This window comes from Williamsia sp. SKLECPSW1 (genome assembly GCF_054332755.1).
In genome coordinates this window covers 2,423,994-2,651,701 of sequence record NZ_JBTGLI010000001.1, presented here as the reverse complement: position 1 = coordinate 2,651,701, position 227,708 = coordinate 2,423,994, and the positions used below count along the sequence as shown (strand labels likewise).

At 69.1% G+C, this 227,708-nt stretch carries 215 protein-coding genes, 4 tRNA genes, 2 pseudogenes and 1 riboswitch (2 of these 222 cut by a window edge); of the genes and pseudogenes, 98 read left to right on the top strand and 123 right to left on the bottom strand.

Annotated features, from left to right (window positions below; all coding sequences use genetic code 11):
- Positions 1–648, bottom strand: the 5' portion of a protein-coding gene (locus tag ACXVUM_RS12455) for an alpha/beta hydrolase (protein ID WP_458522091.1). It extends 114 nt beyond the left edge of the window; the window shows 648 of its 762 coding nt (coding positions 1–648); its start codon is at positions 646–648; the stop codon falls past the left edge of the window.
- Between the two features lie 237 nt (positions 649–885).
- Entirely contained in the window at positions 886–1,767 is an 882-nt protein-coding gene (locus tag ACXVUM_RS12450; RefSeq protein WP_458522090.1) for an alpha/beta fold hydrolase, read from the bottom strand.
- A 131-nt stretch (positions 1,768–1,898) separates the two neighbouring features.
- Here ACXVUM_RS12450 and ACXVUM_RS12445 point away from each other — a divergent pair, with 131 nt between their 5' ends.
- The gene (locus ACXVUM_RS12445) at positions 1,899–2,747 is read left to right on the top strand and encodes a helix-turn-helix domain-containing protein (protein WP_458522089.1); all 849 of its coding nucleotides are present in this window, start codon (positions 1,899–1,901) and stop codon (positions 2,745–2,747) included.
- Here ACXVUM_RS12445 and ACXVUM_RS12440 read toward each other — a convergent pair.
- From ACXVUM_RS12440 to ACXVUM_RS12430, 3 genes are read right to left on the bottom strand one after another with little or no spacing between them, the layout of a single operon-like run.
- Positions 2,732–3,286, bottom strand: a complete 555-nt coding sequence (locus ACXVUM_RS12440; protein WP_458522088.1) for a phosphatase PAP2 family protein — start codon at positions 3,284–3,286, stop codon at positions 2,732–2,734. The genes ACXVUM_RS12445 and ACXVUM_RS12440 overlap by 16 nt on opposite strands.
- Complete coding sequence (locus tag ACXVUM_RS12435; protein ID WP_458522087.1) at positions 3,283–6,063, bottom strand: sacsin N-terminal ATP-binding-like domain-containing protein; 2,781 nt, start codon at positions 6,061–6,063, stop codon at positions 3,283–3,285. The genes ACXVUM_RS12440 and ACXVUM_RS12435 overlap by 4 nt, the downstream gene beginning before the upstream one ends.
- Positions 6,064–6,074: 11 nt before the next feature.
- The gene (locus tag ACXVUM_RS12430) at positions 6,075–6,866 is read right to left on the bottom strand and encodes a DUF3027 domain-containing protein (protein ID WP_458522865.1); all 792 of its coding nucleotides are present in this window, start codon (positions 6,864–6,866) and stop codon (positions 6,075–6,077) included.
- Between the two features lie 280 nt (positions 6,867–7,146).
- On the opposite strand from ACXVUM_RS12430, the gene ACXVUM_RS12425 reads away from it, so the two are divergent.
- Complete coding sequence (locus ACXVUM_RS12425) at positions 7,147–9,000, top strand: MFS transporter (RefSeq protein ID WP_458522086.1); 1,854 nt, start codon at positions 7,147–7,149, stop codon at positions 8,998–9,000.
- Positions 8,988–9,527 carry a DUF2771 family protein gene (locus ACXVUM_RS12420; protein ID WP_458522085.1) on the top strand — a complete coding sequence of 180 codons (540 nt, stop codon included), beginning with the start codon at positions 8,988–8,990 and terminating at the stop codon, positions 9,525–9,527. The genes ACXVUM_RS12425 and ACXVUM_RS12420 overlap by 13 nt, the downstream gene beginning before the upstream one ends.
- Before the next feature lie 18 nt (positions 9,528–9,545).
- Here the strand turns inward: ACXVUM_RS12420 and ACXVUM_RS12415 are convergent, their stop codons facing one another.
- Positions 9,546–9,959 carry a cold-shock protein gene (locus ACXVUM_RS12415; RefSeq protein WP_458522084.1) on the bottom strand — a complete coding sequence of 138 codons (414 nt, stop codon included), beginning with the start codon at positions 9,957–9,959 and terminating at the stop codon, positions 9,546–9,548.
- Between the two features lie 188 nt (positions 9,960–10,147).
- Between ACXVUM_RS12415 and ACXVUM_RS12410 the strand changes: the two genes are divergently transcribed.
- The 5 genes from ACXVUM_RS12410 (at position 10,148) to ACXVUM_RS12390 (ending at position 13,498) form a co-directional block, all read left to right on the top strand.
- The gene (locus ACXVUM_RS12410) at positions 10,148–10,396 is read left to right on the top strand and encodes a hypothetical protein (RefSeq protein ID WP_458522083.1); all 249 of its coding nucleotides are present in this window, start codon (positions 10,148–10,150) and stop codon (positions 10,394–10,396) included.
- Positions 10,393–10,923, top strand: a complete 531-nt coding sequence (locus ACXVUM_RS12405) for a flavin reductase family protein (RefSeq protein WP_458522082.1) — start codon at positions 10,393–10,395, stop codon at positions 10,921–10,923. Before ACXVUM_RS12410 ends, ACXVUM_RS12405 begins: the two co-directional genes overlap by 4 nt.
- Entirely contained in the window at positions 10,923–12,017 is a 1,095-nt protein-coding gene (moaA, locus tag ACXVUM_RS12400; protein ID WP_458522081.1) for a GTP 3',8-cyclase MoaA, read from the top strand. The genes ACXVUM_RS12405 and moaA overlap by 1 nt, the downstream gene beginning before the upstream one ends.
- Complete coding sequence (locus ACXVUM_RS12395; protein WP_458522080.1) at positions 12,014–12,289, top strand: MoaD/ThiS family protein; 276 nt, start codon at positions 12,014–12,016, stop codon at positions 12,287–12,289. The genes moaA and ACXVUM_RS12395 overlap by 4 nt, the downstream gene beginning before the upstream one ends.
- Positions 12,290–12,734: 445 nt before the next feature.
- Positions 12,735–12,861, top strand: a riboswitch (cyclic di-AMP (ydaO/yuaA leader).
- Between the two features lie 10 nt (positions 12,862–12,871).
- Complete coding sequence (locus ACXVUM_RS12390) at positions 12,872–13,498, top strand: transglycosylase family protein (protein WP_458522079.1); 627 nt, start codon at positions 12,872–12,874, stop codon at positions 13,496–13,498.
- 298 nt (positions 13,499–13,796) lie between these two features.
- Here ACXVUM_RS12390 and ACXVUM_RS12385 read toward each other — a convergent pair whose 3' ends face one another.
- The 4 genes from ACXVUM_RS12385 to ACXVUM_RS12370 are packed head-to-tail and all read right to left on the bottom strand — an operon-like array spanning position 13,797 to position 15,372.
- Positions 13,797–14,228 carry a molybdenum cofactor biosynthesis protein MoaE gene (locus ACXVUM_RS12385; RefSeq protein WP_458522078.1) on the bottom strand — a complete coding sequence of 144 codons (432 nt, stop codon included), beginning with the start codon at positions 14,226–14,228 and terminating at the stop codon, positions 13,797–13,799.
- Positions 14,225–14,698, bottom strand: coding sequence for a molybdenum cofactor synthesis domain-containing protein (locus tag ACXVUM_RS12380; RefSeq protein ID WP_458522077.1), 474 nt, complete (start codon positions 14,696–14,698; stop codon positions 14,225–14,227). Before ACXVUM_RS12380 ends, ACXVUM_RS12385 begins: the two co-directional genes overlap by 4 nt.
- Positions 14,691–15,119, bottom strand: a complete 429-nt coding sequence (moaC, locus tag ACXVUM_RS12375) for a cyclic pyranopterin monophosphate synthase MoaC (RefSeq protein ID WP_458522864.1) — start codon at positions 15,117–15,119, stop codon at positions 14,691–14,693. The genes ACXVUM_RS12380 and moaC overlap by 8 nt, the downstream gene beginning before the upstream one ends.
- 58 nt (positions 15,120–15,177) lie before the next feature.
- Positions 15,178–15,372, bottom strand: a complete 195-nt coding sequence (locus ACXVUM_RS12370) for a hypothetical protein (RefSeq protein WP_458522076.1) — start codon at positions 15,370–15,372, stop codon at positions 15,178–15,180.
- A gap of 42 nt (positions 15,373–15,414) precedes the next feature.
- Here ACXVUM_RS12370 and ACXVUM_RS12365 point away from each other — a divergent pair, with 42 nt between their 5' ends.
- Positions 15,415–17,826 (top strand): helicase-associated domain-containing protein, encoded by a 2,412-nt coding sequence (locus ACXVUM_RS12365; protein ID WP_458522075.1) that lies wholly within the window; start codon positions 15,415–15,417, stop codon positions 17,824–17,826.
- Between the two features lie 15 nt (positions 17,827–17,841).
- Here the strand turns inward: ACXVUM_RS12365 and ACXVUM_RS12360 are convergent, their stop codons facing one another.
- Together ACXVUM_RS12360 and ACXVUM_RS12355 are read right to left on the bottom strand one after the other, a co-directional pair.
- The gene (locus ACXVUM_RS12360) at positions 17,842–18,198 is read right to left on the bottom strand and encodes a hypothetical protein (RefSeq protein ID WP_458522074.1); all 357 of its coding nucleotides are present in this window, start codon (positions 18,196–18,198) and stop codon (positions 17,842–17,844) included.
- On the bottom strand, positions 18,195–19,376 hold the full coding sequence (locus tag ACXVUM_RS12355) for an ATP/GTP-binding protein (RefSeq protein WP_458522073.1): 1,182 nt from the start codon (positions 19,374–19,376) through the stop codon (positions 18,195–18,197). Before ACXVUM_RS12355 ends, ACXVUM_RS12360 begins: the two co-directional genes overlap by 4 nt.
- Before the next feature lie 362 nt (positions 19,377–19,738).
- Between ACXVUM_RS12355 and ACXVUM_RS12350 the strand changes: the two genes are divergently transcribed.
- Positions 19,739–21,394 (top strand): DNA repair helicase XPB, encoded by a 1,656-nt coding sequence (locus tag ACXVUM_RS12350; RefSeq protein ID WP_458522072.1) that lies wholly within the window; start codon positions 19,739–19,741, stop codon positions 21,392–21,394.
- Between the two features lie 6 nt (positions 21,395–21,400).
- Here the strand turns inward: ACXVUM_RS12350 and ACXVUM_RS12345 are convergent, their stop codons facing one another.
- Together ACXVUM_RS12345 and ACXVUM_RS12340 are read right to left on the bottom strand one after the other, a co-directional pair.
- Entirely contained in the window at positions 21,401–22,336 is a 936-nt protein-coding gene (locus tag ACXVUM_RS12345) for an LppU/SCO3897 family protein (protein WP_458522071.1), read from the bottom strand.
- A gap of 31 nt (positions 22,337–22,367) precedes the next feature.
- Positions 22,368–22,958, bottom strand: a complete 591-nt coding sequence (locus tag ACXVUM_RS12340) for a hypothetical protein (RefSeq protein WP_458522070.1) — start codon at positions 22,956–22,958, stop codon at positions 22,368–22,370.
- A 52-nt stretch (positions 22,959–23,010) separates the two neighbouring features.
- Here ACXVUM_RS12340 and ACXVUM_RS12335 point away from each other — a divergent pair, with 52 nt between their 5' ends.
- On the top strand, positions 23,011–24,171 hold the full coding sequence (locus tag ACXVUM_RS12335; protein ID WP_458522069.1) for a pyridoxal phosphate-dependent aminotransferase: 1,161 nt from the start codon (positions 23,011–23,013) through the stop codon (positions 24,169–24,171).
- A 162-nt stretch (positions 24,172–24,333) separates the two neighbouring features.
- Positions 24,334–24,967, top strand: a pseudogene (locus ACXVUM_RS12330) (alpha-ketoglutarate-dependent dioxygenase AlkB).
- 9 nt (positions 24,968–24,976) lie between these two features.
- Here ACXVUM_RS12330 and ACXVUM_RS12325 read toward each other — a convergent pair.
- Positions 24,977–25,858 carry an oxidoreductase gene (locus ACXVUM_RS12325; protein WP_458522863.1) on the bottom strand — a complete coding sequence of 294 codons (882 nt, stop codon included), beginning with the start codon at positions 25,856–25,858 and terminating at the stop codon, positions 24,977–24,979.
- Positions 25,859–25,934: 76 nt separating this feature from the next.
- Between ACXVUM_RS12325 and ACXVUM_RS12320 the strand changes: the two genes are divergently transcribed.
- Complete coding sequence (locus tag ACXVUM_RS12320; protein WP_458522068.1) at positions 25,935–26,891, top strand: threo-3-hydroxy-L-aspartate ammonia-lyase; 957 nt, start codon at positions 25,935–25,937, stop codon at positions 26,889–26,891.
- Positions 26,892–26,933: 42 nt separating this feature from the next.
- Positions 26,934–27,953: an LLM class flavin-dependent oxidoreductase gene (locus tag ACXVUM_RS12315; RefSeq protein ID WP_458522067.1), complete on the top strand. Its 1,020-nt coding sequence runs from the start codon at positions 26,934–26,936 to the stop codon at positions 27,951–27,953.
- Between the two features lie 178 nt (positions 27,954–28,131).
- Here the strand turns inward: ACXVUM_RS12315 and ACXVUM_RS12310 are convergent, their stop codons facing one another.
- Positions 28,132–29,769, bottom strand: coding sequence for an adenylate/guanylate cyclase domain-containing protein (locus ACXVUM_RS12310; protein ID WP_458522066.1), 1,638 nt, complete (start codon positions 29,767–29,769; stop codon positions 28,132–28,134).
- Between the two features lie 98 nt (positions 29,770–29,867).
- Between ACXVUM_RS12310 and ACXVUM_RS12305 the strand changes: the two genes are divergently transcribed.
- Positions 29,868–30,449, top strand: coding sequence for a TetR/AcrR family transcriptional regulator C-terminal ligand-binding domain-containing protein (locus ACXVUM_RS12305; RefSeq protein WP_458522065.1), 582 nt, complete (start codon positions 29,868–29,870; stop codon positions 30,447–30,449).
- 4 nt (positions 30,450–30,453) lie between these two features.
- Here ACXVUM_RS12305 and ACXVUM_RS12300 read toward each other — a convergent pair whose 3' ends face one another.
- The 3 genes from ACXVUM_RS12300 to ACXVUM_RS12290 all read right to left on the bottom strand — a co-directional run bounded on the left by ACXVUM_RS12300 (position 30,454) and on the right by ACXVUM_RS12290 (position 32,255).
- On the bottom strand, positions 30,454–30,672 hold the full coding sequence (locus tag ACXVUM_RS12300) for a hypothetical protein (RefSeq protein ID WP_458522064.1): 219 nt from the start codon (positions 30,670–30,672) through the stop codon (positions 30,454–30,456).
- 85 nt (positions 30,673–30,757) lie between these two features.
- A complete protein-coding gene (locus ACXVUM_RS12295; RefSeq protein WP_458522063.1) occupies positions 30,758–31,306 on the bottom strand; it encodes a YceI family protein in 549 nt (182 codons plus the stop codon).
- A 103-nt stretch (positions 31,307–31,409) separates the two neighbouring features.
- A complete protein-coding gene (locus ACXVUM_RS12290) occupies positions 31,410–32,255 on the bottom strand; it encodes an SDR family oxidoreductase (protein WP_458522062.1) in 846 nt (281 codons plus the stop codon).
- 78 nt (positions 32,256–32,333) lie between these two features.
- Between ACXVUM_RS12290 and ACXVUM_RS12285 the strand changes: the two genes are divergently transcribed.
- Positions 32,334–33,065 (top strand): TetR/AcrR family transcriptional regulator, encoded by a 732-nt coding sequence (locus ACXVUM_RS12285; RefSeq protein ID WP_458522061.1) that lies wholly within the window; start codon positions 32,334–32,336, stop codon positions 33,063–33,065.
- Between the two features lie 5 nt (positions 33,066–33,070).
- On the opposite strand, the gene ACXVUM_RS12280 is transcribed toward ACXVUM_RS12285, so the two are convergent.
- The 5 genes from ACXVUM_RS12280 to ACXVUM_RS12260 are packed head-to-tail and all read right to left on the bottom strand — an operon-like array spanning position 33,071 to position 37,682.
- Positions 33,071–33,661, bottom strand: a complete 591-nt coding sequence (locus ACXVUM_RS12280) for an NUDIX hydrolase (protein WP_458522060.1) — start codon at positions 33,659–33,661, stop codon at positions 33,071–33,073.
- 4 nt (positions 33,662–33,665) lie between these two features.
- Positions 33,666–34,535: a glycosyltransferase family 2 protein gene (locus ACXVUM_RS12275; RefSeq protein WP_458522059.1), complete on the bottom strand. Its 870-nt coding sequence runs from the start codon at positions 34,533–34,535 to the stop codon at positions 33,666–33,668.
- Positions 34,532–35,515, bottom strand: coding sequence for a glycosyltransferase (locus tag ACXVUM_RS12270; protein WP_458522058.1), 984 nt, complete (start codon positions 35,513–35,515; stop codon positions 34,532–34,534). Before ACXVUM_RS12270 ends, ACXVUM_RS12275 begins: the two co-directional genes overlap by 4 nt.
- A complete protein-coding gene (locus ACXVUM_RS12265; protein ID WP_458522057.1) occupies positions 35,512–36,609 on the bottom strand; it encodes a glycosyltransferase in 1,098 nt (365 codons plus the stop codon). Before ACXVUM_RS12265 ends, ACXVUM_RS12270 begins: the two co-directional genes overlap by 4 nt.
- Positions 36,606–37,682, bottom strand: a complete 1,077-nt coding sequence (locus ACXVUM_RS12260) for a glycosyltransferase (RefSeq protein WP_458522056.1) — start codon at positions 37,680–37,682, stop codon at positions 36,606–36,608. Before ACXVUM_RS12260 ends, ACXVUM_RS12265 begins: the two co-directional genes overlap by 4 nt.
- 129 nt (positions 37,683–37,811) lie before the next feature.
- Here ACXVUM_RS12260 and ACXVUM_RS12255 point away from each other — a divergent pair, with 129 nt between their 5' ends.
- The 4 genes from ACXVUM_RS12255 to ACXVUM_RS12240 all read left to right on the top strand — a co-directional run bounded on the left by ACXVUM_RS12255 (position 37,812) and on the right by ACXVUM_RS12240 (position 41,983).
- Positions 37,812–38,762 (top strand): WcbI family polysaccharide biosynthesis putative acetyltransferase, encoded by a 951-nt coding sequence (locus ACXVUM_RS12255; RefSeq protein ID WP_458522055.1) that lies wholly within the window; start codon positions 37,812–37,814, stop codon positions 38,760–38,762.
- Positions 38,759–39,751 carry a hypothetical protein gene (locus ACXVUM_RS12250; RefSeq protein WP_458522054.1) on the top strand — a complete coding sequence of 331 codons (993 nt, stop codon included), beginning with the start codon at positions 38,759–38,761 and terminating at the stop codon, positions 39,749–39,751. Before ACXVUM_RS12255 ends, ACXVUM_RS12250 begins: the two co-directional genes overlap by 4 nt.
- Positions 39,748–41,112, top strand: coding sequence for a glycosyltransferase (locus tag ACXVUM_RS12245; protein WP_458522053.1), 1,365 nt, complete (start codon positions 39,748–39,750; stop codon positions 41,110–41,112). The genes ACXVUM_RS12250 and ACXVUM_RS12245 overlap by 4 nt, the downstream gene beginning before the upstream one ends.
- A gap of 73 nt (positions 41,113–41,185) precedes the next feature.
- Positions 41,186–41,983 (top strand): potassium channel family protein, encoded by a 798-nt coding sequence (locus ACXVUM_RS12240; protein WP_458522052.1) that lies wholly within the window; start codon positions 41,186–41,188, stop codon positions 41,981–41,983.
- Here the strand turns inward: ACXVUM_RS12240 and ACXVUM_RS12235 are convergent, their stop codons facing one another.
- Positions 41,984–43,162, bottom strand: a complete 1,179-nt coding sequence (locus ACXVUM_RS12235; RefSeq protein ID WP_458522051.1) for an alcohol dehydrogenase catalytic domain-containing protein — start codon at positions 43,160–43,162, stop codon at positions 41,984–41,986. It lies immediately after the preceding gene.
- Positions 43,163–43,293: 131 nt separating this feature from the next.
- On the opposite strand from ACXVUM_RS12235, the gene ACXVUM_RS12230 reads away from it, so the two are divergent.
- Genes ACXVUM_RS12230 through ACXVUM_RS12220 form a run of 3 tightly spaced genes read left to right on the top strand, consistent with a single transcriptional unit; the run spans position 43,294 to position 46,430 of the window.
- Positions 43,294–44,529, top strand: coding sequence for a diguanylate cyclase domain-containing protein (locus ACXVUM_RS12230; protein ID WP_458522050.1), 1,236 nt, complete (start codon positions 43,294–43,296; stop codon positions 44,527–44,529).
- Between the two features lie 51 nt (positions 44,530–44,580).
- Positions 44,581–46,011 (top strand): Na+/H+ antiporter NhaC family protein, encoded by a 1,431-nt coding sequence (locus ACXVUM_RS12225; protein WP_458522049.1) that lies wholly within the window; start codon positions 44,581–44,583, stop codon positions 46,009–46,011.
- A 44-nt stretch (positions 46,012–46,055) separates the two neighbouring features.
- On the top strand, positions 46,056–46,430 hold the full coding sequence (locus tag ACXVUM_RS12220; RefSeq protein ID WP_458522862.1) for a GAF domain-containing protein: 375 nt from the start codon (positions 46,056–46,058) through the stop codon (positions 46,428–46,430).
- 9 nt (positions 46,431–46,439) lie between these two features.
- Here the strand turns inward: ACXVUM_RS12220 and ACXVUM_RS12215 are convergent, their stop codons facing one another.
- Positions 46,440–46,742 carry a putative quinol monooxygenase gene (locus tag ACXVUM_RS12215; RefSeq protein ID WP_458522048.1) on the bottom strand — a complete coding sequence of 101 codons (303 nt, stop codon included), beginning with the start codon at positions 46,740–46,742 and terminating at the stop codon, positions 46,440–46,442.
- Between the two features lie 113 nt (positions 46,743–46,855).
- Between ACXVUM_RS12215 and ACXVUM_RS12210 the strand changes: the two genes are divergently transcribed.
- Entirely contained in the window at positions 46,856–47,530 is a 675-nt protein-coding gene (locus ACXVUM_RS12210; RefSeq protein WP_458522047.1) for a type 1 glutamine amidotransferase domain-containing protein, read from the top strand.
- Between the two features lie 10 nt (positions 47,531–47,540).
- Here ACXVUM_RS12210 and ACXVUM_RS12205 read toward each other — a convergent pair whose 3' ends face one another.
- Positions 47,541–48,899 (bottom strand): hypothetical protein, encoded by a 1,359-nt coding sequence (locus ACXVUM_RS12205; protein WP_458522046.1) that lies wholly within the window; start codon positions 48,897–48,899, stop codon positions 47,541–47,543.
- A 173-nt stretch (positions 48,900–49,072) separates the two neighbouring features.
- Between ACXVUM_RS12205 and ACXVUM_RS12200 the strand changes: the two genes are divergently transcribed.
- Positions 49,073–50,026: a GTP pyrophosphokinase gene (locus ACXVUM_RS12200; RefSeq protein ID WP_458522045.1), complete on the top strand. Its 954-nt coding sequence runs from the start codon at positions 49,073–49,075 to the stop codon at positions 50,024–50,026.
- Positions 50,027–50,051: 25 nt separating this feature from the next.
- Here ACXVUM_RS12200 and ACXVUM_RS12195 read toward each other — a convergent pair whose 3' ends face one another.
- From ACXVUM_RS12195 to ACXVUM_RS12175, 5 genes are all read right to left on the bottom strand, one after another.
- Entirely contained in the window at positions 50,052–52,850 is a 2,799-nt protein-coding gene (locus tag ACXVUM_RS12195; protein WP_458522044.1) for a hypothetical protein, read from the bottom strand.
- Between the two features lie 322 nt (positions 52,851–53,172).
- Positions 53,173–53,246 (bottom strand) — tRNA-Phe (locus ACXVUM_RS12190).
- A gap of 48 nt (positions 53,247–53,294) precedes the next feature.
- Positions 53,295–53,368, bottom strand: a tRNA-Asp gene (locus ACXVUM_RS12185).
- A gap of 62 nt (positions 53,369–53,430) precedes the next feature.
- Positions 53,431–53,503: transfer RNA gene (locus ACXVUM_RS12180), tRNA-Glu, on the bottom strand.
- 128 nt (positions 53,504–53,631) lie between these two features.
- Entirely contained in the window at positions 53,632–55,146 is a 1,515-nt protein-coding gene (locus tag ACXVUM_RS12175) for an MFS transporter (protein ID WP_458522043.1), read from the bottom strand.
- Between the two features lie 106 nt (positions 55,147–55,252).
- On the opposite strand from ACXVUM_RS12175, the gene ACXVUM_RS12170 reads away from it, so the two are divergent.
- The 4 genes from ACXVUM_RS12170 (at position 55,253) to ACXVUM_RS12155 (ending at position 57,248) form a co-directional block, all read left to right on the top strand.
- Positions 55,253–55,951: a TetR/AcrR family transcriptional regulator gene (locus ACXVUM_RS12170; protein ID WP_458522042.1), complete on the top strand. Its 699-nt coding sequence runs from the start codon at positions 55,253–55,255 to the stop codon at positions 55,949–55,951.
- Between the two features lie 43 nt (positions 55,952–55,994).
- Positions 55,995–56,067 (top strand) — tRNA-Lys (locus ACXVUM_RS12165).
- Positions 56,068–56,260: 193 nt separating this feature from the next.
- A complete protein-coding gene (locus tag ACXVUM_RS12160; RefSeq protein WP_458522041.1) occupies positions 56,261–56,419 on the top strand; it encodes a hypothetical protein in 159 nt (52 codons plus the stop codon).
- Between the two features lie 496 nt (positions 56,420–56,915).
- Positions 56,916–57,248, top strand: coding sequence for a hypothetical protein (locus ACXVUM_RS12155; protein ID WP_458522040.1), 333 nt, complete (start codon positions 56,916–56,918; stop codon positions 57,246–57,248).
- An 845-nt stretch (positions 57,249–58,093) separates the two neighbouring features.
- On the opposite strand, the gene ACXVUM_RS12150 is transcribed toward ACXVUM_RS12155, so the two are convergent.
- The 19 genes from ACXVUM_RS12150 to ACXVUM_RS12060 form a co-directional block, all read right to left on the bottom strand.
- Positions 58,094–58,591, bottom strand: a complete 498-nt coding sequence (locus ACXVUM_RS12150; protein WP_458522039.1) for an ImmA/IrrE family metallo-endopeptidase — start codon at positions 58,589–58,591, stop codon at positions 58,094–58,096.
- Between the two features lie 591 nt (positions 58,592–59,182).
- Positions 59,183–59,629, bottom strand: a complete 447-nt coding sequence (locus ACXVUM_RS12145) for an HNH endonuclease (protein WP_458522038.1) — start codon at positions 59,627–59,629, stop codon at positions 59,183–59,185.
- Between the two features lie 70 nt (positions 59,630–59,699).
- Positions 59,700–60,062: a hypothetical protein gene (locus ACXVUM_RS12140; protein WP_458522037.1), complete on the bottom strand. Its 363-nt coding sequence runs from the start codon at positions 60,060–60,062 to the stop codon at positions 59,700–59,702.
- On the bottom strand, positions 60,059–60,775 hold the full coding sequence (locus tag ACXVUM_RS12135; protein WP_458522036.1) for a hypothetical protein: 717 nt from the start codon (positions 60,773–60,775) through the stop codon (positions 60,059–60,061). Before ACXVUM_RS12135 ends, ACXVUM_RS12140 begins: the two co-directional genes overlap by 4 nt.
- A complete protein-coding gene (locus tag ACXVUM_RS12130) occupies positions 60,772–60,912 on the bottom strand; it encodes a hypothetical protein (RefSeq protein WP_458522035.1) in 141 nt (46 codons plus the stop codon). Before ACXVUM_RS12130 ends, ACXVUM_RS12135 begins: the two co-directional genes overlap by 4 nt.
- A gap of 17 nt (positions 60,913–60,929) precedes the next feature.
- A complete protein-coding gene (locus ACXVUM_RS12125; RefSeq protein WP_458522034.1) occupies positions 60,930–61,103 on the bottom strand; it encodes a hypothetical protein in 174 nt (57 codons plus the stop codon).
- Positions 61,100–61,297, bottom strand: coding sequence for a hypothetical protein (locus ACXVUM_RS12120; RefSeq protein ID WP_458522033.1), 198 nt, complete (start codon positions 61,295–61,297; stop codon positions 61,100–61,102). The genes ACXVUM_RS12125 and ACXVUM_RS12120 overlap by 4 nt, the downstream gene beginning before the upstream one ends.
- Before the next feature lie 90 nt (positions 61,298–61,387).
- Positions 61,388–61,618: a helix-turn-helix domain-containing protein gene (locus ACXVUM_RS12115; RefSeq protein ID WP_458522861.1), complete on the bottom strand. Its 231-nt coding sequence runs from the start codon at positions 61,616–61,618 to the stop codon at positions 61,388–61,390.
- Between the two features lie 121 nt (positions 61,619–61,739).
- Positions 61,740–62,180 carry a hypothetical protein gene (locus ACXVUM_RS12110; RefSeq protein ID WP_458522032.1) on the bottom strand — a complete coding sequence of 147 codons (441 nt, stop codon included), beginning with the start codon at positions 62,178–62,180 and terminating at the stop codon, positions 61,740–61,742.
- A 401-nt stretch (positions 62,181–62,581) separates the two neighbouring features.
- The gene (locus ACXVUM_RS12105) at positions 62,582–64,414 is read right to left on the bottom strand and encodes an AAA family ATPase (protein ID WP_458522031.1); all 1,833 of its coding nucleotides are present in this window, start codon (positions 64,412–64,414) and stop codon (positions 62,582–62,584) included.
- 159 nt (positions 64,415–64,573) lie between these two features.
- The gene (locus ACXVUM_RS12100) at positions 64,574–64,738 is read right to left on the bottom strand and encodes a helix-turn-helix domain-containing protein (protein ID WP_458522030.1); all 165 of its coding nucleotides are present in this window, start codon (positions 64,736–64,738) and stop codon (positions 64,574–64,576) included.
- Positions 64,739–65,245: 507 nt separating this feature from the next.
- Complete coding sequence (locus ACXVUM_RS12095; protein WP_458522029.1) at positions 65,246–65,986, bottom strand: hypothetical protein; 741 nt, start codon at positions 65,984–65,986, stop codon at positions 65,246–65,248.
- Positions 65,983–66,129, bottom strand: coding sequence for a helix-turn-helix domain-containing protein (locus ACXVUM_RS12090; RefSeq protein WP_458522860.1), 147 nt, complete (start codon positions 66,127–66,129; stop codon positions 65,983–65,985). Before ACXVUM_RS12090 ends, ACXVUM_RS12095 begins: the two co-directional genes overlap by 4 nt.
- A gap of 154 nt (positions 66,130–66,283) precedes the next feature.
- Entirely contained in the window at positions 66,284–67,393 is a 1,110-nt protein-coding gene (locus ACXVUM_RS12085; protein WP_458522028.1) for a tyrosine-type recombinase/integrase, read from the bottom strand.
- A 329-nt stretch (positions 67,394–67,722) separates the two neighbouring features.
- Complete coding sequence (locus ACXVUM_RS12080) at positions 67,723–68,214, bottom strand: hypothetical protein (protein ID WP_458522027.1); 492 nt, start codon at positions 68,212–68,214, stop codon at positions 67,723–67,725.
- 117 nt (positions 68,215–68,331) lie between these two features.
- The gene (locus tag ACXVUM_RS12075; RefSeq protein ID WP_458522026.1) at positions 68,332–69,006 is read right to left on the bottom strand and encodes a response regulator; all 675 of its coding nucleotides are present in this window, start codon (positions 69,004–69,006) and stop codon (positions 68,332–68,334) included.
- Positions 69,006–70,685 (bottom strand): ATP-binding protein, encoded by a 1,680-nt coding sequence (locus ACXVUM_RS12070; protein ID WP_458522025.1) that lies wholly within the window; start codon positions 70,683–70,685, stop codon positions 69,006–69,008. Before ACXVUM_RS12070 ends, ACXVUM_RS12075 begins: the two co-directional genes overlap by 1 nt.
- 112 nt (positions 70,686–70,797) lie before the next feature.
- Positions 70,798–72,237, bottom strand: a complete 1,440-nt coding sequence (locus tag ACXVUM_RS12065) for a CitMHS family transporter (protein WP_458522024.1) — start codon at positions 72,235–72,237, stop codon at positions 70,798–70,800.
- A gap of 144 nt (positions 72,238–72,381) precedes the next feature.
- The gene (locus ACXVUM_RS12060) at positions 72,382–72,780 is read right to left on the bottom strand and encodes a VOC family protein (protein ID WP_458522023.1); all 399 of its coding nucleotides are present in this window, start codon (positions 72,778–72,780) and stop codon (positions 72,382–72,384) included.
- A gap of 136 nt (positions 72,781–72,916) precedes the next feature.
- Between ACXVUM_RS12060 and ACXVUM_RS12055 the strand changes: the two genes are divergently transcribed.
- The 7 genes from ACXVUM_RS12055 to phoU all read left to right on the top strand — a co-directional run bounded on the left by ACXVUM_RS12055 (position 72,917) and on the right by phoU (position 81,120).
- Positions 72,917–73,825 carry an alpha/beta fold hydrolase gene (locus ACXVUM_RS12055; protein ID WP_458522022.1) on the top strand — a complete coding sequence of 303 codons (909 nt, stop codon included), beginning with the start codon at positions 72,917–72,919 and terminating at the stop codon, positions 73,823–73,825.
- A gap of 95 nt (positions 73,826–73,920) precedes the next feature.
- Positions 73,921–75,384, top strand: coding sequence for an ABC transporter substrate-binding protein/permease (locus ACXVUM_RS12050; protein ID WP_458522021.1), 1,464 nt, complete (start codon positions 73,921–73,923; stop codon positions 75,382–75,384).
- An 81-nt stretch (positions 75,385–75,465) separates the two neighbouring features.
- Positions 75,466–75,969, top strand: a complete 504-nt coding sequence (locus ACXVUM_RS12045) for a nuclear transport factor 2 family protein (protein ID WP_458522020.1) — start codon at positions 75,466–75,468, stop codon at positions 75,967–75,969.
- A 130-nt stretch (positions 75,970–76,099) separates the two neighbouring features.
- Complete coding sequence (locus tag ACXVUM_RS12040; RefSeq protein WP_458522019.1) at positions 76,100–77,092, top strand: acyl-ACP desaturase; 993 nt, start codon at positions 76,100–76,102, stop codon at positions 77,090–77,092.
- A gap of 86 nt (positions 77,093–77,178) precedes the next feature.
- The gene (gene dusB, locus ACXVUM_RS12035; protein WP_458522859.1) at positions 77,179–78,312 is read left to right on the top strand and encodes a tRNA dihydrouridine synthase DusB; all 1,134 of its coding nucleotides are present in this window, start codon (positions 77,179–77,181) and stop codon (positions 78,310–78,312) included.
- 64 nt (positions 78,313–78,376) lie between these two features.
- Positions 78,377–80,395 carry an LCP family protein gene (locus tag ACXVUM_RS12030; RefSeq protein ID WP_458522018.1) on the top strand — a complete coding sequence of 673 codons (2,019 nt, stop codon included), beginning with the start codon at positions 78,377–78,379 and terminating at the stop codon, positions 80,393–80,395.
- A 65-nt stretch (positions 80,396–80,460) separates the two neighbouring features.
- Positions 80,461–81,120: a phosphate signaling complex protein PhoU gene (phoU, locus tag ACXVUM_RS12025; RefSeq protein WP_458522017.1), complete on the top strand. Its 660-nt coding sequence runs from the start codon at positions 80,461–80,463 to the stop codon at positions 81,118–81,120.
- Between the two features lie 355 nt (positions 81,121–81,475).
- Here phoU and pstB read toward each other — a convergent pair whose 3' ends face one another.
- The 6 genes from pstB to ACXVUM_RS11995 all read right to left on the bottom strand — a co-directional run bounded on the left by pstB (position 81,476) and on the right by ACXVUM_RS11995 (position 87,294).
- The gene (gene pstB, locus ACXVUM_RS12020) at positions 81,476–82,252 is read right to left on the bottom strand and encodes a phosphate ABC transporter ATP-binding protein PstB (protein ID WP_458522016.1); all 777 of its coding nucleotides are present in this window, start codon (positions 82,250–82,252) and stop codon (positions 81,476–81,478) included.
- 16 nt (positions 82,253–82,268) lie between these two features.
- Entirely contained in the window at positions 82,269–83,198 is a 930-nt protein-coding gene (pstA, locus tag ACXVUM_RS12015) for a phosphate ABC transporter permease PstA (protein ID WP_458522015.1), read from the bottom strand.
- A complete protein-coding gene (gene pstC / locus ACXVUM_RS12010; protein ID WP_458522014.1) occupies positions 83,195–84,286 on the bottom strand; it encodes a phosphate ABC transporter permease subunit PstC in 1,092 nt (363 codons plus the stop codon). Before pstC ends, pstA begins: the two co-directional genes overlap by 4 nt.
- Positions 84,287–84,329: 43 nt before the next feature.
- Positions 84,330–85,451 carry a phosphate ABC transporter substrate-binding protein PstS gene (gene pstS, locus ACXVUM_RS12005; protein ID WP_458522013.1) on the bottom strand — a complete coding sequence of 374 codons (1,122 nt, stop codon included), beginning with the start codon at positions 85,449–85,451 and terminating at the stop codon, positions 84,330–84,332.
- A gap of 156 nt (positions 85,452–85,607) precedes the next feature.
- A complete protein-coding gene (mshD, locus tag ACXVUM_RS12000) occupies positions 85,608–86,528 on the bottom strand; it encodes a mycothiol synthase (RefSeq protein ID WP_458522012.1) in 921 nt (306 codons plus the stop codon).
- Positions 86,521–87,294 (bottom strand): winged helix-turn-helix transcriptional regulator, encoded by a 774-nt coding sequence (locus tag ACXVUM_RS11995; protein ID WP_458522011.1) that lies wholly within the window; start codon positions 87,292–87,294, stop codon positions 86,521–86,523. Before ACXVUM_RS11995 ends, mshD begins: the two co-directional genes overlap by 8 nt.
- Before the next feature lie 127 nt (positions 87,295–87,421).
- On the opposite strand from ACXVUM_RS11995, the gene ACXVUM_RS11990 reads away from it, so the two are divergent.
- From ACXVUM_RS11990 to ACXVUM_RS11970, 5 genes are all read left to right on the top strand, one after another.
- A complete protein-coding gene (locus tag ACXVUM_RS11990; RefSeq protein ID WP_458522010.1) occupies positions 87,422–88,360 on the top strand; it encodes an LmeA family phospholipid-binding protein in 939 nt (312 codons plus the stop codon).
- A 290-nt stretch (positions 88,361–88,650) separates the two neighbouring features.
- Positions 88,651–89,484, top strand: a complete 834-nt coding sequence (locus tag ACXVUM_RS11985) for a sulfurtransferase (protein WP_458522009.1) — start codon at positions 88,651–88,653, stop codon at positions 89,482–89,484.
- A 5-nt stretch (positions 89,485–89,489) separates the two neighbouring features.
- Positions 89,490–89,801 (top strand): DUF1416 domain-containing protein, encoded by a 312-nt coding sequence (locus ACXVUM_RS11980; protein WP_458522008.1) that lies wholly within the window; start codon positions 89,490–89,492, stop codon positions 89,799–89,801.
- A gap of 197 nt (positions 89,802–89,998) precedes the next feature.
- Positions 89,999–90,664: an FABP family protein gene (locus tag ACXVUM_RS11975; RefSeq protein ID WP_458522007.1), complete on the top strand. Its 666-nt coding sequence runs from the start codon at positions 89,999–90,001 to the stop codon at positions 90,662–90,664.
- Between the two features lie 60 nt (positions 90,665–90,724).
- Complete coding sequence (locus tag ACXVUM_RS11970; protein WP_458522006.1) at positions 90,725–91,270, top strand: DinB family protein; 546 nt, start codon at positions 90,725–90,727, stop codon at positions 91,268–91,270.
- A gap of 296 nt (positions 91,271–91,566) precedes the next feature.
- Here the strand turns inward: ACXVUM_RS11970 and cydC are convergent, their stop codons facing one another.
- From cydC to ACXVUM_RS11945, 5 genes are all read right to left on the bottom strand, one after another.
- Positions 91,567–93,306: a thiol reductant ABC exporter subunit CydC gene (cydC, locus tag ACXVUM_RS11965; protein WP_458522005.1), complete on the bottom strand. Its 1,740-nt coding sequence runs from the start codon at positions 93,304–93,306 to the stop codon at positions 91,567–91,569.
- Positions 93,299–94,999 carry a thiol reductant ABC exporter subunit CydD gene (cydD, locus tag ACXVUM_RS11960; RefSeq protein WP_458522004.1) on the bottom strand — a complete coding sequence of 567 codons (1,701 nt, stop codon included), beginning with the start codon at positions 94,997–94,999 and terminating at the stop codon, positions 93,299–93,301. Before cydD ends, cydC begins: the two co-directional genes overlap by 8 nt.
- Positions 94,996–96,075: a cytochrome d ubiquinol oxidase subunit II gene (cydB, locus tag ACXVUM_RS11955; RefSeq protein ID WP_458522003.1), complete on the bottom strand. Its 1,080-nt coding sequence runs from the start codon at positions 96,073–96,075 to the stop codon at positions 94,996–94,998. Before cydB ends, cydD begins: the two co-directional genes overlap by 4 nt.
- 10 nt (positions 96,076–96,085) lie before the next feature.
- Complete coding sequence (locus ACXVUM_RS11950) at positions 96,086–97,591, bottom strand: cytochrome ubiquinol oxidase subunit I (RefSeq protein WP_458522002.1); 1,506 nt, start codon at positions 97,589–97,591, stop codon at positions 96,086–96,088.
- 363 nt (positions 97,592–97,954) lie between these two features.
- The gene (locus tag ACXVUM_RS11945; protein WP_458522001.1) at positions 97,955–99,109 is read right to left on the bottom strand and encodes a serine hydrolase domain-containing protein; all 1,155 of its coding nucleotides are present in this window, start codon (positions 99,107–99,109) and stop codon (positions 97,955–97,957) included.
- A 108-nt stretch (positions 99,110–99,217) separates the two neighbouring features.
- Here ACXVUM_RS11945 and ACXVUM_RS11940 point away from each other — a divergent pair, with 108 nt between their 5' ends.
- The 4 genes from ACXVUM_RS11940 to ACXVUM_RS11925 all read left to right on the top strand — a co-directional run bounded on the left by ACXVUM_RS11940 (position 99,218) and on the right by ACXVUM_RS11925 (position 102,209).
- A complete protein-coding gene (locus ACXVUM_RS11940; protein ID WP_458522000.1) occupies positions 99,218–99,781 on the top strand; it encodes a TetR/AcrR family transcriptional regulator in 564 nt (187 codons plus the stop codon).
- Positions 99,782–99,889: 108 nt separating this feature from the next.
- Positions 99,890–100,663 (top strand): ABC transporter ATP-binding protein, encoded by a 774-nt coding sequence (locus ACXVUM_RS11935; RefSeq protein WP_458521999.1) that lies wholly within the window; start codon positions 99,890–99,892, stop codon positions 100,661–100,663.
- Complete coding sequence (locus ACXVUM_RS11930) at positions 100,660–101,433, top strand: ABC transporter permease (RefSeq protein ID WP_458521998.1); 774 nt, start codon at positions 100,660–100,662, stop codon at positions 101,431–101,433. Before ACXVUM_RS11935 ends, ACXVUM_RS11930 begins: the two co-directional genes overlap by 4 nt.
- The gene (locus ACXVUM_RS11925; RefSeq protein ID WP_458521997.1) at positions 101,430–102,209 is read left to right on the top strand and encodes a MerR family transcriptional regulator; all 780 of its coding nucleotides are present in this window, start codon (positions 101,430–101,432) and stop codon (positions 102,207–102,209) included. Before ACXVUM_RS11930 ends, ACXVUM_RS11925 begins: the two co-directional genes overlap by 4 nt.
- Here the strand turns inward: ACXVUM_RS11925 and ACXVUM_RS11920 are convergent, their stop codons facing one another.
- On the bottom strand, positions 102,210–103,130 hold the full coding sequence (locus ACXVUM_RS11920) for an aminodeoxychorismate lyase (RefSeq protein WP_458521996.1): 921 nt from the start codon (positions 103,128–103,130) through the stop codon (positions 102,210–102,212).
- Between the two features lie 49 nt (positions 103,131–103,179).
- On the opposite strand from ACXVUM_RS11920, the gene ygfZ reads away from it, so the two are divergent.
- The 3 genes from ygfZ (at position 103,180) to ACXVUM_RS11905 (ending at position 105,376) form a co-directional block, all read left to right on the top strand.
- On the top strand, positions 103,180–104,361 hold the full coding sequence (gene ygfZ / locus ACXVUM_RS11915; RefSeq protein WP_458522858.1) for a CAF17-like 4Fe-4S cluster assembly/insertion protein YgfZ: 1,182 nt from the start codon (positions 103,180–103,182) through the stop codon (positions 104,359–104,361).
- Positions 104,358–104,996: an MOSC domain-containing protein gene (locus tag ACXVUM_RS11910; RefSeq protein ID WP_458521995.1), complete on the top strand. Its 639-nt coding sequence runs from the start codon at positions 104,358–104,360 to the stop codon at positions 104,994–104,996. Before ygfZ ends, ACXVUM_RS11910 begins: the two co-directional genes overlap by 4 nt.
- A gap of 200 nt (positions 104,997–105,196) precedes the next feature.
- Complete coding sequence (locus tag ACXVUM_RS11905; RefSeq protein WP_253654546.1) at positions 105,197–105,376, top strand: DUF3073 domain-containing protein; 180 nt, start codon at positions 105,197–105,199, stop codon at positions 105,374–105,376.
- Between the two features lie 84 nt (positions 105,377–105,460).
- Here the strand turns inward: ACXVUM_RS11905 and purM are convergent, their stop codons facing one another.
- The 3 genes from purM to ACXVUM_RS11890 form a co-directional block, all read right to left on the bottom strand.
- Positions 105,461–106,564 (bottom strand): phosphoribosylformylglycinamidine cyclo-ligase, encoded by a 1,104-nt coding sequence (purM, locus tag ACXVUM_RS11900; protein WP_458521994.1) that lies wholly within the window; start codon positions 106,562–106,564, stop codon positions 105,461–105,463.
- Positions 106,565–106,640: 76 nt separating this feature from the next.
- A complete protein-coding gene (gene purF / locus ACXVUM_RS11895; protein ID WP_458521993.1) occupies positions 106,641–108,218 on the bottom strand; it encodes an amidophosphoribosyltransferase in 1,578 nt (525 codons plus the stop codon).
- 121 nt (positions 108,219–108,339) lie between these two features.
- Complete coding sequence (locus ACXVUM_RS11890; protein WP_458522857.1) at positions 108,340–108,726, bottom strand: sterol carrier family protein; 387 nt, start codon at positions 108,724–108,726, stop codon at positions 108,340–108,342.
- A 70-nt stretch (positions 108,727–108,796) separates the two neighbouring features.
- On the opposite strand from ACXVUM_RS11890, the gene ACXVUM_RS11885 reads away from it, so the two are divergent.
- The 3 genes from ACXVUM_RS11885 to ACXVUM_RS11875 all read left to right on the top strand — a co-directional run bounded on the left by ACXVUM_RS11885 (position 108,797) and on the right by ACXVUM_RS11875 (position 113,501).
- Positions 108,797–110,305, top strand: coding sequence for a glutamate--cysteine ligase (locus tag ACXVUM_RS11885; protein WP_458521992.1), 1,509 nt, complete (start codon positions 108,797–108,799; stop codon positions 110,303–110,305).
- Positions 110,305–111,354 (top strand): threonine aldolase family protein, encoded by a 1,050-nt coding sequence (locus ACXVUM_RS11880; protein ID WP_458521991.1) that lies wholly within the window; start codon positions 110,305–110,307, stop codon positions 111,352–111,354. Before ACXVUM_RS11885 ends, ACXVUM_RS11880 begins: the two co-directional genes overlap by 1 nt.
- A 161-nt stretch (positions 111,355–111,515) precedes the next feature.
- Entirely contained in the window at positions 111,516–113,501 is a 1,986-nt protein-coding gene (locus ACXVUM_RS11875; RefSeq protein WP_458521990.1) for an OPT family oligopeptide transporter, read from the top strand.
- Between the two features lie 59 nt (positions 113,502–113,560).
- On the opposite strand, the gene ACXVUM_RS11870 is transcribed toward ACXVUM_RS11875, so the two are convergent.
- Both ACXVUM_RS11870 and purL read right to left on the bottom strand, forming a co-directional pair.
- On the bottom strand, positions 113,561–114,640 hold the full coding sequence (locus ACXVUM_RS11870) for an NAD(P)H-dependent amine dehydrogenase family protein (RefSeq protein WP_458521989.1): 1,080 nt from the start codon (positions 114,638–114,640) through the stop codon (positions 113,561–113,563).
- A 280-nt stretch (positions 114,641–114,920) separates the two neighbouring features.
- A complete protein-coding gene (gene purL / locus ACXVUM_RS11865) occupies positions 114,921–117,206 on the bottom strand; it encodes a phosphoribosylformylglycinamidine synthase subunit PurL (protein WP_458521988.1) in 2,286 nt (761 codons plus the stop codon).
- A 117-nt stretch (positions 117,207–117,323) separates the two neighbouring features.
- On the opposite strand from purL, the gene eccA reads away from it, so the two are divergent.
- The 3 genes from eccA to ACXVUM_RS11850 all read left to right on the top strand — a co-directional run bounded on the left by eccA (position 117,324) and on the right by ACXVUM_RS11850 (position 124,175).
- Positions 117,324–119,123: a type VII secretion AAA-ATPase EccA gene (eccA, locus tag ACXVUM_RS11860; protein ID WP_458521987.1), complete on the top strand. Its 1,800-nt coding sequence runs from the start codon at positions 117,324–117,326 to the stop codon at positions 119,121–119,123.
- A gap of 107 nt (positions 119,124–119,230) precedes the next feature.
- A complete protein-coding gene (locus ACXVUM_RS11855; RefSeq protein WP_458521986.1) occupies positions 119,231–122,668 on the top strand; it encodes a BTAD domain-containing putative transcriptional regulator in 3,438 nt (1,145 codons plus the stop codon).
- Positions 122,669–122,771: 103 nt separating this feature from the next.
- Positions 122,772–124,175, top strand: a complete 1,404-nt coding sequence (locus ACXVUM_RS11850; RefSeq protein ID WP_458521985.1) for an FAD-binding oxidoreductase — start codon at positions 122,772–122,774, stop codon at positions 124,173–124,175.
- Between the two features lie 53 nt (positions 124,176–124,228).
- On the opposite strand, the gene ACXVUM_RS11845 is transcribed toward ACXVUM_RS11850, so the two are convergent.
- Positions 124,229–124,465: a DUF1059 domain-containing protein gene (locus tag ACXVUM_RS11845; protein ID WP_458521984.1), complete on the bottom strand. Its 237-nt coding sequence runs from the start codon at positions 124,463–124,465 to the stop codon at positions 124,229–124,231.
- 152 nt (positions 124,466–124,617) lie between these two features.
- Here ACXVUM_RS11845 and ACXVUM_RS11840 point away from each other — a divergent pair, with 152 nt between their 5' ends.
- The 3 genes from ACXVUM_RS11840 (at position 124,618) to ACXVUM_RS11830 (ending at position 127,416) form a co-directional block, all read left to right on the top strand.
- Positions 124,618–125,370: an SDR family oxidoreductase gene (locus ACXVUM_RS11840; RefSeq protein ID WP_458521983.1), complete on the top strand. Its 753-nt coding sequence runs from the start codon at positions 124,618–124,620 to the stop codon at positions 125,368–125,370.
- A 238-nt stretch (positions 125,371–125,608) separates the two neighbouring features.
- Positions 125,609–126,790: a hypothetical protein gene (locus ACXVUM_RS11835; RefSeq protein WP_458521982.1), complete on the top strand. Its 1,182-nt coding sequence runs from the start codon at positions 125,609–125,611 to the stop codon at positions 126,788–126,790.
- Between the two features lie 119 nt (positions 126,791–126,909).
- A complete protein-coding gene (locus tag ACXVUM_RS11830; RefSeq protein WP_458521981.1) occupies positions 126,910–127,416 on the top strand; it encodes a DUF6841 family protein in 507 nt (168 codons plus the stop codon).
- Between the two features lie 11 nt (positions 127,417–127,427).
- Here the strand turns inward: ACXVUM_RS11830 and eccCa are convergent, their stop codons facing one another.
- On the bottom strand, positions 127,428–131,438 hold the full coding sequence (gene eccCa, locus ACXVUM_RS11825; protein ID WP_458521980.1) for a type VII secretion protein EccCa: 4,011 nt from the start codon (positions 131,436–131,438) through the stop codon (positions 127,428–127,430).
- Between the two features lie 118 nt (positions 131,439–131,556).
- On the opposite strand from eccCa, the gene eccD reads away from it, so the two are divergent.
- The 7 genes from eccD (at position 131,557) to ACXVUM_RS11790 (ending at position 139,927) form a co-directional block, all read left to right on the top strand.
- A complete protein-coding gene (gene eccD, locus ACXVUM_RS11820; protein WP_458521979.1) occupies positions 131,557–133,062 on the top strand; it encodes a type VII secretion integral membrane protein EccD in 1,506 nt (501 codons plus the stop codon).
- 1 nt (position 133,063) lies between these two features.
- Positions 133,064–133,423, top strand: a complete 360-nt coding sequence (locus tag ACXVUM_RS11815; RefSeq protein ID WP_458521978.1) for a hypothetical protein — start codon at positions 133,064–133,066, stop codon at positions 133,421–133,423.
- The gene (gene mycP, locus ACXVUM_RS11810) at positions 133,420–134,541 is read left to right on the top strand and encodes a type VII secretion-associated serine protease mycosin (RefSeq protein ID WP_458521977.1); all 1,122 of its coding nucleotides are present in this window, start codon (positions 133,420–133,422) and stop codon (positions 134,539–134,541) included. The genes ACXVUM_RS11815 and mycP overlap by 4 nt, the downstream gene beginning before the upstream one ends.
- 91 nt (positions 134,542–134,632) lie before the next feature.
- On the top strand, positions 134,633–135,412 hold the full coding sequence (locus ACXVUM_RS11805; RefSeq protein ID WP_458521976.1) for a hypothetical protein: 780 nt from the start codon (positions 134,633–134,635) through the stop codon (positions 135,410–135,412).
- The gene (locus ACXVUM_RS11800; protein WP_458521975.1) at positions 135,409–135,696 is read left to right on the top strand and encodes a hypothetical protein; all 288 of its coding nucleotides are present in this window, start codon (positions 135,409–135,411) and stop codon (positions 135,694–135,696) included. Before ACXVUM_RS11805 ends, ACXVUM_RS11800 begins: the two co-directional genes overlap by 4 nt.
- 194 nt (positions 135,697–135,890) lie before the next feature.
- Positions 135,891–136,415: a hypothetical protein gene (locus ACXVUM_RS11795; protein WP_458521974.1), complete on the top strand. Its 525-nt coding sequence runs from the start codon at positions 135,891–135,893 to the stop codon at positions 136,413–136,415.
- Positions 136,416–138,058: 1,643 nt separating this feature from the next.
- Positions 138,059–139,927 (top strand): hypothetical protein, encoded by a 1,869-nt coding sequence (locus tag ACXVUM_RS11790; RefSeq protein WP_458521973.1) that lies wholly within the window; start codon positions 138,059–138,061, stop codon positions 139,925–139,927.
- Positions 139,928–140,709: 782 nt separating this feature from the next.
- Here the strand turns inward: ACXVUM_RS11790 and ACXVUM_RS11785 are convergent.
- Positions 140,710–141,171, bottom strand: a complete 462-nt coding sequence (locus tag ACXVUM_RS11785; RefSeq protein ID WP_458521972.1) for a DUF732 domain-containing protein — start codon at positions 141,169–141,171, stop codon at positions 140,710–140,712.
- Positions 141,168–142,598: a type VII secretion protein EccB gene (eccB, locus tag ACXVUM_RS11780; RefSeq protein WP_458521971.1), complete on the bottom strand. Its 1,431-nt coding sequence runs from the start codon at positions 142,596–142,598 to the stop codon at positions 141,168–141,170. Before eccB ends, ACXVUM_RS11785 begins: the two co-directional genes overlap by 4 nt.
- 101 nt (positions 142,599–142,699) lie before the next feature.
- Here eccB and eccE point away from each other — a divergent pair, with 101 nt between their 5' ends.
- The gene (gene eccE, locus ACXVUM_RS11775) at positions 142,700–144,742 is read left to right on the top strand and encodes a type VII secretion protein EccE (RefSeq protein WP_458521970.1); all 2,043 of its coding nucleotides are present in this window, start codon (positions 142,700–142,702) and stop codon (positions 144,740–144,742) included.
- A gap of 139 nt (positions 144,743–144,881) precedes the next feature.
- Here the strand turns inward: eccE and ACXVUM_RS11770 are convergent, their stop codons facing one another.
- From ACXVUM_RS11770 to ACXVUM_RS11725, 10 genes are all read right to left on the bottom strand, one after another.
- On the bottom strand, positions 144,882–145,172 hold the full coding sequence (locus tag ACXVUM_RS11770; RefSeq protein ID WP_458521969.1) for a WXG100 family type VII secretion target: 291 nt from the start codon (positions 145,170–145,172) through the stop codon (positions 144,882–144,884).
- Positions 145,173–145,202: 30 nt separating this feature from the next.
- On the bottom strand, positions 145,203–145,517 hold the full coding sequence (locus ACXVUM_RS11765; RefSeq protein WP_458521968.1) for a WXG100 family type VII secretion target: 315 nt from the start codon (positions 145,515–145,517) through the stop codon (positions 145,203–145,205).
- A gap of 87 nt (positions 145,518–145,604) precedes the next feature.
- Positions 145,605–146,396, bottom strand: a complete 792-nt coding sequence (locus ACXVUM_RS11760) for an ESX secretion-associated protein EspG (protein ID WP_458521967.1) — start codon at positions 146,394–146,396, stop codon at positions 145,605–145,607.
- The gene (locus ACXVUM_RS11755; protein ID WP_458521966.1) at positions 146,393–147,376 is read right to left on the bottom strand and encodes a PPE domain-containing protein; all 984 of its coding nucleotides are present in this window, start codon (positions 147,374–147,376) and stop codon (positions 146,393–146,395) included. The genes ACXVUM_RS11760 and ACXVUM_RS11755 overlap by 4 nt, the downstream gene beginning before the upstream one ends.
- A gap of 58 nt (positions 147,377–147,434) precedes the next feature.
- Complete coding sequence (locus ACXVUM_RS11750) at positions 147,435–147,740, bottom strand: PE family protein (RefSeq protein ID WP_458521965.1); 306 nt, start codon at positions 147,738–147,740, stop codon at positions 147,435–147,437.
- Positions 147,741–147,766: 26 nt separating this feature from the next.
- Positions 147,767–149,059 (bottom strand): hypothetical protein, encoded by a 1,293-nt coding sequence (locus ACXVUM_RS11745; RefSeq protein ID WP_458521964.1) that lies wholly within the window; start codon positions 149,057–149,059, stop codon positions 147,767–147,769.
- Entirely contained in the window at positions 149,056–149,373 is a 318-nt protein-coding gene (locus ACXVUM_RS11740; protein WP_458521963.1) for a type VII secretion target, read from the bottom strand. Before ACXVUM_RS11740 ends, ACXVUM_RS11745 begins: the two co-directional genes overlap by 4 nt.
- 150 nt (positions 149,374–149,523) lie before the next feature.
- Positions 149,524–150,783 carry a WXG100-like domain-containing protein gene (locus ACXVUM_RS11735; protein ID WP_458521962.1) on the bottom strand — a complete coding sequence of 420 codons (1,260 nt, stop codon included), beginning with the start codon at positions 150,781–150,783 and terminating at the stop codon, positions 149,524–149,526.
- Positions 150,780–151,112, bottom strand: a complete 333-nt coding sequence (locus ACXVUM_RS11730) for a WXG100 family type VII secretion target (protein ID WP_458521961.1) — start codon at positions 151,110–151,112, stop codon at positions 150,780–150,782. Before ACXVUM_RS11730 ends, ACXVUM_RS11735 begins: the two co-directional genes overlap by 4 nt.
- 37 nt (positions 151,113–151,149) lie before the next feature.
- Complete coding sequence (locus ACXVUM_RS11725; protein ID WP_458521960.1) at positions 151,150–151,593, bottom strand: YbaB/EbfC family nucleoid-associated protein; 444 nt, start codon at positions 151,591–151,593, stop codon at positions 151,150–151,152.
- Positions 151,594–151,799: 206 nt separating this feature from the next.
- On the opposite strand from ACXVUM_RS11725, the gene ACXVUM_RS11720 reads away from it, so the two are divergent.
- On the top strand, positions 151,800–152,243 hold the full coding sequence (locus ACXVUM_RS11720) for a DUF2694 family protein (RefSeq protein WP_458521959.1): 444 nt from the start codon (positions 151,800–151,802) through the stop codon (positions 152,241–152,243).
- Positions 152,240–152,620: a YbaB/EbfC family nucleoid-associated protein gene (locus ACXVUM_RS11715; RefSeq protein WP_458521958.1), complete on the top strand. Its 381-nt coding sequence runs from the start codon at positions 152,240–152,242 to the stop codon at positions 152,618–152,620. Before ACXVUM_RS11720 ends, ACXVUM_RS11715 begins: the two co-directional genes overlap by 4 nt.
- An 8-nt stretch (positions 152,621–152,628) precedes the next feature.
- On the opposite strand, the gene ACXVUM_RS11710 is transcribed toward ACXVUM_RS11715, so the two are convergent.
- The 4 genes from ACXVUM_RS11710 to ACXVUM_RS11695 form a co-directional block, all read right to left on the bottom strand.
- The gene (locus ACXVUM_RS11710; protein ID WP_458521957.1) at positions 152,629–153,381 is read right to left on the bottom strand and encodes a 3'(2'),5'-bisphosphate nucleotidase CysQ; all 753 of its coding nucleotides are present in this window, start codon (positions 153,379–153,381) and stop codon (positions 152,629–152,631) included.
- On the bottom strand, positions 153,378–155,261 hold the full coding sequence (gene cysC / locus ACXVUM_RS11705; protein ID WP_458521956.1) for an adenylyl-sulfate kinase: 1,884 nt from the start codon (positions 155,259–155,261) through the stop codon (positions 153,378–153,380). The genes ACXVUM_RS11710 and cysC overlap by 4 nt, the downstream gene beginning before the upstream one ends.
- Positions 155,261–156,184 (bottom strand): sulfate adenylyltransferase subunit CysD, encoded by a 924-nt coding sequence (gene cysD / locus ACXVUM_RS11700; RefSeq protein ID WP_458521955.1) that lies wholly within the window; start codon positions 156,182–156,184, stop codon positions 155,261–155,263. The genes cysC and cysD overlap by 1 nt, the downstream gene beginning before the upstream one ends.
- 108 nt (positions 156,185–156,292) lie before the next feature.
- Positions 156,293–157,192: a helix-turn-helix domain-containing protein gene (locus ACXVUM_RS11695; RefSeq protein ID WP_458521954.1), complete on the bottom strand. Its 900-nt coding sequence runs from the start codon at positions 157,190–157,192 to the stop codon at positions 156,293–156,295.
- 105 nt (positions 157,193–157,297) lie between these two features.
- On the opposite strand from ACXVUM_RS11695, the gene ACXVUM_RS11690 reads away from it, so the two are divergent.
- From ACXVUM_RS11690 to ACXVUM_RS11675, 4 genes are read left to right on the top strand one after another with little or no spacing between them, the layout of a single operon-like run.
- Positions 157,298–158,194 (top strand): enoyl-CoA hydratase, encoded by an 897-nt coding sequence (locus tag ACXVUM_RS11690; RefSeq protein WP_458521953.1) that lies wholly within the window; start codon positions 157,298–157,300, stop codon positions 158,192–158,194.
- Positions 158,194–159,366, top strand: coding sequence for an acyl-CoA dehydrogenase family protein (locus tag ACXVUM_RS11685; protein ID WP_458521952.1), 1,173 nt, complete (start codon positions 158,194–158,196; stop codon positions 159,364–159,366). Before ACXVUM_RS11690 ends, ACXVUM_RS11685 begins: the two co-directional genes overlap by 1 nt.
- Positions 159,363–160,349 (top strand): acyl-CoA dehydrogenase family protein, encoded by a 987-nt coding sequence (locus ACXVUM_RS11680; RefSeq protein WP_458521951.1) that lies wholly within the window; start codon positions 159,363–159,365, stop codon positions 160,347–160,349. Before ACXVUM_RS11685 ends, ACXVUM_RS11680 begins: the two co-directional genes overlap by 4 nt.
- A 13-nt stretch (positions 160,350–160,362) precedes the next feature.
- Entirely contained in the window at positions 160,363–161,472 is a 1,110-nt protein-coding gene (locus ACXVUM_RS11675) for an acyl-CoA dehydrogenase family protein (RefSeq protein WP_458521950.1), read from the top strand.
- A gap of 10 nt (positions 161,473–161,482) precedes the next feature.
- Here ACXVUM_RS11675 and ACXVUM_RS11670 read toward each other — a convergent pair whose 3' ends face one another.
- Positions 161,483–162,157 (bottom strand): LuxR C-terminal-related transcriptional regulator, encoded by a 675-nt coding sequence (locus ACXVUM_RS11670; RefSeq protein ID WP_458521949.1) that lies wholly within the window; start codon positions 162,155–162,157, stop codon positions 161,483–161,485.
- A 96-nt stretch (positions 162,158–162,253) separates the two neighbouring features.
- The gene (locus ACXVUM_RS11665; RefSeq protein ID WP_458521948.1) at positions 162,254–163,510 is read right to left on the bottom strand and encodes a sensor histidine kinase; all 1,257 of its coding nucleotides are present in this window, start codon (positions 163,508–163,510) and stop codon (positions 162,254–162,256) included.
- A gap of 170 nt (positions 163,511–163,680) precedes the next feature.
- On the opposite strand from ACXVUM_RS11665, the gene ACXVUM_RS11660 reads away from it, so the two are divergent.
- Both ACXVUM_RS11660 and ACXVUM_RS11655 read left to right on the top strand, forming a co-directional pair.
- Complete coding sequence (locus ACXVUM_RS11660) at positions 163,681–164,328, top strand: DUF4352 domain-containing protein (protein WP_458521947.1); 648 nt, start codon at positions 163,681–163,683, stop codon at positions 164,326–164,328.
- 171 nt (positions 164,329–164,499) lie between these two features.
- Positions 164,500–165,744: a sensor domain-containing phosphodiesterase gene (locus ACXVUM_RS11655; RefSeq protein WP_458521946.1), complete on the top strand. Its 1,245-nt coding sequence runs from the start codon at positions 164,500–164,502 to the stop codon at positions 165,742–165,744.
- A gap of 8 nt (positions 165,745–165,752) precedes the next feature.
- Here ACXVUM_RS11655 and ACXVUM_RS11650 read toward each other — a convergent pair whose 3' ends face one another.
- Positions 165,753–166,703, bottom strand: coding sequence for a diguanylate cyclase domain-containing protein (locus tag ACXVUM_RS11650; RefSeq protein ID WP_458521945.1), 951 nt, complete (start codon positions 166,701–166,703; stop codon positions 165,753–165,755).
- A 155-nt stretch (positions 166,704–166,858) separates the two neighbouring features.
- Between ACXVUM_RS11650 and ACXVUM_RS11645 the strand changes: the two genes are divergently transcribed.
- Positions 166,859–167,875: a zinc-binding metallopeptidase family protein gene (locus tag ACXVUM_RS11645; RefSeq protein ID WP_458521944.1), complete on the top strand. Its 1,017-nt coding sequence runs from the start codon at positions 166,859–166,861 to the stop codon at positions 167,873–167,875.
- Positions 167,876–167,959: 84 nt separating this feature from the next.
- Here ACXVUM_RS11645 and ACXVUM_RS11640 read toward each other — a convergent pair whose 3' ends face one another.
- Both ACXVUM_RS11640 and ACXVUM_RS11635 read right to left on the bottom strand, forming a co-directional pair.
- Positions 167,960–168,556: a TetR/AcrR family transcriptional regulator gene (locus ACXVUM_RS11640; protein WP_458521943.1), complete on the bottom strand. Its 597-nt coding sequence runs from the start codon at positions 168,554–168,556 to the stop codon at positions 167,960–167,962.
- 144 nt (positions 168,557–168,700) lie between these two features.
- Positions 168,701–168,916, bottom strand: a complete 216-nt coding sequence (locus ACXVUM_RS11635; protein WP_458521942.1) for a hypothetical protein — start codon at positions 168,914–168,916, stop codon at positions 168,701–168,703.
- 328 nt (positions 168,917–169,244) lie between these two features.
- Here ACXVUM_RS11635 and ACXVUM_RS11630 point away from each other — a divergent pair, with 328 nt between their 5' ends.
- The 3 genes from ACXVUM_RS11630 (at position 169,245) to ACXVUM_RS11620 (ending at position 170,712) form a co-directional block, all read left to right on the top strand.
- Positions 169,245–169,859, top strand: coding sequence for a TetR/AcrR family transcriptional regulator (locus ACXVUM_RS11630; protein ID WP_458521941.1), 615 nt, complete (start codon positions 169,245–169,247; stop codon positions 169,857–169,859).
- Positions 169,860–169,999: 140 nt separating this feature from the next.
- Positions 170,000–170,323 (top strand): histone-like nucleoid-structuring protein Lsr2, encoded by a 324-nt coding sequence (locus ACXVUM_RS11625; RefSeq protein WP_458521940.1) that lies wholly within the window; start codon positions 170,000–170,002, stop codon positions 170,321–170,323.
- Between the two features lie 95 nt (positions 170,324–170,418).
- Positions 170,419–170,712, top strand: coding sequence for a hypothetical protein (locus ACXVUM_RS11620; RefSeq protein WP_458521939.1), 294 nt, complete (start codon positions 170,419–170,421; stop codon positions 170,710–170,712).
- Positions 170,713–170,778: 66 nt separating this feature from the next.
- On the opposite strand, the gene ACXVUM_RS11615 is transcribed toward ACXVUM_RS11620, so the two are convergent.
- The 6 genes from ACXVUM_RS11615 to hsaA form a co-directional block, all read right to left on the bottom strand.
- Complete coding sequence (locus tag ACXVUM_RS11615; protein WP_458521938.1) at positions 170,779–171,930, bottom strand: sulfotransferase family protein; 1,152 nt, start codon at positions 171,928–171,930, stop codon at positions 170,779–170,781.
- Between the two features lie 37 nt (positions 171,931–171,967).
- A complete protein-coding gene (locus ACXVUM_RS11610) occupies positions 171,968–172,750 on the bottom strand; it encodes an SDR family oxidoreductase (protein ID WP_458521937.1) in 783 nt (260 codons plus the stop codon).
- Positions 172,747–173,958: a hypothetical protein gene (locus tag ACXVUM_RS11605; RefSeq protein ID WP_458521936.1), complete on the bottom strand. Its 1,212-nt coding sequence runs from the start codon at positions 173,956–173,958 to the stop codon at positions 172,747–172,749. Before ACXVUM_RS11605 ends, ACXVUM_RS11610 begins: the two co-directional genes overlap by 4 nt.
- Positions 173,949–174,521 carry a 3-hydroxy-9,10-secoandrosta-1,3,5(10)-triene-9,17-dione monooxygenase reductase subunit gene (gene hsaB / locus ACXVUM_RS11600; protein WP_458521935.1) on the bottom strand — a complete coding sequence of 191 codons (573 nt, stop codon included), beginning with the start codon at positions 174,519–174,521 and terminating at the stop codon, positions 173,949–173,951. Before hsaB ends, ACXVUM_RS11605 begins: the two co-directional genes overlap by 10 nt.
- A 10-nt stretch (positions 174,522–174,531) precedes the next feature.
- Positions 174,532–175,452 carry an iron-dependent extradiol dioxygenase HsaC gene (gene hsaC, locus ACXVUM_RS11595; RefSeq protein WP_458521934.1) on the bottom strand — a complete coding sequence of 307 codons (921 nt, stop codon included), beginning with the start codon at positions 175,450–175,452 and terminating at the stop codon, positions 174,532–174,534.
- A 97-nt stretch (positions 175,453–175,549) separates the two neighbouring features.
- Positions 175,550–176,731, bottom strand: a complete 1,182-nt coding sequence (hsaA, locus tag ACXVUM_RS11590) for a 3-hydroxy-9,10-secoandrosta-1,3,5(10)-triene-9,17-dione monooxygenase oxygenase subunit (protein WP_458521933.1) — start codon at positions 176,729–176,731, stop codon at positions 175,550–175,552.
- A 200-nt stretch (positions 176,732–176,931) separates the two neighbouring features.
- On the opposite strand from hsaA, the gene ACXVUM_RS11585 reads away from it, so the two are divergent.
- The 3 genes from ACXVUM_RS11585 to ACXVUM_RS11575 all read left to right on the top strand — a co-directional run bounded on the left by ACXVUM_RS11585 (position 176,932) and on the right by ACXVUM_RS11575 (position 179,414).
- The gene (locus ACXVUM_RS11585; RefSeq protein WP_458521932.1) at positions 176,932–178,134 is read left to right on the top strand and encodes a Rieske 2Fe-2S domain-containing protein; all 1,203 of its coding nucleotides are present in this window, start codon (positions 176,932–176,934) and stop codon (positions 178,132–178,134) included.
- A gap of 7 nt (positions 178,135–178,141) precedes the next feature.
- A complete protein-coding gene (locus ACXVUM_RS11580; protein WP_458521931.1) occupies positions 178,142–178,531 on the top strand; it encodes a hypothetical protein in 390 nt (129 codons plus the stop codon).
- Positions 178,532–178,616: 85 nt separating this feature from the next.
- Complete coding sequence (locus tag ACXVUM_RS11575) at positions 178,617–179,414, top strand: VOC family protein (RefSeq protein WP_458521930.1); 798 nt, start codon at positions 178,617–178,619, stop codon at positions 179,412–179,414.
- Between the two features lie 647 nt (positions 179,415–180,061).
- On the opposite strand, the gene dmpG is transcribed toward ACXVUM_RS11575, so the two are convergent.
- The 3 genes from dmpG to ACXVUM_RS11560 are packed head-to-tail and all read right to left on the bottom strand — an operon-like array spanning position 180,062 to position 182,897.
- A complete protein-coding gene (dmpG, locus tag ACXVUM_RS11570; RefSeq protein WP_458521929.1) occupies positions 180,062–181,153 on the bottom strand; it encodes a 4-hydroxy-2-oxovalerate aldolase in 1,092 nt (363 codons plus the stop codon).
- Positions 181,150–182,055, bottom strand: a complete 906-nt coding sequence (locus ACXVUM_RS11565; RefSeq protein WP_458521928.1) for an acetaldehyde dehydrogenase (acetylating) — start codon at positions 182,053–182,055, stop codon at positions 181,150–181,152. The genes dmpG and ACXVUM_RS11565 overlap by 4 nt, the downstream gene beginning before the upstream one ends.
- 53 nt (positions 182,056–182,108) lie before the next feature.
- The gene (locus tag ACXVUM_RS11560) at positions 182,109–182,897 is read right to left on the bottom strand and encodes a 2-keto-4-pentenoate hydratase (protein ID WP_458521927.1); all 789 of its coding nucleotides are present in this window, start codon (positions 182,895–182,897) and stop codon (positions 182,109–182,111) included.
- A 134-nt stretch (positions 182,898–183,031) separates the two neighbouring features.
- Here ACXVUM_RS11560 and kstD point away from each other — a divergent pair, with 134 nt between their 5' ends.
- Positions 183,032–184,747, top strand: coding sequence for a 3-oxosteroid 1-dehydrogenase (gene kstD / locus ACXVUM_RS11555; RefSeq protein WP_458521926.1), 1,716 nt, complete (start codon positions 183,032–183,034; stop codon positions 184,745–184,747).
- Entirely contained in the window at positions 184,747–185,613 is an 867-nt protein-coding gene (locus tag ACXVUM_RS11550; protein ID WP_458521925.1) for a MaoC/PaaZ C-terminal domain-containing protein, read from the top strand. Before kstD ends, ACXVUM_RS11550 begins: the two co-directional genes overlap by 1 nt.
- Here ACXVUM_RS11550 and ACXVUM_RS11545 read toward each other — a convergent pair.
- The 3 genes from ACXVUM_RS11545 to ACXVUM_RS11535 form a co-directional block, all read right to left on the bottom strand.
- Complete coding sequence (locus tag ACXVUM_RS11545; protein WP_458521924.1) at positions 185,603–186,562, bottom strand: ferritin-like domain-containing protein; 960 nt, start codon at positions 186,560–186,562, stop codon at positions 185,603–185,605. The two genes, ACXVUM_RS11550 and ACXVUM_RS11545, sit on opposite strands and share 11 nt — an antisense overlap.
- 174 nt (positions 186,563–186,736) lie before the next feature.
- The gene (locus tag ACXVUM_RS11540; RefSeq protein WP_458521923.1) at positions 186,737–187,345 is read right to left on the bottom strand and encodes a TetR/AcrR family transcriptional regulator; all 609 of its coding nucleotides are present in this window, start codon (positions 187,343–187,345) and stop codon (positions 186,737–186,739) included.
- 95 nt (positions 187,346–187,440) lie between these two features.
- On the bottom strand, positions 187,441–187,572 hold the full coding sequence (locus ACXVUM_RS11535; RefSeq protein WP_458521922.1) for a hypothetical protein: 132 nt from the start codon (positions 187,570–187,572) through the stop codon (positions 187,441–187,443).
- Between the two features lie 213 nt (positions 187,573–187,785).
- Between ACXVUM_RS11535 and ACXVUM_RS11530 the strand changes: the two genes are divergently transcribed.
- Positions 187,786–189,411, top strand: coding sequence for an MFS transporter (locus ACXVUM_RS11530; protein WP_458521921.1), 1,626 nt, complete (start codon positions 187,786–187,788; stop codon positions 189,409–189,411).
- A 143-nt stretch (positions 189,412–189,554) separates the two neighbouring features.
- On the opposite strand, the gene ACXVUM_RS11525 is transcribed toward ACXVUM_RS11530, so the two are convergent.
- The 7 genes from ACXVUM_RS11525 to ACXVUM_RS11495 all read right to left on the bottom strand — a co-directional run bounded on the left by ACXVUM_RS11525 (position 189,555) and on the right by ACXVUM_RS11495 (position 197,450).
- Positions 189,555–191,234: an AMP-binding protein gene (locus ACXVUM_RS11525; RefSeq protein ID WP_458521920.1), complete on the bottom strand. Its 1,680-nt coding sequence runs from the start codon at positions 191,232–191,234 to the stop codon at positions 189,555–189,557.
- Positions 191,231–192,406, bottom strand: a complete 1,176-nt coding sequence (locus ACXVUM_RS11520; protein ID WP_458521919.1) for a lipid-transfer protein — start codon at positions 192,404–192,406, stop codon at positions 191,231–191,233. Before ACXVUM_RS11520 ends, ACXVUM_RS11525 begins: the two co-directional genes overlap by 4 nt.
- Positions 192,403–192,831 (bottom strand): MaoC family dehydratase, encoded by a 429-nt coding sequence (locus tag ACXVUM_RS11515; RefSeq protein ID WP_458521918.1) that lies wholly within the window; start codon positions 192,829–192,831, stop codon positions 192,403–192,405. The genes ACXVUM_RS11520 and ACXVUM_RS11515 overlap by 4 nt, the downstream gene beginning before the upstream one ends.
- Positions 192,828–193,874, bottom strand: coding sequence for a bifunctional MaoC family dehydratase N-terminal/OB-fold nucleic acid binding domain-containing protein (locus ACXVUM_RS11510; protein WP_458521917.1), 1,047 nt, complete (start codon positions 193,872–193,874; stop codon positions 192,828–192,830). The genes ACXVUM_RS11515 and ACXVUM_RS11510 overlap by 4 nt, the downstream gene beginning before the upstream one ends.
- 7 nt (positions 193,875–193,881) lie before the next feature.
- Positions 193,882–195,048, bottom strand: coding sequence for an acyl-CoA dehydrogenase family protein (locus ACXVUM_RS11505; RefSeq protein ID WP_458521916.1), 1,167 nt, complete (start codon positions 195,046–195,048; stop codon positions 193,882–193,884).
- Positions 195,048–196,097, bottom strand: a complete 1,050-nt coding sequence (locus ACXVUM_RS11500; RefSeq protein WP_458521915.1) for an acyl-CoA dehydrogenase family protein — start codon at positions 196,095–196,097, stop codon at positions 195,048–195,050. The genes ACXVUM_RS11505 and ACXVUM_RS11500 overlap by 1 nt, the downstream gene beginning before the upstream one ends.
- Before the next feature lie 189 nt (positions 196,098–196,286).
- A complete protein-coding gene (locus ACXVUM_RS11495) occupies positions 196,287–197,450 on the bottom strand; it encodes a beta-ketoacyl synthase N-terminal-like domain-containing protein (RefSeq protein ID WP_458521914.1) in 1,164 nt (387 codons plus the stop codon).
- Between the two features lie 242 nt (positions 197,451–197,692).
- Here ACXVUM_RS11495 and ACXVUM_RS11490 point away from each other — a divergent pair, with 242 nt between their 5' ends.
- Positions 197,693–200,191: a sensor domain-containing protein gene (locus tag ACXVUM_RS11490; RefSeq protein ID WP_458521913.1), complete on the top strand. Its 2,499-nt coding sequence runs from the start codon at positions 197,693–197,695 to the stop codon at positions 200,189–200,191.
- Between the two features lie 31 nt (positions 200,192–200,222).
- Here ACXVUM_RS11490 and ACXVUM_RS11485 read toward each other — a convergent pair whose 3' ends face one another.
- Entirely contained in the window at positions 200,223–202,415 is a 2,193-nt protein-coding gene (locus tag ACXVUM_RS11485; RefSeq protein ID WP_458521912.1) for an acyl-CoA dehydrogenase family protein, read from the bottom strand.
- A gap of 220 nt (positions 202,416–202,635) precedes the next feature.
- On the opposite strand from ACXVUM_RS11485, the gene kstR reads away from it, so the two are divergent.
- Together kstR and ACXVUM_RS11475 are read left to right on the top strand one after the other, a co-directional pair.
- Positions 202,636–203,274 (top strand): cholesterol catabolism transcriptional regulator KstR, encoded by a 639-nt coding sequence (kstR, locus tag ACXVUM_RS11480; protein WP_458521911.1) that lies wholly within the window; start codon positions 202,636–202,638, stop codon positions 203,272–203,274.
- 49 nt (positions 203,275–203,323) lie between these two features.
- On the top strand, positions 203,324–204,496 hold the full coding sequence (locus ACXVUM_RS11475; RefSeq protein WP_458521910.1) for an iron-containing alcohol dehydrogenase: 1,173 nt from the start codon (positions 203,324–203,326) through the stop codon (positions 204,494–204,496).
- Here ACXVUM_RS11475 and ACXVUM_RS11470 read toward each other — a convergent pair.
- On the bottom strand, positions 204,487–205,425 hold the full coding sequence (locus ACXVUM_RS11470) for a helix-turn-helix transcriptional regulator (protein ID WP_458521909.1): 939 nt from the start codon (positions 205,423–205,425) through the stop codon (positions 204,487–204,489). The two genes, ACXVUM_RS11475 and ACXVUM_RS11470, sit on opposite strands and share 10 nt — an antisense overlap.
- A gap of 91 nt (positions 205,426–205,516) precedes the next feature.
- On the opposite strand from ACXVUM_RS11470, the gene ACXVUM_RS11465 reads away from it, so the two are divergent.
- The 5 genes and pseudogenes from ACXVUM_RS11465 (at position 205,517) to ACXVUM_RS11445 (ending at position 209,519) form a co-directional block, all read left to right on the top strand.
- Positions 205,517–206,128 (top strand): TIGR03086 family metal-binding protein, encoded by a 612-nt coding sequence (locus ACXVUM_RS11465; RefSeq protein WP_458521908.1) that lies wholly within the window; start codon positions 205,517–205,519, stop codon positions 206,126–206,128.
- A 56-nt stretch (positions 206,129–206,184) separates the two neighbouring features.
- A pseudogene (locus ACXVUM_RS11460) lies at positions 206,185–206,574 on the top strand (DUF6264 family protein); the annotation flags it as partial.
- Between the two features lie 173 nt (positions 206,575–206,747).
- Positions 206,748–208,526 carry an acyl-CoA dehydrogenase gene (locus ACXVUM_RS11455; protein ID WP_458521907.1) on the top strand — a complete coding sequence of 593 codons (1,779 nt, stop codon included), beginning with the start codon at positions 206,748–206,750 and terminating at the stop codon, positions 208,524–208,526.
- Positions 208,527–208,601: 75 nt separating this feature from the next.
- Positions 208,602–209,321, top strand: a complete 720-nt coding sequence (locus ACXVUM_RS11450; protein ID WP_458521906.1) for a Fic family protein — start codon at positions 208,602–208,604, stop codon at positions 209,319–209,321.
- Positions 209,322–209,390: 69 nt separating this feature from the next.
- On the top strand, positions 209,391–209,519 hold the full coding sequence (locus ACXVUM_RS11445; protein WP_458521905.1) for a hypothetical protein: 129 nt from the start codon (positions 209,391–209,393) through the stop codon (positions 209,517–209,519).
- A gap of 188 nt (positions 209,520–209,707) precedes the next feature.
- Here the strand turns inward: ACXVUM_RS11445 and ACXVUM_RS11440 are convergent, their stop codons facing one another.
- The 3 genes from ACXVUM_RS11440 to ACXVUM_RS11430 all read right to left on the bottom strand — a co-directional run bounded on the left by ACXVUM_RS11440 (position 209,708) and on the right by ACXVUM_RS11430 (position 213,072).
- Positions 209,708–210,667 (bottom strand): ferritin-like domain-containing protein, encoded by a 960-nt coding sequence (locus tag ACXVUM_RS11440; protein WP_458521904.1) that lies wholly within the window; start codon positions 210,665–210,667, stop codon positions 209,708–209,710.
- A 137-nt stretch (positions 210,668–210,804) separates the two neighbouring features.
- A complete protein-coding gene (locus ACXVUM_RS11435) occupies positions 210,805–211,806 on the bottom strand; it encodes a hypothetical protein (RefSeq protein ID WP_458521903.1) in 1,002 nt (333 codons plus the stop codon).
- Between the two features lie 69 nt (positions 211,807–211,875).
- Positions 211,876–213,072 carry an FAD-dependent monooxygenase gene (locus tag ACXVUM_RS11430; protein ID WP_458521902.1) on the bottom strand — a complete coding sequence of 399 codons (1,197 nt, stop codon included), beginning with the start codon at positions 213,070–213,072 and terminating at the stop codon, positions 211,876–211,878.
- 67 nt (positions 213,073–213,139) lie between these two features.
- Here ACXVUM_RS11430 and ACXVUM_RS11425 point away from each other — a divergent pair, with 67 nt between their 5' ends.
- Positions 213,140–213,604: a MarR family winged helix-turn-helix transcriptional regulator gene (locus tag ACXVUM_RS11425; protein WP_458521901.1), complete on the top strand. Its 465-nt coding sequence runs from the start codon at positions 213,140–213,142 to the stop codon at positions 213,602–213,604.
- A 66-nt stretch (positions 213,605–213,670) separates the two neighbouring features.
- Here the strand turns inward: ACXVUM_RS11425 and ACXVUM_RS11420 are convergent, their stop codons facing one another.
- The gene (locus tag ACXVUM_RS11420; protein ID WP_458521900.1) at positions 213,671–216,199 is read right to left on the bottom strand and encodes an ATP-dependent Clp protease ATP-binding subunit; all 2,529 of its coding nucleotides are present in this window, start codon (positions 216,197–216,199) and stop codon (positions 213,671–213,673) included.
- Positions 216,200–216,510: 311 nt separating this feature from the next.
- Between ACXVUM_RS11420 and ACXVUM_RS11415 the strand changes: the two genes are divergently transcribed.
- Positions 216,511–217,941: an acyltransferase gene (locus ACXVUM_RS11415; RefSeq protein WP_458521899.1), complete on the top strand. Its 1,431-nt coding sequence runs from the start codon at positions 216,511–216,513 to the stop codon at positions 217,939–217,941.
- 49 nt (positions 217,942–217,990) lie between these two features.
- Here the strand turns inward: ACXVUM_RS11415 and ACXVUM_RS11410 are convergent, their stop codons facing one another.
- Entirely contained in the window at positions 217,991–218,929 is a 939-nt protein-coding gene (locus ACXVUM_RS11410; RefSeq protein WP_458521898.1) for an SGNH/GDSL hydrolase family protein, read from the bottom strand.
- Entirely contained in the window at positions 218,926–219,348 is a 423-nt protein-coding gene (locus ACXVUM_RS11405) for a winged helix-turn-helix transcriptional regulator (protein WP_458521897.1), read from the bottom strand. Before ACXVUM_RS11405 ends, ACXVUM_RS11410 begins: the two co-directional genes overlap by 4 nt.
- 117 nt (positions 219,349–219,465) lie before the next feature.
- Between ACXVUM_RS11405 and ACXVUM_RS11400 the strand changes: the two genes are divergently transcribed.
- A complete protein-coding gene (locus tag ACXVUM_RS11400; protein WP_458521896.1) occupies positions 219,466–220,317 on the top strand; it encodes an SDR family oxidoreductase in 852 nt (283 codons plus the stop codon).
- Between the two features lie 4 nt (positions 220,318–220,321).
- On the opposite strand, the gene ACXVUM_RS11395 is transcribed toward ACXVUM_RS11400, so the two are convergent.
- Positions 220,322–220,939, bottom strand: a complete 618-nt coding sequence (locus ACXVUM_RS11395; RefSeq protein ID WP_458521895.1) for a TetR/AcrR family transcriptional regulator — start codon at positions 220,937–220,939, stop codon at positions 220,322–220,324.
- A 67-nt stretch (positions 220,940–221,006) separates the two neighbouring features.
- On the opposite strand from ACXVUM_RS11395, the gene ACXVUM_RS11390 reads away from it, so the two are divergent.
- Positions 221,007–221,888, top strand: coding sequence for an alpha/beta fold hydrolase (locus ACXVUM_RS11390; protein ID WP_458521894.1), 882 nt, complete (start codon positions 221,007–221,009; stop codon positions 221,886–221,888).
- A 16-nt stretch (positions 221,889–221,904) separates the two neighbouring features.
- Here ACXVUM_RS11390 and ACXVUM_RS11385 read toward each other — a convergent pair whose 3' ends face one another.
- Positions 221,905–222,378 carry an anthrone oxygenase family protein gene (locus tag ACXVUM_RS11385; protein WP_458521893.1) on the bottom strand — a complete coding sequence of 158 codons (474 nt, stop codon included), beginning with the start codon at positions 222,376–222,378 and terminating at the stop codon, positions 221,905–221,907.
- Positions 222,379–222,448: 70 nt separating this feature from the next.
- Between ACXVUM_RS11385 and ACXVUM_RS11380 the strand changes: the two genes are divergently transcribed.
- Complete coding sequence (locus tag ACXVUM_RS11380; RefSeq protein WP_458522856.1) at positions 222,449–223,396, top strand: cupin domain-containing protein; 948 nt, start codon at positions 222,449–222,451, stop codon at positions 223,394–223,396.
- Between the two features lie 6 nt (positions 223,397–223,402).
- On the opposite strand, the gene ACXVUM_RS11375 is transcribed toward ACXVUM_RS11380, so the two are convergent.
- Entirely contained in the window at positions 223,403–224,164 is a 762-nt protein-coding gene (locus tag ACXVUM_RS11375) for a VOC family protein (protein WP_458521892.1), read from the bottom strand.
- 56 nt (positions 224,165–224,220) lie between these two features.
- On the bottom strand, positions 224,221–225,174 hold the full coding sequence (locus tag ACXVUM_RS11370; protein ID WP_458521891.1) for an esterase/lipase family protein: 954 nt from the start codon (positions 225,172–225,174) through the stop codon (positions 224,221–224,223).
- 108 nt (positions 225,175–225,282) lie between these two features.
- On the opposite strand from ACXVUM_RS11370, the gene ACXVUM_RS11365 reads away from it, so the two are divergent.
- Complete coding sequence (locus ACXVUM_RS11365; RefSeq protein WP_458522855.1) at positions 225,283–225,777, top strand: RNA polymerase sigma factor; 495 nt, start codon at positions 225,283–225,285, stop codon at positions 225,775–225,777.
- Entirely contained in the window at positions 225,774–227,027 is a 1,254-nt protein-coding gene (locus ACXVUM_RS11360; RefSeq protein WP_458521890.1) for a VOC family protein, read from the top strand. Before ACXVUM_RS11365 ends, ACXVUM_RS11360 begins: the two co-directional genes overlap by 4 nt.
- 7 nt (positions 227,028–227,034) lie before the next feature.
- Here ACXVUM_RS11360 and ACXVUM_RS11355 read toward each other — a convergent pair whose 3' ends face one another.
- Positions 227,035–227,708, bottom strand: partial view of an alpha/beta fold hydrolase gene (locus tag ACXVUM_RS11355; protein WP_458521889.1) — the 3' portion only. Its footprint extends 214 nt past the window's final position; 674 of the gene's 888 nt are visible here — the last part of the coding sequence; its start codon lies off the right edge, out of view — the gene reads right to left on this strand; it ends in the stop codon at positions 227,035–227,037.

Sequence of the window (227,708 nt, the reverse complement as noted above, 5' to 3'; positions counted from 1 at the left end):
TGTCTTCTGCATCGACCCGAGAGCGTCGAACAGGTCGAGCGACATCTGCCGGTGGTTGCCCTCGTCGTCCCACTGGAGCAGGACATGCAGCGGGATCGTGATCGCACGGGCCTCCTCGACGGTCGCCGTGGGGACGTAGCTGCCGGCGAACAGCGTGGCCGCCTCGATCCGTCGGTCGACCCGGGCCATCCGCACGCCGATCGAGATGAACCCGCCCGAGATCCCGACGGGCCGGCGCACCTCGGGACGACCGAGCAGATCGTCGAGTGTCGCCTGCCATTCCGGGACGGCACGCTCGACGAGCGGCAGGATCAGCCGATCGACGAGGTCGTCGTCCGGGGTGCCGCCGGCTGTCGCCACCGCGCGGAGGTCGGCACGCGCGCGGTCGAACTGTGCGATCCTCGGCCGCACCCCACTGCCCGGGAGTTCGACGGTCGCGGTTGCGAATCCGACACGGGCGAGTGCCCTGGCCCGCGGTAGGAGTCGCGGGTACATCCGCTCCAGCCCGCCCTGCTGCCCCAGCAGGATGAGCGGAACGGGTGTGCCGGCAGCGGATTCCGGAACCCAGAGGATCCCCGGGATCTCGCCGACGGTGACGCGGCGCTCGACGAGACCGTCGTCGAGACGCGATTCAGAGATGACGTGCATGGTCGTGCCTTTCGGGAATGCCGTGTGATCGGCGCTCCCGGACGACCTATCGCCCGACCGTGACCTCGCAGCGGAGCACCCATGTCGAATCGTTCACGGGTATCACCTCCTCCGGTTGTCGCACGGACCCGGTGAGGCTAGCAGCGGATGTGTCGTTCCGTCACCGGGATTTCGTCCCCGGTCGTGGGTCGACGGCACGGATCAGGTTCTGACGCACACTGCCCGGCGCGGCCTCGACTACATTCCTGCCACCGCGGACCGCAGAACGGCGGCGACACGCTCCGGCGACTCCTCGTGGACGAACAGTCGCCCGCCCTCGATGATCTCGAGCCGGGACGGACCGGCGAACGTCGACATCATCGCCCGTACCCGTGCGGTCGGGAAGAACACGTCGTCGCCACCCTGAACGACGGTGACCTGTGCGGTCATCCGGGCATGCATCTCGCTCAAGTCACGCATTGCCCCGAGGTCGAAGCCTCGCAGCAGCGTGCCTGCGGCCCAGAGTCTCTCGCGGTCGGTGAGGAGGGGCTCGAGGAAGAACTCGGCGAACTCACCGTCGAGGTGGTCTCGGTCGGACACCGCGTCACCGAGCACGAACCGGTTCCTCCGCAGGACCCGCGAGGCCAGCACCCTGCCCAGCACACCCTCGACGTACGGGAGGTGTCGCAGCGCGAGGAACATCCGCAGCCGGAGACCGGGCCGCCCCGGGTGCTCGCTGTCGATGAGACCCCACGCCCGCACACGCGGATCGCCGGCGAGGGCGAGGCGAGCGATCATCCCGCCGCTGTCGTGTCCGACGACGGCGACGTCGTCGAGACCGAGATCGTCGACGACGGCGCGCACCGACTCCACATGTGCCGCGATGCTGATCGGGGTCGACCGGTCGAACCGGGACGCGCCGGCGCCCGGCAGGTCGATCACGTGGCACCGCGATCGATCGGCGAGATGCGGCAACAAACCTCGGAACGTCGCACCCGACACCGGCCAGCCGTGCACGAACAGGATCGCGGGTCCCTCCCCCACCGATCGCACGGCCACCGCGCCACCCGGCACGTCGACGTAGCGGTCGGGAGGGCGGCGGAAGATCTCGCTGGCCTCGGTGACGGTCGGCGCGGTCATGATCACTCCTGCGGTGTGGGTGTCGCCGTCGCGGTCGCGTCGGCTGCCCCAGTCCACCGCCGCCGCCGGGAGACGGCAATGACCCCGCAAGGTAGGTGACCGCCGGGCGTCGAGGCCCCTAAGCTGCACGGATGGCACCGATCGACACAGCGAGCGCGCGACCGGGCGGAGTGTTCGCGGCGCTCCTGCGCCACTGGCGCCACCGGCGCGGACTGAGCCAGCTCGACCTCGCGCACGCGGCGGACGTGTCGGCGCGGCACATCAGCTTCCTCGAGACCGGCCGCTCGGCACCGGGACCCGCCATGGTGGTCCGGCTCGCCGAGACCCTCGACGTGCCGCTGCATGCGACCAACGAGATGCTCCGTGCCGCCGGACATCCCGCCCGGTTCGACGAGATCGATGGTGCGTCGCCGCTCGAGGCGATCCGCACCGTCGTCGAGGTGATGAAGAGCCACCACGACCCGCTGCCGCTCGTGGTCCTCGATCGGACCTACCGCATCCTCGACGCCAACGCGGGCGCGGCGGCGGTGCTCGGCACGGCGCTCGCACCCCTCGGAGAGGATGCCTTTGCCGAGGACGCGAGCGGGCTGAACCTCGCTCGCCTGACCTTGGACCCCCGTCTCGGTCCCGCATTGATCGTCAACCACGACGAGGTGGCCCGGGAACTGTTGCAGCGCATCCATCACGAGGTGCTCGCGGGGGCGGGTGATGCGCTGCGATCTCTACTCGACGACCTGCTCGCGTCCCCGCTGGTCCGGCCAGACTGGCGCGATCCCGACCCGACCGTCCCGGCCACACCGTCGATGGAATTGCACGTCCGCCACGGCGATGAGGTTCTGCGGTTCGTCGTCACCCTCACGGTCCTGCAGGCGCCGCTCATGGTGGGACTGGACGACATCCGCGTCGAACAGTGGTTCGCCGCCGACGAGGCCACAAGCACCGCGTGTGCCCGCCTGGTGTCGTCTCAGGACGGTGTGTGAGCGCGTCGCCTCCCGACGACCCCCGCAACGGCGAGTGCGATCACGACCCACACCGCGCCGATCACCCATCCCCCGATCACATCGGTGGTCCAGTGGACGCCGAGGTAGACACGGCTGACACCGATCAGCGCCGATGCGAGGGGCGCGCAGGCGAGCACCGCGGGGTGGGCGCGCACCCACGCCGAGGTCCGCCAGGCGGCGACGGCGACCAGTCCGAGCACGATCGCCGACATCATCGCGTGGCCCGACGGGAACGAGTACGTGTCGAGGGCCAGGACACGGAACCTCGGCGGGGGCCGGTCGCGGGCGACGGCATACTTCAACGCCTGCATCAGGAGCCACCCGCTCGCCGAGCCGATCAGGACGGTCAGCGCGAGCATCTGGTGCCGCCGCAGGAGCACGACGGTCGCGACGACGGCGACGAGCGTCATCGCTGCCGTGTTGCCGACCGTCGTGATCACCCGGAAGACGGTGGTGAGCCAGGCGACCCGATGGTCGACGACCCATTCGGTGACGGAGAGGTCGAACCCCGATGTCATGAACGACGTTCCCCGCTCGGCCGGACCAGGTGGTGGACACCTGCGTCGTCAACCCACCAGTCGACCTCGACGGTCCGGTGCCGGCCGTCACGCTCGACGTCGAGGCGCAGCACGTCGTGCAGTCGCACCTCGCCTGCGGGCGGCACGATGCCCCGGACGACCGCCAGGGCCAGCGCCACGGGACTGGCTGTCCACGTCGACGGGTCCCCGGGGTCGACGGGCGACACCCGGAACTCCTCGGCGGCCGTGGGGATGTCGAGCACGGTGGCCAGGGCACGAGCCTCGTCGACGGTGAACGGCGGTGTGGCGACCACCGCCTCGTCCGCTCCGACGACGGGCAGCAGCGACGGCCGGTCCACGACCACCCCGGACGCACTGGTGGCGCCGGAGACGGTGCGGACCCGTGCGGGCGCGTCGAGCCGATCGAGGTCGAGGTCACCGCGACGCCGTGCCCGGACGAGAGCGGAGTGCGCCGCAGCAGCCACACCGGGGGCCACCTCACGGTCCTCATCGCCCAGTCGGTCGAGGAGGACGGCCGCGAGATCGGTCGAGGTCACCTCGGCGCCGGCGAACACGGGTGCGATCGTCGCGGCGTCGGGGTGGTCCGCGGCGTCGAGGAGGCCGAGGAAGGTGGTGTCGTCGGGGGCGCGGAGGTGGCCGAGCGGCGTGCCGTCGAGGGTGGCGAACGACCGCAGCCACCACGCGGTGTAGCCGTCGGGGTCGGCGACGGCCGCACGGCAGTCGTCCTGTGCGGCCAGCAGACCCAGCGCCTCACGCCACCGGTCGGGGTCGACGAGGTCGAGGTCGCGGACCGCGACCACCCGCTGCGGTTCGTCGACGCGGGTGTCCCACCAGAGTTCCTCGTCGGGCAGATCGTGGTCGGGCCCGACGGGCATCTCGTCGATCACGACGGACAGACCCCAGCCGACGCCGGCGCGGCGGAGGACGTCGGCCCCCCACCGGTCCACGAGATCGTCGGCGACAACGCCGAACGGGGAGTCGTCGACGAGGACGCGATGCAGCGGACTGTCGGGCAGGAGCAGTTCGTCGGCGGAACGCTCGTCGCCGTCGGTGTCGACCAGGGGCAGGGTGCCGAGCCATGCCGGCACGTCTGCTTCGGGGTCGGCGGCGAGCAGTCGCAGGACTGCCTGTGTGACAGCCGGATCCGGGTCGCCGTCGACCAGCATCGCCTGCAGGGCGGGGTCGGCGAGGACGGCGGACACGGAGACCCGTTGCGCGCCGAGTCGGTCCAGCAACGGGTGATCGGCGTCAGGGTGGACCGTGGCCACCCAGGTGATGTCGCAGTCGGCGAGAGCCTCGGCCACAGCGACGGTCGGTGCGTCGATCACGACGAGTCCGCGCGCGCCGACGGCCATCCTGCCGTCGGTGCGGGGCACGGGGATGGTGGCGAGTCCCTCGCGCGTGCGGTCGTCGACGACCGCGGGCGCAAGCGCCTCGTAGAGGTCATGCCACCACGTGGGCGCACGGTCGATGCCGGTCAGATTGTCGCACAACGTGTCCCAGGACAGCTCCCGGACACCGACCGAAAGCAGCAACGACAGCACCGCGTGGTCACCGAGCAGGGGATGGCCGAGGCGCCCGTCGAGGACGCCGTCGACGATGTCGGCGAGGAGGTCGGTCAGCGCCTGCGGGGCGCCCGGGAGCACAGACGCGCGATCGGGTGCGACGGTGTCGCCCGACGCCGAGGGCAACCAGGGATGCGACGTCAGGTCGGCGATCACCGCCTCACGGAGGTCGGCGTCGACCGGCCCGGCCGGAAGGGTCGGCGCCGGCACCACGGCCAGGCGGACCGACGCGGCGAGCGGCAACGCGAGACGGTGGTAGCCGTCTGCGGCGGAACGGATCTCGGCGTCAGGATCCAGGGTGCGACGATCCGGGGTGAGGTCGACATCGGTGATGCACATCGCGGGCAGTGTCAGCTCGACGTCGGTGACGGTCGGGGCGTGCAGCCGGTCCCGGTCTCGGGGCCGCGGCGCGTCCGCCGTCCCCGGCATCAGCCACCGCGTGCCCCCTGCCGCGATCTGCACCCAGGTGTCCCGCCCGATCGTCACGACGTCGTGGTCGGGTTCGGAGACCCTGACGACATCGCGACTGATCGTCGTGTCCGCCACCGTGATCGACGTCAGGGCCGAGAGTTCGAGTAGAAGAGTCGGGGCCTGGTCTGCGGCGGTGGCGACCAGGGCGTCGCCGTCACCGCGCAGGGTGAGGACCACCTCGGTGTCGACGCCGTCCGGCGGCGGCGTCGGGTCGGGCCAGGCCAGGCGGAGCAGCGGCGGCGGGACGTCGCCGACTGCGATGCCGGCATCGTCGAGCGCCTGCCGGGTGCGCTCCCGGGAGAAGAGGACCCCGCCGTCGCGGGATCGGACCGCGACCTCGTCGGCGACGGCGACCACCGCGCTGAACCCGACACCGAACCGTCCGACCGTGTCGACGTCGGCGCCCGCCGAGACCCCCGACTTCGCCGAGACCCGCAGCGCCAGAAGTGATCGCACACCGTCTGCGGTGAGCGGCGCACCTGTGTTGGCGACGTGAAGGCACCCGCCGACGAGTCGGATCCCGAGATGGCCGGGCACACCGGCGAGCGACGCGGCGTCGGCGGCGTTCGCGGCGAGCTCGGTGATCACCCGATCGCGGTAGCCGATGCGGGCGAGATCGGCCTCGGCGGCTGCGTCCTCGGCGAGACGGGTCGACGACGCCGTCCACGCCGACAGGACGGCCGCGCGCAGTGCCGCGGTGTCGAACGGATCGCGGGGCACCGCCGGTGGATTCAGTCGCGTGGGGTGTCGGCGGCGGCGACGACCTCGACCGCGCCGTCGTCGTAGGCGTCGTAGGCGGGTGAGCCCTCGCCGGAGGGAGCGACCGAATCGGAGTGTGCGCCGCAACCGAACTCGGCGGAGACGACCTGGCCGTCGGCGGCGTACTGGTTCGCGCACACGCCGAACGCGACACGCAGGCTGCCTGCGAGCGGCAGGTAGAAGCCGCAGGTGCCGCACGCCAGGCGCGTGGCCGAAGCCATCTCGCTGTCCGGTCCGTGCTCGCCGGTGTACCAGCGTTCGGCGGCGTCGTCGCGCCCCTCGCGGCTCAGCACCCGTCGACGGCCGAGACCGAGCGCGAGGTGGATGTCGGACGCCTCGTCCAGGAGACCGGTCGACTCGAGCTCTGCGGTGTCGAGGTGATTGGGCACCAGGCGCGCATCGTCGGCGGGTGCGGCGAGCACGTCACCGGGCCCGAGGTCGCCCGGCGCGATGCGCTCGGCCCAGGGCACCCAGTCGGGCGCGGTGAGCGCGTCGGCGCCCGGCAGCAGGGCCACCTCGCTGACGGTGACGACCGAGTCGGCGTCGTCCTCGGCCGGGCAGGTGGCGAGGACCACGCACCAGACCCATCCGCGGTAACCGGTCAGGTCGGCGGAGAAGTAGTGGGTGACGGTGCACTCGCCCTCGACGACCGCGTCGAGGTGCTCCCCCACCGAGTCCTCACCGACGGCCACGGCGGCCTCCCGGGCGATGTCGACGGCGGCGGCGACCTGCGCCTCGAGCCGCGCCCGGACCTCCGGATCCATCTCGGGACGTGCGTCGGCCACCGGTGTCGCGGTCTCGTCGGCGACTGCCTCGCCGCCCGCGGGAGCGGCGTCCGTGGTCGTCGCCGCGTCCGCGATCTCGTCACCCGCGGGCGACGTCGCCTGCGGGTCGGTCGTGCGGGGATCGGTCACATCGGTGTCCACACCCTCCAGTCTGCCGTATCCGCACCCCTGACTGCTGCCGCGGGTGGTGTGTGCGACCAGGTCATCGCGCCGCGTGGCGTGGTGCGACGGCCCCGCGCGATAGGGAACAATGGACCCGATGAACCGGCCAGGCGACCGACGCGCGGACGCGCACCGGCGCGCGCGTCCCGACGCGCGCGACCGCGGTGGTGACGCCACCCGCCGGATGCCCGGCGCCCCACGACGTCCCGAGGAACACCCCGGCGCGGTGAACTACCCCGTCGACGGGCACTCGGAGCCGACCGTCCCTCGGGGTGGTCGGGTACCGCCGTCCCGCGGGGGCTTCCGGCGGGGCGTGTCCAAGGCCGACGCCTACCGCCCGCCGCCGACCCGCAATCCCCACCTCGACCCGATCGACGCACCTCCCGTGGCCGACGAGGGCCTCGACGTCGGCGCGGGTCCGCCGCCGACCGGTCTCGACGGGCGCGCGATGCCCCGCAAGCTCACCGTCACCCGCGTGGCGGCGTTCCGTGGGCGCGAGCTCACGTCGAAGGGTGTCGGACGTGTGTGGCGCGCCGCCACCGCCGACGGCGCCGATCGCTCCGGGCTGACGGCGCTCACCCTGCCGGTGATCCTCAACTACGCCGTCGACGCCGCGATGACCGTGGCGCTGGCCAACACGCTGTTCTTCGCGGCGGCGAGCGCCGAGAGCAAGGGCAAGGTCGCGCTCTACCTCGCGCTGACCATCGCGCCGTTCGCACTGATCGCGCCGCTCATCGGGCCGATGCTGGATCGGCTGCAGCGGGGCCGCCGGATCGCCATGGCGACGACGTTCGCGCTGCGGGCACTGCTCGCGCTGCTGATCATGTCGAACTCGGGCTGGGACTCGGCGTCGAACCAACTCACCTACGACCCGTGGGTGCTCTACCCGAGCGCGCTCGGCCTGCTGGTGTTGTCGAAGTCGTTCGGCGTGCTGAAATCCGCCGTCACCCCGCGTGTACTGCCCCCGTCGATCGACCTGGTCCGGGTCAACTCGCGACTGACGACGTGGGGCCTGGTGGGCGGGACCATCGTCGGCGGTGCGCTCGCGGCGCTGTTCGAGACGGCTCTGGGACGTGTTCTGCCGCTGCACCTCCCGGGTGCGATGGTCCTGCTGCTGATCCTCGCGCTGGTCGCGTCGTACGCCTGTATGCGGATCCCCGGATGGGTCGAGTCGACCGAGGGCGAGATCCCGACGACGTTGAGCTACCACGGCGAACCGCAGACACCGCCGGCCCAGCAGCAGAAGAAGGCCTTCACCGCCGCCGCCCTCGCGGCCACGATGCGTCAGCCACTGGGACGCCGTGTGCTGACGGGGCTGTGGGGCAACGGCACCATCCGCGTGCTCACCGGTTTCCTCACGCTGTACATCGCGTTCTACGCGAAATCGAACCAGGGCAACCATTCAGGCTGGGTGCAGCTGGCGCTCATCGGGTCGGTCGGAGCCGCCGCGGGGATCGGCAACTTCGTCGGCAACGCCACCGGCACACGCCTCGAGCTGCGCAACCCGCAACGGATCGTCGTCGCCGCGACGGTGGCCAGCCTCGCCGTGTGCGTGCTCGCCGCGGTCTTCGGCTCGATCGTCCTCGCGGCCCTGGCGGCTCTCGTCGCGTCGGGCACCAGCGCGATCGGGAAGGTCTGTCTCGACTCGTCCATCCAGGACGATCTGCCCGACGAGTCCCGTGCCTCGGCGTTCGGCCGATCGGAGTCCGTCCTGCAGCTCTGCTGGGTGGTCGGTGCCGCGTTCGGCGTCCTCATGCCACCGACCCTCTGGATCGGGTTCACAGCCATCTCCGTCATCATGGCCGTCGGTGCCGCGCAGACGATCGTCACCGACCGGGGCGGGACACTGGTCCCCGGTCTGGGTGGTCGTCGCCCGGACCAGGCCATGCCGACGGGGGGCATCCCCGTCGGCACCCAGGGTGATCGGGAGGAGCGCACGTGGGCTCGCTGACGCGAGGCGAGAAGAAGTTCGGACTGGTCGCGAGCGCGGTGATCGTCGTCGCAGCGGTCGTCGTCGCCGTGTCGGTGTGGTTCCTCACCCGAGACGGGTTCGAGGAGACCCCGTACGTGCAGGCCACCACGGGCAAGGACCTCGTCCGGGTGGAGCCGACGATCTACTGCGAGATCGACCTCACCGGCTGCCGTCAGGGCGAGCCCGGCACGTTCGCCAAGCGTCTGGCCGTCCCGGCCGGCCAGAGCGTGCTGGTGTCGGTGAGCAAGGCGATCGCGGCGGCGCCGTGGGTGCTGACCCTGGAGTACCTGACGCCCACTGGTTTCGAGCAGCGGGCGCCGCAGTTCTTCGGGCCGAACCAGAAGTTCTCGTTCACCGCCCGCTCCACCCCCGACGCGGTGCTCAGCACCATCGAGGTGCGTCTGCCGTCGAGTCGCGTCGACACGTCTGGTCTGCCGATCACGCGGGCGTTCTGGTCGATCAACACCCTGCCACCGGGTACAGCGGTGCCGGCACGCCGCTCCTGACGCGGACGACCGCAGCGGTCAGTGGTCGAGTTCGCGCGCGACGGCGCGGACGACCTCCGAGATCCGCTGTGCGGTCTTGCGATCCGGGTAACGACCCTTGCGCAGATCGGGCTGGACCTTCGCCTCGAGCAAGGTGATGAGGTCGGCGACCATCCCGTGCAGCTCGTCGGGGGTGTGCCGCTTGGCAGCCTCCCGAGCCGCCTCACGGTGGTTCTTGGCGACGCTCGGCGCGGGGTCGAGGATCGTCACCGACAGCGCCTGCGGCCCGCGACGACCCGCGGCCATGCCGAACTCGACGCGCTGGCCGGGCTTGAGCGACTCCACACCGCCGGGCAGGGCGCTCGAACGGACGTAGACGTCCTCGCCGTCGTCCTGCGAGAGGAAGCCGAAGCCCTTCTCCGCGTCGTACCACTTCACCTTGCCGGTCGGCACCGTGTCACCTTCAACTCTGATCGCGATCGCTTCATGACGAATGCGCCCATCCGAGAAGACCGGAAGTCCCCTCGGAGGACGCATCGATGTCCCATTCTACCGCGCGCGGGCGGAAAGTCCGTACTCGTCAGCGGCGCGGGCCGCCCCGCGGATGGCCGGGCGCCGCGATGCTGCTCTACCGTTTGATCATGGCCGAACAGCACGGCGACCGGCTCCTGCACGTCGCCCTCGCCTTCTTCGCGATCGGTCTGATCGCCACCGTCACCATGTTCGCGGTGCCGGCCCTCGACGACGGCGTCCGCGCCCCGGTGTGGGTGTACGCGGCGACGCTGGGCCTGCCCATCGGGTTCGTCCTGGCCGTCGTGTTCGCGCTGCGGTCGGGTCGTCGGCAGACAGGAACGCCGGGCGGCTCCGACGACGGTGAGGTGCAGCGGTGAGTCCTCGCGCCCTCGACACGTTGCAGCCCGCGACCGACGGCACGGCGTTGCGACGCGCCTACAGCTGCTTCCCGTCGGGCGTCGTCGGTGCCTGCGCCGAGATCGACGGTCGACCCGTCGGGATGGCGGCCAGCTCGTTCGCGACCGTCTCGCTCGAGCCCGCACTGGTCTCGCTGTGCGTGCAGCACACGTCGACGACGTGGCCCCGGCTCCGGTCGGCGCCGAGCCTGGGGCTCAGCGTCTTCGCCGCGGACCAGGAGGCCCTGTGCACCCGGCTCGCCGGCCCGGCCGACCACCGGTTCGACGGGTTCACCCCGCTCGTCGCCGACACCGGGTCGATCTTCGTCCCCGGCGCGGCGGCGCTGCTCGACTGCACCGTCTACGACGAGGTGCCCGCAGGCGACCACGTGCTGGTGCTCCTGCGCATCGAGGCGCTCGACGCCGACCCGTCGGTCGACCCCCTGGTGTTCCACGCCAGCACCTTCCGTGCCCTGGAGACCCGCACGGAGACGTCTACGCTGGGGTGATGACCACCACCGGCCTGGGGATGCCCGTCGCGGCGCCTCCACGACCGACGGACGTCACGGGGATGCCGACCGCCGGTCCGATGACCGACACGTTCGGACGTGTCACCCGGGACCTGCGTGTCTCGGTGACCGATCGGTGCAATCTGCGCTGCACGTACTGCATGCCCGCCGACGGCCTCGACTGGTTGCCCGACTCCGCGCTGCTGTCGGCGTCGGAGATGGTGCGACTCATCCGGATCGCCGTCACGCGGTTCGGGGTCGGCGCGGTGCGGTTCACCGGCGGCGAGCCCCTGCTGCGCCGCGATCTCGTCGACATCGTCGGCGCGGTGCGTGACCTGCCGAACGCCCCCGAGGTCTCGCTGACGACCAACGGGCTGTCGCTGCGGCGGCACGCGCAGGCCCTCGCCGACGCCGGCGTGGGACGTGTGAACGTCTCCCTGGACACCCTCGACCGTGAGCGCTTCGCCGCGATCACCCGGCGCGATCGGCTCCACCACGTCCTCGACGGCCTCGCCGCCGCACACGAGGCCGGACTGCGTCCGGTGAAGGTCAACGCCGTCCTCGCCCCCGACGGCGGTCTGGACGACGCGCCCGCGTTGCTCCGCATGTGCCTGGAACACGGGTACTCGCTGCGCATCATCGAGCAGATGCCCCTCGACGCCGACCACGCGTGGTCGCGGTCGCGGATGGTGACCGCCGCGCAGGTCCACGAGCGGCTGTCGCGTGACTTCGACCTCGTGGCCGACCCGGAGCCCCGCGGCGCCTCTCCGGCGCAGACCTGGCTGGTCGACGGCCACACCACCGTCGACCGTCACGGACACACCGTCCCGGCGCGCGTCGGGATCATCGCGTCGGTGACCCGGCCCTTCTGCGGCGACTGCGACCGGACTCGGCTCACCGCCGACGGTCAGGTACGCACCTGCCTGTTCTCCACGGTCGAGACCGATCTGCGCGGATTGCTGCGCTCCGGGGCCGACGACGAGGCCGTCGCGCAGGCCTGGCGGGTCGCCTCGTGGGGCAAACTGCCCGGTCACGCGATCAACGACCCGTCGTTCCTCCAGCCGGACCGTCCGATGTCGGCGATCGGCGGATGACCGCGGACCATGCACCGCGGGTCTTGTCGCTGCAGGTGCGCTACTTCGCCGCGGCCGAGGCCGCCGCGGGCCTGGCCTCGGAGGTGCTCGAGGTGGATCCGTCGACGACGCTCACGCAGCTCTGCGCCCGCCTGGGTGACGCCCACCCGGGGTTGGCGCGCGTCCTCGAACGCAGTTCGTTCCTGCGCGACTCGGTGGTCGTCCGTGAGTACGACGTGCCGCTGAGCGGGGCATCGGTGATCGAGGTTCTCCCGCCGTTCGCCGGCGGCTGACGATGTCCGACCGAGCGCTGACGGGGTCGGCGTGTCCGACTCATCCGGAGTGCGAATTCGGGTGCGCCACAATCTCTACGGCCTCATTCGGTCCGCCCACACGGGAATTCTTCCCGCAGCGTGTCGCGAGAACTGTGAGGTTCTTCACATCACGATGCGGTCACGGTACGGACACAGGACGGGTATCGACGCCGTCACCTGCACGGACGCCGACACACAGCCGATACACAGCCCTGACACGCGAGATCGTTTGTCCGTCGAAGGTATGACTCCAGGCGCGTGAGGACGTAGCGTCCGTGACGGCCACAGCAGTGGTCGCCACAAGCACAGGTCCCGTTCATCGCGCCGAACCTCGTTCCACGGACGGGACCACGTCAGACCAGACTTCAGGAACGAGGACGGGGGACCCACCTCGCCGACGGACACCACACGGTGGACGGAGTCGACGAGGATCGGGCCGGACGCGACACGACGCATCCGATCCCTTGGGGTGAAGCTCCGCGATGCGGAGCCGGGCAACCTCTCAGCCCGAACCCGACAGCTCACCTCGCAGGCGCGTGGGGAGAGGAAACACAGCAACTCATGTCCGGACGTCATCGCAAGCAGTCCTCCGCCACCCGCACCGCCGCCAAGGTCGTTCTCACCTCCGCCGTCATCGGCGGCGGCGCCAGCGCCTTCTTCGGTGTCGGTTCAGCCTCCGCGGCCACCGACGCCCAGTGGAACCAGGTCGCCCAGTGCGAGTCGGGCGGCAACTGGGCCATCAACACCGGCAACGGCTACCAGGGCGGTCTGCAGTTCAGCCCGAGCACCTGGGCCGGCCACGGCGGCACCGAGTTCGCACCCTCTGCGAACCAGGCCACCAAGGAGCAGCAGATCACGGTCGCCGAGCGCGTGCTCGCCGGCCAGGGCAAGGGCGCATGGCCCGTCTGCGGCACGGGCCTCGGCGCCCCGACCCCGCGCACGGCCCCGACCGACCTGCCCAAGGCCCCGCAGCTGCCGACCGTGCAGGACGTGAAGGATCAGGCCGCGAAGACGACCGACGACGTGAAGAAGCAGGTCGACGAGATCGTCACCAGCGCCCAGGAGAAGGGCAAGATCGATCCCGCGATCGTCGGGCTCTGGGAGCAGGCCAAGAAGAGCGGCCTGCAGCTCACCGCCGACCAGATCGCCCTGTTCAACCAGAACAAGGATCTGATCCCTTTCCAGTGATCACCCCGGTGATCCGGTAGGGCCTCACAGACGAAGGGCCCCGCACGAGACCTCAGGTCCGTGCGGGGTCCTTTTCCATTCCCGTCTGATTCCCATTCCATTCCCGCGCCTCCGCGCACCCACCCGTCGAGTGGGCGCTACCAGACGTCGAGTGGGCGCTTCCGGACGTCGAGTGGGCGCTTCCGGCACGCGAACCCGGTCACACTGCCCGGTCGACGTCCGGAGCCGCCCAACCGACGTCCGGAGCCGCCCACTCGACGAGGTGGACGAGCCGTGCGGCGGCCGCGGGGATCCCGGATCAGGCCGAGCCGACCCATTCGTCGGTGCCGTCGGCGAAATGCTGGTGTTTCCAGACCGGCAGGGCGGCCTTCACGTCGTCGACGAGACGCGAGCACGTCTCGAACGCCGCCCGACGATGGTCCGCCGCGACAGCCACGACGAACGCGACGTCGCCGATCGCGAGATCACCGACGCGGTGGGACACCGCGACCGCCCGGACACCCTCGGACTGCGCGGCGACGCCTCCGACCACCTCGGCGAGGACATCCGGCGCGCTCGGATGGGCCGTGTAGTGCAGTGCGCGCACCGAGCGCGCGCTGTCGTGGTCGCGGACGGCCCCGGTGAAGCAGACGACGGCTCCGGCGGAGTCGTCGGCCACGAGTCGCTGGTGCTCGTCGGGATCCAGGATCTCGTCGGTGACGACGGTCCGCACGACGCGGGCTCCGGTCATCGGTGGTCGCCGCCGCGGATCTGGTCGACGGCATGGGCCAGGACGGGGTCGAGAACGGCCAGCCCGTCGCGGACACCCCCGGTGGAGCCCGGGAGGTTCACGATCAGCGTCGTCCCCGCGATGCCCGCGACACCCCGGGAGAGCACGGCGGTCGGGACCTGGTCCGAGCCGGCAGCTCGCACCGCATCGGCCAGACCGGGGATCTCGCGGTCCAGAAAGGTACGCGTCTGCTCGGGTGTCACGTCGGTGGGGGTGAGGCCTGTGCCGCCGGTGGTGAGGACGAGGACCGCGCCCGCCTCCAGCGCCGTTCGCAACGATCGGCCGACGGCTTCCCCATCGGCGACGACGTCGACGTGGACGTCGTAGCCGCGCTCGCGCAACCACGACTCGATGATCGGTCCGGTGCGGTCGGGGTAGGTCCCCGACGCGGCGCGTGTCGAGGCGACGACGACGTGGGCGAGGTCAGTCACGCGTCCACCGACCGTGCTTCCCGCCGCGCTTCTCGACGAGGCGGATGTCGGTCATGCTCGCGCGGGGGTCGAGTGCCTTGACCATGTCGTGCAGGGTCAGACCGGCCACGGCGACGGCGGTCAGGGCCTCCATCTCGACACCGGTGCGATCGGCCGTGGCGGCGGTGGCGGTCACCTCGACGGCGTCGTCCCCGACGCGCAGGTCGACGGACACCGACGACAACGCCACCTGGTGGCAGAGAGGAATCAGATCCGGGGTGCGTTTCGCGCCCATGATGGCGGCGATGCGCGCGGTGGCGAGGACGTCACCCTTGGCGACGGAGCCGTCGGCGATGGCCGCGACGACCTCGGGGGTGGTGCGAAAGGTCCCGGCCGCCACCGCGACACGGTCGGTGACGGGCTTGGCGCCGACGTCGACCATGCGGGCGGCGCCGTCGGCGTCGACGTGCGACAGCCGACGAGCCGGGTCGGTCACGGCGTCAGCGATTGACCGTGGTCTTGGCGTGCACGTACGGCAGCTGCTCGACCGGGAGCGGGAACTCGGTCTCCCCGAACGGCGACAGCGCGCCGGAGATGGAGGCCGCGAACTCGGAGACGGCGTGCTCGTGGTCGCCGTCGTCGCTCTGGGGCCACCCGTTGTCGACGTAATGCTTCTTGCTGCTCTTCTCGGCCACGGGCCCATTCTGCCATGCGGGGGTCTCCCTATGATCGTTGAGATGACCTCGTCCGAGCAGGCACGCCGTCCGGCGTCGGTGTCCACGCCGGACGCCCTCGCCGACGACCTCTCCGCCCGCTCCGACGATGCTCTCGTCGCGCTGCTGGCCGCGCGCCCCGATCTGGCGAGCCCGCCGCCCGCGGGTACCGCGGTCCTGGCCCAGCGTGCGCTCGCAGCACCGTCGATCAACCTCGTCGCCGACGACCTGGACCTCCTCGGCGTCGCGGTGCTGGAACAGATCATCCGATTGTGTTCGCGGGCGGCGGGTCGTCGTGGTGACGAGGCGCCCGGCGTCGGGACGACCACCACCGCCGAGGTGCTGTCGGAGCTGGCGGGCCGCGCCGACGAGATCGACATCACGGCACGGATCGGCCTCCTGCGTGACCGCGCCCTGGTGTGGGGACCCGACGACGCGCTGCGGACAGCGGCACACGCCCCCGCCGCGCTGCCCGGTCGTGCACTGCACCTCACCGGTCCGCTCGCCGCACTCGACACCGACGAGTTACGCGCCCGCCTCGACGGCCTCGGTGACCGGGAACGCGAACTCGTCGAGACCCTGGCGCAGGGTTCTCCGCTGGGTCGGACCCGCGACGCGGCGCCCGGTGCGGAGCCGTCTCGCCCGGTCCCCCGACTGCTCGCGCTGGACCTCCTCGCCCGCGTCGACGATCAGACCGTCGAGCTCGCACCCGTCGTCGGCGCACTGGTCCGCGGCGAACGCACCACCGGTCCGCGTGATCTGCGCGAGCCGCCGCTGCAGGCGGCCGGAGGCGCCGTCGCCACGACCGGCCGCCGCGCCGGGGTGAAAGACGTCGACGCCGCCGCCGGGGGCGAGGCGTTGGAACTGCTCCGCCATGTCTCCGACACCCTCGACGTCCTGGGCGCGACCCCGGCGGCCGTGTTGCGGTCGGGCGGACTCGGCGTGCGCGAGCTGCGGCGGATCGCCAAGACCACCGGCCTCGACACCACCCTGCTGTCGTTCGTCGTCGAGGTCACCGCCGCGGCACACCTGATGGACAACGGTTTCCCCGATCCACCGATCGGTGCCGGCGAGGCGGTGTGGGCGCCGACCACCGCCGTCGACACCTGGATCCACCAACCGGCCGAGAAGCGCTGGCAGACAGTGCTCGAGGCGTGGTGGACGATGCCCCGGCGTGCCTGGCTGGTCGGCGAGCCGACCTCGGAGGGATCGGCGACTCCGGCGTTGGCCGGCGACCTCCACGACGTCGCCGCACCGCTCGAACGCCGCATGGTGATCGCTGCGCTCGCCGGCGCCGAGCCGGGGACCGCAGTCGACGTCGACTCACTCATGGAGCTGCTCGCGTGGCGGCATCCGCGCTGGCAGCGGCGCCTGCATCGCAGGTCGGTGGAGGCGACGCTCGACGAGGCGCGGATGGTCGGTGTCGTCGCGCGGGGTGCGTTGTCGTCGGTGGGGCGCGCCCTGCTCGACGTGACGATCGACCGCGATCCCCGGCCGACCGCCCCCGAGTCCGACGTCGACAAGACTCTGCGGCTGGCCATGGTCGCCGCGCTCCCCGAGCCGATCGACTTCTTCCTCACCCAGGCCGACCTCACGATCACGGTGCCGGGACCGCTGACGCCGGAGCTGGCGAACGAGCTGTCGGTGCTCGCCGATCTCGAATCCGGCGGCGCCGCGTCGGTGTACCGCGTCACGGAGGACTCGGTGCGCCGCGCCCTCGACACCGGCCGCACCGGCACGGAGATCACCGGGTTCGTCGCCGCGCACTCCCGGACGCCGGTACCCCAGTCACTGGAGTACCTCGTCGCCGACGTCGCCCGACGCCACGGGCAGCTCCGGGTGGGCGTCGCGTCGTCGTTCGTGCGATGCGAGGACGCGACCACGCTCGCGGCCGTGCTCGCCGCGCCGGTCGCCGAGTCGTTGGCGCTGCGTGCCCTGGCGCCGACGGTCGCGGTGTCCCAGGCGCCGCTGCGTCAGGTTCTCGAGCAGCTTCGCGAGGCCGGATTCGCTCCGGCGGGTGAGGATTCCAGCGGCGCGCTGGTCGACATGCGCGAGCACGGGATCCGGCTGCCCGGTGGTCGGGGTCCGCGGCGCGCACCGACCCGGCGACCCGGCCAGATCGGCCCCGACAGGCTGGCCGCCGTCGTCGAACGCATGCGGTCGCACGATGCCGCGGAGTCGGCGATCCCCGCCCGCGGGTCGTCCTCGGTACGAGCCGGCGGCGGGGAGTCGGCGACAGCCCTGTTGCAGCTCGCCGTGCGTACCGGACGCCGGGTCCGCATCGGATACGTCGACGCGCACGGGTCGGCCAGCCGCCATGTCGTGGTCCCCACGACCGTCGGCGCGGGGCAACTGGTCACCGCAGCGACCGACGGAGACGAGCCCGAGCGCTACTCCCTGCACCGCATCACCTCGGTGGAGTTGCTCGAGAATTAGCGGAACCCTTGCCGGTCAGCCGACCGGCGGGTCCGAAGCGTCCCAGACCTGCGCGTACTTTTCGGACACCAACGGCCACACCGTGTTCAGACCGTCCTCGACAGAATCAACCCTAGCGGCGAGGTCACCGAAGAGGACGAACTCGTGGGGAATGACCCGGCCTGCCGAGTCTCGGCGACCCAGCGGATCCGGAAACCGCAGAGCGACTTGCTCGCCGTGCCGACGCCACGTAGCGGGCTCGTCGCCGAGGTCCGCCAAAGCGCGTTCGTAGTCAGGGAGCGGGTCGCTGAGTCCAGCATCGAGCAAAAATCGAAAGCCCCACGCGCGACCCCGAGTCGCCCAGACCATGCTGTCGGTATTGAACACGGTCACTTCGGGTTCCTGATCACCTTGTCGACGACACCCCGCTCAAGGTCCAGTTTGAACTGCGTCAGTGTCGCTCGCAGATAGTCGTGCTGCGCTCGGGCCTGCACGTTCATCGCCTGCAGTTTCGGGCCTGCCAATTTGACTGCCTCCGTAAGGATCGGCAGCGCCTTGGCGGCAACTTTGCCTCCGTTGGGCCACCTCGCCAGAAGCTTTTCGACCGGCACGAACTTGCCCTTGGCCAGAGCAGCGGCCAGAAACTCGGCACCGTCGGCGAGCGTGTCCAGGACCTTCAAGGGGATGTCGAATTTTTCATTCCACTGAACGCGGCGTTCTAGTGGAAGGATCGAGGCCACCGGGAGGATCAGATCGAGACCAACGCGCTGCTTCACGTTTATGTCGAGCGCGCGCGGGCCGTCAGGCTCGGTCTCGAACTTGGCGGACGACAGAAGCATGAAGTCTTCGCCGATAGCCAGCGCCGCGGGGGTGTCGATAAGTTCAGCGAGAGTCGACCGAAGGTGGGCGACATCCTCTGCGGCATTGAGGATGACGAGGTCACGGAAGGTGTCGACGTCCCAGCCAGGCAACAGATCAGCTTTCGACAACGCCAGAATCCACACCCGAGGGAACTCGACGATGGGGCCATCGTTCAGCAAGTCGTCTTTTAGTCGGAGAAGAACATGGCGAAAGTTAAACAGCAACGACTTGAGGTACAGCTGTTCTTCGCCGCGGTGGTCGATCAACTTTTGGGCGTCAACCAAAAGGATTGCGATGTCGGACCTGAGCAGCGAGCGGAAGTGGTCGATGCGTCGTCCGCGTTCCGTTTCATGGCCGGGCTCGGATTCGAACCATTCGCCCGGGTAGTCGTGCCAAACGAGTCTTAGAACATCAATTGGCGACTTCTTCGCTGCGTCGTCGTCTGCACCTTTCAACTTGACCGAGAAAGTAAAGGTCGTGGCTTTGAATCGGGTTTGTGTCGGCACCACTGCTTTGTCCCGCATACCGAGGAAAATCTTGTACAGCAAAGCTCCCTGACCAACGTCGTCGGCGAGCAGATCCCACAGATCGTTCTTGTAGGACCCCTCCTGGGTTGGTCCGAAGAACGACGAAATCAAAACAGTCTTGCCCGACCCGCTCTCGCCGAAGACGGCGATGTGCTGTTCGTGGACCTTCGGGGACTTGGCCATTCCAGGACGCTATACGACGACCTGCGGTGCGGCACCCATCGAGTCATAGCCCTTCCCAAGCGTCCGAGCCGATCGCGGGACCTCCCCTTATTCGTGCATGCGCGAAAATTTGACCCTCGTCCCCACACCGGACGCCGGGTCCGCATCGGATACGTCGACGCGCACGGGTCGGCCAGCCGCCATGTCGTGGTCCCCACGACCGTCGGCGCGGGGCAACTGGTCACCGCAGCGACCGACGGAGACGAGCCCGAGCGCTACTCCCTGCACCGCATCACCTCGGTGGAGTTGCTCGAGAACGAGCACTGACCTGCGAAGACCTGCCGCCGGTCGGGGCAGGTCGTTCTGGTGTGGACAATGGATGGGTGACCGATGGCCCGTTGATCGTCCAGTCCGACAAGACCCTGCTGCTCGAGGTCGACCACCCCCAGGCCGGGGAGGCCCGAGCCGCCATCGCGCCGTTCGCCGAACTCGAGCGCGCGCCCGAGCACGTCCACACCTACCGGGTGACGCCACTGGCCCTGTGGAACGCGCGCGCCGCCGGCCATGACGCCGAGCAGGTCGTCGACGCACTGGTGTCGCATTCGCGCTACGCCGTCCCCCAGCCGCTGCTGATGGACATCGTCGACACGATGGGCCGCTTCGGCCGGCTCCAGCTGGTGAAGAGTCCCGTGCACGGGTTGACGCTCGTCTCCCTCGACCGCGCCGTGCTCGAGGAGGTGATGCGCAACAAGAAGATCGCGCCGATGCTCGGTGCGCGCATCGACGACGACACGATCGTCGTGCACGCCTCGGAGCGTGGTCACATCAAGCAGATGCTGCTCAAGATCGGTTGGCCTGCGGAGGATCTCGCGGGATACGTCGACGGCGAGGCCCACCCGATCGAGCTCGAGCAGGACGACTGGGAGCTGCGCGACTACCAGCAGCTCGCCGCCGACTCGTTCTGGGACGGCGGCTCGGGTGTCGTCGTGCTCCCCTGCGGCGCCGGCAAGACGATGGTCGGTGCGGCCGCGATGGCGAAAGCCGGTGCGACGACGCTGATCATGGTGACCAACACCGTCGCCGGTCGGCAGTGGAAGCGCGAACTGATCGCGCGCACCTCACTCACCGAGGAGGAGATCGGCGAGTACTCCGGTGAGCGCAAGGAGATCCGCCCGGTCACCATCGCGACCTATCAGGTGATGACGCGGAAATCGAAGGGCGAGTACCGGAACCTCGAGCTGTTCGACTCGCGCGACTGGGGTCTGATCATCTACGACGAGGTCCACCTGCTGCCCGCGCCGGTGTTCCGGATGACGGCCGACCTGCAGTCGCGGCGTCGTCTCGGGTTGACGGCCACCCTCGTCCGGGAAGACGGTCGTGAGGGCGACGTGTTCAGCCTCATCGGACCCAAGCGCTACGACGCCCCGTGGAAGGACATCGAGTCGCAGGGCTGGATCGCTCCCGCCGAGTGCATCGAGGTCCGGGTGACGCTGACCGAGAACGAGCGGCTGCAGTACGCGGTGGCCGAGGCGGAGGAGAAGTACAAGCTCTGCTCGACCGCCCACACCAAGGTCAACGTCGTGAAGTCGATCCTGGCCCGCCACGAGGGCTCCCCCACCCTCATCATCGGCGCCTACATCGACCAGCTGGAGGAACTCGGAGAGGCTCTGGGCGCGCCGGTGATCCAGGGGTCGACGAAGAACAAGGACCGCGAGATCCTGTTCGACCAGTTCCGCCGCGGAGAGGTGTCGACGCTGGTGGTCAGCAAGGTCGCGAACTTCTCCATCGACCTGCCGGAGGCGTCGGTCGCGGTCCAGGTGTCGGGGACGTTCGGGTCACGGCAGGAGGAGGCACAGCGGCTCGGCCGCCTGCTGCGTCCGAAGAAGGACGGCGGGCAGGCGCACTTCTACTCGGTGGTCTCCCGCGACACCCTCGACGCCGACTACGCGGCGCACCGTCAACGGTTCCTGGCCGAGCAGGGCTACGCCTACCGCATCACCGACGCCGACGACCTCCTCGGCCCGGCGATCGGCGGCTGATCTCGCTCAGCCGGATGTGACGACGTCGGCGCAGTAGCTCACCGGCTTCGGCCGCTGGTAGCTGAGTTGTTCGCCGGTGCTGCACACGCCGGGTGCCGCCGACTCCACCCGCTGCTGCACCTTGATCACCGTCTTCGACATGGCGAATTCGGTTGCCGAACAGTCGACTTCGTCGAAGTCGGTCACCGAACCGGACTGACCGGGCAGCGTATAGCACTTACCCTGGCGCATGTTGGGGGTCAGACACAGCCGACCCTTGCCGCGTTGGGTGAGGTGCAGGGCGTAGTCGTCGGCGCACTGGGCGGTGGGACCCACCTTCTGCCCCACGTAGAAGCTGAAATCGTCGGCGCTGCAGTTCGCCTTGTGGGGCGTCGCCGCGTCACTGGTGCCCGAGACGGTGATGCACGAGCCCACCGTGGCGTCGTCGATGTCGTTGATCTCGCGGGAGTCGAGGTACACCGCGGCGACGACGACCGCGGCGATCAACACCAGCGACAGCACCGAGGCGACGGCGACCCACTTGATCCAGCGCCGCTTGCGCGGCGGCTCCTCACCCCACGGCGGCGGGCCGACCGGGAACGACGGCGGCGGGCCACCCGGGAACCCCTGCTGCGGCCCACCCGGGTATACGGGACCGCCCGGGTACTGGGGACCGCCCGGGTAGGCGGGTCCTCCGGGGTACTGGGCTCCACCACCCGGGTGCTGAGCTCCACCCGGGTACGCGGGGCCACCCGGATACGGGGATCCGGGGAACTGCCGACCGGCCTCGGGTGTCCCGCCGTACCACGGCGCGCCACCCGGCTGCTGCGGGTAGGGCTGCTGCGGGTACTGCCCCGGCGGCGGGTAGGACGGAGGCTGCGAACCGGGATCCGGGGCACCCTGCGGGCCGTGGTCGTCAGGGGTGCGGCCCTGCGCGTCGGGGCCATCGTGCGGACCGCTCATGCGGTTCACCCTAGCCCTCGGCGGGCGGACGTCAGGGCGACGTCGTCGGCGTCAGACACAGGGCTATCGGGCGCGGATCGGCGGTGCCCCAGCTCAGCTGCCCCGCCGGGCAGTCGATGCCGCTCACGCCGTCCGATCGTCGTGTGACGGCGTAGATCGGGGAGTCCGATGCTCCCGCGACGGTGGAACAGCCCTTGCGCTCGTACCGCGCTGCCCGACGGATCCCGGAACCGTCGTCGGCGACGGGAAGCAGGTAGCAGCGCCCCTGACGAAGGTTCGGTACCAGGCACACGGTCCCACCGTCGCCGAGGTCGACGCGGACGTCGGTGGCCACCGACGCCGCACCCGTGCCCGCCGGACAGGGCGCATCGCCCCGCGGCCGATCGGAGACGTAGAAGGCCACACCGTCGCCCGCGCACCCGACGGCGTCCACGGCGAAAGCCCCGTTGCCGCGGTCGGCGACGACCACGCAGCCGCCGACGGCCACGTCGGCGGAGGTCCGCACCGGCCCCCGCGCCCCGACGACCGCGACCACCGCGATGGCGACGAGCAGCACGACGATCACCCCGACCGCGACGGACAGCGGTCGACCTCGTCGGGGCGCTGCGCGCTGGTCGGTCATCGGGACGACCCTACGACCGGGTGCGGCCCCGGTCCTGTGACAGCCTGGGACGATGAGCACCGTCGCACGACTGGCACCGTTCGCCACCACCGTGTTCGCCGAGATGTCGCAGCTCGCGCTCGCCCACGACGCGATCAACCTCGGGCAGGGCTTCCCCGACACCGACGGGCCGCGATCGCTGCTGGACGCCGCGTGCGCGGCGATCACCTCCGGCGCGAACCAGTACCCGCCCGGCCCCGGTGTCCCCGCCCTGCGACAGGCCGTCGCCGACCAGCAGTCCCGCACCTACGGCCTCGACTACGACCCAGACACCGAGGTGCTCGTCACGGTCGGCGCCACCGAGGGCATCGCCGCGGCGATCGTCGGGCTGGTGGAACCGGGCAGCGAGGTGGTGCTCATCGAGCCGTTCTACGACGCCTACGCGGCCGCGGTCGCCATGGCCGGCGGGTTCCGTCGGTCGGTTCCGCTCGTCGCCGACGGCGACGGGTTCGTCCTCGACCGCGACGCCCTGGCGGCCACGGTGACGGACAAGACCGCCGTGGTCGTCGTCAACAGCCCGCACAACCCGACGGGGTCGATCCTCTCCGACGACGACCTGGCGGCCATCGCCGCCGAGTGCGTCGAGCACGACGTCGTGGTGGTCAGCGACGAGGTGTACGAGTACCTCGTCTTCGACGATCGCGAGCACCGGTCGATCGCGTCGCTGCCCGGGATGCGGGACCGCACGGTCCGGATCTCCAGTGCCGCCAAGACGTTCAACGTGACGGGGTGGAAGGTCGGATGGCTCAGCGGTCCCGCACGCCTGGTCGCGGCCGCGCGGACGGCGAAGCAGTTCATGACGTTCGTGGGCAGCGGGCCGTTCCAGCCTGCCGTAGCGGGCGCACTCGACAGCGAGATCGACTGGGTCGCGGCGAACCGCAAGGACCTGCAGCGCAAACGCGACCTGATCTCGGAGGCGTTGACCGACATCGGATTCGGGGTACACCGCACCGAGGGCACGTTCTTCGTGTGCGCCGACCCGCGCCCGTTGGGCATCAAGGACGGCGAGGCGCTCTGTCGTGAACTGCCTGTGACCCACGGTGTGGCGGCGGTGCCGGTCAGCGCGTTCGTCGATCGCCGCGAGCCCTGGCAGCACCTGATCCGCTTCGCCTTCGCCAAGCGCGACGAGGTCCTGCACGAGGGCATCGAGCGCCTGCGTCGCCTCGCGCGCTGACACATCGCCGTCCGAGCCCTCTCCCGCGACCAGCCCTCCCGCGACCGTCCCCGCTTGCCGCGACCGTCCCCGCTTGCCGCGACCGTCACATCGGTCGCGGCGAGCGGATCGGATCGCGGGAATCGCTCGTACACACGTTCGATCGGCGCGTAGACTTGCCGCATGACCTCCGCAGGCACCCAGGGGTCGTTGTTCGCCGCCGACGACGCCGAGCCGACCGTCACCGCACTCGGGCCGAGCGTCCGCCGTCGGGTACTCACCGCCGGTGCCTGGGTCGACGTCCGACCCGGATTCATCGACGGTGCCAACGCACTCTTCGACCTCCTGCGCGACGAGGTGCCCTGGCGCGCCGAACGCCGTCAGATGTACGACCGTGTCGTCGACGTGCCGCGACTGCTGTGCACGTACCACGAGGATGATCCGCTCCCCCATCCCGTTCTCGACGCCGCCCGCGACGCGCTCACCGAGCACTACCGTGACGAGCTGCCCGAGGGGTTCGCGACAGCCGGGATGTGTTGCTACCGAGACGGATCCGACAGCGTCACCTGGCACGGGGACACGATCGGCCGCGGCAGCACCGAGAACACGATGGTCGCGATCGTCTCCCTGGGCTCGCCCCGCCCACTGATGCTGCGCCCCCGAGGTGGAGGCGCGTCGCTACGGTTCGTGGTCTCGCCACGGCGACCTGCTGGTGATGGGCGGCAGCTGCCAGCGCACCTGGGAGCACGCGGTGCCGAAGGTGACCGGTGTCGGCCCCCGGATCAGCGTGCAGTTCCGGCCGCTCGGGGTGTTCTAGGAGCCCAGCTCAGATGTCGTAGGTGACGCCGGTCAGCTTCTCCGAGGTCAGCCACAGCGCCTGCGCAACGGACTCGTCGCGCGCCTTCGGGAGGGGCTTGGTCATCACGGGGGCGCCGCGCATACCGCCCAGGTTCTTCGGCCCGTAGAAGGCACCCGACGCCGCATCGGGTGAGGTGGCGGCGTACAGCTCCGGGAGCGCACCGTCCGCGGCGGACTGTCCGACGAGCATGTTGCTCACCGCCATCACCCGGTCGTAGATCGACTCCGTGTGCGACTGCAGGTTGGTGCTCGCATAGCCCGGGTGCGCGGCCATCGACGAGATGGTGGAACCCGACCGGCCCAGCCGTCGCGCCAGCTCGAACGCGAAGTGCAGGTTCGCGAGCTTCGACTGGCCGTAGGCGGTCCATCGCCCGTAGCGCCGACGGTCGTAGTTCAGGTCGTCGAGGTCGATCTTCCCGGCAGCGTGCGCGAACGACGACACCGTCACCACCCGGTCGGTGATCTTCGGCAGCAGCAGCCCGGTCAGCGCGAAGTGACCGAGGTGGTTGGTCCCGATCTGCATCTCGAAACCGTCGGCCGTGCGGCCCTTGGGCACCGCCATCACCCCGGCGTTGTTGATGAGGACGTCCAGCGAGTCGACGGTGTCGGCGAACTCCCGCACCGACGACAGGTCGGCGAGGTCGAGGCGGGCCACGGTGGCGTTCGCGCCGATCTCGCGGGCGACGGGTTCGGCCTTCTCCGTCGACCGACAGGCCAGGATCACCGACCCGCCCGCCGCGCCGACGGCCTTGGCCGCCTCGGCTCCGAGGCCGCTGTTGGCACCGGTGATCACGAACGTCCGGCCGGTCTGATCAGGGATGTCGCGCGCGCTCCAGGTCACGGTGTCGATCGTACGTGCGTGGTGTGCACCCGACGGCGCGCTCGTCGGCGGTCACACGCGGAAGCGACGCTCCTATGCTGCGGTCATGACCGCCGACCCGAGCTACGACTCCGTCGCCGCAGCCTCCAGGACCCTGGACGGCGTCGCCCACCGGACGCCGGTGATCACCTCCCGGCTGCTCGATGAGGCTGTCGGTGCGCGGCTGTTCTTCAAGTGCGAGAACCTGCAGCGCACAGGGGCGTTCAAGTTCCGTGGCGCCTACACCGCCGTCTCCCGCCTGTCCCCGGATCGTCGTCGCGCCGGGGTGCTCGCGTATTCGTCGGGCAATCACGCGCAGGCGCTGACCCTCGCGGCCCGCCTGCACGACGTGCCCGCCACCATCGTCATGCCGGATGACGCGCCGGCGGCGAAGGTCGCGGCGACGCGGGGGTACGGCGCGACGATCGTCTCCTACCACCGCTACAGCCAGGACCGGGTCGCCGTCGCCGCGGAGATCGCCGATCGGACCGGCGCATCGGTCGTCCCGCCGTTCGATCACCCCGACGTCATCGCGGGTCAGGGCACCGCCGTGGCCGAGTTGCTCGCCGACGTCGAGGGCCTCGACGTCCTGCTGGTCCCGCTGGGCGGAGGTGGCCTGCTCAGCGGATCACTGCTGTCGAGGAACGCGCTGTCGCCGTCCACCGAGGTCTTCGGCGTCGAACCGGCCGCAGGCGACGACGTGCTGCAGTCGCTGCGGTCGGGTCACATCGTCGAGATCGCCACTCCGCGGACCATCGCCGACGGCGCGCAGACCACCCGGGTCGGCGAGCGCACGTTCCCGATCATCCGCGAGCACGTCACCGACGTCCTCACCGCCGACGACGACGCCCTGCGACACGTCATGGGGTTGCTCGCGACGCGGGCGAAGCTCGTGGTGGAACCGACGGGCGCACTCGGCCTGGCCGCCGCGATCGGGCATCGGGACCGGTTTGCGGGTGCCCGCGTCGGGATCGTGCTCTCCGGGGGCAACGTCGACCCTGCGCTCTTCGCGACCGCGAGCTGAGCCGACTGGAATACAAACGGACCGCGGTCCATTATAGGGACCATGAAGAACATCGGTTTCCTGTCGTTCGGGCACTGGACGCCCTCTCCGCAGTCTCAGACGCGGTCCGCGGCCGATGTGCTCACCCAGTCCATCGAGCTCGCCGTCGCCGCCGAGGAACTCGGCGCGGACGGTGCCTACTTCCGCGTGCACCACTTCGCACGGCAGCTCGCGTCGCCGTTCCCGCTGCTCGCGGCGGTCGGGGCGCGGACGTCGCGCATCGAGATCGGCACCGGCGTCATCGACATGCGCTACGAGAACCCGCTCTACATGGTCGAGGACGCGGGTGCCGCCGACCTGATCTCCGGCGGACGACTGCAGCTCGGCATCAGCCGGGGATCCCCGGAGCAGGTGATCGAGGGATACAAGTACTTCGGGTACGCGCCGGCCGAGGGCGAGACCGACGCGGACATGGCGCGTCGCCACACCGCGGTGTTCCTGCAGGGTCTCGAGGGCCAGGGCTTCGCGCGACCCAACCCGCGCCCGATGTTCCCCAACCCGCCGGGGCTGCTCCGCCTGGAGCCGCACTCGGAGGGTCTGCGCGAGCGGATCTGGTGGGGCGCCGGGACACGCGCGACAGCGGAATGGACTGCGCAGCAGGGGATGAACCTGATGAGTTCGACGCTGCTCACCGAGGACACGGGTGTGCCGTTCCACGAGTTGCAGGCCGAGCAGATCCGCGTCTTCCGCAAGGAGTGGCAGAACGCCGGTCACGCGTTCACGCCGCGGGTCTCGGTGAGCCGCAGCATCTTCGCGATCACCGACGACCGTGACCGCGCGTACTTCGGCAGCGGCGGTGAGGAATCCGATCAGGTGGGCCACATCGACGGCGGCATCGCACGGTTCGGTCGGTCCTACGCCGACGAGCCCGACAAGCTCGTCGAGCAGCTCGCGCAGGACTCCGCGATCGCCGAGGCGGACACGCTGCTGCTGACGGTCCCCAACCAACTCGGCGTCGAGTACAACGCCCACGTCATCGAGTCGATCCTGACCCACGTCGCCCCGGAGCTCGGCTGGCGCTGAGCTGCCTCCCACCCCGTTCGTTGGGCGGCAGGAACCGTTCGTTGGGCGGCAGGAACCGTTCGTTGGGCGTTTGTGGCAGCGCCGACGTTCCGCCCGCCCAACAGATGGTTCCTACTGCCCAACAGATGGTTCCTACTGCCCAACAGACGGCGGTGGGTGGGGACGCCGGACGCCGGGGTCAGGCCCGCTTGCCCCAGAGCATCGACAGCGGTCGACGGATCAGTCCGTCGACCAGGTCGATGAAGGTGCCGTCGGAATCGGAGACGAGCTCGAGCGGCGCGTGGACCTCCGTCGGCGCGGCCCGACCGCGCAGCGTCACGTGGCCGATCGACGTCCATTCCCAGTACTCGTCGTGCTGGGCGATCGGGGTCTCCTCGCCGTCCTCGTCGACCTCGGCGCCCACCAGCGATCCCACGGCGGCACCACTGGCCAGCACGTTCGAACGGCTCTGCTTGGCCACGTCGGCCAGGCGGGCGCACTCGTTGACCGGGTCGCCGATCACCGTGTACTCGTAGCGCGTCTCGGCGCCGATGTTGCCGGCGAACACGCGACCGCTCGAGACACCGATACCGACCCGCAGCGGGTGGATCTCCTCGAGTTCGGCGCCGAGCTCCCGAGCGGCGGCCAGCGCGGCGGCGGCCGGATCCGCGACCGCGTTCGGGGCGCCGAACACGGCCAGGGCGGCGTCGCCCTCGAACTTGTTGATGAAGCCCTCGTGACGCCCGACGACGTCGGCGACGATGGTGAAGAAGCGGTTCAGGCTGGCCGCGACGGTTTCCGGATCGGTCGACTCGGCGAAGCGTGTGGAGCCCTCGATGTCCACGAACAGCACGCCGACCTCGGCCTGCGATCCGTGCATGCCGATGTCGGTGCGAAGGGCACGGTCGGCGACCTCGGTGCCGACGTGTCGTGCGAACAGGTCCCGCAGGCGCTCGCGTTCGGCGAGCCCGTCGACCATGGTGTTGAAGCCGTCCTGCAGCACACCGAGTTCCGAGGAGTCGTAGACCTCGACGCGGGCGTCGAAATAACCGTCGGCGACGCGCTCCACCACCCCGCGGATGTCACGCAGCGGGTCGGTGATCGACCGGTTCACCAGAGCGATCGCCCGGACCCCGCTGGCCAGGCAGATGATGGCCAGCACGACGGTGGGGATGTCGAGGACGGTGTCGCTCGGCGGGACCCAGCCGATGGCGCGACCGATGTTGAGCAGGACGATGCCGCCCAGGGGCACGCCGCTGACGGCGGCCCACAGGACGATCATCCGCTCACGGATGCCCAGAACGGGCTTCGGCGGCGGGGAGTCCCGCATCGCAGCGGCCACCAGGGGACGCCCGACGCGCTCGAAGATCATGTAGGTCGCCGCGCCGCAGGACGCACCGCCCAACGCGAATGCGGCGGCGATGACCAGCAGGTCGATGGCGTCCAGCGCGGACCCGACGACGGCCGCGTAGGCGACGATGCCTGCCACCCATCCGACACCGGTCGCCACCACACCGGTCACCGGCATGCGCTGCAGGGCGAGCCGACGACGCTTGTCGGCGGGATCACCGGACAGATACCACCGGATGTGGGGGCGCAGGACGGCGATGGCGGCGACGAGGTCGACCGTGGCGCCCACGAGCAGGCCCCAGACCAGACCTGCCACGCTCTGACCACCGGAACCCATGGTGAGGTGCCCGCCCGAGGTGGTGAGGGCGACGAGGAGGGCGGTCTCGAGTCCGACCGCGACGTTGGCGACGATGATCGCGACCGTCGCGAACGCCATCAGGCGCGAGGCGAGGACTCGCCGCTCCTGGTGGTGCTCGTGTGCGGACATGATCGTGCTCGTTTCGGTCGGCAGGTGGGACGGCGCCATCGCAAGTCGAGTTGCGTAAAGCCTACAGATCGCAACCGCACTTGCGTTAAGCTCATTCCGTGTCGTCTGCCACATCGGGCCACCGTCGGGGCAAGGCAGTCCGCGACAACGTCCTCACCGCCGCCCTGAACGAGCTGCTCAACGTGGGTGTCGACGGGGTGACCGTCGCGTCGGTGGCCGAGGCCGCCGGGGTGCATGTGACATCCATCTACCGTCGCTGGCGGACCCGGGAGCAGCTCATCACCGACGCGGTTCTCAACCATCTCGACCCGTTGGCGATCGATGTCCCCGACACGGGCTCGGTCCGGGACGACCTCGTCGCCCTGCTCGCCTCACTGGACGAGTCGATGTCGTCGCCGCAGAACTGGGCCCTGCTCCGGCTGGCGACCATGCCGATCGAGATCGACCGACTCGAGGACGCGCGTCGTCGGATCACCGACGAGCGGATGGCCGAGGTCGCCACCATCCTCGAACGGGGCGTCGCCCGGGGCGAGATCTCCGCCGGGATCGATCACCGCCTCGCCCTGGAGGCGATGTACGGACCGATCTATGCGCGCCGACTCCTGACACACGAACAGGTCGACGAGGCCTATCTCGAGGGCCTCGTCGACCTGTTCTTGAACGGCATCCGCGCGCGCTGACGCCTCAGCGTCGGACGCCGAGGTAGAGCATCGCGAGTTCCGCTCGCGCGGAGCGCTGTTCGTGCTCCCTGCGCTCACGACGCACGCGCTGATGACGGTCCCGATCGGCCCGCCCCACGACCGGCCTGCGCGAGGCCGGTCGTGAGATGAACTGCGCGAGAACCGATGCTGGGTGCGTTCGGCCGGAGACGGCCGGCGCCGGGGTGCGGGTCGTGGTGACCATGGCTGCCTCCTCGATGTCGGTGTGTATGTGACACCGAGGACGGTAGGGCGCGCCCGATCACCCTGTCATCTGAATTTCCGCGCGCTCAGGCGGCTTTGGTCGCCTCGATCTCGAGCGTGATGGTCACCTTGTCGCCGACGACGGTCCCGCCGGTCTCCAGCGGCATGTCGACGGAGATGCCGAAGTCCTTGCGGTTGAGCTCGATCGACGCTTCGAAGCCGGCGACCTCGCCGTGGCCCATGCCGGGGTTGACGCCGTTGAACTCCAGCGGCATCGACACCGACCGGGTGACGCCACGCAGGGTGAAGTCACCGGTGAGGACGTAGTCGCCGTTCTCGCCTGTCACCGACGTCGAGACGAAGGTCGCGGTCGGGTGGTTGTCGGCGTCGAAGAAGTCGGCCGAACGGATGTGCCCGTCGCGCTGCTCGTTCTTGGTGTTGATCGAGCGGACGTCGATCTCGGCACGCACCGACGGCGTGCCGTCCTCGGCGATGGTGATCTCGCCGGTGAAGGTGTCGAACGTGCCGCGGACCTTGCTCACCATCAGGTGGCGGACCGAGAACGAGATGGCGGAGTGGACGGGGTCGATGGTCCAGGTGCCGGCGCTGAGTCCGGCTGCGGTGGCGGTGGTCATGGGTAACTCCTCGGAGCGCGGTGGGTCGGCCTGTCCGGCCCGTCGAGAAGAGTAAGCGGACCGCAGTCCGATTCATTCCGCGGGGTCTCACGAGTGACGGAGATCACTGCTGCAGCACGGCGCGCACAGTCGCCGGAGGGCGTCCGATCAGCGTCGTGAGCAGTGGGTCCACGCCGGCGAAGAGTCCGAGCGCGGCCGCCTCGTACATCCCGACCGTGAAGCCGGCCTGCACCTCCGGCATGCCGCCGGCGACCTGTTCGGCGATCCACTGCTCGGAGCCGATCACCTCCACGCGCACCGTCCGACCAACGATCTCCGAGGCGATCCGGGCGACGTCGGCGAAGGTCGGTGCATCCGGCGCGGTGATCGTGACCGGGCCGTCGTGCGCACCGTCGGCCAGGATGATCGCCGCGGCCGCCTCGGCGGCGTCGTCGCGCGACGTCCACGACACGGGCCCGTCGGCGGGGACGCGGATGGCACCCGTGTCGCGCCACGGGCCCGCCAACCACGCGAGGCTGTGGGCGTAGAACCCGTTGCGGAGCGACGTCCAGGGCAGACCGGACTCGGCGAGCATCGCCTCGGTGGCGGCGTGATCGCGCGCGGGTGCGAACGGGCTGTCGGGCGAGGCTCCCTGGTGGCTGGTGTAGAGGATCCGACCCACCCCGACCTGCACCGCCGCGTCGATCGCGGCGCGGTGCAGCGAGACCGCATCGGCGGCAGGGTCGTTGGACGAGACCAGGAGCAGCTGGTCGGCGCCCGCGAACGCGGCGGGCAGAGAGGCCGGGTCGGCGTAGTCCCCCGATCGCACCTCCACGCCCCGGGCGGCGAGATGCGACGCCTTCGCCGGATCCCGTGTCACGACGACGAGTTCCTCCGGCGGCAGCGTGCCGAGGAGGTGGTGGGCGGTGGCCCCGTTCAGGGCACCCGTGGCCCCGGTGATGACGATCATGGTGTTCCTATCAGTGATCCGGCACCGACGTTATCGCCGATAACACAGACGATAACAGCCCGTTGTTATCATCGATACGTGCCGTCGACCGACCCCTCCGACACCCGAGCCGACGTGCGTGACCGCATCGTCGCCGCCGCGTCCGCGATGCTCACCGCAGACGGGCCGGTCGCGGTCACGACGCGAGCCGTGGCCCAGGCCGCCGGGGTGCAGCCGCCGACCATCTATCGGCTGTTCGGTGACAAGGACGGCCTGCTGGAGGCGGTCGCCGAGCACGTCATGGCCGAGTTCGTCGCGCGCAAGGCCACCGAAGTCGCCTCGACGGCAGGCGAGGTCGACCCTGTCGACGACCTTCGGCACGGGTGGCGGCGTCAGGTGGAGTTCGGACTCGCCCACCCCGCGCTGCATCACCTGTTCAGCGACCCCGACCGGGTCAGCGGATCCGAGGCAGCACGTCAGGGCCGTCGCATCCTGGCCGAGCGGGTCCGACGGGTCGCCGCGACGGGCCGATTGCGCGTCGACGAGTCGCGCGCGGCCGACATGCTCACGGCGAGTTCGATCGGGGTCATCCGGGTGTTGCTGGCGACACCCGGTCGCACTCTGGACGACCCGCTCGTCGAGCACGCCTACGACGCACTGGCACGGGAGATCCTGATCGACGCGCCGTCGACCTCAGACGCCGTCCTGACGACGACGACCGCCTTCCGGTCGGTCGTCCCGTATCTCGACGAACTCAGCGATGCCGAGCGGACTCTGTTGTGCGACTGGCTCGATCGAGTCGTCGACGGGCGCGCCTCGTCACACAGCTGACGGGCTCAGCGCCAGGCGAAGACCGGTTGCTCGAGGTCGGCGACCCGGGTCGCGCGCCCGGCCAACACCTCGGCGAACTGGTAGATCACCGCGGCGGTCGGTGCGTGGATCAGGGCGCCGAGTATCGGCAGCTGGATCACCGGCCGCGGTGACTCGGGGATCGTGATGAACCGCGGGGTCACCGCGATCTCGTCGAGCCCGGCGAAGTACAGATGCGCGACCTCGTCGGGGCTGGGTGAGACGACTCGGTCGGCGCCGGCCCAACACACGATCGGCGACATGACGAAGCCGGATCGGGTGGCGAAGTCGTCGAGCCGCCCGAGCACCGCCTCGCGCTCGACGTGGACCCCGACCTCCTCCTCGAGTTCACGCAGGGCGGCACCGATGTCGTCCTCACCGGGGTCGATCGACCCACCGGGCAGCGCGTACTGGCCTGGGTGCGAGCGCATGTCGTCGGGGCGCTTGAGCACCCAGATGCCGCAGCGCTCGTCGACGCTGGTCACCGACACCGCGACTGCGGCGCGACGGGCGCCGGGTCGGTCGATCCGACGCGGTTCGAATGCGTCGAGTCGCGCGGCGATCTGATCGGGTGTCACCCGATCACTGTGCACCCTCACGATTCGCGACGCACATGCGGTCGCGCGGCGTCGCCGTGATGCGGCCGTCGTCGGAGCGCCGGATGAGCCCTTCCGCCTCGAACGCCGAGAGCCACCCCTCCATGGGCCAGCGGCCCCACCGGCGGTGGAACACGGCCGAATTGGCCACGATGTCGTCGAGGTGTTCGCGCGGAGGACGCGAGACGGGGTGGTGTTGGTGGTAGGCGTGCGCGCCACCGACCCAACGCAGACCGAACCCGCGGTCGACGGCGGTCGCGGCGAAATCGGTGTCCTCACCGCCGTATCCGGCGTAGTCGGTGCAGAAACCACCGATGCGGTCGAACACCGACGGCGTCACGGCGAAGGACAACGACCAGAACAGGTTCGGGTCGTCGACGGTCCACAGCTCGCCGGCGGGAGGCGAGGGTCGGGCCGGGTGGGGATCGGTGTGATCTGCCCAGTCGTCCGGCCACGAGTCGCCCGGGACACCCGGAGGCAGATAGGTCACCGGGCCGCACAGGATGTCACCGGGTGCACGACCCGCGGCCTCGGCGTACCGCGCGGTCAGCTCGGGCCCGGGGATGCAATCGACGTCGAGGAACACCAGCAGTCGCGCACCGAGATCCGCCGCGGTCCGGGCACCGAGGTTGCGCGCGCGTGCCAACGGGAGGCGCCCGTCCGGGCCGGTCGGGCAGGCCACCACCGTCGTCGGCAGGTCCGCGTCGGCGACGACGTCATCGATGTCGGGATCGTCCATGGCGACGACGACATGGCCGGCGACAGGCCGTGTCGCGGACTCCAGCCCGCGGCGCTGGGCACGCAGGTGGTCGTGGCGACCGTGCACCACCGTCACCACCGCGACCGCCGAGGTCATCGGGCGACATCCGCGACGGCATCGGCGGCGCGTCCCGCGGCGCCGTCGGTCTGCAGGTCCGCCCAGCCCGACGACCCGATGTCGAGTGCCTCGTCGAGAGCAGCCGCGACGGCCGCCGGTTCCGGCCACGCGGGCCGGACGGCGGCGACGCCGTGCCGCGCCAGTGCCGTCGCGGTCCGCGACTGCTCGGCGAACGGTCGATCCTGCGGGACGATCACCGCGGGCCGACCGGCCACCGCGACATCTGCCACGGCGTTCTGCCCGGCATGGGTGATCACCGCGGTCGCGTCGGTCAACACCGGCCACACGTCGTCGGTCCACGCCGCGCCGCGCGCGCCGACGGCCCGGAAGTCGAAGCGGGGATCCGCGGACTGCCACCGTGCGACGTCGTCGAGCGTCACGGCTCCCCCGCCGGCGCCGCCGAGGACCGTGACGGTGGGGCGGGGACGCCGCGCGTGGCGGGTGCGGCCCTCGAACCGACTGATGCTGCCGACCCACCTGGTCTTCGCCGCACGGGTCGCCAACCACGGCGGGTCGTACACCGATCGGGACCACGGGGCGACGATCGCGTCGGCGACGTCGTAGGCAGCTGTGTGGGCGCGGTCGCCGCGGTCGCCGGGCATGGCCATCACGACGACGGGCACACCCATCAGGCGCACGAACAGCGCCACCTCCACCGACACGTCGACGACGACGACGGAGGGGTCGGTCCGCTCGATCCAGGCCGCGATGGCCGCCATCCGCGCGGTCAGCCCCGGGGTCCGCAGCGGCGCCCAGTGCGCCACTCCCCCGGCCGTCGGGTCCGCGGACTCCGACCCCGGCGCCACGTCCATCGGCAGACGCAGCCAGACCGCGGCCGCGTGCCCGACAGGCCGTTCGCGGGACGAGAGCACCGTGACGGGCTCGTCGAGGGCACGCGCCACGGAATCGGCCCGGTGCGCATGGCCCATGCCGTGGTGGTGGACGTACCAGCCGATCACGCGATCGACCTCGCATCCGCACGGCCGACGACCTGCCGGTAGAGCGCCTCGTACGCGTCGACCATCTGCTCGGCAGAGCAGTGCTCCTCGGCCCGACGACGAGCGGCCGCCCGCGACAGGCGCGCGGCCCGCGGGATGGCCGCGGCCAGGCCGGCGACGTCATCGGCAGACGCGAGGACACCGCAGCTCGGGTCGACGATCTCGGGGACACCGCCACGACCGAACGCGGCGACGGGTGTCCCGCACGCCAACGCCTCCGCGACGACGAGCCCGTACGGCTCGGCCCAGACCGGGGTGACCAACGCGACCGACGACGACCCGACGAGCTCGGCGAGGTCCCGACGCCCGAGGTGACCGACGTAGTCGACACCGTCGCCCAGGCGCGGCTCGATCTCCTCGGCGAAATAGCGGGGGTCGTAGACAGGGCCCGCGACGCGCAGCTCCACCCCGGCGAGCCGGGCGGCGTCGATGGCGAGGTGCGTCCCTTTCTCCGGGGTGATGCGGCCGGACCACACGGCTGTGTCACCGCCGGGGCCGACGGGCCAGTCCGCCAACGGGATCCCGTTGCGGATCACCGTCACGTCCGGGACGACGGGCGCCCATTCCACGGCGTTGAACGCACTCACCGCGGCGAACGTGTTCACCCCGCGCGGCGCCAACGCCACGGCGGATTCCAGCCACGGCACCGGCGGCGTGTGCAGCGTGGTGATCATCGGCATCGACAACGTCGCCGACATCGCCGGGGGAAGGTAGTGCAGCGAGTGGTTGTGGATGACGTCGAAGGAGCCGGCGAGAGTGCCCGCGAGGTCGAGCATGACACCGAGATAGGCGTGGTGCTCGCGTACCGCCGTCGGCGCGGTCATCGGGTCGGCGAGGGACGCCGGGCTCAGGTCGAGGGTGTGGACCGGGAGGGCGGTCACGTCGTGGTCGAGCGACGATCCCGGTGCCGCGAAGAGACTCACCTCGTGGCCCCGTTCCCGCAGCGCACGGGACAGGTTGTAGACGTGTGCCTCGAGTCCACCGGCGAACGGTTGCTCGATGGGGAAGCTCGACGACGCGAGCACTGCGATCCGCAGTCTGTCGAACCGGCTCATGCGCCCACCAACGCTCGACGGTAGATGCGCGTGTGCGCGGCCGCGATCTCGTCCCGCTCGCGCCGGCGCAGCTCGGGGTCCGCCGGCTGTCCCGTGTGCTGGGCGGCGATGGCCCAGTCGACGGCCTCGCTCAGCGTGTCGGCGTCCACACCGTCGTCGTCGAACACGTATGTGCCGCACTCGTGCTGCTGGTCGAAGAAGCCGCATCGCGGTGCGAGGACCGGTGTCCCGACATCGTGGCAGGCCTCCAACCATCCCGAGTGGGTGCCGAACCGATAGGGCAGCACGGACGCGTCGATCTCGCGCAGGTACCGCCAGAGCTCGTCGTCGTCGAAGCGTGGGTGCATCCGGAGATCGACGCGGGGATCGTCGGCGAGACCGCGCAACTCGTCGACGACATCGGGCGCATACCAGGTGGACCGGGGTCGGGTGACGACGTCGTCGACGTCGATGCGGAGGCGGACGTCGTCACGTCCACGGGCGATGTCGAGCAGTGCCCGCGCGACGGGCACCGGATCGGTGTTCGCGCGCAGATGTTTCGCGTGCAGCCCGAGCACGAACGGACCGCTTCCACCGTCCGACGCGGACGACACGAACTCGTCGAGCGGGACCACGTGCGGGTGCGGGACCACCGTCGCCGTCACGCCCCAGCGGTCGGCGATCGCGCGGGCCGCACCGGGTGTCACGGTGATCACCTCCGCCGCGGCGGGGATGAGCACGTCGAGTCGCGCGAGATGCGCGGTGTCGTCGGCCTCGTGGGGATTGTGCAGGTCGTGCACGGTCACCACGAGCGGGACATGCTGCGCGGCAAGCGCCGCGACCGCCTCGGCCAGGTACTCCGGCGTGTAGGACTCGAAGCCGAAATGCACGTGCAGGACGTCGATCTCGATGCCGTGTTCGGCTATCCAGTCCGGGCGCAGCATGACCGGCGGCCACCACTGGCCGGGCATGGTCGCGCCGGCAGGTGTCGGATCCGGGGGCCGGACCACGCGATCGTCGTCGGACACCGGGCCGACGGGTTGCAGATGTCGCACGTACACGTGCGCGGACGGGACCGATCCCACAGTGAGCATATGTCCTTCCGGCCACGACGAGGTGACGGGCCGGACTTCTACACCCGTACGAGAGATGCTGTGCCACAACGGGTCACAGAGTGTGAAAGCGAACGGTCACGGTGCGCGGAACGTGTACCGTCGGCACCGATGGGAACAGATGGGCGCACACGCCACTACGGCGGGTTCTACGGCGTAGAGGGTGACGATTCGGGGGCCGCTGGCTCGACCGATCGCCCGGTGGTGCTGGTGTGGGGCAACTGCCAGGCAGAAGCACTCCGGGTCGTACTGAACACAGTGGACACTACCCCCTGGGGGACCGTTCGTCTGCCTCCGGTCCATGAACTGACCGCCGACGACCTCCCCCACCTCGACAGACTCCTGCGTCGCACGCGTGCCGTGCTGTCGCAACCGGTCCGTGCCGGATATCGCGACCTGCCGATCGGCCTCGACGACCTCCGCGCCCGACTGGGCGACGACGTGCCGATCCTGCGCTGGCCGGTGGTGCGGTGGGGGGCGCTGCACCCGTTCCAGGTGATCGTCCGCCACCCCGACGACCCCTCCATGGATCCCGACGGGGTGCCGTATCACGACCTCCGGACGCTGGCCGCCGCCCGGGACGGCCGCTCACCCGACGAGCCCTGGGACGTCGACGTCGCCCCTGAGGTGTTCCGTGAGGTCGCGCATCGCAGTGCCGACGAACTCCGACGACGCGAGCAGCGCGACACCGATGTCGCGGTCTCCGACATCCTCGAGTCCGTCGGGGCCGGCGCGACGCACACCGTCAACCACCCGCAGAACGCCGTCCTCCTGCGACTCGGCCGACGCATCGCCGACGAGATGGGATGGTCGGGCACCGTGCGAGATCCCGGACGCACCCTGCTCGGCGGCATCCGCGCGCCGGTGGAGGGTCGAGTCCTCGACGCCCTCGGTGTGTCCGGTGAGACCCGGGACGGGTGGCTGGTACAGGGCCGCGACGTGTCCGCCGACGAGATCCACCGCACCCAGATGGATTGCTACGCAAGGTTCCCCGGGTTCGTCGACGCCGCCGAGGCCCGGCACGGGGAGCTGATGGACCTCCTCGGTCTGGGCCGGTCATGACGACCCCGGTGCACCTCGTCGTCGGCCCGACTCGACACGGCGTGGTCCGCTGGGCCGGCGACATCGCCGAGGCGCTCGGTGCCCCCGTCGTGCGCGCCGACGACCCCGACGAGGTGCGTTCCGGTGACCTCGACGGCGCGCGGGCCGTGCACATCCACGTCACGGACCGCCTCTTCGGGCCCGACGCGATGACGGCCGCGCAGCGGTTCGTCGCCGTCGTCGATCGACTCGGTCTGCCTGTCAGCGTGACCCTGCACGACATCCCCCAACCATCCGACGGCGACGCGTACGGACGGCGTGCGGACGCCTATCGGGTGATGGGTGCCGCATGCCGCGGCGTCGTCGTCAGCAGTCACCACGAGCGGTCGCTGCTGCACGAGTCGGGCTGGCCCGGCCCCGATCCGGTGGTGATCCCCCTGGCGCTGAACGCTCCCGACCGCCGCGAGTCGACGACCACGACGGCGTCCGATCGCGAGGTCGGCGTGTTCGGGTTCCTCTACCCCGGCAAGGGGCATCGCGAGGTCCTCGAGGCGATCGCGGCGATCGACCCGCGGGTCGGCGTGGTGGCGATCGGCGCGGTGTCACCCGGCCACGACGACCTCGTCGACGAGTTGACCGCTCGCGCCGCGGATCTGGGCTGCCGCTTCCGGGTGACGGGGTTCGTCGAGGACGACGGACTCGACGATGCGCTGCGCGCGGTGACGGTCCCCGTCGCCCATCACCGACACCTGTCGGCGTCGGGATCGATCCCGACGTGGATCGCCGCCGGGCGTCGGCCGCTGGCGCCCCGCAACAGGTACATCGACGAGGTGGCCGCCCGCTCCCCCGGCGTCGTCCGCACCTACCCCGATGCGGAGCTGGTGACCGCACTGAGGGACGCACTCGACGACCCTGGTCAGACCTGGCTCGACGCGGACGTCGAAGTGCGCCCCACCTGGGCCGATGTGGTCGCGATGCACCATGAGGCGTTTACCCGGTGGTCGGCGTGACGGGTCGGCCGACGGACGGTCGGTGGGTCCTGCCCGACGGCCGATCGGTGCTGCCGGGCAACCGGTGGGACCTCGCGCGCGCCGATCCCCCGCCCCCGACGGTCTCGGTGGTGATCCCCTTCTACCAGCAGCAGCGGCAGCTGGAGCTGGTGCTCGCGGCGCTGGCGTCGCAGACACACCCCGCCGAGCGACTCCAGGTGATCGTCGCCGACGACGGGTCGGTCACGCCGCCGGATGTGAGCGCGTTCGACGGTGCCGTCGTCGTGCGTCAGGACGATCGCGGATTCCGGGCGGCGGCCGCTCGCGACCTGGGGGCCCGCGCCGCGGACGGCGAGGTGCTGTGCTTCCTCGACGCGGACACGGTGCCGGAACCCACCTACGTCGAGCGGGCGGTGCGACTGTCCGCGGCGGCAGCCGACGTCGTCGCTGTGGGACGGCGGCGCCACGCGGACCTGTCGGGGTGGGATGCCGACGACGTCCGCGCGTGGTTCCGCGGCGGCACCGCGCCTCCGGAGTTGATCGAGCCGACGTGGTTGCTCGACGCCTACCGCGACTCCGGCGATCTGCTGCGTGCAGACCACCGCTCGTACCGACATGTCATCAGCGCGGTGCTCACCTGCGCGCGCGAGTTCTTCTGGGCTGTCGGCGGTTTCGACGAGACGTTCATGGGATACGGCGGCGAGGACTGGGAGTTCGCGTCACGCGCCTGGGAGCGTGGGGCCGTACTCGCGCACGTCCGCGACGCGGTCGCGTGGCACGACGGACCCGACTGGGCCGAACGGTCGACGTCCGATCGTGTCGGCAAGAACGCGGAGGCGCTCGCGGTGGCGGCCCGCATCACCGACCCGGCGGCACGCAGACACGGCATCCGCTTCGCCCTTCCGGAGGTCCGGGCCACCGTCGACACCCGCGGCCACTCGTCGGCGACCCTCCTCGTCACGGTGGCGGCGATCCTGCGCGACCTCGACGCCGTCGTGCACCTGGTCGGCGACGACGCGGCGCATCTCCGCGCCACGTGGGGCGACGCCGACCCACGCATCGTCGTCGGCCCGCCCACCGCGGACGCACGGTCCCGGATCACCGTCGTCGCACGCACGGCCCTCTCGGCCGACGAACGCGCGTGGTCGGCCCTCGTCGCCGATCTCGACGCCGAGTCCGCGGGCCGGATCGACGTCGTCCACCACGGCGAGGTGATCGTCGAGATCCGTTCTGCGCGCGCCGATGCCCGGGCCCGACGGCATGCCGACGCACTCGGCGTCGACGCGGTGACGCTCGCCGCAGAGCTGTTCCCCGTGCTGTGCCGCGACGCCGAGGCAGTCCACATCGTCCCCTCGACGGAGGAACCCCGGCTCGACTGGTGACCGACCGGCGTCACGATGACCGCGGGCCGACGGACGTGGTCACGCGGTCGCGATGCTCTGGCATCCTGGCCCGATGTCCGAGCCAGCAGCGGAGACCCATCCCCACGACGGTGCGCACAGACGATTGTCACGGTGGGACCGACATGCCGAGTGGCCCCTCGCCGCGGTGGCCCTGGCCTTCCTCGCCGCCTACTCGTTCGACGTCCTCGGACGCCCCGACGGTGTCACACGCGCCGCCGTGACGGCGGTGACCATCGGGTCGTGGGTGGTCTTCACGGTGGACTATCTGGTGCGCCTCGGACTGGCCCCGCATCGCCCCCGGTGGTTCGTCCGCCACCTGCTCGACCTGCTGGTCGTCGCTCTACCACTCCTGCGGCCGCTGCGACTGCTGCGGCTCGTCGTGTTGGTGGCCGCCCTGCAGAAGGCGTTCGGCACGGCGGTCCGGGGTCGCGTCGCGCTCTACACCGCGGTGGCCAGCGTGCTCCTCGTGTACGTCGCGTCGTTGGCCGTTCTCGACGCCGAACGGACGGCACCGGACGCGGTGATCCGCACCTTCCCCGAGGCGCTCTGGTGGTCCGTCACCACCGTGACGACCGTCGGGTACGGCGACTACGCCCCGGTGACGACGACCGGTCGGGTCGTGGCCGGGCTGCTGATGGTGGGAGGCATCAGCCTGATCGGCATCGTCACGGGAACCCTGGCGTCGTGGATCGTGCAGCGCGTCGCCGAGGAGGACCGCGCGGGGCGGGCGGCGACCAGCGCCGAGATCGACGAGTTGCGCGAGGAACTCGTGGCCCTGCGCACAGCCCTGTCGATCACGTCGCCGCCCATCACACCCTCGTCGACCACGCCGCCGCGCGACGCGACCTGATCAGGGCTTGAGCACCACCTTGATCGCACCGTCCTGCTTCTTCTGGAAGATGTCGTAGGCATGCGGCGCATCCTGAAGCGGCAGTTCGTGTGTGGCGAACGTGTCGACGCCCAGGGGGTCGTCGTCGGTGAGCAGGGGCATGATCTCCGGCACCCACTTCTTCACGTTCGCCTGGCCCATCCGCAGCTGGATCTGCTTGTCGAACAGGGTGAGCATCGGCAACGGGTCTGCCATGCCGCCGTACACACCGGTGAGCGAGATGGTGCCGCCGCGGCGGACGATGTCGATGGCGGAGTAGAGCGCGCCGAGACGGTCGACGCCGGCGTGCTCCATCATCGGGCCCGAGATCGCGTCGGGCAGCAGCCCGGCGATCTGCTGGATCGCCTTGGTGGCGGGTGAGCCGTGCGCCTCCATGCCGACGCAGTCGAGAACGGAGTCCGTGCCGCGACCGCCGGTGCGCGAACGGATCTCGTCGCCGATGTCGTCGACATCGTCGAGGTTCACGACGTCGATCCCACGCGCACGCACCCGCTCGAGGCGCTCGGGCACGCGATCCACGCCGATCACGTGATACCCGAGATGCGCGGCGATCCGGGCCGCCATGTCACCGATCGGTCCGAGGCCGAGCACGGTGAGCGAACCGCCGTCGGGGACACCGGCGTAGGCGACGCCCTGCCATGCCGTCGGGAGCACGTCGGAGAGGTAGACGAACCGGGAGTCGGCCGGACCGTCGGGAACCGTGATGTGGGTGAACTGCGCCTGCGGGACGCGGAGGTACTCGGCCTGCCCACCGGGGACGGCGCCGTAGAGCGACGAGTATCCGAACAACGCCGCACCCATCCCCTGGTCGCGGACCTGGGTGGTCTCGCACTGGGTGTAGAGGCTGTCGGAACACATGTGGCAGGAGCCGCACGAGATCTGGAACGGGATGACGACACGGTCGCCGACCTTGAGGTCACCGGTCTCGCTGCCGACCTCCTCGACGACGCCCATCGGCTCGTGACCGAGGATGTCGCCGGGCGTCATGAACGGACCGAGCACCTCGTAGAGGTGCAGGTCGGACCCGCAGATGTTGGTGGATGTGACGCGAATGATCGCGTCGCTCGGCTTCTCGATCGTCGGATCGGGGACCTCGTCGACGCTGACGTTCCTCTTGCCCTGCCATGTGACTGCTCGCATGTCTACCGGATTCCCGGCGCGGTGCCGGCTCAAACGCCCGGACCGAGGTCCGTATTGCGTGACGTTCACAGGTGCGCGTGGAACGATGCCCTGCAGGGTCGATCGCCATCCAGCAGGGGGGGTGCAGGGACGTGACCTCGCTCCCGCGGGATGCTCAGCACGCGGCGCTCCACGCGTTCGACGGGGTGCCCGCCGCCATCGGTTACTGGGACCGCTCACTGCGCAATCTCGCGGCGAACGCCGCTCTGCGCAGGTTGGTGGGCGTGGACGACGCCACCGGCCGGGACGTCGCCGAACTGGTCGGTTCCGAGATGTTCGCCCTCGACCGCCCCCATCTCGAAGCGGTGCTGATCGGGGAGCGGCAGGACTACACGCGCACGCTGATCGACGCAGCCGGGTTCGGCAGGCACGTCCGCGTGGTGCTCGTGCCCGACCTCGTCGACGGGAGGGTCGTCGGGTTCTTCAGCCAGCTCACCGACGTGCCGGCCACACCGGGCCTCGACCTGCACCGCGACGAGTCCCTCGCGCTGATGACGACGATGATGGACCACGCGCCGATCGGCAAAGCGGTGCTCACCACCACCGGCCGCTGCCTGCGCGTGAACCCCGCGCTGTGCGCACTGCTGGGCTACTCGGCCGAGGAGCTGACCGCGACGTCGTTGCGCGACCTGACCCACCCCGACGACCTCGCCGACGCCGACGCCCACCTCGCGGCGCTGCGCGACGGGACATGCGAGGAGATCGAGGCGGAGAAGCGCTACATCCGCAAGGACGGCAGCGTCGTGTGGGTGCAGCGCAACGCGGTGATCGTCCGTGCGGCTCACGGCGACACCGACGACCTGATCATCGCGCAGATCCAGGACATCACCCGTCGGAAGGCCGCCGAGGAAGCGCTCGCGCGCCAGGCGACGACCGATGCGTTGACCGGGTTGGGGAACCGCCACCTGCTGATCTCGCAGCTCGGGGAGATCGCCCGGTCGGCGGAGACAGGTGTGGGGCTGCTCTACCTGGACCTGGACGGCTTCAAGGTCGTCAACGACACCCACGGGCACACGGTCGGCGACGAGTTGCTGGTGGCAGTGGCCGATCGGATCCGCGCGGTGATCGGGGTGACCGACTCCGCCGCACGCATCGGCGGCGACGAGTTCGTCGTGCTGGTGCACTCCGCCCGCACCGCAACCGATCTCGAGCGACAACGGGTCCGCGTCAAGCGTGTGCTCAGCGAGCCCTACGCGCTGGGATCGGCGGTCGAGCAGGTGCGGATATCGGTGTCCGCGGGGTCGAGCTGGTCCGGTGACGATCCCGCGAGCCTGCTCCGCCTCGCCGACGAACACATGTACCGCGACAAGTCGCTCCGACCGCGCTGATCTCCGCCGAACCCGACTTTTCCGGCATCCGTGCCCTACGCTCTTGCTTCGATGACTACGATCACGTCGGGACGCCGGGTGCAGCCGGGCAGGACGCGCTCGCGCGGACGCCTCGTCGACGTGCTCGCGGTGGTCAGCCTCGTCGTCTCCCTCGTGGTGGGTCTGACGGTCGATCCGTCGACGCTGTGGGGCTTTCTCCCGATCGGCCTGTACGGGGTGCTCGCGGCCCTGGGGATGCCGATCGTCCGGGCGACGCTGGTCGCCGTCGCGTCGGGCCTGCTGATCCTGCTGCCGGGCCCGGCGATGGCCGGGGAGATGGCACGCGAGGCAGCGACCGATCAGGTCACCGTCATCGGCGTGGCCATCCTGTTCGGCGGGGCGCTCGCCGAGATCCTCCGCGCGACAGGGGCGGCGACGACGATCGTCTCCACCACGCTGCGAGGGTCCGACACGACGAACACCACCTCGGTCGCCGCCGCGATCATGGTCACCTGTTGCGTCCTGGTCACCGCCCTCGGCACCCTCGCCGGGGCACTCGCCGTCGCCGTGCCGGTGCTCCTCCCGGTCGCCGCTCGTGCAGGCCTCACACGGTCGGCGACGGCCTCGGCCGTCTTCATCGGCGGCTGCGCCGGGTTCGGTGTCGCGCCCTTCGCCGGCGGGACCATCGCGGTGATGCAGGCCGCCGACGTCGGCTACGTGGGTTATCTGCTGCGCGGGGGCATCTGGCTGCCGGTGGTCTCGTTCGCGGTCGGGCTGCTGATCGTCCCGTGGATCCAACGACGCACCCGCGACAGCGACGACACCTATCCCGCCGAGGAACTCGGCGCGGTGCCCCACGAGGTCGACGCCACCGCGCAGCGGCGCGCTCGCCGCGCCGCCGTGGCGTTCACGATCACCCTCGTCGTCGTGTTGGCCGTCGCGACGGTGTTCACGGTGGGCGTGGTGCTGCCGCTGGTGGCGCTTCCCCTGCTCGCCGTGGTGACCGCCGTGGCCGGCGGGATGCGCCCGGCGGAGTTCGTCCGCGGCATCGGTCGGGGCGCGTCGTCGCTGGCGTGGCTGTTCTTCCTGTTCCTCCTGCTGGCCGTCCTCTTCACCGAGATCGCGCGCATCAATCCCTTCCGTGTGGTCCTCGGGTCGTACGGCGACGACATCGGACACCTCACCCCGTTCCTGCTCGCGATGACCATCGCGGTGATCGGATGGGTGGGGATACCCGGAGCCACGGGTGCCCAGGTGGTGTTGGTGGACAGGGTGTTCGGGGACCTCGCCGACGCCGCAGGGATCGGTGCGGCCGTCTGGGTGGTGGTGCTGTTGTTCTCGTCGAAGGCGGACACCTATGGCCCGCTGCCCAATCCGACGATGGTGGGCGTGATGGGACTGTGTCGCTCGGCGAACCTGCGGACGATCTTCCTCACCGCGTGGGCGGTGTTGGTCCCGATCGTCGTCGTCTACACGCTGCTGATCGTCATCGGGACCCGGTGAGCGACAACGACCCCGGCCCGACGGGCAACGTCTACCGCGCCCCCATGATCGGCGGGGTCGAGCGCGCCCTCACGCATGGGCTGTGTGGGATGTCCGCCGTCGACGACCGTGGGGCACGACGGATCGACCGGTTCGCGCAGGTGCCGGACGGCTCGTTCGTCTGGACCCGCAGCGTCGACGACGAGTTCTTCCTCGGGCGGGTGTTCGGACCGATCCGCGAGGACCTGGGCGACGATGCGATCGCCACCGGGCTCACCCACGTCCGATCGTGCACGTGGGCACCGGATCCCGTTCCCGAACACCGGGTGCCACCCGCCGTTCTCCGGACCTTCGCCCGTGGCGGCCGGAACTTCCAACAGACCCATGATCCGGCCGTGTGGGGTCAGTCGGCGCAGGTGTGGCGCAGGGTCCGCCGGTGAACAGTCTCGTCAGTCGCGCAGCGGCACGGTTGCCGTCCAGATCGTCTTGACCGGCGGTCGGGCGACGATCTCGCGCAGGCGACTCGCACCCTCCGGGGTGGTGCGCCACTCGGCATATGCGGCGTGGTCCTCGGTGGTCGCCCAGTGCTCGACCACCATGATGTGGTCAGGATCGTCGTCGTCGACACGAACCTCGATGCCCTGGTTGCCCGGCCACTTGCGCGTCGCCACCAGGGTCTCGTCGATGACGGCCGGAGCGGTGTCGCGCTGCGCGGGATCGAGGTGCAGTTCCAGGAGAACCAGGGTTGTCATGTACCCATCCTGCCAAGTCCTGGCGCGGGCACCGCACAGGCGACGACACTGGAGGTGAGTGGCGGAGCGGACCCCCGGTACACCGACGACAGGAGACTCCCGTGAAAATCCTCATGGTTCTGACATCCCACGACACGCTCGGCGACACGGGGAAGAAGACCGGCTTCTGGCTCGAGGAACTCGCCGCCCCCTATTTCCGCTTCAAGGACGCCGGCGCCGAGATCGTCCTCGCATCGCCCGCGGGCGGACGGCCTCCGCTGGACCCGAAGAGCAACGAGCCGGATTTCCAGACCGACGACACACATCGATTCGAGGCGGACGAGGAGGCGACGGCCCAACTCGCGCAGACCATCCCGCTGAAGTCGGTCGAGCTCGGTGATGTCGACGCCGTCTTCTACCCGGGAGGACACGGCCCACTGTGGGACCTCGCGGAGGACCGCGACTCGATCGGTCTCATCGAGTCGGCGATCGCGGGCGGCACGCCGGTGGGGCTCGTCTGTCATGCACCCGGGGTGTTGCGGCACGTCACAGGACCCGACGGCGAACCGCTGGTGAAGGGGCGGAAGGTCACCGGGTTCACCAACGGCGAGGAGGAGGGTGTCGGACTCACCGACATCGTGCCGTTCCTCGTCGAGGACGAGCTCATCACACTCGGCGGGGACTACAGCAAGGGACCGGACTGGGGCTCCTATGTCGTGCGCGACGACATCCTCATCACCGGCCAGAACCCCACTTCGTCCGCCGAGGCGGCGACTGCGCTGATCGACCTGCTGCAGCAGCAGGGGTAGTCGGGCAGCGTCACAGGGTCAATCCTGGTGTCAGAGCGATCGCTTCCAGCCTGGTCAGGTCCACCGGACTGGCCAGAATCGTCGGTGCGGCGCCGGACATGACCGTGGGTGCGGCGAGCGAGCGGACGGTGATCCGCGTACCCGTCGGCCGCGTCACGGTCACCGTCCGGGACCGTCGTGGGTAGGACGCCTCGGTGTCCTCACCGGGTGACGACGCGAAGGAGTCGTCGGTCTGCACAACCGAACCGTCGGCGAGACGACGGAACGTCGCCGGCGGACCGAAAGACGGATCGGGTCGCCCCTCGACCGGAAGGGGCTGACCTCCGACGATCGCGATGTCGAGTTGGGCGCCGGGATCCGGACCCGGGACCACAGTGCACAGCACTCCGCCCCAGTCGTCGCTCAGCCGCAGGGGCTCCGGGTGGGCACCGGGGAAGTCGGCCGTGGCGAGGACGGCGTCGAGCCGACGTGCCTGGTCCCCGGAGACAGGGACGCCCTCGGCGTCGCCGACACGGAAGCCGCAGTCGGGCGGCGGTTCCGGGGTCCCGGGCGGAACCGGCGCCGACACGCGCAGTCCGGGGGTGGCGGCGATGCGCACGAGGTCGTCGATGCTCAGCGGGATCAAGCCGCTGTTGCCCTTCTGGTCCTCTCCGATGCGGTCGTCGGCGATCGCCCCGACGTGCGACCCGTCGGAGGCGTATGCGGTCGCCGACCGGGTGATGGTGCGGACGCCGTCGACCTCCTGCCACGTGTCGAGGACGTCCACGACGGTGCTGTCCGGGAGCGTTCGGCGTTCGTCCAGGGCCCCGGCGACGCATGGCGGGACCGACCCCGACCCCTTTCCGACCACGATCTGCAGCCGTCCCCGGGCGACGCCCGTGACGATGTCTCCGTACGCATTCGTCGATCCCGACGGAACGGGGTCGCCGAAATCGGTGATCGGCTGGAAGATCAGCGATTCCGTCGGCCGCGCGAACTGCAGTTCCGCTCTCGGCGGGAGGGCCGCGATCGCGGCCGTCGACATCGCCATGGCCTTGCGCGCGCCGAACCACGGGAACCGCGGGTTGTCATACTCCGAATCCCCGACGGAGAACTGAATGCTCCCCTCGCCTCCCGTCTGGGGTTTCGTCACCGTCGCGCAGCCCGGTATGGGGGCACTCGGATCGACAGGCTCATCGACGACGGTGCGGGTCGACGACTCCCCGCCCGCAGTGACCGAGCGCGGAGTCGGGGATGACGACTGCACGCCGACGATCACCACCCCGGAGGCGACGACGGACAGCCCGGCGAGCAGGAAGGCCGCCGCGCGCCGGGATGTCCTCGACCTGCCGACGGTCCGGTCGTCCGACTGATCGGTCGCAGGCTCCATGTCGTACATCTGATCAGACCTGACGACTGTGCGAGCAACTCCCACGATCACGCCGACCGATGGATCCCCGACTTCCCGTCGGTCTGGGGACTGTCGCCTCGTGCCTTTAGGCTCGGATGAGCCCGGCCGACCGGTGAGCTGAACCGCCCGACCCCCGACCACAAGGAGCGACGATGACCTCGGCGATCGACGGCTACCTGCGTGAGTACGGCCGATTCCAGGACATCACCGCGAGGATGGAACGCGCGGTGACGGCTCGGCTCACGGAGAGTTTCATCGCGGTCCATGCGGTGCAGTCACGGACGAAGGAACCCGACTCGGCCGCAGGTAAGTTCGCCCGTCTCGACGACTCCGGGAAACCGGAGTTCACCGACCCGCTGCGCGAGGTGACCGACCTCGTGGGCGTTCGTGTCATCACCTACCTCACCTCCGACATCGATCGCGTCGAGCAGGCGTTGACCTCCGCGTTCGAGGTGCGCCAGCGGGTCGACAAGACCTCGGTGACGCAGAGCGCCGGCATGTTCGGCTACGCGGGTACGCATCTGATCCTGCGCGCCGACGACGACGTGGACTTCGAGGTGCAGATCCGCACGGTGCTGCAGCACGCCTGGGCGGAGATCGAACACGGCATCCGCTACAAGGGGTCGCGCACCACGTCGTCGGCGCCGATCGACCGGGCCTTCACTCTCGCGGCCGGTCTGATCGAACTGGCGGACGCCCAGTTCGCCGAGGTCGACACGCTCCACAAGGAGGATCTGGCGCACGCCCGCGCCACCGAGGAGATCGAGATCGGCACCCTGCAGGAGGTGCTGACGAAGGCGTTGCCCGAGATCAACCCGGCCCGCGCGAACGCCTACGAATGGCTGGTCTCGCTGCTCGCCGCGAACGGCATCGTCATGCGCGAGGACCTGGACCAGTTCCTCGCCGCCGCCGACGTCGGTGCCGTGATCGCCGCGATGGACTACAAGTTCGCGCCCACGCACGTACGCCTGGTCGACGATCTCCTCCTGGCGCAATTCGGCGAGGACCACATCGAGCGCACCGCCACCATGGCGTCGGACCGAGATCGGGAGCCCAAGCTGCACTATCGACTGGGGCGACTGAGTGGGGAAGGCCAGGCCGACTGAACCGTCGCCCGAGAAACCTCGGTCCTCAGCTGGTGAGCGCTATCTCGTCGTGTTCGTGCCCCAGCAGTCCGGCGATGGCGGGTTGCGCTGCGTCTGCGTAGATCTCGCTGGTGGGTTCGCCGAATAACTGCGTGAAGAGGTGGTTGGCGCTAAGAGGGATACTTGAGTGGCGCGCGAATTTGAGCTGTACGTCGGAAGGCTCTCCAACTGGTTGAGTGAAGGCGACGACGGGGGGGAGGTCGCGGTTACCAGGGTGGACCGCGACGCGAAGTGCGTGCTGTGGTCTGTGTCCTCGGGTGCCGCCGATGGTCAAGAGTTCAGAGAGCGTCCTGGCGAGCGCCGTGTCGCGGAGATGGGCAGCGCGCACGGCTCGGGTCAGCGGGCCGGGTCTGAGCGGGATGCGGTAGCGAGGTTGGTTTCGGTTGTACATTCGCGCCTTGATCGCAAAATCCTCTAGCAAGTTGACCACCGGATCGTCCACCAAACCCTCAGGTTGCACGCGCACAGTGATGCCATGGGTGCGCTCGCCGGGGCGCAGAGCGAGATTATGCTCAAGTTGGGCAAACCGAAATGGTTTATCACCTTCCAGCACCGAAAGCTGCTCTGTGGTCAATTCGATTACGCGATTTGTACCACGTAGTTCAACAAACCAGTAGGTATCGTCGCCGCCGCGAGCTACGGCATAACCACGGTGTTCGTCTAGGGCGTAAATCGCCTGTTCTAAGTCGCTCACTCTTTGACGGAGAGCGTCGACCAAGCTGGATTTACGCTGCGCGTACTCCCGTATGGAGAGCGGAGGTCCCGGATTGCGCATCCACCTCTTGCCGTCACGCGTGGCTTCGACTTGACGGCCCGTTGCGAAGTACACGGCTCGGAGGAGCCGCCACGAAGGAATCGTCGTTGCTTGGTCTTCAAACACGCGCGTAGTGGACACCCGCCGCCCGTAGGCTACGGTATCGACACTCATAGCCTCAGCTTTTGCGAGCTGTCGATCCGCATCACTGTTGAAAATGGCGGCCAGGCTGATCGGATGACCGCCATAGTCGATCTGCAAGCCCATCATCGGACACACGTGTCCGGTCAAAAGGTTGACGCGATTGAAGGGGTGACTGTTTGCCAGCTCCACGAGTCTGACCATGTCGGTACGACCTGGCTCGGTTATTACGAGTGACGATTCCAGTCGCAGCGCCTCATACTGTTCTCGAACAACTCGGCCGGTGATTTGCGGAATCACGGTTTTGCCCAAGGTTTCCTGAATGCGGCCGTATAGAACGATCCGACAGCCGTCGTCCGGGTCGGCGTCAAGGGTGACAGCTACGTTGCAGTCTTGGTTCTCTGACCCGACGTTTTCGACCATCTTGATCAACTCGCGTTCGAGGAGAATCGGCAGTGAGTCGATCGCCTCACCACGGTCGGCGCCAAAGACATTGTGGGCGTAAATAAGCGCGGTGTCGGGAGGGGTCCACGTCATCGGTGTCTCGCTCGCCCCCTGCGGAATCTCCAGTTCGATGATGGCTGCCAGAACGGCAAGTTGAGATTCCTCCAGCTCGAGAATTGCGACGAGTACTGGACTGTCGGTTCGGCTAGCTAGCGCGTAGCGCGCCGTTCGCGCAATAGGAACCATCAGCCCTGTGGAATTCGTATTTGCGGTGCGGTATTGCGAAAGGAGTGCCTGGTAGGCGGGCTCTCCGATCTCGGCACGTTCAGAGTCACCCAGCATGGTGTTCCATAAATGCGCTCTACGGGCCTCGTGAAACCAGAGCCGCCCATCGCGGTTGATGGTCAGGATGCTCTCGCGTTCGAGCGAGCTGCGCAGAACACCCCACTGGGTAGCGGTGACGGCAAGGTAGCGAACGATGGCCTCTTCTGGAGGCGGCAGTTCGAAGACACACAGCCTGCGCGCGGCAACCTGTTCTTCCGGAGCTAGGCGGGCGAGGGCGTGTTCGAGTGACAGCACGAAGGCAGTTGGGGGCGTGTAGTCGTCGAGTGTGCCGCCGCTGCGAAGTTGCCCGATTAGGCCCTCCACGATGAGCGGGAAGCCGTTGCTGAGGAACAGAACCCGGTCTGAATTGATGGTGTCGACATGGGCGCGGGCGATCATGGTGTTGACACCGTCTCTGTCGAGTCCGCCGACCACGACTTCGCTGCAGCCAGCTTCACGAAGCCGAGAAAGGCCGTCCAAGGGATGATGCTTTGCTGCGGAGGACCACGCGAGAATAAATCGCGCTCGGGCCGGCGGGTCAAGTGCGAGGGTTGCGAGCGCTCGTTGATCGTTGTCCGAGAGCCGTTGACATTCGTCGACCGCTACGGTCAGCTCACAGTCGAGCGCGCTTGCGACTTCGTCGCACGCTCGGGCCAGAAATTTGACCATACTCTGGTCGCTGCGAGTCTTTAGGTCGCGTCGCAGATCGGCCGTGGAGTCCTGCCGAAAACCCTTTACAAATGCGACGACTCCTTCGCCCGCGTGCTCGCCCAGTCGAGCCTTAACCTGAGCCGACAGTTCCTGGGCGACGGCTTTGGCTAGACTCTTCCCGACCGAAATAGCCATCTCCCGGCTGGCGGTTTCGAGTCGTGTCTGGATCTGCCGCCACATCGTGGCGTCGACCGCTGATGTGCTTAGTGCGGACGCAAGGGCACTCAGTACAGCCACCTGAAGTGCACCGCCGTCCCAGGTGCAGGTGACTGGTCGCGGGGCAATGGCCGCGTTGCGAGATTGTGCATCCTGATACGCGTTGAGAAGCGCTGTCTTGCCGGTACCAGTGTCACCAGTGATCACCACAATTGGACTACGCATCGTCAAGAGGTGGTGGAGTTCCGGGCGCATAGCCTCAGTATGCGGCGCGGATGCGACACAACGGCATGTCCGCGACATTGCGCCCACAGATGCGGCGAGAGCATTGTCCTCGGTTGAGCAACGGCTCAGACCAGGTTGGCCACACCGCAGCCACAAACAAGGACTCTTTTCAGTCTTTGGCGAAGTTAAAAGTTGAAGCCAGACTCAGGTCCTCTGTCGAAAACCGTGCGATGACCTTCCGCGTATGACAGCACAACCGTCCGCGCCCCACTTGCGCCGAGTTTCGGCTGTCCATGGGCCACGGCCAGAACTTCAAGGGCGGGCTGGGTCCTTGAACTGCGCAAACAAAGTGTGGCCAGAGTCGGGATCGAACCGACGACCTTCCGCTTTTCAGGCGGACGCTCGTACCAACTGAGCTACCTGGCCGGATGGTGCCGGTGGCACCGATCTCCGGTGTCCACCGGACATCATGAGCGACCCTGACGGGACTCGAACCCGCGACCTCCGCCGTGACAGGGCGGCGCGCTAACCAACTGCGCCACAGGGCCTTGCTGTACTGCTGTGTTCTTCTCCGGTCCCTCGGCTTGTGGCCTCGGACGCCGGGTCAGAGTACCCCCTACGGGATTCGAACCCGCGCTACCGCCTTGAAAGGGCGGCGTCCTAGGCCGCTAAACGAAGGGGGCCGGGTCTCCGTTGGGAGCTATGAGAGCTTATGCCACGCCGCTCGCGATCCCCAAATCAGCAGGCCACGCGATCCGAGTGCCACGTCGCCCCCGCGACCGGGGGGTCACGGGGGCGACGTCGGCAGCCCTCAGGCGTGGATGGCGACCGAGTTCTCCGGGGTGGCCGGCAGCTTGCCGGGCCGCACCACGACGGCGGCCAGGACGCCACCGATCGCGAAGATGATCGCGGCCCACCAGAACGACGTGGTGTAGCTGTGCACCGCGGCCGACTGGGCCAGTTCCATCGCGGTGGTCCGACCGCTCGCCGTGTGATCGGTGAGGTACCCGGCCAGCGCGCTGGACGCGATGGTGCTCAGCAGGGCCGTACCCACCGAACCACCCACCTGCTGCATGGTGTTCACCGTCGCCGACGCGACACCCGCGTCGTCGGCGGAGACACCCGAGATGGCGCCCTGCATGGCCGGCGCCATCGCAGCGCCGATGCCCAGACCGGTGACGATGAGACCGGGCAGGATGTCCGCGACGTAGGTGCTCGTCGTCGACAGCTGCGTCAGCAGACCGATGCCGACCGCGGCGGTCAGCATGCCGCCGGCCATCAGCCACCGCGGACCGAAGCGCGGCAGGATCACCGAGGTCGACGTCGTCGCCGTCAACACCAGGGCACCGATCATCGGCAGGAAGGCCAGGCCGGTCTTGATCGGCGTGAACCCGAGGTTCTGCTGCAGGTAGTAGGTCAGGAAGAGGAAGATCCCGAACATCCCGATACCTGCGATGAACACCACCAGGTACGACCCGCCACGGGTGCGGTCGAGGATGATCCGCAGCGGCAGGAGCGCATGCGCGGTCCGCGCCTGCAGGCGGAGGAACACCGCGAGCAGCACGCCGCCGGCGACGAGCCATGCGACGGTCGCCCAGTCGCCCCAGCCGTTGGTCTCGGCGTTCGAGAAGCCGTAGACGATCGAGAACAGTGCAGCCGACACGGTGACCACACCCGGGATGTCGAGACGCGGGCGGTTCTCACTGCGCTGCCGACCGATGAGCGACAGGGCGCCGACGAGCGCGATCGCGGCGATCACGAGGTTGACGTAGAGGCACCAGCGCCAGTTGACCCACTCGGTGAGCATGCCGCCGAGCAGCAGACCCAGGGCGCCGCCACCACCGGCGATGGCGCCGAAGATGCCGAACGCGCGACCGCGCTCCTCTGGGTCGGTGAACGTCGTCGTCAGCAGCGACAGCGCCGCAGGCGCGAGCAGGGCACCGAAGACACCTTGACCGGCGCGGGCCATCACGAGCATGTCGAAGTTGACCGCCGCACCGCCGAGCGCCGACATGCCGGCGAATCCGACGAGACCGATGGTGAACGTCACGCGACGCCCCCACAGGTCGGACAGTCTCCCGCCGAGCAGCAGCAGGCTGCCGAAGGCGAGGGCGTACGCGGTGACCACCCATTGGCGGTCGGCGTCGCCGAAGCCCAGCGACTGCTGGGCGTGCGGCAACGCGATGTTCACGATGGTCGCGTCGAGCACCACCATCAGCTGCGCCAGGGCGAGCACGCCCAACACCAGCCACCGCAGTCGATGCTGCCGTTCCTGTCCGCTCTCCGAGGCGCCGGCGCGGGCGTCGGCCACAGAACTCGTTGTCATGGGATTCCTACGATTCTCTGGAGTCTCTATGCGGAGGCGATTCCTCCGCTTGGTGAGAACGGTAACACCAACCGGAGAACTTGTCTCCACTTGATAGAGTGTGAGCATGACCACGGTTGACACACGGGCGGCAACGGCGCCGTCCGCGGACTCCTCCTCCAAGCCGTTGCGCGCCGACGCCGAGCGCAACCGCCTGCGCATCCTCGACGCCGCGCGAGAGCTGTTCGCGCAGAGGGGACCTGACGTCACCCTCGACGACATCGCCGCGCACGCGGGAGTGGGCGTCGGCACCGTCTACCGACGTTTCGCCAACCGCGACGAGCTGCTCGAGGCGATCCTGTCCGAACACTTCAAGCATGTTCAGGCCCGCGCCCAGCAGGCCCTCGACGCCGACGACGCCTGGGAGGGCATCGTCGACCTGGTGACGTTCGTCAGCGAGTCGATGGCCACCGACCGCGGCCTGGCCGCGGTGATGATGCGCGTGGACCCGTGCGCGGAATCGGTCGAGACCGCCAAGCAGTCGCTGACCGAGTTGATCGACGCGGTCTTCGAGCGCGGCCGCACCACCGGCGTCCTGCGTGAGGACATCGCCGAGAGCGACTTCTTCGCGATCTTCTGCATGCTGCGGTCCATCGCCGACCTCACCGAGTCGTCGGTGCCGGGCACCTGGCGCCGCTACCTGTCGCTGCTGCTGGACTCCATCCGCGCCGACGGGATCCGCATGCCGCTGACCATCCCGGCGCTCACCAAGGATCAGATCCACGCCGCGAAACACGGCAGCCGCGGGAACTGTTCGGGCCGCTGAGGTCTGTAGACTCCTGCGATCGGTGGCCCTTCCGAGGACCCCTGCCCCTATAGCTCAGTTGGTAGAGCTACGGACTTTTAATCCGCAGGTCGTAGGTTCGAGCCCTACTGGGGGCACCCGATAGGTGCAGTTCACGCCTAGTTTTCGGCTTCTACGTCTGCCACAAGGTCACGATTGCCTGTGGCAAGTGTGGGCAATCCAGTGTCCACGTACGGGTTTCACCGTCTGATCCGGTCCACACATAGGACGACCCCCGCAGGTGCTACCAACACCTCGCGAGGGTCTCGGATCACAACGGAGACACCCGTCATGGACCGTTCCACCAGCATATTCGCGCCCACCCCTGAACAGGCGCAGCGGCGTCGGCAGGTCGCCGCCGCAATCCTCACCACCCTGTTCTGTGCCGTCCTTTACGGCGGCACCTATGGCCTCGCCGCCCTCCTGGTGTTCCTCGGGTGGTGCGCGTGACCCTCACCCACCCCCGGCCTGCTTTCGGCCGTCTACGTGGCTTTCAGGGGGTGCTATTCGACTGCTGATCCTGTGGTCGTTTATCGAGCAGGCCCGACCGTAACCAGCCTGCCCCGGCGAGTGCTGACGAGCGTCCCCAGCCGGGGGGATGCGCCACCCCGTAGCCCGATCAACTTCGACGGTGGTCATACCCCGATACCCCGCGCTGTCTCGGCGCTGTGGGGATAGGGGTCGTGGGGTGACGACGGTCAGCGGATCAATGGGAGGTGCGGTGGGAGGTCATCCACCGATCCGGCACAACTGTGTTCCATGCCGTTGAGAGGTGGGTCAAACTGACCCACCTGCCCCACGCCTTCCGCTGTATCGGCCACTACATCGCGACTGTAGCCCCTGATACGAAATAGGTTGTGTAGCAATATTTCTCGCTCTTCCGACCTCTTGCGGACCGTCGCCGGGTGTGCCACAGTTCCACCACCCCGACGAAGGAGACCCCCTAGTGACCGCACCCACCGTCCACCCTGACGGCATCACCCGCCCCGACGAGACCATCGAGATCACCCGCCACTTCCTGCGCTGGTCCCCACCCACCCCCGACGACGTGGACATCGAGGTGACAGTCGGCGGTGTCCAGGACTGCGCCCACGTCCCGGTGAGCGGTCTCGACGCGTACATTCGTGTTTCGGTGCCCGCACCAGGCGACAGCGTCGAACTGGTCGTCGCCGACCGCGCCACCCTCGACGCTCTACAACCCCTCCTCCACCCCGACCTGTGGGGCGCGATGTGCGGGGCGTGGGACCGGGCAGTCACATGGACCCCCAGCGCCGCATAGACAGCCCAGATCGCTCTAGACGCGCGAGAACACCCCCACCAGGCCAACACGGCTAGGTGGGGGTGTTGTTGTCTGCACCGCCGCCTACCGTGGCGGGTGCTCGTCGCGGAGACGGGAAGGTCTCTGTGCCGTGGATCGAGTGGAAACCGGCGTCGTGTCCGGCGTGCGGTGCCGATTGGCGACAACCACGCTCGCATTTGGTGGGGTGGAGCAACCAGCGTCCGCAGCCGTGCCGGCACTGGGTCTGCCGCAACTGTCAGACCGTCACCGCCGCCGATGACATCCCAACCGCGCCGCGATCACTGCGCCGTCAGTCCGAGGGCGGACCGAACAGGTAGCGAAAGAACAGCACGGCGAAGGCAACGATCATCAAGGCATGGCCGACGGCGTCGAAAATGCTCACGAACGTTGGACGCGCTCGCCCGCTCGCCGGTTCCCTGGCGAGAGATGGTCACGCAAACAGCGTCTTGTACGCCACACCGACCGCGGTCCCAACGATCGTCACAGTCACCGCAAACGTGATGAGCATGTCGAGGGTGACGCACGTCCAGTAGAAGCGGGGACACCGCTTTCGGTGGATACTTATTCGCCTGCTGTCCGTGTGCTCAGGTTCGTATTGCAGGTGAGCCAGCCAACAGAAGAACGCCATGAACGGGTGGAAACGAAGGAACGTCGTGAGGGCCGCTGATTGCCCCTCGATCTGCTCGGGTGCACGCGATCCGTCATCAACAGTCGGCGAGCGAAATGTTTCGCGGGTGTCGGGAGGAAGGCCCTCCGGCAGGGCGACTTTCCGCCCCACTTTCGTGCTCTCGGGCGGCGGTGCTTCGCCGCCCGAGTCCTCAGTGCTAGACACCGAGAAGTTTGCGACGGTAGCGCAGTGCGTCGAGGGACACCGCGAACTCTCGCGCAATCTGAAACTCGGATCGGCCTGAATTAATCATCTCTTTGAGTCGCTCAACGGGCATGAGAAGGCTGCCAGCGAACTCGTTGGCGTACACCTCGGACACTGAACCCTTACCGTCGTCGCTTCGCTTATCGACGTAGGCCTCGTCGGCATCGAGCCGCGACGAATTGTCGACGTAGTGTCCGACCTCGTGAGCGCAGGTGAAACGGAACCGGGCAGGCGGCTGGTCCTGGTCGAGGAACACGTCAGCGCCACCCCTGTTGCCGACAAGCATTCCGAAGATGTCGTCGCCCAACTCAGCGGTGAACACGTTGAGCCCCAGCGCACGGGCAATCTCTACCGGGTCGACTGGCAGCCGATCAGTGTCCCAATGAACATCTAGCACGGCCTGCGCATCATTCCGTGCACGGTTGCGGGTCAACTCAACCCAGCCAGTCATCCTCACCTCCATCGCACTGTTGTGACATGAGGGTAGCCATAGGAGCGGACAGTTCCGCTGCGAAACGCCCGCAACCAGCCGAAACGCCCGACAACCGATGGGCAGTCTAGGCAACGGCAATCCGCACACTTCTAACCCACTGCGGCGTCCGGAACCCATCCGAGGGTGCGGTGGTCAGCAGATAGCGGGCACCCGGCGACCCTCCACTCACGGTGACCGTCGCGACCCCCTGGTGGAACGTCGGCTCGGTCAACACGAGAGGCGCAGGATCGGCCGGCGACCCTTTCATCGGGATCACGGACTGAGACCACGACACCCCGGCGACACGATGGGTACGCCACGTCGGGATATGCAGCTTCACGACGAACGACGCCGCCGCGCTCTTCACGTACAACTTCGACAACTCTCAATCAACTCCACTGCACATAAGGGTGGGGGTGACCCCCTGACCTGCGCCGCAGCCCTCTGTCACCTCAAGGCTTCAAAAGTTCTCTCTGCGGAATTTCGGACACCAGAACACCCCGCAGACCAGCCTCAGCGGCCCTCTGACGGCTTTTCAGCGCCTCTCTGACACCTAGGCACCCTCGGGCGTCACAGCCAGTCCCTGGAGCTTGCGGCGGCGGGTGACCAGACGGTGTTCAGCCGCGGTCCGGTGGGTTTCTTCGCGGCCTTGTCGGCTCTCGCTTCGCGGTCGAGTTCACGTCGGGCGATGGCGCGATCGACCTCGCGCCGGAACGCATGTACGTCCTCGTAGATGTCTTCGACGGGGCGATCCTGCCTGACGAGATTGCAGATCAGACATGCCGGTCTCAAATTCGAGAGGGTGTACTCCAGTGACGGGTCTTGCGATACCGGCACAACGTGATCGAGGCTTAGCGACCGGTCTGACCGTGATGGCGCGTTCTCATCCAGGACGTGGCCGCACAAGTGGCACAACACGATTCCCTGTCGCGCCCATGCTCGCTTTGCGACACCGCTGATCTTGGCCCATCGTGCGCCGTTCTTCTGGCTGGACCTTGGTCGCTTTGGATAGGTCATGGTCCCTCCTGGGGAACAGCAACGGGGCGGACACCCTCAATGGATGCCCGCCCCGCGTGTAGGTGGTTGGTCAGAAGCGCCGGACGTGCTGGCCTTCGACGCGCCCCGGAATCGGTGTCGGCGGGGTGAGGCCGTGTTCTTGCTGCCAAATCCGGTCGGCCATCTCCCTCGACTCCTTGCGGGTGTCGATCTCTAGCCGGAACGGCTCGCTGCCGCCGGTCGGGGTGCGGCGGGGACCCGGATCGCCGGTCGGGATCGGGAGTGTCGAAGTCGTCCTCGGACGTTTCGGCGTCTCCTGCTCCTGTTCAACCTGTTCGGCGGGCTCTTCGACAGGCGGGTAGTTCCGGGGATTGAAGTAGCTTTCGCTTCTCGGTCTGGTCTCGACGCCAGCGGCTTCCATTGCAGCGCGGATCAGATCACGGTCGCCGATCATGCCGACACCGCCTCGCGCTGCCACTGCTGGAACACGGCCTCGGCCTCGTCCGCGCTTGCGGGAATCCATGGCCGTCGCTTCATCTTCGCTACATGGCGCTGCCAGGGGGTCGCGTCCTGCGGCACCCACTCCTCGTTGTGTTCGAGGAACATCCAGTGCGCGCCCGACTGCGACGACTTCGGGCGGGGGATGACCCGCAGTTCGCGGAGCTGGTAGATCAGCGACGAGATCGACTCGTAGTCGGACATGAGTGCTTGTGCACGCCGCCACCCATCAACCCTGCCGGAATCAATCGCGGCCTGCGGACTGGTGATATGCGACAGGTCCCGCGCCACCTGCTCGGTCTCGTCGGCCAGATCGGCCAGACGGGCATTTAGCCGCCCGCACGCCTCACCGACGCGGGCGAGGACGATGGACTGCGCCTGCCGATTCAGCGAACGTTCCATCTGCTCGGCGATGGCGGTGACGGCGCGGGCATCGGGGAGACCGACCGTCGCGGCGATAACCCGGTCAGGCGTCGTCTTCCCATCACCGACCAGCTTGTCGGCGACCTCGGCGACCTTGCGGGCGACGGCCTGCTCCGAGGTGCGGGCGAGCGTCTGGTATTCCCGTGCCTGCTGGTGCAGCTTGCGTGCCTGGTCGAGGTCAGTCTCACTCAACAGGTCGAGTCCCACGAGGGCGGGGGCGACCACATCAAAAATCTCGTTCATCAATCAATACCGTTCTCTGTCAACGCCTTACGAATGTCTGCGGCCAACTGCGCGAACTCCGCGACGTGGCCGGTGAAATGCTGCCCACCGAGTTCGAGCGTGAGTGTGTGAAGTCCGGTCCGGCGGACCTTGGCGGGCACCTCGCGTGGCGTGGGTTTCATGTCTCGTCCGGGATCAGGGTGACCAGGTCAGCGATCCTGTGCGCCACCTGCAACGCCTCGGCACGGGTCAAAAAGATCGACAGCGTTTCGTGCCTAATCCGTAGGCCCTGCTCGCCGCGCCTCTCAGCCAAATTCACCCTTGGGCCATTCTGGGAAAGCGAGATGTTCACCGCCGCTCCCCCGTCGTCTCGACTTGATCGGCAAGGTCACACATCGCGTCGATTACCTGGTCGACGATCTCGGCATCCACAAAGATCACTGAGGTCGCCTGACGCATAATCAGCCCTGGCCTGTTCTGATTCTTGAGAAGTTTCACCGGCTCCCCACCGGGCATGTCTATCCAAAATTTCCGCTTGTCGGTCATCGCCGACTCCTGTCCTTTATGCCACCACGGGAAACGCCGTGGATGGGTCCTCATTTGCCCGCTAACGGGCTTTATTACTTCCCTGCGGCACTACCCTCGGGAATCCTGTTCGGGCGTCTCCGCTGATTTCAGCGCCCTTATTTTGCGGCGAATACGGCTAACGGTTGAAACCGAGCAGCCACACGCTCTTGCAATGTCGGTTGTGCGCTCGCCGGCCTCGACGCGGCGTTCGATCTCCGGTGTGGCGGGATGCTTAACACCTCGACCAAGCCCCGGCGTGAATGGACGGTCGCGATAATTGGCCCGCCGCTGTTTCGCCATCGCCAACAGAACGCGGGAGTCATAGAGCACGCGGCGACCGTCACGACGCGCAACAGGTAGCGAGTGTTTAACCTGCCAGTCTCTTATCGTGAGCGGGCTGCGCCCCAACAGTTTTGCCGCCTCAACCCGCGACAGCAGCACTACCGTCCTCGCGCCGGAACTCGGCGAACTCGTCCTCGACAGCATCGTCGCGAACCTGTTGCATCAAGCTCGCGACCTCCGGGGACGCGCCCATCGAACGGAGTCTCGCCCGCCACAACTCCCGGTGAATGAGTCGGTCGTCGGACGGCATCCGGTCAACAAGGTCGGCGATCATCCACGACAGATGCGTCGCCGTGGTGCGCGACGAGATGCCCCGCAACACGCCCCCAGGTGCCCAACACGGCACCCCAACAGGATCGACATTGACGATAAGGCAGCAACGCCACAGAGCAACGAACTCCCCATTCACACAGTCCGCGAGATATGGCCGGAACTCGCCGCGGTGCGAGTGCGGGTCACGCAGAACTGCAACCACTTCCGGCAGACTATCGAGCAACTGGTCGACGCTGAACGACCTCACCCGGCCCGCCGATCCGCCGCCCACGCCTCCGCACGGACACGCATGTCGGCCCACTCATCCAGACGCGCGGATAGCCACGCCTGCACATCGGTAAGCGGTCGGCTCGGCTCCCACTTCGGCAGGTCGGGAACCGTCACCCTCGGGATAGCCGGGGGCGTCCACCGCTTCCGGGGGATCGTCATCGGCACCGGCTTTCCCCGGTCATGCGGCAACGCTTCCGTGTACCACTCGAACCTGTCGAGACGGTCACTCATCCGCCGCCCCCTTTATGATGAGGCGGGCCAGTTCTGCCGCCTCCGCCGCCGACAACAACAGCAGAGAATTCTTTTGCTGAATTTTGAAACCGTCACCCGGACGCCGGGTGACATGAATAGGGGCTGCGCCCCGCGAAGTGCGCAAGATCACGACGCGGCCTCCTCATCACCGAGCATCGTCGGCACATAGTCGATAGGGTCGTCAGGAAGATGACGGCCTGTCCCCCATACACCGTCACCTTCGTCATCTTCGACATCTTCGCTGGTCACAGCGAACATGACGGTGTCATCTTCGAAGGTGACGATTTCCGAGGTGTCATCTTCCTCTGACCTGGAAAGATGTAGAAGATGACGATTATTTGTGTCTAGGGAAGATTCGTCATCTTCCACGTCCCACTTCCATGTTTGGCCGTTCAGCTTCCACCACCACCCGCCGCCGAATTCACCTCGTGCCTTACTGGGTTCACCGATGGGCTTGAGTGCGCGTCGGAGTTGGCTGTCAGAGAATCCGGCTTGTCCGCCGACCGCGTAGACGTTGACCGCGGGCTGTGGGCCGTTCTTCAGAAACCGGGCCAGCCAGTCGCCGGCGGTGTCCCCATCGGTGTCGGGGTGTTCGCGGCGTTGCCGTGCGTCGGCGCGGAGGTCGTCGGCGGTGCGGTCGGTGTCGTTGCCGAACACGATCCGCCCCACCTCGGTCACCTCACCACTCGGTAGATCGACCGGGACTGACTCGATGGTGTACTCGACGTTGCGGCTCTTCGCGGTGAGGTTGCCCTTCACGTCTGAGATGACGCCCCAGCCCGTCTCAGCATCGCGGGCGAACGCGATGACAGAACGCGGAACATCGGTCCATGCCGCCGATCCGAGAACGGCTTTCCGGGCGTCTCGATGCTCATCCTTACCGAAGTGGGCGATCCCGAGGAACACGGCGTCACGGTCGGCTGCCAGACGGGCGAGTGGTTCGAGGAACTCCCGAACATCGTCCTGACTGTTCCCCGATGCGCCTTCCGGTTTGAAGCTGGTGAGCGCGTCGAACACCACGAACGACACGTCCTCGTTGTCCATGAGTTGCGACAGCAACGGCAGATCGTCGGGCAGGCGTAGCTTTGTGTCGGCCTCTCTGCCGTCCGCGAGTGTCACCCCCACGTCGAGGAAGATCACGCGGTCGAGGTCCGCTCCAGCGGCCTTCAGCTTGGGTGTGAGCTGCGATGCCCGCCCCTCCTCGGAGTGCAGGTAGATCACGGTCCCGCCGCGCAGGGTTTCCTCAGCGGCCCAGCCTGCCGCCGCCGTCGACTTGCCGGTGTTACCGGGACCGGCGAGAAGTGTGAGAGCACCGTAAGCGATGAAAGATGCGAGCCACCAACGGATTTTGAGCATGGTCACCTCGGATGCCCGAACGATTTTCAACCGCCGGCCACCCTGCGACGGTGCGGGTTTCGGCACGGGGACGAACTCGTCCAACCCGTGACCGGACACCACATGATCCGTCGCGTCCTTGCCCTCTGCGGCGTGAACGAACACCACCGACGACGCGACATCGGTCAGCGCCTCACGGACCTTCGCCGCCCACTTCTGCCCCGCCTCATCACGGTCGACCACGGCGACGACGGGCCGGTCCTTCAGGACAGACCAGTCGGCCTTGTCGGGGTTGGTGGCGCCCATCGCAGCCGATACGGCGACCGCTTTCACTGTGGCGAGGGTGTCGACATCCTGCTCGCCCTCGACCACGTAGACGGGGATGCTGGTGTCGGTGGGCAGTTTGTCGGACCCGTAGAGCGCCCGACCGGACCTGTCGCCCGACTGCCTGAACGCCTTGTCGGGCGTCCTGGTGACCACCCGGCCATCGGGGTACTTGTAGGAAACGCTGTCTCCGTCGAAGAGGTCAGACTTCTTCAGTCCCACAGCCTCGAGAACATCGTCCAACGTCTCCCCGGCGTGCGGGTAGATGAGCGTCCGCTCCCTGCCGCGCTTTACACTCACCGAACGGTCAGCTAGGGAATGATTTGGGGCCTGACAGACTGCCCGGTCACCCTTTTCGACTACGACCAAACCGTGGTCGCGAAACTTACTCAACACATACTCGTAAGAGTCCACGAGGACCCCTCTCACACACAACGCACCCCGGTGGGTGCGTGTCACTTACTGCGACGGAATAGTCAGCAGCTTCTCCAGTTCGGCGGCATCCACGTACCACCGACCGCCGATTTGCTTACCCGCCACTTCACCATCGGTAACTAGCCGAATAGCGGTGGTGCGGGTAATTCCTAGCCCATCTTGCAGGGCCTTGATCTTTGTGAGCGCCATTGTTTGCCTCCTCGGTGGAGCGCCTGATACCTTAATTATAAGAATCGGCATAGCGCGAGCTTTTCATCCAGAACCGAGGAGAGCCGCGCACATTAATTATATCATATAGAGGCGCCGATATCGGGAATATTTGACTAATCGAGAATTATTGAAACACGATTGTTACAACATCCCAGAAAATTCCGCGCATTCCAATTCACCGCCCTTACCCTCGGCCGAATTCAGCGCAGGGTCCACGCCAACATTTGCGGTAAAGAATGCTTATCTACCGACAAGTCCGGGGTGCAACTGGGGCAGGGTCGATAACGCGCGGCTTGTACGTCCTTCCGTCCAAGCCGGTGATAGCGGCGGGCTCGGCAGGTGTTCGATTTTGAACACCTGTGGACAGCGACTCGTGGACGGTGCCAATGCTAAGCCCCGTCGCCGCCGCGATACCCCGAATGGACAGTCCCGACTCGCGCAGCGAACCGGGATCAACTGCGTAAGTTTCCGCAGTCGCCGACCCTGTTACTGTTTGCGTGTGCTTTCCACGCGCTGAACCCAGTCGGACAGCAGCATCACCGTGGACTTGATGTAGTCGTAGTCGTCGTCGCCGTCCACGATCTTCGCCACCACATCGGGATCGAACTGGATAACACTGGACACCGACCGCAACCGGTGCATCAGTTTGCGTCGAGCGGTGCCAGGTAGCGGCGGCATCGGCTCACCACCCGACTGCGCATCCGTGGTGGTATCGCGGCTGGTCGCCTCACGGTAGTAGTCCGACCATGACGGCAGGTTCTCCCAGTCGAGGTCGACCACTTCTCCGGCTGTGATGGCGTCGGCTGGTGAAACGTGTCCGTCGCCCGATGCGAGGTGCCACGCCTTCAGGTACTTGCTGATCGTCGGTCGCGACACCGCAGCATCCGTCGCGAACTGCCTGACACTCACTTTGCGGGAACTGGCAACTTGTTGCCGGTTTGTGGCTGGTCGACCGTTGCCGACGCCGCTGTCGACCCATCTGGCGACTATCGCCGCGTACTGCCACGTCCCACCGTGACGCACGAACTCACCGAACTTGTGAACGTCGTCCCTGTACTCCGAGGTGTCGAACCTCTGTGCCTTCTTGCTTTCCGGCGCGTGTTCGAGTTGACGTTCGCGATGCCGACCGCCGTCCAGAACTTCTCGCCGATCTTCTCGCCGAGGTCGTGGAAGAACCGGGCACTCGACTTGTCCGGTCGTTGCGGATGTTTGTGTCGGTGATGTCATGCGGCGTCGAGCATTCGCTCCAGTGCCCGCGGATCGATACGGATGAGTCGCGGTCCTGCCCGACGTGCGGAAAGCCGACCAGCAGCTATCCACCTACGGATACTCTTCTCTGAAACGTCGAGGTACTTTGCCGCCTGCGCCACCGTCAACCACTCCACCGTCTGCACTACCAACTCCTACACCCATGAATGCGGCCCCTTGCCGCTACGTCAATTGTATTGAGCACCCCGCCGACACAACGGTCCGCAAATGGTCACCTGGGACGCTAGGGAGTGGCGCTGACAATCGTGAAAAGAATCAGCCGAGCGCGGTACGGACGGCGTCCCATTCGGTGTCCCCGGCGCTCGCATACCTTTGCGTCACCACCACCGAGCTATGCCCCATAAGTTTGCTCACCGCGAGAATCGACACCCCCCGCCGCACCAGCCGAGTCGCATAGGAATGCCGCAAGTCATGCACCCTCACTGCCCCGACCTTGCGTTTGCGGGCACCCTCGCCCACCGTCGCGGCCCTACCAGCCGCGCTAAGCGCCATCGAAAACGGTTTCGGGTCTGGGGCACCCCCACCCGGTTTCCCGGCCAGGACGAGGCCGTGAGGGGGTCGCCGGCCACCCACATAGTTCGCGTCCGGTGGTTCACCCCACCCCATTGCCTCTAGGCGGTCGCTGAGTAGACCCAGGAGACGTTCGCTGACGGGGACGGTGCGCTTCTGATTGGACTTGGGGGCTTTGAATCCGCCCGCCTTGCGATCCGCGGCCCACACGACCTCGATGGTGGATCGGTCGAAATCGACGTGGGTCCAGTGCAACCCGGCACACTCGCCCCATCTCAGCCCCGTCCCGATCAACAGTTCGTAGGTGAATAGGTGCCGTTCGTCGATGGTGTCGCGTAGGGCCTCGATCTCATCGTCGGACAACCAATGTTCCTCAGTCGGGGGTAGTGCGGGTTTCGCCACATCCGAGCACGGATTCGTTTCTACGAGGTCCATGCGGGCGGCGGCGGACATGCTCGCGGACAGGACAGCGTGAATCTTTCTCACGGTGGACGGCGACAACCCCGACGCCGATAGTTCACTCACCCACCGCTGTACGTCGGCCCTGCGAATATCCACGAGCTTCACCGACCCCCAGCGTGGCTCAACATGCCTCTCGACCCGCTTCTCATCCTCGATCAGCGTCCCCGCCGCCACCGTCCGCTGACTCATCCATGTGGGTCGCCACTCCCCCCACGTCAGATCAGAGACGGGCGCACCCGTCGTCTTGCCCCGTGCCGCCACCTCGGCAGCTTGGGCACGGGCCTCGGCGTCCCGCTTACCAATCTTCGAGACACCCGAGGACCGCTTCCGACCGGAGGCGTCCCGATACATGCCTCGCCACGAACCCGACGGGAGTTGTTCAACCCATGCCATGACCGGGAGGGTAGTCCGACACGCCGCCACACGGCGACGGGTTCCTGTGGGCAATGTGTGGCACAGTGGCCCGCAGCGGAGTCCCTAGCAGGGTCACCGTGTCCACAACTTCACATCGTTTCTACGCCCTCACCAGCAGCGATAAGCCGATCTTGACTGGTCAGCGAGTTTCGGGGTAGGGCTACCGGATCGGACTTTTAATCCGCAGGTCGTAGGTTCGAGCCCTACTGGGGGCACCCAATCTCCCCCTCCCGCGACGTGGTCGCGGGAACGCGAAACCGCCCGATGTCGCGTGGTGCGACACCGGGCGGTCTGGGTGGATGGGGAGATCAGCGACCGAGGAACGACCCCAGCTGCGTCAGGGCGTTCGTCCCGGCGGTCCCGAGCTGCGAACCTGCGTTGGTGCCCGCGGTGCCGAGCTGGGTCTGGCCGTTCGTGCCCGCGGTGCCCAGCTGCGAACCCGCGTTCGTGCCCGCGGTGCCGAGCTGCGAACCGGCGTTGGTACCGGCCGTCCCGAGCTGGGTCTGACCGTTCGACCCGGCGGTGCCGAGCTGCGTCAGGGCGTTCGTGCCTGCCGTGCCGAGCTGGAACTGGCCGTTGGAGCCGGCGGTCCCGAGCTGGGTCTGAGCGTTGGAGCCGGCGGTGCCGAGCTGGGTCTGAGCGTTCGTGCCGGCGGTCCCCAGCTGGTGCGAACCGTTGGTCAGCACGGTGCCGAGGGAGTCGGCCGACGCCGGGGACGCGACCAGGACAGCGGCGAAAGCGCCTGCGGCGAGCGCAGATCCGGTGAGGGCGGTGATGCGGGCGGTGCGTGTGAAGGTCATGACCGAAAGCAAACACTTCGGCCGGACCGCAGGCCAGGGTTTCCGGCCCCCTCCCCCGGAGGTCTAGGAGAGTTCCCCCGATCCCCTAATCGACCCCCGCCCCACCCCCCGTCACCCCTACGCGATGTTCACGATCCTGTATTCCTGCTTGGGGCGTCCGGTGGTGCCGTACCGCAGGGCCATCTCCAGTCGTCCGTCGGCGACGAGGCCGGCGAGGTGGCGGCGCGCGGTCGGCGGGGAGATGCCGACCGCCTCGGCGATCTGGTCGGCGACCATCGGACCGTCGTGTGCCGACACCGCGGCGAGGATCGCCTTCTCGGTCTGCGACACCTCAGACGCACGGGCGGCCTGCTGCCGTTCTCCCCGCACCGCGGCCAGCGCGGCGTCGACCTGGGACTGCGACAGCCTCGTCACCTCGACGAGCCGCCGGTACTGCGCGTACCCGGCGAGACGCCGCGCCAGTTCGGTGTTCTCGAACGGCTTGATGAGGTACCCCATCGCGCCTGCGGTGACGGCGTGACGCAGCGCAGTCGCGCTGTCCTCGGCGGTGACGACGAACGCGTCGCATCGCAGGTCCCGGATCAGTTCGATGCCCGACCCGTCGGGCAGATGGACGTCGACGAGCGCGAGGTCGACGTGACCGTTCTCCTCGGCCGCGGCCTTCGCCTGAGCGACGGTGCCGGCGCGGGCGACCGTCTCGAAACCGATGACGGCGTCGACGATGGAGGCGTGCAGCGCCGCGACGCGGAAGTCGTCGTCGACGACGAGCACCCGGATCGGCTCGCGCGCCATCACCCACCACCTCGCAACACACCGGGGATCCGCGCCACCATGACGGCCCCACCCAACGGGTTCTCCGGACCCACGGCCCCACCCGGATCGCCGATCACCACGTCACCACCGTGCCCCCGCGCCGACTGCCGCGACAAGGCGAGCCCCATCCCACGACCACCGGGCACGGTGGGGTCGGCGTGGGAGGTGACGCCCTCGACGAATACCGACTGGGGGTCGGCCGCCATCGCCGCGTCGGCGCCCAGTCGCAGTCCACCGATCCCGTCTCCGCTGTCGGCGACGGTCACGATCAGGGTGTCGTCCTCGGCGACGACCTCGACCTCCACCACCCGGGGCTCCCGCGAGCCCTCGCGGGCCGCGTCGATCGCGTTGTCGAGGAGGTTGCCCAGGATGGTCACGACGTCGACCGGACTGATGAGCTCACCGTCGATCCAGGTCTGCGCGCCCAGGGTCAGCGTGACACCGTGTTCGCGCGCCGCAGCCGCCTTGGCGTCGAGGAACGCGTGCAGGTGCGGTTCGGCGACGTTGTCGAGTCCGGGCACGTCGATCGCGAAACGTCCTGTGCCGGCGACCTCGTCGAGGTACTCGAGCGCTGCGTCGGCGCGCCCCTGCCGGATCAGGCCGGACACCACGTGGATGCGATTGGCCGACTCGTGTCGTTGCGCGCGCAGTGCGTCGGTCATCGCCTTGATTGACGCGACCTCGCGGGTGAGCCCCTCGACGTCGGTGCGGTCGACGACGGACACCACCAACCCGAGATCGCGACCGTCGCGCCGCACCCGGCGAGAGGAGACGAGCACGATGCGATCGCCGACGGCGGCGGCACGGGCGACCTCGACGGGTTCGTGCGCGACCTCCAGCACGCGCGGCGTCAATCCGATGTCCTCGACGCGGTCGCCGACGTCGCCGCGCAGGGCGAGCAGTTCACGGGCCCGGTCGTTGACGACCCGGACCACCCCGCCCGCGTCGACCGCCAGCACGCCGTCGCCGACGGAGTGCAGCACCGCCTCCTGTTCGCGGACCAACTCCGAGAGCTGGTCGGGCTCGAGCCCGAGGGTGAGCCGACGCCATCGTCGGGCAAGCCCGACCGACCCGACGATCCCGACCGCGAGCGCACCGGCCGCGATGCCGGTCGTGGTGAGCAGGTCGCCCCGGATGTCGCGGCGGACCTGTTCGGTGGAGATGCCGACGCTGACCAGCCCGACGATGCGCCCGTCGTCGGCGTAGACGGGGGTCTTCGCCCGCACCGATTCGCCGAGGGTGCCCCGTTCGGTGGCCAGGTCCTCACGACCGCTGAGCGCCTCCGTCGGATCGGTCGACAGCGGATTGCCGATCTTGTCCGGGTCGGGATGCGCCAGGCGCAGGCCGCGGTCGTTCGCGACGACGACGAACAATGCGCCGGTCCGTGCAGCGACAGCCTGTGTCTGCCGTTGCAGTGCGGAGTTCTCCAACGCTGCCCGGGTGGGGGTGAGGGGCGACGCCGCCTCGGCCGAGAAGAGTGCGGTCTCCTGGCGGACCTGCTGGTCGCTGGCCACCGACCGGGCGATGGCGAGCGCACGTTGGGCGTACTCGTCGCGCAACCGCTCGCCCGATCCGGCTGTGAGGACACCGAATCCGACGCCGAGGCTCAGCAGGATCACGACGATCTGGAGCACGAGCACCTGGGTGCGCAGCCTCATGCGTGTCGCGATCCGCGGTGGCCGTCCTGCACGCGACAACAGTAGGCATCCGCCGGACCGCGATGTCGCGATCCGGCGGATGCCTCTGGGTCGTGCGTCGGTCACCGGCGGGTCAGAACGGGATCGACCCCACCAGCACACCGACCCCGAGCATCGTGATCGAGACCAGGCAGGCCCGCCACAGCACCTTCTTGTGGTGATCCGCCAGCGAGACACCGGCGAGCGCGACGAGCAACAGGATGGCCGGGACAAGCGGACTCTGCATGTGCACGGGCTGCCCGGTGATCGAGGCCCGCGCCACCTCGGCGGGGTCGATGCCGTACTTCTGCGCCGTCTCGCTGAGCACCGGCAACATCCCGAAGTAGAACGCGTCGTTGGTCATGAAGAACGTGAACGGGATCGACAGCAGGCCGATCACGATCGCGAGATGTGGGCCGAGGAAGGTCGGCAGGATGCCGGTCAGCCAGTCCGCGATCGCCTCGACCATGCCGGTTCCGGAGAAGACACCGGTCAGCACCGCCGCGGCGAGCACCATCGAGACGACGGCCACGATCGACGACGAGTGCCGTGTGATGGCAGCCGACTGATCCTTCACCTGAGGGAAGTTCACGACGAGAGCGATGCCCGCGGCGATCATGAACAGCACCGGGATGGAGATGAGATCCATGCCCAGCACCGCCAGCAGGCCGATCGTCAGAGAGGCGTTGAACCACAGCAGCTTCGGACGCAGTGTCGGCCGGTTCGGGTCGAGGGTGCCCTCGGTGAACGTCGATCCGGACGTGCTGTCGTCCTCGGTCGAGTCGTCGTCGAGGGAGAAGTCCGCCGAGCCCGAGACACGCGCCGGGGGAACGTCCCCGGTGCCCGGACCGTCGAGAACGGCGACACCCGAACCGGTTCCACCACCCGAGCGGGCCAGCACCGACTCGCGGATCTCGATCTTGCCGATGCGACGGCGCTCGAGAACGCCGAGGTGGTAGGCGAACAGCAGCACGATGACCAGGCCGGCGACGAGCGACGGGATCATCGGGACGAACACCTCGGACGGCGAGATCTTCAGTGCCGATGCCGCGCGGGCGGTCGGTCCGCCCCACGGAAGGATGTTCATCGTCGCGTTCGACAGGCCGGCGACCACGGTCAGCACCACCGGGCTCACACCGAGCTTGAGGTACAGCGGGAGCAGCGCGGACGTCGTGATGATGAACGTGGTGGAGCCGTCGCCGTCGAGCGAGACGATCATCGCGAGCACCGCGGTGCCGACCACCAGCTTCGCCGGGTCGTCGCGGACCAGCTTCACGACTCCGCGGACGACCGGGTCGAACAGGCCGACGTCGATCATGATCCCGAAGAAGACGATCGCGAAGAACAGCATCGCGGCCGTCGGGGCCAGGTCCTTGATCCCGTCGGTGATCATGTCGCTGATCCCCAGGCCGGCGCCGGCGAACAGGCCGAACGCCACCGGCACCAGGATGAGCGCGACCACCGGGGTCGCTCGCTTGGTGATGATCAGGAACATGAACGTGACCACCATCAGGAGGCCGAGTGCCACAAGCATGTCGAATACCGCCGCTTCCGTGAGTGTCGGAGTGATTTCCGCTACTCGAGCAGCGTCTGCGTAACCGGGATCACAGTCACGCTTGAGTGCGTAACCGCACCTTCTGCGCGTTTCGCGCGGCGCCCGGGGGTTCTGTGTACGACCTCAGCGCGCCTGCCGGGCGGCGGCGTCGGCCGTGACCGGCGTGAACAGGTTGACGAGGTTGCCGTCCGGGTCGCGGATGAGCAGCGACCGGTTGCCCCACGGCATCGTCGTCGGTGTCTGCACGACCTCGTCGACGTGGCCGGACAGACGCTCGAACTCCGCGTCGACGTCGTCGACGATGAACTCGATGATCACCGAGTGGTTGTCGGCCGGGTGGGCCGAGCCCTCACCGAAGAGGGCGACCGTCTGCACGTCGCCGATGGCGAGCGTGCCCGCCGAGGTGACGAGTTCGGCGAACACCGGTGCGGGCCGATCGGCCGTGATGCCGAGCAGCGTCTCGTAGAAGCCGACGAGACGGTCGACGTCGGCGGTGATGATGCGGACCGAGGCAAATTTCATGGTGGGCTCCGTTGTGGGGGTGGACGGTGTGTGTCGCCGAACCTAGGACGGCAAGCGGACAACTGCGGTCCTCGATCTCGCCCGCTGTCGACGGTTCCCGATCGGGCGCTCGGTCGGGACTGCAAGACTTGACCGCGTGATCGACATCGACCGTCCACAGATCGAGGGGTCCGTCGCCGTCGGCGAGGGCCGCCGGATCGGCTTCGCCGAGTTCGGGGACCCACAGGGCAGGGCAGTGTTCTGGCTGCACGGGACGCCCGGTGCGCGGAGACAGATCCCGCTGGAGGCACGTCGTTGGGCGGGCGAGCACGGTGTCCGGTTGCTCGGACTCGATCGGCCGGGTGTGGGGTCGTCCACGCCGTATCGCTACTCGAACGTGCTCGGGTTCGCCGCGGACCTGCGCATCGTCGCCGACAACCTCGGGATCGACCGCTTCGCGGTCATTGGCCTGTCGGGCGGCGGCCCGTACACGCTGGGGGTCGCGCGAGCCATGCCGGAACGCGTCGTGGTCGCCGGGGTGCTCGGCGGCGTCGCACCGACCGTAGGACCCGACAGCATCGACGGTGGTGCAATGGAACTCGGCAAGATGCTGTCGGGAACCCTCGAGGTGGCCGGCGCGCCGATCGGGCGCGTCCTCAGCTCGTTCATGCGGATCGCACGACCCGTCGCCGACCCCGCCATCGCCGCGTTCGGCCTCATCTCCCCGCGCGCCGATCGGCAACTGCTCGCCCGTCCGGAGTTCAAGGCGATGTTCCTCGACGATCTGCTCAACGGCGGTCGCCACCGGATGGAGGCGCCGTTCGCCGACGTCGTCGTGTTCTCCCGCGACTGGGGGTTCCGGCTCGCGGATGTGACCGTCCCGGTGCGGGTCTGGCACGGCGACGCCGACTGGATCATCCCGCACGAGCACGGCCGCCACGTAGCGAATCGGCTCCCCGACGCGACATTCCACACCCTCCCCGGCGACAGCCACCTCTCCGGCCTGCAGATGGCGACCGACATCCTCGTGGAGTTATTGGCGGTGTGGGACAGACGCGCGGCGTGACGACGGCGCGGGTCGTGTGCGAGCGATTCGAGGTGTGCGACACGGCGTCGGGCGTCTACGACCATCGCTGAGGCGCACGGGTGATTGGATCGGTCATGGCCTCTGTCTCACGCGTGAGCGTTCGCGTCGTTCTCGCCGTCCTCGCGATTCTGCTCGCGACGGTCACGCTGCCGATCGGGCGCCCGGTTGCCCACGCCGCGCCGTCGCTGCCCACCATCGAGCCCGGCGTACTCACCGTCGGCACGGAGGGGACGTACGCACCCTTCACATTCCACCCGAAAGGCGTCGGTCCGATCACAGGCTTCGACGTGGACGTCATCACCGACGTCGCGACGAGGCTCGGCCTCCGCGTGAAATTCGTGGAGGCGAACTTCGACAGCCTGTTCCCCGCGTTGGAGGCCGGTCGCTTCGATGTGATCGCCAACCAGATCTCGTACTCCGCCGATCGCGCCGCCAAATACGACCTGTCCGAGCCGTACGTCCAGACGGCGAGCGTGATCTTGGCGCGGTCGGACGACAGTTCGATCAAGTCGGTCAGCGATCTCCGGGGTAAGACTGCAGCGCAGTCGCTGACGAGCAACTACGCGGAGATCGCGAAGTCCGCAGGCGCGGTGGTCGAGCCCGTCGACGGGTTCTCGACGGCGGTCAGGCTCCTCGACCAAGGTCGCGTTCAGGCGACGGTCAACGATGAGCTCACCGCCAAGAACTACCTGACCACGAGCGGCGACACGAAGGTGAAGATCGCCGCGACGACCCCAGACGTGAGCAGGCAGGTTTTCGCCGCTCGCAAGAATTCGGGCCTGATCGCGGCGATCAACACCCAGATCACGGCATTGCGGGACGACGGCACGCTCGACAAGACCTACGCGAAGTATTTCGATGCGACCGCGAAGTCGCCCAGCGCGTGGTCTGTTGTCCGCAGCAATCTCGTGCCGCTGCTCAAGGCGACGGTCACCGGCACCATTCCACTGACGGCGATCAGCTTTGTCATCGGTCTCGCGATCGCGTTGGGTGTTGCACTGGCCCGGATGTCGCCACGGCGGATCGTCTCGTCGATCGCCCGGCTGTACATCTCGATCATCCGCGGCACTCCACTGCTCGTGCAGCTCTTCATCATCTTCTTCGCATTGCCCGAGCTGGGAATCGTGGTCAGCCCGTTCCCCTCTGCAATCGTCGCCTTCAGCTTGAACGTCGGCGGCTACGCGGCCGAGATCATCCGCGCAGCGATCCTCTCCATCGATCGTGGCCAGTGGGAGGCGTCGGAGTCGTTGGGCCTGTCGCGATGGACGACATTGCGATCGGTGATCCTGCCGCAGGCGGCGCGGACAGCATTGCCGCCGCTGTCGAACACACTGATCTCTCTCGTGAAGGACACCTCGCTGGCATCGACGATCCTCGTCACCGAGTTGTTCCGGCAGGCCCAGAACGCAGCGGCGGCCACCTTCGAATACCTCGCGCTCTACAGCACTGCTGCGGTGTACTACTGGGTCATCTGCCTGGCGTTGTCGGTCGTCCAAGACCGACTGGAGATTCGCCTCAGCCGGTTCGTCGCCCGCTGAAAGACGGCATCTTCCCCACGCTCGACGGGGAGTTTCGGCACAGTCGGCGAGGTTGACCAAGCGTTTGCTTAATATCGAGGCATGTCCGGTTTCACGGCCGACGAGTTGTCGGCGGCGTTCGCACGGTTCGAGGCGACCACCGAGTCTTGCGCGGCATCCGGTGACTGGAACCCGTGGGCCGAGCAGTTCACCGTCGACGCCGACTACATCGAGCACGCGATGGGCACGATGAAGGGCCGCGAGGAGATCCGACCGTGGATCGCGAAGACCATGGGCACGTTCCCGGGCAACCACATGGTCGCGTTCCCATCGCTGTGGCACGTGTGCGATCCCGCGACCGGACGGGTGATCTGTGAGATCGACAACCCAATGCGCGACCCGGGCGACGGCAGCCGGGTGTCGGCCACGAACATCACGATCCTCACCTACGCAGGCGACGGACTGTGGTCCTGCGAGGAGGACGTCTACAACCCGATGGAGTTCGGCCAGGCCGCGATGACCTGGTGCGTTCGCGCGGAGGCGTCCGGAACCCTGACCGACGAGGCGCGTCGATGGATGGAGACCACCGGGGCGTTCTTCCGCTGACGCCCCCGCCCACGGGCCTCCCGCGCCCGGTTTGGGAAGGATCACGACGCCCGCTCCGCGACTTGGGCCGCCCCGTCGGCTCCCGTAGGCTGGACCACTGTTCGCGCACGTCGTCGAGGAGGGTGGACCCATGGCACGCGAGATGACACAGCTCGAGCTCCTCAAGGAGCTGTCGCCTGCCGCGGAGGAGAACGTCAACCGTCACCTCTCGGTGGCGAAGGACTGGAACCCCCACGACTACATCCCCTGGGACGAGGGCCAGAACTTCGCCGCCCTCGGTGGCCAGGACTGGAGCGAGGAGCAGTCGGAGCTCGGCGACGTGGCCAAGGCCGCGATGATCACCAACCTCCTCACCGAGGACAACCTCCCCTCGTACCACCGCGAGATCGCGAACAACTTCTCCACCGACGACGCCTGGGGTCACTGGGTCGGCCGGTGGACCGCCGAGGAGAACCGGCACGGCCTCGCCATGCGCGACTACCTCGTCGTCACCCGTGGTGTCGATCCCGTCGCGCTCGAAGAGGCGCGGATGATCCACATGACCAACGGCTTCACGTCGGTGGGCGTCGGCGGTGACCGCGCGGACGAGGTCGAGGCCCACGGAGGCGAACTCGGCCTGCTCTACACCGTCGCGTACGTGACGTTCCAGGAGCTCGCGACCCGCGTCAGCCACCGCAACACCGGCCGGGCGTGCAACGACCCGATCGCCGACAAGCTGCTGCAGCGCATCGCGGCCGACGAGAACCTGCACATGATCTTCTACCGGAACATCGTCGGTGCGGCGATGGATTTGACGCCGGATCAGACGCTGCGCGCGATCACCGACGTCATCTGCAACTTCCAGATGCCCGGTGCGGGGATGCCGAACTTCCGTCGCCACGGCGTGCTGATGGCCAAGCACGGCATCTACGACCTGCGTCAGCACCACGAGGAGGTCGTCATGCCGATCCTCCGCAAGCTCAACGTCTTCGACCGCGACGACTTCGGCCCCGAGGGCGAGAAGGACCGCGAGCGTCTGCACACCTTCACCGAGAAGCTCGCCGAGGACACCCTGAAGTTCGAGGAGATGCGCGACCGTGCCCTGGCCCGCGAGGCGGCCAAGCGCGAGTCCCGCGCGTCCTAGGAGCCACCCTGACCACCGTTCTCGACTCCGCGACCGCCGCCCCCGACACCTCGGGCGCGGCGGTTTCGGCATCCGCCCGGCCGGCGCTGCGGATCGGCCCGTTCGACCTCGCGAGCCCCGTCGTGCTGGCCCCGATGGCCGGTGTCACCAACGTGGCGTTCCGCACCCTGTGCCGTGAGTTGGAGATGGAGCGTACGGGCACGGTCTCCGGGCTCTACGTCTGCGAGATGGTCACCGCGCGTGCGCTCGTCGAGCGGCACCCGACGACCATGCACATGACGACGTTCGGTCCGACGGAGAACCCGCGGTCGATGCAGCTCTACACCGTCGACCCCGAGTACACCTACGCCGCGGCGAAGATGATCGTCGACGAGGACCTCGCCGACCACATCGACATGAACTTCGGCTGCCCGGTCCCGAAGGTGACGCGTAAGGGCGGCGGCTCGGCGATCCCCTACAAGCGTCGCCTGTTCCAGAACATCGTCGCGGCGGCCGTGCGCGCCGTCGAGGGGACCGACATCCCGGTGACGGTGAAGTTCCGCATCGGCATCGACGACGACCACCACACCCACCTCGACGCCGGGCGCATCGCCGCCGCCGAGGGCGCGAAGGCCGTTGCACTGCATGCGCGTACCGCGTCGCAGCGATATTCGGGCGAGGCGGACTGGTCGCAGATCGCCGCACTCAAGGAGCACGTCACCGACGTGCCGGTCCTGGGCAACGGCGACATCTTCGAGCCTGCCGACGCGGTGGCGATGATGGAGCGGACCGGTTGCGACGGCGTCGTCATCGGTCGCGGCTGCCTCGGGCGACCGTGGCTGTTCGCCGAACTCAGTGCCCACCTCAACGGCCTGCCCACCCCGACGCCACCGACGCTGGGCGAGGTCGCCGACATCATCGTCCGGCACGGACGACTGCTGGCCGACCACCACGGCGAGGACAAGGGCATGCGCGAGATCCGCAAGCACGTCGCCTGGTACCTGCGTGGGTTCCCCGTCGGGTCGGACCTGCGTCGCGATCTCGCATTGGTCACCACCGTCGAGCAACTCCGCGACCTGGTCGGCGGTCTCGACGCCTCCGTCCCGTTCCCCCGCGACGGGCACGGTCCCCGCGGACGGCAGGGCTCGCCCGCGGCGGTCGCCCTGCCCGACGGATGGCTCGACGACCCCGACGACGACTGCGTCCCCGACGGCGCCGAGATCATGCATTCAGGCGGCTGACGAGGCAGGATCGGCACCCACCGGTTCCGTACGATGGCGCACACCAGCACGGCAGAGGAGTTCAGTGAGCGACGAGCAACCCCCCGGGTCCCCGGGCCCGGGTGATGCCTCGCGCCGCGACGACCCCTCGTCCGGTCGTTCGGGCCGACTGAGCCGGGACGAGATCCTGCGTCGCCTCGAGCGGCCCTCCGACGAGGTCCTGCGGGAGCCGACCGACCGTGCACGCATCGCGGACGGTCGTCGGCGGAGCGTCGCCGACCTGTTGCGCGAGATCGAGCAGCGCAACGGGGACGCCCGTGCGACGCCTCCCACCCCGCCGGTGCCGCCGAGCCCGCCGCGGACTCCGCCGGCACCCGCCGACGAGGACCGCACCGAGACGATCCCGCCCGTCGAGGATCGCACCGAGACCATCCCGCCCGTCGTCGACGAGCCCACGGCGACGGCACCTCCCGCGCAGGACGAGCCGTCCCCGAGGACCGGGCGTCGATCGTCGGGTCCCGCGGTGCTCCCCGCCAGCGGGTCGCGACTCGCCGAGGCCGATCGCCGAGCCCGTCGCCGACGTACCGCCACCACCACCGGACGGATCGTCGTCGCACTCGCGTGTGTGCTGTCGCTGGTCGGGACCGGATTCGTGTGGGGCTACCTGCGCACCACCAACGGCGGGTTCCGCACCATCACCGCCGTCAACAGCAACGACAAGAACATCCGCAACAAGGGCGCTCAGACCGGCGACCAGACGTACCTGATCGTCGGCACCGACACCCGTGCGGGACAGAACGGGCGCGTCGGCGCCGGTACCACCGCCCAGGCCGACGGAGCGCGGTCGGACACCGTCATCCTGGTCAACATCCCGGCCAACCGCAGTCGCGTCGTCGCGGTGTCGTTCCCCCGTGACCTCGCCGTCGACCGCCCCGACTGCCGGGCGTGGGACAACAACACGGCCACCTACGGCACCGACATCGTCCCGGCCGAGACCGGCGCCAAGCTGAACACCGCCTACGGCGACGGCGGCCCCGAGTGCGCGGTCAAGGTGATCCAGCAGCTGTCGGGTCTGAACATCAACCACTTCATCGCCATGGACTTCTACGGGTTCGAGCAGGTGGTGAACAAGATCGGCGGGGTGCAGGTCTGCTCGCCGACGCCGCTCTACGACTACGAACTCGGCCAGATCCTGTCGCGGCCGGGCAAGCAGACGGTTCGCGGCTCCCGCGCACTGAACTACGTCCGCGCCCGCACCATCGAGAGCGAGGGCAACGGCGACTACGGCCGCATCAAGCGGCAGCAACTGTTCATGTCGTCGCTGCTGCGCGGCATGCTCTCGTCGCAGGTGCTGTCCAACCCTGCGCGCCTGAACGGGATCATCACCACCTTCATCAAGTACAGCCTCGTCGACGGCATCGACACCGACAGCCTGCTGAACCTCGCGCAGTCCCTCGACGGCCTGCAGGCCGGGCGGGTCACGTTCCTGACCATCCCCACCGCCGGCACCACCACCGACGGCTCGAACAACGAGATCCCGCGCACCGACGACATCAACGCCATCTTCGACGCGATCATCAACGACGACCCGCTCCCCGGCGAGCAGAAGGCGGCCTCCCCGGCGCCGTCGTCGTCGAGCTCGCAGTCGTCGGCGCCGGCACCGACCTCGAGTGCGTCGCCCGTCCCGGTCACCGCCACCGCCCAATCCCCGGAGAGCGTCGGGGTGCGCGTGCTCAACGCCACCGGCGCCTCCGGTCTGGCGACACGGGTGTCCGAGAAGTTGTCCGCCATGGGCTTCGACGTCCGCGGCGTCGCCGACGCCTCGCAGAACCAGGCGGAGACGGTGGTCCGGTACGGGCCCGGCGAACAGGCCGCCGCCGCCACCCTGGCGTCGATGATCCCCGGCGCCGTCATCCAGCCGGACCGCACCGTGAAGTCGGGTGTCGAGGTCCTGCTCGGCACCGATTTCGCCGGATCCGTGGATGACGCTCCCGCACAGGGGAGGTCGCTGACCGTCACCCAGAATCCGCAATCGAACGAGGCCGTCGAACTACCCAACGACCTGAGCGTCACGAACGGTGCGGACACGTCCTGCAACACGTGACCCGGTTCACGTCCCGTTCACCGCTGCACAACCGTCTGCTCGCCGGATGTGAGTAGTCTCGGCGTATGCGTACTGCGTATCAAGAGCAGATGGCGGACTTGAACGCCGTCCTGGGCCAGATGTCCCAACTGGCGGGCGTGGCCATGGAACGGTCGACCCAGGCCCTGCTCCAGGCCGATCTCGCCGTCGCCGAGTCGGTCATCACCGACCACGAGGAGATCGTCCGACTGTCGGCGGCCGCCGAGGAGCGCGCTTTCGCGCTCCTCGCACTGCAGGCCCCCGTCGCCGGCGACCTGCGTGCCATCGTCAGCGGTTTCCAGATCGTCGCCGACGTCGACCGGATGGGTGCGCTCGCCCTGCACGTCGCGAAGGTCGCACGCCGCCGGCATCCGAACAAGGCGCTGCCCGAAGAGGTGAACGGCTACTTCGCGGAGATGGGTCGGCTCGCCGTCCAGATGGCGTTGAACGCCCGTGAGGTGCTCAACAACCAGGACCCGACGGCGGCTCTGCGTCTTCAGGGCGACGACGACGCCATGGACGACCTGCACCGGCATCTGTTCACCGTGCTGATGGACCGTGAGTGGAAGCACGGTGTGGCCGCTGCGGTCGACGTGACACTCCTCGGCCGCTACTACGAGCGTTTCTCCGATCACGCCGTGCTGATCGGCCGCCGTGTGGTCTTCCAGGCGACCGGCAAGACGCCGGAGCAGTTCGCCGACGCCTGAGACCGACCACGATCCCCGTCGCGCCGGTTAATCCCGTCGACTGGGCGGTTCCAGACGTCGAGTGGGCGCTTACCGACGTCGACTGGGCGCTACCCGACGTCGACTGGGCGCTTACCCGACGTCGACTGGGCGCTTACCGACGTCGACTGGGCGCTTACCGACGTCGAGTGGTCGGCTCGGCGCACTCGATCTCGTCAACCGCCCACTGAACGTCTGGAACCGCCCAACCGACGTCTGGAAGCGCCCACTCGACGGGTCTGGTGGTTTGTGCGGGTCGGACGGGTGACATGACACACGAAGGCCCCCACGGATCGTGGGGGCCGTCGTCGTACCGGACTCGGTGGTCTCGGGGCGATCAGCCGAAGCGGCCGGAGATGTAGTCCTCCGTGGCCTTCTGGCCCGGGTTGGAGAACATCGTCTCGGTGTCGTTGATCTCGATGAGCTGGCCGGGCTGGCCGACGCCCGCGAGGTTGAAGAACGCCGTCTTGTCACTCACCCGTGCAGCCTGCTGCATGTTGTGGGTGACGATGACGATCGTGTAGTCCTTCTTGAGCTCGGTGATCAGGTCCTCGATGGCGAGGGTCGAGATCGGGTCGAGCGCCGAACACGGCTCGTCCATCAGCAGCACCTCGGGCGACACGGCGATCGCTCGCGCGATGCACAGACGCTGCTGCTGACCGCCGGACAGACCGCCACCGGGCTTGCCGAGACGGTCCTTCACCTCTTCCCAGAGGTTCGCGCCGCGCAGGCTGCGCTCGGCGACCTCGTCGAGTTCCTTTTTGTTCCGCACACCCTGCAGCCTCAGGCCGGCCACGACGTTGTCGCGGATCGACATGGTGGGGAACGGGTTCGGGCGCTGGAACACCATCCCGATGGTCGAGCGCACACCCACCGGGTCGATGCCGCGGCCATAGATGTCCTCACCGTCGAGGAGCACCTTGCCCTCGACGCGCGCACCCGGGGTGACCTCGTGCATGCGGTTGAGGGTGCGCAGCACCGTCGACTTGCCGCACCCCGACGGACCGATGAACGCGGTGATGCTGCGCGGCGCCACCTCGAGCGACACGTCCTTCACCGCGTGGAAGGCGCTGTAGTAGATGTTCAGGTCTTTGACGTCGAGGCGCTTGGCCATGAGATCGGGCTTCCTTCTACTTCGTCTTGGGCGCCAGGGCCTTGGCGAGGATCGCCGCCACGACGTTGAGAACGGCGATGATGATGATGAGGGTGAGCGCCGCACCCCAGTAGTAGAACGACGACGCCTCCTGCGCCGACGACCACATGTCCTTGATGAACAGGGGCAGCGAGTTCATCCCCCCGTTCAGAGGATCGGCCTGCACCTGCGAACTGGCGGGCCCGGCGAGGATCAGCACCGGCGCGGTCTCGCCCATGATGCGGGCGATGGCGAGGAAGATCCCGGAGAGCATCCCCGACAGCGCGGTCGGGAGCACGATGCGCAGGATGGTCTTCCACTTCGGGATGCCCAGTGCGAACGACGCCTCCCGCAGCTCGTCCGGGACGAGCTTCAGCATCTCCTCGGTGGAACGCACGACGATCGGGATCATCAGGAGGATGAGCGCGAGGCTGACCGCGAAACCGCTCTGCCCCATGGACAACCCGATGACGAAGACCGCGAAGATGAACATCGTCGCGACGATCGAGGGAACCCCGGCCAGGATGTCGACCATGAAGGTGACGGGGCGGACGAGCTTCGAGTTCGGGTACTCCACCAGCATGATCGCCGTCATCACCGCGATCGGCACCGAGATGACCGTCGCGATGGCGGCCTGGATCAGCGAGCCGACGATGGCCTGCGAGATGCCCGCACCGTAGTTGGTGTTGGTGTCGATCCCGTACGCGTCGCCCAGCCACCAGTTGGGGTCGGTGAGGGCACCGGCACCCTTGCTGATGACGGTGTAGAGCAACCACACCAACGGGATCAGAGCGATGACGAAGCTGAGCCCGAACAGCCCGCGCGCGAGTTGCGCACGGACCCGACGGGAGACAGACGGCGCACGGAAGGTCGTGGGTGACGACTTGACGGGGCCACCGTGGCCGGCGGTCTCCAGTGTGGCGGTCATCCGTTGACCTTCCCACCCGCGATGGCGCGGGCAATGGCGTTGACGATGAAGGTCAGTACGAACAGGACCAGACCGGCGGCGATGTAGGCACCGGCCGAGTCGACGCTGCCGACGAACTCGCCGACGTCGCGCGCGATCTTCGAGGCGAAGGTGTCACCGCCCTCGAACAGCGACCACTTCAGCGATCCGGTCGCAGAACTCAGGATGATCATGACGGCGATGGTCTCGCCGAGGGCACGTCCCAACGCGAGCATCGACGCGGCGATCATGCCGCTGCGCGCGTACGGGAACGAGGTCGTCCGGATGACCTCCCACTTGGTGGCGCCCAGAGCGAGGGCCGCCTCCTTCTGCCCCACCGGGGTCTGCCGCAGCACCTCGCGGGTGATGGAGGTGATGATCGGCAGGATCATGATGGCGAGGACGATCCCGGCGGTGAAAAGCGTTCCGCCGCCGGAGATCGACACCTTCCCGGTCTGGAAGAGGAACAGCCATCCGAACGTGGAGTTCAGCCACTCGGCGAACGGCGCGATGAACGGCGCCAGGACGTAGATGCCCCACAGGCCGAAGATGATCGACGGCACGGCCGCCAACAGGTCGATCAGCGCGCCCAGTCCTCGCGCCACCGATCGCGGGGCATATTCCACCAGGAAGGTGGCGATGCCGATCGCGACCGGTGTCGCGAGGACGAGAGCGAACACCGAGGACAGGAACGTCGCCCGGAACAGCTCGAGGACACCGAATCGTGCTGTGCCGTTGGCGAAGTCCTGTCCGCCGGCTTGCCAGTCCGAGGAGAGGAGGAAGTTGGCGTTGTCCTTGCTGATCGACGGGATCGCCTGGATCAGCAGATCGATGCCGATCGCGACGACGACGATCAGGACGAACAGACCCACGCCCTTGGACAACCACTCGAAGATCCGATCTCCCGCGATCGTCGCCTGGTGGGCGAGACCACTCGATCGGACATCACCTTGTGGGGTCGGGCCGTTCGAGTCGTCGGGTGTTCGTGATTCTCGGGGAGCGGGTGAGTGGTCCGAATCGGGGTTGTCCGATCCGGATCGACTCACGCCTGTCGTGTCATCCACAGACATGCTTCTCTATCCTCTTGGAATGGCGTAGCAAGCTCGGAGGGTACTACTGGATCGCCTTGATGGAGTCCTGGAGCTTCGTACGGAACGAGTCGGGCAGCGGGATGTATCCGGCGTTCTGCAGCTCCGAGCCCTGGTTCTGCGGGGCGGAGGCGACCGAGAGGAACGTCTTCACCCCGTTGGCGACCGCGGTGTCGCTGTACTTCGAGCAGACGAGCTCGTAGGTCGCCAACACGATCGGGTAGGCGCCCTGCTCGGCCGGCTTGTAGAACGAGGACGTGTCGATCACCATGTCGTGGCTCTCCGCGCCGTTCTTGAGCTTCGCGGAGTCGATGGTCTTCCCCCCGGTCTCGGCCGTCAGAGCGACACCCTCGGGATCCTTGTCGGTGATGATCTTCGCGGTGTCGAGGTTGTTGGTCTTCGCGTAGGCCCACTCGACGTAGGCGATCGCACCGTTGGTCGGCTTCACGGCCGAACCGACACCGGGGTTGCCCTGCTTGCCCTCACCGACGCCACCGTTGAACGTCTTGCCGGCACCCTTCGTCCAGCCGCCCGCGGCCACGAGGTACTTCTGGAAGTTGTCCGTGGTGCCGGACTGATCGGCGCGGTAGAGAACGCTGATCGCGAGGTCCGGCAACGTCTTACCGGAGTTCTCCTTCGCGATCTCGGGGTCGTTCCACTTCGTGATCTGCCCGGAGAAGATCTTGGCCAGGGTCGGGCCCGAGAGAGCGATGTCGTTGACGCCCTGGACGTTGTACGCGACCGCGATCGGTCCGAAGACCAGGGGCAGGTTCCACGCCGGGGAGCCGCAGCGCTGCTGCGCGGCCTGGTACTCGGTGTCCTTCAGCGGCGAGTCCGAACCACCGAAATCGGTGAGGCCCTCGGTGAAGTCGGACACACCCTTGCCGGAGCCGCCTCCGCCGTACTTCAGTTCGAAGCCGGGGCAGGACTTGGCCAGGGACGACGAGAAGATCGTCATCGCGTTGGCCTGAGCGGTGGACCCGGTGGCGTTCAACGACTTCTTGCCGTCGCACTGCACGCTCTGCACTGCTGACGCCGCAGCAGCGGAGTCGCTGTTCTTGTCGGCGTTGCTGCTGCAGGCGGCGAAGATGAGGGTGGATGCGGCGGCCATGGACATGGCCGCGACACCGACACGACTCGATTTCACGTATTTCCTCCACTACGGATCTGCGAGGGCACCGGACCGATCCCCCCGGGGACGGTCTGACCGTAGGGTTCGTCGGTGGACAGCCCGGACACCGAAGGTGAACGAGAGATGAACACGGGCCGTGTCGGCAGACTTTCGAGCAGGTGTTTGCTACGCCTAAATACTTCTGCCGTACGCGACGTCGATCGAGTGGCGGGTGAACCCGAGCCGGTCGTATGTGTGCAGTGCCGCGGTGTTGTCGCCCTCGACGTACAACTCGACGACGGTCAGCCCCCTGCGCTCGAGGTGGGCGATGCCGGCGAGCGTCAGGAGACGCCCGAGACCCCGGCCCTGGGTCCCGGTGTCGACCCCGACGATGTAGACCTCGCCGATCTCCGGTTCGTCGTCGGTCGCGGGATGCACCTTCGTCCAGTGGAATCCGAGCAGTCGGTCCGGATCGGCACGGTCGAACACGAGGAACAGGCCCTCGGGGTCGAACCAGTCCGACGAGGTGCGCGCGGTGATCTCGTCCAGCGACCAGCCGCCCTGTTCGGGGTGCCAGTCGAACGCGGCGTTGTTGACACGCAGGATCTCCGCGTCATCCCGGGTACCAGCGTAGGTGCGCAGGAGGAGGTCGTCGGGGACCTCGATGCCCGGCAGCGGCAGGTCGGCATCGTTCAGTGGTCGGCGCATCGACAGCAGCTCGCGTAGCGGGGTCAGGCCGAGGCTTCGTGCCACCGCCCTCGCAGGCGCGAGGTCACCGTGAGCCCACACCCTCGCCGCATCCGGTGCAGTGGCGAATGCTCTGCGCAGCAACGTCTTCCCGTGTCCCGCACCCCGGTGGACGGGGTCGACGACGGCCTCGACCATCGCGGGCTCGTCGTCACGACCGGGGGTGATGTTGGCGTAGCCGACCAGCGTACCGTCCTCACCGCGGACCAGCACGTGGATGACGCGGTCGGTGTCGATCGCGGCGACCGCCTGCTCGGACAGACCGGCGACACCGTCGGCGCGTTCCGCCCGATCGGCCAGGGCGTGAACGGCTCGGGCGGTCTCGGTGTCGAGAGACGACGACACTGTCTCCCCCGCGTCAGCCACCGTTGCTCATCGACCGCAGTTCGTCGTCGAGATCCTCTGCCGGCCCGTCGAAGTCGTCGTCGAAGTCCTCGGCCGGCCCCTCCGAGTTCTCGCGACCGCGGGAGGGACGGACGGCTTTGTACCCCACGTTGCGCACGGTGCCGATCAGCGATTCGTGCTCGGCCCCGAGTTTCGCGCGCAGTCGCCGGACGTGGACGTCGACGGTGCGGGTGCCGCCGAAGAAGTCGTACCCCCACACCTCTTGCAGCAGTTGCGCTCTGGTGAAGACCCGGCCGGCGTTCTGGGCCAGGTACTTGAGGAGTTCGAACTCCTTGTAGGTCAGGTCGAGTGGGCGCCCGCGCAGACGTGCGGTGTAGGTGCCCTCGTCGATCACCAACTCGCCCAGCGACACCTTGCCGGCCGCCTCCTCGCTGTCGCCGCCACGGTTGCGCACCACCAGCAGACGCAGACGCGCGTCGAGTTCGGCCGGCCCGATGGTCGGCAGGAGGAAGTCGTCGAGACCCCACTCGGCGTTCACCGCGACGAGACCACCCTCGGTGAGCACGGCGACGACGGGAACCGAGGCGCCCGTGCTGCCGAGCAACCGACAGAGCCCGCGGGCGGCGGCGAGGTCGGTGCGAGCGTCGACGATGGCCACGTCGGCGTTGCCCGTCTCCATCAACGACGACACCTCGGTGGGCGCGACGCGGACGGTGTGCGCCAGCAGCGCGAGTGACGGGACCACCGATTCGGGCGCAGGGTCTGCCGTCAGCAACAAGAGATCCATGGGGAACTCCGATCTCCGGCGGCGGTCTCTCACTTGTGTACGCTGCAGCGACGACGGTGCAGGCTGGGAGAAGAATACCGCCTCCCCGTCTGTGACCTCGTATCGGCGGGCGGGTGAGGAGAGTTCTGTGGTCGGCAGCTCGCGCAGCCGCCCCCGCCTCCGCCGCGTTCTCTGGGCCGTCATCGTCGTCGTGGTCGTCGCCGTTCTCGGTGCTCTCGGCACCGACACCGCCATCGCGATCAACGCCGAGCGCAGCCTTGCGCGAGCGTTCGTGCACCCGACGGACGGCAATCGCGGCCTGCCGTTCGAACCCGAGGTGACCATCTCCGGTTTCCCCGCGTACCGGTCGGTCGCCGACGGTCGCTACTCGTCCATCGGCATCACAGCGCGTGCGGTTCCCGTGTACGCCGCGGGCACCTGCACGATGAAGGACCCCTGCCACGCCGACCTCCGCACACGGCTCAGCGACGTCCGCGTCGCCATGGCCTCCATCTCCCACCCGTTCCCGTATGGAGCCGCCACCATGCGGGTCGGATCTGCGACCGCGTCGACGACGCTGGACTCCGTCGCGATGGGCCGCCTACTGCGCATCGACGACCTGACCGTCAACACCCCAGCGCCGGAGGGAGAGGCCGGCGGGGGCGGACCCCAGGACGGTCTGCTCAGTCGTACTTCGGGTGTCCTGCTCACTGGCAGCGTCTCCCCGGGTCCCGGTCGGCCCAAGGAGAAGGTCAGCGTCACCGTCGACCTCTCCGTGGTCGACGGTGCGCTCCGACTGTCCGCTACCGGGTTCTACGACGGCCCTGAGGAGCACTCCGACACGACCGTGGCAGTCGCAGACCGCCGCGCGGTGCTCGAACAGTTCTCTGCCACCATCCCCGACCTCCCCATGGCGTGGGGAGCAACGGCGACGTCGGCCCGGAGCAGTGGCAGCGACATCATGGTCGAGGGCACCCCGCACAGTCAGACCTGGGACCCCGGGTTCTTTCTGACGGCGCAGAATCAGGAGGTGTACATGATGTACACGTGCCACTCCGATGGTGGGTTCCACCGACCGCCATGCTGAGCCGCCGGGCCGGTCAGCAGGTGACCTTTGTTACTGTCGGCGCCATGCAGTCGCGTCGTGAGTACCTGCTCACCCGCCGCCGGGCGATCGATTTCTGTCGATTCGCCACCTGCTGCTGTCGCTGACATCGGTCCGCGACGCGCAGCCGTCTCGTGACCGTCCGTGCCGACGGTCTGATCTGACCACCGTCCGCCGTGTCGGTTCACGCCCGTTCCCGCGCAGTGCGTCGCGGTCGACGCCTCGACACGTTCGACTCCTCGCATCACCGAACCGTTCCCGAAAGGACCACCATGGCTCGCTCCGACGTCCTGGTCAGCGCAGACTGGGCTGAGCAGAACCTGACCACCGACTCCGTCGTCTTCGTCGAGGTCGACGAGGACACCAGCGCCTACGACGGCGGCCACATCCAGGGCGCCGTCAAGCTCGACTGGAAGACCGACCTGCAGGATCAGGTCCGTCGTGACTTCGTCAACGCCGAGCAGTTCGGGGACCTGCTGTCCTCGCGCGGCATCTCCAACGACGACACCGTCGTCCTCTACGGCGGCAACAACAACTGGTTCGCCGCCTACGCCTACTGGTACTTCAAGCTCTACGGCCACCAGGACGTGAAGCTGCTCGACGGCGGGCGCAAGAAGTGGGAGCTCGACGGCCGCCCGCTGTCGACCGACACCGTCTCGCGGCCGGCCGCGAGCTACAAGGCGTCGGATCCGGACCTCTCGATCCGCGCGTTCCGCGACGAGGTCGTCGATGCCATCGGCAGCAAGAACCTCGTCGACGTCCGCAGCCCGGACGAGTTCTCCGGCAAGATCCTGGCTCCGGCCCACCTCCCGCAGGAGCAGAGTCAGCGTCCCGGCCACATCCCCACCGCGATCAACGTGCCGTGGAGCAAGGCAGCCAACGAGGACGGCACCTTCAAGAGCGACGAGGAGCTGGCCGAGCTGTACAAGGAGGCGGGCCTCGACGGGGAGAAGGACACGATCGCCTACTGCCGTATCGGTGAGCGGTCGAGCCACACGTGGTTCGTGCTCAAGGAGATCCTGGGCCACGAGAACGTGAAGAACTACGACGGCAGCTGGACCGAGTACGGCTCGCTCGTCGGTGTCCCCGTCGAACTGGGAGCGTGATCGACATGTGTGCTGCACCCAAGCAGGGACAGAAGCTGCCCGCCGGCGTCGACGTCGAGAAGGAGACGGTCCTGACGGGCCAGGTCCTCGACGCTGACGGCCAGCCCGTCGGTGGTGCGTTCGTGCGCCTGCTCGACGGCACCGGCGAGTTCACCGCCGAGGTCGTCGCGAGCGGGACCGGCGACTTCCGGTTCTTCGCCGCACCGGGCACGTGGACGCTGCGCGCGCTGTCGCCGCGCGGCACCGGCGACGTCACCGTCCACCCGGACGGCACCGGCGTCTACGACCAGGACGTCACGGTCGCGAAGGCCGGCTGAGGCGTTCCGTCCTCCGATCGCCCCTGCCCGCCCACCGCGGACAGGGGCGATCGGCGTTCGGGGGGTCTGTCGTCGTAGACTCGTGGACGTGGTCATCTTCTTCGAGATCCTCCTGGTCATCGCCACGGTCGCCATCGTCTGGTTCGGGCTGTACACGCTCTACCGCCTGATCACCGACGAGTCCTGACGCCGATCCGGTGAGCGACAGCTCCGCCGACGACCGCCCGGTGCCCGACAGCACCGACGACGCGATCGCCGATGCCGCGCGCCGCGCGGAGACCACAGCCGCGCGCAACATCCCCGCTCTGAGCGGACTCGACGCACCCGACGACACCGCGAACCTGCGTCTCGGGCCCGACCTCAGCCCCACGCTCCTCGGCCTGCTGCCGCTCGTCGGTGTGTGGCGCGGTCTGGGCGAGGGCAACGATCCCGAGACCGGCGACTACCCCTTCGGTCAGCAGATCACCGTCAGCCACGACGGCGGCCCCTACCTGATGTGGGAGTCACGCTCCTGGCGCATCGACGACGACGCCCACTACATCGGACCCGACCTGCGGGAGACCGGGTACTGGCGGATCTCCGGCCCCGACTCCGACGAGAGCATCGAGTTCCTCGCCGCGCACGCCGAGGGCTGGATCGAGCTGTTCTACGGGAAGCCCCTCACCCAGACGTCCTGGGAACTCGTCACCGACGTCGTCATCACGTCCGCGTCGGGATCGGCAGGTGGCCGGAAGGTCGGTGGGGCCAAACGCCTCTACGGACTCGTCGACGACGGCGACCTCGCCTACGTCGAGGAACGTGTCGATGCCGACGGTGACCTCGTGCCCCGCCTGTCGGCGAAACTGTCCCGTCACGTCGGTTGATCCGGCGCATCCGCCGGAGGTCTGATGCACTCCACCCCCGCGTGGTGAGAAGCTGTGCAGATGATGATCGCGACCGCCAGCACGCCCGGGGAGCGGGAGACCCTGATCGAGATCTACGGCGACCAGCGCCGGAGCCTGCTGGTGACCGTGGACGGCATCTCCGAGGAGCAGGCCCGCACGCCTGGACCGGTCGGCGATCTGACCCTCGGCGGCCTGATCAAACACCTCACCCTGTTCGAGGAGTACTGGATCGCGACGATCCACGCCGCTGACCCGGAGTCCGAGTTCGACGTCGACCTCGCGGAGCGCTACCGCCTGGCCGCGGACGAGTCGTTCGCCGACTGGCGCGACAGGTACACGAGGCAGTCGCAGCTCACCGACGACTTCATCGCGACCGTGCCCGACCTCGACGCCGTCATCCCCATCCCGATCGCGCCGTGGGCACCGGTCCGCCAGCACCACACGGTGCGTCGCATCCTCCTGCACATGTTCCGGGAGACCGCGCACCACTCGGGTCATGCCGACCTGATCCGCGAGTCCTTCGACGGGCAGAGCACCACGAAGGCCCTGGCCGCGGATGCGATCAGGAGCTACGAGCGCGGCTGACGCCCACTCGACGCCCACGACAGAACCCCCGCACCAGCTGACCGGTGCGGGGGTTCGTCGTGGAATGGGACGACCCCCGCACCGCCACTTGCGTGGCCGGACCCACCTGGACGGGTGGGGGTGCGGGGGTCGGGTGACCACCGTGGATTCGCTCGGGTGACGGCGCCGCTGCCGAGAGGCGGGCGACTACCGCACCGGGTGAACCCCGGGCGTTGGCGCCACCTAGCTGATGGTCACCTCACGTGTCCATAAGTCATGCAACTTCAGACCACCTCCTTCCTCGTGTACTCCCGAAGTTACGCGCGGATGGTGGAGTCGGCAACGGCTTTTCGCCGATGGCGAACCGGGGTGGACGGGCATTGCCCGACCCGGGCGTCCCGCGGGACGCCCAGCGTGCCGAGATCGACGACCTCCGTAGCAGCGCATGACCGGGGGAGCCGATGGGTGACCACCACGACGGCCCGCTCCGGTTCGACGAGGCCGCTTCGCGGGTCGAGCAACGCCGCGGTCAGCGCGTCGGCCTCGTCGGGGTCGACGTTCTCGCACGGCTCGTCGAGCAGCAGGACCGGAACGGGGCAGACGAGCGCGCGGGCGAGCAGCAGTCGACGTCGTTGACCGGTGCTCATCGAGTCCGCTCCCGACGCCAGCTCGTGGTCGAGACCTCCGTCGAGACCTGCCACCCAGTCGCCGAGTCCGACGCGGTCGAGCGCGTCGTGCAGGAGATCGTCGTCGGCGTCGCCGCGGGCGACGAGGAGGTTCTCACGGATCGTCGTCGCGAACATGTGGGCGTCCGAGGCGAACCACCGGATCGCCTGCGCCGGATCGACATCCCCGTCCGCGTCGGTCACGGAGATCGATCCCTCGACCGGCTCGACGAGCCCGGCGACGGTGGACAACAGGGTCGTCTTCCCCGACCCCGACGGACCGACGATCGCCACCCGGGACCCCGGCCCGATGGTCAGCCCACCCGGGACCGGGCCCACGGGCAGCCGGTCGGGATGGCCCCAGCGGACCGTGTCGTCCACCACCACGGTGGGCGTGGGGCGGGCCTGCGGGCGTACATCGACGACGGCATCGGGCTCACCGGCGGCATCGACGACCGCCAGGATCCGTGCGGCCGCGGAACGGCTGCGGTGCAGTTGTCGCGCCGCGTCGACGAGTGGGGCGGCCGTCTCGAACATGCTCAGCGGCAGGAGGATCAGGACCCCGACGGTGGTGGCGTCTGCCGTCTGCGACAGTCCGATCCCCACGAGACAGGCGAGAAGCACCGACGCACCCGACACCGCCGGGAGAACACCGGCGGCCCAGGAGCGTACGCGCGTCCCCGCGTCGGCGGCGCGACGCGCACGGTCCTCGGCCGCGGCGGCACGCGCCGCGATCTCGTCACGACGCCCGGTGATCTCGAGCTCCGGGGCGTGCCACAGCAGTGTCATCGTCAGTGCCGCGGCCTCGTCCCGCGCCCGGGCGGCGTCCCGTTCGGCACGGGCGGCTCCGCGTACCGCGCAGACCGGCGCGACGACCGCGGCGACGACCCATGCCACCGTCATCGCGACTCCGGCCCAGGGGGAGATCACCGCCAGCACAGCGATCGACACCACAGCCGTCACCACGGCGGCGCCGATCGGCACGACGGCGCGCACGAGGGACTCACCCATGTCGTCGACGTCGCGACCTGTGCGCGCGACCACGTCGGACGGTGTGATCCGGGCCGCGAGAGCGCCCGAGCCCGCAGCGATGGACGCGTAGATCCGCGACCGCGAGGTCGCCATCGTGCGCAGCGCGAGATCGTGGGTGGAGAGCCGCTCGAGGTACCGGAACAGTGCACGCGAGATACCCAGGGCGCGAACGCTGGTCACGGCTATCGCCACCGACAGCACCGGCGGCATCTGCCAGGCCCGGGTGATCAGCCACGCGGAGAAGCCGGCGAGCGCGAGTGCGCTCAGCGCCGCGAGGGCGCCGAGTGCGAGCGACCGCACCACCGGCCGGGCCGGCAGGCCGACGAGTCGGGCGGCGCGCAGCAACGGGTCGTCACGCATCGACGCTCACCCGCTCCCCTGCCTCGTCGCGGCTGCATGTCACCGCGATCACCTGGTCGGCCGCCGCGATCACAGCGGGTCGGTGACTGACCACAACGACAGTCGACCCCGCGGCGGCGCGTTCGCGGAGTGCCCTCACGACCGCGGCTTCCGCCTCCCCGTCGAGATGCGCCGTCGGCTCGTCGAGCAGCAGCAGATCAGCGGTGCCGGCGAGCGCCCGCGTCAGGGCGAGCCGTTGCCGCTGCCCGCTCGAGAGTCCGACACCGCCGGCACCGATCCACGTCGCGGGGCCGTCGGGTAGTTCGGTGAGCACCTCGTCGAAGCCGACCGCCGACGCCGCACGGGCGATCGCCGCAGGGTCGAGGGGGCCTGTCGCGGCGAGGTTTTCGGTGACGGTGCCGGGGATCAGCAGGGGCGGCTGGGCGGTCAACGCGATGCGACCGACAAGGTCGTCCCGGGGGATCTCGGCGGCCGGCGTCCCGGAGATCGTCACTCGTCCGGCGTCGGGACGGACGAGGCCGGCGATCGTCTGCAGCAGCGTGGTCTTGCCGACGCCGTTCACCCCGACCAGGACGGTCATGGCACCCGGAGGGAGTGTCCCGTGGGCGTCGGACGGCGCCCACCCGTCGCGGTCACGGACACCCACGCCGTCGAGCACGACGTGCAGTGGCTCGGTGCGCGGGAGATGTGTCGCGCGCTCCGCGTCGTGCTCGGGTCCGTCGTCGATGAGGTCGAGGACGTCGGCGGCGGCGGTCCGGCCCGCCTCCGACTCGTGGAAGCGCGCTCCGGCCGCACGCAGCGGCAGGTAGATCTCCGGCGCGAGGATCAGCGCGAGAACGCCGTCGTACAGCGACATCTCGCCGTAGATCAGCCGCAGTCCGATCCCGACGGCGACCAACGCGACGCACAGCGTCGCGAGCAGTTCGAGCACGGCACCCGAGAGGAACGCGATCCGCAAGGCGCTCATCGTCGTCCTCCGGGACCGCTCCCCGAGTTCGGCGACACGCCGCGCGGGCGCCTGGGCGCGATGCAACGCCCGCAGGGTCGGAGCCCCGGCCATGAGGTCGAGAGTCGCGGCGCCCTGGCGGTTCATCGCGTCGAGCCGTGCGCGGGTCCGATCGCGGGTGAGCACACCGATCAACACCATGAACACGGGGATCAGCGGCAGCGTGATCACGACGATGAGCGCGGACAGCGGATCCGCGAGCGCCATCACCGCGAGCACGGCCGGGGTCACCGTCACCGTCAGCGCGAGTGTGGGCACGAACGAGGTGAGGTACGGCTCGAGCGCGTCGAGGCCCCGGGTGAGCGAGGTCAGCGCATCCGAGCGCCGGCGGTGCAGGTCGCGCGGCGGGGTACGCCGCGGATCGGTCAGCGACGCGATCGCCCGGCGACGGAGATCAGCGGTCACCCGTCCCGCGGCACGGGAGGCGATGCGATCGTGGACGACTGCCGTGGCGGCGCGAGTCGCGATCGCCGCGACGAGCACACACAGGTGCACCAGCTGCGCGTCCAGCGAGCGGGCGGACGGATCGGTCACGAGGTCGGAGAGGATGCTCGCGACCATCACGGCGGTCACCACGACCGTCGCCGCGGAGATCATCCCGCACACTGCTGTGGCCACCACCGTGCGGACGGCCGCGGGCGAGACCCGCAACAGCCTCGGATCGATGGGCGCGCGTGAGGTGGTCACCGTGCACTCGCATCACGGCGTAGCGGGATGCCGACCGACTCCGGGATCTGCTGCAGCGAGATGCGTTGCCGGAAGACCCAGTACGTCCACGCCTGGTATCCGATGACCACGGGCAGCACCACCAGCGACGCCCACGAGATGATCCGCAGGGTGTACGCGCTCGAGGCCGCGTCGGCGATCGTGAGCGAATAGGCCGGGTCCAGCGTCGACGGGATGACCGCGGACCACAGCGAGCCGAACACCAGGACCGTGACCGCGACGATCGCGGCTGCGGTGGTGGCGAAGGCGACCACCTCGCGACGCATGCTCGGCATCCCGTGACCACCGGCGACCGCGATGGCCGTCGCGGCGAGTGCCGCCACGCCCAGTACGGCGGCACCTGCGGTGAGGGCACTCCCGTGCTCGGCCTGCGTCCATCCCGCGAACGCCGCGACCACCACTGCGGCGGGCGGGGCCAGGCGGCGCGCGGCACGGGTGGCGGCCGTCCGCATGGTCCCGTCCGTCTTGAGACCCAGGAACACCGCTCCGTGGACGGCGAACAGGGCGACCGTCGTCACGCCTCCGAGCAGGGCGTAGGGGCTGAGCAGGTCACCGATGCCCCCGACGAACCGCCCGTCGCCGTCGATCGGGAGTCCGCGGACGAGGTTCGCGAACGCCAGACCCCACACGAACGCAGGGATCCACGATCCGGCACCGATCCCGAGGTCGCACCACCGACGCCACCGGGGGTCGTCGAACTTGCCGCGCCACTCGATCGCCACCACCCGCAGGATGAGACCGACGAGCACGAGCAGCATCGGCACGTAGAGAGCGCTGAGCATCCCGGCGTACCAGGCGGGGAAGGCCGCGAACATAGCACCGACGGCGGTGATGACCCACACCTCGTTGCCGTCCCAGACGGGTCCGATCGTGTTGAGCACGACCCGCCGTCGGATGTCGGCCTCGGCGGCCGTCTCCCCCCGGCGCCGACCGAGGAACGGCATGAGCATGCCGACACCGAAGTCGAACCCCTCCAGCAGGAAGTAGCCGCCGAACAGCACGGCGATGGCCAGGAACCAGATCTCGGGCAGTGTCATGACCGGTCTCCTAGTAGGCGAACGAGAGTTGTTCTGCAGGTGCCGTTCCCGCGTCGTCGTCGTGCATCCCGGGCTCGTCGGAGCTCGTGGGCGACGTCGTCGCGGACGGTCCTGTCTCGGCGTGTCGCTTGATGAGGACGAACCATGCGATCGCCAGCACGCCGTAGATCAGCGTGAAGACGGTCAGCGACGTGGCGACGGTCGCGACGGAGGTCGCGGACACACCCTGCTGGACGGTGAGGTGGATGCTCGGGTCCCCGGTGGGATTGGGGGCGACCATCCACGGTTGTCTGCCCATCTCGGTGAAGACCCACCCGGAACTGTTGGCCAGGAACGGCGTCGGGATGACGATGATCGCGAGGCGGCCCAACCAGCGGGCGGTCGGGACGCGGCCGCCACGGGTGAACCACAACCCGGCGAGCGCGAGCAGCGCCGAGCCGGCGGCCCACCCGATCATCGCGCGGAACGCCCAGTAGGTGACGAACAGGTTGGGTCGGTAGTCGCCCGGTCCGACGGTCTGGGCGTAGTGCTGTTGCATCTCGGCGACACCCGGGAGCGTCGCGTCGAACGTGTTGGTCGCGAGGAACGATGTGAGATACGGGATCTGGATGAGATGGGTGACCGACTCACAGTTGTTGTGCGTTCCGATGGTCAGCACGGAGAACGAGGCGCTCTTCTCGGTGTGACAGAGCGATTCCGCGGACGCCATCTTCATGGGCTGCTGCTCGAACATGAGCTTGCCCTGCATGTCGCCCGTGACGGCCAGCGCCACACCCGAGGCGACGATGATCCACAGCGCCATCCGGGCGATCGGCCGGTGCAGTGTGCGCGCGTCGTGGCGCAGGTGTGCGGCCTCGGCGGGCGACGCCGCGAGATCGGCCTTGCGACGCGCTCGGATCATCCACCACAGGCAGATCCCGGCGACGAACGTGCCTGCGGTGAGGAAGGATCCGGCCACCGCGTGCGGGAACGCCGCGAGGGTGGTGCTGTTCGTCATGACGGCCCAGAAATCGGTGAGCTCGGGCCGACCTGTCTCCGGGTTGAAGCGTGCGCCGACGGGATGCTGCATCCACGAGTTGGCGGCGATGATGAAGTAGGCCGAGGCGTTCACGGCGATCGCGACCAGCCAGATGCACGCGAGGTGCACCTTCTTCGGCAGTCGACCCCAACCGAAGATCCAGAGGCCGAGGAAGGTCGACTCCAGGAAGAACGCGACGAGCCCCTCGAGGGCCAGCGGCGCACCGAACACATCACCGACGAAGCGGCTGTAGGCACTCCAGTTCATGCCGAACTGGAATTCCTGGACGATGCCGGTGGCGACACCGAGCGCGAAGTTGACGAGGAACAGCTTCCCGAAGAACTTCGTCGCGCGGTACCACTGCTCGTTGCCGGTGACGGTCCACACCGTCTGCATCACCGCGATCATCGGCGCCAGACCGATCGTCAGCGGGACGAGGATGAAGTGGTAGACCGTCGTGATCCCGAATTGCCAACGAGAGATGTCGAGTGCGTTCATGCCCGGCCCCATCTCTCCGTCACGGCCTGCGACAGCGGTGATCGTGACGCTGCGCGCTGCGCGCCCTGGCGAGCATCGCCTCCGGTGACACGTCGAACACAGGGACTTTGGGCCCTGACGTCACTGCCACTCGTCCCCGCGCAGATCCGGGGAGGTCCCATCGGGAGATGTCGAGAGTTCATCTAGCCGACCTCGTTGTCGACACGGCTCACGGACGGATCCGCGAGAGCTACTACCTGACGTAGTACTACCGCTGAACGTAGCCCGGCATTCGCGACGTGACCAGGGGATCGCGCTGTTCGCTACGACACAGAGACGCAGGTCACGGGCACCGCGGCCCGGTCCGAGGTGCGACGACGGAGGTCACGCGGCTGCGCGGGCGGCCTCGACGAGCGCTGCGATCATCCGATCGTTCTCCGGCGCGGGCGCGGCGGGGAACGGTGCGCGCCGTCGGGTGTAGCCGTAGGCCAGCCTGGTGCGGGGATCGGCGAACGCCTGCTGGCCACCGGCGCCGCTGTGGCCGAACGCTCCCTGGGCGAGGCACGGATAGACCTCGGAGGTGGCGTGGAAGCCGGGCGTGAACTGCCAGTGGCGCCTCTGGACGAGGTCGTGCCCGATGGAGTGGATGCGGCCGAACTCCGAGGCCGTGTCCGCCGAGAGGAGCGGTTCCCCGCCGTCGACCCCGGACACCGCCGCCGCGTACATCCTCGCCAACCCCCGCGCCGACGCCACCGCGCCGAGAGAGGCCGGACCCCGACGGCGGATCACCGGGATGTTGGGCATCTCCCAGACGGGCCGGTTCTCGGGGTGGGTGCGGTTGAACGCGATACCCGTGATGCTGTCGTCCGGTACCGCAGCGAGCGCCAGGGCTTCCCTGCGCTCGGGTGTCATCGATGGCGACTGGCTGGTCAGGAACCGCGGCTCCTGGCTCTCGGGCAGCCCGAAGAAGACGTCGACCCCGCTGGGTTCGCCGATCATGGCCGCGAACAACGCAGCCACCGATTCGCCGGTCGTCCGACGCATGATCTCTCCGGTCAGCGCGGCGGCGACCAACGCGTGATAGCCGAACGCGGACCCGGGCTGCCACAGCGGCCGCTGCGCGGCGAGACGTTCGGCCACCAACTCGTCGTCGGCGATCTCGTCCATCGAGAACCCCTCGTCGGCACCGACGACCCCCGATCGATGGGCGAGGAGGTCACGTACCGACAAACGCCCCTTCCCGTGCGCGGCGAACTCGGGCCAGTAGTGGACCACCGGTCGATCGAGGTCGATGACGCCGTCCTGGACGAGGCGCGCGAACACGAGGTGCGCAGCTCCTTTGCCCGCCGAGTAGGCACCGAACAGGGAGTCACCGGTGACATCGGGACCGGTCCACAGGTCGACCACCGGTCGACCGTCGTGCCAGGCGGCGAGTTGCGCCGACAGCGGCGACTCCTCCCCCACTGCCGCGCGCTCGAATTCCGCACGCACGCGCTCGAATCCATCGGCCACTGTCCCGTTCACGAGATCGTTCCCCATGGTTCCTCCCTCGGTCTGCCGGCCCGTCGACACCAGGGTAGCCGGTTAGTGACCAATGGTCACTAACGATGCCGGACCACCCTTTCGCGGGGCTCGTACTGTGTCCCCATGTCAGGTCGATCAGCCACAGGGGGAGCTGGTGGCCGACCGGCCAAGATCGATCGCGAGCAGATCGTGGCGGCCGCACTGGCGTCGGACGATCTCGACGAGCTGACGATGCGTGAGCTCGCCGGCCGTCTCGAGGTGTCCCACAGTGCCCTCTACCGCTGGGTGCGCAATCGCGACGAGGTGCTCGATCTCGTGAGTCCCGTTCTGGTCGATCGCGCACTCGGCGACGCGGGCGCGCGCGGGGCCGACGGGCGGGAGTGGTTGACGACCTTGGCATCGGCGCTCCGGCAACACTTCCTCGCCGCCCCCGGTTTCGTCACGCACCTCGCCCGCCCGCACCGACACCACGCGGACGCCTACGGGGGCCTGCGGGCTGAGATCGTCTCGGCGTTCGGCGATCTCGGTGCCGACGACGCGATGGCCGAACAGAGCTACCTCGTCTACATCACCAGTCTGATCGCGTGGGTCGCGGCCGAGGAGCACCCGACGGACCACGGCGGCCTGACGCCACGATTCGACCTCTTCGTCGCCGCGTTGCTGCGAGGACTCCCCACTCGCGAGTAGCCCCACGACGGGATCGATCACCTGCGTCTCGACGCGATGGTTGACCTTGACCCTGCGTCAGCCCCCCATCCTGATCCGCGTCCGTCCTCGACGCATCAGGAGTGCCCCATGACGATCATCGACACCGCACCGGCGATCCGGATCGAGGGGGTGTGGAAATCCTTCGGCGACGTGAGCGTGCTGCGCGGGGCCGACCTCACCGTTCCCCGCGGGCGCGTCGTCGCGCTGCTCGGCGCGAACGGCGCCGGCAAGACGACCCTCATCCGGATCGTGACGACCCTTCTCACCGCCGACCGCGGCACCGTCTCCGTCGACGGCCTCGACGTCGCGACCGAGGCACCACGGGTACGCGAGATCATCAGCCTCACCGGCCAGTTCGCCGCGGTCGACCCGATCCTGACGGGCCGCGAGAACCTCGTGCTCGTCGCCCGCCTGCGACATGTGCGCGGCCCCCGGCGCGTCGCCGACGACCTCCTCACCCGGTTCTCCCTGCAGGACGCGGCCGATCGCCGCGTGGCGACGTACTCCGGCGGGATGCGTCGACGACTCGACATCGCGATGGGGCTCATCGGCGACCCGGCCGTCGTCGTCCTCGACGAACCCACGACCGGCCTCGACCCCCAGGCACGAGCCGAGGTGTGGGAGACCGTCTCGTCGCTCGCGGCCGGGGGTGTCACCGTGCTGCTCACCACCCAGTACCTCGAGGAGGCCGAACGTCTCGCCGACCGGATCTCGATCCTCCACGAGGGCCGCGTCCTCGTCGACGGGACCCTGGACGAACTCAAGCGACTCCTGCCGCCGGCAACGGTCGAGTACGTCGAGAAGCAACCCACACTCGAGGAGATCTTCCTCGCCCTCACCACCGCCCAGGAGATCCGATGACCGTGCACGCCCTCACCGACACGATGACCCTCACCGGGCGCTCACTGCGCCACATCGCTCGCAGTCCCGACACGATCATCACGACGGTGCTGATGCCGATCGCGTTCCTGCTTCTGTTCGTCTACGTGCTCGGCGGCGCGATACGCACCGGTCAGGGGACCGGCTCGGCCGCCTACGTGACGTACCTGCTCCCTGGGATCCTTCTCATCACGGTCGCGTCGGGCGTCGCCTACACGGCCTATCGGCTGTTCACCGACAAGCAGGGCGGGATCGTCGAGCGCTGCCGGTCGATGCCGATCGCCCGGTCGGCACTGCTCTGGGCGCATGTACTCACCTCGCTCGTGGCGACGGGTGTCTCCCTGCTGGTGGTCATCGGCGTCGCGCTGCTGATGGGCTTCCGTTCGTCGGCCGGACCGCTCGCGTGGCTCGCGGCGATCGGCGTCCTGGCCCTGGTCACGCTGGCGCTGACCTGGTTGGCCGTCATCCCGGGCCTGACCGCCTCGACGATCGACGGCGCGAGCGCGTTCTCCTATCCGCTGATCTTCCTGCCCTTCATCAGTTCCGCCTTCGTACCGACCGCGTCGATGCCCGCGCCGGTGCGGTGGTTCGCCGACAATCAACCGGTGACCTCCGTCGTCGACACCCTGCGATCGCTGTTCGCCGGCGAACCGGTGGGGTCCGGCGTGTGGTGGGCGATCGCCTGGTGCGTGGGGATCCTCGCGGTGGCCTGCATCGGGGCGACCGTGGTGCACCGGCGGGTGGCGCCATGAACGGCCGCCTCACCATCGGGCAACTCGCGGGCCACGCGGGCACGACCATCCGAGCGGTTCGGCACTATCACCGCATCGGGCTGTTGCCCGAACCCGACCGCGACGCGTCGGGCTATCGCAGTTATGACGCCACCGCGGTGGTGCGCCTCATCCGCATCCGGGTACTCGCCTCGGCAGGTGTCCCGCTCTCCCGAGTGCAGGAACTCCTCGACGCCGGACCCGAGGAGTTCGCGGCCGAGGTCGACGAACTCGACCACCGCCTCGCGGAGGAGATCGATCGCCTGTCACAGACCCGCGAACGCCTCGCCGCGCTCGCCCATGGCGAGCACCTCGCGTTGCCGGACAGTGCAATCCGCTGGTTGGACACGCTGCGGGAGATCGGGCAGAGCGAGGACTACATCGCACTGGAACGGGACGCTTGGATCCTGGTCGCAGCGCAGGCGCCCGACCGCATCGACGAGATCATCGCGACCAAGTTCGCGAGCCTCGAGGACCCCGACGTGGTGGCGCTGTACCGGCTGCTCGGCAGTGCGACCGCATGGACCGCCGACGATCCACGGATGGTCGAGGTCGCCGATCTCGTCGAGCGGTCGACGCAACGCTTCCTCGACAGCGGCGACAACTACGACGACACCATCGACGACGCCACGGTGGCCCTGCTCGACGCGGTCACCGCGTCCACCGCGATCGGTGCGCGTCTCATCGAGATCCTCCACGAACGCGGGTGGCAGGGGTGGACGCGATTGCACCGCGACGAATCCCGCCCGACGAGGTGATCAGTCGGCGGCGACGGCCTTGTCGACCAGGGCGGCGAACTCCGCCTCGCGAGCAGGCACGGGCATCTCGTATCCGTTGAGCTCACGCACCCGTGTCGCGAGGGTGACGCTGGAGATCAGCCACACACCGTCGGCGACGATCAGATCGGCCACACGCAGTGAGCGGTACTCGGTCTTCAGACCCTCGTCCTCGGCCACCGCGAACAGCGCCTGCTGCGTGGTGCCCGGCAGCACCCCGTTCTCCACGGGCGGCGTCGACAGCGTCTCGCCGTGCAGTGCGATCACCGTCGAGCGCGGGCTCTCCAGCACCTCACCCTCGCTGGAGACGAAGATGACGTCGTCCACGCCCTGGGCGGCCGCGTGCCGCTGGGCGGCCATGTTGGTGGCGTAGCTCAGGGTCTTCGCCCCGAGCAGCTGCCACGGCGCACGGGCCGCGAGGTCGACGGAGTAACCGCGCTCGAGCGTGATGACAGACGTGCCCTCGGTGCGCACCGTCTCCACACGGGCCGGCACCGGACCGACGGTGAGGTACGCCGTCGCCTCGTTCGACTCGCGGGTGATGCCGGTCTCGGCGCGTTCCCGCGGCGCGGCCTGCCCCACGGGCGCACTCTCACGTCCCCGGGAGTAGACGATGCGCATCAGACCCTCGGTCTCACGACCGTTCTTCTCGGCCCAGGTGCGCTGTCCGGTGCCGATCGCCGTGCGCCACCGGTCGACGTCCGGCGCGGGCAGGTCGAGTGCCTCGGCGCTGCTCGCCAGACGGCTCAGATGGCGGGAGACGTTGCGCGCGCGCCCTTCCCGGACCAACAGGGTCTCGAAGACACCGTCACCGCGGACCGCGGCGAGGTCGTCGGCATGCAGATACGGGACGTCGGGGTCCAGGACGGCACCGTCGTGGGTCACCAGGATCGACTGCGGCATGGCGATCAGCGTAGCGGGGGGCTCGTACGATGAAGACGTGACCGACTCGATCGGAGAACCCGACGCCGACCAGCCCGCACTGCGTCCGCATCAGCGAGAATCCGGCGCCGTCCCCCCTCCCGAGGACTCCCTCGACCAGGGTGTCGCCTGGCACCACGGCGATCCCCTCGGGGAGCAACGGGCCGCGACGCAGTCGGTCGCCGTCGTCGATCGCTCCCACCGCGGGGTCCTGGAGATCAGCGGCGACGAACGCCTCAGCTGGCTGCACACCATCTCCAGCCAGTTCGTCAGCAACCTGGCCGACCGGACGTCGGCGGAGAACCTCAGCCTGGACGCGAACGGCCGCGTGGAGGACCACTTCGTCCTCACCGACATCGACGCGCTCACCGTCGTCGACACCGAGCCCCACCGGGCACAGACGCTCCTGACGTTCCTGCAGCGCATGGTGTTCTGGGCCAAGGCCGAACCCGTCGACCGTCCCGATCTGCGGGTGTTGACCCTCCTGGGCCCGGACGCCGTCCGCGGACCGGTGGCCGACCTCCTGGAGATCACCGCCGACGCGCCCGTGTACGCCGCAGGTCGGATCCCCGAACTCCACCACGACGACGAGCCGTCGGGATTCTGGCGGATCATGCCGCCCCTCGGCGAGCCCGACGCCGACGGCCACCCGAGCGTCCCCCGCGTCGACGTCCTCGTGCCCGATGCACAGTTCGACCGCTGGTGGGACGCCATCGTCGAGGCAGGCGCCCGGCCGGCGGGCACCTGGGCCTTCGAGGCGCTCCGTGTGGCGGCACTGGTCCCCCGTCTCGGACTCGACACCGACGAGCGCACGATCCCCCACGAGGTCGACTGGATCGGCGGACCCGACGTCTACGGGGCAGTCCATCTGGAGAAGGGGTGCTACCGGGGCCAGGAGACGGTGGCGCGGGTGCACAACCTGGGCAGCCCGCCCCGGCGGCTGGTCCTGCTCCAGGTCGACGGCAGCGCCGACAGCCGTCCCGCCACGGGCGACCCGGTGACCGCAGCCGGCCGCACGGTCGGGCGGGTGGGGACCGTCGTCGACCACTTCGAACTCGGACCCATCGCGTTGGCGCTGCTCAAGCGCTCGATCGACCCCTCCACCCCGCTCGAGGCCGGCGGTGCCGCCGTCTCGATCGACCCCGCGTCGGTCCGCGTCGACGACCGCGTGCGCGCCGGCCGGGCCGCCGTCGAGGGTCTGCGGTCGCGGTGACCGGTCGCATCCTGACGGTCTGCGCGGCCGACCGACCCGTCCACCTCGACCGCATCGGCGACTCCGGCATCGGCAAGACCGAGGTGGTCGGCCCCGTCCGCATCACGGCCGAGGGCGTCCGTGGCGACACCATCGTCGACACAGCGCACCACGGCGGCCGCGACCAGGCGGTCTACGCCTACAGCAACACCGAGGCCCGGCGATGGGCCGACGAACTGGGCCGCTCGCTGCCGCCCGGATGGTTCGGGGAGAACCTCCGGGTCGACGGCCTCGCCGTCACCGATGCGGTCATCGGTGAGCGATGGCACATCGGGGACACCGTGGAACTCGAGGTCACGATCTTCCGCACGCCCTGCAAGACCTTCACCGCGTGGGCCGAGGAGCCCCGGTGGGTCGCCCGATTCCTCGAACGGGGCGACGTGGGCGCGTACCTGCGCGTCCGCACCGAGGGTGACGTCGTCGCGGGCGACGAGGTCCTCGTGGCCGACCGCCCCGACCACGGCATCACGGTGCGGGCCCTCCTCACCGGCGACGTCGACGACTCCGGGCTCGAACTCCTCACCACCGACCCGCGGTACAGCGGCAAGGTCGCCCGGGAGGCGGGCAAGATCCAGCGACGACGCGCCCGGACCTGAGGGCGATCATCGGCCCGGACCGCAGGTCCGATCACCGGCTGTCGGGATCATCACGCGGGTCGTCCGGCGGGTCTTGTCCGGCCTGGTCCGCAGGAGGCCTCAGGCCGCGCTAGACTGTTGCACACGACAAGATTTGTTAACTCAGAGCGGGGCCGCCAATCTTGATTGGCCGCCCCGTCATTGTGCGAGGGGGTCCCCCTATGGGCCGCGGCAGAGCAAAAGCGAAGCAGACGAAGGTCGCTCGGGAGCTGAAATACAGCTCTCCGAACATGGACCTCACCAGCCTTCAGCGGGAGCTGGCCGGCGAACCGGAACGCCCCTCCGACCGTCCGGACCCCGCAGATGCGTGGGCCGACGAGGACGAGTGGCGTCGAGCCTGATCGCCGGGTGACCGTCCCGGTCGGGAGCTGTACCGCACAGTTCTGAGTGCGGCCTCCCGTTCGGGACCATCATCGCTTCGAGAGTCAGAAGCGCGGGTGCTCGCCACTGAGTTCGGCTTCACCCGCGGAGTCACGTCCCTCGTGTGACTTCTTCACGGTTCCCAGCACCCAGCTGTCGATGTGTCGTGCGGTCAGCACGGCGAGTGCGCGATCGGTGTCTTCCGGCGCCACGATGGCGACCATCCCGACACCCATGTTGAACGTGCGCTCCATCTCGAGACGTTCGACGCGGCCGCGCTGCGCGATCATCGCGAAGACGGGCGCCGGCGTCCAGGTGCCCCGGTCGAGTTCGGCCCGCAGGCCGTCGGGGATCACGCGCGCGAGGTTGTCGACGAGACCACCGCCGGTGACGTGGGCGAACGTGCGCACATCGGTCTCGGCGACCAGCGCGAGGCAGTCCTTGGCGTAGATCCGGGTCGGTTCCAGCAGTTCCTCGCCGAGCGTGCGGCCGAACTCCTCGACGTGCCCGCCGAGGTCCATGTGACCCCAGTCCAGCAGGACCTTGCGGGCCAGCGAGTAGCCGTTGGAGTGCAGACCCGACGATCCCATCGCGATCACCACGTCGCCCGGACGCACTCGATCGGGCGAGAGCACCGCATCCGCCTCGACGACACCGACACCGGTGGCCGACAGGTCGTAGTGCGACTGCTCCATCAGGCCCGGGTGCTCGGCGGTCTCGCCGCCCAGCAGTGCACATCCGGCCTCGACGCAGCCGTCGGCGATGCCCTTGACCAGCTCGGCGACCGTCTCCGGGACGACCTTGCCGACGGCGATGTAGTCCTGCAGGAACAGCGGCTCGGCGCCGCAGACGACGAGGTCGTCGACGACCATCGCGACCAGATCGCGTCCGACGGTGTCGTGCTTGTCGATGGCCTGTGCGATCGCGAGCTTCGTGCCGACACCGTCTGTCGAGGACGCCAGCACCGGCTCGCGATAGTTGCCGCGCAGGGCGAAGAGACCCGCGAAGCCACCCAGCCCCCCGAGGACCTCGGGGCGGGAGGCACGCTTCGCATGCGGGCCGAACAGCTGGACGGCGCGGTCTCCGGCATCGATGTCGACCCCGGCCTCGGCGTACGACGCGCCGCGGGTGGACGGTCCGTCGTCGGGCGCGGTCTCCTGGTTCGGCACGCGGGTCACGCTACCGGAGACGGGGCCACCCGACGGGTGGCGGGACCCGGCATGGTCGGTCATCCGTTCGACGCGATCAGGGGCGACGCAGGGCGCTCACGTTGTCGTTGTGGGAGACCAGCGGATCGTCGCCGGCGGTCGAGGACAGCATGGCCTCGAGGACCGCCTTGCCCATCGACGTCTCGGTCGGCAGATCGATGGGGTACTTGCCGTCGAAACACGCTGCGCAGAGCTGATCGGGCTGCTGCTCGGTCGCGGCGATCATCTCGTCGATGCTGATGTATCCGAGCGAGTCGGCACCGATGGCCTGCCGGACGCCCTCGACCATCCCCTGCTCGGACTCCATGCCGTTGGCGATGAGTTCGGCGGGTGAGGCGAAGTCGATCCCGTAGAAGCACGGCCAGCGCACCGGACTCGACGCGATGCGCACGTGGATCTCGGCGGCACCGGCCTCACGCAACATCCGGATGAGGGCTCGCTGGGTGTTCCCGCGGACGATCGAGTCGTCGACGACGACGAGGCGTTTGCCGCGGATCACCTCCCGCAGCGGGTTCAGCTTCAACCGGATGCCGAGCTGGCGGATGGTCTGGGACGGCTGGATGAAGGTGCGTCCGACGTAGGCGTTCTTCATCAGGCCCTGGCCGTAGGGGATCCCGGACTCCTGTGCGTAGCCGGTGGCCGCCGGGGTGCCGGACTCGGGGACCGGGATGACCAGATCGGCGTCGGTGGGGTGCTCGCGGGCCAACCGGCGACCGATCTCGACCCGCGACGAGTGCACCGACCGGCCGTTGATCACGCTGTCGGGCCGGGCGAGATAGACGTACTCGAACACACAGCCCTTGGGGGTGGGCGTGGCGAATCGTGAACTCCGGACGCCGTCGGCGTCGATGGCGAGGAGCTCACCGGGCTCGATCTCGCGGACGTAGGACGCGCCGACGATGTCGAGGGCGGCGGTCTCCGACGCGACGACCCATCCACGGTCGAGGCGGCCGAGACACAGCGGTCGGACGCCGTAGGGATCACGCGCGGCGTAGAGGGTGTGCTCGTCCATGAAGGTGAGACAGAAGGCGCCGTCGAGCGTGGGCAGCAGTTCCATCGCCGCCTGCTCGATGGTGCTGTCGGCCGCTCCGTGCGCGAGCAGGGCGCCGACGACGTCCGAGTCCGACGTGGCGCCGCCGTGGATCCGGGAGGCCATGAGCCCGGCCTCGCGGGCGACCGCCGCGAGATCGGCGGTGTTGACCAGGTTGCCGTTGTGTCCGAGGGCCACCCCGGTGCCCGCCGCCGTGGTCCGGAAGATCGGCTGTGAGTTCTCCCACGTCGTGGAGCCTGTGGTGCTGTAGCGGCAGTGCCCGATGGCGACATGGCCCGGCATGGAGGCCAACGTCTGCTCGTCGAACACCTGCGAGACGAGACCGAGGTCCTTGAAGACCAGGACCTGCGACCCGTCGCCGACGGCGATGCCGGCGGCCTCCTGGCCGCGGTGCTGCAACGCGTACAGGCCGTAGTACGTCAGCTTGGCGACGTCCTCACCTGGGGCCCAGACGCCGAACACGCCGCATTCCTCGCGGGGCTCGTTCTCGCCGCGGTCGTCGAGCGGGGCGTCGGAGGCGGGTTCGGCGAGGAGGTTCGGGCTGTGGACGGACAGCTCGGTCACAGGGCACTCCGATGCGGGTGGGCGACGGTCGGACCTGGCGTCGAGTTTACGGGCCGACGTGCGACAACAGCGAATCAGACGCGCACTCGGCGCGGGAATCAGACGCGTGTGCGGGGCATGGTCAGACGCGGACGAGCGGGAGGTGGTTCGCGACCTCCGGTGCCCTGCTCCCCGACGCCGACACCGTGACCGCGGCGATCTCGTCCACCAGGTCGGTGAGACCGGCCGCGAGCCGCAGCCACGTCCGCGGGTCGGTCTCGACGACGTTCGGTGGCGTCCCCCGGGTGTGGCGCGGGCCCTCGATGCACTGCACGGCGACGAACGGCGGTATCCGCACCTCCACCGAATGCCCCGGGGCGATCTGCGCCAGGGTCCGGGCGGTCGTCCGGACCGCGAGTGCGACTTCCGGACGCGGCGGGGTCTCGTCGGTCTCGCCCCGCACCCAGGGGGCGACGGCGAGCACGGCGGCACGCATCTCGGCAGGGTCGACGGACTTGGTGGCCACGATCCGATCATCCCAGCACGCCCGGTGTCCGTTTCGGTGGCTCGACCCCCCTGCTCGATGACACCATCAGGTGATGGGAGCCGAGGTCAGCAGGCGCGAGTTCACCCGGGAGGACCGACGACGGTTCCGCGAGCAGGTGACGCGCGGGACCGAGGCGATCGCACGGATGCTCGCCGAGGGCGCCTTCGTCGACACCGACGACGCGCCCGCGCCGCTGGTCGGCATGGAGGTCGAGCTGAACCTGGTCGACCGCGCCATGAATCCCGCCATGTCGAACGGCGCTGTCCTGAAGGCGATCTCCGATCCGGACTACCAGACAGAACTGGGCCAGTTCAACATCGAGATCAACGTGGCCCCGCGCCCGTTCGCCGACGACGCGATGCTGTCGCTGGAGAACGCCCTGCGCGCCTCGTTGAACCGCGCCGACGCCCAGGCGGCCACCACCGACAACCGGCTCGCGATGATCGGGATGTTGCCGACCGTGCGACTCGACCACCTCACCCCGGAGTGGATCTCGGCGAACCCGCGCTACGAACTGCTCAACGATCAGATCTTCGCCGCCCGCGGGGAGGACATCGAACTCGACATCGACGGCGTCCCTCTCGGCGACGCGCGCTCGGGCGAACGGCTCACGGCCACCACGGAATCCATCCTCCCCGAGGCCGCCTGCACCTCGGTGCAACTACACCTGCGGGTGGCACCGGAGGACTTCGCCGACCACTGGAACGCCGCGCAGGCGATCGCGGGGATCCAGGTCGCCATCGCGGGCAACTCGCCGTTCTTCGCGGGCAAGGCCCTGTGGCACGAGACCCGCGTCCCGGTGTTCACGCAGGCCACGGACACGCGACCCCTCGAGCTGAAGAACCAGGGGGTGCGCCCCCGGGTGTGGTTCGGCGAGCGGTGGATCACCACGATCTTCGATCTGTTCGAGGAGAACACCCGCTACTTCCCCGCCCTGCTGCCGGTCTGCAGCACCGAGGACCCGCTCGAGGCGCTCGACGCCGGCCGGACGCCCGCCCTGTCGGAACTGAACCTGCACAACGGCACCGTCTACCGCTGGAACCGACCCATCTACGACGTCGTCGACGGCCACGCGCACGTCCGCATCGAGAACCGCGTCCTGCCCGCCGGCCCCACGGTCATCGACACCATGGCCGACACGGCGTTCTTCTACGGTCTGATGCGCGGTCTCGTGGACGCCGATCGCCCGCTGTGGTCGCAGATGTCCTTCGACGCGGCGACGGAGAACCTCACGGCGGGCGCCCGCGACGGCCTCGAGGCGCAGATCTACTGGCCCACGGTCGGATGGATCCGCCCCGACGAGCTCGCCCTGCGCCGGCTCCTCCCCGCCGCCGACCGCGGTCTCGCCGCCTACGGGGTGTCGGAGAAGGCCCGTCGGCGCTACCTCGGCATCATCGAGGGCCGGTGTCAGCGGCGTCGCACCGGATCGGTGTGGCAACGCGAGGCGGTCACGGCGCGCGAACGCGCCGGGGAGTCCCGCGAGGCCGCCCTCACCGGGATGCTGCGCGACTACCTCGAGCGGATGCACGAGGGCCACCCCGTACACACCTGGGACATGTGATGGCACAACCGATCCTGCGCGGCTACTCCAGCGACAACACCGCGGGTCCGAGTCCGGAGGTGCTCGCGGCGCTGGCCGAGGCGTCGACCGGTCTCGCGCTGCCCTACGGCAACGACGACCTCTCCCGGTCCGTGGTCGAGCAGTTCGGCGACGTCTTCGAACGCCCCGTCGACGTCTTCCCCGTCGGTTCCGGGTCCGCGGCGAACGGGATCGCCCTGGCCGCACTGACTCCGCCGTGGGGTGCGATCCTCGCGCATCCGACCTCCCACATCACGACCGACGAGGCCGGTGCACCCGAGTTCTTCACCGCGGGAGCCAAGTTCCTGCACGTCGACGGCGACGACTCGCGGATCGACCCCGACGCCCTCCGTGCCGCGGTGGTCCGACGGCGCGGAGACGTCCACAGCGTGCAGCCGTCGGTCGTCAGCGTCACCCAGGCGACCGAGACCGGCAGCGTCTACACCGTCGACGAGCTGCGCGCACTCGCCGACATCGCCCACGACGCCGGACTGCGCGTCCACATGGACGGTGCCCGCTTCGCCAACGCCGTGGTGGCGCTGGACGTCTCGCCCGCCGAGATGACCTGGCGCCTCGGCGTCGACATCCTGTCGTTCGGCGCGACCAAGAACGGCACGATGACCGCCGACGCGATCGTCTCCTTCGACCCGTCCCTCGCGACCGAACTCGCCTACCGCCACAAGCGCGGTGGGCAGCTCACCGCCAAGATGCGGTTCCAGACCGCCCAGCTCGGGGCCCACCTGCGCGACGACCACTGGCTCACCACCGCCCGCCAGGCGAACGCGATGGCCGAGCGGCTCCGCGAGGGCCTGGGTCAGGTGCCCGGAGTCGACGTGCTCGGCGATCCCGGTGCGAACATCCTGTTCTGCCGGTTCCCCGAGGGTCTCACCACCGCCCTGAAGCAGCAGGGTTACACGTTCTACGCCGACCGGTGGGAACCCGGCGTCGTCCGGCTCGTGACCAGCTTCGCCCATCGTCCGCAGGACATCGACGACCTGCTCGACGCCGTCCGGGCCGCGACCCGTCACTGAGCCGACGACCCCCGCGCGGAGCCGGCAGTCACCTCCGACCCCGCCCGCGCGGCGAGGTGTCCGTCTCGAGGAACATCCGCCTCCACAATCACACGGGAACCACACGAGGCGGCGCCGACCGTCGCATACTCGACGAGCACGTCGACGAGAAGGAGTCACCGATGGCGTTGTCCACCGCGAGCAGGCAGAGCATCAAGGAGTTGACCGTCCGCGGCGTGATCCTGGGCGGTCTCATCACGCTCGTCTTCACCGCGGCCAACGTCTACCTGGGCCTGAAGGTGGGCCTGACCTTCGCGACGTCGATCCCCGCCGCCGTCATCTCGATGAGCGTGCTGCGCTACTTCCACGACCACACCATCGTCGAGAACAACATCGTCCAGACGATCGCGTCGGCCGCCGGCACACTCTCGGCGATCATCTTCGTCCTGCCCGGCCTCATCATGGTCGGTTGGTGGACCGGATTCCCCTACTGGACGACGGTCGCGGTGTGCGCCACGGGCGGGATCCTCGGCGTCATGTACTCGATCCCGTTGCGGCGCGCGCTCGTCACCGGATCGGACCTGCCCTATCCGGAGGGCGTCGCGGGCGCCGAGGTCCTCAAGGTCGGTGACTCCGCGAACGGCGCCGAGGACAACCGGGGCGGCCTGCGCGTGCTCAGCGTCGCGGCGATCGCTGCGGCGGCGTTCTCGCTCGTCGCGTCGCTCAAGGTGCTCAGCAACTCCGTCTCGACCGCGTTCCGCGTCGGCTCCGGCGGGTCGATGTTCGGTGCCAGCCTGTCCCTCGCGCTGATCGGTGTCGGCCACCTCGTCGGGATCACGGTGGGCATCGCGATCTTCATCGGCCTCATCATCTCCTACGGGATCCTCGTGCCCATCCGGACGTGGGGCGATCTGCCTGCGGGAGAGTCGCTCTCCGACGCAGTCTCGTCGGTGTTCTCCTCCGACGTCCGGTTCATCGGCGCCGGCACCATCGCCGTCGCCGCCATCTGGACCCTCCTGCGCATCCTCCGGCCGATCGCGACCGGCATCGTCGGTTCCCTGCGCTCGGCCCGTCTGCGCCGCGGCGGCGAGACCGTCGACATCACCGAGCGCGACATCCCCGTCCAGATCGTCGGCGGGGTCGCGGTCCTCATGCTGATCCCGATCGGCTTCCTGCTCTACGACTTCGTCAGCGGCACACAACTCCAGGGCAAGGCCGGCGGGATCATCGCGGTGAGCCTGGTGTTCGTGTTGGTGCTCGGACTGCTCATCGCCGCCGTGTGCGGGTACATGGCCGGGCTCATCGGCTCGTCGAACAGCCCCATCTCCGGTGTCGGCATCCTCGTGGCGATCGGTGCGGCACTGCTGATCAAGTTCACGTTCGGCAGCGCCGATCCCGGACAGTCGACGGCGCTGGTGGCGTTCACACTCTTCACCGCTGCGGTCGTGTTCGGCGTCGCGACCATCTCCAACGACAACCTGCAGGACCTCAAGACCGGCCAGCTCGTCGGGTCGACGCCGTGGAAACAGCAGGTGGCGTTGATCATCGGCGTGCTGTTCGGGTCGGCGGTGATCCCCCCGATCCTGCAGCTGATGCAGACCGCGTTCGGGTTCGTCGGCGCTCCCGGCGCCGGCGACGACGCGCTGGCGGCACCGCAGGCGTCGTTGATCTCCTCGCTCGTCGACGGCGTGTTCGGCGGCTCGATCGACTGGGCGCTCATCGGCGTCGGTGCGTTGATCGGCCTCGGGATCATCCTCGTCGACGAGGTCCTCGGCAAGACGACGCGTTTCCGTGTCCCGCCGCTCGCCGTCGGGCTCGGCATGTACCTGCCGATCTCGCTCACCGTGATCATCCCGATCGGCGCGCTGCTCGGCTTCTTCTACAACCGGTGGGCCGACGGCCGATCGGATCCGAGCCGCACCAAGCGGATGGGGACCCTGCTCGCGTGCGGACTCATCGTCGGGGAGTCGCTGTTCGGTGTGCTGTTCGCCGGCATCGTCGCGGCCACAGGAGACGACTCGCCGCTGGCGATCGTCGGCGACGGCTTCGCCAACCCGGCCCAGGTCATCGGCGGCATCGTCTTCGTGGTCCTCGTCGGCTGGCTCTACCGGTGGACCTCGCGCACCGCGACGTCGACGGCGCCGTCGAAGGACTCCTCGAGCGCCTGACGTGTCGGCTCTCGCCGACGTCACGATCGTCGGCGAGAGCGGCGGCCGCGCCGCGGGTCTCAGGACCCGGCGACGAGTCCCCGACCGGTGACCAGCGGCAGATCCAGGGCCGTCACGAGACCGGGCCGCGCCGCGACCACCGCCTCGACGGCATTGACCAGTCGCATGGCGGTGGTGATCATGCCGGAGATGTTGTGGTCGCCGTTCTCGCCCTTGTGGACGAAGTCGACGGTCATCATCGGCTCACCGGTGATCTCGACGCGGTAGCAGCCGTCCCCGGTGGTCGGCGTCGGCCAGTCGGGACGCTGCGCCGGATGGGTCCGCGTGATGTGGTCGAGCACAACGCGTTCCACGCCGTCGACGAGCCCGGCCACCTGGAAGCGGACCGCGGCCATCGTGCCCGCGGCGATGTCGACGGAGAGCGTCGAGATGTCCTCCTCGGCGGCGTACTTCTCTACGTGCTCGACGAGCGGTTCCTCGAGCACCAGGTCCAGCCCGGCCGCGATCTGGCGGACCACACTTCCCCACGCCATCGACAGCACTCCCGGTGTGAAGAGCATCGGGGTCTCGTCGACGGGTTTGCCGAAACCGAAGATCTCGCGCATGACGACGGGTTGGTAGTACGTCGAGTAGTCGGCGATCTCGTAGCAGCGCACCTGATCGATCCGTTGCGACAGGCTCGTGAACGACAGCGGCAGGACGTCGTTGGCGAAACCCGGGTCGATGCCGTTCACGTGCAGGCTCGCGTTGCCGTTCACCCCGGCCGCGTGGACACGCTGCACGAGGTCGTCGGGGACGACACCGGTCGGGAACTGCAGCAGCACCGGGCCCGACGACACCACGTTGATGCCGTTCTCGAGGAAGAAGACCAGGTCGTCGATCGCCTCGAAGATGCGGTCGTCGGTCATGGCGGTGTGCACGATCGCGTCGGGCTTCAGCGCGATGAGGGCGTCGCGGTCGTCGGTCGCCTGCACGCCCAGGTCGCGGCCCAGGTCGGCGAGATCGCCGACGTCACGACCCACCTTGGCGGGATCCGAGACCCAGACCCCGACGAGCTCCAGCTCCGGACGGGCGACGATGCCGGCGATCGCGTGCCGCCCCACCGTGCCGGTTGACCATTCGACCACTCGCAGTGTCATCGTCGCCTCTCGTGTTCCCTCGGCCCCGTGCGCCCGAGAGTAGAACACGTTCTAGTTCTGATGGGCCGGTTTCACCCACCCACCCGTCCGTTGGGCGGTAGGAACCGTCCGTTGGGCAGTTGGAACCGTCCGTTGGGCGGTAGGAACCGCTCGTCGCGCCGACCGGCCGCACATCCGCCCACTCGACGTCCGGAAACGCCCACTCGACGTCCGGAAACGCCCAGTCGACGTCCGGAAACGCCCACTCGACGTCTGGAAACGCCCACTCGACGGGTGAGGGTCAGCCGAACAGCGCGGGCAGCGTCGCCTCGTGGGTCTCACGGAGCTCCTGCAGCGACACGGTGAAGTGACCCTGGATCTCGACCGAGTCCATCGCCTGATCGGCGACGCCGAGGCGGTCCCACGGCAGCTGCCGTGCGTCCAGCATCGCGGTGAAACGCGTCTCCTCCGACCGCGGAACCGACACCAGGACGCGACCGGCCGATTCGGAGAACAGGTACACGAACGGGTCGGCACCCTCCGGCAGGACGATCCGGCACCCGGACTCGCCGGCCAGCGCCGCCTCGACGACCGCCTGCGCGAGACCACCCTCGGACAGGTCGTGCGCGGCGGAGATCAGACCGTCCCGCGATGCGGCGGTGAGGATCTCGGCGATGAGGCGCTCGCGGTCGAGGTCGACCGCAGGCGGCACGCCCCCGAGGTGATCGTGGGCGACCTGCGCCCAGATCGACCCGTCGAACTCGTCGCGGGTCTCGCCGAGCAGGATCAGCGTCTCTCCCGGCTCCGCACCGAAGCCGGTGGGGATCCGTCGGTGCACGTCGTCGATCACCCCGAGCACGCCGACCACGGGCGTCGGGAGGATGGCCGTCGACCCGGTCTGGTTGTAGAAGCTGACGTTGCCCCCGGTCACCGGGATGCCCAGGTGCGCACAGCCGTCGGCCAGTCCGCGAACGGCCTGCGAGAACTGCCACATCACCGCGGGATCCTCGGGCGAGCCGAAGTTGAGGCAGTTGGTGACGGCGGTCGGCGCAGCACCGGTGACGGCGACGTTGCGGTACGCCTCTGCCAACGCGAGCTGCGCACCGCGGTAGGGGTCGAGGTAGGTGTACCGGCCGGATGCGTCTGTCGCCAACGCGATCCCACGTCCGGACGACTCGTCGATCCGGATCACACCGGAGTCGGCGTACTCGGCGAGGACGGTGTTGCCGCGGACGTAGCGGTCGTACTGCTCGGTGATGAACTTGCGGCTGCAGAGCGCAGGTGAGGAGATCATGCGCAGCAACGTCTCCCGCAGCTCCGCCGATGTCGACGGACGCGCGAGACCTGCTGTCGTCGAGGCGATCACCTCGTCCTGCCATTCGGGTCGCTCGACAGGCCGCTGGTAGACGGGCCCCTCGTGCGCGACGGTCCGCGGCGGGACGTCGACGACGGTCTCACCGTGCCAGGTGATCTCGAGCCGATCCCCCTCGGTGACCTCACCGATCACGGTCGCAAGCACATCCCACTTGCGACAGACGTCCATGAACGCCTCGACGTTCTCGGGGCTGACGACCGCGCACATGCGCTCCTGCGACTCGCTGGAGAGCACCTCCGCGGGGGTCATGCCGTCGGCGCGCATCGGGACCTTCTCCAGGTCGACGTGCATGCCGCCGTCGCCGGCGGCCGCGAGTTCGGAAGTGGCGCAGGCCAGTCCGGCACCGCCGAGGTCTTGGATGCCGATGACGAGGCCCGCGTGGTACAGCTCGAGGCAGCACTCGATGAGAACCTTCTCGGTGAACGGGTCACCCACCTGTACCGACGGCAGCTTCTTGCGGTTCGGGCCGGATTCAGAAGACTCGTCGAACGTCTCCGAGGCGAGCACCGACACGCCGCCGATTCCGTCGAGTCCGGTGCGGGCGCCGAACAGGATGATCTTGTTGCCCGCGCCCGAGGCGAACGCCAGATGCAGGTCCTCGGTGCGCAGGACCCCCGCACACAGCGCGTTCACCAGTGGGTTGCCGGCGTAGCTGGGGTCGAAGACGGTCTCGCCGCCGACGTTCGGCAGCCCGAGCGAGTTGCCGTAGCCACCCACACCGCGCACCACGCCGTCGACGACGCGTCGGGTGTCGGGGGCGTCGGCCGGACCGAACCGGAGCTGATCCATCACCGCGATCGGCCGTGCGCCCATGGCCATGATGTCGCGGACGATGCCGCCGACGCCGGTGGCAGCGCCCTGGTACGGCTCGACGTAGGACGGGTGGTTGTGCGACTCGACCTTGAAGGTCACCGCCCAGCCGTCGCCGATGTCGACGACGCCGGCGTTCTCCCCGATGCCGGCGAGCATGGACGCCCGCATCTCCTCGGTGGTGGTCTCGCCGAAGTACCGCAGATGCACCTTCGACGACTTGTAACTGCAGTGCTCGGACCACATCACGGAGTACATGGCGAGTTCGGCGTCGGTGGGCCGACGGCCGAGGATGTCGCGGATCCGCGCGTACTCGTCGTCCTTGAGACCGAGCTCGCGGAACGGCTGCGGGGTGTCGGGGGTGTCGGCGGCGGAGGAGACGGTATCGACCTGTGCGCTCACCGCGCCATCGTAGTGGGTGCGGGCCGTCGGGCTCCCGACCGGCCGGTGGGCACCGACGGACGGCCCGACTAGGGTGATCGGCAGCATTCGTAGGTTTGTGCAGCGAGGGGGCGGCGCGTGGGAGACATCCGTCAGGCGCGGCAGTTGTTCGACTTCGGCATCCTGTCGCTCGGGATCCCCGTCGACGGGCAGGAGGCCGCCCGCGAGCCGGGTCAGGCGGCGCTGGCGTTCCAGCGCGCGTCCGAACACGCCCCGGAGATGGCCGACGCCTGGCTCGGCCGGATCGCCTGCGGCGACGATGCCGCGCACAACCTGTTGAACCTCTACCGCACCCGCTCGGCGCTGCACAGCGAGTTGCGGCGGCTCGGTCTGCCCCCGTCGACGCTCGTCGGACGGTTCGCGACCGGCCTCTACATCGACTACCCGATCACCTCGGTCACCGATGTGATCGCGGCCTATGCGGCGTCGCTGGTCACCGGCCTGGACCACGACGGGGCCGAGGAGGCGCTCGACCAGATCCCGGCGCACGAGGCGACGCCGATCGTCACCTACATCCGCGCGATGATGCACTTCACGACGCAACGCTGGCCGGACGTGCTGTCGGTCCTGTCGAGCGCCGCCGCGGGCTGGACCGACGAGTACATGCTCGCCGGGGCCAACGTGATGATCGGGTCGGCCTGCGCGCAGCTGGGCATGTTCACCGAGGCGAACCGACGGCTGGAACAGGCCGAGTCCGGGCCCATCCCGGCGGCGGTGACGGCCGCGATGTTCACCCACGGCCTCGTCCTGCGCGAGGAGGGCCACGAGGACAAGGCACGCGCCCTCTTCGAACAGGTCTACTCCCGTGACCCCGGGTTCACCGCCAACGCCGAGGCGCTGCGCGACCCCCGGTACCGGCTGGTCGTCGTCGACCCGGAACGCATCGCCCGTCGTGAGCGCCGCTGGGACCCGTCGTCGGTGCCCGAGGAGCAGACGGGCATCGAGGCCGCGGCATCCGGCGCCGGCAACGACCGCCTCGCGGAGGCGAAGGCTGAACTCGACGGCCAGGTCGGTCTCGCATCGGTGAAGAACCAGGTCGCGAAGCTGTCGTCGGCGGTCGCGCTGGCGAAGGTCCGCGCCGACAAGGGCCTGGCCAGCAACGCCCGCAGCCTGCACCTGGCGTTCACCGGCCCACCCGGCACGGGCAAGACGACCATCGCCCGCATCATCGCCAAGACCTACTGCGGACTGGGCCTGCTGAAGTCCGACTCCATCGTCGAGGCGAGTCGTCGCGACATGGTCGGCGAGCACCTCGGCAGCACCGCGCCCAAGACGTCAGCCCTCATCGACCGCGCCCTCGACGGGGTGCTGTTCATCGACGAGGCCTACACGCTGATCCAGACCGGTCTGTCCGGCGGCGACGCGTTCGGACGGGAGGCCGTCGACACGCTGCTGGCCCGTATGGAGGACAACCGCGACCGACTCGTCGTCATCATCGCCGGCTACGACGGCGAGATCGACCGGCTGCTCGCCGCGAACGACGGCCTCGCCTCCCGGTTCGCGCGACGCATCCGCTTCGACTCCTACGACCCCGCTGAGCTGGCCGAGATCGCCGAGGTGATCGCGCGATCCCGCGACGCACAGCTCCCGGCGGAGTCGGTGCGCGTCATCCAGGAGGCGTGCATGCCGCTGTGGTCGACGACGGTCACCGACCAGAGCGGCAACCAGGTGCGCCTCATCGACCTCGCCGGCAACGGCCGGTTCATCCGCAACGTGATCGAGTCGGCGGAGGAGGAACGGGAGTTCCGTCTCAGCTCGGGCGAGGTCGACATCACCGACCTCGACGCCGAGGCCCTCATGCGCATCGAACCGGCCGACGTGCAGACCGCGATCGACCAGATCCTCACCTCGATGAACCTGCAGGCCCGGACCCACTGATCCGACTGGCCCGCGAAGCGGGCGTCTGTCCGATATAACCGTCTCAGACGTCGTCCAGGGGTGCGCGACGTCGGAGACGTGCGAGGACACACCCGTCGGGGAGAACGATGCAGTACCGCCTTCTGGGACCGCTCAGCGCGACCCGGGACGGTGCTGCGCTGGAGCTCGGATCGCCCAAACAGCGCACGGTGCTGGCACTGCTGCTGCTCGAACGCGGTCGCGCGGTGTCCACCGACCGGCTGTGTGCCGCGATCTGGGGTGACGAGCAACCCGGCAACGCCATGTCGAGCCTGCACGCCTACATCTCCAACCTGCGGCGCATCCTGCGCGACCCGGCGGCGGGGACATCGTCGATCGTGCGACAACCGCCCGGGTACCTCATCGACGTCCCCGCCGGCGCCGTCGACGTCGCCGAGTTCCGCGCGCTAGCGGCGACCACCCGCGGACTCGTCGACGAGGAGAGATGGGCCGACGCGTTGGCGGAGTCGTCGCGTGCGCTCGGACTGTGGCAGGGACCGCTGCTCGCCGATCTCGCCGACAGCGACTGGGTCGCACCGCACGCGGCCGCTCTGGCCGATCTCGACACCGAGGTGCGGGAACACCGTGTCGCCGCGCTGCTCGCGACGGAGCAGATCACCCCCGCGATCGAGGAGTCGACGGCCCTCCGCGAGGCGAACCCGTTGCGGGACAGGTCGTCCTGGCTGTCGGCCGTCGCCCTCTACCGCGCCGGACGTGCACCCGAGGCGCTGGCGGTGCTGCGTGACCACTCCCGTCGACTCGACGAGGACCTCGGCCTGGAACCCGGACCGGAACTGCGTGCGATCGAGCACTCGATCCTCAACCACGACCCGGAACTGGCCGCGTGGCCCCGACGACCCGGATGGACGGGCGCCCACCGCACCGAGGCACCCGCCCCCGAACCCGCGGAGGCGCCCGCGGGTGACCCCTCCCCCACCTCACTGGTGGGGCGTCGGCGCGAGGTCGACGTCATCGACCGTCTCGTCGAGGCGGCGCGGGCGGGCACCACCCGGTGGGCGGCGCTCGTCGGACCGCCCGGGATCGGCAAGACACGTCTGGCACAGCACGCGAGTGCTGCGACCGTCGAGCGCGGGGGAACGGTGGTGTGGGCCCGTAACCCCGAGGAGGCGGCACCGGCCTGGTGGACCCTGCGCCAACTGGTCCGCGGGCTCGGCGCCGACGTCGACCGCATCGCCGAGACGCCGGTCGGTGTCGACGCCGACACGGCCCGTTTCGCCATCTACGAACGCGTGCAGGCACTTCTGGAGGAGGCGTCCGGTGCGGGCGCGGTGACGGTGGTGGTCGACGACCTCCAGTGGGCCGACCCCGCGTCGATGGGCTGCCTGACGTTCCTGGCCGGCGCGCTGGTCGACGCGCCCGTCCTCGTCGTGCTGACGGTCCGCGAGGGTGAGCACACCACTGCGGTCGCGCGTCTGCTGGCCGCCATCGCCCGCGACACCGGCAATCGCCATCTGGCGGTTCCCCCGCTCAGTCCTGCGGAGGTCGCGGCGCTGGCCGATCAGGTCGCCGAAGAGTCGCTGAGCGACCGCGAGCGCAGTGATCTGGTCGAACGGACCGGCGGCAACCCGCTGTTCGTCTCGGAGTACGCGCGGTTGTCACACCACGAACGGGCCCAGGGCGAGATCCCGGTCGCGGTGCGGTCGGTGCTGGACCGGCGCCTCGCGTCGCTGCCGGACCCGGTGCTCGAGGTCCTGCGGGTGGCGGCCGTCGTCGGCGACGAGATCGACCTGCGCATGCTGGCACCGGTGTGCGGACTGCCTGCGGCCGACATCGCCGACCTGCTCGACCAGGCGGCGGACCATCGCATCATCACCGCGGCCGGCGACGCCGACGGGTACGTCTTCGCCCACGGTCTGCTGCGTCAGGAGGTGCTGTCGACCATGCGGTCGTCGGCACGTCGGCGGGTACATGCCCGCGTGGCCGATCATCTGGCGACGCTGCGACCGACCGGTGACGTCCTCGGCCGCCGTGCGCACCACATGGTCGCCGCCGGCCCGCTGGTCGACCCGCTCGACGTGGTCGCTGCGTGCTCGGCCGCCGCGGACGACGCCGCCGCCCGCTGGAGTTCCGAGGTCGCCGCGGGGTGGTGGCGGACCGCGATCGACGCCTATGGACACGTCGCCGCGGACCAGCAGGTCGTCTCCGTCCGTGACGATCTCACGATGTCGCTGCTGCAGGCGGAGTCACGGGCGGGGCGCGGACAGACGGTGCTCGACACCGCGCTCGCCCAGATGCTGGAGGCCATGGACGCCGGCCGCGTCGCCACGACCGGCAAGCTCGCCGGCGCCCTGCTCCGGTCGAGTGGCGGGTGGCCGTGGCAGGCGCCCAGCGCCGACCCCGGTCCGCTCCTGGACGTGTTGGAGCGTGCGCGTCGCTTCACCGTCGACGACCCCGAGGCGCACACGTCGGTGCTCGCGGCCCTCGCCGTCGGCCACTGCTACAACCCCGATTCCACCGTGCCGGCCGAGTGTCTCTCCCGCGCCGAGGAACTCGCCGCGGCACGGGGTGACGCCGAGATCACCGCCGACGCGCTGCTGGGATACCTGCTCACCTATTCCGGTGTCGCGCAGCACAGTCACGAGATCCTGGATCGGATCGACCGTCTCCTCGCCCTCGATCACGCCCAGTCGCGGGTGGACACCGTCATCGGCCACTCCGTGGCCACGATGGCCGCGATGAGCCTCGGCGACGTCGCGCTCGCCGAGCACCACCTCGCGGTCGGCATCGCCGGGAGCGAGGAACTCCGCCTGCCCGTCGTCCGTGCGCAGCTGCGCTGGATGGAATCGACGATCGCGCTGTGGCACGGTGACCTGCCCCTGGCCCGACGCCAGTACGAGACCGCCCGCGAGGTGCACGAGCAGACCGAGCTGTACGTGGCCGGGAGCGGGATGATCGCCCTGATGACCTATGCGTGGGAGCGGGGTGCGCTCGCGGAACTGGGCTTCGCCGTGGACGATCCGGTGCGCTGGATGCAGTCCGTCGTCGACGAGGGCGGCGACAACGGCATGGTGGGCGTCGTCGTGGCGGGGACCGCGGCCATCGCGGGAGCCCGCGGCGACCGACGGGTGGTCGAGACCATGTTGAGCCGGTGGTGGGCCAACCGCGGTGCACCGGTGTGGACCACACTGGGCACCGCGACGCTGCTGGCGCATGTGGCCGTCGATCTCGGTCTCGAGGACCACTACGACCGGTTCATCGCCGACCTTGCGCCGTTCGCCGACCGGGTCGCGATCGTCGGGCAGGTCGGATGCGTCGGGCCGGTGGGCCTCGCGCTGGCACGGTTGTACGCCGAAGTGGGACGTGTCGACGAGGCACGTGCGTGTGCCGTCGACGCACTACGGCTCGGAGAGCGCACCGAGGGGATCCCGACGGTGCTGCGCGCACGGCTGCTCCTCGCGCGCCTGTCGGATCCGTCGCCTGACCGGGACGCCGAACTGGCGCGGATCAGCAGCCGCGCCCGGGAACTCGACATGCTCGGCGTCGCGGCGGCGGTCGGCGAGGCGTAGGCGCACCACCGCTTCCAAGTTCTCTCCAAGCGGTGGCCCGCATTGTTCTGCTCGTCCACCACGACATGCGGACCCGGGCCGCACCCACGGAGAGAGCCACACCATGACCACCCTGCTTCCCCCCACCCCGTCGTCCACGGGACTGACCGACGTGACCGACGCACTGCGCGCTGTCGTGTCCGGCCGGGTCGCCGGTCCCGGCGAGGACGGCTACGACCGCGCGATGCCGTGGAATGTCGCCGTCCCGGTGGCCCCGGCGGCGGTCGTCCTGGCCGCCGATGCTCGCGACGTCGCCGCCACCATGACCGTGGCGGCCGCCCACGACCTCACGGTCGCGGTCGCTGCCACCGGCCACGGTGCGGTGCCCGTCGACGACACCTCGGTGCTCGTCCACACGGGGGACCTGACCGACTGCGTCGTCGACCCCGTGACCCGAACGGCCCGCGTCGGCGCCGGCGTGCGGTGGCAGACCGTGATCGACGCGGCGGCACCGCACGGGCTCGCCCCGCTGGTCGGCTCGTCCCCGTCGGTCGGTGTCGTCGGGTTCCTGACCGGATGTGGCATCGGGCCGTTCGTCCGTACGCACGGCTTGTCGTCGGATCACGTCCGCGCGTTCGACGTGGTGACCGGCGCCGGCGAGACCGTGCACGTCACCCCCGACGAGCACGCGGAGCTCTTCTGGGGTCTCCGCGGCGGCAAGGGCACCCTGGGCATCGTGACCGCCGTCGAGATCGATCTACTCCCGATCGTCGACTTCTACGGTGGCGCACTGTACTTCGACGGAGCAGACGCCGAGGCGGTGCTGCGAGCCTGGCGCGACTGGAGCCTCGACCTGCCCGAGGACACCAACACCTCGATCGCCTTCCTGCAGCTGCCCCCGCTGCCAGCCGTCCCACCTCCGCTGGCCGGCAGGTTCACCGTCGCGGTGCGGTACACCTCGGTGGCAGAACCCGCGCGGGCGGCCGAGCTGCTGGCGCCGATGCGGGCGGTGGCGCAACCGATCATCGACATGGTCGAGGTGATGCCGTACGCGGCGATCGGCGCCGTCCACGCGGATCCCGTCGACCCGATGCCCACCAGCGAGCAGCACACGCTGCTCTCCGAGCTGCCCGATGCCGCGGTCGACGCGATGCTCGCGCATGCGGGCCCGCAGGCCGGGTCGCCGCAGGTGATCGTCGAGATCCGCCGTCTCGGAGGAGTATTCGCCCGACCGGCGACGACCGACAGCGCGTTCTGCCACCGCGACGCCGAGTACACCCTGTTGGCGATCGGGGTCCTCGCACCGGAGATCGCCGCGGTCGTCCCGGGCCACGCCGCCGACCTGATGTCCGCGCTGCACCCGTGGTCGACCGGCGGCCGGCTGCCCAACTTCGGTGTCTCGAGTGATCCGGATCGGATCGCGCAGTGCTACGACGAGGACACCCGTCACTGGCTCGCGGCCCTCGCCGACCAGCACGACCCCGCCGGGGTGCTGCGGGTCGGACAGGTGGTGCGGCACCCTCGGTGAGCCGCGACGACGACGCCCGGGACTCCCCCACGGTCTCGGGCGTCGTCGTGTCATCAGCTCTCCGGCAGCGAGGCGAACCGCTTCTTCGTGTCGGAGTACCACCCCATCGACCGCCGCGGGTGCCGCCAGCGACTCGTCATGTCGGCGCGGGCCGGGCCGTGCGCGTCGTCGCCGGCGTCGACCCGTTCCTTCAGGTGGCGGTCCTGGGCCTTGATGATCTCGTCCGCCGAGTCACCGCTGTGGCTGTGGTCACAGGGGCCTCCGAGATCGCGGCAGGTCATCGTCTTCATCGCACGTCCTCACTTCGTCCGGCGCACCCGGGATCGGATGCGGTCACCTCTCTGACGGATGCCGCGACGCGAATGTGACCGCCCGCGGGGAATGACGCGTGCCCGCCGACTGTCGGTACTCATCGAGAGCAGTGGACGACGAAGGGGCGGCGATGGCGCAGGGACGACTGACGGGCACGGTCGCGGTGATCACCGGGGCATCGAGTGGGATCGGCGCTGCGACGGCGCGGGCGCTGGCCGGCGAGGGCGCGACGGTGGTCCTCCTGGCGCGCCGCGGCGATCGACTCACCGAGGTGGTCGACTCGATCGAGTCCGACGGCGGGACCGCCCGAGCGCTCGAGGTCGACGTCACCGACGCGACGGCCGTCGCACGCGTGATCGGGGAGGTGGGCGAGGAGTTCGGCCGGATCGACGTCCTGGTCAACAACGCCGGTTTCCTGGCGAACGGGCCGGCCCTGGAGGCCGATCTCGACGAGTGGCATCGCATGGTGGACGTGAACGTCAACGGCGTCCTCAACACCACGCACGCAGCGCTGCCCCTGGTCACCGCGGCCGTCGGAGGCGCACGTGGTGTGGCCGACATCGTCACGATCAGTTCCGTCGCCGGCCGGCGTGTGCCGACCCCGGAGAGCAACGTCTACTCGGCGACGAAGCATGCGGTGACCGCGTTCTCCGAGGCGATCCGTCGCGAACTGACACAGAAGCAGGTCCGGGTGGGGGTCGTCGAACCGGGCGTCGTGCGCAGCGAGATGACCACCGGCGGCGGGAAGGGAGCACCCGACGCCACGCAGGGGTCGCCGCTGATGGCCGAGGACATCGCCGACGCGATCGTCTACATGGTGACCCGCCCCGACCACGCCGCGGTCAACGAGATCCTCATCCGCCCCACCGAACAGGAGCGGTGACCCTCAACTGCCGAACAGCAACCCGCCGAGGAGCACCGGCAGCAGGCGCCGCCGAGCACCGACGACTGTGTTCTGCATGCGCAGATCGCCGGACACCGTGGGTGCCGGTGCCGGTGCCGCGACGGCGCGCGGTGATGTCGGACGTTCGGATTACGCGTGTCGGGGACCACTCGAGGCCCACATAATGGGTCGACGGGGCGTGTGACGGGGCTGCCCCGGCGGTACGTGGGGGGTCGACATGGGGGACGACGGCGAGACGCCGCGCCGCGAGATCATCGCCGAGTCGTGGCGTCGGTGCCGGGCGATCGGCCTCGACCGGGACGCCCTGCCCCGGTCGTGCCCGGTGGAGCAAGCGTTCTACGACTACCGCGACGCACACCCGATGAACGAGATCCGGCTTCTCCTCGAACGCACCATCGGTGACGACACCATCGGCAGCGACAGCTTCGTCTTCCTCACCGACGAGCGGGCCGGCGGCCTGTGGGTGTCCGACCGGGAGGGGTACGAGACCCACACCGCCGCACCGACGCTCCTCATCCTGCTGTCGGAGGAGTCGGCCGGGACCACCGCGTCCGCATTGGCCCTCCTGCACGACACCGAGGTCCAGGTGCACGGTCCGGAGCACTACCTCCGGGCGCTGGGGAAGTGGTGGACCGCCGCAGCACCGGTCCGCGACCGCGTCACAGGTCGCGTCATCGGCACGGTGGGTGTGTCGACCGTCGGCGACGACGTCTCGCGACAGCCCATCTCGATGCTCGCGCTCCGGTCGATCGTGCAACTGGTCGACAACCGCGATGCCGTGCGCGATCCCGCCGCGACCCGTCGACGAGGGCCGGCAACTCTGGTGCTGTGCGGCCCGCGCGCCCCCCGCGTCGTCCTCGACGACGGGACCGACCACCCGCTCACCCGGCGCCAGTGCGAGATCCTGCTCCTCCTCCACCGACACACCGCCGGACTGCGTGCGGATCAACTGGCGCTCGCCCTCTCCGAGGACGGCCTGGATCCGGTGACCGTCCGAGCCGAGGTGTCGCGATTGCGGGCGGTGATCGGTGGCGGGGTGGTCGAATCACGTCCCTACCGCCTCGACCCGTCGCTGCGGTGCGATCTGGTCGACGCCGCGGCCGCGGCTGCCGCCGGTGACCCGTGGGTGGCGGTGCGGGCGCTCGACGGCGGATGCGCCGTGTCCGACAGCACCGGTCCCGGCGTGACGGAGGTCGTCGACGAGATCGTCTCGGACCTCCGTAGCGGCGTGATGGCGTCCTCCGACGCCCGCGTGTTCGACGCCTGGACCGCCACGGGCTGGGGACGCCACGACGACGCGGCGTGGCGTCGGCTCGCCGCGCTCACCGGCGACGACGGCGCGGCCCTGCGCGCCCGGGGTCGGGCGGAGATCATCGATCGTCGGTTCGGTCTGCGCTGACGGCCGTTCTCCAACGTTGCCCAACGTCGACCCGACGCGGCCCAACCGAATTGCAACGCGTGTCAGTTTATCGTCGCGTCGTCCATGCCTGAGCGATGTCGGCGGACAGGGGGATCGAGATGGCGAGCAGGGTGTCGACGGCGTCCCGGACGCGGAATCGGGCCGCGACAGAGGCGGAACTGCTGCACTGGTTCTTCGACGAGGTGCTGCCACGGTGGGATGCGATCGCGTCGGGGACGTCCGAACACGGCGACGTCGGGATCCTCACCGGGTTCTCGGCGCCGTCTCTGCTGTTGGCGACCTGCGACGGCAATGTCCGCGCCCTCGCCCCTCACCGGGTGCGGCGACTCGTGGAGTCGCAGATGCTCGTGATGCGAATCGAGGACGTGAGCCACATCCTCGTCCCGGACTCCCGCGTCGTCGCCTACGGCCCCGCGAGTGGAGCGCTCGACATCCTCTGGTCACCGCGCCGAACCGACGGCTCCGAGCTGATACGTCTCGCCGTCCACTACGACATCGCCCGTATCGACGACGCCTGGCGGATCACCGCCGTCCACGTCGTCATGACCGACGCCGCGACGCTCGCCGACGTCTGGACACCGACCCCCTCGCACGAGATCGACTGACACCGTCCGCGTCAGGCCAGGGGCGGAGTCCAGGCCACCTGGATCAGGCGCTCACGCCCTCGGGTCACCAGCACGCCCCGGCCCTGGGGCCGCGGGGCACACTTCGTCGTGCCGAGGAGAACCCCTTCGTCCTTCGCCGCACTGCCGACCAACCCGTCGACCGACAGGTCGCGCAGTCGCCCGATGATCGGGTCGAAGAGAGCCCGCGACGCACCACCGGACCGGCGGGTGACGATGAGGTGCAGACCGATGTCCCGGGCCTGGGACAGCAGATCCAGCAGCGGCAGAAGCGGATTGCCCGACGCGACGGCGACCATGTCGTAGTCGTCGACGACGACGTAGAAGTCCGGGCCCGACCACCACGACCGCTCCCGCAGCTGCGCCGGCGTCACCTCGGGACCGGGTGCCCGCGACTGCATCATGTCGGCGAGTTCCTGGATCAGCGGCGCCAACTGCTGGGCGGAGGTCGCGTACGCGGCGAGGTGGTTCCCCTCGACCTCGCCGAGCAGGGTGCGCCGATAGTCGACCAGCAGGATCTTGCTGTCCGCGGGCCGTCCGTTCTCGGTGAGTCCCCGCACGATGGTGCGCAGCAGGTTCGTCTTGCCGCTCTCGGTGTCCGAGAAGTGCAGGAAGTGCGGCTGCGCGGAGAAGTCGAGGATGACCGGGGCCAACGCCGCCTCGTCGACGCCGATGACCACCTGTGACGGCTGCGGCGTCCCGCCGACCCGCGCCAGCAGTTCGGCACGGTCGACCCGTTCGGGCAGCATGCGGACCGCCGGGGCGGCGCGGTCGGGATAGAAGGCCGAGACCCGGCCGACCGCGTCGGCCACACCCACCGACAGGTCGTCGACCCCCGACGAACCGTCGAGCCGCGGGATGCCGATCAGCATGTGCAGGCGGTCCGGGCTGAGCCCGCGCCCGGGTCGGCCGATGGGGACCGTCGCGGCGACCTTGCGGTCGACCTCGGAGTCGCCCGGATCGCCCAGACGCAGCTCGATGCGGGTGCCCAGCAGATCCTTGACGACCGGGCGGATCTCCATCCAGCGCGACGCCGCGATCACCAGGTGGATGCCGAACGAGAGTCCTTGCGCGGCGATCGCGTTGAAGTTCTCCTCGATGGACTCGAACTCGTTGCGGATGGTGGCCCACCCGTCGACGACGAGGAACACGTCGCCGAACGCGTCGGCCGCGAGGCCCTCGCCGTCGGCGGCGCGGCGGCGCCGGAACTCCTGCATCGAGTCGATGCCGAGCTCACGGAACCGGGCCTCACGTTCACGCAGCAGCGTCATGATCTCCGCGACGGTCCGGCGGACGCGGTCCTCCTCGAGTCGCGTCGCGACCGACCCGACGTGCGGCAGGCCCGACAGGCCGGCGAGCGTGCCGCCACCGAAGTCCAGGCAGTAGAACTGGACCTGCTCCGGCGTGTGGGTGACCGCGGCCGAGAGGATCAGGGTGCGCAGCGTCGTCGACTTGCCCGACTGCGGGCCACCGATGACGGCGGCGTGCCCCTGGGCGCCGGACAGGTCGACCGCGAGCACGTCGCGGCGTTGGTCGTAGGGCCGGTCGACGATCCCCAGCGGGAACGTCAGGCGTGACACCTCTTTCGCCGCTGTCGACCGCCAGTCGCGGACACCGAGCAGACCGTCGACGGGCGAGGAGTCCTCGAGCGGCGGCAACCACACCTCGTGCGCGGGACGCCCGTGTCCCTCCAGCCGGGAGACGACGGTGTCCAGGAGGGTGACGGCCCGGCCGTCGCGCATCGTCGCGCCGTCGCCCACGACCGGCTCCTCCACGACGGCGGGCTGCTCGATCGGCATGGGCGCCGCCGCGACCTCGGTCGCCGTGAACACACGCACGGGCGCCGTGTGTCCCGCGGCCGCTCGCGGACCGCGCGACGAGGACCCGCCCACCGGCCGCAGGTACGGCCCGGACACGTAGGAGGCGTTGAACCGCTGCGGCTCGGCGGAGTCGCACTTCAGGTAGGCCGATCCCGGGACCGCGGGCAGGTGGTAGGCGTCCGGGACACCGAGCACCGCACGGGATTCACTGGCCGAGAACGTCTTCAGACCGATCCGGTAGGACAGATGCGAGTCCAGCCCGCGCAACTTGCCCTCCTCGAGACGCTGCGACGCCAGCAGCAGGTGCATCTGCAGCGATCGGCCGAGTCGTCCGATCATGACGAAGAGCTCGGCGAAATCCGGCTTCTGCGAGAGGAGTTCGGAGAACTCGTCGACGACGATGAACAACGCCGGCAGCGGGTCCAGCGCGGCGCCGTTCAGTCGGGCCTTCTCGTAGTCACCGACGTTGGCGAAGTTGCCGGCGGACCGCAGGAGTTCCTGGCGGCGGTTCATCTCACCCGCCAGTGCGTCGCGCATGCGGTCGACCATCGCCAACTCGTCCTCGAGGTTGGTGATGACGGCGGCGACGTGCGGCAGCCCGTCGAGCCCGAGGAAGGTCGCGCCGCCCTTGAAGTCGACGAGGATGAGGTTCAGTGCATCCGGTGAGTGCGTCGTGACCATCGACAGCACCAGGGTGCGCAGGAACTCCGATTTGCCCGAACCCGTTGCGCCGATGCACAGTCCGTGCGGACCCATGCCGTTCTCGGCGGCCTCCTTGATGTCGATCTCGAGGGGTTGCCCGTTCTCGGTCACCCCGACGGGCACGCGGAGACGATCGCGGGGGCTGCGTGGCCGCCACACGCGGTCGGGATCGACCGCACCGGCGTCGGGGACGCCGAGCAGTCGCATCAGTCCCGGGTCGCGGGGGCCCGCATCCGACTCGAGGTTGACCAGCTGGGCGGCGGTCGCCAGCGAATACCGCGCCAGGCGCCGCGCGACGGCCTCGGCCATCGCGACGGACATCGTGTCGTAGGCGGCGAACTTCTCGATGCCGAACGCCGACACCGCACCGAGCGTCGATCCCTCGATGACGAGCTGCGTTCCCCTGCGGGCGGCCAACATCAGCTTCGCGCCGCTGAGACTCAGGACGGTGACCGAATCGAGCCCACCGTCGTTGATGCAGCGTTCGTCGCCGGCGACGAACCCGTCGGCGACGACGACGAGCCACTGGGGGCGGCCGTCGACGGGGGTGGCGTTGCGGGAGAAGCGGGGGCGTTCGAGGACGTCGGACTCGTGGTCGGACTCGAACTCCCGCAGTGAGTGGTAGAGCATCCGGGCGCGACCCGCGCCGTCGCGCCGTTCCGGGTGCTGGACGTGCGGGAGCCATTTCGCCCACGACCACTCGCCGGTGTCGGGATCGGAGCAGATGACGGCGATCCGGGCGAGGTCCGGGCCGTGGAAGAGGGCGAACTGGCAGATCATCGCCCGCGCGAGCGCGTTGACGTCGGCGACGGGCCCGTCGACGGTCACGGCGGGGAACGCGCGCAGCGAGATCGCCGTCGGCAGGCCGCGGACCACCGAGTGCATGCGGACGAACCGTCGCAGCGCCATCATCGACACGGGTTCGAGGTCCTCGAGCGGCCCGGTCTCGGGGCGGGCCAGCCGGGTCGCGAGCCGTTGCGCGCCGATGCCGAGGCGGACGTGTCCGAAGTCGTTGTCGTCGGCGCGCCGCTCCCACATCCGGCGCGATCCGACCGCGGGCAGCAGTGAGTCGACGCTGGGGTGCGACCAGGCCAGCGCCGCGAGCTGTTCCCGGGAGGTCTCGTCGACCTCGTCACGCAGACGCCCGAGGTATCGCAGGTAGTCCTTGCGTTCCTCGTTCAGCTCGGCCGATCGTTGTCCGCCGCCGCGGCTGCCGCCGGTGGCGAACATGCCGACCATCGACATCAGCATCATCATCGGGAACAGGAGCGTGATCGGGTTCTTCAGCGCGGCCGACCCGGCGGTGAAGAAGAGGGCCATCATGCCGACCATCGCGACGATCATCACGACGGGGAGCAGGCGCGAGACGATGCTCGCGGGGATCGCGCGCGGGATCTCCGGGGGCGGCTGAACAGCCATCTCACCGCCGGGCAGGCGGGGCCGCGCGGGCCGCGGGCGACGGACGAAACCCTCGGTGGTCATCGGCGCCCTCCCAGTCACCCGACGTCAGTGCGTGCGTTATCGTACGGTTCGCAAGTTCACGGGGAGGTGGTGGTAGGCGATGACGACGTACCCGGCAGGTCCTTCCAGCGCCGGGAGCATGGTGTCGCCGTCGGGAGCAGGCGCCCAGGCCTCGCCACCATCCCCGCTCGACCGGTCCCGCTCCGTCGAACCCGAGCTCTGCCGGGTCTCGGTACTCGCCGGACGCACCCAGGTCGACCTCGCCCTTCCTGCCGACGTGCCGATCGCCTCCCTCCTCCCGGAGCTGGCGTCTCTGCTGCTGCGCAACCAGTTCGGCGAGCCCGAACGCGTCCCTGACGACCTGACAGCCCGGTGGACGCTCGGCCGGGTCGGCCACGATCCGCTCGACGACTCGCACTCACTGCTCGAGTCGGGGATCGTCGACGGCGACCTCCTGGTCCTCCGGTCGGACATGACCACCGAGCTGCCGACCGTCTACGACGACGTGATCGACGCGGTCGCCGGCATCACGCGACGCGAGTTCCATTCCTGGACCGCGGCCGCGGCCCGATGGGTCGGCGTGGCCGCGTTCATGGCGTCGGTCGCCGCAGGCGTCGCCATGACCCTGGTCGCCTCCTGGTCCGACACCCGGATCGAGCTCGGCGCGATCGCGTTCGTCGCATTCGTCGTCTTCTTCGTCGCCGACATCCTGGTGCGCAACAACGGCGGCGACCGTGTTGTCTGTGCGGCCCTCTCGGTCGCGAGCGCCGCGGCGGTGTTCACCGGGTGCTTCGCCGTTCTCCCCGGGTCGGAGAACGCCGCGAACGTCCTGCTCGGCGCCGGTGTCGCGACGCTGGTCGGCGTGGTCGCCATGCGGGTCACCACCGGCGACCCGTTCAGCCACCTCGCCCTGGTCACCATCACCGCGCTCGTCACGATCGACGCCCTGATCCAGGTGCTGGCCGGCTGGGCCGTGCGGGACACCGCGGCGATCATCGCCGTCGTCGGCCTGGTGTTGGCGCTCGTCGCCCCGCGACTGACCATCCTGCTGGTGCGGCTGCCACTGCCCTCGGTACCCGCGGCCGGCACCCCGCTCGACGACGTCGACCCACCGGACCAGACGAACGTGAACGCGGGCGTCGCCGCCATCGGTGCCGTGGCGCTCCCCGAGACGACCGCGCTGGAGCTCCGGGCCAAGGCCGCGAACGCGTACATGTCGGGGCTGATGCTGGGCGCGGCGGCTGTCGCCGTCACCGGTGCCGTGATGGTGGCCGTCCCCCGGCCCGGCTTCTACTGGCAGGGATTCGTGCTCGGACTGCTCGTCGCGTTCGCCTGTGTGCTGCGGGGACGGTCACACACGGACCTCGTCCAGGCAGCCGGGATGATCGGGATCGGCGCCGCGGGCTTGGTGACGGTGCTGGGCACCCAGATGGTCGCCGGCGGCGTCTGGACGACGGTCTCGGTCGGCCTCGTGGTGCTGTTCTCCGCACTGGCCTTCGCCTTCGGTGCGATCACGCCCTCGATGGAGTTCTCGCCGGTCGTCCGGCGGATCGGGGAGATCCTCGAATACCTCGTCATCGCCGCCACCGTCCCGCTCGCCGCGTGGGTGGTGGGGCTGTACTCGCTGGCGCGGGGCGGATTCTGACGTGCACCACGGGGGTGGACCCGGGCGGCTCGCCGCCCGCCTGCTGACGGTCGCGGCGCTGATCGCGGCGGCGGGGTTGTCGCCGGCGGTGGCCCAGGCGCTCCCGGTGTCACCCATGCCCGCGATGACACCACCGACCGCCGGTGGGGCTCCTCCCTCGGCCGATCCGATCGCCCCGCTCGTCCCGACTCGTCAAGCCCAGGTCTGCGCGAAGATGGTCGCGTCCAAACCCGATTTCATCTCCCCGCCTGCAGGATTCGCCTCCCTCGACATCGAGAAGGCCTGGCAGTTCTCCCGCGGGGCGGGCCAGAAGATCGCCGTCATCGACACCGGCGTCTTCCGTTCCCCCGGCTGTCGGTGATCCCCGGCGGGGATTACGTCTCGTCGGGCGACGGCACCCGGGACTGCGACGGACACGGCACCCAGGTCGCGGGGATCGCGGCCGCCAAGCCCTCCGCGAGTGACGGTTTCGCCGGCGTCGCGCCGGATGCGCAGGTCATCGCTATCCGGCAGACCTCGGATTCGTTCACGCCGCAGGACAATCGCGACCAGGGTTCCGAGGGTCAGCAGACAGAGTCCGGCTACGGCAACGTCGTCACACTCGGCCGGGCGGTGATGCGTGCGGTGCAGCTCGGTGCGACGGTCATCAACATCTCCGAGGTCGCTTGCACGCCAGCCGGTGTGCCGTTGCGGGATCAGAGTCTCGGTGCGGCGATCCGGTACGCGTTCCAGCGCGGGGTGGTGGTCGTCGCGGCGACGGGCAACGTCGATGAGGGCAACCCGACGTGCAAGACGCAGAACCCGGGATCGTCGGGTGGGCGTGTACCGGACCCCTGGGGGTCGGTCGTGACCCAGTCATCGCCTGCCTACTTCCAGCCCTACGTCGTGGCCGTCGGATCGGTCGACCCCGACGGGCAGCCGTCGTCGTTCTCGCTCGCAGGGCCGTGGGTGACCGTGGCCGCCCCCGGGACGCAGCAGATCTCGCTGAACACCAGCGTCAACCCGATGGTGATCGACGGCACCGAGGTCCAAGGCCAGGTCGGGAGCATCGGCGGGACGAGTTTCGCTGCGCCGTACGTCTCCGGTCTCGCTGCGCTCATCAAGGCGCGATTCCCCGATCTCAGTGCCGCGCAGGTCATCAACCGGATCACGCGGACCGCACACCACCCGTCGGACGGATGGGACGAGTCGGTCGGTTACGGCGTCATCGACCCCGTCGCCGCGCTCACGACGACCACCCCGGACACCACCAGCGCCGACGCCACCGACGGCGTCGACCCGCGTACCGGTGACACCCGGAACATCTACGCCAGTGCGCCGATCGCCCCGCCGAGCAACCCCGACGACTCGAACGCGACCGTCCGGGCGGTGGCGATCGGTGTGTCGCTCGGCATGCTGGGCTTCGCGGTGATCGGGTGGGTCCTCATCCGGCGCCGCACGCACGACCGCAGGAAGCTCCGCGAAGGCGTCGACTACTGACCGGTTCGCCACGGTGCTGCCCGCGACCGCGGCCCCGCAATGTCGTACAGTTCGTCCTTGTGTCCGAGCTGCGACGAGGTGGGGGACGGCGATGACCGACGCCGGTGAGGCGTGGACTCTCAGCACACCCGAGTTCCGTCGGTTGTGGCTGGACCAGAAGGGTTCCGACTATCCCATCGACTTCGCGTACACCGACGCCGCGGAGCGGTCCCGCGATGCCGACACTCCCGAACCTCCTCTGCCCCGGTTGAGCGTTCCGCGGAACGCCGCGATGCGGGCGATGACCCACGGCATCGTGTCGATCTCGCTGGCTGTGATCGACGCGCGTCGGGATTTCGACGACACGTCGCACCATCGTCGGGTCGCCGCAGGGTGGGACGGCGGCGAGTTCGCGTACGTGGCCCGGCAGAAGATCGGGGCGGAACCCTCCCTGGGTGGCACGGTGTCCATCACCCGGCACGACGCCGCGTCGTGGTCGCGTGAGGTCGTCGCGGACTTCCCCAGCGAGGTGCGGGGCGGAGAACTGGCGCAGGACAGGGACGTCGCCGTCGAGTGGCAGTCCATCGTCGAGGGGCTCACGACGGCACGCGTCACCTCGACCGCAACCGACACCGCGGCGCACGCGTTCACGGTGCAGACGGTGGGGCATTGTTCAACCATTCGGATCCACGTCGGATCGGTGGACGAGGGGCGGCGTCGTACTCCGATGCTGATGAAGGTCCGTGACATCCCCGACGACGGCCGATACGTGTTGGTGCTCGACGACCCGGTGGTCGCGATGCCCGTCGATTCCATTGCACTCGCCAAGCTGCTCAACCGAGTGATCAACGCGCTGCGCAATCGGCACTACGCAGAGGAAACGCCGGCGTGACACCACAGTGGGTCGTCGTCTCCGCCGCAAGCGGCTTCTTCGACAAGAGCAACGGCCAGGTCCCCTACAGGCTGGTGATAGTCGCTGCTGCGGTGGCCATCACGATCGTCGTCCTCCTGATCAAGGCCAGGAGGATGAAGAAGACCTACGACCGTCTTCCGCCCGAACAGCGGGACATTGGGAAGAACCTGCTTCTTGATCCGGACACACCTACACCACCTCCGGGACAGCCCTACGACCCGCATTGGGACCCGCGAGACGACAGTGACGGTGATCCGCGATGACCCGCCGTCCGAGCCGCGGTCTCGCTGGCGCCGTCGCGGTCACCGCGTGCGTTCTGCTGGCTGCCTGCGGTTCCTCGGGTGTCGAATCCGCCGCGCCGAGCAGCAGCTCGCCGATCCCCAGCGGGCCCGCCTCGGTCAGCGTCCCGCCCGGAGTCCCCAAAGACTCCGTCCTCGACCTCAACTCCACCAAAGACATGACCGGCGTCGTCACCACCGTCAGCTTCGCCGACAGCCCCTACGCCGCCCACCTCCCCGACCTATGCGAAAAAGTTACTCCCGCAATAATGCGAGAACTTTCGGTTGCGTCCAAGAAAAAAGGATTTACGGGATCTGAGCTAGTAGCGCAGACGTGCGCGCTATCCGGAACTACGCCCGGCTTCGATATCCCACCATTTACCACCGGTACAGTAATAGTAATCAACAATATTCAGGAGGTACTCGCCAAGCCCGGCAACGAAATAATCAGAAGTCGAGTGCAGCTCGGACAAGGTGTCGCGGGCACCGTATTTAAGCAAACCGCAGTGGACCTACCGACGCCGGGTAACCCAATCCAGAGCTGTCGCATTGCATGGGGAACATTCTTCGGCGCTGCAAGCGTTATCTTCACGATTAACGACGTGAACTACGCCGCAGACCCATGCGAACGAGCTGTAGCTGCGGCCAAGATACTTTTAGGGGCCTTTCCTAAGAGCCCATCCGAGATGAGGGCGACACCGTGAGTGATCAGCCGAACTTCAGTCTCGATCCATTTGCTGCGTCCGCCCTCTATTCGGCAGCCGGCCTGCTATCCACAGCAGTCGGGCAGCTGCTTTTCGCCGCGCAGGGCCTCAACCCAACCGACGGAAGCGGCACATTGCGTCGGGTCAATTGATCACGGTCGGCCTGACTAAGTCTTGGCGACGCAGCAGCAACGGCCGATCAATCGCTTTCTCGTTATACACGGGAACATAGGCTGCGGCGAGTCCGGCTGGCGATTTGATTCAACGTCAGGTTTTGACGCAAATGCGAGCAAGGCCTGGAGTGCGCCTGGCAGCAGCCGTAGCGGTTCTCCTGGTACGGACTTCGGCGGGATGATGAGCGGCGGGGACGGGGGCAGCAAGCCCTCGCAGCCGGCAGCGTTATCGGTGCGCTCATAGATCCCAACCGGCCCGTACCCAAGGCATACGTTCCGTCACCGGCAGACATCGCCTCAACGTTGATGAGTTTGAAGCCGAAGCTGCCACCCGGTCGGGGCGAAGCGCACTCCGACACGTTCGCGTTGCAGAGATCGCCTGAAGCCACGGGCAGCCTGCGCCTCGACATCACGGGGCACACCGAGCCCGCGGGCGTCGGAATGTTGACGCGCCTGGCCGACCGGTGGAAGCAGATCTCAGCCGACCCGCAGCGTTGGGCGATTCGAGAACATCCACATGATGCCTGCGCACATCGATCGACGGCAGCCACCACCGTGCCACAACGCGGGACACGCGGCCGTCCGTTGCGGCGCTGATTGTCGCAGCGCATACCGCCCCGATGGGCGAACCAGTGAGCTATCCACACCGGCACGACACCCCCGGACGACGGTCATTAGCATGTCGTACGCTTGTCACGCCCACCAGCAGCGGCGCCCGCGCCCGCACACGACGACAGGACCGCCACCAGTGACGACCCGACGCCCACGACGTCTCCTAATCGCCAGTCTGGCTCTCGTCGCCGCGACAACACTCGCTGCCTGCAGCTCCAACGGCACCGCAACGTCCGACCCGGCCAGCAGCAGCTCGCCTGCACCGAGCGGGCCCGCATCCGTCAGCGTCCCGCCCGGAGTCCCCAAAGACTCCGTCCTTGACCTCAACTCCACCAAAGACATGACCGGCGTCGTCACAACCGTCCCCATCGGCAAGAGCCCTTACGTAGATCATCTTCCAGACATTTGCCAAACGATTACTCCGAAAATGATGAGTGAGCTTGGAGTTATTTCAAAGAAGAAAAGCTTTACCGGTAGCCAACTTGTTACGCAAGCCTGCTCAATGAACGGAGCGGCAATTGGAGATATTGTCGCACCATTTAGTGTGAGCATAGGTTTACAGACAAATAACATATCAGAAATATTAGGCAAGGCGGGCAACAAAATATTAACGCGAAACATCTCGCTAGGGAGGGGAGTAAGCGCCACGGTCTTTCGTAGCTCGACAGATTTTCCCAGCCCCGGTAACCCCGTGCAAAGTTGCCTGGTCGGCTGGGGGACCTTCTTCGGCGCGATTACAGTCGTATTTACGATAAACGATGGTGGTTACAGTTCAGATCCGTGCGCGCGCGCGGTTAGCGCAGCGCGAATACTGCAGTACTCTGTTCCCTCGAAACCGATCCAAATGAGGGCGGCTCCATGAGCAATCCGAATTTTGCGTTGGACTCACAAGCGGCCGTTCGAGTAGTAACAGCATGCATGATGCTGAGCCAGAGAATTGCGGACCTGTTGCAGGCATCTCGACAGTTGAACTCGACCGACGGCAGCGGAACATTTCCATCGGGCCAAGAGATCACGGCTGCACTAACTAAACTCGGCGACGGGGCAATGAACGCAGTCACAGGGTTGTCTGAAAAGACCAGGGACGCGCAATCATCAGCAAAGTCCGCAGGAAACCTGCTCGAGCATCAAGAAGACGCCAACGCAAGCAAGGTCTCGGGTGCACCGGGCAACAGCGGTGGTGGCTCTCCTGGCATGGATTTCAGCGGGATGATGAGCGGCGGGGACGGGGGAAGCAAGCCCTCGCTGACCGGCGGCGATATCGGTGCGCTCCTCGACCCCAACCGGCCCGCACCCAAGGCATACGTTCCTTCACCTGCCGACGCGGCCGCAACCTTGATGAGTTCGAAGCCGAAGCTGCCACCCGGGCAGGGCGAAGCGCACGCCGACCCGTTCGGGTTGCAGGCATCGCCTGAAGCCACGGCCAGCCTGACCCTTGACATCATCACGGGGCACATCGAGCCCGCGGACGTCGGCATCTTGACGCGCCTGGCCGACCAGTGGAAGCAAATCGCATCCGACCTGCAGAACGGGATCAGTCAGTTCTACGGGATCTACTCGGGCATCCTCGAATCTCCGTCGTGGCAGGGCACAGCCGCGTCCGCGATGAGGTCCAGCCTTGACACGTTCTCGCAAAACGTCGGTCAGCTCGCAGATCGCGCGATGACGAACTCTGCCGCGATCCGCCAGTGGTCGGTCCAGGTCGGATCCACCAAGCAGACCATCGACTCACTCGTCACATCTCGAACCGCAACCGCTGCCGCGACCGCCCCCGAAGACATGGTCGCGATGAAGAACAGCTACGACCTGCTGGCGCGCATGGAGATCGACGGCAGTTACAACCCTGGAGTGACGGCGATTTCGGCGGGTCTGACCAATCTCGTCGACCCCGCGAGCCCGGTCGTCGGCGCTCCCCTGCTCCTACCGGGTATGCCGAAATACCAGCCCCCGACAAGCGGGGTCACACCGCAGGGCGTCTTCACCGGAGGCGGCGCAGGCGGAGGTGGCGGCGCTGCCGGTGGCGGGGGCGGTGGAGGCGGCGGCAGCCGAACGGGCTCCGACGCCGCGACAGCCCTGGCACGAAAGGCAACCGGCGATCCCGCCGCTGCCGCCAAGACCGCTGCCGCGCAAGCCGGCAACACCCCACCCACTGCGGGACCAGCAGCGGCGGGGGCCGGCAAGCCGGTGTCCGCGGCACAGGAGGCCGCATCCAAGGCAGGCCCGTCGATGCAAGGCCTCACCGGGAAGGGACTCGGAGACGCGGCCGGAACACGGTCGAGTGGGCTCTCCTCCCTGAGCGCCGCAGAACGCGCCGCCGCAGCCGAGAAAGCAGCACTGGCCAAAGCCGGAGGTGCGGGCGGAGGAGCAGGAGGCGGAGGCGGCGCGGGCAAGCTCGGCGGCATCGGAGGCGCAGCGGCCGGAGAAGCGAGCCTGTCTGCGCGCGGCGCCGCGGGCATGACTGCTGCCGAACGCGCGCTCGCCGCAGAACAGGGCGCGCTGAACAACACTCGCGCGGGCGCACCAGGCACCGCCGCCACACCCATGGGCGCCCGTCCCGGTGGCGGATCCGACGACGGCAAGAACCACAAGGCCGCCCGATACCTGCGCTCCACCGCCAACACCGACGAGGCGATCGGCGAGATCGACGAGACCGCACCGCCCGTTCTCGGCGGACTCAACCTCGACACCAGCGACGAGACGACCGACACGCGACCGCCCCGGAAGTGATCGGCCCGACCCGCTCCACCGACGAGGAAGCCGCGTCCTGAGATGACGACTCGCATCCCCGGTATGAAGCGGTACGAGACCCGCCGGGAGAAAAAAGCCCGAAAGTCGGCGGATAGGCAGGGTGCAGGACCACCCTCGCGAGGGCGGATCAGGAGCGCCCTGATCCGCTTCTACCGGCCGTCGTCTCCGCGGAATCGTGCGAACATAGCCGTACTCCTGATCGCACTGCTGAGCGTGCCGGTCATCTACGTCGCACTGGAGTGGGACGAGCTGATCCACAACGGGTCACCGATCTCCAACAAGGTCGGCACATGCGGAACAGTGCGCGATGAACTGTCCTCCCTCGAGGATCGCTTCATCGCGGCCGAATGCACCCCCGGGGACAACTCGACGGTCTTCTACATCCACTCGGTCGGCGAATCCAGGACGTGCACCGGCGATCTGATGCCCCTGACGGGCCGGTCGTCATCCCGCTTCTCCACGACCAGGCGGACCGTCTGCCTGGCTCCGCTTCTCGCCGAGGGCGCCTGCTACACAATCCTCGGTCCCGGCCCCTACCAGTCGCTCAGGCTCCGCCGCGCCGAGTGCGGAGTCGAGGCATACGCACGGGTCGACCGGGTGATCGAGGGTACGACGGACCGCTCACGCTGCCGCACAGCACGATTCACCCTGTCGTACACACGACCCATGCCGATCGTGTACTGCATGACGGTACTCAGGGGAGACGGCGCACCCAGGGCCGTCCGCCGACCTCGCGCGACGACAATCCCCGTTGTGGCGACTCATCCACCCAGCGCGGCAGCCCGATCCGAGCAATAGGTCTGCGCCGCCTGCTGCGCGAAATACCGTCCGCGGGTGGCGTCCCCGCCGTAGTTCTGCGCGGCGTCCGAGATCACCGCGGCTGCCGGACTTCCCGCCCGTAGATCCGCGCACACCGTGCGCGCGGCCGCGACCACCTGTGCGTCAGGTCCGAAGAGCAGGTCACCGTACTGGAAGGCACCGATCTTCAGGATCCCCAGGAAAGCCTGATCCTGCACCGACTGCATCGCGGCCATCACCTCGGACGCAGCCGACGACTCCGCCGGGCCTGCGGTAGCCGTCGCGACCGTGCTGGACGGCGCGCTCGCACTGGTGCTCGCCGTCGTCGCTGTCACCGCATCGTCGGAACATCCTGCACCCACGGCGATCACCGCCGCGGCCATCAGACCGACCGGCACCACTCTGCGCACAATGCCCTCTCTCATGATCCGGTGGGTGCGACGTCGTCGCGTTCGATGAGCGCCGACGACTTCGCCAAGGCGGGCCCGGGCGGCAGCAGGCCGATGATGGCGTACGGCGCGGGCAACGGGTCGGAGAGACCCAGGGGCTGAGCCGACCCGGCCGGAACCCCGTAGCGCACACCGGTGTCGGAGATGAAGAAGTCCGTTCCGCTCCGACTGCTGTCCGGCTCGACGCCTGTGCTGCGGACGTAATACCCACGGCCGGGAGGGATGTACGCCAGATCGGCGCTGACACCGGAAGTCGAGGCACCCACTGTCGGAACCATCCGCTTCGGATCCGACACCGGGAAGTCACCGTCGAGAGTCGTCGCCAGGCGCGCCTTCTCGTCGCCGTCACGGGCCCATCGGAAGCACAGCGTCGTCGTCGACGTGCCGTCGACGATGCGCGGTGCCGTCTCCGGGAAGCCGTCCACCGGCAGGTCCTGAACCCGGGGAACGCCCGCGATCTGCCCCTGCGAGACCTCGATCGGCTGCGCGCTGATGTTCTCCTTGGCGCGGATCAGGTCTCCGACCAGCGGCGAGATCTGCTGGACCCCGTCGGAGAGGACGACGAACAACTGGTCCTGTCCCTGCGTCGCGTCGAGGCTGGACACGCTCACGATCGACCCGATGCGTGCGCCGTTGAGACCGAACTGCGATGCTCCCCCGAACCCGGAGATGGTCGGTTCGGTGATCGCTCGCGACGGCGGGATCGCATCCAGCAGAGCAGCACTCGCCGAGCGCGGCGTCGCGTCCTGCAGGCCCAGGGTCTGCCGGACGATGCTGTCCGACGGATCGATCGCGGCGCGTGTGTTCCGATAGATCAGGAAGTACGCGTCGCCGTTGCGGACGAAGAGCGCGTCGTCTGCCCCGAGAGCACGCGCGCCGTCGTCGGCCGGTGCACCCGCCACCACGCCGACCGTCGGCCGGGCCCGGGTGTCGCGCGGCTCGTCGAGGCGGTCGCACAACGACCACTCCGAAAGCCCCGGCGCGGTGCGGGCGGCCAGATTGCTGGGCGCTCCCGGGATCCCGATCTGCGGGCCCCGACGGTAGCCCGCCAACACGCTGTCGCTGACCGAGTTCGGCGCCGCCGAGTCGCCGACGGCGAGGCGGGCCGACGCCAGGTTCAGCACCGGGCGCAACTGGTCGTCGATGAGGACGTAGAGCTGCCCGGACTGCTTGCTGATGAGGATCTTCGAATCGCCGACCGAGCCCTGTGGCTTGAAGATGGAGAACGCCACGGCCCCGCCCAGCACCAGGAGCATCAGCACGGTGCCGACGATGATCGCCTTGACGTGCGCGCCCATCGGATCGTGGATCATGCGGACGTCGCGACGGACCAGCGCGTGCTCCAGACGTCGCAACAGGAAGCGGTATCCGCTCACCTGGGACTTGGTCGTCCGCTGTGCCATGACGCTGTTGACCCCCGCTGACTTCACCGGCCGATTACCGCCCCGAGAGGCCGATCCGTACATCTCTCCGGGCGAAAAGTGCTGCTGATAAGGTACTCGACGTGGTGGCACCGTTCATCCCCGGTCCCGGCGCGACCCGTGGCGGCCCCGGTCGCGTCCTGCCGATCGGCGCACTCCTGGCCGCTCAGGTGGTGGCCCTCGTGGTCTACGCGATCCTTCGGCTGGCCGGCCTCCAGACGATGGTCGCGGTCTCCGCGGCCGTGGTCGTCGGGGCCCTCGGAGCGGCTCTCTGCGTGAACGGCGCGAGTGGTGTCTCCGCCCTGGGTCTCGTCGTCCGACGTATCCGTTTCGCCCGTCGCCGTCGGCGCGACATCCTCGACAGTCCGGTCCCCTTCGACGTGCCCGGATCCGAGGGCCGCCCGATCGGCCTGCGCTGGGACGGCGACCGCATCATCGCGGTGGTCCGCATCTCGCGCACCGTGGAGCCGCGCGTGCAGACACCCACACAGGCGGTGGTCGCCGGATCACGCCTCGACCTCGGCATGATCGCCGGCGCGCTCTCCCAGTTCGACATCGAGCTCGAATCCATCGACGTCGTCGCCCACGGATGGCGTACCCGCGGCGCCGGGCACATCACCGCGCCGTATCAGACCCTGACGCAAGCTCTTCCCGGCGTCGCACACCAAGACGTGTGGGCCGTGCTGCGCATCGACCCGCTGCGGTGCCCGGACGCGATCGCCTCGCGTGGCGGCGGCCCGACGGGCGTCATCCGGACAGCGATCACCGCCGCGCGCCGCGTCGCGAACCACCTCGCCCGCGAGGGATACGTGGCGACGATCCTGTCGGCGCACGGGATCACGGCGATGGGCGACGCATTGCTCGACCGCGCATCCGCCGACGCCGCGTCGGAGAACTGGGTCGACATGAGGTTCGGGCAGTACACCACCCGCACCTATGGCCTCGATGCCGCGCTCGACGCCGACATCCAGACCGCCATCTGGGCTCCGTCGTGTCTGTCGGCGACCACGTGCACCACCGTCCGCCGCGGCGACAGCCCCGGCACGTATGCGATCTCCACCATCGCCCGCTTCAACACCATCAACGACCTCGCCGTCTCCCCGCCCGACGGCCTCGTCCCGCTCGACGGGCGGCACGGCCCGGCCGTCGAATGGGCGATGCCCGCACGCCGCAGGGCCGTTCCCGGGTTGCCGACCGAGGTGCTCCCGGCCGACCACCTGCCGTCGGTGCGCCTCGTCGACGGCAGCGCCGGCCAACTCCTGGGGGCCGACCCGTCCGGCAACGCGGTGTCGGTTCCGTTGTTCGGACAGGACGTGCGCCGCGTCGACATCTGGGGGCAGCCGTACCTCGCTTTGCAGATCGCGGCACGCGCCGTCGCCACCGGCGCACGCGTGGTCGTGCGCACCGATCGGCCCGAGGTGTGGCGATCGCTGTCGGACAGCGTGGGCGACACGCTGAGTCTCTATGTGACACAGAGCGCGTCGGATCAGCGGTATCCGCCGAACAACTACACCGTCTGCATCCTCGACAGCCGTGAGGCGATCGAGGATCCGACCATCGCCACCCAGATGCGGATCCACCGCGAGGCCGGCGAGGTCACCACCCTCGACAGCAGCGGCGACGTGGCCATCTACCACGACCGGAACGACCTCATGCGCGCCTACGTCGTGACCGGCAGCGGTGTGCTGGCGGTGTCGTTGGTGTCGGTGCCCGCGGAGAACCTCCTCATCGAGGGCAGCCGGCAGATGAGGCCCGCTCCCGTCATGACCCCGCCCGGTGGGCGGGAGCAGCACCGTGAACCGATCCGCGCCGCCGCACGTCCGCCCCAGGGGCCACCGCCGCAGGGCCCCGGCGGGTTCGGTCCGAACGGCCCAGGTGGACCCGGCGGCCCAGGTGGTGGTCCCGGCGGACCGGGTGGACCCGGTGGGCCGGCTGGTCCCGCAGGACCACCGCCCGGCGACGCTCGCCGTCGCGCGGCGAGCCAGGATTGGCGGCCCGGCCCGGACGGCCCGCCCCCGCCACCGCGACCTGACACAGCGGGACAACCACCGTTCGACGATCCGACTCCCAGTGGCCGCCACGGACTTCCGCCGAGCGGGACCCCGGGACGGCATTCCGCTTCGTGACCGTCTGCTCCTGACCGCATCTCCCCCTCATGGTCGCGGTGCCCGACGGAGCCGCACCTCGTCACACGGCCACCGCAGATGATTCAGGGCGGCATCCTCGATCGGATGCCGCCCTGAATCGCGTGTGGTGCGAGCTCGATCAGCCCCAGGAGCTGGCGATCGAGTTGTTCGTCGACTGCATGTCGGAGTTCCCCGAGCCTGCCGCGGCGACGATCGAGGCGAGCACCTGCTGCACCTCGTGCGACCCCTGGATCCACTTCTGGTAGGTCGCCTGGAAGGCCTCGGCCGACTGCGGGTCCTCCCACAGCGACTGGCACTGGTTGCGGACGCCGTTGAGCTCCTCGGTCAGCTGCACCAGCTGTGCCTGCTCGCTCTTGGCCTGCTGCAGCAGCGAATCGATGCCGGCGTAGTCGTAATGAATCTGTCCCATGATGAGTTCCCCTTCGAATGGTGGTTCGGATCAGACCGCGGTGTTGAGGCCGCCGCCGGCGGACTTGAGCTGCGACGCAGCCTGCTCCTCCTGCGAGGAGTACTGGGTCATGTTCTGGTTGAGCATGCTGATCATCTCGTCCATCGAGGTATTCATCTTGGTCGCCGCCTGGTGGTACTCCGTGGTGACGTTCATGAAGGCGGCCTGCGCCTGCCCCTTCCAGACGCCGCTCGACTCCGAGACGGTGGAGTTCACACGCCCCAGGAGGGAGACCATCTGACTGTGCAAGTCCTTGGCCTTGTTGATGGCCGCATGCATCCCCTCGATATCAACCTGCGTTGCCACAGTTCACCCTTTCGTCGTTGGCATCCGCGAGTCGAACGCCTGTGGTGGACAGGGGCGGTTGCACCCGTCCGATCCCGGTGCGGCGGCTCATGCTTCGCCTCCGGGAAGAATTTCCGCCAGTCGCCGGAGCGCTCCGACGACGGCGTGGTCATGGCCGGGCATGATCGACGTCCATCGATCGCCCGCGTAGCCGGGGGCAGACACGGACACGACGCGTCCGTCCGCGGTGTCGAACACCGCGACGACGACCCGGTCGGCCGGGCGGTCGAACTCGGCGACGATCTCGGTCTGCCCGACGGCGCCGCAGAGGACCCGCGCGAGACCACGAGCGGCGGGTTCGGCCATCCCGAGGCCGAAAAACGCTTCCGCATGCGACATCTCGTCGTCACACGTGGCGAGCGCCGTGTCGAACACGTCACTCGGGTAGCGGACGCTTTCCACGGCCGCGCCGCGCGTGGCCCCGATGAGCGGACGGATCTCGTTGACGATCAGCTCGGCGTCGTCGGTCGCGAACACCGGAACGAACGTGAGCGAGTCACCGTTACGGGTGGCGAGGAACCGCGATTCACCGTCACCCACGATGCAGAGACGCAGCACCTGGGTCACGTCGACGCGGCGCATCTCGACGAGCCAGTCCGGGTCGGCCAGGGCCGAGAAGAGCTGACGCAGATCGGGATCGGGGATCCCGTCGCTGTCGATCGCACCCTTCTCGACGAGCGAGGCAGACGCCGCCGCGCGAACCTGCTGCGCGACACGGTCGTCGTCGCTGGCCTCCTCGACGCGCAGCACCGACGGCAGCGTCTGGACGGAGAGCAGATCGCAGACGACGAGGACCTCCGCGAGGGTCATCCGATGTTCGGTGAGGGAGCCCGTCATCATCGCGGTCCCTCCGCGTCGCTGACGCCGAGGACGGAGGGTGCAGCGGTCTGCGACCCGGATTCGACGATCTCGCGGCCGTCCTCGTAGTGGGTCGCGACGGCGGCGGCGCCGTGTTCGGGTTGACCCGCGGACGCGGACGCTCCCATCGGGGCCGCGGGGAGGACATGCGGATGCTGCGAGACGGCGTCCGCGGGAACGGCAGTCGACGCGCGACCATCCACCGCGACCACCTCCTCCGCTGTCATGCCGTCGGCCCGGAGTTCGGCCCGACGTGTCTGGCTCACGTATTCATCTGACGCATACGAACCCAGAGCGGTTCCACGCAGAGCCGCAACTGCGGCCAACATCGCCTGTTCGGACGACAATCCGACGGCCTGCTGGGCGGCGATCCGCGCCTCGGCCTCCGAACGGACCGTGTCGCTCGCGGAGCGATCGACCAGATGGGCGGGTGCCGCGACCGGGTCCCACGGCCGGGACACCGGTGTGGTGGCCTGCTCATAGGACTCCATGACACGCGCCGCCTGTGCCTTCATGCTGGTCGCCTGGTGGTCGAGTTCGGCGAGGCCGCCGGCCATCAGCGATTTCGGCGGCGCGGCCACCTGCTTCAGCGCGTCCTCGAGGTGTCCGAGTGCGGCGATCGCGTCGGCGTCGGGCATGGCCGCCACCGCGACGGTGTGGGCGACGGCCTGACGCTCGGCGGCGGCGGCGTTGCGCAGCGCCATGTCCGCGGTCTCACCGACCCACTTCTCCAGCTTCTCGACCGCCGCGATCATCCCGGCGTCGCCACGACCCTTCCACCCCTCGAGGATCGACTTCTTGAGACGCTCGAACTCCGACGCCGTCTCACGCAGAGCCACGCCGATGGCGGCCCAGGACATCCCGGCCTCGAACATCGGCTTCGCGCCTGCGCCCATGGAGAGATCGCGGCTCAGCTTCTCAGCTGGCCGCGCATCCCAACGGACACCGGTGAAGCCGACCATCGACGTTCGCTCCTCTCAGCACGGGCCGCACGGGGTGCGGCGGGACAGACCGGTCAGGTCAGTTGACGAACAGGTCACCCGCGACGGCCTCGTCGTGGGTGCCGACGGCCGCGGACTGTTGACGCAGCGCGGCGGCGACGTCACGGATCGCGGCGACTCCCTTCGCCATCTCGGCGTCGAACCGCTCCGCCGACTCGCTGAACGACGTGGATGCGGCGCGTGACACCTCGTCGGCGCCGGCGGGTCGGACGTCGACCGTCTCGCGATGTGTCCCCACCTGCTGTTCGAGCCCGGCGGCGATGGCCTCGAGGCGGCCCGCCGCGTCGGCGAGGTACTCGGTGTCGACGGAGAGGTTGTCCGGCATGGTTTCAGCTCCTTGGAGAGGACGGGTCAGGATGGGTTGTCACCGGAGAGCTCATCGGGACTCTCCCAGATCGACTGTGCAGCAGGCGCTTCGGCCTCACCGAGGACGGTGGGGCTGGCTTCGGGGATGTCGCCGACGACCTCGTCGGTGTGGCGGGCGTCGACGGTGTACTCGCGGTCGCTGGAGTGCGTCCCCGACGATCCGGCGCCGGCGGCTCCCGCCGCTCCCGCACCCATCGGCATCGCGGACGGCACAGCTCCACCACCGCGGGTGACCACCGTCTCCTCGTCCACGGCGCCCTTTCCCATGGCGCCGGCCCCGCGGGAACCGCCGGGTCCGAACGATTCGGACACCGTGCGTGCCGACGGCTGAGCCGGGGTGCCCGCGGCCCCCGCTGCACCGCCCAGGGGCACAGCGCCCATGCCACCGGCACCACCGCCGCCGGCGCCGGCGCCGGACGTCCGTTCCGAGGGGACGCCCGAGGAGCGCAGATGGTCCGGACGGGCACCGAATGCCCCGCGGCCACCCGCGGCGGCCTTCGTCGCCTGCATGATGCCCTGCATCGGAGCGCTCACCGCCGACATCGCCATACCGGGCACCTGCGCCGCCACCTGCGGGACAGCGGTGATCGCGACGGGAGTTCCCGCGACGGTCATGTTCGCGGTGTGGGCGGTCAGCTCGGCGCGGGTCTCGGCCACGATCGCCATACCGGCCGACACGTGACCGGCCGCGGCGGCGAGCAGCGCCGCCTGCCCTGGCGGGGTGGGGAGAACCGGGATCATGGTGGTGGCCACGGCGACGAAATCGGCGATGACGCCCTGGAGCAGTGCGACGCCCTTGCCCACGGTCGCGATCGCGGTGCTCACGATGGTCGAGATGTCGGCGCTCTGCCCGCCCGTCGCCGTCCCGTTGACGTTCGCCGCGGTCGCGGTGGTCGCCGCCGAGGTGGCGGCCGGACCGGTCCACAACGGTGTCAGTGCGGAGATCGCCTGGGTCCCCATCTGCACGACGCTCTGCATCGCCTGCATCAGTCCGTCGAACAGCTGCGTCGGATCGAACGGCATGGCCGACTTGTCGCCGCTGCCGAACCCTGCGAGCAGGTCGGTGAGCGGCTTCACCAGTACGGAGAAGTCGATGGTCGGCATCGGCGGCAACTGCGGCAGCGGAGGCAGGGGCGGGATCTGCGGGAGCGGTGGGAGGTTGAGCTGCTTGAGGATGTCCCCCACCGGCATGCGCAGCATCGGCGCCGCGTCTCCCAGCATGTCGAGCGGGCTGGGACCTGCTCCGGGTGCGGCCGCGTGGCCGGCACCCTCGCTCACAGTGTCGAACTCGCCGAGTGCAGAGCCGCCGAGGTGTCGGACTCCAGACCCTCGTATTCGTTCGCGGCCGCGGCGGCGGAAGCTGCGGTCCCGGCGTGCACTGCCGCCAGCGAGGTGGCCGCCGCGACATTGCTGAACTGGGACACCGCGAACGACCCGAGGAAGTCCTGACCGATGAGCCCGAAGATCGGGACCATCACGGCGACGTTCGCGCCGAGATTCATGGCGCTGGCGCTCTCGATGGCGGTGCCGATGCCGGCAGCCGTCGCGCCGAAGGCGCGGATGGCGTCTGGTTCTGCGCTGAAGGTGCTCATCAGTTCCCCTTGTCAGGTCGCTGGACGATTGTCCGGCCATTGTTCAATCTAACGGATTTGCCACGGTGGCTCCAGTCGATGACGCGGAGCCGCCCTCCGGGCCTCGCGCGCATGACGACCGTCGCCCCGCCGGAGCCTGTGGTGAGGCGCTCACCGTCCACGATCAGCCTCCGTCGTGTCGAGGTTCAGGCCGCCGACGGTGCTGCCACCCGATCCGACCTGTCCGGTCGCACTCGCCGTACGGACACCCCCGTCCTGGTGGACCTCGGCGACGATGCCGGGGTCCCCGGCGAAAGAACCCGACGGGCCCGGCGACGGGATCGAACTGGAGATCTGCGCGGTCATGGTCTCGTCCGAGATCGGCGACGAGTTCAGCGCCGAGGAGCCCTCCGGAGTCGGCTCCGGCCCCTCCTGGGTCGCGTCGTCGTAGGCCTCCGAGGCCACCACGGATTCCGGGGCGCCCACGGACTCGGGTGTCTCCGGCGCCTGCCCACCCCGTCGGGCACGCGACGGGGTTCGCGTCCCCGGTGGCGGCATCGGCGGGGAACCGGGCTGCGGCGACGCCCCGGCACCGCCTCCCGGGCCGGGACGCGGCGACGGGCTCGGCCCCGGCGACCCCGCGTTGCCGCCGGCGTGCGGTGGCGGCGGCTCGGAGTGGGTGCGTCCGGTCCCCGTGAGTCCGGGGCTTCGCGCGGCGCTGCCGTAGAGCACGGTGCTCGGTGCGGCGGCAACGGCGCCCACACCGGCGCTGATCGCGCCGTCGGCGGTCTTCTCGGCGATCTGACCCGCGTCGTATCTGTCCATGAAGAACTGGTGCGCGATCACCTGGCGGACGCCCTCCTTGATCGCGGACTGGGCGGCCGACCTGGCGATCTCCGCGACCACGTCCCGACCGATCTCCTTCAACACCGCGGCGCTGATGTGCGTCGTGATCTCGCTGACGAGCCGCTCGATGATCGTCCGCAGGACTGCCCCGGTCAGCGCACCCTCGGCGACAGCCGCGGCCATGCTGGCGCCGAAGGTCTCCGCCGCCAGCGCGATGTCGAGGGCGAGCTGCACGGCGAACACCTCGAGGGTGAGGACGAACGCGGACTTCGCCACGATGACCGACACGGCCGTCGCGTCACAGAGCAGCTCGCACTTGGCGAAGTTGTCGGCGAGTCCGTCGACTCCGCGCGGTCCGGCGATCTCGCCGAAGTACCGCACCATGGCGTGGTGCACGTCCCCCGTGATCACCGACCCGAGGCTCTCGGAGCCGGCGAGGACGTCGGCCCCGGCCGACCGCAACGCCACAGACGCCTGGGCGTAGGCGTCGCCCATGTCGTGGAGGGCGTCCTCGTCGCCTTCGGGGTAGGTGAAACCGCCACCGATGAAGCCGAGGGCGAACTGCAGTCCGCCCGGGAGACTCATACCCATGTGGTGCCGTTCGATCCGATCCCGTGGGCGCTCTGCATCTCCCGGTCGAGGAGTTGCCGCGCGGAGTCCGAGACGGCCTCGGCGGCGTCACGCAGGCGGGACACGATGTCCTCCAGCGTCGCCATGGCGTCCGCGTGGGCCTGCTGATAGCCGTCACCGAAGACACCGCCCGGTTGATCGCCACCCCAGTCGGCGGCCGAGCGGCTGTCCACACGAGACCGCACCGTCCGAAGAGCCTTGTCGACGGCGTCGGCGGCAGCGCCGAAACGCTGAGAGGCGCCGCTCAGACCCTCGATGTCCGCGTACAGGTCTTCGCCGCTCATGACCCCTCCTCCGTCGGCCCCGAGGTAGGGGCGGTGCTCATCGTCGCCATCGGTCGTCCGCCTCGGGATCGCTGGTGGAGGGGACGACCGCCCGGCGCAGATCCTCGAGCTCGGGGATGTCGACCGGGCCGGAGTCGGACCCGAACGCCGACGAGGCCATCTCACGTATCTCCGCCGTCTTCGTCTCGACGAGGTGCCGTACCGATCGCGCTGCCTGCTGGGTGACCTCGACGATCTCGGCGGACAGCGTCTCCGGTGTGTACTCACGGAACGCGTCGTCATCGAGGTCGAGCCGGATCACCGTCCCCGACGCGTTGACCCAGACCTCGACCATCCCGTCACGGGACGACGCGGACGCGGTCAGCCTCGCCGCAGCGTCTCGGGTCCGGGCGATCGCGTCGATCGTCTCGGTGAAGGCGCTCATCCGTTCGGCGACCTGCTCGTGCGCCTGCCGGCGGATGGTCTCGAAGTCGATCTCCACGCTCGCGGCCCCTCCTTCACGCTCTCGATGTCGGGCCTGTTCGTTCATTGGACGCAGGCTCGCGCGATTCGGTTCCACGCCGGACCCGATTTCTTCGCCGGGACTATATCGGCCCTCCCGTACAGGCGCGCGACGCCGTCGGGCAGCTGTGGAGAACCCCACAACACCCGCGACCTCGCGTCGTGGATCGGTGTCATCATGGGCGCGTGACCACCAGGCGTACGTACGAGTACTACGAGGACTGGGACGACGACGAGCCCGAGGACTCCCAGGCAGAGGCCGACGCGGAGGCGTCGGCAGACCAGCCCGGCGGGGAGCACTCCCTGCAGACGGTCGGCCGCGCGGCGACGCCCAGCGGCTCGGTCGAGGTCAGGACGACCCAGCAGGGTCTCCCCACCGCCATCCACATCGAGCGCTCGGAGATGGACAAGTCGGCCACGTCACTGGCGCGGACCATCCTCCTGTTGTGCCGACAGGCGAGCAACCGCGCCGGTGCCGAGGCGCGCCGGCAACTGCTCGCCGAGGGCCACAGCCTCGAGGCCGTCTCCTACCTGAACCTGCCCACCGAGCGCGACGTGACCGCTGCGGATCTCGCTCTCGACGCCCATCTCGAGGAGTCGGAGCCCGACACATGGATGCGACGGGTATGAGCGGACAGCAGTTCCCCGAGCCCACCCCCCTGCCGTCGTCTCCGCCGATGCCGCCGACGCTGCCGATCACCTTCGACGACATCGAGGCGAGCGCCCGGCGCGCACTGGAGCGGATGCAGTCGACGTCGGAGTCGATCGCCGGCACCCGTGCCGAGGTGTCCGACGACGACGAGTTGGTGACCGTCGTCGTCGACGGCAACGGCTCGATGACCGATCTCCGGATCTCCCCGTCGGCGATGTCGAAGAAACCCGACGAACTCGCGGCGCTGATCGTCGAGACCGCCGGCGCGGCGGCGGCGTCGGCGTTCGGCCAGGTAGGCGGCCACATCTCGGCGTTCATGCAGGCGCAGTCCGAGGAGCCCCCGCTGATCGGGTGAGGTGCGCGTCAGTCGATCGCGCCGAGCACGGTGTCCCTGAGATCACGGCGGCACACGACGAGGTCGGGCAGGTAGACGTCGTCCTCGTTGTACTGCAGCGGTGAGCCGTCGACGCGACTGCACCAGAGTCCGGCGGCCTGTGCGACGACGACGGGGGCCGCGGAGTCCCATTCGTACTGTCCACCGGAGTGGACATAGACGTCGGCCTCGCCCCGCACCACGGCCATCGTCTTCGCACCCGCCGACCCGAGCCCGACGATCTCACCCCCGACCGCGGCGGCCACGGGGTCGGCGAGAGGTTGCGGCCGGGAGGCACTGACGACCACCCGCGGTGTCGCCGACGTCCGTTCGGGAAGCAGCCCGACGACGGGTGGGACCTCGCCGTCGTCGCTGGTGTAGGTGACACCGAGGTCGGGCAGCGCGACGGCTCCGGCGACGAGTCCCGACCCTCGGTGCCACAGTGCGACGTGGACCGCCCAGTCCGCGCGCCCGGGGATCCCGAACTCCCGGGTGCCGTCGAGCGGGTCGATGATCCACACGCGATCGGCCGAGAGGCGACGCCGGTCGTCCGCCGACTCCTCCGACAGCACCGCGTCGTCCGGGCGCTCCTCACGCACCCGCGAGATGAGCAGTTCGTTCGCCTGCTCGTCGCCGGCAGCGCCGAGCTCCTTGCCCTCGAGACCGCTGTCGGAGCGCAACCGCATCAGCAGTTCACCGGCGGCGGTGGCGAGCTCACCGGCGAGACGCGCGTCCGCTGTCACAGACCGAGATCCCGGATGATGGCCTCGGCGACATCGCCCGGTGACCCGTCCTCGGGGGTCACGACGAGGTCCGCATCGACGGGCCGCTCGTACGGCGAGTCGATCCCGGTGAAGTTCGTGACCTCGCCGCGGCGCGCGCGGGCGTAGAGGCCCTTGGGATCCCGGCGTTCACATTCCTCCAGCGGTGTGTCGACGAAGACCTGGTAGAAGGTCAGTCCCCGCGCGCCGTGGATGTCCTTGGCGCGGTGCCGCTCCGCGGCGAAGGGACTGATCAACGACACTATGGCAATCGCGCCGGAATCGGCGAACAACGCGGCGACCTCGCCGGTGCGCCGGATGTTCTCGCGGCGGTCGTCGTCGCCGAACCCGAGATCGGAGTTCAGTCCGTGCCGGAGGTTGTCGCCGTCCATCAGGTACGCAGGTCGTCCGGCGGCGACCAGCCGCCGCTCGATCTCGACGGCCAGTGAGCTCTTGCCCGATCCCGACAGTCCCGTCAGCCAGATGGTCGCCCCGGCATACGGACGCTGCTCACGCGCCACCTTCGACCCGTGCCAGACGATGTTCGCCTCGTGGCTGACCGGGCCGGTGATCATCCCCGCGCCGACGGTCTGGTTCGTCGTCTCGTCGACGAGGATGAAGCTGCCGGTCTCCCGGTTGCGGCGGTAGGCGTCGAACATCAACGCCTGCTGCGCGTGCAGCGTGACACGACCTATCTCGTTGAGCGCCAACGTGTCGGCGGCCTCGTCGCGGTGCAGGGTGTTGACGTCGAGCCGGTAGTCGACCGCCGTCACCTGCGCCTTCGTCTGGTTCGTCGTCGAGGCGATGACGTAGCGGTTCCCCTGCGTGAGGGTGGTCGTGTCGGAGAACCAGCAGACCATCGCGTCGACGTCGCGGCCGACCCAGGGACGGTTGTTGGGGCGCGCGATCATCTCGCCGCGGGTGATGTCGATCTCGTCGGTCAGCGACATCGAGACGGCCATCGGCGGGAACGCCTGCGCGACAGGGTCTCCCCCCGGGCCCCAGATCTCGGCGATCCGGGTGCTGAACCCGCCGGGCAGCACGACGACGTCGTCACCGGGGCGGAACACGCCGCCGGCGACGCTGCCCGCGTAGCTGCGGTGGTCGGACCCGTCGGCGCGCTGCGGGCGGATGACGTACTGCACCGGCAGCCGGGCGTCGATGAGGTTCCGGTCGGAGGCGATGTGCACCTCCTCCAGGTGGTGCAGCAGCGGACTGCCGTGGTACCAGGGCATGTTGGTCGACCGCTCGACGATGTTGTCGCCGAGCAGCGCCGACACCGGCACGAACGTCAGGTCGGCGACGGTGAGCTTCGAGGCGAACGACGCGAATTCCGCACGGATCTCGTCGAACCGGTCCTGCGAGAAGTCGACCAGGTCCATCTTGTTCACCGCGAGCGTCAGGTGCGGGATGCCCAGCAGCGACGAGAGGAACGCATGGCGGCGGGTCTGCTCCAGCACACCCTTGCGGGCGTCTATGAGGACGATCGCCAGATCCGCCGTCGACGCACCGGTCACCATGTTGCGCGTGTACTGCACGTGCCCGGGGGTGTCGGCGACGATGAACTTCCTTCGGGGCGTGGCGAAGTAGCGATAGGCCACATCGATGGTGATGCCCTGCTCACGTTCGGCGCGCAGGCCGTCTGTGAGGAGTGCCAGGTTCGCGTACTCGTCACCGCGTTCGGCGCTGGTGCGTTCGATCGACTCCATCTGATCGGTGAAGATCGACTTCGAGTCGTAGAGCAGACGCCCGATGAGCGTCGACTTGCCGTCGTCGACGCTTCCGGCGGTCGCGAGACGCAGGAGTTCCTTGCGGCCCATGCCGGTCGAGGAGTCGTCCACACGGTGATCGAGGGCGGTCATCAGAAGTACCCCTCCTTCTTGCGATCCTCCATGCCGGACTCGGAGATCCGGTCGTCGGCGCGCGTCGCACCGCGCTCGGTGAGCCGGGTGGCGGCGACCTCGTCGACGACCGCCTCGACCGTGTCCGCGGTCGACAGGACGCACCCGGTACACGTCGCGTCGCCGACGGTCCGGAACCGGACCGTCTCCTCACGGATCTCCTCACCCTCCTCGGGCTGTAGGAACCGTGTGCGCGCCAACAACATCCCGTCGCGAGGGATCACCTCGCGCCGGTGGGCGTAGTAGATCGACGGCAGCTCGATCCGCTCGGCCCCGATGTACTGCCAGATGTCGAGCTCGGTCCAGTTGCTCAGCGGGAACACACGGATGTGTTCACCCGGGGCGTGCCGACCGTTGTAGAGGTTCCACAGCTCGGGACGCTGCGCGCGGGGATCCCAGGCGCCGAACCGATCACGGAAGCTGAACACGCGCTCCTTCGCGCGGGCCTTCTCCTCGTCGCGGCGGGCACCGCCGAACACGGCGTCGAACCGGTTCTCGGCGATCCCGCGCAACAACGCCGTGGTCTGCAGTCGGTTACGACTGGCCCCACGACCTGTCGGCTCCACCACCCGCCCGGCGTCGATGTCGTCCTGCACCGAGGAGACGAGCAGCCGCACGCCCGTCTGCTCCACGACGCGATCGCGGTAGGTGATGACCTCGTCGAAGTTGTGCCCGGTGTCGACGTGCATCAGCGGGAACGGCATGGGCGCGGGCCAGAACGCCTTCCGCGCGATGTGGAACATCACCACGGAGTCCTTGCCCCCGGAGAACAGCATCCCCGGACGGTCGAAGGTCGCGGCGACCTCGCGGAAGATGTGGACCGACTCGGCCTCGAGCTCGGCGAGGTGGGAGAGCTCGTAGGCGGGCGGGGAGGCTGTCGTCATTGCCTGCTTCCGATCAGTGTCGACTATTCGAAACAGCTGGTCGACTATTCGACGCAACTGTAGGGGTGGCGCAGAATGCCGTCAACCGGCCCTTCGGGTGCATGATCCTCATCCGCCGTCCGCGGTCAGCAGTTCCGCGGCGCGGTCCGCCGCCGATGTCAGGGCCTGCGCGACGGCACGGATCTCGGCGGGCGCCATCCGTGCGAACGGTTGCGCCGCCAGCGACATCGTCACCTCGCTCGCCGCCGAGCGCGTCGTCGCGATCGGCACGGAGACGGTCGCGACCGACACCTCGTCGCCGGCATCGAGTTCCGCGTCGCTGACGTCGATGGTCGCGAGCGCGGCATAGGTGTTCGCCAGCGACGCGGACAGTTCGTCGACGACGATGTCGTCACCGAGCGCCTGCAACGCGGCGTGCACACGGACGAGCGGTCGCGACAACCGGTCGACCGTGAAGCCCCGGCCGCGGATCGACCCGAGGACCGTCTCGATCCGAGCCGCGAGTCCCTCGTCACACGGGAGCATCCGGAGCCACTCGCGGCGCACGTCGTCGTCGGCCCAGGCGACGTACTCGCGACCGAACGGGGCGATGACCGGCAGCGCCAGTCCCGTCTGCACGCGCTGGGGAGCCGACGGGGGCGCCACCGTGTCGGTGATGACGAGGAAACGGTTGCGCAGCGTGGCGAGCGAGACCGGCATGTCGAGGTCGCGGGCCAGCGCGCGGAGCAGGTCGTCGAGGATGCGCCCCGGAGGCCGTCGGTGCGCGAACACCGCGCCCATCCGCGCGCCCAGGCCGTAGGTCGTCTCGACGTCGTCACGATCCACCCACGCCCGGTCGACGAGTGTGGCGAGGATGGCGTGACCGGTCGCGCGCGTGATGCCCTGCGCGCGACAGATCTGGGCGAGGGTGAAACGCCGCCCGGGTTCCACGGCGAGCATCTCCATGACGTCGACGACCCGATCGGTCGGCGGCGACACGGCCCGCTCGCGCCCCGTGCCGGTGTCCATGGGCGGTGATGCTACGGGGTGCGTCGAATCGCGCGTTCGATTATGCGAACGTCGGCGGGTGCGTCGGCTTTACCAACCAAGCACTTGCTAGGTACTGTCCGAAGCATGTCCGACACCCCCATCCCACCGCCTCTGACCGGCGACGAGCTGACCCGGGACTCGCAACCGGTGGCCTACGAGGTGGCCGACGGGGTCGCCTACGTGACGTTGAACCGCCCCGAGTACCGCAACGCGCAGAACTCGGTGATGACGTACTCGCTCGACGCAGCATTCGTCCGCGCCGTCGACGACGCCGCGGTGACGGTGATCGTGCTCCGCGCCAACGGCAAGCACTTCTCCGCCGGCCACGACATCGGCACACCCGAGCGTGACGTCCACGTCCACTACCCGAACACCGCGTCGCTGTACTGGGACCACACCGACCGCACCGGTGGCGACCAGCGTCTCGCCCGCGAGCTCGAGGTGTACGTCGGCATGTGCCGCCGGTGGCGCGAGATCCCGAAGCCGGTGATCGCACAGGTCCACGGCGCCTGCATCGCCGGCGGCATGATGCTGGCGTGGATCTGCGACTTCATCGTCGCCTCCGACGACGCGTTCTTCTCCGATCCCGTGGCGCGCATGGGGATACCCGGCGTCGAGTACTTCGCGCACGCCTTCGTGCTCGGGCCGCGACGCGCCAAGGAGTTGCTCTTCACGGGCAAGCGCTTCACCGCGGCGCAGGCCGCGGAGTGGGGCATGGTCAACCACGTCGTCCCGCGCGACGACCTGCAGTCGACGGTCGACGGGATCGCCGCCGAGATCACGCAGATGCCCCAGCTCGGACTCGCCCTGTGCAAGAAGGCCGTCAACATCTGCGAGGACCAGATGGGGCTGCGGAACGCCATGGACTCGGTGTTCGGTTGGCACCACTTCGCGCACAGTGCGAACGCCGAGGCCGACGGTGACTCCCTCGGCGGGATGGACGCGAAGTCGATGAAGGCAAGCGCGGGGGACGGCTCCTGATGGACCTGCAGTTCGATCCCGCGGTGCAGCGGTTCCGCACCGAGATCCGGGAGTGGTTGCGCGACAACGTGCCCACCACCCCGCTGCCGTCGATGGACTCCGCGGAGGGATTCGAGGCCCACCGCGAGTGGGAGCGTCGGATGGCCGACGCACGATGGTCGGTGGTGAGCTGGCCGGAGGAGTTCGGCGGACGCGACGTCGACCTCGTGCACTGGCTGGTCTTCGAGGAGGAGTACCACCGCAGCGGAGCACCCGGCCGCGTGAGCCAGAACGGCATCTTCCTGTTGGCCCCCACACTGTTCGAGCATGCACACCCCGAACAACTCGCCGCGATCATGCCGCGCATGGCCCGCGCCGACGACATCTGGGGGCAGGCGTGGAGCGAGCCCGAGGCCGGCAGCGACCTCGCTTCGCTGCGATCCACCGCGACCCGCACCGACGGCGGGTGGTTGTTGAACGGTCAGAAGACGTGGAGTTCGCGGTCGAGCTTCGCCGACCGGGGATTCGGGCTCTTCCGCTCCGACCCCGAGGCGACCCGCCATCGTGGACTGACCTACTTCATGTTCGACCTGCGCGCCGACGGTGTCACCGTCCGACCCATCGATCAGCTCGACGGCGAGCCGGGGTTCGCGGAACTGTTCCTCGACGACGTCTTCGTCCCCGACGATCCCGATCGGCCCGGCGAGTCCGGGGTGATCGGGACCGCGAACGACGGCTGGCGTATCGCGATGAGCACCGCCGCCAACGAGCGTGGGTTGTCGCTGCGGTCACCGGGACGGTTCCTGGCCACCACCGACCGTCTGCTGTCGCTGTGGGATCGCACCCGCGACGACGCGCCGGATGGTCTCGCCGACAGGGTCGTCGACGCCTGGATCGGTGCGCGCGCCTACGAGTTGTCGACCTACGCGACCGTCAGCCGCCTGCTCGACGGCGGCAAGCTCGGCATGGAGTCGTCGATCAACAAGGTGTTCTGGTCGGAATGGGACATCGCGACCCACGAGACCGCCCTCGACCTCCTCGGCCCGGACGCCGAACTCGCCGGCGGCGCCGACGCCGGATGGCTCGACGGGTACCTCTTCTCGCTGTCCGGCCCGATCTACGCCGGCACCAACGAGATCCAGCGCAACGTGATCGGCGAGCGGCTGCTCGGACTGCCCCGGGGGGACCGATGAGATTCCTGCTCGAGACCGAGCACACCGATCTCGCGTCGAGCATCGACGCGATGCTCACCCGCGCCGACGTCCCGAAGGTGATCCGGGCTCTCGTCGACGGCGACCGGCAACCCGCCGCCGCGGTCTGGTCGCGGATCGCCGACTCCGGGGTCTGCGCCCTGCTCGTCGGTGAGGACGCCGGTGGGATGGGCGCGGGCGCGATCGAGATGGTCGTCGCCGTCGAACAACTCGGACGCCACTGCGTGCCCGGGCCGGTCGCCGAGTCGGTCGCGGTGCTCCCGTTCCTGCTCGCCGCCGCCGGCCGTTCGGATCTGCTCGAACCACTGATGGCCGGGGAGCCGGGCACCATCGCCCTTCCCCCCGTCGCACCCCGCGCCGCCGACACCGATCTCGCGTCGGTGGTGTTCACCCTGGAGGGCAGTCGTCTGTCCACGGCCGCGGTGACCGCGACCCGGCCCTCGGTCGACCCGGCACGGACCGTCGCGGACGTCGAGCCCGCCGAGAGCGTGGCCGACGGCGTCGACGCCGCCCGCGCCGCGGACCTCGGTGCGCTCGCGACCGCCGCGCAACTGCTCGGGCTCGCGTCCGGGATGCTCGCCCTCGCTGCCGATCACGCCCGCTCCCGCACGCAGTTCGGTCGACCCGTCGGCTCCTTCCAGGCGGTGAAGCACCACCTCGCCGACGTGGCGATCGCCGTCGAGATGGCGCGCCCCCTGCTGCACGGCGCCGCCCTCGCGATCGACTCCGGGAACGACGGCGACACGGTGCCCCTGGAGGTCGCGCGGGACGTGTCGGCTGCGAAGGTCGCGTGCGGCCGTGCGGCCGACCTCGCCGCCCACACCGGCCTACAGACCCTCGGGGCGATCGGTTACACCCGGGAACACGACCTGTCGCTCTACCTGACCAAGACGCGTGCGCTGCTCACCGCCTGGGGCACACCGGCCGCGCACCGACGTCGAGTCCTCGAGGCGATCGCGCCGTGACCGGGGCGCACCGGTGAGCGCCGCGCCACCCGTCGACTCCCCCGGCGTCGACACCGAGGAACAGGCCGCGCTGCGCGCGTCGGTCGTCGACGTGCTGCGCAGGCAGGGCGGATCCGCGCGCCTGCGGGCGGCGATGTCTGCGACACCGCGCACCGACGTGGACCTGTGGCGCACGCTGAGCAGCCAGGTCGGTGTCGCCGCGCTCGCCGTCCCCGAACGGTTCGGGGGCGTCGGCGCGAGCCTCGTCGAGACGCACATCGTCCTCGAGGAACTCGGTCGGGAACTCGCGGCCGTCCCCATGCTCGGGTCGGCAGTCCTCGCCGCGCAGGCAGTCCTGCTGACCCGCGACGACGAGGCCGGTGAACGCCTGCTGCCGGGTATCGCCGAGGGCGAGACGGTCGCCGCGGTGTGCTGGGCCGACGAGGCGGGGTGGGGGCCCGGTGGCGTCGTCGCCGACGGAGGGCTGCTGTCGGGCACCGCGCACTATGTGCTCGACGGCGAGTTCGCCGACGTCCTCCTCGTGATCGCCCGGTCCGGTGGGCAGACCACGGTGCACGAGGTGGCCGCCGACGCCGACGGCGTCACCCGGGCAGCCGTCCCGCTGATGGACCCGACGCGGGCGATGGCGACCGTGACCTTCGACGACACACCGTCGACGGCGATCGCAGCGCCGGCCGACCTCGTGGACCGCCTGCTGGCCGTCGGGGCGGTGGCGCTCAGCGCCGAGCAGGTCGGCGTCGCGGCGGGTGCACTGGACCGCACCGTCGCGCACACCTCCACCCGCGTCCAGTTCGGGCGCCCCGTGGGCTCGTTCCAGGCACTCAAGCACCGGATGGCCGACATGTTCGCCGCCGTCGAGACCGCCCGCTCGGTCTCCTACGACGCCGTCGACGCCCTCGTGCGCGGCGCCCGCGATGTCGACGAGGCTGTGGCGACCGCGCGGATGCTCTGTTCGGAGACGGTCACGGCGGTCGCCGGTGAGGCCGTGCAGATGCACGGCGGCATCGGCATCACCTGGGAACACGACATCCAGCTGTTCTTCAAGCGCGCACACGCCACGACGTTGCTGTTGAACCGGCCGTGGACCCACGCCACAGCTGTCGAACGGGCCGCCGGGATCTGACGGGAGCGCATCAGACAACCAGTCCGCCACGAAGTGCCTCCATCGCCGCCTCGACGCGAGTGGCGACTCGCAGCTTGGTGTAGATGTGCGACACATGGGTTTTCACGGTTGTCTCGCTCAGGTACAGGTCTGCGGCGATCGCCGCGTTGGTGGCGCCCGCGGCGAGCGCCCGGAGGATCTCCGACTCGCGATCCGACAACATCGTGAGCGCGTGCGCCGCCGCGGAACGGTCGGAGCCGCCTCGTCCGCCGGTCGCCTCCGGACCGGTGGCCGCGACGATCTCGCGGAGCGACTGCTCGCTGAACAGCGTCGTCCCGGCCGCGACCGCACGGACTGCCATACCGAACGACTGCGGCGGCTCGTCCTTCCGGATGAAGCTGTGGGCGCCGGCGCGGATGGCCGCCAGGACGAGGTCGTCGACGTCGAGCGCTGTCATGGCGACCACGCGCGGCGGATCGGCACCGGCCATCGTCGCGGCGATCGCCTCGATGCCGCCGACGCGCCGCATCTTCAGATCCATCAGCACGACGTGCGGTCGGTGCAGGGCGAGCGCCGCCGGGACCTGGTCACCGTCGTCGGCCTCGGCGACCACGCGGATGTCCCCCGAGGCAGCGAAGATCTCGGACAGTCCCCGACGGACGAACGGGTCGTCGTCGACGATGACGAGATCGATGGGTGCTGTCATGGTGCTGCCGATGGTAGGCAGCGAGTCCGACAGCCTGTCGCTCCGACACCGTTGCCGTCGTTGATCCGATCGGCGGCCGACCGCGGCGCCGAACCGTCAGGAGTGCCAGGGCAGCCAGGCACTCACGACGAACTCGTCGCCGATCCGGTCGGCGGTGAACGAACCACCGGCGCCGGTCACCGCCTCGGCGATCCCACGGAGTCCCGTCCCCGTTCCGTCCCCCGACGGGACGGACGTGCCGATGCGCGTCCGGATCTCGACTCGGAGCCCGTGGTCGGGCGAGCCTTGGATCGACAGACCCACCGGCGAACCGAACGCATGCCGCGAGGCGTTCGTCAGCGCCTCACGCACCACCCGGTACGCCACGTGTCCCGACAAGGGGCCCACCGGATGCGGCGGCACGTCGACAAGTGACGTCACATGCACCCCGGCCGATCGTGCCGACGCGACGAGATCGGTGACGCCGTCGAGGTTCTGCGCGCCCGACGCCGATCCGGTGTCGACTCCGCCCCGCAGCACGCCGACGATGCGTTTGAGTTCGTCGAGCCCGTCGTGGGCCGTCTTCTGGATCAGCGATGCCGAGTTCGCCACCCGCTCAGGACCTTCGGTGCTGTTGACCTGGAGGCCGCCGGCGGTCAACGAGATCCGGCTCAGGGTGGCCGCCAACGTGTCGTGCATGTCGCGGGCGATCCGTGCGCGTTCGGCCGCCACCGCCATCTCGGAGCGCATGATCTCGGACTCCCGCGTCTGATCGTCGAGAGCCGTGGCGACCACCGTCAACTGAGTGCTGGTCCGTCGCTGGACGGCCACGGCCACCACGAGTGCGACGAGTACCGAGGCGACCACGAACGCCACCCAGAGGGGCAGATCCCACTCCGGCACCGGGCCGTCCTCGGGCATCCGAACGCCGATGGTCAGCGCCGAGTAGTCCCGCCGACGAAACGAGTCATAGAGCAACGAGACCACACACGCCGCCCACACCGCGCAGGTCGCCACCACGAGCCGACGGTCGCGCACGCCCGACGCCACCGCGTAGAGCGCGATGAGAGCCGCGGTCGCGTCGGTGGCGAAGAAGAGCGGTCCGGCCACAGCGGCCGCGAGCACCGGGAGCGGGTGCCGATGCCGCCAGACGAGAGCGATCGCCGCGGCGACGTTGAGGGAGAAACCCAGCATCACGTTCCACACCGGCGTGCCCGCGGTACCCGCCAGACCGGCGGTCATCATCGTCAGGAACAGGCTGAGCGTGACGGCCGCAACGGTCGTCAGCCGGCGGCGGATGCGACCGGGCGTGGCGGTCGGAGCCCTCTGCACCCACGATGCCGCCGGTGGCGTCACCGGGCTGATGGGGATCATGGCCGCGACGGTACGGGTCGCGACCGACAGGCCACCATCCGCCGATCGGACGGCTCGTCGCGCAGTGCTTCCGACCGATCGGGTGAGGTCGACGGACCGATCGGAGGATGTGGTCGACCGGGCGGTCGCGGTGCAGTGGTCGAGAACATCGACAACCGAGAGGTACTGCCATGAACCAGAACCCGTCCGATCACCAGCAGTCCGCGCCCTACGGCTCGCCCCACCCGCCGTCGCGCAAGAACTGGTTCGCCCGTCACAAGGTGCTCAGCGCGCTCGGTGCCCTCGTGCTGATCATCGTGGTCATCTCGGTCGCCACCAGCGGTGGCTCCACGGAGTCGCCGAATGCGGCGCCCGGCGGCGGCACCGCGGCGCGCGCCTCGGCCGGGGCTTCCGCGACTGCCGCGGAGTCCGGGACCGCTCCCCGACCGGGCATCGGCGCGCCTGCGCGCGACGGAAAGTTCGAGTTCGTGGTGCGGGGCGTTCGCCCCGGCGGCACGACCATCGGCCCCGACGTCATGGCCGAACGTGCACAGGGCGAGTTCCTGCTCGTGGACCTGACCGTGCGCAACATCGGCGACAGGGCCCAGAGCCTCGACATCTCGTCTCAGAAGGTGTTGTCGGCGCAGGGGACCCAGTACTCACCCAGCACTGCCGCAACCATCCAGCTCGACGACGGCGGGGTGTTCTACGAGCAGATCAACCCCGGCAACGCCTTGCAGGTGACGGTGGTCTACGACCTTCCCACCGGCACCGACGCGACGCAGATCGAGCTGCACGACTCGATGTTCTCGGGTGGCGTCACCGTCGACCTCCGCTGAGTGGACCGCCCGGGGCCTGGTGGAGACTGCGATCTCACCACGCACGGACGTCCGCCCCATCGCAGACGGGCACGACGTCGACGTGTTCTCGGGTCACCACTGCACGACGAATCGGACGCCACGTACGCGAACGGGGACTGCCGCGCGCGTGCCGCGACTAGTATCTCCACGATGATCGACGGTGCCGCGTCTCGCGCCGGGCACGCCACCAACTACCTCGGTGACGGAGCCGTCAGCGTGACGCTGTCGACCACCCTCGAACTGGCCGCGGAGGCGTTGGGTTTCCCGCACGCCAGGCTGCACATCCTCGACGAGAAGAACCAGTACGTCCTCGCCGCGTTCGGCGATCCCGAGAGCGTCGGTTTCGTCGTCGACCGAGCGGCCACCACCTGTCGCGCCGTGGTGGACAGCGCACAACCGCTCGTCATCACCGACGCCGAGGCCGCGGAGGTGGACCCGTCACTCACCTCGCCGCTCAACGCAGCCGGTCTCCGCACCTACGTGGGGGTCCCGCTGTTCAGCAGGGAACACACCGCGGTCGGGACGCTCTGCCTGACCGACACGGTCCCGCACGCCGTCACCGCGTCGCATGTGACCCTGCTCCAGAAGTACGCGCGTGTGGTCGAGGAGCAACTCGAACTCCAACGCGACCGCACCCGGCTGCCCGACGACAGCGGGCTCGACGACGTCGCGAGCGCACTGTCGCGGGGCGAGATCCAGCCGTGGTTCCAGGCGATCGTCGCCCCCGCCGACGGCACGGTGCTGGGCTTCGAGGCGCTGAGCCGGTGGATCCACCCGGTGCACGGCGCGCTGACCCCGGCACACTTCCTCCCCGCGGTACGGGCGACCGACATCATGCTCGACCTCGACCTCGACATCCTCGGCACGGCGAGCGACCTCATGCGGGCGCACGAGGCGACGATCGGCGACGGGGCGATCCTGCACGTCAACATCGAGGGTGGCCACCTGCACCGACCGGCCCGGCTCGACCGACTCCTCGCGGCGGTCCGTGACGCGGCGCTGCCCGCCGAACGTCTGGCGGTGGAGATCATCGAGTCGACGGTCGGCGACGACGACCACACCCAGACCGCCCTGGACACGTTGCGGGGTCTGGGCGTCCACGTCGTCGTCGACGACCTCGGGCGGGGATGGTCGTCACTGTCCCGCCTGGTGCACTGGTCCATCGACGGGTTCAAGCTCGACGCCTCGCTCACGTCGTCGCTCGGCACTCCTGCCGTGGACCACCTCCTACGCGGACTGATCGATCACGGGGCGGCCAACGGGCTCATCGTGATCGCCGAGGGCATCGAGACCGCCGAGCAGAGGAATGCCCTGATCGAGATGAAATGCCCGGGCGCACAGGGGTTCCTGTTCCAGCGGCCCGGGCCGGAGCCGGTGGTCCCGGACGTCTCCTGACCCGCTCCTCACACTCCCGTCCCGCCGACGGGCCCGGGGTGGGCGCGATAGCCACCGCGCCCGCACGCCTTGGCCCGATAGAGAGCGCAGTCACCGGCCGTGAGGAGCGTCGAGGGATCGGACAATTCCGCCGACGAGACGCTTCCACCGACGCTGACGCCGGCACGCAGCGCCATCCCGCGAACGGAGAACGATGTCGCCATCGCCTGGACGACGCCCTCGGCGACCCGGGTCATCCGGGTGTGATCCGGGACGATGATCGCGAACTCGTCGCCCCCGAGACGCGCGGCGAACCCGTCACCCGCGAGGGCATGCACAAGGCGGAGTGCCACGCCCCGCAGCAGCGCGTCACCCGCCGCATGCCCGTACGTGTCGTTGATCGCCTTCATGTCGTCCACGTCGACGAGCAGGACACCGAAGCACGTCCCGTTGCGACGGGCACGGGTGAAGTGACGTTCGAGTTGGTCGTTGAAAGAGCGGCGATTGGGCAGCCCGGTCAGATCGTCCGTGGCCGCGGCGACCCGCAGTCTGTGCTCGACGCGGCGCTGCCGCGTCACATCTCGCGCGAGGCACAGCACATGACTGACCTCCCCGCGTGGGTCGCGCATCGGAGTGAGGATGTTGTCCCAGTGGACCCGTCCCCGGTCTGAGAGATCGGTGAATCCGGCGAATGTGGCTGTACGGCCGGACAACGCCGCAGTGAACGCCCGACGGCCGCGAGCGCGTACAGGAGGGGCGAGCAGGTCGATCCATCTCGTCGCACCGTGGTCCGACTCGTCGAGCGGCAGTCCCAGCGCTCGACGCGCCGCCCGATTGGTCCTCACCAGGACCCCGTCACGGTCCACGATCTCGATGCAGTCGACGCTGGCGTCCACCATCAGTTCGAGAAGCGCCTGTGAACAGATGTCCCCTGTCCGTGCCCCGACAGTGGCGGCCTGGAGTGGCTCGTCTCGCCTCACGGGACCACCCTGCTTCCTCACACGACCGCACGAACACCACTGACCGAGTGCCGCGGACCAGTATGTGATACTTGTGCGTCTCACACAATGCACACAGCCTCCCTGGTTCGTGTGCACCCGAGACAGCTCGACGACACCCGGAAACGGAGCGCCCCGTGCGTGACTTCAACTGCCGCAACTGCGGACAGCAATTGTCCTTCGAGAACACCCTGTGCCTGCACTGCCATCGGGCACTCGGGTTCCACCTGCCCACCCGGGTCATCCACGTCGTCGACGAGGACGGGACCGGCGAGGTCGACGGGACCGCGGTCCAGCGATGCGCCAACAACGTTGTCGCCACATGCAACTGGCTCGTCGACGACACCGCACCCAACGGCATGTGCGAGTCGTGCCGCCTGACCCGCACCCGCCCCGCCGACGACGACGACACCGCACTGAGCGAGTTCGCCGACGCAGAACTGGCCAAACGCCGCGTCATCCTCGAACTCGACGAACTGGGCCTACCCATCCGTGGACGCGACGACGACCCCCAGACCGGACTCGCGTTCGACCTGCTCTCCAGCGAGCAACGCAACGTCATCACCGGACACGCCAACGGCGTCATCACCCTCGACCTCGCCGAAGGCGACGACGTCCACCGCGAACAACTCCGCGTGTCGATGGACGAGCCCTACCGCACACTCATCGGCCACTTCCGCCACGAGATCGGCCACTACTACCAGATGGTCCTCGTCGGCGACGGCGAACACCGGGCCCGGTTCGAGGAACTGTTCGGCAACCCCGACGACGACTACCAAGCCGCCCTCGACCGCCACTACAACCAGGGCCCCCCACAGGACTGGAAATCCGACTACGTCTCCTCCTACGCCACCATGCACCCCGCCGAGGACTGGGCCGAGACCTTCGCCCACTACCTGCACATCCGCGACACCCTCGACACCGCCGCCGCGTTCGCGATGGCACCCTCCGGCGCAACCCTCGACGCCGACCTACCCGGCGAGGTCGGATTCGACCGCATCATCGAACTCTGGCTCCCACTGTCCTGGTCGCTCAACCAGATCAACCGCTCCATGGGCCACCAAGACCTCTACCCCTTCGTCCTCCCCGCCACCGTCCTCGAGAAGATGTCCTTCCTGCACCAACTCATCGCACCCGGACCCGACGGCGTCTGACGCCGTTGTGCCACAAGGGGGATCACGGGTACATCCGGGCCCAGGACGAGCCGAACGGGGACAGGCGGTCCTCGCGACCCGGTCTCAGACGGTCGAGAGAAGTATCTCCGCCAGCACCGCGGAGACGGTGCTCATCCGCGGTCGACGACCCGTGGTCGTGCTCCACCCGTGCAGGATCGCGGTCAGCGCCCCGATGAACGCGTTCAGACGCAGCTGTTGCTCCATCGGCGACCGCCGAGGCCTGTCGGGGTAGTGGACGCGGACGACCTGTCGCAGGAACGTCGCGAACTCCGCCCGCTTCTGCACCCGGTGCTCTTCGACGGCACTGCTGACTCCGACCGCGCACACGTACACGGTGGTGGCCCTGCGGCTGTCGAGCGCGATCGAGGTCATGAACGCCGTCATGGCACTGCCGGCCGCGGCCGCGGCGTCGGCATCGTCGGGAAGCGAGGCCAACGCCTCGCGCACTGCCTGCAATGCCTCGGACGTCACCATGTCGTAGGCGGCGATCAAGAGATCCTCACGACTGTCGAACTCGTCGTAGAACTGCCGACGGGACAGACCGGCTTCTCGACACAACTCCGTCACCGTGCTCTCTGCGTAGCTACGAGTTCCGAACACACTCACGGCGGCGGCGAGGAACTTCTCCCGCCGCTCCAGACGGCGAGCCTCCAGCGACACTCCTGCGTACGTACGGTCTGGCGCAAAGTCTGCCGACGAAGTCACATAGGCGGTTCTACCAGTTCGTCAGATCCTCCCGCAGCCTCGGCGGCCGGTGCAGGGCCTCAGCCGAGCACGGCCGACCACCCCACCGGCATCTCCGCATCAGTCGCGGAGCGCTCGACGGAGGTCTGACGTGTCGGCGAAGACGAGCATGCCATCGGAGGACTCGATCGCCCACCGTCGCGCCGGACCGCTCACCGACGTCACGCCGGCTGCGACGTCGTACATCTCACCGAAGTCGTCGATCACACGGCCGAGCGTCTCCCGCCCGCGATCGACCACGACGACGTCGTCGCCCACCTGAGGCTGCCATCCCATCCCGATCCCCTGTTCTCGGCGTGACGTCGACGAGTCCGTCTGCGGTTCCGGGCCCTCTCGGGTGGTGCGCCTCCCCAGGAGCCGCGAACGACGCCACCACGTTCGATGTCGAGGCATCGGCACTCCCGTTCGCTGAGCCGTCCACCGAGGACCGATACTGAAACATACCAGTCTCATATTGGCGTGCATCGTCCCGTACCGATGCACTGATGTGATACACATGCGTCCGACAGCTTCTCGACACCTGCACACCGGCTCCCTCCCCGGAAGACCCGCGCCGGGTCGACGACCGACGCTGTTCACCGCCCTGCGCTATGAAAGGCATCCGGTGTCCGACCGAGGCGACGCGCAGCGCGCGCACACTCTCCGACACGACGCGCTCCGCGAACACCTCCTCGAGGCCGGACTCTCGGTGATCGCCGACCATGGTTACGAGGGATCATCCGTGCCGCTCGTGTGCGCAGCGGCCGGAGTCACGCCCGCGCTGTTCCGCGAACTGTTCGGTGATCACGAGCGGTTCCTCCTGTGGGCATACATCAGCGTGCGGACACACGTACGGACGGCGGTCCTCGACGCTCTCACCGACACCGACGGTCGCCCGCTCCGCGTCCGCGCGGACGTGGCGATCAGAGCGGTCGCCGACTTCGTGGAGGCGGACACCCGGCGCGCACATGTGCTCTTCGTGGCCCGACACGGCGCGAGCCCGCTCATCGAGGTCGAACGCAGCCGAGAGCGACAGTGGTGGTCCGAGTACATCGCCGACCAGATCCGAGCCGAGCGCGGCGACTCCTCGCCACCTCCGGGCGGTTACGAGATCGCGACGGCAGGACTGGTCGGGGGCATGACGGAGGTTCTCACGACGTGGGCCTTCGCCGATCCGCGCCCGACGAAGGCACTCATCCACGAGAGCATGCACGCGATGCTCTCTGCGATCCTGCCGTGATCCGCCGTCGGGGCGGATCGGGCACCCAGGCGTCACGGTAAAAGTGGTATCGCAGAGTCTCACAATCAGTGAGAGGATCAGCTGAGGCACGAGAGAGCTCGAGGAGGTTCTTCCACCGAGCGGAGAGGAGATGGTCCACCATGGCTCGCAGACATCTGACCCAGGTCGTCGACGACCTGGACGGGTTGCCACTGCAGGAGTTCCAGACAATCCGTTGGTCTCTGGACGACACGCACTACGAGTTCGACACCTCACCGGCGAACGCCCGCGCATTCCGCAGTACGATCACGCGACACCTCGCCGTGTCACGCAAAGTCGCGGATCGGGTCGCGTCCACGGTGGAACCGTCGTCGGACGCCGGCACCGTTCGCCGGTGGGCGCGAGACAACGGCGTGCCCGTCGGCGCGCGGGGCCGCCTCCCTTCTGCCGTCGTGGATGCCTACCACGCGGCCCGATCTGGGTGACCGCCTGTGATGGGCACGGCGATCTGTCCGACCAGCGAACCGCCGGCGGTTCATCTCCTCGATCAGATGTGTACGAGCCCGGAACACCTGCGGACGTGACCGTTCCGGACACCGGCTCGACCTTCAGTGTCTGGATAGTCGAGATCGCCGGCGGCGACGAATCCGCTGTGTTCGGTGCGTTCATCTCGAAGTCCCGAGCCGACGCGGAGGCGGTCGCGCTGATGACGACCACCTATGCCCATGAATGGAGTCGCGTCGGAGTGGCGACACCTATTCCCGACCGTGCAGGGTTCGCGACCGATCAGCACTGGATCGAGGCTGTGCTCGCCCACTGGCAACGCCTCGACAGCGACGTGATGATCACCGTCGACGAGTGGCTCGTGAGCTGATCCGACAGGTGCCCGCGCCGGTGTGAGGGACCTGCCACCGCGCGCCGAGCGGGCACGTCATCGGGATCAGCGTGTGGGAACCAGACCCTCGAACGTCTCGTCCACCATGGCGGTGGTCAGGCCGTAGTCGGCGAGGTCGTAGTGGTGCTTCGGCGCACGGGGGCCGTTCTTGCTCTCGGCGTCCATCTCTGTGACCGCGGCGCGCGCGGCGTCGGTGAAACCGATCCCCGCCGCGGCGTAGATGCCCTCGACCACACCGACCGGATCACCGCGGAGATCGTCGAAGTCGACATCGACGAAATGACCTGCGTCGTGTCGTGATCGGGCGTCGGCGAAGCGGCGGAGTCCCCGCGACCACAGCTCGAGCTGCGTCCGGCCGATCGTCTCGCCGACGAACGTCGTCGACCAGCCCGCCGTCGCGCTCTCGGCGAGCGAACACATGGACGCGACGATGGTGCGCGGTGCGCGATGGGTCTGCACGATGACCGCATCGGGGTACACGGCGAGCAACTCGTCGATCGCGAACAGATGGCTGGGGTTCTTCAGCACCCAGCGCTTGTCGCGGTCCGGCGATCCGATCAGCTGCAGGTTGCGCTTGTGGCGCCGGTAGGCGTCGGTCCAGTCCTGCCCGTCGAGCCAGCGGGAGTAGCTCGGCAGATAGGCCAGCGATTCGTACGAGATCGACTTCAGGGTCTGCCGCAGCAACTGCCAGCACTCCTCGACGTCGCCGGCACTCATGTAGTGCAGACCCATGAACTCCGGGTTCTCGACGTGATGCTGTTCGAAGTTCGCGTTGATGGCCTGATAAACGGGATCGGAGTCCCACGTGTCGCGCGGCGGCCGCGGTTGCGGATACTCGGTCAGCCACATCTCCAACCCCTGGTGCCCGGGGTCGGCGGTGAGGAGGCGGTGCAGTGCCGTCGTGCCCGTACGAGGTAGACCCGTGACGAAGATCGGCCGCTCCACGGGGATCTCGGCGTGGTCGGGATGGTCGGTGAACGCTTTCTCGCTGAGAAGCCGTGCGACGAGCGCACCCTTGAGGAAGAACCGCGACATCTTGCTGCCGAGTTCGGTGAGGCCGGCCTCCGACCGGTAGGACTCGAGCAGGACACCCAACGCCTCGACGGGGTCGTCGACGCCGAAGTCGTCGAGGCCGGTGGCGCGTGACGCGGAGGCGTGCAGGTCCTCGACGGTCCCGACATCGGTGCGTCCACTCATGGTGTCCTCCTCGGTGTTCGCGGGCGTGCTGCCCGCCTCAGCTGTGGTACTCGCCGCAGTTGACGTCGAGGATCTGGCCGGTGATCGCACTCGCCCAGTCCGATGCGAGGAACACGACGGCCCGCGCGATCTCGTCCGGTTCAGGCAGGCGCTTGAGATCCGACTTCTTCGCGGTGTCGGCGTAGACGTCGTCGGGCGAGATGTCGTACTTCTTCGCGATCTCACCGAAGTACCACTTCAGCTGGTCGTCCCAGATGTAGCCGGGAGCCACGCTGTTCACCCGGATCGCGCGCTCCCCCAGTTCGGTGGCGAGCGTCTGCGACATGGCGAGCAGCGCGGCCTTGGCGAGCTTGTAGCTGCCGTAACGCGGTTCACTGTGCCGGAGGACCATCGAGTTGATCATCACGACCGCGCCTGACGTCGCCGCCAGAGCGTCGCTGAACGCCTTCGTGACACGCAGGCCGCCCACCACGGTGAGGTCGAGGCTGTCGGAGATCTGCTGGAAGTCCGTGCGCGCGAGCGGTTTCATGGAGGGCAACGCGAACGCGTTGTTGACCAGCGCGTCGACGCGACCGAACCCCTCGACTGTCGCGTCGACGAGATGCTGCACCTGTGCGTCGTCGGTGATGTCGGTCGGGACGACCAGCGATCGTCCACCGGCTGCGTCGATCTCGTCGGCGACGCTCCGCAGACGCTCCTCGGTCCGAGCGGCGAGGACGACCGACGCGCCGGCGTGCGCCGACTGCAGGGCGATCGACCGGCCCAGTCCCGGACCGACGCCGCTGACGACGACGACCTTGTCGTCGAGAAGGCCGCTCATCCGAGCATCCGATCGGCGAAGGCGCGTTGGCGGGCAGCGATCCGGTCACGCCATCCGTCGGAGTCGATGGTGTTGGACTCGTGGAACGGGAGGTGGTCGGCGATCTCGTCCACGCCGACGACGACAGCGGTGGGACCGGCGGTCACCGGGCCGTCGACCCGTTGCCAACGGAGCTGCATGATGCCCCGCCTGCGCCCTGTCGTCTCGATCCAGTTCGCCACACCCGGGTCGCGCTGCGACACCACCATCCGGATCATCCCGTCCGGGTCGACCTGTGCCTGATGGGAGTTGAGGCTCGTCTGGTGGTTGACGTAGTCGAGCGAGATGTACCACAGGCTGCCGAGCTGGAAACCCTGATACGGGGCGTCCGACCGAGGGACCGTGATGACGATCGCCTGGTCGTCGGTGAGGTCGAAGTGCCCGACCGACGAGTACTGCGTCGCCAGCCCACCCGGGGTCTGCCGCGGCTCGGTGAGCGTGTTCACCGGCAGGTCGAGGTAGAACCACTTCGGGAAGTTGAACCAGGTGTCGATGCGGGACAGCAGCATCTTCCCGGCGACCCGATACCGCTTGCGCAGCAGCGTCATGTCCGGCTCGACGGGCGCGGTGCCGGCGGTGTCGATCCGTTCGATCGCGATGGAGCCCCGCGAGGCGGTCCAGTCCGAGTAGACCTCCCGGACCGCGAGGGTCGTCGCACCGTCGGGCAGGACGACATGGTCGGTGCCGGGGGTGCCGGCCGCCTCGGGGCCGAGGGTGAACGCGAAGGTGCCGTCGTGACCGATGGTGAGGCGGCGGTCGTCGAAGGCCGTGTCACCGTCGGGGACGGTGTCGGCGTCGTAGTGTCCGGCGATCACCTGGAAGCTGAGATCGGCTGTGGTGCCGCGGCGCCCGCGGACGAGATAGCGGCCGTCGGGCTCGAGATCGGCGCTCCAGTAGAGGGTGTCGGGGTTGTCCAGACCCATCTTCGTCCACGGCCCGGTGGCGGTGACGAAGTACGGGTGACTGTGGTTGCGCGCCCACGCGAGCTGCATGACGGCCTGGATGCATTGCGCGAGATAGGTGTATCCCTCCGCGCGATCGATGTCGGAGCGGATGAAGTCGGCCGACGCGATGCGCCGCTCGGCCTCGGCGATCGCCGCGGACAGGCCCGCGGTGAGGTCCGCCTCGTCCGTCGCGGGCGCCGTCGTCTCGGGCGCGCTCAGAGCCATGTGTCGCCTCCGGTCCAGGTGAGGAAGTTCTCGAGTTCGGCCTGCGCCGGGGTCACGCGCGGATGTTCGGTGGAGAGGTACCCGCCCCGGTAGAACAGCAGCGGCTTGTCCTGCAACACCTCCCCCAACGTCTGCACGCGTCCGATGGCGACGAAGTGGTCACCACCGTCCTCCACCCGCTCGAGGGTGCAGTCCACCCAGGTCAGGCTGCGCTTGATGACGGGCAGGCCGGTCGGCGACGGATCCCATTCGACGGTCCGGAACTTGTCGTCCCCGGGTGCGCCGAACACCGCACTCACCTGCTGCTGGTGGTTCGACAGGACGTTGACGCAGAAGCGCCCCGTCGACTCGATGACCTTCCAGCTGCGGGACGTCTTCTGCGGACAGAACAGGACCAGGGGCGGGTCGAGGGACAGCGCGGCGAACGACTGGCAGGCGAACCCGACCGGCTGCCCCGCGTCGTCGAGTGTGGTGATGACCGTGACGCCGGTGCAGAACTGGCCCATCGCGGTCCGGAACTGGCGGGGGTCGAAGTCGTCGGTACCCCGTGAGACATGGGTCATGGCAGCGGGCTCAGGAACTCTTCAGTCCCACCGAGAAGTCGTGGCCCCACAGACTCACCGCGGTGCTCTCCCGAGCCACCCATGCGTTGTCGTCGACGGTCCTTCCCTCACATCCGAACTCGACGTCGAAACCGCCGGGTGTCTTCATGTAGAAGGACAGCATCAGGTCGTTGACGTGGCGGCCCAGGGTCGCCGACATCGGGACCTTCTTGCGCAGGGCTCGGTCGTGGGCGAGGCCGACGTCGTCGGAGTTCTCGACCTCGACCATGAGGTGGACGATGCCGGTGCTGTTCGGGATCGGCAGGAACGCCAGACTGTGATGGCGCGGGTTGCACCCGAGGAACCGCAGCCACGGCACCTCGTCGCCCTCGTTGCGACCGACCGCCTGGGGTGGCAGGCGCATCGAGTCGCGCAGCTTGAACCCGAGGACGTCGCGGTAGAAGTCGAGTGCCGCGCGGTCGTCGTCGGTGGTGAGGACGACGTGACCGAGCCCCTGTTCCTCGGTGACGAACCGGTGTCCGTAGGGACTGACGATGCGCCGATGCTGCAGTGCCACACCGTGGAACGCCTCCAGGACGTGCCCACTGGGATCGGAGAAGACGATCATCTCGACGACCTGGCGATCGACGAGTTCCTCGTCCTTGGCCTCGCGGTACACCACGCCGGCCGCCGACAGGCGGTCGCGGACATCCTGCAGCGCCGCGGCGTCCGGGCACTCCCATCCGGCGGACGCGAGCCTGTCGTGCTCGCCGGGGACGATGACCAGTCGGGCGGGGAAGTCGTCCATGCGCAGGTAGAGCGCACCGTCGACGGCACCCTTGCCCTCGATCATGCCGAGGACCTTGAGTCCGTACTCCCGCCACGCGGCGACGTCGGTGGCCTCGATCCGCATGTATCCGAGGGAGGAGATGGGGCAGGACGCAGTCGTCATGGGGAGAACCGTTCCGATCGATGTGATGCGGTGTGTGCCGTGTCCGTCTGAGCGCGAGGCGCCTCAGACCATGGTGTCCGTCTGAGCGCGAAGCGCCTCAGACCATCGTGTCACCGATCGGGATGCCGAACTCGCCGTTGGCGAATGCCTGATAGGCACGTTCGGCGTCGTTCGCGGCATGGACCCGGCCGGCGTGGGCGTCGCGCCAGAAGCGTTGCAGCGGCTGGTCGCTGTCGAGGGCACGGGCGCCGGCCGCCTCGAACAGTCGGTCGATGGCGGAGATCGATCGCTGCGACGCGCGCACCTGGTCGCGGCGGGCGCGCAGGCGCATCTCCATCGGCACCTCCTGACCGGCGAGGATGCAGTCGTATTCGTCCTGCACGTTGCCCGACAGCTGGCGCCATGCGGCGTCGATGTCGCTGGCGGCCTCGGCGATCCGGACCTTGCCGAAGGGATCGTCCTTCGCCTTCTCGCCCGCGTACGCGGCGCGGACACGCTTGCCCTGCGCCTCGACGTGCGCGGCGTAGGCGCCGTAGCCCATGCCCACCACGGGGGCGGAGATGACCGTGGGATGGACGGTGCCCCAGGGCATCTTGTAGACCGGGGCGGTGTTGTTCCCGAGTCCGGGCGCTGTGCCCATGGCCATGTCGCGGAAGCTGAGCATGCGGTGCGACGGGACGAAGGCGTCCTTCACGACGAGGGTGTTGGAGCCGGTCCCCTTGAGCCCGGAGACGTGCCAGACGTCGCGGATCTCGTAGTCGCTGCGGGGCAGCAGGAAGCTGACGAAGTCGACCGGGATGCCGTCCTTGATGACCGGGCCGCCGACGAACGTCCACTGTGCGTGATCACACCCCGACGACCAGTGCCACTCACCGTTGACCTTGTAGCCGCCGTCGACGACCTCGCCCATGCCCATCGGGGCGTAGGAGGAGCCGATGCGTGTGGTGGGGTCCTCGCCCCAGACCTCGTTCTGCGCCTGCTGGGGGAACAGTGCGAGGTGCCAGTTGTGGATCCCGAGGATCGAGGAGACCCACCCGGTCGATCCACACGCGCTCGCGATGCGACGGACCGCCTCGTAGTAGGTCACCGGGTCGACCTCGTAGCCGCCCCACTGGGCGGGCTGGACCAGCTTGAAGAACCCGACCTCGTCCAGGCTCGTGATGGTCTCGACCGGGATGCGGCGCTGGTCCTCGCACTCCTGCGCGCGCTTCTCGATCTCCGGGAGCAGGGCGGTGATCCTCTCGAGAACCTCCACGCCGGCCTCACTCCGCTGCGACATTGCCTGAACTCCTCGGTGTCGGGGCTGTACGATGAGCAATATTAGAACACGTTCTCATTCGTGTCGAGGCCTGCGCGTTTGGCGTCGTCACAGGGAGAAACGTAGCGATGCCAGTGGCGTCGAAACGTCGATTTTTGTAACGTGTTCTCGTATCGAGACGAGCGTCGGCGAACTGTCGGCGACGAGCAGGAGGAGAGGCGATGACCACATCGCACGACGACGTGGCGGTCCGTGAGATCGACACCGGCACGCCGCCGACACGCTTCGCCCGCGGGTGGCACTGCCTCGGTCTGCAGTCGGAGTTCACCGACGGTGCACCGCATGCGGTGCACGCCTTCGGCACCAAGCTCGTCGTCTGGGCCGACGGCGACGGCGAGATCAAGATCCTCGACGCGTACTGCCGGCACATGGGCGGCGACCTGTCCCAGGGCAGCGTCAAGGACGGCAACGTCGCCTGCCCGTTCCACGACTGGCGCTGGAAGGGCAACGGCCGCTGCGCCGGCGTCCCCTACGCCAAGCGGACACCGAAGCTGGCGAAGACTCGGGCCTGGCCGACGATGGTCCGCAACGGTCAGGTGTTCGTCTACAACGACCCCGAGGGCGACCCGCCGCCCGAGGACGTCGTGATCCCCGAGATCGCCGAGTTCGGCACCGACGAGTGGACCGGGTGGACCTGGAACCGCATCGTCATCGAGGGCGCGAACTGCCGCGAGATCATCGACAACGTCGTCGACATGGCGCACTTCTTCTACATCCACTACGCCCTGCCCGACTACTTCAAGAACGTCTTCGAGGGCGAGACCGCCGCGCAGTACATGAACTCGCGCGGTCGGCCCGACATCGAGCTGACGTCGGCCTACGGCGACAGCTACCTGCGGTCGATCGCGGCGTACTACGGGCCGTCCTACATGCTCAACCCGATGCACCAGACCTACGGCGAGTACGCGATCGAGACCATCCTCACCAACTGCCACTACCCGATCGACAACAACTCGTTCGTGCTGATGTTCGGCGTGATGGCGAAGAAGCCGGCCGGCCTCACCGCCGACCAGGCCGCCGGGATGGCGGCCAAGATCGCCGAGGGCGTCGAGGTCGGGTTCCTGCAGGACGTCGAGATCTGGAAGCACAAGAGCCGCATCGACAACCCGCTCCTCGTCGAGGAGGACGGCGCGGTCTACCAGCTCCGCCGGTGGTACGAGCAGTTCTACGTCGACAAGGCCGACGTCACCGAGGAGATGACGCAGCGGTTCGAATACGAGATCGACACGACCAAGGCCCTGGAGAACTGGGGTGTCGAGATCGAGGACAACCTGCGCCGCAAGGCCGCCGGCGAGGACACCGAGGCGTCGGTGCGCGCCGAACAGGACAAGCTGCGGTCCACCAACGACGCGGCGAAGGTCTGAGGTCGTCGTGACCGGCCGTTCGACGTCACCGACCGTCGAGTCGCAGGGCTGGGCGAAGGCACCGACCTTCGCCGACGACCCCGCGCGGCGGGAGTCGGTGCGCGAACACACCCGTCGCGACCGGGCGCACTACCTCGACGGCGGCCTGCACGAGATCGAGTGCCGCGCCTGCCATGCCTGTGTGCTGGTGAAGAAGACGTCGCCGTCGCAGACCAGCGTCCAGTGGACGGCGGCGGCGCGGGCGTCGTGCACCGAGCTGCGATCGGTGCGGGACGCCGGCGGGAACCCCGCCATGACCCCGACGTGCGGTCGGTTGTCGGCGAGCATCGACCACGGCGTCGCCGAGGGCATCATCCCGCCGCACGGGCCGTCGGACGACCCGGACGGATACCTCTAGCGGATCGGGTCGTCTGCGCGCGATGATTTCTCGCGATCGTCCCGGTCTGTACCGGTGACATGTCCCGACGCGAGAGGACCCGACGATGACCGACTACTCCGCGCCCCCCGGCGCACCGATCTGGTTCGACCTGATGAGCTCCGATCCCGCCCGCGCGGCGTCGTTCTACGGCGCCCTGTTCGGTTGGGAGGTCGAGCCGCCGCGTGAGGAGTTCGGCGGCTATCAGAACTTCACCCACCACGGTCGTCGTATCGCGGGCATGAGCCCGGTGATGGACGGGGCAGGTGTGCCGTCCGACGTGTGGTCGGTGTACCTGCACACCACGGATGCCGCCGCGACCATCGCGGCCGCCGAGAAGGCCGGCGCGCAGGTGATGTTCCCGCCGATGGCGGTCGGGACCGAGGGGACCATGGCGATCGTGACCGACCCCGCCGGCGCGGCGATCGGGTTCTGGCAGCCCGACTCCCACCTCGGCTTCACCTCGTGGGGCGAGCACGGTGCGCCCTACTGGTTCGAGTGCCAGTCGAAGGATTACGACGCGTCCGTGACGTTCTACACCACCGTCGCCGGCGCGTCGGCTCTCGAGGTCGGCACCGGCGGCGCCGAGGGAGCGCAGGGTCCCGAGCGCTACTCCCAGCTGATGTTCGGGGAGATGGGCTATGCCGGGATCATGGACGCAACAAAGGTCTTCCCGCCGGAGGTGCCGTCGTTCTGGCAGTTCTACATCACGGTCGACGACGTCGCCGCCGCCACCGCAGCGGTCTCCGAACTCGGCGGCGAGGTGATGATGGGCGGTGAGGAGACCCCGTTCGGCACCCTCGCCGCCGCGAAGGACCCCATGGGTGCCGTCTTCTGCTACGCCTCACCCCCACCCGGGATGTGACCCGGGAGCCCGATCTTGTGTACTTCTCGTGATCGTTTCCCCAGGTCGCGGTCACGAGAAGTACACATCACCCCCGGCGTGGAGCCGATCTGGCGGCATTCGCCTCCAACAGATCTCCGCTCGTGACGACGCGGTCGCTGCACTCGACGTCATGACGCGATCCCGCCCCGATCTGCCTGCGCTCATGCGCACGGAACTCAGGACGTGGGAGAACCACTGGGGTGTCGACACGGCCCATCGGGCGACACGGCTGATCGACCCCGCAGCCGAATCACCCTGGGAGACGCGGCTACGCCTGGGTGTCGTCGACGCCGAGCTCGACGGATGGATCTGTCAGTGGGAGGTGTTCGGTGGTCGCTATCGGCTGGACATGGCCTGGCCACGGTGGAAGGTCGCGGCGGAGTACGACGGCGCACACCACCGTGACGGGGGCAGCACGCCGACGACGTCGAGAGGTGGAATGCCCTCCGCGCCGACGGATGGATCGTCTTCCCCGCGACGGCGCGCATCCTCACGCGTGGCCGGGAGGTCTACTTCCACCGGCTGCGCCACGCGCTGGTATCCCGCGGCTGGACTCCCGACCTCGCCGCCTGACGCCCGAAGTGTCTAGAAACCGCGACATCCACCTGGGCGAACAGTCACGAGAACTACACAAGACCGGGAAGAGCGTTGGCGTCCTGCTTCTTCTTGAGTTCGAGGGCGATGTCGATGAGTTGGTCCTCCTGGCCGCCGACGAGTTTGCGGGCGCCCGCCTCGAGAAGGATGTCGGCGACCTTGACGCCGTACTTGTCGGCGTGGCCCTCGGCGTGTTTGAGGAACGAGCTGTAGCAGCCCGCGTACCCCATCATCATCGCGGCACGATCGACCAGACACTCGGTCGGCATGATGGGCGCGACGACATCCTGTGCGGCGTCGGCGATCGTCGCGAAGTCGATACCCGTGCGGATGCCGAGCTTGTCGCACACCCCGACGAACGCCTCGACCGGCGTGTTGCCCGCACCGGCACCGAACCGCCGGACCGAACCGTCGATCTGCTGTGCGCCGGCGCGGATCGCCGCGATCGAGTTGGCGACGGCGATGTCGAGGTTCTCGTGACCGTGGAACCCGATCTGCGCGTCGTCACCGAGCTCGGCACGCAGTGCCGCAACCCGATCCGACACCTGCTCGAGCACCAGCGCCCCCGCCGAATCCACCACGTACACACATTGACAGCCCGCGTCGGCCATGATCCGTGCCTGCGCCGCGAGCACCTCCGGCGGCTGGCTGTGACTCATCATGAGGAACCCGACCGTCTCCAACCCCAACTCGCGGGCCAGCCCGAAGTGCTGGATGGAGACGTCGGCCTCGGTGCAGTGCGTCGCGATCCGACAGATCGACGCACCGTTGTCCTGCGCGGCACGAATGTCGTCCTTCACCCCCAGCCCGGGCAGCATCAGGAACGCGATCTTCGCCGTCGTCGCCGTCTCCACCGCAGCCTTGATCAACTGCTGCTCCGGGGTCTTGGAGAAGCCGTAGTTGAACGACGACCCACCCAAACCATCACCGTGCGTCACCTCGATGACCGGCACACCCGCACCATCCAACGCCGCGACGATGTCGCGGACATTCTGCTCGGTGAACTGATGCCGCATGTGGTGGCTGCCGTCGCGCAGCGACGAATCGGTCACCCGAATGTCGAGGGTGTCGCTGAACGCGCGCGCGTTCGCCATCAGATCCGTGCTCACCGGGGCGGTGCTCATGCGGGGACTCCCAACTTCTGCTTGGCCAGCTCCTCGCCGACCTTGGTCGCGGCGGCGGTCATGATGTCGAGATTCCCCGCGTACGGCGGCAGGAAATCCCCCGCACCCTCCACCTCGACGAAGATCGAGACCCGCGCCATGCCACCGTTGACCACACTCGGCGGATCGAACTGTGGATCCTGCAACAGGCGGTAGCCGGGCACATAGGACTGGATCTCTTTCTCCCGACGGTGGATCGACTCGGCGATCGCATCGGTGTCCGCATCATCAGGGATCGCGCAGAAGATGGTGTCGCGCATGATCATCGGCGGATCCGCCGGGTTCAGGATGATGATCGCCTTGCCCCGGGTCGCGCCACCGATCGTCTCCACACCTCGCGACGTGGTCTTGGTGAACTCGTCGATGTTCGCCCGCGTCCCGGGCCCCGCCGACACCGACGCCACCGAGGCGACGATCTCCGCATACGGCACCGGCACCACGCTCGACACCGCATGCACCATCGGGATCGTCGCCTGACCACCGCACGTGATCATGTTCGTGTTCGGCTTGTCCAGATGCTCCCGCAGATTCGCCGGCGGCACCACCGCAGGACCCACCGCCGCCGGCGTGAGGTCGATCGCCGTGATCCCCGCCGCCTCATAGCGCGGCGCGTACTCACGATGCACATACGCCGAGGTGGCCTCGAAGATCAGATCCGGCAGCTCCGACGAACCCAACAGCTCGTCCGCACCACCCGACATCGTGATCAACCCATGATCGGCGGCACGCTTCATACCCTCGGAATCGGCATCGATACCCACCATCCACCGCGGCGAGATCACCTCCGACCGCTGCAGTTTGTACATCAGATCGGTCCCGATGTTCCCCGACCCGATGATGGCCGCGGTGACCTTGTCCGGCACTGTGCCTCTCCTACCCTGCTCGTGGATGTCGCTGGTCTGTCGCTGGGTGTTCGTCAGCGGAAATCGATGCTGACGCTGCCGAGCCCGGTGAACTCAGCGCGGAAGTGGTCGCCGGCACGGATGTCGATCGCACGCGTCGCCGTGCCCGGGAGGATCACATCGCCCGCCTTCAACCGCACCCCGAACGAATCGACCTTGCGAGCCAGCCACGACACGGCGTTCAGCGGGTTGCCCAGCACCGCCGACGAATTGCCCTTCGCGACGACCTCGCCGTTGCGTTCGAGGACGGCGTCGACGTCACCGACGTCGATCTCGTCGATCTCGACCCGCTCCTGCCCCAACACCCACCCCAACGACGACGCGTTGTCGGCGATCGTGTCGCACAAGGTGATCGACCAATCCCGGATCCGGGAATCGATCAGCTCGATCGCCGGGACCACCGCCGCGACCGCGTCGACCACGTCACCGTTCGTGCACGTGGCCCCGGGCAGGTCCTCTCCCAGCAGGAAGCCGACCTCCACCTCCACACGCGGGAAGCAGAACCGGCTCGCGTCGATCGGAGTGCCCTCGAAGTACTGCATGGTGTCCAGCAGATGGCCGTAGTCGGGCTCGTCGACACCCATCATCTGCTGCATCGCCTCCGACGCCAGCCCCACCTTGTGCCCGGCGATCCGCGCACCGGCCTCGAGCCGTCGACGGATGTTGATCAACTGGATCTCATAGGCGTCGACGACGTCCAGACCGGGATGCGCAGCCGTCGGCGGATCGATGGCGACGGCGGTCTGCTCGGCGCGCGCGAGGTCGTCGGCGATCGCCGCCCGGACATCGTCGGCGACCGTCATCTGCACTCCCTGCTGTCGTGGGCCGGGCCCGGGACCGGGCATCTCCCGCGGGTGGAGAACGGCCCACGGACTGGTATAACTGGCTCGAGCGGCAATTCTATAACGTGTTCTAGAAATGAGGGAAGGGCCACCCTATGACCAGCGACAACGCCCCCGCGGCTGCAGAGCTGCAGTCGGTCTACGACGTGGTCGTCGTGGGATCCGGCGCGGCCGGGATGAGCGCCGCGATCACGGCCGCCTCCCGTGGTCTGTCGACGGTGCTCATCGAGAAGGCGGCGTACTGGGGTGGGTCCACGTCACGTTCCGGTGGCGGCGTCTGGATCCCGAACAACTCCGTGTTGAAGCGCGACGGCGTGCAGGACACCGACGCCGCGGCCCGGCAATACGTGAAGTCGATCGTCGGCGACGTGGTGCCCGAGGAGAAGATCGACACCTACATCGACCGCGGACCCGAGGCACTCGACTTCCTCATCGACCACTCGGCGATCAACCTGGAGTGGGTCAAGAACTACTCCGACTACTACCCCGAGGCGCCCGGCGGTCGGGTGAACGGCCGCTCGTGCGAGCCGCGTCCGTTCGACACGCGCCGACTCGGCGCCGACGCGAAGACCATGCACCCGCCCTACACCAAGGCGCCGCTGAACGTGGTCGTCAAGCAGTCGGACTATCGGTGGATGAGCACCGGTCTCCGACACTGGCGCGGTCCGGTGAAGATGATGGCGGTCGGCATGCGCACCATGTCCGCGAAGATGACCGGCAAACGCATCGTCGGCATGGGCGCCGCACTCATGTCGGGCCTCCTGGTGGGGCTGCGCCGCGCGGGTGTCCCGATGTTCCTCGAGACCCCCCTGCTCGACCTGGTCACCGAGGACGACCGCGTCACCGGAGTCGTCGTCGAGCACCGCGGCGAGCGACGCACGGTCACCGCTCGGCGCGGAGTCGTGTTGGCGTGCGGCGGTTTCGAGCACAACGAGGAGATGCGTCGCAAGTACCAGCGCGAGCCGATCACGACCGAGTGGACCACCGGCGCACCGACCAACACCGGTGACGGCATCACCGCCGGCCTGAAACTCGGCGCGTCCGTCTCCTTCATGGAGGACGCATGGTGGGGACCGACGATCATGCTCCCCCGCGGGCCGTGGTTCGCGCTCGCCGAACGCTCGCTGCCGCGCAGCCTCATGGTGAACACCCGCGGTCGGCGCTTCATGAACGAGTCACTGCCGTATGTCGAGGCCGTCCACCGCATGTACGGCGGCGAACACGGGACCGGCGACGGGCCGGGCGAGAACGTGCCCGCGTGGCTCGTCTTCGACCAGGGATACCGGGACCGCTACCTCTTCGCCGGAGTGGCGGGGCGCCAACCACTCCCGAAGAAGTGGCTCGCCAACGGCAACATCGTCAAGGCGGACACGATCGCCGAGCTGGCCACGGCGATGGAGGTCCCCGCCGATGCTCTGCAGGCGACGATCGAGCGGTTCAACGGCTTCGCCAAGACCGGCGTCGACGAGGACTTCCACCGCGGTGAGAGCGGATACGACCGCTACTACGGCGACATCACGAACAAGCCCAACGCCGGCCTCGGCGAGCTGACCAAGGCGCCGTTCTGGGCCGTGAAGATGTTCCCGGGCGATCTCGGCACCAAGGGCGGCCTCGACACCGACACCGCGGGACGTGCGTTGCGTGCCGACGGCTCGGTCATCGAGGGGCTCTACGCCGCGGGCAACACCAGCTCGCCGGTGATGGGCCACACGTACGCCGGACCGGGCGCGACGATCGGGCCCGCGATCACGTTCGGGTACCTCGCCGCACTGGACATGGCGGACGCCACCTCCGACGCACGGGCCGTCTGATGCCGATCGACCTCGACGTCGCCGTCGGCGCCGACCTCGGCGAGCGGACGTTCTCGTGGACGGCATCGGATGTGGCGCTGTACAACCTGGCGGTGGGCGCGGCTCACGATCCCCTCGACGTGGAGGGTCTGCGGTACGTCGACGACCGCTCACCGAAGGTGTTGCCGACGTTCGCCGCCGTCGCGCGGGATCTCCACCAGGTGACGCCGCCGGCGGTGTCGTTCCCAGGGGTCGAGATCGACCTGGCGAAGGTGGTGCACGGGAGCCAGCAGGTCGTCGCGCACCGGCCGCTGCCGGCATCGGGAACGGCGACGACGCGGACGCGGATCGCCGAGATCCAGGACAAGGGTTCGGCGGCGGTGATCATCCAGGAGTCGGAGACCACGGACGAGTCCGGCACCCTGTTGTGGACCGCGCGTTCGGCGATCTTCGCCAAGGGAGAGGGCGGGTTCGGCGGAGATCGGGGCACGTCGACTCGTGTCGACTACCCCGACCGCTCTCCCGACCATGTGATCACCACACCGACGCGTCCGAATCAGGCACTGCTGTACCGGCTCTGCGGCGATCGCAACCCGCTCCACTCGGACCCGTCGTTCGCGGCGGGGGCAGGATTTCCGGCACCGATCCTGCATGGGCTGTGCACCTACGGGATGACCTGTCGGGCCATCGTCGACGAGGTGTGGGCGGGCGACACCGGCTCGGTCGCATCGTTCGGCGCGACCTTCGCCGGCGTCGTCTTCCCCGGCGAGACGATCCGGATCGCGGTGTGGGACCGCGGAACCGACCTCGTCGCGACGGCGTCTGCGGTGGACCGCGACGACGCACCCGTGTTGAGCAACGTCGTCGTCGGCCGAGTCACAGACTGAAGTTCAACGCCCCGTTCACACCCGCCGGGAAGAAGCCACCACGGTCCGCCGGCTTCGGATTCAGGTAGACGACGTTGAGGACCTGGAACGGCGTGCGCCCGAACGCGATCGCGTTCGAGTCCGTCGGCACCAGGTTGGCCATGCCGTTCCGCGTGATGCCCTGATCGTCGTCCTGGGGCCCGTCGAGACTGTCGCGCGCGGCCGAGATGGCGTTGGCCTCGGTGATGAGACCCTTGGTGTACAGGGTGGTCCGGATGATCCCGGCGTGATACGCCTCGACGGCGAGGATCCCCGCCGCGGCGTCGAGATAGGTCTTGTTCTGCACCAGAGGGGCAGCGCCCTTGTAGGCCGTCACGCCCACGTCCTCGAAGATGAACGACGCCAGGAGGAAGTTGTCCTCGTTGGCGAAGGCGTCGAACCGCTGGTTGCCGGTGATGAGCCCGGCTGCCTTGGCGGCTGCCGTGAAACTCGCGTCGAGGTCGATGGCGGGACGCGCGACGGCCGCGCCGCCGAGCGCCTTGCGCAGGAATGCGACGTGGTCGAGCTCGTCCTGGGCGATCTCCTTGGCGTAGGCCGCGACCGCGGGCGTCGTGAACGTCACCTTGCGACCGCCGGTCACCTGGCCGAAACGCCCCTTGCCCGGCAGCAGGTTCCCGGGCAGACCGGTGCCGAAGACTGCGCGGTGGTAGAACTCCGCCTCCAGGTACTCGAGGTTCAGCGCGAAGTTGAGGATCGCACCGTCGGTGATCGGACCCACCGGAGGCGGCACGAAGTCACCGGCCTGCGGCGGGATGGGCGGGCCACCCGCCTGGGCGACACCGGTACCGGCCACCATCGCAGCGGTCGCGCCGAGCCCGGTCAGGCCCGCCGCACGCATGAAGCGACGTCGATCGACCCCGTTCTCGGCACTGTTGGCGATCGCGGACGCGACGAATTTTCTGTCGAACATGCGGTTCCCCTGGGGATGGCAGGCGGGCGGGCGACCGGCCGCCATGACGAGACGCCCCGCTGCTCGAGGGTCACGAGAGGATGGGAACACACATCGCGTGCCATATCTCCGGAACTCTCGAAATATGGACAAAGTAGTCCGAATGATCGTTGATGTCGGTTCTCGTCCTGAGGCTCAGCGCGTGTGCAGCGCGATGAAGCCGTCGACCGCCGCGCGGGCGACCGCCTCGTAGTCGAACGACGGCAGCGTGCTGAGTCGGCCCATCGCCGGCGGACCCACGAGCAACGCCACCGCGGTCGCGCGATCGACGTCCCCGAACAGAGCCTCGGCCTCCGGGCTCGACAGCACCTCGTCGAAGGGGCGGAGGAACTGATCGGCCACACGCTCCCGCAGGGTGAGCATCTCGGTGCCCTCGCCGGCGCGGACTCGGTCGAGAGAGTCGGCGTCGAGGTCGACGCCGAGTGACAGCCAGGCGAGCACCGTGGTCGTCGCAGGTACCTCGGCGATGAGCCGGGCCTGGGACAGGACGAGTTCGGTGAGTCGTTCGCGCACCGAGCCCGTCGCCGGAGGTGTCGGCGCGGCAGGGATGACGACCGCGAACGCGGCGGCGACCAGTTCGGTGGCGCTCGCGAAATGACGGTAGAAGGTGGCGCGGGACACGTCGGCGGCGGCCACGACCGCATCGACGGTCACACCCGCGGGACCCGAGGCGCGCAGCAGTCCGGCGGCCGCGTCGACGAGCTTCGCCCGCGACTGCGCGGGACGCGGATCACTGCGCCGCATGGATGCCACCTCTCGACGTCCGATCACCGAGAGCATACGAGACTGTTAGTCTCAAAAATCTGAACCCCTCGGGGCGCAGACGGTCTCGTCGGCGGTCAGCCCATCGAGCCGACGACCAGCAGCATGCCGATCACGAGTCCGACGAGAGGGGCGAGCATGGCGACGATTCGCCAGAAGCGCACCGATGAACTGGAATTGGATGTGTCGCGGGGCAGGGTCGCGGCCATGATCACGGTTCCTTTCGCCCGGGGCTCCGTCGACCCGGGAATGAGTGATCTTGTGACTAGCGATAAAAAGAGTGACAGAAGTTACACACGATATGCAGTATTGCCGCCGCGTTTCGCGGTCACGATCACACAACGCGCGGGTCACGCCGGGCTGTCCGGGCGGGCGGGATGATGGCGACCGAGACCGATCTCCGCCCGACAGGATCCGACAGATTGTCTCTCCGTGACGTCTGGCTGATCGTCGTCGCGTGTTCGGCCCTGAGTGCCGTGGTGGCGGCGATGGCGTCGCTCAACATCGCACTCGCCGACATCGCGCCGGACATCGGGGCGTCGTCGACCGAGATCACCTGGCTGGTCGACGGATACACACTGACCCTCGCCGCCCTGCTGCTGCCGAGCGGAGCCCTCGGCGACCGCTTCGGACGGCGGGGGGTGCTCGTCGTCGGGCTCGTGGTGTTCGGCGGCGCCTCCGTGGCGGCCATCCTGCTCTCCTCGCCGGTGGAGATCATCGCGACACGGGTGATCGCCGGCGCCGGTGCTGCTCTGGTGATGCCGGCAACCCTGTCTCTCATCACCTCCGGCGTCCCGGAGAGCAAACGGCCGCTGGCAGTGAGCATCTGGGCGGGTGTGGCCGGTGGCGCAGCGATCCTGGGCTTCTTCGTCACCGGACTGCTTCTCGAGTTCTTCTCGTGGCACTCCATCTTCATCGCGTTCGCGATCGCCGCCGCGGTGATGGCGGTGCTGTCACTCACCATCGGCACCTCCCGCGATGCCGACCCACCCGCGTTCGACGTCCTCGGCGCCGTCGCCTCCGCGACCGCCATCGCCGCGATCGTGTTCGGGCTCATCGAGGGCCCGGTCCGGGGATGGACGGACCCACTGACACTCCTCGGGTTGATCGGCGGTGTCGCACTGGCGGGTGTGTTCGTCCTCCTTCAGCTGAAAGGAAGCCGCACTCTCCTCGACGTCCGTCTGTTCCAGCGCCCCGCATTCGGCGCGGGCTCGCTGGCGATAGCACTGCAGTTCGTCGGATCCTTCGGGGTGTTCTTCCTGATCCTCCAGCGATTCCAGCTGATCATGGGTTATTCACCCCTCAAGTCCGCTGTCGCGCTGGTGCCGCTCGTGGTCGTGGTCATGGTGACGTCGCTCGTCGGCAACTGGCTCGCCGTGCGCTACAGCTTCCGGGCCGTGCTCCCCACCGGCATGTTCCTGTTCGGCGTCGGGATCATCGTCATCGGTGCGTACGACTCCGACGACTATTGGGTGATCACCGCGCAACTCGGGCTGATGGCGCTCGGGCTCGGGCTGGGAACGGCACCCGCCACCACCGGGATCATGGTGTCCACCCCCGCCGACAACCAGGGCGTGGCCTCGGCGGTCAACGACACCTCCCGCGAACTCGGCGCGGCCATCGGTATGGCGTTGGCGGGCAGCATCGTCGCCGCGGGGTTCACCTCGCGGATCGCCACCACGGTGGACACAGCTCGCGAGCAGCTGCGCGGGCTGGCCGGTCAGCTCAGCGCAACGGGTCGGGTCGCCGAGGGGCAGGCGATACTCGGCCAGATCGACAGCGTGACCGATCGGGTGGGCAGGTCGCTGGCAGAGGCCACGGCGGTTGCCGACCAACTGCGCGAGCGCATCCCGGGCCCGGTCGCCGACACCATCTCGGCCGGCGCCCGCGAGGCGTTCCTGGCCCCGATGAGTCAGGCCTACATCGTGCTCGGCTCGATCGCCGTGGTCGGGTCACTCGTGCTCGCCGTGTGGACACCCACCCGCATGCCCGCCGCGCAGGACGCCGCCCCCATCGACACCGGTACGCCGACCCCGAGAAGGAACTGACGCACCGCACCCGCCCACTCGACGTCCGTGCCCGCCCACTCGACGTCCGTTCCCGCCCACTCGACGTCCGTACCCGCCCACTCGACGTCCGGGGTCCGGGGTCCGGGGGAAGCGGGATCCCGCGGGTGGGGCGGCCGGCTCGGCTAAGGGGTCGTCTCGCCCTCGAGTGCCGAGGTCGCCGTGCTGTTCGCCCACCGGTAGTCGGCTTTGCCGGCCGGGGTGCGCTTGACGGCGTCGACGGCGACGACCAGTCGGGGCACCTTGTACCCGGCGAGGGTCTCCCGGCAGTGGGCCTGCAACTCCTCGGTCGTCGGTGGCCGGACACCGTCGGGTGCGGAGATCACCGCGGCCACCTTCTGACCGAACCGCTCGTCGGGAACACCGACGACCAGGACGTCGTGCACTCCCGGGTGAGCCTGGACGGCGGCCTCGACCTCCTCGGGGAAGACCTTCTCCCCGCCGGTGTTGATGCACCCCGATCCGCGACCGAGGAAGACGATGCTGCCGTCGGACTCCAGACGGCCCATGTCGCCGAGGATCGCCGCCCGTCGACCGTCGGAGAGCGTCACGAAGGTCCGCTCCGACTTCTCCGGATCCTTGTAGTAGCCCAGCGGGACCCGTCCCACGCGGGCGATGTACCCGATCTCGTCGGACCCCGGCTCCACCGGCGTGAGGGTCTCGTCGAGGACCGTCATCCCCGGGCTCGGCGCCGACCGCAGCGTCCCGTGCTCGTCGATGAACAGCTCACCGTCGTTGCCGGTCTCCGAGGCGCCGAAGTTGTCCCGGAACCACAGGTCGGGCTTGACCGCTCGCATCCGTTCGCGCACCGACGTCGACCAGATCGCGCCGCCGTTCGTGATCGACATCAGCCCGGCGACGTCGAGCGTGCCCTCCGCCTGGCGGCGCTCCATCTCCTCGACGAGGGGCGCCCCCATGCCGTCACCGACGATGAGGATGATCTGCACACCGTTGTCCGCGGTCGCGTCGAGGACCTTCGCGGCGACGAAATCCCGTTGCAGGACCAGGCGTCCGCCGTTGATGAAGAACATGAACATCGAGTAGATCGCCGCGCCGTGCATCAGCGGTGCGGCGAGCAGGAACGACAGCGGGGCGAACGTGCTCGCGTTGTGGGCGATGGCCGCGAGGTCCCGCAGCGGTTCGGGCCCATAGGGATTGCCGCCGGACAGCGGCTTGTGGAAGAAGTCGTCGTGGCGCCACATGACGCCCTTCGGGTAACCGGTGGTGCCGCCCGTGTAGAGCAGGTAGAGCTGATCGCCGCTGCGGACGGGGAAGTCCCGTGCGGTGCTCTGCCCGTCGAGATCGACGGCGACCACCGACACGTCCCCCGCCAGGGCGGCGAGCTCGTCGACGATCTCGCCCACGACGAGGACCGACCGCACCCGGCTGCCGGACAGCACTGACGCCAGCGTGCGCTGATGCTCCGGGAGTTCGACGAACACCGCGGTGGCGTCGGCGTTGTCGAGGATGTAGGTCAGCTCGGTCGGCGTGTACCGGTAGTTGACGTTGACCGCCGTCGCGCCGATCTTCAGCAGCGCGACCATCGCGTAGACGTGTTCGAGGCTGTTCTTCAGGTAGAGCGCGACGTGATCGCCGGGACCGATCCCCTGGGACTGCAGGAGATGTCCCATGGCGTTGGCGCGCTCGTCGAGTTCCCGGTAGGTGACGTCGGTCCCCTCGTACCCGATCGCGGCCCGGTCGGGGACGGCGTCGGCAATGGCCTCGAAGATGTCGCCGAGGTTGAAGTCCGTCTCGACCTCGCCGGACCCGGGGACGGTCGTGGGGGGCAGTGTTGTGTCGGTCATCGTGTGAGAACCAATCCGCTCGTGGGGACTCCGGTACCGGCCGTGACGACGGCGCGTTGGGCGTCGGGGACCTGGTTGACCGAGGTCCCCCGCAGCTGTCGGACGGCCTCGGCGATGCCGTTCATCCCATGGATGTAGGCCTCACCGAGCTGACCGCCGTGGGTGTTGAGCGGCAGCCGCCCACCCACCTCGAGCGCGCCCGGCTCGCGGACGAGGTCCTTGGCCTCACCGCGACCGCAGAACCCGAGTTCCTCCAGCTGCATGAGGGCGTACGGGGTGAAGTGGTCGTAGAGGATCGCGACGTCCATGTCGTCGGGTCGCAGACCGGACTGCTCCCAGAGTTGCCGTCCGACGAGACCCATCTCCGGCAGACCCGCGAGGTCGTCACGGTAGTAGCTGGTCATGATGTACTGGTCCTGCCCGCTCCCCGACGCCGCACCGGCGATCCGGACGGGCGTGTGCGCCAAGTCCTTCGCCCGTTCCGGCGAGGTGATCACCAGCGCCACACCGCCGTCGGACTCCTGGCAGCAGTCGAGGAGGTGGAGCGGCTCGGCGATCCACCGTGAGTTCTGGTGGTCCTCCAGCGTGATCGGCTTGCCGTGGAAGAAGGCGTTCGGGTTGACCGCCGCATGCTTGCGGTCGACGACGGCGACGCGACCGAAATCCTCGCTCGTGACACCGAAGTCGTGCATGTACCGCTGCGCGACCATGGCGACGAACGCGGCCGGGGTGGAGAGGCCGTGCGGATAACTGAACGCGTTGTCGGTGCCCGACGAGTTGTCCTGTGCGGCGAGCCCGGCGTTGACCTGGCCGAACCGCATCCCCGACCGCTCGTTGAAGGCGCGGTAGGCCACCACCACGTCCGCGACGCCGGTCGCCACCGCCATCGCAGCCTGCTGCACGGTGGAACACGCTGCGCCACCGCCGTAGTGGATGCGCGAGAAGTACGTCAGCTCCCCGATCCCGGTGGCGCGTGCGACGGCGATCTCGGTGTTGGTGTCCATCGTGAACGAGACCAGACCGTCGACGTCGGCCGGTGTGAGACCGGCGTCGGCGACGGCCGCGGTGACGGCCTCCGCCGCGAGTCGGAGTTCACTGCGACCGGAGTCCTTGGAGAAGTCGGTCGCGCCGACCCCGACGATCGCCGCGGCGCCGGACAACGGGCCCGTCATGCGGATGCTCCTGCCGTGTGGTCCAGCACCACGGTGACCGTCGACGTGACGTGCTTGCCGAGCGCGTTGGTGCCGACGACGTCGACCGTCGCGACACCGTCGTCGAGTGCGGTCACCGTCCCCGACAGCACCACCGTGTCGTAGGCGTACCAGGGCACCCCGAGACGCAGCGTGATGGAACGGATCTGAGCGCGCTGTCCGGCCCAGTCGGTGACGAAGCGCCCGACGATGCCGGTGTCGGTGAGGATGTTGACGAAGATGTCCTTCGACCCCTTCGCCTGTGCGAGATCCCGATCGTGGTGCACGTCCTGGAAGTCCCGGGTGGCCAGGGCCGTCGAGACGATGAACGTCGGTGTCGCCTCGATCCGCAGCTCGGGCAGCGTGTCCCCCACGGCGACGGCGGGCGGGGCTGTCGGGACGGTCATCGCTGTCCTCCGGTGTCGTCGGCACGCCACGCGTACAGGGTCCAGGGCCCGTCGGCACCGGGCGGCCCGTCGGGATCGGCGGGGAAGTCGAGGAATTCGACCTGCACCGGCATCCCGATCCGCACGGACTCGGGATCCGATCCACGGAGCTGACCCAGCATGCGCACTCCCTCGTCGAGTTCCACCAGGGCGACGACGAACGGCAGGGAGCGCCCGGGGACGCGCGGGGCGTGGTGGACGACGAAGCTGTGCACGACGCCCGTCCCGGCGGCGACGACGTGCTCCACGGGATCGCCGGGAGCAGCCCAGAGCGCAGGCACGGGCGGGTGCACGAGGGAACCGTCGGGGCGCTTCTGGATGCGCAGCTCGTGGGCGGCGACACCCTCCCAGAAGAACGCGGTGTCGCGGGATGCACTGGGACGGATCATCGTCGCAGGATCGAGGTCGTCGGTGTCCGCGCCCAGGGAGGACACGATGCCGGTGCGGGCGTCGGCGGTCGTGGCGGCCGGGGGCCGGAACTTGAGGATGCGGAAGTCCATCTCGGCGACGACCTCGTCGCCGACGCGCCAGACGTTGCGGGTGGTGAAGAACCACCCCTCGCCCAGGCCGGTGGTCTTGGGTCCGACGACGTCGGTCAGCTCCGCCGAAAGCGTCACCTCCTCCCCGGGACGCAGGTAGCGGTGGTAGGTCGAGTCGCAGTTGGTGGCGACGACAGAGGTGTACCCGGCCTCGTCGAACAGCGCGGACGCGGCGCCGAGCGGGTCGCCGTCGGTGCGCTGCCCGTGCAGGCCGCGCATCGTCCAGACCTGCGCCATCGCCGGTGGGGCGACAACGCCGTCCCAGCCCGCCGAACGGGCGGCGGTCTCGTCGGAGTAGATCGGGTTGGCGTCGCCGATCGCCTCCGTCCAGTTCGCGATCATCGGCGCGTTGACCGGATCTCGGCCGGACACCGGGGCCCCGGCGCCGCGTCCGCGGATGGCGTCGGTCTCGGTCCGGATGCGGTCGGCCTCGGTCGGGGCCGCCGTCTCGTGGTGCAGTGTCACGCCGGGGTCACCGCGCCGCACGGGGCAGACCGAGGCCCGCGGTCGAGATCATGTCGCGCATCACCTCGTTGACGCCACCCCCGAAGGTGATGACCGAGTTCCGCTTCTGTTGGGCGTCGAGCCAGTCGACGAGCGCAGCGGTCTCCGGGTCGGTGAAGTCGCCGTACCGCCCGACGATCTCGTCGACGATCCGGCCGATCCGCTGGATGCGTTCGGTCGCGAACACCTTCGTCGCGGCGGCGTCGGCCATGGAGATCGACTCGTTGCCCGACGACGCGACCTGCCAGTTGAGCAACTCGTTGATGCGAGCGCATCCGGCGATCTCGGCGAGGGCGCGTCGGACGTCCGGGTTCTTCGCGGGCACGGCACCGTTCGCGCCGGGGCGCTCCGCCCACGCGGCGACGCGGGCGAGCAGACCCTCCATCCGTCCCGCCGGACCCAGCATCACCCGCTCGTGGTTGAGCTGTGTGGTCAACAACTTCCAGCCACGGTTCTCCTCGCCGACGAGCATGCCCGCCGGCACCCGCACGTCGGAGTAGTACGTCGCGTTCACGTGGTGGGCGCCGTCGGCGGTGATGATCGGGGTGAAGCTGTAGCCGGGGTCGCTGGTGTCGACGATGAGGATCGAGATGCCCTTGTGCTTCGGGGCGTCGGGATCGGTACGGCACGCCAGCCACACGAAGTCCGCGTCGTGACCGCCGGTGGTCCACAGCTTCTGGCCGTTGACGACGTACTCGTCGCCGTGGCGGACGGCAGCCGTCCGCAGCGAGGCGAGGTCGGTGCCTGCGCCCGGCTCGCTGTAGCCGATCGCGAAGTGCACCTCACCGGCGAGGATCGCCGGCAGGAAGCGATCCTTCTGCTCCTGGGTGCCGTAGACCTGCAGGGTGGGTCCGACGGTCTGCAACGTGACCGCGGGCAGCGGGATGTCCGCACGCGCAGCCTCGTTGACGAAGATCTGCTGCTCGATCTCGCCGAAGCCCTTGCCGCCGTACTCCGTCGGCCATCCGACACCGAGCCAACCGTCGGCACCCATCCGCCGGATCACCGCGCGATAGGTCGGCCCGTGACGCTCGGTGCGCATCACGGCCTGCTCCTCGGGCGAGATCAACGTCGAGAAGTACTCGCGCAGTTCGGCCTTGAGGGCCCGCTGGTCGAGGGTCAGGTCGATGAACATCAGAACTCCTGCTCGGCGAGCTCGTCCAGACGAGCGGTGGGCCCGCCCACGAGACGGGCGAGATCCTTCACGACGGAGAAGTAGCGGTGCAGCGGATAGGTGATGTCGACGCCGACCCCGCCGTGCAGGTGCGTCATGGTGCGCACCGTGGCCGGCAGTTCCGCGGCGAGCCACCACGTCGCCAGTGCGAGATCGCGCTCGGCGTCGAGGCCCTCCGCGAGACGCCATCCGGCGGCGGTCACCGCGAGGTTCATCGACCTGCCGACGACGTAGATGTCGGCGATCTGCTGACTGACCGCCTGGAACGTGCCGATCGGCTTGCCGAACTGCTCACGCTGGGTGACGTGGTCTGCGGTGATGCGCGTGGCTCCGGCGACGAGTCCGTCGGCGTAGGCGGCGAGGGCGAACCGGTACAGGTCGCGCACCGCGCGCGCACCCCCGGCGAGGGTGGCCGCGGTGACGTCGACGGGGGTCCCGCGCAGCGTCACGGTGTACTCACCCCACCCGGAGGACGTCGTGGTCCGGGTGATCTCGACACCCGGCGCGTCGAGCTCCACGAGGAGCGCACCCGCGTCGGTCGTCACGACGACCGCGGCGGCGGTCTCGGCGTGCAGGACACCGGTCTTCGTGCCGCTGACCCGACCGTCGGCGACCGATGTCTGGGGGCTGGCCGTGAGGGCGGCACCGGGCTCGGACACCGCGACCGCGACGTGTCCGCCCCGGGCGACGACGTCCGCGATGGTCCCGGCCACCTCGGTGTCCCCCGCCGCCGCGGCCGCCACCAGCGTCCCGAGCGCGGGTGTCACCGCGGCGTGCTCTCCGAGCCCCCGGAACAGCGGAGCGAGACCGAGCACGCCGACTCCGTCACCGCCGCGAGACTCGGGCAGGGGCAGCGCGGTGACCCCGGCCTCACCCATGGCCGCCCAGAGCCCGTCCTCGAAACCGCCTGCGCCCGCGAAGCGGTCGTCCCAGACCGACTGGTGCCGGCGCAGCACGTCCGTCGCGACGTCCGCGACGGCGACTGCGGTCGCGTCCAGCGTGAAGTCCATGCGCCCCTGCACTCCCAACGTCGAGCGGTGGGGCGGCAGGCCTGGTCAGACCGCCGCCCCAGCCGAAATCTAGAACCTGTTCTAGTTATATCAGCGTCGCCGACGCAAGCACAGGGGCGATCGGGGGACGGCGTGTACCCGCACCACACCGTCCCCTCGATCGCCGACCCCCCGACCGCGGGGAGTCACTCATCCGACAGGCGCGACCACCAGCGCCGCCGTGTACCCGCCCATGCCCAGCGACGTCTTGAGCGTCAGGCCCGGCTCGGCAGCCGTCGCGCCGTCGAGCAGACACGACACCGACGGCGTGGCGACGACCGGCGACGCCGGGATCTGGCCGCGGTGGAACCCCATCAGCGACGCCGACAACTCGACCGCACCGGCCGCGGCCTGGCAGTGACCCGCGAGCGGCTTCACCGAGAACACCGACGCCTCCGGCGTGATCTCACGCAGGATCGTCCCCTCGGCCGCGTCGCACTGTGCGGTACCCGGTCCGTGCGCGTTGAGGTAACGAACATCACGCCCGTCGACACCCGCCGACGCCAGCGCCTCGTCGACGCAACGACGCACATGGGTGAGCGACGGATCGATGGATGTGGGGTGGAAACCGTCATGTGTCAACGCTCCGCCGAGCACGTCGGCGTATCCCGACACGTCATCGCGATTTGTCATCGTGAATGCGACGGAGGCCTCGCCGAAGCTGAACCCCCGGCTGCCCTCCTGGAACGGGCGGCACGCCGACATGGGTTCGTCGTCGGTGATGGCCACCCCGAGACGGGTGAACATCCCGACGATCTCCGGGGTCGCCGACAGGTCGGTCGCCACCACGACGACGTCGTCGACCATGTCCGCGTCGAGCCACGTCTGCGCGGTGATGATGGCCGACGACCCGGACGCGCACATCGACGACACCGTCATGACCGGTCCGTGGAACCCGTACTCGGCCATCAGCAGCGACAATCCCGTGGACGGCGTGACCGCCACGTACTGTCGGCCGGAGAAAGACCCGGCAGGAGCGGAGAACATGGGGTGCATGGCGGTGTCACCCATGACGGCTGCGTGGACGAGTCCGACGCGACGGCCCGGTGTCCAACCGCGCTCGAGGGCGTCCTCGATCGCCTCGCGCGCGGAGTGGCGCATCGCCCGCGTGTACCGCGTCGGACCATCCGCCGGGTCGCCGCCCTCGGGGACCATCGAGACCCATCCGGGGGTGCCGTCCGGACCGAATCCCGCCCGCATCGCGGCGGCCGGTTTCCCGGAGACGAGACCGGACCAGAGACGTTCGCGACCCCAGCCGTATCCGCTGACCGCGCCGATTCCCGAGATCCGCGAACGGTGTGTGGTGTTTCCCATCGTGAACTCCTTGTCGAATTTAGCGATAAGCAATCGCCTATCGCACATCAGCCCAGGTCAGGGCCTGATATCAACGATGTCCCACAATGAGGCGACATGGCGAGCGCAGGACATTTCACACAGTGATTCCGAACTGCTTTTCACGGATCCCTCCGATGGGATAACCGTGTGCGAGACAATGCGGCGAGCGTCGATCCGGTGCCCGCGTGCACGGAGGCGTGAGCCGAGGGGTCGGAGAGGTCGTGGATGACGATGACGGTCGGGACATCGTGGCGCCGGCGGCGGGTCCGATGACCACACCGGCCGCGGCGGCCTCGGTCGCCGAGCGCTACCGACTGCTCCTCGAGTTGAGCCCCGACTCGATCGCGGTCCATCAGAGCGGCGAGATCGTCTACGTGAACTCGGCGGCGGTGCGTTTCGCCCGCGTCGACTCCCCGGAGGCGCTCATCGGGCGACCCATCTCCGATTTCGTCCACCCCGACTCGATGCCGCGGATGCTCGAGCGCATCACCGGCATGGGAGACGAGGCCGGGGCGTCGACGGTCCCCGAGGAGATGTTGATGACCAACTTCTCCGGCGAGACCCGCACGATGGAGGTCACGTCCGTCAGGACCGTGTGGAACGACGCGCCGGCCTATCAGGTCATCATGCGAGATGTCGCCGCGCAGAAGGCCGCCGAGATCGCTCTCCGGCACCAGGCAGCTCTCGTCGACCACGTCAGCGACGCCGTCATCTCCCTCGACGCCGAACTCCGGGTCCGGTCCTGGAACCAGGGGGCGCGCCGGCTCTACGGCGTGGAGCCGGCCGCAGCTGTCGGGCTGGGCTTCTCGACCGTGGTCGACGCCGACGTCGACCCGCAGTCGATCCTCGCGACCGGCGGTTCCGTCGACGCGGTCCACCATCGCGGCGACACCGGTCGCGCGATCCTCGTGCACCTGTCGGTGACCGCCCTCGGCGACGGGTACCTGCTCGTCGGGTCGGCCACCCGCCGACCGCTCATCGAGCGCCTGGGAACCATCGTCACGTCGCTGCACCAGGCCGTCGTCGTGGTCGAGGAGGACGGCCGCATCGCGCTGGCGAACCCGGCCGCGCTGACGATCCTCGGCCTGTCCGCCGACCAGGTCCCCGGCGTCGCGCTCGACTCCGTCGGACTGGAGTTCCCGGACGACTCCGCGTCACCGATCGTGGCCTGCCTGCGGACCGGGCGCCCGGTGATCGACCGCCTGGCGTCGCTGACCACCGACGGCACCCGTCGGTGGCTGTCGTGCAGCGTGCGCGCCATCGACGACGACATCGACGTCCCGGCCGCGCTGGTGTCCATCGTCGACATCACCGACCGACACGAGCGGACCTCACAGCTGGCGTGGGAGGCCAACCACGACTTCCTCACCGGGCTGCTGAACCGCGGTGGGGTGTTGCGCCGACTGGCCGTGCACCTCGACGCGCTGTCGGAGACCGACGACCGGGTCGCGGTGTTCTACCTCGACCTCGACAACTTCAAGCTCGTCAACGACAGCCTCGGCCACGCCGCGGGGGACGAGGTGCTGCAGGAGATCGCCCGCAGGCTCGACGCGATCACGCCGTCGGGGAGTTCCATCGGCCGCATCGGCGGGGACGAGTTCGTCATCGTCGCGCCGCTGTCGTCGGACTACGCCGACACGATCGAGCGGCAGAGCCGGGACGTCCACGCCGCCGTGAGCGGACCGATCCCCCTCGGCGCGCGCAGCGAGCGGTTGACGATCAGCATCGGTGTCGTCGTCGCGGGCCTCGACGACCCACGGTCCCCGACGGACCTCCTGCGCGACGCCGACATCGCGCTGTACCAGGCGAAGATGGAATCCAGTTCGCAGACGCCGTACGTCCGGTTCCGGGTCACCCACCGCCACGATCTCCAGCGGCGTCAGCGCATCGAGCAGGACCTGCGGTCGGCGATGCTCGCCGACGCCCAGGGGCTGCGTCTGGAGTACCAGCCACTGGTCACCACGACCGACCACAGGCTGGTCGCCGTCGAGGCACTGTTGCGCTGGGACCACCCGGATCTCGGGCGGGTCTCCCCGGCGGAGTTCATCCCCATCGCCGAGATGACCGACCTCATCGACCTCGTCGGCGAGTTCGTCGTCCGCACGGCCACACAGGAGTTCACCGCGCAGCCGTGGACCGCGGACATGACGTTGTGCGTCAACGTCTCTCGACGCGAACTGTCCGACCGCACGCTGCTGTCACGGCTCAACCGCGCACTGGTGGCCACCGGTCTGCGACCGGAACGGCTCTGCGTGGAGATCACCGAGTCCGCGATCGGTGTCAGCGACAGTCGAGCACAGGCGACCGTCGCCGCCGTGCGGGAGTTGGGGATCCAGGTCGCCATCGACGACTTCGGCACCGGCGCATCGTCGTTGAACCAGCTCTATCGTCTGCCGATCAGCATCCTCAAGACCGCGAAGCCGTTCGTCGACGCCCTCGACGAGAGTGTGCAGGCGCGGGCGATCCTGTCGAGCATCGTGGCGATGGCACATGCGACGGGGATGCGCGTGGTCGCCGAGGGGGTCGAGACGTCCAGCCAGGCCGTCAAGGTCGCCGGGGTGGGATGCGATTTCGCGCAGGGCTACTACTACGCGACACCGCGGGCGCTCGCCGAGATCGAACCGTTGGCGCGGGCCGGGACCACACTCACCGGACGCACCGCCGACGCCGACGCCCCGACGCCCGACTTCCGCGACGCGGCTCCGACCGACCGCGACTGACCCGACATCCCGCGCGACGGGCCCGCAGACGTCAGCGGGGCAGGCCGAGGATGCGTTCGGCCGTTGCGGTCGCCAGCACCTGGGTGGTGCCGCCCGCGATGGTGAGACATCGGTTGCGCAGGAACAGATCCGCCGCGTCGGACATGGCGAGACCGTCGGGTCCGAGCAGCGACAGCGCGAATTCCGGCACCTCCTGCCGGTGCCGGGCGCCGATCAGTTTGCGCACGCCGGAGATCGCCCCAGGGTCGGTGCCTGCGAGCTGCTGGACCACCGACCGCGCGTCGAGCACACGGCCGATCTGGGCGTGCACACAGAGGTGACCGAGCCGGTCGACGGCGACGGGGTCGAGAGGGCTCTCGGTGCGATCGATCTGCGCCAGCAACGATTCCATCTCCTTGCCGAGCCCGGACCCACCCATCGCGACGCGCTCGTTGGCGAGCGTCGTACGGGCCAGACGCCACCCGCCACCCGTTTCGCCGACGAGGCAGTCGTCGGCGACGAACACCTCGTCGAGGAACACCTCGTTGAACAGCGCGTTGCCCGTGATCTCCCGCAGCGGGCGGACGTCGACACCGGCGGCGCGCATGTCGACCAGGAAGTAGCTGATGCCCTTGTGCTTCGGGGCGTCGGGGTCGGTGCGGGCCAGGCAGATCGCCCAGTCGGCGTTGTGCGCCTCGGACGTCCAGATCTTCTGACCGGTGAGCAGCCATCCGCCGTCGGTGCGCACGGCCCTGGTCCGCAGCGACGCGAGATCCGATCCCGCCTCCGGTTCGCTGAAGAGCTGACACCACACGATGTCGCCGGCCAGGGTCGGGCCGACGAACCGGTCGCGCTGTGTGTCGGTGCCGTGCTCGAGGATCGTGGGGATCGCCCAACCGGCGATCACGATGTCCGGTCTGGTGACCCCGGCGCGATCGAGTTCGGCGTCGACGAGGAGTTGCAGCGCCGGACCCGCGGCCAGACCGTGCGGCCGCGGCCAGTGCGGCATGAGATACCCGGTCTCCGCGAGTGCACGACGGCGGTCGTCGGATGCGGCGATCCGCTCGCACGTCGCGCGCACCTCCGCCCGCTGGTCCTCGACCTCGGAGAGGTCGACATCGACCCGGCGGCGCACTCCCCCGGTCACCGCCTCCGCCACCTCGCGGTGCCATCCGGTGGTGCCGTCGAGCTGCTGGCGCAGCGCCACCGCGGCGCGCAGGTAGAGGTGGGCGTCGTGGTCGAAGGTGAACCCGATGCCGCCGAGGACCTGGATGCAGTCGGCGGCGTTCTCGGCGGGCAGGTCCGCTGCGGCCGCCGCGGCGACGGCGACGGCGAGCGCCACCTGTTCGGCGTCGGCGTCCGATGCCCCGTCGGCCGGGGTGTCGGAGACGGCGTGCGCGGCATCCCACGCCGCGGCGGTCATCTCCTCGCTGCGACAGAGCATCTCGGCGCACAGGTGTTTGACCGCCTGGAACGACCCGATGGGACGGCCGAACTGCTCGCGGAACCGTGCGTGCTCCGTCGCCGTCTCCAGCGCCCACCGCGCGAGTCCCGACCCGTAGGCGGCGAGGCCCGCGACGAGGGCCGCACGCACAGCCGGGGCGGATGCGGCGAGCACCGCGTGGGGCGGGACGCCGACCCCGCGCAACGAGATGACGGCGACCGGGTCGGTCCCGTCGACGGCGGTCAGTGACTTGGCCTCGACTCCCGGCGCCGCGGAGTCGACGACGATCCAGCGGGGTGTCCCGTCGACGGTGACCACGAGCAGCACGAGGCCGCCCGGGTGCAGGCCCACCGCGGTGAGGTGGTCGGCGTCGACGACGAGCGAGCCGTCGTCGACCGTTCGGGCGGTGACGGTCTCGCGAGGGGTCGACGCGAGCATCGCCGGGACGAGCGCGACCGGCACGTCACCGGCCATCACCGACTCGCCCGACTCCCGCGCCGCCGGGTCGTCCGCGGCGGAGAGCAGGCCGGCGGTGACGGCCGTCGAGACCAGTGGACCCGGGACGAGGTCGTGTCCGCACTGCTCGAGCATCACCGCGAGGTCGACGAAGGACGCGCCCAGGCCACCGGCGTCCTCGGCGGCGGTGACGGCGAACAACCCGAGGTCGGCGGCACCGGGCAGCAGTGCCGCGCCCTGTCCGTCGAGCGCACCGCGTACCGCCGACGTCGCGTCGGCGCGGGTGGCCCAGGTACGAACGGCCTCGGTGAAGGACGCGTGGTCGGCCGAATCCGCGATGGACATCGACGAAACCTCCCTCGTCGTGGGTGTCAGTCGAACTAGAACGTGTTCTAATCATGCCATGCCGCCCGGAGCCGCGAATCGCCGTTCTCCCGCCGATGGATTTATCGTTGTGCGATCGGATCAAGGTTCGCCGACGGGATCGGGGGCAGTCGACGTCGGTCGGCACGTCGCCTCTCGCGGCGCGCGACGTGAGGAACTGACCCCGACATGAGGTATTGAGATGGCCACCCCGGCGACCCCCGCCAGCGCGAGCACCGTTGCCGCGGCCACCGACGCCGATCTCGGCTCCAGCGCGCAGCGGGAGCGTCGTCGGCGCATTCTCGACGCCACCCTGGCGCTGGCGAGCAAGGGCGGGTACGACGCCGTCCAGATGCGGGCAGTCGCCGACCGGGCCGACGTCGCGGTGGGCACGCTCTACCGCTACTTCCCGTCGAAGGTGCACCTGCTGGTCACCGCTCTCGCGCGCGAGCTGGCCCGCGTCGAGTCCCGTGCCGACCGGTCGAAACTGCAGGGCGACAACGCCGTCGAGCGGCTACGCCACGTCCTCGACCTGATCACCCTGGCGATGCAGCGCGACCCGCTGCTCACCGAGGCGATGACGCGGGCGTTCATGTTCGCCGACGCGTCCGCGGCCACCGAGGTCGACGCCGTCGCCGGGATCATCGACCGTCTGCTCGCGGGTGCCATGGCGGAGGACGAGCCCAGCGAGGAGGACTTGCGGATCGCCCGGGTCATCTCCGACGTGTGGATGTCGAACCTGGTGCAGTGGCTCACCCGCCGGGTGACCGCCACCGACGTCACCGCCCGCCTCGAGCTGACCGTGGAACTGCTGCTGGCCGGACGCGAGTCCCGCGCCTGAGTCACCTTTCCGGGGTCCCACCCGCACTCGGCGTGGCAGGGTCGCGGACATGGTTGCACCGACACCCGTCACGATCGCCCTGCCACGTCTGGTCCATGTCGGCGCCGGAGCGGTGGAACGGCTCGGATCTGTGGTCACCACGATCGGGGTACGTCGGCCGGTGCTGGTCACCGACCGGTTCATGGTCGACTCGGGCGTCGCCGACCGGGTGATGGACCTGCTGACCACCGCCGGCGTGACACCGACACTCTTCGACGGCGCCGTCCCCGACCCGACGACGGACTCCCTGGGCCCCGGTCTCGACGTGGTCCGTGCCGCGGACGCCGACGCGCTCATCGGCCTCGGCGGCGGAAGCCCGATGGACACGGCGAAGGCCCTGGCCGTCCTGGCGGTCACCGGCGGCACCATCGCCGACCACCGTGCCCCCGGGTCGTACAGCGGCCCCGCGCTGCCGATCGTCGCCATCCCCACCACCGCGGGATCGGGCTCGGAGGCGACGCAGTTCACCGTGATCACCGACAGTGCCACCGACGAGAAGATGCTCTGTCCGGGCCTGTCGTTCCTGCCGATCGCGACCGTGGTCGACGTCGACCTGACCATGTCGATGCCCGCCCGGCTGTCCGCCGACACCGGCGTCGACGCACTGACCCACGCGATCGAGGCCTACGTCAGCCGGAAGGCGAACCCGATCAGCGACGGCCTCGCCCTCGCCGCCATGCGGACCATCGCCGGTGCGCTGCGACGGGTCTGGGCCGACGGCTCCGACCGCGAGGCCCGCGCGGCCATGATGGTCGCCGCGACACAGGCCGGGATGGCGTTCTCCAACGCCTCGGTCGCCCTCGTCCACGGGATGAGCAGGCCGATCGGCGGACACTTCCATGTGGCACACGGTCTCTCGAACGCGATGCTGTTGCCCGCCGTCACCCGGTTCTCCGTGGACTCCGCCGTGGATCGCTACGCCGACTGCGCTCGCGCGATGCGCGTCGCACCCGACTCGGCAGACGACCGCACCGCCGCGTATGCGCTTGTCGACGAACTCGCCCGGTTGTGTGTCGACGTCGAGGTGCCGACCCCGGAGTCCCACGGCATCGCCGAGGAGCCCTGGGAGGAACGGCTCCCCGTGATGGCCCAGCAGGCACTCGCATCGGGCTCGCCCGCGAACAACCCCCGTGTGCCGGACGTCGACGAGATCGTCGGGCTCTATCGCGCGATCTACCGGTGACCCTGCGCATCGAGCACCGAACGCGCCCGCGCGAGGAGTGCCTCGCGCAGCGCGGCGGGTGACTCGACGACGACGTCCGCGGCCATCCGCCAGAGCACGGTCTCGGCGAATCGCCGGTCGGCGAAGTCGATCCGGATCCGGCGGTCAGCGCCGTCGGCCGGGCCCAGTTCGGTGACCATCGCCCGGACACCCACGGGGAGAACGTGATCGACGGCGACGCGGGCGACCACGGCGACCGACTCGAAGCGTCCTCGGAACTCCGTCCGCCGGCGGTCCCAGATCGAGGCCAGGTCGACGTCGTCCGGACGCCGGGCGGGCTCGTCGAGGACCGTGAGCGACTCGACGCGGGAGACGCGGTACACCCGCTCCTCGCCGTCGCGCAGAGCGACGAGGTACCAGGTCTCCCCCGCCATCACCAGACCCACCGGGTCCACGACGCGGTCCGACGCCGCGGTGTGGTGCGGGGCGTACCGCATCCGTACGCGTAGTCCCACCATCACCGCCCGCTGCAGATCCGCCAGGACGTCGTCGCGGACGGCGCCGTCGGCGACGAACCCCTCGGGGCGCACCAGGACACGGCGTGCCGCGCTGTCGACGACCTCGCGATGGGTGTCGGGGATGGCGGCCGCGACCTTGCGCATGGCCGCGGCCAGCGCCGGGGACCCGATCCGACCGGCACCGGAGGCCATCAACGCCCGCGACTCGTCGAGGGTCAGCCCGGTGAGGTCCGTGCGGTAGCCCGGCACCAGCGCGAAGCCGCCGGTGCGGCCGCGCTCGGCGTAGACCGGCACCCCGGACAGCGACAGCGCGTCGATGTCACGGAGAACGGTCCGCTCGGACACCTCGAGCTCGGCCGCGAGCTGCGCAGCGGTCATCCGCCCGCGGTGTCGGAGCAGCATCACGACGGACAGCAGACGATCTGCGCGCATGCCGGAGATCCTGTCAGGAAATCACGACAGGAGATGTCGTGATTGCCGGGTGGACTGGACTCCACCTCCACCGACCACAGGAGACCCCCCGATGACCACCTCGCCCGCCGCCACCGATCCCCGCCCGGTCTACGCCGGTGCCACCGCCTGGGTCGCCGACATCCTGCGGGGCGTCACCCCCGCCCAGATGACGGACCCCACCCCGTGCGACGACCTCGACGTCGCCGCGCTCGGTGGCCACCTGCTGGGCACCGCACATCGCGCGATCGCGATCGCCGAGGGCCGTGACGTGTCGGCCGTGCCCGCGTTCGGCCTCGCGTTCGACCCCGACGCCTACGTCGCCGCGACCTCGTCGGCGATCACGCTCTGGGGCGACGACACCCTGCTCGACACCCCGGTCACGGTCCCGTGGGGGACGGTCCCGGGCCGCGGCGCGTTGTGGGGGTACGTCAACGAGACCCTCGTCCACGGGTGGGATCTCGCCGTGGCGACCGGCCGACCCGCCGAGGCCCCGGCAGGCCTCGCCGAGGCGATGCTCCCCGTCGCGCGGATGTTCATCGGTGCCGACATCCGCGACGACGCGCCGTTCGACGCCGTCGTCGACCCGCGACCGGGCGCCGGGCCGACAGAGCGACTCGCCAACTGGTCCGGACGGGCGTCGTCGCCATGGCTCACCGCCGGAGATCCGCTGGCACGTGCCTGAGTAGTTCTCCCCGGTGCGGGGCGGTGATGATCCCCTGACCGTCGCCGCCCGCACCGCCTACGGTTCCCGGCATGAGCACTTGTCAGCCGTACCCGCAGGCCCCGACGGTGGCCGCCCGCCGGCCGCGCACCGCGGACATCGTGGCGACCAGCCTGCTCATCTCCCTGCACGTCACGGCGTTCGTCGTCGCCGCGTTCTTCAGCGCGTTCTACGCGATGGCGAGCGACCCGTGCGGCACCGGCGTCGCCTGCGACACGGCGAAGATCGGCCACGCCTACGTCCTCACCGACATCGTCGGCGGCGTGGTGATGCTCGGCGCGTCTGCGGGTGCGGTGTTGCTGATGCTGCGTCGTCGGGTCGCGTTCTGGGTGCCCCTGCTCGGCATCACGGTGCAGGTGATCCTGGTGATCGCCTCGATCGGCCTGCTCGGCAGCGTCGTCCGATGACGACGCCCCGCCGGCGCACGGCGTTCTGGGCGCCCCTCGTCGGGATGCGTCGCGCAGATCGCACTGCTCGTCGTCGCCGTGGTCGTGGTGGGCGGGGTGTAGCCCTGACCCGGACGTGCCCGGTCGCGCCGCCGCGCGCATCATGGCGGGAGTCGTTCGAGAATTGGAGAACCATGGCCGAGCCGCTGTCCCGTCGTGACCTCGACTTCCTGCTCTACGAATGGCTCGACGTCGTTGCGCTGACCGATCGTGAACGGTTCGCCGACCACTCCAAGGAGACCTTCGACGACGTGCTCGCGCTCAGCGCCGACATGGCGGTGCAGCTGTTCGCGCCGCACAACAAGAAGGCCGACCAGAACGAACCCCACGTCGGCGAGGACGGCCGGGTGGTCATGATCGACGAGGTGGACGAGGCGCTCGCCGCGTTCCGCAAGTCCGGGCTCATGGCCGGCTCGTTCGACGAGGCGCTCGGCGGGATGCAGTTGCCGACCGTGGTCGGACGGGCGTCGCTCGCCTGGTTCCAGGCCGCCAACCCGTCGTCGTCGTCGTATCCGTTCCTGACGATCGGCAACGCGAACCTGCTGACCGAGTACGGCACCCCCGAACAGATCGAGACGTGGGTGACGCCGATGGTGGAGGGACGCTTCTTCGGGACGATGTGCCTGTCGGAGCCGCAGGCCGGCTCGACCCTGGCCGACATCACCACCAAGGCCACCCCCGCCGACGACGGCAGCTGGCGCCTGTCCGGCACCAAGATGTGGATCTCCGCCGGCGACCACGAGCTGAGCGAGAACATCGTGCACCTGGTCCTCGCGAAGACGCCGGGCGCGCCTGCCGGGGTGAAGGGCATCTCGCTGTTCATCGCGCCGAAGTACCTCGCCGACGGCACCCGCAACGACATCGCACTGGTGGGGCTCAACCACAAGATGGGCAACCGCGGCACCACCAACTGCCTGCTGAACTTCGGCGACGGAACCCATTCCCCCGCACCGGAGAAGGGTGCCGTGGCCTACCTCGTCGGCGAGGAGCACCTCGGGCTGACGTACATGTTCCACATGATGAACGAGGCGCGGATCGGCGTCGGGTTCCTCGCCACCTCGATCGGTTACGCGGGCTACCTGGCGTCGCTGGAGTACGCGAAGACGCGCACCCAGGGGCGTCCGCTGGACAACAAGGATCCGAGCTCGCCGCCGGTCCCCATCATCGAGCACCCGGACGTGCGTCGGATGCTGGTGGCGCAGAAGGCCTATGTCGAGGGCGCGCTCGCGCTGGGGCTCTACGCCAGCACTCTCGTCGACGAGGAGCAGACCACCACCGGAGAGGCCCGCGACGACGCGCATCTGCTGCTCGACGTGTTGACGCCGATCGTGAAGAGCTGGCCGTCGCAGTGGTGTCTGGAGGCCAACAGCCTCGCGATCCAGGTGCACGGCGGGTACGGCTACACCCGCGACTACGACGTCGAGCAGTGCTACCGCGACAACCGCCTCAACCCGATCCACGAGGGCGCACACGGGATCCACGGTCTCGACCTGCTCGGTCGGAAGGTCGTCATGAACGGCGGCAAGGGATTACAGCTCCTGGTGTCCACCATCACCGCGACCGCCGACCGCGCGGAGGCAGCCGGTGGTGAGGCCGCGGAGTTCGGTGCGGCTCTGCGCGCGGCGGTCGACCGCCTGGCCGAGGTGACGGTCGCGGTGTGGTCGGCCGGTGACGTCGCCGTCTCCCTGGCCAACGCGACGGTCTACCTCGAGGCGACCGGTCACGTCGTGGTCAGCTGGATCTGGTTGGAACAGTTGCTGGCCGTCGGCGCGAAGCAGGGCGACTTCTACGACGGCAAACGCGCCGCGGCCCGCTACTTCTTCCGCTACGAGCTGCCGAAGACCGGGCCCCAGTTCGACCTGCTCGCCTCGCTCGACCGCACCACCCTCGACCTGGAACCGGCCTGGCTCTGACCGTCGCTCGATTCGAGGAGGCGTGGATCCTGCTCCTGGGTCACGTCGGTCCGACGTAACCGTGAAATCCCAGCCGTGAGCACGTCCGCTCTCGAGGGGACCTATGCAGCATTGTCTGACGTGTTCGAGGCAGACTTCCTCGAACGTGACGAACTCGAAGCGTCTGTGGGCGAGGTGCGCAACTACGTCACAGCCGCGGAGCGCGCCTACGAACTGCTGGGTCAGGGGCACCCGATCACAGTGAGGTTGCTCGAGGACCTCCAGGGAGAGCTGCTGCGCGGGACACCCAGCGACGGCTCCCTGACCGGCAGCGTGAGGACGACCCAGGTGTTCATCGGGGTCGGGAACCGTCGTGTGTCATCTGCTCGCTTCATCCCTCCCCCCGCGGATCACCGCCTCACCGAAGGTCTGCGGGCGTGGGAGCAGTGGGTCCGCGAGAGCGTCGCGTTGCCGACGCTCATCCGCGTGGCCGCCGCCCACTACCAGTTCGAGACACTGCACCCGTTCCATGACGGAAACGGCCGTCTCGGAAGGCTTGTGGCCGCACTTCAGCTCATGGAGGCAGGTGACCTCGAGTACCCCGTTCTGGGCATCTCCCCATGGCTCGAACAGGACAGGTCGGAGTACCAGGAGGGCCTTCTCCACGTCTCGCAGACAGGTGAGTGGGATGACTGGGTGTGCCTCATGGCCACGGCCATTCATACCGAGTCGCTCGAGGTGATCGCTCGCGTGGACAAGCTCCTCGCACTACGCGAGAGCTTCCAGATGACCCTGGCCGGCTCGAAGGGCGTATAGCTCAAGATCGCAGACGACCTCGTCGGGTATCCGAGGATCACCGCCTCGGTCGCCAGCACGCTCTACTCGGTGTCCTACCAGGCCGCGAACACGGCGATTGCGAAGCTGGTCGACCTGGGGATCCTGCGGCAACGATCCAAGGGCCGCTACGACCGCATCTTCCAGTGCGATTCGGTGTTGGCGGCGCTGGAGTACTGACGCGAGTCGGTCTGCGAGATGGCTTTCGCAAACTCGTCTTCAGGCGTGATGACCGCAGTGGCGATCGTCCGACCACGAGGGTCATCTGCGCCCCTCGGATGGGCGAAGGGACGCAACCGTTCGGTTGCGTCCCTTCGGGATGACCACTCGTGCGGGGTCTCATCCCCCGCCGTCACGGTGTGTCGATGTCACTCGACACCCACGACGTCCTTGGCGATCGCGGCGAGCTGCGTCTGAGCCGCCGAGACGACGCCTTGGCGATTCTTGTGCGCCTCCTCGTAGTCCACGACGAGACGGATGTCGGACGCCTTCTCCAGATCCTTGATCGCCGCGACGGCCGCCGTGACGGTGAGGTCGTCGTAGTCGGCGATCGGCAGGTCCTCCGCACCGACCGTGCCGGTGGCGGCGCGGGCGGAGTGGATGGTGTCGGCGAGGACGGTCGCACCGGTGTCGCGGGCAGCGTCCTCGGCGGCCTCGAGCGCAGCGTCACGGCCGGCCGTCACGGTGACGGCGACGTTCTCGGTGGTCCCCTTCGCCGCGGACCGCAGGCCGCCGATCCTCTGCGGGATGCGGACGACACCGTCGATGACGCGGTCGGCGCCACGTGCGACGACCGTGCCCGGGAGCGTCACCGCGGTGGCGACGAGGCCGCTCGCCCACTGCACCGGGGTACGCCGCAGCGCGGCCGGGCCACCGATCGCCTCCTCGGCGAGGACGGTGGTGAGCCAGTTGACGGTCGCGGTGTGGGCGCTGATCAGGGTGTCGGCCAGGTCCACGATCGCGTCGAGGTCGTGCGCCGTCGCCAGCGCCTTGAGGTACCGGGCTCGCCCGAGCAACTGGTACTCGAGCTGCAGGTCGCCGAGCAGTGCCTCGTCGAGCGGCTGCGCCTGCTCGAGGATCGTCTTGCCGGCCGCGATGCCGCGGCCGACCAGTGGTCGGATGATCTCGGGGAGTCCGTCGAGCTCGCGCAGTGCCTCCTCGATGGCGACCGCACGAGTGCGGCCGTTCGCGGCGTTCTGCGTCAGCTCACGGGCGACCGCCTCGGTGCGGGCCTGCGTCACGCGTGTCTGCGCGATCTGGATCTCGGTGTGGGTCAGCGTGAGGAGCGCGCTGAGCTGGGTACGGACCGGCGTCGTCGATACAGCCATGGGTCGAGCCTCCTGGAATCGATTGTCGGGTCATCCCGCACAACACCGCAGGCCCAGCTCGCGCGTCCGATACGGCGCCCATGGTGTCTCAGCTCACGATCTCCTCGCCCCACGTTCCTCATGCGACCCACGGGCGCTCAGCGGGCACGGCGCAGGCTGTCCACCATCCGATCGGCATCCGCGGGGGCGACGGCGCCCGGCACACCCTGCGGCAGCGAGATCACGAACAGCACCGATCCCGGCTGCCCGGGGACGGTCGTCGCGACCATGCTGTGCAGCGCGCTGGTCCCCTGACACGCCGACGGCTCGATCCCGGTCACGGCCGCGACGACCTGCACGGCAGGCGCCCCGCCGACGGTGAACCGCCGCGGAGGTGACAACGACACCGACGGCACCTGCCCCGAATCCGAGGTGTAGATGTCCTTCACCAACGCCGACTCGTCGCGGACGGCGATGTCGATGTTCGTGGTGCTGGCCGCGCCGGGCAGTCCCGCGACGGCGAGCGAACTGTCCGGGCACCGCGCGGACTCGAGCGAGGCGGCCCCGCTCATCGTGCGGATCGGGCAGTAACCGAACGGCCCGTCGTCGCACTTGCGCTCCCAGCCGACGAGGGAACTGCAGCTCAGGACGTCCCACGACGGTGGCACGTCGTAGGCCAGCCCGCGCTTGCCTGCGACCGTCTTCCACCCGGCCGGCGTGGTCGACGAGCGCGTGGCGGGCGGGCATGCGGCGGCGCCCGCAGACGACGGTGGCTGGGACGACGGTGGCTGGGACGACGCCGGTCCGTTGTCCGTCGATGCCTCGGACGACGTCGACGCCCCCGCGGCGATCGGGCTGCCGTCGTCGCCGGAGTTCCTCAGGACGACCACCCCGAGGACGACCACGACCGCCACGAGCGCCACCACCACGCCCACGATGACCGCGATGGCCTTCCCGCTTCCCCTGCCACCGCTCGGGGGCGGGCCGGAACCGTCGGCGCCCCACGGAGGCGGCCCCCAGCCCGGCGGCGGACCCTGCGGGGGCGGGCCCCACCCGGGCGGCGGGCCCTGCGGCGGCCCGGGAGGCGGACCCCATCCCGGTGGCGGACCCTGTGGCGGCGGTCCCCATCCCTGCGGCGGTCCCTGCGGTGGCGATCCCATCGTCGTCTCCCTGCTCGGTGTCGGGCAGGAAACTACCAGTGGCCGTTCAGACGTACGACCGGGAGGCCCTCACCGCAGGGTCGGCGTCGACGGGTCGAACACCACGCGATGGTCGGTGATCCACGCCTGCGACCTGTCGGTGACGACGTATCGGAACACCAACCGCATGATCGCCTCCGAGATCACCCGCTGCGCCGACCCGGGTGTCTTCGACGCCGACGAGCGTGCGCCGAGAGCGACGATCTTCTCGACCCGTCGACGACGCGCCGACTCGAACGCCGCGAACGCAGACCGGGGGTCGTCGTGGCTAAGGAGTGTCGCGCCCAGGATCACCGCATCCTCGAGGGCCATCGACGCGCCCTGACCGGAACTCGGTGCCGGTGCGTGGATCGCGTCTCCGATGATCCCGAGGCGGTCGCGGTACCAGCGCGGCACGGACGGCAGGTCGTGGGTGTTGTCGCCGGCGAGGTCGAGACGCCCTGCCGCGATCAGGTCGGCGAAGGGGCTGATGTCCGCGGTCGCGAGATCGGCGAGATGGGCGAGCCACTGCGCGGGCGACGTGGCCGCCCGTTCCGCGTCGGAGACGGCGGCGCGGGGTTCGTTGACGAACCAGACGACCCGGCCGTCGGGCAGCGGCAGCGCGCCGAAGAACGCGCGCCGACCGAACACGAAGGTCCACACACCCGGCGCCAGATCGTGACCGGTGCCCTCCTGCGTGATCCCGCCGAAGTTGACCAGGCCGAGGTATCGGCCGGCCGGTGCGGTCGGGTCGATCGCCCGCCGCACCACCGAGTGGATGCCGTCGGCGCCGATCACGACGTCCGCGGACAGGGTCGTCCCGTCGTCGAGGACGACCGACGCCCGGTCGGGATCGGACGACGCGGAGGTCACGCGAACGCCCTCGATCACCTCGACACCCCGGTCCCGCGCGATGTCGAGCAGGGCGCCGGCCAGTTGGGGCCGTCGGAAGGACAGTGCCGTCGTCCCGTCGGACAGCGGCGACCCGAGTCCGATCACACCCAAACGGCGTCCCGTGGCACCGAGGACCAGATTGCCGAGGGTGGGCGTGCCCAGAGCTCGGACGGGGTCGAGCGCGTCCACAGCGGCGAGCGCGGACAACCCGTTGGGGGTCACGGTGAACCACGAACCCCCGCCCCGACGATCCGGTGCGATCCGCTCGAGGACGGTCACCTCGGCACCACCGCGCCGCAGAGCCGCGGCGAGCACGGGACCACCGATGCCTCCCCCCACCACGAGTGCGCGCATGCCACAATCCCTTCTACGAGAGTCGTACGATTCGAATTTCGAATGATTCGATAATCGAAAGGAAAGCATGGCCGGGCGTTCCCGTCAACAGGCGATCGCCGACGTGGGCACGGCGATGCAGCGGTACCAGCGGAGCGTGCAGGCGTTCGACGACGCCGTCGGCCGACGACTGGGGGTGGGGCCGGCCGACCAGCGCTGCCTGGACTGGCTGTCGGAGGGGCCCCTGACGGCGAAGGAACTCGCCACCGCGACCGGACTGCGACCGGCGGCCACCACCGCCCTCATCGATCGCCTCGAGGCCAAGGGACTCGTGCGTCGCACCCCGTCACCCGACGACCGTCGGCGCGTCCTCGTCGAACTGACCGAGGAGGGACGCGCCCGCGTCTGGGAGGCCTACGGCCCCATGGTGTCCGACGGACAGCGACTGTTCGACGGGCACTCCGTCGCCCAACTCGACGCGCTGACGGACCTGCTGGAACGCATGACGACGCTCACCGAGACCCACCGCGATCGGGTCGCCGACGCGGACTGACCCCGGATACGCCGAAGGGACGCACCCTTCGACGGGTGCGCCCCTTCGGCGTTGTCGATCAGTCCGTCACTCGGCGGCCTTGGTCAGCTCGACCGGCGACTCGGGCAGCTCGACGGGCTTCTTCTCCCCCGTGAAGGTGAAGTTCGCACCGTCGCCGTCGCCCTCGCCGTCCCAGTTCTCGACGTCGACCAGGACGATCTGACCGGGGGTCAGCTCGTTGAAGAGGATCTTCTCCGACATCTGGTCCTCGATCTCGCGCTGGATCGTGCGACGCAGCGGCCGGGCACCCAGCACGGGGTCGAAGCCGCGCTTGGCGAGCAGGCTCTTCGCCTTGTCGGTGACCTCGAGGGCCATGTCCTTGTTCTTCAGCGCGGTCTCCACCCGGTTCAGCATGAGATCGACCATGGCGATGATCTCGTCCTTGGTGAGCTGGTGGAAGACGACGATGTCGTCGATGCGGTTGAGGAACTCGGGCCGGAAGTGCTTCTTCAGCTCGTCGTTGACCTTCTGCTTCATCCGCTCGTAGTTCGAGCCGGTCCCGTCGCCGGAGGAGAAGCCCAGACCCACGGCCTTCGAGATGTCCGAGGTACCGAGGTTCGACGTGAAGATCAGGACGGTGTTCTTGAAGTCGACCGTGCGGCCCTGACCGTCGGTGAGTCGACCGTCCTCGAGAACCTGCAACAGGGTGTTGTAGATCTCCGAGTGCGCCTTCTCGATCTCGTCGAACAGCACCACCGAGAACGGCTTGCGCCGCACCTTCTCGGTGAGCTGGCCACCCTCCTCGTAGCCGACGTACCCGGGAGGGGCACCGAACAGCCGCGAGGCGGTGAAGCGGTCGTGGAACTCACCCATGTCGATCTGGATGAGTGCGTCGTCCTCGCCGAACAGGAAGTTCGCCAACGCCTTCGACAGCTCGGTCTTACCGACACCGGACGGGCCGGCGAAGATGAACGAGCCCGACGGACGCTTCGGGTCCTTCAGACCGGCGCGGGTACGACGGATCGCCTTGGAGACGGCCTTGACCGCCTCGACCTGGCCGATGATCCGCTTGTGCAGCTCGTCCTCCATGCGGAGCAGACGGGTGGTCTCCTCCTCGGTGAGCTTGAACACGGGGATGCCGGTCCAGTTGCCCAGGACCTCGGCGATCTGCTCGTCGTCGACCTCGGCCACGACGTCCATGTCGCCGGAGCGCCACTGCTTCTCCCGCTCGGCGCGCTCGGCGACGAGCTGCTTCTCCTTGTCACGGAGGTTGGCTGCCTTCTCGAAGTCCTGCGCGTCGATCGCGGACTCCTTCTCCTTGCGCGCGCCGGCGATCTTCTCGTCGAACTCGCGCAGGTCCGGCGGCGCCGTCATCCGACGGATGCGCATGCGCGCGCCCGCCTCGTCGATGAGGTCGATCGCCTTGTCCGGGAGGAAGCGGTCGTTGATGTAGCGGTCGGCCAGCGAGGCCGCGGCCACCAGCGCACCGTCGGTGATCGAGACGCGGTGGTGCGACTCGTACCGGTCGCGCAGACCCTTGAGGATCTCGATGGTGTGCTCCACCGACGGCTCGCCGACCTGCACCGGCTGGAAACGACGCTCGAGCGCCGCGTCCTTCTCGATGTACTTGCGGTACTCGTCGAGCGTGGTCGCACCGATGGTCTGCAGCTCACCGCGGGCCAGCTTCGGCTTGAGGATCGACGCCGCGTCGATCGCACCCTCGGCGGCACCCGCGCCGACGAGCGTGTGCAGCTCGTCGATGAACAGGATGATGTCGCCGCGGGTGTTGATCTCCTTGAGGACCTTCTTCAGGCGCTCCTCGAAGTCACCGCGGTAGCGGCTGCCGGCGACCAGCGAACCCAGATCCAGGGTGTAGAGCTGCTTGTCCTTGAGCGTCTCGGGCACGTTGCCGTTGACGATGGCCTGCGCGAGGCCCTCGACGACGGCGGTCTTGCCCACGCCCGGCTCGCCGATGAGCACCGGGTTGTTCTTCGTGCGGCGGCTCAGCACCTGCATGACCCGCTCGATCTCCTTCTCGCGCCCGATGACCGGGTCGAGCTTGGCGTCGGCGGCGGCCGCGGTGAGGTTGCGGCCGAACTGGTCGAGGACGAGCGAGGTGGAGGGTGTGCCCGACTCGCTGCTGCGACCGCCGGTCCCCGCCTCCTGCGGCTCCTTGCCCTGATAGCCGGAGAGGAGCTGGATGACCTGCTGGCGGACCCGGTTGAGGTCGGCGCCGAGCTTCACCAGGACCTGGGCGGCGACACCCTCGCCCTCACGGATGAGGCCGAGCAGGATGTGCTCGGTGCCGATGTAGTTGTGGCCGAGCTGCAGCGCCTCACGCAGCGACAGCTCGAGGACCTTCTTGGCGCGCGGCGTGAACGGGATGTGACCCGACGGCGCCTGCTGCCCCTGGCCGATGATCTCCTCGACCTGGCTGCGGACACCCTCGAGCGAGATGCCGAGCGACTCGAGCGACTTGGCCGCGACGCCCTCGCCCTCGTGGATGAGACCCAGGAGGATGTGCTCGGTACCGATGTAGTTGTGGTTGAGCATCCGCGCCTCTTCTTGGGCGAGGACGACAACCCGGCGAGCGCGGTCGGTGAACCGTTCGAACATTGTTCTCCCTTACGACGTGATGGCTCCCGACGCGGACGTCGGGGGAAGCCGTGTGGCGCGCGAGCGCGGGGGAGCGTGTGGATACACGTCACCTGCGTCGACGCCCTGCGACCCACTGTAGTGGCCGCGATGAGGCGACACCCGGGTTGTGCCGTCCTCCGTCGGGGCACAACCCCGACAAGTCCGTCAACTGCGCAGGTGAACGCCCTCATCCCGGGCCGAGTACGCCGTCAGCGAACGGCCCGGTGACACACGGATGACCAGGACGGGCAGCGGATTGCCGGCGAGACGACGTATCGTGACCTCTCGCGATGGTCCTCCCTCGGCCGCGCACGACGCCCACGTCGACGCGCACACCCGCCCCGAGCACGCCGGTCCCACCTGCTGAAACGGACGAAACGCCCGAGATCGCAGGGCCGCCGCAGGCCGAGAAGAAGGACCGCCACCTCCACCAGATCGATCTCGTCCGTCTGGTGACGTTCGCCGGCGTCATCCTCGACCACGTCATGATGGGCCCCGCGGCGCCGCAGGGGTCGGCGGCGGTCGGTGGCGTCGAGGTGTTCCTCCGCTACACCCGGTACTCGTTCTTCGCCCTGACCGGGTTCGTCCTGACCTACCAGTACCGTCACCGTGACCTGAAGGTCGCACCGTTCTGGCGCCGCCGCTTCAAGCTCATCGGCCTGCCGTTCGTCGTGTGGAGCCTCTTCTACTGGCTCTACGGGCACTATCGGGCAGGCGGCGTGGCCAACATCGCCGACACGGTCCGCACCGCCCACGCCGCCGCGCTGGCCGCGAAGAGCCTGACGTACGACCTGATCACCGGCACGGCCTGGTACCACCTGTACTTCCTGTCGGTGAGCATGCAGATCTACCTGGTGTTCCCGGTCGTGCTCTGGGTGCTCCGCCGCACCTGGGGACGTCACCGCTACCTGCTCGCGGTGAGCTTCGCGTTCCACGCGGTGCTGCTGTACATGATGGTCCGGCCCCAGCACGGCATCTTCACCCACGGCGTCGTCGGCCTGGTCTGGCGACACCTCGAGGTGACGCTGCTGCCGTACCAGTTCTTCATCCTGTCGGGCGCGATCGCGGCGATGCACTTCGAGGCGTTCCAGGCCTTCGCGCGCCGGTGGCGGATGCAGGTGCTCGCGGTGGGTGCCGTGGTGATCGCCGCGACGCTGGTCTACTTCCTCCACCTCGTGCACCACGGCGAGGAGATGTTCCGCGCGACCAACGTCTTCATGCTGCACAACACGTTCGCCTACGTCGCGATCATCGCGATGCTCTACTGCATCGGCACGCTCTGGCAGGAACGCCGCACCCCGGGATCGGTGCCCGCACGGTTCATGCGGACCGCCGCCGACCGCTCCTTCGGCATCTATCTCGCCCACGCCCTCGCACTCGACGTGGTGCAGACGACCGTCATCCGCGATCTGCACACGAACTCCGCCGTCGTGATCATCGTCGACTACATCGCGACGGTCGCCGTGACGATCGTGATCGTCGAGGCACTGCGCCGCTCGCCGCTGAGTCTGATCACGACCGGCCGCAGCATGATCGACGATCACGACCTGTCCCGATCGGCCGTGGTGGGACTCGTGGTCGCGGTCGTCGGCGTCACACTGCGCTACACCGCGTCACCGCACGCGGGCACGGCGCTGCTCGGAGCCGGTCTCCTCATGCTGGTGTCGGCGGCATGGGTCGCATGGCGCCGGCGCGCGCAGGCCCCCGCACTCGCGGCCTGATCACCTCTCCGAGACCCGAGCCCGGTATCGACGTGCCGGCCCCGGGACCTCAGCTCGGGATCGAGACCGGGACGACCCCCTCGGCCTTGATCGCCTCGACGGTGAGTGCAGCCATCGCCGCACGACCCGCGGCGTTCGGGTGATACGGGGCGGGCGGGACGAACCCGGACACCCAGGGCGACGCCGAACAGACCGTGTGACCCGCCGCCCGGGCCGCGGGGTCGACGAGGATCGCACCCGATCGCGACGCCGCCGCGCGGGTCGCCTCGGTCAGACGGTCGAACGTCTGCACCGTCTCGGCGGCCTGTGCCCGGGTCAGCGGGACGCCCGCACAGAGCGTGGCCCTCGGGTCGAGCACCGGGATGTAGTCGACGATCATCACCACAGCCCGCGGAGCCCGCGCGTGTACCGCGTCGACCACCGCGATCAGAGCGGTCTCCAGCGCGCGGTACTCGCCGTCACCGGACACCGTCGACGGCCGTTCGGGGTGGCAGTGCCGCGGGTGGTGTGGCTGCCGCGTCGGACGGTTCGCGCAGCTGAGGTCGGTGAGCCGGGGGATGTAGTGGACGTCGTTGCCACCGGTGGTGATCGTGACGAGATCGGTGTCCGCGGTGACCGCGTCGATCTGCGGGCGGCTCGTCCGCCCGGGCTGGGCCCGTCGGAGGATGTCCGGGATCGTCGACCCCGAGCAGCTCACGTCGGTGAGGTCCATCGACTCCGCCTCGGCCACCAGGTGCGGGTAGTCGTCGCCGCCCCGCATGCACCGCCGGTCGACGATGTCGGTCGAGTTCGGTCCGGCGGCATAGGAACTGCCCAGTGCGACGTAGTGCACGACGTGTCGCCCGACGGTGACGCTGTCGGGCGTCGTGGGCTCGTCGTCGTCGGCAGGGGTACCCCGGAGGGGCAGTGTGATCGCGAGGACCACCGCCACGGTGGCGGCGATCACCAGCGCGACGGCCGCGCGCCGTCGTCTCCGTCTGATCCTCACCCCGCCGACGATCCCCCGGCCGCGACCGCCTGCGGTGTGTGCGTCTCGTCGTAGTCGGCGCGGGCCCGCACCACCTCACCGACCGAGGACTGCACGGCCTCGACGAGGGTGGTGATGGGCCCGGCGACCTGTCGACCGAGATCGGTGAGCGAGTACTCGACGCGGGGCGGGATGGTCTGCAGCACGGTGCGGGAGACGAACCCGTCGCGTTCGAGGGACTGCAGGGTCTGCGACAGCATGCGTTCGCTGACGCCGTCGACGCGTCGACGCAGGGCGTTGAAGCGGAAGTCGCCCTCGGCGAGTGCCGCCACGGCGAGGACCGCCCATCGGGTCGTCAACCCCTGCAGGATGTCGCGCGAACTGCAGTCACGCGCGAAGACATCGGCCTCCAGGGAGGGATCGAGGTCGTCGGTGTGCACGCAGGAAGCATAGCCGACCAGGTGGGCACGCATGCTTGTGTGTTTGCACTGTCTGTTTTGTTAGTGCTATTGATTGTGTCATCGCGATCGCGATCGAGACCGGACGAAGGAGACACCATGACCACATATGCCGTGACCGGGGCCACAGGACAGCTGGGATCGCGTGCGGTCGACGCGCTTCTCGCCCGGCGTGTCGCACCCACCGACGTGGTGGCGATCGTGCGCGATCCCGCCAAGGCCGACGCGCTGCGTGAGCGCGGCGTGGAGGTCCGCGTCGCCGACTACGCGGACGGGGCGGCCGTCCGCGCGGCCGTCGACGGCGTCGACCGGTTGCTGCTGGTCTCGGGGTCCGAGGTCGGCAGCCGTGTCCCCCAGCACTCGACGGTGATCGACGCCGCGCGCGAGGCGGGCGTGCGACTCATCGCCTACACGAGCATCCTGCGCGCCACCGAGAGCCGGCTGTCGCTGGCCACCGAGCACGTCGAGACCGAGAAGTTGCTCGCGTCGTCGGGGATCGACACGATCCTGCTGCGCAACGGCTGGTACTCGGAGAACTACACCGCCGCCCTCGCACCCACCCTCGCCGGCGGCGTGCTCTACGGCGCCGCCGGAGACGGCCGCGTCGCACCGGCCACGCGAGCCGACTACGCGACCGCCGCGGCCGCCGCGCTCGTCGACGGCATCGCGCGGACGTACGAGCTCGTCGGGGCCGAGAGCCTGTCCTACGACGACATCGCCGCGATCATCACGGAGGTGTCGGGCACACCGGTCCGCTACCAGGATCTGCCCCGGGCCGACTACGCCGCAGCCCTCGCCGACAACGGCGTCCCGGCCCCGATGAACGAGGTCCTCGCCGACTCCGACGCCGGCGTCGCGCGCGGCGATCTCGACGGGGACGCGACCGATCTCGCCACCCTCGTCGGCGGCACGCTGACGCCCTTCCGCGACGTGGTGCGCGCAGCGCTCTGATCGATCACCCGGCCGCGAACGAGTCGACGAGACGGTCGAGCACGACCAGCATCTCGGCTCGGGCGCGGTCGGGGTCGTCGGAGCCGGCGACGTAGAGCGCCGCCTCGTCGATCGCGGCGATCGCCACGTGCGCGAGCGGCCGCGTGGGTTGCTCCGCGATGGCCCCCGTCGCGATCGCGGCCTGCAGCAGCCCCTCCACCAGAGCCATGCCGAAGTGCTCCCCGCGGGCACGCCAGTCCTTCCACCCCATCACCGACGGCGCCTCGACGAGCACGATCGTCTGGGCGATCGGGTCGACGAACGCCTCGAGGAACACACGGCTCCCGAGGCGCATGGCGGCCAGCGGATCGGTCTCACCGGACTCGGCCACGCTGCGCGCGATGGCGTCGGTGATCTCGCCCTCCACCTCGTCGAAGACCGCGACGAACAGGCCCTTCTTGTCCCCGAAGTGGTGGTAGAGCGCCCCGCGTGTGACCCCTGCGGCGTCGACGATCGCCTGCGTCGCGACGTCGGCGAAGGGTGCCGCCCCGAACAGGGGGCGCGCGGCGGCCAGCAACGCGCTGCGCGTCGCGGCGTTCCGCTCGGACTGAGTACGGCGCTTCGGCCGATCGTTGACTTCCATACCGGTTGTATGTAACTTTCATACAGGCTGTTTGTATGTAACTTCCTTCGACGAGAGCGTATCCGACATGGCCGAGCATCACGCCCCCTCCACACAGTCACAGTTCGCCTCGACCATCGGGCCGATCCCCTACCGCGTCGTCGGACCCGACGACACCGATGCGCCGACCGCGGTGTTCGTCCACGGCGTCCTGGCCGACGACCGCCTCTGGTCGCGTGTGGCGGACCGTCTCGCGACGCGCGGAGTACGCAGCGTGATCCCCACGCTGCCGCTCGGCGCGCACACCGTCCCGATGGATCCGGACGCCGTCCTGTCCCCGACAACCGTCGCCGCCGCGATCGCCGGTCTGCTCGAGCACCTGGACATCTCCGAGGTGACCCTCGTCGGCAACGACACCGGCGGGGCGCTCTGCCAGTTCCTGCTGGCGGCGCACCCCGACCGCGTCGGACGGGTCGTGTTCACCAACTGCGACGCCTTCGACGTCTTCCCGCCGCGCCCCTTCCGGGAGGTGTTCGCGCTGCTGCGCCGGCCCGCGATCCTGCGCGCGATGATCCCGACGATGCGCCTCACCGCGCTGCGACACAGTCCGCTCGGCTACGGGCTGCTCGTCACCGATCGCGACGGCGCACTGACCCGGTCGTGGATCGACCCGTTGTTGACCGACGCGGCGATCCGACGGGATCTCGTCCGCTTCCTCGGGGCCATCCGTCCCGCCGACCTCGACGCGGTGACGCGGTCGCTGACGGGCTTCCGCCGACCCGTCTCCCTCGTGTGGGGTTCCGGCGACCGCTGTTTCACGACCGATCTCGGGCGGCGGCTCGCGGCGGTGTTCGACGACGCGACGTTCACCTCCGTCCCCGACGCCCGCACCTTCGTCCCGCTCGACGCCCCGGACGCGGTCGCCGACGCGGTGGTCGCGATCGCACAGCGCACCGGCGCCCGGCCCTGAGCGCTCGTCGCGAGGGTCATCCCTCCCTCGTGACGACCAGCCCCAGGACGACGACGGCGAAGGCAGCGGTGTGGAGCGCGGTCCGCACCAGGTTCCATGCCACCCACGACGACTCGAATGCCCGTCGCGCCGAGGCGGGATCGTCGAGTCCTGCCGACGCGAGCCGATCGTTGAGGGGGACGTTGAGCGCCACGGTGACGATCACACCGATCAGGTAGAGGACCGCCGCGGCGAGCGCCCACGGACCGAGGCGATCCGCGCGAAGCGTCCACCACGCGGCGAGCGCGAGCACCGACCCCCCGAAGAACAGGACCAGGAACACCGGGTTCAGGATCGCGACGTTGATGCGCTGCATCGCCACGACGAAGGTGCGGTCGTCGGCTCGGTGCAATCCCGGCATGACGGAGTAGGAGAACGCCGCGAACAACCCCGCGACGAGGCCGGAGCAGAGCACCGAGGCGACGAGCAGGAACGGTCGGGTGATGGTCATGGCACCAGCACACCGCGTCCGATCGAGACGATCCATGGCCTGAACGCTCACGACCATGTTCAATCGTCTCGTGGACGTGATCCGGTCGCTGCTCGACGGGCCACGCGCGAGCGACGCGTTCGTGTTGCGCATCGTGATGGCCTCGCCGTGGGCGCTGCGGATCGAGGACCGCGCGCCGCTGGCGTTGCTCGCCGTCGTCCGGGGGGACCTCGCGGTGACGTTCGACGACGGAGCGACCACCACGGCGACTGCCGGTGACGTGGTGCTGATCCGCGGGCCCGAACCGTACGTCGTGGCCGACCGGACCGGACGCGACATCACCGCCGTCGTCGACGCCGAGGGCGCCTGCCACACACGCAGCGGTGTCCCCCTGGACGGACACATGTCGCTCGGGGTCCGGACGTGGGGCAACGCCGACGACGTCGAATCCGGGGACGCGGTGATGCTGCTGGCGACGTACACGATGTCCGGCGAGGTGGGTGACGCCGTGACGCAGGCGCTCTCGCGCGTGACGGTGGTCGCGCAGGACGACGACCCACTGCGCCTGCTGTTCGAGACGGAGCTCGGACGTGAGGCACCCGGGCAGGGCGCGATCCTCGACCGCCTGGCCGACCTGCTGCTCGTCACCGGCCTGCGCTCGTGGTTGTCGCAGCCGGACACCGGTGTGCCGCGGTGGCTCGTCGCGCCGTCCGATCCGGTGATCGGTCACGCCGTGCGCCTGCTGCACAACAACATCGAGTGCGCGTGGACCGTCGCAGGCCTCGCTCGCGAGGTCGGCCTGTCCCGGGCCGCGTTCGCCCGCCGGTTCACCGAGGCGGTCGGCGAGCCCCCGATGCGCCACCTCACCCGACATCGCCTGTCGGTTGCCGCGGACCTGCTGGTCGGCACCGATCGCACCCTGGACTCGATCGCGACCGACGTCGGGTACAGCGGTGCGTTCGCGCTCAGCTCGGCGTTCACGCGCGAGCGGGGCATCAGTCCGGGCGCCCACCGCCGCGTGGCGAGGCGCAGCGGATGAGCCGGCTCAGTGCAGCACCGACAGGACGTTGCCCGACGGGTCGGTGAACCACGCGATGTCCGGACCCATCCCCGCCGACCGGCCGCGCATGACGCCCTTCTCGTCGCACGGCATCCCCTCGTACCGCAGCATCGTCACCCCTTTTGCGACGAGATCGTCGACGGCGGAGTCGATGTCGGTGACGGGGAGATTCAGGACGGTGAAGCCGGCGGGCTCGTGGTCGGGCTTGGGGTAGACGATGACACGGGTGCGCCGATCGAGATGCAGTGTCATGAGCCCCATCTCGGATCGCTCGGCCCGCAGACCCAGGGTCTGCGTGTAGAAGTCGGCCGCGGCGTCGACGTCACGGACGGCGAATCCGCTGAACGGGGTCATCGACGACTCCTGCGCCTCCCGTTCCATCGCGTCGGACAGGCGCATGATCTGCACGAGGTTGCCGTCGGGGTCGACGGCGGTGCCGAACCAGTTGCCGTCGCGGTTCTCGACGGCGGCGTGCCAGCCCAGCCCGAGTCGGTCGACCCGCTCGGCGGTGGCGGTCACGTCGTCCACCTCGACGTTCAGGATGACCCGGGCCGACTCCTGCGTGCGGCCCGAGACGTCGTCGCGGGAGTCGATCATGAGGTAGAAGCCGTCGAGGTCGACCACCTGGTAGCCCGAGCTGTCGCCGACGTGGTCGACGGAGGCGTCGAACACGTCGGCGTACCAGTCACGCAGACGGGTGGGGTCGTCGCTGGAGAGCAGTGCGCTGAAGATCGTTCCGGTGGCCATGTCGGTACAGACCGGTGCCGGCGTCGGAACTCATCGGTCGCCGGAGGGCTCGTCGGTCACCCGGGGATGCCGGGTGCGACGGGCACACAGGGCACCGGCACGGGGTGGGCGGGGTCGAGCGCGGACAGGACGATCGCGACGGTCCGCGGGGACGCCACCAGCGACAGGTGATCGGAGTGGTCCGCTGCGCAGGTGTCCTGCACGACGATGTTGCGCGTGCGCGGCCCCGGGACGAGTCCGTCGGTCCACGGCTCGACGATCCCGTCGTACCGCGTCAGCACGTTGGTGTAGTCGATGCCGGGTGAGTAGGGACTGCCGCCGGCGTTGATCGCCCGCATGAACGACGAGCCGTAGTCCTCCTCGTTGCACTCGGGATACGGCCAGACACTCGCCGGCAGACCGACGGCGCGGATGGCGGCGACGGCGTCGTCGCAGCCGGACGAGTCCTGCCCCTTCCAGTACGGCGCGAGCGAGACGTACTTCCCCACCACCGGCGCTCCGCCGCGGTACCGGACCCAGTACTGCGGCATCAGCGTCCCCTCGGAGTGGCCGACGATGTCGACCTTCGCGGCTCCGGTGGCCGCGCGCACGCGATCGACGAACGCGCCGAGCTGCCTCGAGCTGTCGACCATGCTCGTCAGCCCGCCGAGTCCGGAGATCGGGTAGGGCGAACCGGGCAGCGTCCCGTAGGTGAGTGCGAACACGCAGTACCCGGCGTTGGCGAGTGCCGGCGCGAGCGTCGCCCAGTTCGTCTGCCGGTTGCCCCCGGTGCCGTGGACGAGGATCACGGGGTCGGGATGGGCTGCGGACGGGCGACACCGGTAGTCGTTGGTGCCGGGCAGCGATCCGCCCGGGTTCGCCAGTTCCGCGCGGGCGCCGGCGAAGAAGTCGTAGGTGACCGGCAGCGGGGTGCGTGCCGACGCCGGCGCGGCGACACCGAGCACCGCCACGAGTGCGCATGCGAGAACGATCAGGCGACGGACCGCCACGGCGTCGACGAGGGGTGCCACCACGTCAGCGTACGGTCCCGCCTCGGACCGATTCCCGGATTCGACCGACGGAAACCGGCGCGTCGCGACGACGATGTGGTCGTGAGTGATGGACCCGGTCCCGAGGCGGTGCTGGCTGTGTACGACGAGGCCCTCCCCGCCGTCTACGGCTACGTGGTGCGCCGCTGCGGTGACCGCGTCGTGGCCGAGGACGTCACCTCCGAGACGTTCCTCGCCGCGATGGACTCGATGCGTCGGCCCGACCCGCCCACACCGACGACGGCGTGGTTGATCGGCGTCGCGCGCCACAAGCTGGCCGACCACTGGCGTCGCCAGGCGCGGACACCCGAACCGGTCGGCGACACCCCCGACGCCGGCCACGACGACTGGGACGTCGAACTCGACCGCCTGGTGGCCGAGTACACGCTCGCGCGGTGCACCCCGTTGCACCGGGCCGTGTTGACGCTGCGGTACGTCGACGACTGCACGGTCGGGCAGTGCGCGGACGCGCTGGGGCGCAGCGTCGCCGCGACGGAGTCCCTGCTCACCCGCGCCAAGCAGGAGTTCCGTTCCCGCTATCCGCACGAGAAGCAGCCCACCACCGCGCGAGGAGGTCGGCGATGAGCACCCACGATCCGCTGACCGTCCTGCGCGCCGACGACCGGCCCGTCACCCCCGACGCCACGTTCACCGAGCGCCTGCGCGAGCGGCTGCTGCGTGGTGCCGCCCTCCCCGAAGGAGTCGACATGTCCATCACCCTCGACCCCCCGACGCCGGCCACACCCACGGTCGAGCGCCCCGGTGCGCTCCCCTACCTCGCCGTCGCCGATGCGGCCGCCGCGATCGACTGGTACGTCGCGCATCTCGGCGCACGCCTGCGCGGCACACCGATCGAGATGGACGACGGCCGGATCGGCCACGCCGAGCTCGAGATGGGCGGCGGCGCGGTGTACCTCGCCGAGGCGTTCGGGGAGCTCGGGCTGGCGGCGCCCGCTCCCGGTGCCGTCTCGGTGAGCCTGATGCTCGCCGTCGACGACGCCGACGAGGCCGTCGCAGCAGCCGCCGCGGGTGGTGCCGCGGTGCAGCGGGAACCCTACGACGCGTACGGATCCCGCACGGGCGTCGTCGTCGACCCGTTCGGTCATCGGTGGATGTTGTCGGGTCCGTCGCCCTCCGACGCGGTCCGCGCCGATCGGGTCCGGCCGGGCGACATCGTTTACCTGTCGCTGTGGTGCCCCGACGCCGCACGCGCCGCCGCGTTCTACTCGTCGGTGCTGGGGTGGGAGGTCGAGGACGGGCAGGTGACGAACCTGTCGCACCGATTGGGCATCTCGGGGGCACCGGACCGTCGGACGATCTTCGCGGTCTACGCCGTCGACGACCTCGACGCGGCGCGCTCGGCCACCGTGGCCGCGGGCGGGGCGGTCCCCGACAACACCGCCGCGCGTCACGGTGCCGTCGATCTCGTCGACGCCCAGGGCGTGGAGTTCGCGGTCACCGTCCCCGACCCGTCGGAGCGGCGCGGCGAGACGCATCCGTCGGGGCACGGCGAGCTGACGTATCTCACCGTCTACACCCCCGACAGCGCGGTGTACCGCGACTTCTACGGGCAGGTGCTCGGCTGGGAGTTCTCGGCCGGTCGGATCGACGACGGGTGGGAGGTCGTCGACAGCCGCCCGCAGGTCGGGATGGCCGGCGGCGCGACGACGTCCGAGACCGTCGCGATGTGGGCCGTCGACGACATCGAGTCCGCGGTGCAGCGGGTGGTCGCCGCGGGTGGCCGGGTGACCGACCCGATCGCCCGGCAGCCGTACGCGACCACCGCGGAGTGCGTCGACGACCAGGGTCTCCGCTTCTGGCTCGCCCAGTACTGACCCCCACTCAGGCGGTGAGGATGCGGACCGCGTCGGCGAACTGGCCCGGGAGTTCCTGGGGCGGGTTGTGTCCGCAGGCCATCTCACGGACGGCGACGAGCTCGGTGAAGTGCGCGGCGTGATCCGCGCGCCCGTAGAGCGCTGCGACGGTGTCCTCGGTGGGATCGACGACGACGGTCGGCACGGTGATCGTCGGTGTCGTGGCCAATGCCGCCTCCGTCTCGTCGTAGGCCGGGTCGCCGTCGGCGAGGCCGTAGCGGTGTCGGTACGAGTGGACGGACACGTCGACGAAGTCGGGGTTGTCGAGCGCGGCGGCACTGGCCGCGAACTCCGAGTCCCCGAACCGCCATGTCGGTGACCACTCGGTCCAGAGGATCTGTGCGAACTCCTCACGGTGCGCGGCCAGTCCGCGTCGGCCGCGTTCGGAGTGGAGGTACCACTGGTACCAGTAGCGCTTCTCCAGACGAGGTGCGACAGGACCGGTCGCGGCGGCAGCGATGTCCTGGATCAGGTAACCCGACACACTGACGAGGCCGGACACCAGCTCCGGCCATCGGGCCGCGACGACGCACGCCGCCCGGCCACCCCAGTCGTATCCGGCGACGACGGGCTGCGTCAGATCCAGCGCCTCGATCAGGTCGCGCAGGTCGTGCCCGAGCGCGGCCTGCTGTCCCGATCGGG

What these genes read in the sequence shown, in the direction of transcription:
- ACXVUM_RS12225 (WP_458522049.1), top strand. Translation starts at nt 44,581, where the DNA reads ATGACTACGATCACGTCGGGACGCCGGGTGCAGCCGGGCAGGACGCGC.
- ACXVUM_RS11870 (WP_458521989.1), bottom strand. Translation starts at nt 114,640, where the DNA reads ATGACACTGCGAGTGGTCGAATGGTCAACCGGCACGGTGGGGCGGCAC.
- ACXVUM_RS12080 (WP_458522027.1), bottom strand. Translation starts at nt 68,214, where the DNA reads ATGACCTTCACACGCACCGCCCGCATCACCGCCCTCACCGGATCTGCG.
- moaA (WP_458522081.1), top strand. Translation starts at nt 10,923, where the DNA reads ATGACCACCACCGGCCTGGGGATGCCCGTCGCGGCGCCTCCACGACCG.
- ACXVUM_RS11875 (WP_458521990.1), top strand. Translation starts at nt 111,516, where the DNA reads ATGGCGTTGTCCACCGCGAGCAGGCAGAGCATCAAGGAGTTGACCGTC.
- moaC (WP_458522864.1), bottom strand. Translation starts at nt 15,119, where the DNA reads ATGGTCGACGTCGGCGCCAAGCCCGTCACCGACCGTGTCGCGGTGGCG.
- ACXVUM_RS12200 (WP_458522045.1), top strand. Translation starts at nt 49,073, where the DNA reads ATGACCTCGGCGATCGACGGCTACCTGCGTGAGTACGGCCGATTCCAG.
- ACXVUM_RS11935 (WP_458521999.1), top strand. Translation starts at nt 99,890, where the DNA reads ATGACGATCATCGACACCGCACCGGCGATCCGGATCGAGGGGGTGTGG.
- ACXVUM_RS12275 (WP_458522059.1), bottom strand. Translation starts at nt 34,535, where the DNA reads ATGACCTCGGCGGTCGCGGTGGTGACGGTGGTGCACGGTCGCCACGAC.
- ACXVUM_RS12140 (WP_458522037.1), bottom strand. Translation starts at nt 60,062, where the DNA reads ATGATCGGCGACCGTGATCTGATCCGCGCTGCAATGGAAGCCGCTGGC.
- ACXVUM_RS11385 (WP_458521893.1), bottom strand. Translation starts at nt 222,378, where the DNA reads ATGACCATCACCCGACCGTTCCTGCTCGTCGCCTCGGTGCTCTGCTCC.
- ACXVUM_RS11880 (WP_458521991.1), top strand. Translation starts at nt 110,305, where the DNA reads ATGGCACAACCGATCCTGCGCGGCTACTCCAGCGACAACACCGCGGGT.
- ACXVUM_RS11610 (WP_458521937.1), bottom strand. Translation starts at nt 172,750, where the DNA reads ATGAGCGGCCTTCTCGACGACAAGGTCGTCGTCGTCAGCGGCGTCGGT.
- ACXVUM_RS11615 (WP_458521938.1), bottom strand. Translation starts at nt 171,930, where the DNA reads ATGAGTGGACGCACCGATGTCGGGACCGTCGAGGACCTGCACGCCTCC.
- ACXVUM_RS12335 (WP_458522069.1), top strand. Translation starts at nt 23,011, where the DNA reads ATGAGCACCGTCGCACGACTGGCACCGTTCGCCACCACCGTGTTCGCC.
- ACXVUM_RS11455 (WP_458521907.1), top strand. Translation starts at nt 206,748, where the DNA reads ATGGCCGAGCCGCTGTCCCGTCGTGACCTCGACTTCCTGCTCTACGAA.
- ACXVUM_RS11925 (WP_458521997.1), top strand. Translation starts at nt 101,430, where the DNA reads ATGAACGGCCGCCTCACCATCGGGCAACTCGCGGGCCACGCGGGCACG.
- ACXVUM_RS11375 (WP_458521892.1), bottom strand. Translation starts at nt 224,164, where the DNA reads ATGGCCACCGGAACGATCTTCAGCGCACTGCTCTCCAGCGACGACCCC.
- ACXVUM_RS11680 (WP_458521951.1), top strand. Translation starts at nt 159,363, where the DNA reads ATGAGATTCCTGCTCGAGACCGAGCACACCGATCTCGCGTCGAGCATC.
- ACXVUM_RS12340 (WP_458522070.1), bottom strand. Translation starts at nt 22,958, where the DNA reads ATGACCGACCAGCGCGCAGCGCCCCGACGAGGTCGACCGCTGTCCGTC.
- ACXVUM_RS11605 (WP_458521936.1), bottom strand. Translation starts at nt 173,958, where the DNA reads ATGGCTCTGAGCGCGCCCGAGACGACGGCGCCCGCGACGGACGAGGCG.
- ACXVUM_RS11740 (WP_458521963.1), bottom strand. Translation starts at nt 149,373, where the DNA reads ATGAGCACCTTCAGCGCAGAACCAGACGCCATCCGCGCCTTCGGCGCG.
- ACXVUM_RS11770 (WP_458521969.1), bottom strand. Translation starts at nt 145,172, where the DNA reads ATGGGACAGATTCATTACGACTACGCCGGCATCGATTCGCTGCTGCAG.
- hsaA (WP_458521933.1), bottom strand. Translation starts at nt 176,731, where the DNA reads ATGTCGCAGCGGAGTGAGGCCGGCGTGGAGGTTCTCGAGAGGATCACC.
- ACXVUM_RS11940 (WP_458522000.1), top strand. Translation starts at nt 99,218, where the DNA reads ATGTCAGGTCGATCAGCCACAGGGGGAGCTGGTGGCCGACCGGCCAAG.
- ACXVUM_RS12430 (WP_458522865.1), bottom strand. Translation starts at nt 6,866, where the DNA reads ATGGATCCGGAGGTCCGGGCGCGGCTCGAGGCGCAGGTCGCCGCCGCC.
- ACXVUM_RS12170 (WP_458522042.1), top strand. Translation starts at nt 55,253, where the DNA reads ATGACCACGGTTGACACACGGGCGGCAACGGCGCCGTCCGCGGACTCC.
- ACXVUM_RS12235 (WP_458522051.1), bottom strand. Translation starts at nt 43,162, where the DNA reads ATGCGAGCAGTCACATGGCAGGGCAAGAGGAACGTCAGCGTCGACGAG.
- ACXVUM_RS11535 (WP_458521922.1), bottom strand. Translation starts at nt 187,572, where the DNA reads ATGGCCGCGACCCTGCCCCGCGACACATCCAATTCCAGTTCATCGGTG.
- ACXVUM_RS12365 (WP_458522075.1), top strand. Translation starts at nt 15,415, where the DNA reads ATGACCTCGTCCGAGCAGGCACGCCGTCCGGCGTCGGTGTCCACGCCG.
- ACXVUM_RS11415 (WP_458521899.1), top strand. Translation starts at nt 216,511, where the DNA reads ATGGTCCTCCCTCGGCCGCGCACGACGCCCACGTCGACGCGCACACCC.
- ACXVUM_RS12310 (WP_458522066.1), bottom strand. Translation starts at nt 29,769, where the DNA reads ATGTCCGCACACGAGCACCACCAGGAGCGGCGAGTCCTCGCCTCGCGC.
- ACXVUM_RS11495 (WP_458521914.1), bottom strand. Translation starts at nt 197,450, where the DNA reads ATGGGAAACACCACACACCGTTCGCGGATCTCGGGAATCGGCGCGGTC.
- cysC (WP_458521956.1), bottom strand. Translation starts at nt 155,261, where the DNA reads ATGACCGCCCTCGATCACCGTGTGGACGACTCCTCGACCGGCATGGGC.
- ACXVUM_RS11465 (WP_458521908.1), top strand. Translation starts at nt 205,517, where the DNA reads ATGACCACCTCGCCCGCCGCCACCGATCCCCGCCCGGTCTACGCCGGT.
- ACXVUM_RS11970 (WP_458522006.1), top strand. Translation starts at nt 90,725, where the DNA reads ATGATGATCGCGACCGCCAGCACGCCCGGGGAGCGGGAGACCCTGATC.
- cysD (WP_458521955.1), bottom strand. Translation starts at nt 156,184, where the DNA reads ATGACGACAGCCTCCCCGCCCGCCTACGAGCTCTCCCACCTCGCCGAG.
- ACXVUM_RS12215 (WP_458522048.1), bottom strand. Translation starts at nt 46,742, where the DNA reads ATGACAACCCTGGTTCTCCTGGAACTGCACCTCGATCCCGCGCAGCGC.
- ACXVUM_RS11855 (WP_458521986.1), top strand. Translation starts at nt 119,231, where the DNA reads ATGCAGTACCGCCTTCTGGGACCGCTCAGCGCGACCCGGGACGGTGCT.
- cydB (WP_458522003.1), bottom strand. Translation starts at nt 96,075, where the DNA reads ATGACACTGCCCGAGATCTGGTTCCTGGCCATCGCCGTGCTGTTCGGC.
- ACXVUM_RS11585 (WP_458521932.1), top strand. Translation starts at nt 176,932, where the DNA reads ATGACCACATCGCACGACGACGTGGCGGTCCGTGAGATCGACACCGGC.
- ACXVUM_RS11920 (WP_458521996.1), bottom strand. Translation starts at nt 103,130, where the DNA reads ATGCCGCAGTCGATCCTGGTGACCCACGACGGTGCCGTCCTGGACCCC.
- ACXVUM_RS12220 (WP_458522862.1), top strand. Translation starts at nt 46,056, where the DNA reads ATGATCGGCGGGGTCGAGCGCGCCCTCACGCATGGGCTGTGTGGGATG.
- ACXVUM_RS12315 (WP_458522067.1), top strand. Translation starts at nt 26,934, where the DNA reads ATGAAGAACATCGGTTTCCTGTCGTTCGGGCACTGGACGCCCTCTCCG.
- eccB (WP_458521971.1), bottom strand. Translation starts at nt 142,598, where the DNA reads ATGGCACAGCGGACGACCAAGTCCCAGGTGAGCGGATACCGCTTCCTG.
- pstC (WP_458522014.1), bottom strand. Translation starts at nt 84,286, where the DNA reads ATGTCTGTGGATGACACGACAGGCGTGAGTCGATCCGGATCGGACAAC.
- ACXVUM_RS11690 (WP_458521953.1), top strand. Translation starts at nt 157,298, where the DNA reads ATGTCCGACACCCCCATCCCACCGCCTCTGACCGGCGACGAGCTGACC.
- ACXVUM_RS11755 (WP_458521966.1), bottom strand. Translation starts at nt 147,376, where the DNA reads ATGGTCGGCTTCACCGGTGTCCGTTGGGATGCGCGGCCAGCTGAGAAG.
- ACXVUM_RS12255 (WP_458522055.1), top strand. Translation starts at nt 37,812, where the DNA reads ATGGGAACAGATGGGCGCACACGCCACTACGGCGGGTTCTACGGCGTA.
- ACXVUM_RS12250 (WP_458522054.1), top strand. Translation starts at nt 38,759, where the DNA reads ATGACGACCCCGGTGCACCTCGTCGTCGGCCCGACTCGACACGGCGTG.
- ACXVUM_RS12260 (WP_458522056.1), bottom strand. Translation starts at nt 37,682, where the DNA reads ATGCTCACTGTGGGATCGGTCCCGTCCGCGCACGTGTACGTGCGACAT.
- ACXVUM_RS12095 (WP_458522029.1), bottom strand. Translation starts at nt 65,986, where the DNA reads ATGACATCACCGACACAAACATCCGCAACGACCGGACAAGTCGAGTGC.
- ACXVUM_RS11390 (WP_458521894.1), top strand. Translation starts at nt 221,007, where the DNA reads ATGGCCGAGCATCACGCCCCCTCCACACAGTCACAGTTCGCCTCGACC.
- pstB (WP_458522016.1), bottom strand. Translation starts at nt 82,252, where the DNA reads ATGGCCAAGCGCCTCGACGTCAAAGACCTGAACATCTACTACAGCGCC.
- ACXVUM_RS12410 (WP_458522083.1), top strand. Translation starts at nt 10,148, where the DNA reads ATGGCCGAACAGCACGGCGACCGGCTCCTGCACGTCGCCCTCGCCTTC.
- ACXVUM_RS11505 (WP_458521916.1), bottom strand. Translation starts at nt 195,048, where the DNA reads ATGTTCATCGACCTGACCCTCGACCAGCGGGCCCTCAAGGCCGAACTG.
- ACXVUM_RS11985 (WP_458522009.1), top strand. Translation starts at nt 88,651, where the DNA reads ATGGCTCGCTCCGACGTCCTGGTCAGCGCAGACTGGGCTGAGCAGAAC.
- kstD (WP_458521926.1), top strand. Translation starts at nt 183,032, where the DNA reads ATGACCAGCGACAACGCCCCCGCGGCTGCAGAGCTGCAGTCGGTCTAC.
- ACXVUM_RS11840 (WP_458521983.1), top strand. Translation starts at nt 124,618, where the DNA reads ATGGCGCAGGGACGACTGACGGGCACGGTCGCGGTGATCACCGGGGCA.
- ACXVUM_RS11760 (WP_458521967.1), bottom strand. Translation starts at nt 146,396, where the DNA reads ATGATGACGGGCTCCCTCACCGAACATCGGATGACCCTCGCGGAGGTC.
- ACXVUM_RS11440 (WP_458521904.1), bottom strand. Translation starts at nt 210,667, where the DNA reads ATGGCTGTATCGACGACGCCGGTCCGTACCCAGCTCAGCGCGCTCCTC.
- ACXVUM_RS11980 (WP_458522008.1), top strand. Translation starts at nt 89,490, where the DNA reads ATGTGTGCTGCACCCAAGCAGGGACAGAAGCTGCCCGCCGGCGTCGAC.
- ACXVUM_RS12060 (WP_458522023.1), bottom strand. Translation starts at nt 72,780, where the DNA reads ATGAAATTTGCCTCGGTCCGCATCATCACCGCCGACGTCGACCGTCTC.
- ACXVUM_RS11670 (WP_458521949.1), bottom strand. Translation starts at nt 162,157, where the DNA reads ATGACAGCACCCATCGATCTCGTCATCGTCGACGACGACCCGTTCGTC.
- ACXVUM_RS12075 (WP_458522026.1), bottom strand. Translation starts at nt 69,006, where the DNA reads ATGGCGCGCGAGCCGATCCGGGTGCTCGTCGTCGACGACGACTTCCGC.
- ACXVUM_RS11430 (WP_458521902.1), bottom strand. Translation starts at nt 213,072, where the DNA reads ATGCGCGCACTCGTGGTGGGGGGAGGCATCGGTGGTCCCGTGCTCGCC.
- eccD (WP_458521979.1), top strand. Translation starts at nt 131,557, where the DNA reads ATGGTGTCGCCGTCGGGAGCAGGCGCCCAGGCCTCGCCACCATCCCCG.
- ACXVUM_RS11750 (WP_458521965.1), bottom strand. Translation starts at nt 147,740, where the DNA reads ATGCCGGACAACCTCTCCGTCGACACCGAGTACCTCGCCGACGCGGCG.
- ACXVUM_RS12390 (WP_458522079.1), top strand. Translation starts at nt 12,872, where the DNA reads ATGTCCGGACGTCATCGCAAGCAGTCCTCCGCCACCCGCACCGCCGCC.
- ACXVUM_RS12070 (WP_458522025.1), bottom strand. Translation starts at nt 70,685, where the DNA reads ATGAGGCTGCGCACCCAGGTGCTCGTGCTCCAGATCGTCGTGATCCTG.
- ACXVUM_RS11540 (WP_458521923.1), bottom strand. Translation starts at nt 187,345, where the DNA reads ATGCGGCGCAGTGATCCGCGTCCCGCGCAGTCGCGGGCGAAGCTCGTC.
- ACXVUM_RS12205 (WP_458522046.1), bottom strand. Translation starts at nt 48,899, where the DNA reads ATGGAGCCTGCGACCGATCAGTCGGACGACCGGACCGTCGGCAGGTCG.
- ACXVUM_RS12085 (WP_458522028.1), bottom strand. Translation starts at nt 67,393, where the DNA reads ATGGCATGGGTTGAACAACTCCCGTCGGGTTCGTGGCGAGGCATGTAT.
- ACXVUM_RS11395 (WP_458521895.1), bottom strand. Translation starts at nt 220,939, where the DNA reads ATGGAAGTCAACGATCGGCCGAAGCGCCGTACTCAGTCCGAGCGGAAC.
- ACXVUM_RS12160 (WP_458522041.1), top strand. Translation starts at nt 56,261, where the DNA reads ATGGACCGTTCCACCAGCATATTCGCGCCCACCCCTGAACAGGCGCAG.
- ACXVUM_RS11515 (WP_458521918.1), bottom strand. Translation starts at nt 192,831, where the DNA reads ATGACCGTCCCGACAGCCCCGCCCGCCGTCGCCGTGGGGGACACGCTG.
- ACXVUM_RS11665 (WP_458521948.1), bottom strand. Translation starts at nt 163,510, where the DNA reads ATGATCCCCATCAGCCCGGTGACGCCACCGGCGGCATCGTGGGTGCAG.
- ACXVUM_RS12395 (WP_458522080.1), top strand. Translation starts at nt 12,014, where the DNA reads ATGACCGCGGACCATGCACCGCGGGTCTTGTCGCTGCAGGTGCGCTAC.
- ACXVUM_RS12240 (WP_458522052.1), top strand. Translation starts at nt 41,186, where the DNA reads ATGTCCGAGCCAGCAGCGGAGACCCATCCCCACGACGGTGCGCACAGA.
- ACXVUM_RS12265 (WP_458522057.1), bottom strand. Translation starts at nt 36,609, where the DNA reads ATGAGCCGGTTCGACAGACTGCGGATCGCAGTGCTCGCGTCGTCGAGC.
- ACXVUM_RS11830 (WP_458521981.1), top strand. Translation starts at nt 126,910, where the DNA reads ATGGCGAGCAGGGTGTCGACGGCGTCCCGGACGCGGAATCGGGCCGCG.
- ACXVUM_RS11360 (WP_458521890.1), top strand. Translation starts at nt 225,774, where the DNA reads ATGAGCACCCACGATCCGCTGACCGTCCTGCGCGCCGACGACCGGCCC.
- ACXVUM_RS12040 (WP_458522019.1), top strand. Translation starts at nt 76,100, where the DNA reads ATGGCACGCGAGATGACACAGCTCGAGCTCCTCAAGGAGCTGTCGCCT.
- ACXVUM_RS11400 (WP_458521896.1), top strand. Translation starts at nt 219,466, where the DNA reads ATGACCACATATGCCGTGACCGGGGCCACAGGACAGCTGGGATCGCGT.
- ACXVUM_RS11730 (WP_458521961.1), bottom strand. Translation starts at nt 151,112, where the DNA reads ATGAGCGGCGAAGACCTGTACGCGGACATCGAGGGTCTGAGCGGCGCC.
- ACXVUM_RS11930 (WP_458521998.1), top strand. Translation starts at nt 100,660, where the DNA reads ATGACCGTGCACGCCCTCACCGACACGATGACCCTCACCGGGCGCTCA.
- ACXVUM_RS11905 (WP_253654546.1), top strand. Translation starts at nt 105,197, where the DNA reads ATGGGCCGCGGCAGAGCAAAAGCGAAGCAGACGAAGGTCGCTCGGGAG.
- ACXVUM_RS11785 (WP_458521972.1), bottom strand. Translation starts at nt 141,171, where the DNA reads ATGAGAGAGGGCATTGTGCGCAGAGTGGTGCCGGTCGGTCTGATGGCC.
- ACXVUM_RS12345 (WP_458522071.1), bottom strand. Translation starts at nt 22,336, where the DNA reads ATGAGCGGTCCGCACGATGGCCCCGACGCGCAGGGCCGCACCCCTGAC.
- ACXVUM_RS11715 (WP_458521958.1), top strand. Translation starts at nt 152,240, where the DNA reads ATGAGCGGACAGCAGTTCCCCGAGCCCACCCCCCTGCCGTCGTCTCCG.
- ACXVUM_RS11805 (WP_458521976.1), top strand. Translation starts at nt 134,633, where the DNA reads ATGACCGACGCCGGTGAGGCGTGGACTCTCAGCACACCCGAGTTCCGT.
- ACXVUM_RS12175 (WP_458522043.1), bottom strand. Translation starts at nt 55,146, where the DNA reads ATGACAACGAGTTCTGTGGCCGACGCCCGCGCCGGCGCCTCGGAGAGC.
- ACXVUM_RS12145 (WP_458522038.1), bottom strand. Translation starts at nt 59,629, where the DNA reads ATGACCTATCCAAAGCGACCAAGGTCCAGCCAGAAGAACGGCGCACGA.
- ACXVUM_RS12320 (WP_458522068.1), top strand. Translation starts at nt 25,935, where the DNA reads ATGACCGCCGACCCGAGCTACGACTCCGTCGCCGCAGCCTCCAGGACC.
- hsaC (WP_458521934.1), bottom strand. Translation starts at nt 175,452, where the DNA reads ATGACGACTGCGTCCTGCCCCATCTCCTCCCTCGGATACATGCGGATC.
- ACXVUM_RS12300 (WP_458522064.1), bottom strand. Translation starts at nt 30,672, where the DNA reads ATGGTCACCACGACCCGCACCCCGGCGCCGGCCGTCTCCGGCCGAACG.
- ACXVUM_RS12120 (WP_458522033.1), bottom strand. Translation starts at nt 61,297, where the DNA reads ATGACCGACAAGCGGAAATTTTGGATAGACATGCCCGGTGGGGAGCCG.
- cydC (WP_458522005.1), bottom strand. Translation starts at nt 93,306, where the DNA reads ATGCGTGACGACCCGTTGCTGCGCGCCGCCCGACTCGTCGGCCTGCCG.
- ACXVUM_RS12445 (WP_458522089.1), top strand. Translation starts at nt 1,899, where the DNA reads ATGGCACCGATCGACACAGCGAGCGCGCGACCGGGCGGAGTGTTCGCG.
- ACXVUM_RS11695 (WP_458521954.1), bottom strand. Translation starts at nt 157,192, where the DNA reads ATGGACACCGGCACGGGGCGCGAGCGGGCCGTGTCGCCGCCGACCGAT.
- ACXVUM_RS12355 (WP_458522073.1), bottom strand. Translation starts at nt 19,376, where the DNA reads ATGGCCAAGTCCCCGAAGGTCCACGAACAGCACATCGCCGTCTTCGGC.
- ACXVUM_RS12100 (WP_458522030.1), bottom strand. Translation starts at nt 64,738, where the DNA reads ATGGCGCTCACAAAGATCAAGGCCCTGCAAGATGGGCTAGGAATTACC.
- ACXVUM_RS11850 (WP_458521985.1), top strand. Translation starts at nt 122,772, where the DNA reads ATGACCACCCTGCTTCCCCCCACCCCGTCGTCCACGGGACTGACCGAC.
- ACXVUM_RS11525 (WP_458521920.1), bottom strand. Translation starts at nt 191,234, where the DNA reads ATGACCGACACAACACTGCCCCCCACGACCGTCCCCGGGTCCGGCGAG.
- ACXVUM_RS11845 (WP_458521984.1), bottom strand. Translation starts at nt 124,465, where the DNA reads ATGAAGACGATGACCTGCCGCGATCTCGGAGGCCCCTGTGACCACAGC.
- ACXVUM_RS11560 (WP_458521927.1), bottom strand. Translation starts at nt 182,897, where the DNA reads ATGACGGTCGCCGACGATGTCCGGGCGGCGATCGCCGACGACCTCGCG.
- ACXVUM_RS11625 (WP_458521940.1), top strand. Translation starts at nt 170,000, where the DNA reads ATGGCTCGCAGACATCTGACCCAGGTCGTCGACGACCTGGACGGGTTG.
- ACXVUM_RS11485 (WP_458521912.1), bottom strand. Translation starts at nt 202,415, where the DNA reads ATGTCCATCGCGGATTCGGCCGACCACGCGTCCTTCACCGAGGCCGTT.
- ACXVUM_RS11520 (WP_458521919.1), bottom strand. Translation starts at nt 192,406, where the DNA reads ATGACGGGCCCGTTGTCCGGCGCCGCGGCGATCGTCGGGGTCGGCGCG.
- ACXVUM_RS12050 (WP_458522021.1), top strand. Translation starts at nt 73,921, where the DNA reads ATGGCCTCTGTCTCACGCGTGAGCGTTCGCGTCGTTCTCGCCGTCCTC.
- ACXVUM_RS12210 (WP_458522047.1), top strand. Translation starts at nt 46,856, where the DNA reads ATGGTTCTGACATCCCACGACACGCTCGGCGACACGGGGAAGAAGACC.
- ACXVUM_RS12045 (WP_458522020.1), top strand. Translation starts at nt 75,466, where the DNA reads ATGTCCGGTTTCACGGCCGACGAGTTGTCGGCGGCGTTCGCACGGTTC.
- ACXVUM_RS12440 (WP_458522088.1), bottom strand. Translation starts at nt 3,286, where the DNA reads ATGACATCGGGGTTCGACCTCTCCGTCACCGAATGGGTCGTCGACCAT.
- ACXVUM_RS11950 (WP_458522002.1), bottom strand. Translation starts at nt 97,591, where the DNA reads ATGAACGCACTCGACATCTCTCGTTGGCAATTCGGGATCACGACGGTC.
- ACXVUM_RS11685 (WP_458521952.1), top strand. Translation starts at nt 158,194, where the DNA reads ATGGACCTGCAGTTCGATCCCGCGGTGCAGCGGTTCCGCACCGAGATC.
- ACXVUM_RS12115 (WP_458522861.1), bottom strand. Translation starts at nt 61,618, where the DNA reads ATGGCGAAACAGCGGCGGGCCAATTATCGCGACCGTCCATTCACGCCG.
- ACXVUM_RS11545 (WP_458521924.1), bottom strand. Translation starts at nt 186,562, where the DNA reads ATGTTCGACAGAAAATTCGTCGCGTCCGCGATCGCCAACAGTGCCGAG.
- ACXVUM_RS11470 (WP_458521909.1), bottom strand. Translation starts at nt 205,425, where the DNA reads ATGCGCGCAGATCGTCTGCTGTCCGTCGTGATGCTGCTCCGACACCGC.
- ACXVUM_RS11735 (WP_458521962.1), bottom strand. Translation starts at nt 150,783, where the DNA reads ATGAGTCTCCCGGGCGGACTGCAGTTCGCCCTCGGCTTCATCGGTGGC.
- ACXVUM_RS12425 (WP_458522086.1), top strand. Translation starts at nt 7,147, where the DNA reads ATGAACCGGCCAGGCGACCGACGCGCGGACGCGCACCGGCGCGCGCGT.
- ACXVUM_RS11995 (WP_458522011.1), bottom strand. Translation starts at nt 87,294, where the DNA reads ATGGATCTCTTGTTGCTGACGGCAGACCCTGCGCCCGAATCGGTGGTC.
- ACXVUM_RS12295 (WP_458522063.1), bottom strand. Translation starts at nt 31,306, where the DNA reads ATGACCACCGCCACCGCAGCCGGACTCAGCGCCGGCACCTGGACCATC.
- ACXVUM_RS12385 (WP_458522078.1), bottom strand. Translation starts at nt 14,228, where the DNA reads ATGACCGGAGCCCGCGTCGTGCGGACCGTCGTCACCGACGAGATCCTG.
- ACXVUM_RS11475 (WP_458521910.1), top strand. Translation starts at nt 203,324, where the DNA reads ATGGTTGCACCGACACCCGTCACGATCGCCCTGCCACGTCTGGTCCAT.
- ACXVUM_RS11635 (WP_458521942.1), bottom strand. Translation starts at nt 168,916, where the DNA reads ATGGGATGGCAGCCTCAGGTGGGCGACGACGTCGTCGTGGTCGATCGC.
- ACXVUM_RS11945 (WP_458522001.1), bottom strand. Translation starts at nt 99,109, where the DNA reads ATGGGGAACGATCTCGTGAACGGGACAGTGGCCGATGGATTCGAGCGC.
- ACXVUM_RS11790 (WP_458521973.1), top strand. Translation starts at nt 138,059, where the DNA reads ATGAGCAATCCGAATTTTGCGTTGGACTCACAAGCGGCCGTTCGAGTA.
- dmpG (WP_458521929.1), bottom strand. Translation starts at nt 181,153, where the DNA reads ATGAGCACCGCCCCGGTGAGCACGGATCTGATGGCGAACGCGCGCGCG.
- ACXVUM_RS12150 (WP_458522039.1), bottom strand. Translation starts at nt 58,591, where the DNA reads ATGACTGGCTGGGTTGAGTTGACCCGCAACCGTGCACGGAATGATGCG.
- ACXVUM_RS12290 (WP_458522062.1), bottom strand. Translation starts at nt 32,255, where the DNA reads ATGATCGTCATCACCGGGGCCACGGGTGCCCTGAACGGGGCCACCGCC.
- ACXVUM_RS11885 (WP_458521992.1), top strand. Translation starts at nt 108,797, where the DNA reads ATGGGAGCCGAGGTCAGCAGGCGCGAGTTCACCCGGGAGGACCGACGA.
- phoU (WP_458522017.1), top strand. Translation starts at nt 80,461, where the DNA reads ATGCGTACTGCGTATCAAGAGCAGATGGCGGACTTGAACGCCGTCCTG.
- ACXVUM_RS12450 (WP_458522090.1), bottom strand. Translation starts at nt 1,767, where the DNA reads ATGACCGCGCCGACCGTCACCGAGGCCAGCGAGATCTTCCGCCGCCCT.
- hsaB (WP_458521935.1), bottom strand. Translation starts at nt 174,521, where the DNA reads ATGACCCATGTCTCACGGGGTACCGACGACTTCGACCCCCGCCAGTTC.
- ACXVUM_RS11835 (WP_458521982.1), top strand. Translation starts at nt 125,609, where the DNA reads ATGGGGGACGACGGCGAGACGCCGCGCCGCGAGATCATCGCCGAGTCG.
- ACXVUM_RS11500 (WP_458521915.1), bottom strand. Translation starts at nt 196,097, where the DNA reads ATGGACTTCACGCTGGACGCGACCGCAGTCGCCGTCGCGGACGTCGCG.
- pstA (WP_458522015.1), bottom strand. Translation starts at nt 83,198, where the DNA reads ATGACCGCCACACTGGAGACCGCCGGCCACGGTGGCCCCGTCAAGTCG.
- ACXVUM_RS11655 (WP_458521946.1), top strand. Translation starts at nt 164,500, where the DNA reads ATGATCGACGGTGCCGCGTCTCGCGCCGGGCACGCCACCAACTACCTC.
- eccCa (WP_458521980.1), bottom strand. Translation starts at nt 131,438, where the DNA reads ATGACCACCGAGGGTTTCGTCCGTCGCCCGCGGCCCGCGCGGCCCCGC.
- ACXVUM_RS12065 (WP_458522024.1), bottom strand. Translation starts at nt 72,237, where the DNA reads ATGCTTGTGGCACTCGGCCTCCTGATGGTGGTCACGTTCATGTTCCTG.
- ACXVUM_RS11575 (WP_458521930.1), top strand. Translation starts at nt 178,617, where the DNA reads ATGACCGACTACTCCGCGCCCCCCGGCGCACCGATCTGGTTCGACCTG.
- ACXVUM_RS11420 (WP_458521900.1), bottom strand. Translation starts at nt 216,199, where the DNA reads ATGTTCGAACGGTTCACCGACCGCGCTCGCCGGGTTGTCGTCCTCGCC.
- kstR (WP_458521911.1), top strand. Translation starts at nt 202,636, where the DNA reads ATGGCCACCCCGGCGACCCCCGCCAGCGCGAGCACCGTTGCCGCGGCC.
- ACXVUM_RS11660 (WP_458521947.1), top strand. Translation starts at nt 163,681, where the DNA reads ATGAACCAGAACCCGTCCGATCACCAGCAGTCCGCGCCCTACGGCTCG.
- ACXVUM_RS11795 (WP_458521974.1), top strand. Translation starts at nt 135,891, where the DNA reads ATGACCGGCGTCGTCACCACCGTCAGCTTCGCCGACAGCCCCTACGCC.
- ACXVUM_RS11435 (WP_458521903.1), bottom strand. Translation starts at nt 211,806, where the DNA reads ATGGGATCGCCACCGCAGGGACCGCCGCAGGGATGGGGACCGCCGCCA.
- ACXVUM_RS12195 (WP_458522044.1), bottom strand. Translation starts at nt 52,850, where the DNA reads ATGCGCCCGGAACTCCACCACCTCTTGACGATGCGTAGTCCAATTGTG.
- ACXVUM_RS11550 (WP_458521925.1), top strand. Translation starts at nt 184,747, where the DNA reads ATGCCGATCGACCTCGACGTCGCCGTCGGCGCCGACCTCGGCGAGCGG.
- ACXVUM_RS11425 (WP_458521901.1), top strand. Translation starts at nt 213,140, where the DNA reads ATGGCCGGGCGTTCCCGTCAACAGGCGATCGCCGACGTGGGCACGGCG.